This is a genomic window from Rhizobium sp. BK602, from assembly GCF_014195095.1.
Lineage (GTDB): Bacteria > Pseudomonadota > Alphaproteobacteria > Rhizobiales > Rhizobiaceae > Rhizobium.
Window position 1 is genome coordinate 616,600 of the sequence record NZ_JACIBC010000001.1, and the last position, 227,714, is coordinate 844,313.

A 227,714-nucleotide genomic window follows, 5' to 3' on the forward strand; every position below is an offset into this window, starting at 1 on the left:
CTGATGACCCTGGCATCGGGCTATCTCTACGCCTGGCTCGGTCTTGCGAGCTATTATGTGATGGCCGCCGCCGCCGCCGTCGGTCTCGTCATGGTGATCTTCGCGCGCAATCTTGAACCCGGCAACGCCTCCATCGGCGGCAGGGCAAGCGGCATCCCGTGAGCGGCGTAAAACGAATTCATTTGGATATCAAAAAGCTATGACATATTTTGACGGTGGCGCGGCATGGAAATGTCATAGACACTCGGTGTATTAACCATCGACGACAGGCAAGGAACGCCGAGTCGGCGATTTCGCCGCAAGACCTGAAAGACGCATGAGTTTGAAAGCAGCCGAGCAAAAGACCGATGCACCGAGGATCGATGACGAGCCCGATGGCAGCGGGCATCGCTATCGGCTGGAGGGCAACTGGCGCAGCGCCAATATCCATGGCGTGCTGCGGCAGATCGATCAGCTGTCCAAGCGCAGCGGCGGCGGCCAGGTGGTGATCGATCTTTCCGATCTGTCGGAGATCGATACGGCCGGCGCTTTGCTCATTCGCCGCCTGAAGGAAAGCCAGGAAGCGCACGGCGCCGATGTCCGCATCGAGGGCTCCGATGCGCATATCGATGAACTGCTCTCGGCCTTCGCGGAGGATTTCGAGGAGGAGAAGGCCGAACCGAAACCCAGGAAATCCTGGGCGGAGCGTATTTTCGCGCCGATCGGCGAGAGTGTTTACGAGATCTGGGGCAATCTTGTCGCGGCCATGTATATTCTCGGCTCGGCGGTGCGCGGCGCACAGCTGAAGTTCGGGCGTGGCAGCGGCGTCTCTCCGGCCTCGATCGTCAACCAGATCGATCATATGGCCGTGCGCGCCGTGCCGATCATCCTCCTGATGTCCTATCTGATCGGCGCCATCATCGCGCAGCAGGGCGCCTTCCAGCTGCGCTATTTCGGCGCGGAGGTCTTCGTCGTCGATCTGGTCGGCATCCTGCAATTGCGCGAGATCGGCGTGCTTCTGACGGCAATCATGATCGCCGGCCGCTCGGGCAGCGCAATCACGGCCGAAATCGGCTCGATGAAGATGCGCGAGGAAGTGGACGCCTTGAAGGTGATGGGCCTCAATCCCATCGGCGTGCTGATCTTCCCGCGCTTGGTGGCGCTGACCGTGGCGCTGCCGCTGCTGACGATCCTTGCCAATTTTGCCTCGCTCTTCGGCGCGGCGACGGTCGCCTGGGCCTATTCCGGCATCACCTTCGCCACCTTTGTCTCGCGCCTGCATGAGGCGATCAGTCTTTCCACCGTCATTTCGGGCATGATCAAGGCGCCGTTCATGGCGCTGGTGATCGGCATCGTTGCCGCCGTCGAGGGCCTGAAGGTCGGCGGCAGCGCCGAATCGCTCGGCCAGCATGTGACCTCATCGGTGGTGAAGTCGATTTTCGTGGTAATCCTCATGGACGGGCTGTTTGCCATGTTCTATGCGGCGATCGATTTCTGAGGGGCCGGCAGTCATGAGCGCGCTTCATTCGGAAATTTCATCGCAGCCGCATGAGCGGGACAGGGATATCGTGCTGTCGGCGCGTGATGTTACGGTCGGATTCGGCAGCAAGATCGTGCTCGACAGGCTCAATCTCGATGTCTATCGCGGTGAGATCCTGGGCTTTGTCGGCGCCTCCGGCACCGGTAAGTCGGTGTTGATGCGCACGGTGCTGCGGCTGCTGCCGCGCCGCTCCGGCAAGATCGAGATCCTCGGCAAGGATTACGACAAGCTCTCCGAACCGGAGCGCAATCAGCTCGACATGCGTCTCGGCGTGCTCTTCCAGCAGGGGGCGCTGTTTTCCTCGCTGACGGTCAAGGAGAACATCCAGGTGCCGATGCGGGAATATCTCGATCTGCCGAAGAACCTGATGGACGAACTGGCGCATCTGAAGATCCGCATGGTCGGCCTTGCCGCGGACGCCGCCGACAAATATCCCTCCGAGCTTTCCGGCGGCATGATCAAGCGCGCCGCCCTTGCCCGCGCCCTGGCGCTCGACCCCGATCTGGTCTTCCTGGACGAGCCGACGTCCGGCCTCGATCCGATCGGTGCTGCGGAATTCGACGAGCTGATCGCCAAGCTGCGAGACACGCTCGGCCTGACCGTCTATATGGTGACTCACGACCTCGATAGCCTCTTCTCCGTCTGCGATCGTATTGCCGTTCTTGGACAAAAGCGGGTATTGGTGGAAGGAACGGTTGAGGACATGCTCGCCTGCGACGACCCCTGGGTGCAGTCCTATTTCCGGGGTAAGCGCGCGCGGTCGATCGTGCCGCGGGAGGACATCGCAGATCGAAACGACGTCAACGGCGCTGGCGCCCACAGCCGCGAGAAGTAACTGGAACAATGGAAACCAAAGCCAATTATACGATCGTCGGGTTCTTCACGCTGCTGGTCATCGCGGCGGCCTTCGGCTTCGTCTACTGGATGGCGGAGTATGGTCGCGGCGGCCCGATGGCGGAACTGGTTGTCCGCATTCCGGGCTCGGCAAACGGCCTGAGCGTCGGCTCGCCTGTCCGGTTCAACGGCATTCAGGTCGGCTCGGTGCAGGGGCTGTCGATCGATGCCGACGATCCGAATTATTCGCTCGCCTTTACCGAAGTGCGCGCCGACGCGCCGGTCTACACCTCCACCAGGGCCATTCTTGAAATTCAGGGCCTGACGGGCGCCGCCTATATCGAGCTTTCCGGCGGCCGCAACGGTGACGAAAATATCCTCAAGCGCTCGCTCGACACCGGCAAACGCGCCGTGCTGCTCGCCGATCAGTCGAGCGTCACGAACCTGCTCAATACCGCCGACAAGATCCTCAACCGCGCCAACGATACGATCGGCGATATCCAGGGCTTCGTCTCGGATTCGCGCGCGCCGTTGACCGACACGGTGCGCAACGCGCAGACCTTCTCGAAAGCTCTGTCCGACAATGCCGATAATATCGACAAGTTCCTGGCAAGCGTCGGCCAGCTTTCCGACACGTTCAAGAACGTATCGGTTCGCATCAATTCCACGCTCGAGGCGGTCGAGAACCTGGTGCGTGCGGTCGACTCGAAGAAGATCAACGATGTCGTCGCCAATGCCGACAAGATCACCGCCAATGTGGCGGATGCGACGACCGACCTGAAGGCGACGATTGCCAGCTTCAAGCAGACGGCAGAGACCTACAATGCGTTCGGGCAGAAGGCGCAGCAGACGCTCGATCGCGTCGACGCGCTCGTCGCGCAGATCGATCCCGCCAAGGTGAAGGGGTCGGTTGACGACATTACCCAGGTGACGAAGGATGCGCGCACCGCCGTCGCCTCCATCCGCGATGTCGCCAATTCGGTCGCGGCACGCCAGCAGGACATCGACCAGACGATCGCCAATGCCCGGTCGATTTCCGACAAGCTCAACTCCGCCTCCGGCAAGGTCGACGGCGTTTTGAGCAAGGTCGATTCGCTGCTGGGTTCCGGCGATACGCAATCGCTCTTTGCTGAAGCCAAGGATACGCTGCAGTCGTTCAAGAAGATGGCTGACAATCTCAATGCCCGGATCGGGCCGATCGCTGACAATCTGCAGAAGTTCTCGAGCAGTGGTCTGAGCAACGTCCAGACTCTCATTAACGACATGCGGGGCACGGTTGACAATCTGAACAACACAATCACTAATTTCGACCGCAACCCGCAGCGCCTGATCTTCGGCGGCGATACGGTCAAGCAATATGACGGCCGGACGCGGCGCTGATGACAAGAGCAATTCCAGGAAAAGCGGGCGGCGGTTTTCCGTCCGGAATTGCATAAAAGCAAAGAGATAGAACAATTCCGCGCTTCCACGAAACGCGGAGCTGTCCTAGCGATTTCAAGGCTGTACGGGATAGGCGGAATATGATGGGTTGCGTTTCAAGTGATCGTCGTCGGGTGTATCGGAAGACGGCGATCGTACTGCCGCTGCTCGCGGCTCTGCTCAGCGGCTGCGGCTCTTCCGCCAGCAATGATACCTACGATCTCTCTGCTTCGGTGAAGGCAAACGGGCCGGCGGTGAAGGGCCGGCAGATCCTGATCCCGCCGCCGACGGCGCTGCAGGCGCTGGACAGCAACCTGATCGTCATTCGCGTCTCTCCCTCGGAAATCCAGTATCTCGGCAAGGCGCAGTGGAGCGACAAGCTGAGCCGCATGGTGCAGTCGAAGCTGGTCGAGGCTTTCGAGAATACCGGCAAGCTCGGTGGCGTCGGCGTTCCGGGGCAGGGGCTTGCGATCGACTACCAGATCGTCAGCGATATCCGCTCCTTCGAGATCGATGCGGCGGGCGGGCAGAAGTCGGCCAATGTCGAAATCTCGGTCAAGATCCTCAACGACCGCACCGGCACGATCAAGGCGCAGAGCGTCTTCCGCAAGACCGTTCCGGTCTCCGGCGGCAGCAATCCCGATTTCGTGCGCGGGCTGGACACGGCCTTTGCCGGCGTCACCGCCGAGATCGTCGACTGGACGCTGCGCTCGCTCTAGCCCATCGTTTTTACGCAATTCCGGACGGAAAACCGCAGCGCACTTTTCCTGGAATTGCTCTGACGGCGCCTATTGCTCCATCAGGGTCTTCAACGCGTGAAGATCCTTGTCTATGTGCTGCGCATCCGCCGCAAACTGTTCGTCGGTCATGCCGGGCAATCTCAGCAGCGTGAACATCACCTCCGCACCGTCGCCGTTCGGCACGATCCTCAGCGCGTTGTGGACCTGCAGACCGGATTCGAGCGTGACCACATGGTCGATGACGCCGAATTCGTTATGGGGCGCGAAGCGGATGCGCGCCGAGCCGAGAACGCCGGAGGTGATCCAGTCCTCGCCGTCCCTCGTGAGCCCGGATGTCAGGCCTGAGGCCCAGAGCGGCATGTTTTCCGGGCGGCTCGCGAAGCCATAGACTTCGTGCCAATGGCGATCGATGGAGACGTGAATGATCCTGGCTGTCATGGTCGACATGGATATTTCCTCCTCTATATGCCGTTTCGACGGGCCGGATCGCCCGGTCCTCGGAAAAAATTCCGTGGATTGGCGCGGGCTTTCGCAAAGGGGTCGATTCGGCCTCTTCGAAGGCTTGCCGTTTCCCGCCCGGAGTGCAACAACAACGCCGAACGCATAACTCCCGAAGGCGAGATCCGTTTCTGGGAAGGCTTAGGCGTCATTTCGAAATCTCATGCGTCCCGCTTTTTCTGAGCAGGCGGCGCAGCAGGCGAATTATTGGAGGATTGTCGTGGAAAAGGCAGAAATCGGGCTCATCGGTCTCGCTGTCATGGGATCAAACCTGGCGCTCAATATTGCCGAAAAGGGTAATAAAATCGCCGTGTTCAACCGCACGCCGCAAGTGACGGATGAATTCTATGCGAATGCGGGTGCGCTGAAGGACAAGATCATTCCCTGCAAGACGATCGAGGAATTCGTCGAATCGATCCGTCCGCCGCGGCCGATCATCATCATGATCAAGGCCGGCGAGCCGGTCGACCAGCAGATGGCGGCGCTGCAGCCCTATCTCGACAAGGGCGACATCATGATCGATGCCGGCAACGCCAATTTCCGCGATACGATCGCCCGTTTCGACCGCCTGAAGGATACCGGCCTGACCTTTATCGGCATGGGTGTGTCCGGCGGCGAAGAAGGTGCGCGTCACGGTCCGTCGATCATGGTCGGCGGCACCGAGGACTCCTACAAGCGCGTCGAGAAGGTGCTGACCTCGATCGCCGCCAAATACAAGGACGAGCCCTGCGTCGCCTGGCTCGGCAATGACGGCGCCGGCCATTTCGTCAAGACCATCCATAACGGCATCGAATATGCCGACATGCAGATGATCGCTGAAATCTACGGCATCCTGCGCGACGGTCTCGGCAAGAGCGCCGCCGAGATCAGCCATATCTTCGGCGAATGGAACAAAGGCCGCCTGAATTCCTACCTGATCGAGATCACCGAAAAGGTTCTGGCTGCCAAGGATCCGGCGACCGGTAGCGCCGTGCCGGATATCATCCTCGACAAGGCCGGCCAGAAGGGCACGGGCAAATGGTCCGCGATCGAAGCGCAGAACATGGGCATTCCGGCCACCGCCATCGAAGCGGCCGTTGCCGCCCGCAGCCTGTCGGCCATCAAGAGCCAGCGCGAGGCCGCCGAGAAGATCTTCGGCACGCCGGACTACAAATTCCCGATCGCCTTCGGCCCCGAACTGCTGAAGGATCTGGAACTGGCGCTGTTTGCCGCCAAGATCGGCGCCTATGCGCAGGGCTTCGCGGTCATGGCGGAAGCCTCGAAGGAGTTCAACTGGTCGCTGCCGATGCCGGTCATCGCCAAGATCTGGCGCGCAGGCTGCATCATCCGTTCGCAGTTCCTCGATGAGATCACCAGCGCCTTCACCAAGACGCCGGATGCTGCCAACCTGATCGTCACCCCGGCCTTCGCCGAGATGGTCAAGGAATCGATCCCGGCGCTGCGCCGCATCGTTTCGGCTGCCACCGCCTCCGGCCTGCCGGTTCCGGCGCTGGCCTCGGCCCTGACCTATTTCGACGCCTATCGCCAGGCGCGCGGCACCGCCAACCTGATCCAGGCCCAGCGGGACTTCTTCGGCGCCCATGGCTTCGACCGCGTCGATGGCAAGGATATCCACCACGGCCCGTGGGGCAGCGGCGCGAACGGCTGATCGCCGTTTTCCCATAAAAGAAAAAACGAGCCCGTCGGATGTCTCCGGCGGGCTTTTTCTTGATCATCAGCCCTTCGGCCAGATCGGCGGGCTGATGCTTTGCAGGAGTTCCGGCTCGATGCCGTCGATCCGGGCGATGACGGCCTTGCCGAGTTCCCGGCCGGCATGGCGGAAGTCTTCGTAGATCGTAATGATCTCCGGGCGAATCCAGCTCAGCACGTCGGTCGACTGCTTGGCGACCATGTCGATATCCTGGCCGAGACGGAAGCCCGCGGCCTCGATGCCGGCATTGACGGCGATGGCGCCGGCGCTGCTGGAACAGACGATGCCATCCGGCGGATGCGACGAGCGCATCAGCGCCTCGGCCGTATCCTTGATATCGGCGAGCGACGTGTCGGTGCTGGCACGCAGCGGAACTTCCTGAGCATGATATTCGCGCAGGCCCGTCTGGAAGCCGATCTGGGTGTGCAGGTAGTAGGTGAGCTTGCCCGGCGGCTGCAGCAGCGCGATGCGGCGGCGGCCTTTGGCGACCAGCGCGCGCACGGCCTCGCGCGCGAAAGCCTCGTTGTCGAAGTCGTGAAACGGATGGGAGATTCCCATATTGGTGCGCCCATGCGTGGCAAAGGGCATGCCACGCTCATGCATGAGCTCAACCCGCGGGTCGTCCGGCTCGGTGCGCGATATGATGACGCCGTCCGCCGAGCCGGTATCGAGAATATAGCGCACCGGCACCAGCGGGTCCTTGCTGTGCGAATGCGGGGTGATGACCAGATGATATTGCGTGCCGGCCAGGACCTCGGAAATACCGAAGACCATCTGGCTGGTGAAGCCCATGATCTCTTCGTCGATGCTCAGCACCAGCGCGATGACGTTCGTCTTGCCGGTTCTCAGGCGCACGCCGGCGCGATTAGGCTGGTAGCCCAATTGCCGGGCAACCATGCGCACCCGCTCCTTGGTTTCGGCTCCAATATCGGGGGCATCCTTCAGGGCGCGGGAAACGGTGGTGATTCCGAGGCCCGTCATGAAGGCAATCGTCTTCAGCGTCGGCCGCTCGGGCGTGGGCTGAGTAGCGCTGCCAGAAATCTTCTTATTGTCCATCTCGTCCAAGCCCGCCTCCCGGCCGCCTCCCGCGGCCAATCCGCTTATATCGCTTGCAGCAGCGCCGCAAGCACATGCGCAATGCGGTCGCTCCTCCCTCATTGAAGAAATCTGTAACGATACAGTAGAAAAGTCGAGCGCTTTTTCTGTTGGAGCATCGAAATGGGTATCCAGCGGTTGAATCCACAGCTGAAGCTGAAAAATTTTGCATCTGCGAGAGGCGCTGCGAGATTTATAAGGCAATGCAGCATTTTTAATTTAAAAAATTCAAAGAACTAAAGGGAAATCTTATGGATGCGTGTTGCTGATGAAGCTGCGGGCACATCGCATTTTTTACAAGCATAAAGGTAATCTGAAAGCGTCTGATCGTGCTTTCCGGAAAATTTCGCGAGCGGGCGGTTGCGCGTTGAAAATGATTCGACTACGTTTTTCCGGCAACGTTTCAGTGAGGGAGGAAAACTCATGAATATTCGTTTGATGGCGGCTGCACTGGCTGCTTCGGTCGTATTGCCCCTGGGAGCAGCCAATGCGACGGATCTCGAAGTAACGCATTGGTGGACGTCCGGTGGCGAAGCCGCTGCCGTGGCCGAGCTGGCGAAGGCGTTCGACGCCACCGGCAATCACTGGGTCGATGGCGCGATTGCCGGCTCCGGCGGCACCGCGCGTCCGATCATGGTCAGCCGCATCACCGGCGGCGATCCGATGGGTGCCACCCAGTTCAACCATGGCCGCCAGGCAGAAGAGCTCGTGCAGGCCGGCCTCATGCGCGACCTGACCGATGTAGCGACACAAGAGCACTGGAAGGACATCATCCGTCCGTCGAGCCTGCTCGATTCCTGCACCATCGACGGCAAGATCTATTGTGCTCCGGTCAATATCCACTCCTGGCAGTGGCTCTGGCTTTCGAACGCAGCCTTCAAGAAGGCTGGCGTTCCGGTTCCGAAGAACTGGGATGAGTTTGTTGCCGCAGGCCCCGCGCTGGAAAAGGCGGGTATCGTTCCGCTCGCCCTGGGTGGTCAGCCGTGGCAGGCGGCTGGTGCTTTCGACGTGCTGATGGTCGCCATCGCCGGCAAGGATACCTTCCAGAAAGTCTTCGGCGGCAAGGACGCGAAAGTCGCGGCCGGGCCGGAAATCGCCAAGGTCTTCAAGGCTGCCGACGATGCCCGCAAGCTGTCCAAGGGTTCCAACGTTCAGGACTGGAACCAGGCCACGAACCTGGTCATCACCGGCAAGGCCGGCGGGCAGATCATGGGCGACTGGGCGCAGGGCGAGTTCGCGCTCGCGGGCCAGAAGGCCGGCACGGATTATACCTGCCTTCCGGGTCTCGGCGTCAACGAAGTCATTTCGACTGGCGGCGACGCCTTCTATTTCCCGTTGCTGAAGGATGACGCCAAATCCAAGGCCCAGGAAGTGCTCGCCAAAACGCTGCTCGATCCTAAGACGCAGGTTGCCTTCAACCTGAAGAAGGGCTCGCTGCCGGTGCGTGGCGACGTGGATCTCGCGGAGGCCAACGATTGCATGAAGAAGGGCCTCGAAATCCTGAAGAAGGGCAATGTGATCGAGGGCACGGACCAGCTTCTCTCCGCCGATACGCAGAAGCAGAAGGAAGACCTGTTTTCCGAGTTCTTCGCCAATCCTTCGATGACGCCGGAAGCAGCGCAGAAGCGCTTCGTCGACATCATCGCTGCAGCCGACTGATCTCAATCCTCTCGCTGTCCTGATGCCGGTCGCTCGGTGCGGCCGGCATCACGGCCGGAGCCACCTCGTGTGATCCGGCTGACGGCAGTGCCTCTCTTGGCCGACGGACCCGCGACATTGTCGGGTTCGGCCATGGGCGGGGAGAGCGGACGGGAGCCGCGGTCAAGCCCGGTCCCGGTCATCGAAGCAGTTGCGCTTCAGAAGGAGCTACAATGACGGGTCCCGCGAAAGCCGACCGGCCAAATCAATATCTGCGTAATCTGAATTCGAAAATTGCATCCATTCCGATGATCCTGACCGCCGTGGTCATTTTCCTGGGCGGCTCGATCTGGACGGTGGTTTATTCCTTTACCAGTTCGAAGCTGCTGCCGCGTCTGAACTTCGTCGGATTGGATCAGTATCACCGCCTGTGGGCGGCGCCGCGCTGGATCGTATCCATCGAGAACCTTGCGGTTTACGGCATTCTCTCGATGATCTTCAGCTTGGTCATCGGCTTCGTGCTGGCCGCGTTGATGGATCAGAAGATCCGCTTCGAAAATACGTTCCGCACGATTTTCCTTTATCCCTTCGCACTTTCCTTCATCGTCACCGGCCTGGTCTGGCAGTGGCTGCTCAATCCCGAATTCGGCGTCCAGTCCGTGGTGCGCTCGTTCGGATGGACGAGCTTCACCTTCGATCCGCTCTATACCCCGAGCATCGTCATCTACGGCGTGCTGATCGCCGCCCTGTGGCAGGGTACGGGTCTTGTCATGTGCCTGATGCTCGCGGGTCTGCGCGGCATCGACGAGGACATCTGGAAGGCGGCGCGCGTGGATGGCATCCCGATGTGGCGGACCTATCTGTTTATCGTCATTCCGATGATGCGCCCCGTCTTCATCACCACGCTCGTCATCATCGCCAGCGGCATCGTCAAGGTCTACGATCTCGTCGTCGCGCAGACGAGCGGCGGCCCGGGCATCTCGTCGGAAGTTCCGGCGAAATACGTCTATGACTACATGTTCCAGGCGCAGAATCTCGGACAGGGTTTCGCAGCCTCCACCATGATGCTGGTGACCGTCGCCATCATCATCATCCCCTGGGCCTACCTGGAATTCGGCGGAGGGCGCAAGCGTGTCTGATTCAACGACTCTCAACAATGCGAATGACGCCGCGAGCCCGGCCGGCAAGACCTTCTCGGGGCCGAACGGCCGCAAGCCGCGCCGGACGCTCTCGGGCCGCAACATCATGCTCTACGGCACGCTTTTCGTTGCCGCCGTTTATTATCTCTTGCCGCTTTACGTGATGATCGTCACCTCGCTGAAGGGGATGCCGGAAATCCGGCTCGGTAACATCTTTTCGCCGCCGCTCGAAATCACCTTCGAACCCTGGGTCAAAGCCTGGGCGACGGCCTGCACCGGTCTCAATTGCGACGGTCTTTCCCGCGGCTTCTGGAATTCGGTACGCATCACCGTTCCGTCGACGGTTCTTTCGATCGCGATCGCATCGGTCAATGGCTATGCGCTTGCCAACTGGCGGTTCAAGGGAGCCGATCTGTTCTTCTCGATCCTTGTCGTCGGCGCCTTCATTCCCTATCAGGTAATGATCTATCCGATCGTCATCGTGCTGCGCGAAATCGGCATCTACGGCACGCTCACCGGGCTGATCGTGGTGCACAGCATCTTCGGCATGCCGATCCTGACGCTTCTGTTCCGTAATTATTTCGCGTCGCTGCCGGCGGAGCTTTTCAAGGCCGCGCGCATCGACGGTGCGGGCTTCTGGCAGATTTTCCTGCGCATCATGCTGCCCATGTCGCTGCCGATCTTCGTCGTCGCGATGATCCTGCAGATCACGGGTATCTGGAACGACTTCCTGTTCGGCGTCGTCTTCACCCGGCCGGAATATTATCCGATGACCGTGCAGCTCAACAATATCGTCAATTCCGTTCAGGGTGTGAAGGAATACAACGTCAACATGGCGGCAACGATCCTGACGGGTCTTGTTCCGCTGGTCGTTTATTTCATCTCCGGACGGCTTTTCGTCCGCGGCATCGCCGCCGGCGCAGTGAAGGGTTGATTCATGACCAGCAGCGTTTCCATCAAAGACCTCTCGCTCGATTTCGGCGCGATCACCGTTCTGAAAAACCTCAATCTCGAAATCAACGACGGCGAGTTCCTCGTCCTGCTGGGCTCTTCCGGCTGCGGCAAGTCCACGCTTCTCAACTGCATCGCCGGCCTGCTCGACATCACCGAGGGGCAGATCTTCATCAAGGGCAAGAACGTCACCTGGGAAGAGCCGAAGGATCGCGGCATCGGCATGGTGTTCCAGTCCTATGCGCTCTATCCGCAGATGACGGTCGAAAAGAACCTGTCCTTCGGCCTGCATGTCGCCAAGGTGCCGCAGCCGGAGATCGATAAGCGCATCGCGCGCGCCGCCGAGATCCTGCAGATCCAGCCGCTTCTGAAGCGCAAGCCGGCCGAGCTTTCCGGCGGCCAGCGCCAGCGCGTGGCGATCGGCCGCGCCCTGGTGCGCGATGTCGACGTGTTCCTCTTCGACGAGCCGCTGTCCAATCTCGACGCCAAGCTGCGCTCGGAGCTGCGCGTCGAAATCAAGCGGCTGCATCAGTCGTTGAAGAACACGATGATCTACGTCACCCACGACCAGATCGAGGCCCTGACGCTTGCCGACCGCATCGCCATCATGAAGAGCGGCATCATCCAGCAGCTCGACGACCCCACGACGATCTACAACAAGCCGCGCAATCTTTTCGTCGCCGGCTTCATCGGTTCGCCGTCGATGAACTTCCTGCGTGGTGAACTGGTCAACCGCGAGGGCAAGATCGTCTTCGCCACCAATGACGTGCTCTTCTCGCTTGATGGCTACGAAGCCGGCGAGAGGTTGGAGGCCGGCCGCAAGGTCGTCCTCGGCGTGCGACCGGAACACATCAAGGTCAATGAAGGTTTGGGGGCGGAAACGCACGACGCGACCGTCGATATCGAGGAGCCGATGGGCGCCGACAATCTGCTCTGGCTCAATCATGCCGGCCATACCATGTCGGTGCGCATAAACGGCGCCCGGCGTTTCGGCCCGGGATCGCGCCTCAAGCTCGGCTTCGACATGACGCTCGCCTCGCTCTTCGACGCGCAAACGGAACTTAGAATTTAGTCACATAAGGCGGGGGCGGCGTGCCGCCTCCGCCCACGGCGGTCCGAGGAGGTCCGATGTCGTCCGCATTCAATGATGGTTTCAGTCTCGATCTGGCTGGTTCGTGGCGTCTGACGTCCCCCAACAGCAATCATTCCCTCTCCATGCCGGTTCCCGGCGACGTCCATTCCGCGCTGCATGCCGCCAGCCTCATCCCCGATCCCTATTTTGGCCGGAACGAAGAGGTGGTGCAGTGGGTCGCGCATCAGGATTGGCAGATCGACCGCAGCTTCACGCTCGATGATGCAAGCGGCGACTGGTATCTGGATATCGACTATCTCGACACGGTGGCGAGCGTTTATGTCAACGATGTGCTCGTGCTCGAAGGCAACAATAGCTTCCAGCGCTATCGCCCCGATGTTTCCAAGGCCCTGAAGACGGGCGAGAATAAGATCCGCATCCTTTTGCATTCCAGCATCAAGGCGGGGGCCGAGCTGCAGGGCAAGCAGCCGTTCTACATTCCGTACAGCACTGGCAATTCGCCGATCCCGAACGGCAACATGCTGCGCAAGCCGCAGTGCCATTTCGGTTGGGATTGGAACATCGCCATTGCTCCCCTCGGGCTTTACGGCACCATCGCGCTGAAGAAGCTGGAGACGGCGCGGATCGAGACGGTGGTTACGCGGCAGTTCCACAACGGCGACGGCTCGGTCGATCTCAAGGTGACGGCGACCTTGTTTGCCAAGGGCACCGGCGTCGCCCAGGTCTATTTTTCGCTCGATGACGAGCGGCTGCGGCTCGACATCGGCGTCAATGCCGGCGAGACCTCGATCACACATGTCTTCCATCTCGACAGGCCGAGGCTCTGGTGGCCGGCCGGCAGCGGCGAGCAGGCGCTCTACGAACTCTCCGTCGAAACGAACTCGGAAAGCGTGACGCGCCGGATCGGGCTGCGCACCGTCGAGCTCATTACCGATGAGGACGAGGCGGGCAGCCGCTTCGCGCTGAAGGTCAATGGCCGCGAGATCTTTGCGCGCGGCGCCAACTGGATTCCGGCGGATGCGCTGTTTTCCCGCTCCAGCCCGGCTTTGACCGAAGACCTGCTGCAATCCGCCGCCGACGCCAATATGAACGTCATTCGCGTCTGGGGCGGCGGCTTCTACGAGCATGACTGGTTCTACGACACCTGCGACCGGCTCGGCCTGATGGTCTGGCAGGACTTCATGTTCGCCTGCAATCTTTATCCGTCGACGGGCGATTTCCTGGAAAATGTCGAAGCGGAGGTCGGCTACCAGGTCCGGCGGCTGGCAACGCATCCGTCGATCGTGCTGTGGTGCGGCGATAACGAGCTGGTGGGGGCGCTCACATGGTTCGAGGAGTCCCGCAAGGACCGCGACCGCTATCTCGTCTCCTACGACCGTTTGAACCGGACGATCGAACTGGCGATGAAGAAGGCGCTTCCGGACGCGATCTGGTGGCCTTCCAGCCCGGCCTCCGGTTATCTCAACTTCGGCGACGCCTGGCATGCGGACGGCTCCGGCGACATGCATTACTGGTCGGTGTGGCACGAGAACAAGTCCTTCGACAATTATCGCTCCGTGCGCCCGCGCTTCTGCTCGGAATTCGGCTTCCAGTCCTATACGTCGCTGCCGGTCATCAAGACCTATGCGGACGCCAAGGACATGAATATCGCCTCTCCGGTGATGGAGCTGCACCAGAAGAATGCCGGCGGCAACGAGCGTATCGCCGGCACGATGTTCCGCTATTTCCGCTTCCCGAAGGATTTCCCGAATTTCGTCTATCTGAGTCAGGTGCAGCAGGGCCTCGCCATCAAGACGGCGGTGGAATACTGGCGGTCGCTGAAGCCGCATTGCATGGGCACGATCTATTGGCAGCTCAATGATACCTGGCCGGTCGCCTCCTGGTCGAGCCTCGATTACGGCGGGCGCTGGAAGGTGATGCACTATCTGGTGCGCCGCTTCTTCCAGCCGGTCTCGGTTGCGGCCATTCCCTCCGAGGACAACAAGAGCATCCGCTTGTCACTGGTCAATGACACCGGTGCCGATGTCACCGTTGATATCGCCGTGTCGCTCCTCAGGCTTGATGGCGAACGCGTGCCGCTGACGACGGCGCATGCAGTCTGCACACCGGATGCGGCCGTCACCGCATTGTCCATCGATGCCTCGCAGGTGCCGGCCGATTGCCTGCTCGCCTGGCGCTTTACCGCGTCGAACGGCATGGGCGGCGAGGGGCATTATGTTCACGGCACCTACAAGGCCCTGGAGCTTCAACCGGCGGGCCTCACGGTCCTGAGGGAGGAGAGCGAGGAGAACGGCACCGTCGAGCTGATCGTGACAGCGAAGGGGCTGGCGTTGTTCGTGATGATCGAGAGCGAGACGGAGGGGCGTTATTCCGACAATGCCTTCGATCTCGCCGCCGGCGAGAGCCGCCGTATCGTCTTCACGCCGACAAGACCGCTTGCCGGCGTCGTTCCGGAATTCCGCATTTACGACCTGCAGTCCAGCCAGTCGGTGGATTGAGGTATCCGGCCGCCCTCGGCGGTATTTCAGGGCCATAGGCCCAAGACAGAGACGGCCATAAGGCCATTGGAGAGCATGACGATGACGAAACTTGGATTTCAGATTTATAGCGCCCGCAATTTCCAGCCCTATTCCGATATCTTTGTGAAGCTCGGCAAGGCCGGCTATGCCGAAGTCGAAGGCTTCGGCGGCATCTATGCCGATCTCGACGAGGCCGGCCTCAAGAGCCTGCGTGCCGAGCTCGACAAGAACGGCCTGGTCATGGCAAGCGGCCATTTCAGCCCGGATTTCCTCGACGGCCAGGTGCAGAAGTCGCTGACGATCGCCAAGACGCTCGGCATGGATTCCATCTACGCGCCGCATCTGGCCGCCGATCAGCGCCCGACGGATGCCGCCGGCTGGCTCGCCTTCGGCAAGCGCCTGCATGAGATGAGCAAGCCATACAAGGATGCCGGCTTCGAATTCGGCTGGCACAACCACGACTTCGAATTCGTCAAGCAGGCCGACGGCTCGCTGCCGATCGAGCAGATCTTTGAAGGCGCACCGGACATTTCCTGGGAGGCCGATATCGCCTGGGTCATCCGCGGCGGCGGCGATCCCTTCGCGTGGATCGAAAAGCTTGGCCCGCGTATCACGTCCGTTCACGTCAAGGACATTGCGCCGGCTGGCGAGAACAAGGACGAGGATGGCTGGGCGGATGTCGGACATGGCACGGTTCCGTGGCCGAAGCTCATCAAGGCGCTGGCCCGCACCAAGGCCAAGCATTTCGTCGTCGAACATGACAACCCGAACGACATCGATCGTCTGATCACGCGTTCGATCGCATCCTTCAAGACCTTTTGAGGCATATTTCCATGGCTAAGGAACTCGGCGTCGGCATCCTCGGATGCGGCAATATCTCAACGACCTATTTCAAGCTCGCTCCGCTCTTCAAGGGGTTGAAGGTGCTGGCTTGTGCTGACATCAACATGGAAGCGGCGCGGCTGCGCGCCGAGGAGTATCAGGTCAAGGCACAGACGGTGGACGAGCTGCTCGCCAATGACGAGCTCGATGTCATCGTCAACCTGACCATCCCGGACGCGCATTTCCCGATCTCCAAGCGCATTCTGGAGGCCGGAAAGCATGTCTATTCCGAAAAGCCGCTGGTGCTGACGCTGGAACAGGGCGAGGAACTGCGTCGCATTGCCAAGGAGAAGGGGCTCGTCGCCGTCGGCTGCGCTCCCGATACCTTCCTCGGCGGCGCGCACCAGCTTGCCCGCAAGTTCATCGATGACGGCGGCATCGGGCGCGTGACGTCGGGCACCTGCCACGTCATGAGCCCCGGCATGGAAATGTGGCACCCGAACCCGGACTTCTTCTTCCTGCCGGGCGGTGGTCCGATCCTCGATCTCGGACCCTATTACGTCGCCAACCTCATCAACCTCATCGGCCCGGTAAAGCGCGTCGGCGCCATGACCTCGATGGCGTCGCCGACCCGCACCATCACCAGCCAGCCGCGCAACGGCGAGGTCATCCCGGTGAAGACGCCGACGACGATCCAGGCGCTGCTGGAATTCGTCAGCGGTGCGACGGTGACGCTGACGGCGAGCTGGGATGTCTGGTCGCATCGCCACGCCAATATGGAGCTCTACGGCACCGAGGGCTCACTCTACGTGCCGGATCCGAACTTCTTCGGCGGTACGGTCGAGGCCAGCGGCCGCGACAAGGAGATCAAGCCGCTTGCCGACTGGGCGCATCCCTTCGGCATAGCCAACCAGGAAAGCCCGAGCGGCGCGCGCGCCAATTATCGCACGGCGGGTCTCGCGGACCTCGCGGCATCGCTGATCGACGGCCGCGATGCGCGTTGCTCGCTCGACCGCACGCTGCATGGGGTCGACGTCATGACCTCGATCCTGAAGTCGGGCGAGGAGAACCGCTTCATCGATTTGACAACCACCTGCACCCAGCCGGCGGCGCTTGGCATCGAAGAGGCGCAGGCGCTCTTGAAGTAGGCGCAGGAAAAGCTAGTTTGCGCGCGGGTGGACAGCCCGCGCGTTTTTCATCTCAAAGGAATTTAGATCATGGCTTGGCAACCGGCATCCGATCGCTATGCGAACATGAAATACAACAGAACAGGCCGCTCCGGCCTGAAGCTGCCGGCGGTTTCGCTGGGGCTTTGGCACAATTTCGGTGGCGACACGCCGCATGACCGCAAGGTCGACATGTGCCGCACGGCCTTCGACCTCGGCATCACCCATTTCGATCTCGCCAACAATTACGGCCCGCCTCCGGGCAGCGCCGAGACCGCCTTCGGCGAAATCCTGCGCACCGATTTCGCCGGCCTGCGCGACGAGCTGATCATCTCGTCCAAGGCTGGCTACGACATGTGGCCGGGTCCGTACGGCGAATGGGGCAGCCGCAAGTATCTGATCGCCTCCTGCGACCAGAGCCTGAAGCGCATGGGGCTCGACTATGTCGACATCTTCTATTCCCATCGCTTCGATGCGGATACGCCGCTCGAAGAGACCTGCGGTGCGCTCGATCATATCGTCCGTTCGGGCAGGGCGCTCTATGTCGGCATCTCCTCCTACAATTCGCAGCGCACGCGCGAAGCGGCCGCCATCCTCAAGGATCTCGGCACGCCCTGCCTGATCCACCAGCCGAGCTATTCCATGCTCAACCGCTGGGTCGAGGACGACAAGCTGCTCGATACGCTGGACGATCTCGGCATCGGCTCCATCGTCTTCTCGCCGCTGGCGCAGGGCATGCTGACGACGAAGTATCTGGGCGGCATTCCCGAGGACAGCCGCGCGGCGCAGAACCACTTCCTGAAGCGCGATTTCATTCGCCCGTCGATCATCGACAATATCCGCAAGCTCAATGAAATCGCCGAGAAGCGCGGCCAGACGCTGGCGCAGATGGCGATCGCCTGGGTCCTGCGCGGCGGCCGCGTCACGTCCGCCCTGATCGGCGCCAGCCGCTCGTCGCAGATCGTCGATTGCGTCAAGGCGCTCGACAATCTCGACTTCACGGCGGAAGAGCTGAAGCAGATCGATGTCTATGCCAAGGAGGCCGACATCAATCTCTGGGCCAAGTCGGCCGAGCTTGCGTAATTACCCGAAACGCCCGGAACCATGTTCCGGGCGTTTTGCCTTCGTTTGATCCCTTGCCGCCCGAACGGCGGATATTGCTGCATTCTCTGGAGGAGATGGCCCATGATCCGCAACCCGATCCTGCCGGGTTTTAACCCCGATCCGTCCATCTGCCGCGTCGGCGACGATTATTACATCGCGACCTCCACCTTCGAATGGTACCCGGGTGTGCAGATCCATCATTCGCGCGATCTGGTGAACTGGACGCTGGTGCGCCGACCGCTGGAACGGGCATCGCAGCTCGACATGCGCGGCGAGCCGGATAGCTGCGGCATCTGGGCGCCATGCCTCTCCTATGCCGATGGCCTGTTCTGGCTGGTCTACACCGACGTCAAGCGCTTCGACGGCAATTTCAAGGATGCGCATAACTACATCGTGACCTCGCCGACGATCGAGGGTGAGTGGTCGGAGCCGTCTTATGTCAATTCCTCGGGCTTCGACCCCTCGCTGTTCCATGACGACGACGGCCGTAAATGGTTCGTCAACATGCAGTGGAACCATCGCACGGAAAGCTTTGGCGGCTCGCCGAAATCGCCGGCTTTCGACGGTATCCTGCTGCAGGAGTGGGACGCGGCGACGAGATCGTTGAAGGGGCCGATCAAGAACATTTTCGCCGGCACCGAGCGCGGATTGGTCGAGGGGCCACATCTGTTCAAGCGCGATGGCTGGTACTATCTGACGACTGCCGAGGGCGGCACCGGCTATGATCACGCCGTCACCATGGCGCGGGCGCGCACGATCGACGGTCCCTATGAGCTGCATCCGAACAAGCACCTGATCACCTCCAAGGGCCATCCGGAAGCGGTCTTGCAGCGGGCGGGGCACGGTCAGTATGTCGAGACCGCCGACGGCCAGTTCTATCATACGCATCTCTCCGGCCGGCCGCTGCCGCCGCATCGCCGCTGCACGCTCGGCCGCGAAACCAGCCTGCAGAAATGCGTCTGGAAGGAAGACGGCTGGCTCTATCTGGAAAACGGCACCAGCGTTCCGGAGGTCGATGTGCCCGGCCTAAATGGGGCGGTGCATGTCGAGAAGGCGCGGCGCAGCGGCTACAATTTCGATGGTGGCAAGCTGCCGGCAGATTTCCAATGGCTGCGCACGCCGCAGCCGGAGCGCCTGTTCAGCCTGGCGGAGCGGCCCGGCCATCTGCGGCTGTTCGGGCGCGAAAGCATCGGTTCCTGGTTCGAGCAGGCGCTCGTCGCCCGCCGGCAGGAGCATCATAGCTTCCGCGCCGAAACCGTCGTCGAGTTCCAGCCGGACACCTATCAGCAGGTTGCCGGCCTTACCCATTACTATAACCGCTTCAAGCTGCATGCGATCGGTGTGACGCTGCATGAGACGCTCGGCCGCTGCATCACCATCCTGAGCTGCCCTGGCGACTATCCGAATGCGCGGCTCATCTATCCGGTCGGCGCCGGCGTCTCGGTGCCGGAAGGACGCATTCAGCTCGCTCTCGAGGTTCGCGACAACGAGCTGCAATTCTACTGGCAGGCGGAGGGCATGGGGGCATGGCAGGCGATCGGTCCTGTGCTCGATGCCGGCGTGATCTCCGACGAGGGTGGGCGCGGGGAGCATGGTTCCTTCACCGGTGCCTTCGTCGGCATGTTCGCCTTCGATACGTCGGGGCGGGCGAAGACGGCGGATTTCGACTGGTTCAATTACGACGAGCTCTGATTTTACCGATCATCGGCACGCCCTTATCTGCAAGGGAAGGCGGCATTGCCGTCGGATGCGACCTGTCGATGAGCTGTCGTACTTATTTTGTCAGTAAATCCCGGCAAGCATCTCATTTTTATTACAAAAATGTAATAGAATCGTCAGGTTCGCTTCATCTCTCACGGGATAGAAGCCTCCTTTGCAAATAACGAATCGAGGAAACATCCCAATGAGAAAAATCCTTTCTATCCTTCTCGCCGCCTCGGTTCTGACAACGCCGCTGGCAATGGCCACCGAGGCCAATGCGGCGCCGGCGAACAAGCAGATCGTCGTCAAGAAAGACGTGGTCAAGAAGAAGATTGTCGTTCGCAAGGGCGGCTGGGTAACGGGTCGCCGTTTATCGGCGTCCGACCGCCGCCGCGCTGCCAGCGTTGACTATCGCCACCACCACCTGTCGGCTCCGCCGCGCGGCTATCACTGGGTTCGCATCAAGAATAATTTCCTGCTCGTCGGCATGACCAGCGGTTTGATCTCAAAGGTACAGAGCGCCCGTTAAGGGCAGTCTTGATATTGGACGTGCGGAGAGGCGCTCCGATGGGCGCCTTTCGCTTAATACAATGGCCGATATCAGGCGGGAGCCGAAAGCCACTTGCAGCGGATCGCGGCAGGTGGTTTCTTTGTTTTCAATGGTCTGGCGGTTGCCTGATAGCAATCGGGTTTTGCGGCAGTGGGGAGTTTGGTTTTCATCGGGCCATTCCCGAGGAAAGGAATGGCAATGAAGACGATCGCTGCCGGTGTACTCGACGTCGCCTATGAGGAGACCGGCCCGGAGGACGGCTTTCCGATCCTGCTTCTCCACGGTTTTCCTTACGACGCCCATGCCTATGATGACGTTGCACGGCAGCTGGCAGGCAAGGGACTGCGTTGCATCGTCCCGTTTCTTCGTGGCTATGGCCCGACGCGTTTCCTCTCGTCGGAAACGCCGCGTTCTGGCGAGCAGGCGTCGCTCGGGGCCGATTTGCTGGCCTTGATGGATGCGCTCTCGATTGAGAGCGCCATTCTCGGCGGTTATGATTGGGGCGGCAGGGCGGCTTGCATCGTCGCCGCGCTCTGGCCGGAACGTGTTCGTGGTCTGGTAAGCTGCGGAACCGGCTACAATATCCAGAATATCGCCAAGGCAGGACTGCCCGCTTCTCCTGAGGAAGAGGCTCGCTACTGGTATCAATATTACTTCCATTCTGAGCGCGGCAGGGCCGGGCTGGCCGCAAATCGCCGCGAGTTTTGCCGCTTCATCTGGCGGCTATGGTCTCCGACATGGGCGTTTGACGACGCGACCTTCGAGCGCAGCGCGGCCGCCTTCGACAATCCTGATTTCGTCGATGTCGTCATCCATTCCTACCGTCACCGGTTTGGCGGCATTGCCGGCGACCCTGCTTTCGCAGAGATCGAGGCGCGCCTGGCGAGGCAACCCGATATCATTGTGCCGACAATCGTGTTGCAGGGCGCCGACGACGGCGTCGATCCGCCAAGAACGGCTGACCGCGATGCAGCTCATTTCTCCGCACATTATCAGCGCCGGATATTGGCTGGCGTGGGGCACAACCTGCCGCAGGAGGCTCCGGGTGATTTTGCAGAAGCGGTACTTTCGCTCCTTTAGATCTTTGGGGGTATTCGCGGATGACCAGCACGGTACCTGACCTTCAGGACGCGGGCGTCAGACTTCGTCGGCCTTGCGAGGCCGACATCGACGCGCGGTTTGCTCTGGGAACGAATGCCGATATCGCAAGAATGTTTGGCGTCAGTCGGGATAACGTCCGGCCGTTTACAAGGGCTGCGGCCGAGAAATGGGTTCGGAACTTCGATCAGCATCCACATGCCTGGATAATCGAAGCAGAGGGATCGCTGATAGGAGAAATTCGCCTTGACCGTGTCGATCTTCAGGATCGAAGGGCTTCCATGGCGATCGGTATTTACGATACGACGTGTCTCGGTCGCGGGTTCGGCAGCAAGGCTATCAAGCTTGTGTTGGGCTATGCCTTCGGTGCGATGCAGCTACATCGGATCAGTGTCCGCGTTCTTGCCTACAACGACCGGGCTATTAGAGCGTACGAGAAATGCGGTTTCGTTCCCGAGGGCCGCGAACGGGAGACGGCGTTCGTCGATGGGCATTGGTACGATGACATTATCATGGGCGTGCTCGCGCATGAATTCGCGGCGCTGTAGCCATCGCATTCCGATTTAGCTTGCAGCATCGCAACCAGGCATTTTTCAACAGAATCAAAAATCCCCGGCGCATTGACCGGGGATTTTTGGTTTCACCTATCATGCTGAGATCTCAGCTCAGGCGGCCCGCCGCGTGCGCCAGCATGGTGTAGACCTTGCCGGTATCCGAGGTCAGGTAGGACTGGGTGACGCTTTGGTCGCGGTCGGTGCGGGCGACGTCCGCCAGGAGCTTTTCGAAATCGGCGATATAGCGGTCGACGGCGGTGCGGAATTCCGGCTCGCGGTCGTACTTGCGCTTGATGTCGTCGAAGGTCTGCTGGCCCTTCAGCGTATAGAGGCGGCGGGTGAAGACGTCCCGTTCGCCACGCTGGTAGCGGCGCCACAGATCGACCGAGGCGTCGTGGTCGATGGCGCGGGCGATATCGACCGAGAGCGAGTTCAGCGATTCCACCACATGGCGCGGATTGCGCGTCGCACCGGCTTCGGCCGGGGCGCGCGGCGCCGGCTGGCGAGCGGGCTGTTGCAGGTCGCCGCGTTCGTCGCGCGATGCACCGCGCAGGAGATCGCTGATCCAGCCGCCGCCTGCCGCTTCCTGGCGGGTCGGCGCCGGCGTCTCGGCGGGCCGTGGCTGCGGAACGGCCGGGCGGTCGGTGGCGATGGAGCCGCGCAGGCCGAGGGTTTCGATCGGAGGCTGCTGGGGCTGCGGAGCCGGCTGTTGCGGCACGGCCTGCTGGACCGGCGCCTGCGGCGCGGGCTGCTGCGGTCTGGGCGCCTGAGCGGTCGGGGCGGGAGCTGCCGGGCGAGGCCGCTGAGCCGGCTGGACGTCGGCAAGGGCGCGGGCTGCCGGCTCGGAAATCTCCAGCTGCTGCGTCGAGCGTCCGACGATCTGCGAGATGTCCTGCAGCGCCTTGATCTGCTCGGCGACGGCGCGGCGCATGGCGGCAGCGCTTTCCTTGGCCTCTTCCGGCAGGTCGAAGGCGCCGCGCTTCAGTTCGCTGCGGGTCAGATCGAGTTCCCTGCGGATATCGCTTGCCGAGCGGCGGATTTCGTCGGTCGCGCCGGAGAAGCGGCCGACCGCGTCATCGACGGCGATGCGCAGCGTTTCGCGAAGCTGCTGGGCGGCGCCATCCGACGTCTTGCCGGCAGCGGCGAGCATCTGTTCGACATCGGCGATCGAGGCCGAAAGGCCGCCGCGCAGGCGATCCGTCAATTCGCCCGAGCGACGCTCGGCGTTGGCGAAGGTGCTCTCGACGGTCTGGTTGGCTTCCTCGCCAGCCTTCTGGATCGAGCCGCGCATGCTTTCCGCCGCCTGTTCGGCGCGCTTTTCCGCATCGGAGAGAACGCGGCCAATATCGGCGAAGGAGGCCTGCATGCCCTGGCGCAGATTGCCAGTCACCTGGTTGGAACGCTGCTCGGCGCGCTCGAAGGCGGTTTCGACCATGCTGCCGAGGGAGCGCATGGTGTTTTCGATCTCTTCCGAGCGCTGTACCAGGCCGATGGCGAGGTTCTGAAGCGCGGTTTCGCGCTCCTCCAGTGTCGAGACGAGGTTCGATTGCGCCGCGCCCAGAAGCTGGGATGCCTGCGACAGGACCTTGGAATGCTCGTCGAAGCGGCCGATGATGCCGCCGACCTGCGACAGCGTCTTGCCGGAGATCTCGGAGAGCTTGTCCACCTTGCCTTCGAGCAGGCGCGTCGAGGCCGCGACCATTTCGCCGGCCTTTGCCGCGGAGTCGGCAAACTGGGCGGAGGTAACGCCGAGGCGGTCGTCGATGCTGCTGAATTCCTGGGCAGCGTTGTTCAGCATGCCGACGATGGTGGAATTGTTGTCCGCCAGCCGCTCGATGATGCCGTTGACGCTGGCGAGCAGGTTGTTCTCCAGCGCGCTAACCGTGCTGGCGGCATGTTCCGTACGGGCGGAAATGGCGGCCAGCGTATCATTGGTGCGCGAGGCGATGGCGCCGATCAGGGCGGCATTCTCGGCGCGCAGCCGGTCGCTGCTTTCCTGCGCTGCCTGCGAGATCAGCGCAGCGGCTTCCTGGCCCGTTGCAGCGTAGCGGTCGACGATCGGACGCGCCTTCTCGTCGATCAGACGCGACAATTCGGTGGAGCGGCCCGCGAGCATAGAGTTGAGTTCGCGGGTGCGCTCGTCGAGCGTCGTGCGGATCGAGGTGCCGCGGGCTTCCAGAGCCTTGTCGACATCGGCGAGCGTCGAGCTGATCTCGTGGGCGCGCTGCTCCAGGCTGGAGCGGATCGCATTGCCGCGCTCATCGAGCGCGCGTTCGACCTGTGCCATGGTGGAGGCGATCTGTTCGCTGCCGCCGGCAAGCGTATCGCGGATGGCGGCGCCGCGCGATTCCAGCGAATGTTCGGCGGAAGACAGCGCCTGCGAGATGGCGTTCACCTGGTTGCTGACCAGTCCCTCCGCCTCGGCGACCTTGTTGACGATGGCATTGCCGGCTTCCGAGAAGGTCTGGGCGACGGCGGCGGCCTGGCCTGCCAGGCGATTGTGCGTTTCGGAGACGCGGGTGACGATCTCTTCGGAGCGCTCGCTCATGGCGCGGGTGAAGGCATCGCTGCGGTTGCCGAGGTCGTCGGCGAACTGCTGACCGGTGCGGGCGAGCAGGTCGGCCGTGCGTGTCGCTTCGCTGTCCATGCCCTGCGCGGCATCGGCGACGGCGGTGCGCAGCGTCGTGGCGAGATTGGTGGCCTTGCCTTCGATGGTGCGGTTGACGGCTTCCAGGCCGACATTGAGCGCACGGTCCATCGTCGACAGGCGTTCCTCGATGCGGGCGCTGCCGCTTTCGAGCGCCTGGCTCAGATTGTTGGTCCGGCTGTCGATGGCCTCGGCCATGGAAGCCAGCCGGGCGTCGAGCGCCGAGGTGAGGCGGGCCGAAGCATCGTCGCCGCTGCTGTCGATGCGGGCCGCGCCGCTCGCCAGCGTATCGGAGAGCCGGCTGCCGGCGGCATCGACCTGGGCGGCCACGCCGCCCACGCCGTCATGGATGCGGTTTTCGAGGGCGGAGAGGCTGGCCTCGACGCGCGAACCGGTTTCGGCGAAGCGGCTGGTCATGCCGTCGATCGACTGGTTGAGGTTGGTCGAGAAGGTCTCCGCCGAGCGGGCGATATCGCCGGCTGCCTGCTGGATGCGCCCGGCAATGTCGCCGGCGCCGCTGCTCAAGCGCTCCTCGAGCGTCTTCGCGCTGGTGTCGATGGTCTGGCGCAGCGAGGCCTCGCGGTCCTCAAGCGACATTTCCAGCATGCTGGCGCTGGTGGCGATCGAGGTGCCGATGGCGGTCGCCTGTTCCATCAGCGTGTTGTCGATCTGCTCATGGGCGTCGCGCAGCGTCAGGCTGATGGCGTTGCTGCGATCCTCCAGGGTGGAGCGCATGCGCTCATAAGCGGAGGCGAGGTTTTCGTCCATCTGCGACAGGCCGGCGCCGAGGGCCTTTTCGACCCGTTCCGCCGAGCCGCCGACAACGCTCTCGATGCGCTCGCTGCTGCTGCCGAGCAGGCCGGAAAGTGCATCCGTATGCGCGCTGAGCGAACGGTCGAGGCGCTCCTGGTTTTCGGTATAGGCGGCGCGAATGGCATCGGCCTTGTCGCCAAAGGCGCCGGCAACGCGGGATTCCGCGCCGGAGACGCTGTCGAGCAGGGCATTGGCGCGGGATTCGAGCGTGCTTTCGAAGCGGCTCTGGTTCTCGGCGAGAGAGATGGCGAAGGCCATGCTCTTGTCGTCGAGCGTATCGGTCAGCGCGGCATGGCCCTGATTGATCGACTGGGCGATCGCTTCGGCGCTGTTTGCCAGCGTTTCCTCGATGCGAGCCTGGTTGTCGGACAGTGCGATGGCGAGCGCCAGCGTCTTGTCGTCCAGGCTGCCGACGATCTTGTCATGCGTGCCGGCGACGGTGTCGGCAAGCGCATCCATGCGGCTTGCGAGCGTATTTTCCAGGCGCGACTGGGTATCGGCCAGCGAGGCGGCCAGGGCGGTCGCCTTCTGGTTCAGGGTGTCGGCGACGGCGCTGTGGTTGTTGGTGAAGGCGCTAGCGATCGCCTCGGCGCGGTGAGACAGCGTTTCCTCGAGGCGCGACTGACCCTGGTTCAGGGCATCGGCAAGCGCCTTGGTCTTGCCATCGAGGGTGTTGGCGACCATTTCCGCATGGCCGGCGACGGTATCGTCCAGACGTGCCTGGCTTTCGGAGAGGGCGATGGCAAGTGCCATGGCCTTGTCATCGAGCGTGTCGGCAATCTTGCTATGGGTATCGGCCAGGCTGCTGGTCAGGCTTTCGGCACGGCTGGTCAGCGTGTCTTCGATGCGCGACTGTCCTTCCGAAAGGGCAATGGCGAGCGCCATCGCCTTGTCGTCCAGCGCATCGGCAATCTTGCTGTGGGTATCGGCCAGGGCGCTGGTCAGGTTTTCCGCGCGGTTGGCGAGCGTGTCCTCGATGCGGGATTGTCCGTCAGAGAGGGCGATGGCGAGTGCCATGGCCTTGTCGTCGAGCGTATCAGCCAGCCTGTCGTGCGTATCGGCGACGGTGCTGGCAATGGCATCGGCTCGGCTCGCCAGCGTGCTTTCGAAACGGTTCTGGCTTTCGGCAAGCGATGTCGTCAGCTTGGCGGCGCGTTCGTCGAGGGCCGAGGTCAGGCTCTCATGGGTGCCGCTGACGGCATTGAGGATGCCGGCCGAACGGTCCGCCAGGGTCTGTTCGAATCGGGACTGATGGTCGGTGAGCGCGCCGAAGAGGGCGCTGCTGCGCTCGGCCATGACGGCGTCGATATGCTCATGCGCGGAGCCCAGCGCCTGGGTGATCTCGCCGGTGCGGGCGGAGAGCGTGTTGTTGATCTCGCTGACGCGGCCAAGGAAGGTGTTGGTCAGCTCGCTGGTGCCCTTGTTGAGGGCGGACGAGATATCCGAGGTGGCGGTTTCCACGGTTTTGGTGAATTCGCCGGAATGGGCCGCGAGCGTGCTGGTGAGCTCGCTGGAACGGCCGCTGAAGGTCGAGGCGAGTTCTTCCGTGCCGCTCTGGAGCGCGGCGGAGACATCACGCGCCACGCCCTGCACGGCGGAGGCGAATTCGCCGGCCTTCGAGCCGATCGCGCTTTCGAGTACTTCCTGGCTGGTGGCGAGCGTCGTTGCCAGCGCGAAGGACTGATCGGTCAGCGAGGAACCCAAGCGTTCGATGCTGGAGGTCAGGATGCCGTCGATCGCGTCCGAACCGCCGCTGAGCGTCTCGTTGATCCGCGTCAGGCTTTCCGACAGCTTGCTGTCCAGCGAACCGGCGCGCTTGTCGAAGGCGGAGGTGAATTCGGAAACGCGTTCGTCGAAGGTGGTCGAGAGCTGCGCCACGGTCGATTGGAACCGCTCTTCGAAGAAGCCGGAACGCAGATCGATATCCATGATGGCGTCGTCGGCGGTCGATTGCAGGCTCTGGCGGAAGCTCGCGCCCTTTTCGTCGAGGGAGCGGTTCAGCTTGGAGAGCACGTCGTCGAGCGTGCCGGTGATCGAGCGTTCGCCGCCGGTCAAGCTTTCACTGATCTCGCGGGTGCGGGCAACCAGCGTTTCGTTGAGCTGGCGGGCGCGCTCGTTGAGAGCGGTATTCAGCTTCTCGGTATTGGCGTCGAGCGTGGATGCGCGGGTTTCGAACTGGCCGAGCAGGTCTTTGCCGCGTTCGGCCAGCGTGGAGGACAGCGCGTCAAGGCGAGTGTCGAATTCCTGGCTTAGCGCGAAGCCGGAGGCATTGAGGTTCTGCAGCAGGCTGTCGGTCTTGGCGGCGAGCAGCGTGCCGAGCGCCTCCACGGCGGAATCCGACTTTTCCATCAGGGTTGCGGCGCGGGTGTCGATCATCGAGGCGAAAGCCTCGCCCGAGGTCGACAGGCGCACGGCGATCTCTTCGGTCGCCAGCGACAGGTCTTCCTTGATCTGCTCGTGCACGCCGACGATCGAGGAGCGAATGCGTTCGGCATGATTGACGATCGCGTCGCGTTCGGAGCCGAGTTCGTGAACGAGACCGCGCACGCGCAGTTCGTTGTCGGCGTAGCTGCGCTCCAGCGCGTTGACTTCGGTGTGGACCAGGGTTTCGAGCTCGGTGGCGCGGGCGATGGTGCGCTCGATGCCTTCGTTCATGGCCGAGACTTCGCGGCGAACGGCCTGGCCGACCGTCATGATCCGCTCGGAAGCAACCGTTTCGGGCTCAACCAGGCGCAGGGCCACTTCCGCCATGGAGCGGGCGGCATTGCGCATCTCGTGGGCTCGCGAAATCATCATGCCGAAGGCATAGAAGAGCAGTACCGGAACGACGATGCCAATGATGCAGGCAATCAGGCCGGGCAGGGCGGCAAGATCGGCGATCGAGCGCAGGCCGCGGATCTGTTCGCCATAGAGCAGGAAGGCGAGGCCGGCGCCGCCGATGATCCAGAACAGGGAGACTATGGTGGCGTTGCGGACGGCTCTGCTTTGCGAGCCGCCGTCGAGCGCCTTCAGAATGCTGGCCGGGCTGGCGCGATTGGCGTCATTGGCGGGTGCGAAGACGGGGCTCTTCGGCGCCTCGGCGGGACGGGCGGTGGTACCGCGCGCAGCAGACGCCTTGTGGGACGCATCTTCCTGGGACTGTTTTGCAGGCGGATTGGATGGCTCAGACACACTTGCCTCCGGGGCATCGGATGTTGAATTGCCGCGAGACTCCAAGTTCTCTTCACTGAAATCGATCTGCAGCGCTTCGTCCAATGCCTGGAAGGCCTTGTCCTCGATCGACTCGATGTACTTTTTGTTCGCCATACGGTTACGCCTCGTTACAACTCACTCGGGCCTGCCGTGTCTCTTCCGGAAATCCGCCGTGTCCGGAAAAGACGAACCCTGCCTCCCGGGGTCATCCGTTCCCGACCGGAGCCGAGATGGATTTCCCATTACATTTCAGAGTGGATAACCGCTTTATCAAACGGAAGGTATGAAAACATTACCACTATCCACTTTCCGGGCAAAGGCATGCGCCATGAACCCAATTTAACAGTATCGTAGTGACACATTCCCCCAGACGTGACAATGAATTCCACCGTCTTGTCATCACGGCATTAAGCATTTGTTAACATTTTTTGCCTGCGGAGCCGGGCGAAAATCTAATAATTTAGCCATGTTTAACGCGTGTTAACCATATCGGGAAATTTGCGCCCCGAATGTGCCAAAATTTAACTCGATGGCCATTCGCAGGCCGCAAGCATGCGGCAGATCCCAAAGAAGTCATAGATATAAAGACGGGAGAGTTGGCACATGGCAGCATTGAATATCGCGTTCGAAGCCCCGGACAATTCGCGTGGCGCGGCGCCATCGCGGGACCGGGCAATCGACCTGGTTCATCTTGCGAAGCAGACGATGGGCGACAAGGCCCTGGAAGTGGAAGTGCTCCAGATGTTCGCCCGGCAGGCGCGGTCCTGTCTGCAGGAGATCGGCAGCGGCGACGGCAAGCGCATCCGTGCGGCGTCGCACCGCTTGAAGGGAGCCGCAAGCGCGGTCGGCGCATTCAAGGTGGCGGACGCTGCCGATGCGCTCGAAAGCGATGCCGGCGACGCCTCGCGCATGGCCGCGGTGACGGCCTGCGTCATCGAGGCCGAGAATTTCATCCTGAAGCTGTCGCGCTGAGCGAAGCTGTAGCAAATCACGGATTCTTGTCACGGCGCCGCCGAGGGAATAGCCCCTTCGGCGGCGCAAATGTTGACTGCCTCCGGGAATTGTTGGAAGAAAATCCCATATCTTCCTTCACACACGAATACCGGACATCACCCACATGACCAAACTGACCATCGTCGCTTTCGACGGCACGCGTTTCGATCTCAATGCCGACGAGGGCTCCACCGTGATGGAAAACGCCGTTCGCAATTCCGTGCCTGGCATCGAGGCTGAATGCGGCGGCGCCTGTGCCTGCGCCACCTGTCATGTCTATGTGGACGAGGCCTGGACGGAGAAGGTCGGCGGCCCGGAGCCGATGGAAGAAGACATGCTGGACTTCGCCTTCGACGTCCGTCCGACGTCGCGCCTCTCCTGTCAGATCAAGGTGACGGCGGCCCTCGACGGGCTCGTCGTGCATGTTCCCGAACGCCAGGCCTGAGAGCCGGCGACTTTCCATCGTCATCTGTCGGCAAAAAAGATGCCTCGCTCAGCTTGTCGCAGCGAGCGAGGCAAGGCGGGCGCATCACCGACAGGCAAGGGAGGAAACACCTGCGGCTTCAGGACGCGCCAGGAGAACACCGGCAATATGCGTCACAAACAGAACTCTGACAGGTCTTTGCGAAAAGCTTTTCTCTTTCCGCTTTTGGATCCGTCAGCATCGGATCAGCGCTGTTACTGAGTAGGAAAAACCTATTTCAGATTCTCGTAAAGTTCAAAGAGCGGAACTGGCGAACGATTCACAGCTTATAGTGACAGTTTTCACACAGTCGCCGTGATCGGGCTGCGATTTTCGCGGCAAGAGTGCCGCGATGGCATGCTCATTCGCCATATCGGCGGGTGCGATAGGTCAGCAAACGCTGCATTCGGGTCTGGAAGTTGAGTGCTTCGATTCGGTCGAATCGGGCCTGATCCCTGTCATGCAGTTCGGTTTCGCGCGTGGTCGCTTCGTTTGCCATGTTTTGGAGTATGTCGCAGTTGCGTGCGGGCGGCAGGGCGAGGATTGCCTGTTCCATCCTGCGCGCATGCTGGCGTGCGATTTCCACATGCCGATCCTCGTGGCGGCGGATGTCGGCCGAGAGCGTGTCCCAGATCACGGACAGCTGACGGCTCGCGCGCCGCCGGTCGCGCCAGCGCGGCAGGATCACCTCGGTATCGACCGTCACCTTCACGTTTGCGATGCGGCAGCGCCCGTTTCTTTCCTCGTAGGTCGCGTTGCCGCCGAAGCGGATTTTCGTCGCTCCGGGATGATGGCTGCTGGAACCCATGGCGATCGGTCCATGCGCGTTCAGTGCCGCATCGAGCGCATCGGCTGTATCGCCCTTGATATCGAAATAGGAAATCGATTTGCGGGCGATCACTTCCGCTTCGGCCGGACCGGAAATGCCATACATAAGCAACAGGATAAGCGAGACACGTGCGTGTCGGGATGCAAGCGGCATTCGTACTGCTACCAGGTTGAACTTCGATCAAGCTTGCGGCATAGCCACTGCGAGCGCAATATCAAGCGCGAGGTTTTTTCGTTTTCAATGGGATGGATGGTTCGTGACGGAGCTTCGCAGCCATAGCTGGCATGTCGCGCATGGGCGCAGCCTCGATGTCGGCGAACACAGCGTCATCATGGCGATCGTCAACGTCACCCCGGATTCCTTTTCCGATGGCGGCCACTACGAGGCGGTCGACGCCGCGGTCGCGCATGCGCTCGCCTGCATAGAGGAAGGCGCCCAGATTATCGATATCGGTGGGGAATCGACCAAGCCGGATGCGGAGGCCGTGAGCGCCACGGAAGAGCAGGGGCGGGTGCTGCCGGTGATCGAGGCGATGCGCGCCAAGACGGACGCGCTGATCTCGATCGATACTTATCGCGCCGACACCGCTAGACTTGCCATCGGAGCCGGCGCGCATATCGTCAACGATGTCTTCGGCCTGCAGCGCGAGCCGGAAATCGCGACGCTGGCCGTGCAGACGGGTGCGGGGCTCTGCATCATGCATACGGGCCGGGAGCGACAGAAGCTGACCGATGTCATCGACGATCAAGTGCTGTTTCTCAGCCGCTCGCTCGATATCGCCGCTGCGGCCGGCGTAGCCAAGCAGAACATCGTGCTCGATCCGGGTTTCGGCTTCGCCAAGGATACGCAGGAGAACCTGGAGCTGATGGCGCGCTTCACGGCGCTGCATCGTTTCGAACTGCCGCTGCTGGCCGGCACGTCGCGCAAGCGCTTCGTCGGCGCCATTACTGGGCGGGAAGCACAGGACCGGGACGTGGGAACGGCCGCAACCAGTGCGATATTGCGGTTGCAGGGTGCTGCGATTTTTCGGGTACACAATGTCGCAATCAACAGGGATGCGCTGGCGGTTGCGGATGCTATTCTCAGGACACGGGCGAAATTAGGCGGCAGGACGCCATAAGCGATATGATCTACACCATCACCCTTCAGAATTGCGCTTTCTTTGCTCGCCATGGCGTGCATGACGAGGAGGAATTCCTCGGGCAGCGCTTTTTCGTCGATGCCGAACTCGATGTCGAAGCCGGCAATGCGCTGGAGCGGGATTCCATCGACGATACCGTCAATTACGGCATCGCCTTCACCGTCATCGAGGAAATCGTCACCGGCCGGCGGCGCTATCTGATCGAGGCTCTGGCGCTCGATGTCGCCCGGGAGCTGTGTCGGCGTTTTCCGAGCATTCGCCGCGCAAAGATCACCGTGCGCAAGCCCAATGCCCCGGTTCCGGGCGTTCTCGATTATGTGCAGGTGAGCGTTGAACATTTTGCCTGAAAGCGGCTTCGGGAACGGTTCGATCCGCGCCACCCTCGGATTGGGTGGCAATCTCGACAATCCCGTGCGGGCGATGGCGCTCGCCTTGCGGATGCTCGATCAGCGCGCGGACTGCCGCGTGGCTGAGGTTTCGCGTCTTTATCGCACGCCGCCCTGGGGCAAGACGGATCAATCCTTCTTCTATAATTCCTGCGCCGCCATCGACACGACGCTGGCGCCGGAAGCGCTTCTCGACGTCTGCCTGGATATCGAGCGGGAGATGAAGCGCGTGCGGCTCGAACGTTGGGGCCCGCGCACGATCGATATCGATATCCTCACCTATGGCGATGTCGAACGGATCGAGCCGCTGCTGACGATCCCGCATCCGCGCATGACCGAGCGAGGCTTCGTGCTGATGCCGCTCGCCGACTTCGCTGTCGATCTCGTCGTCAAGGGACGGAAAGTGGGGGATTGGCTGAGCGCGGTCGACGTGCAGGGCATCGAAATTGCCGATGAAAGCCGGGATTGGTGGCGCTCCACGTAAGCCAAAATGAAGCGGCCGGCATTGGAATACCGGCCGCTTCAGGAGCAAATCTCGAATTTATTCTATTCGATCGAGCCTACAGCCATCTGATCGACATCGGCGCGCTGCAGCGTGACGCCGATGACCGGCACCATTTGCTCGCCGACCTTGACCGAGATCGTCACGTTCATCGACTTATTGTCGGTGACGCGGGCAATCATCGCGCCGTTCAGCTTCTGGCGGTTGAGGCCGAGCACGACCGTACCGTCATTGACGGTGCCAGAGGTGACGTCCAGGCCTTTACCGGCCGCGCCGTCGAGGAATTTGCCGCTGTAGCTGCCGCCGCTCTGGGTAATCTCGGCCGACATTGGCTGCTGGAAGACACCGACCCGGCAGGTGCCATCAAGCTTGACACCGGCATTGCTGCCGTCGAGCGCCTTGCCCGTCAGGTTGCAGGTGAACTTCGTGCCCTTGTACTTGCCGGCGACGATTTCTCCTGGCCCCTGCCAGACGCCGGCAACGGATTGGAAGAAGGTTTTGTCACGGGATGCCGCATCGGCTGAATGCACCCAAGCACCTAAGGAAAGGGCCGCGGCGGCTAAGCCGCTAACAAGAAGAAACTGGCGCGAAAACATGGACATTCCCTAACGAAGAGGAACCTGAAACTGGTGTCCACTTTTGCCTCAGAATGGTTAATGCTTGGTTTCCTGTGCGGCCGAAAGCCGTTAATGCCGGCACATGCGAGCGTCAGCGGCCGGTGATGTTCGGGGCGAGATCGCTGGCGAAATCGCCGATGCCGGGCCGTTTCAGCGCCCTGAATGACAGAGGGCGGCAAAGGTCCATGGCGGCAATGCCGATTCGTGCCGTCATCATGCCGTTGACGACGCCTTCGCCCAGGCGCGCCGAGAGTTTCGAGGCGAGACCGTGGCCGATCAGCTGCTGCAGGATGCTGTCGCCGACCGCGATGGAGCCGGTGACGGCAAGATGGGCGAGCACGTCCGTCATCAGCCGGATCATGCCGAGCGTTCCCGGCCTGCCGCCATACAGTTCGGCCATGGCACGCACCAGTTTGGCCGATTCGTACAGCACGTAGAGAATGTCCACCAGCGCGCGCGGGCTGACGGCGGTGACGACGGAAACGCGCTTCGAGGCGCCTAGGATAAGGGCGCGGGCGCGACGGTCGAGCGGCGCCAGCAGTTCGCGCTCGGCAAGCTCGATCAGGTGCGGCGCGTCGATGATATCATCCTCGGCCGCCTTTAGCGTCGCCCGGCCTTTCGCCGTTTCCGGATTGGCTTCCAGCAGGGTGCAGAGACGCGCGACCAGCGCTTTCGCACGGGCAGGGCGCGTTTCCGCCATGGCTGTGTCGGCCTCCGTCTTGATCGTCTGCACGGCGGCAAGCCGCATCATGCCGGCGGTTTCGCGAATGACGATGGCAAGGACGGCGAGAATGCCGATGGCGAGCACGGCAAGAGCCGTATAGCCCAGCCAGTCGGCGCGGCTGAAGAGGTCACGAATCAGCTGGTCGGTCCAGAGGCCGAAGGCGAGCGAGAGCAGGATGCCGAGGGCGCTGAGCGCGACCTTGCCGAAGGAGAAGCCCGGCCGGCGCGGTATGGCAATGGCGTCATCGGGTGCGGCAAGCGTCGGGTTGAGGAACGGATCGTCCTCGTCCGGCGTCAGGACGATTTCGGTATCGAAGCTCTGTGGCTTGCGGCGCGGCGTTTCCACGGTTCTTTTCACATTCGCGGCATTCCCGGACACCTCCGGTTCCAGCGAAAAGGCGGCCGGACGGCGGGAAAGGCCTTTGGGGTCGTCTTCGGTCGGCTTCGTCATGCGAGGCGGTCTCCGAACAGGAATTGCATGGCGCGGTCGAGGCGGATATGCGGCACGGACAGCTTGATGCCGCCGCCGGTCTCGTCCAGTTCCGGCGGGCGGAAACGGACAACGCACACCTCGGGCAGATGGACGTTCGTCGCGCCGGGATCAAGGGCTTCGAAGAGCCATTGCGGATTGGCGGGCAGGTCGCCGGGGAAGATCGCCGTCTTGCGGTTGCCATCGAAGATCTCGCCGTCAATCTTTTCCCCGGCCATCGGCGTGCCTACGATGACCGGCAATGTCTGGCCGTCGCGTTTCACGGTTGCCTCGCGCGTGGCGCGGACGGAGGCGAGCGCCATGACGTCTATGCCGGCTCCGGCCATGCCGATGCGGTCGATGGCGCGCTCCACCAGCCGGCGCGTCAGCGCTTCCAGCCGGTCATGGCTTTCGTGATGCAGATGATCCGCCTTGGTCGCCGCGACCAGCACGCGGTCGATGCGGCGGCCAAGCAGAGAGGAGAACAGGGAATTCGTGCCGGGGCGGAAGCAGGCGAGCACATCCGTCAGGGCGCGTTCGAGATCCTGCACGGCTTCGGAACCGCGATTGATGGCTTGCAGCGCGTCGACGAGCACGATCTGACGGTCGAGACGGGCGAAATGCTCGCGAAAGAAAGGTTTGACCACCACGGATTTATAGGCCTCGTAGCGCCGCTCCATCATCGCCCAGAGCGAGCCCTTCTGCGGCATGGTGCCGGCCGGCGGCACGAGCGGCGCGAAGGTCAGCGCCGGCGAACCATCGAGGTCTCCGGGCAACAGGAAGCGGCCGGGCGGCAGGGTGGACAGCGAGCGCTCGTCGGATTTGCAGGCTTTTAGATAATCGGCAAAGGCGGAGGCGAGATCGCGCGCCGCCATCTCGTCGGCGGGGGCGGCAATATCGGCCGCCTGCGTCATCGCCAGCCATCTTTCGGAAAGTTCGGCGCGAATGCCGGTTCTTGCCAGCGCCAGCGTCTCCTCGCTGAAGGTGCGATAATCCTTGCCGAGCAGCGGCAGATCGAGCAGCCATTCGCCGGGATAGTCGACGATGTCGATGGAAAGGCGGCCTGGCGAGAATAGCCGGTTCCAGCCGCTGGCGCTCTGGTAATCCAGTGTGATGCGCAGTTCCGAGATCGCGCGCGTCGAATCCGGCCATATGCGCTCCTTCACCAGCGCGCGGATATGGTCCTCGTACTGGAAGCGCGGCACGGCATCATCCGGCTGCGGTTCGAGGCGGACGGCCGAGACGCGGCCGGACTGAACCGGCTCGAGCAGCGGCAGGCGGCCGCCATTCAGCAGATTGTGCACGAGGGAGGAAATGAAAACGGTCTTGCCCGAGCGCGACAGGCCGGTGACGCCAAGGCGAATCGTCGGGTTGACGAGGCCTGTGGTGCGGTCGACGAGATTGTCGAAGGCGATCAGAGCGTCGTCCGTGAAGGAGGTCAGGCTTGGCGGCAAGGCGGAATCCCTGAATGACAGCGTGGTCGTCAATATAGGAAGCGATGGGGAATCCGAAAAGATCGGCGCGCCTTACGGTGGAAAACCCTATTGTGGATCGCCGCTTGGTCTCGCCGTTCCTATTCGGTGAGGAATTCCTTCAGGATCCAGCCGGAGCGCGTCGCGTCGACAACGGCAAGCCCCGCCGTCGGAAATCCGTTGGGCAGGGCCGCCGCCAGGGCGTCGTGACCGATCAGGGCCTCGAGGGTCTGTTCGATGACCGGATTGTGGCCGACGAGCATGACGGAATTGACGGTTGTCTGCGAGGAGATGATGTCGAGATAGGTGTCGAGGGTCGCATTGTAGAGAGCATCGACAAACAGGAATTCCGGGGCGGGCGTCATGGCGCGGCGAACGGCGTCGGCGGTCTGGCGACAGCGCAGCGCCGTGGAGGAGATGACAAGATCCGGCTTGTAGTCCTTGTCGGCTGCCTTGTCGGCGACGATCTCGGCCGCGGCATAACCGTCGTCGCTCAGCGGACGGTCGAAGTCCCTCTGGCCGGGGGTGGCGTGCTGGGCATCGGCATGACGGAGAAGGTAGATCCTGGATGGTGGCGGCGAGATGCTGGTCATGGCGAAGTTCCCACGCTTTATCGTCCTTTGACGTATCGTCTCATCCCATGCGCCGTCAACTACGCCGCAATCGCCGGAGCAGGCATCCAACGGCCATTCACGCGAAGGTTACACCGAGAGCATAATTTTGATATTGCAAGAATATGATGAAAAAATAGACCTTTAGCCGAATTTTGTGACAAATTTAAAAATCCGTTTACAGCGTCTATTTGGCTTGAATCGATACTACCGGTTGGGATATACACCCCGCGATATGAGATGTTCTTCAGGAGAATCGCGTTGAGTGAGAAGATCGATCTTAGCAATTATGTGCCCTCGGAAACCGAGGAGTTCATGAATGTGCGTCAGCGGGCTTATTTTCGAGCGAAGCTCGTTGCCTGGAAAAATGATATTCTAAGAGAAGCGCGCGAAACTCTCGATCATCTGGCCGAAGAAAGCGCAAATCATCCCGACCTTGCTGATCGGGCCTCCTCGGAGACAGACAGAGCCATCGAACTTCGGGCTCGTGATCGTCAGCGCAAGCTCATCTCGAAAATCGATGCGGCCCTGCAGCGGATCGAAGACGGTACCTATGGCTATTGCGAGGAAACCGGCGAGCCGATCGGCCTGAAGCGTCTCGATGCGCGTCCGATCGCAACCTTGTCGATCGAAGCGCAGGAGCGTCACGAGCGCCGCGAGAAGGTCTATCGCGACGAATAGGGTTTTGCGGGCTTCAGCGGAGCGCAAGGATTGAAAAAGGCACGGCGGATATCTCCGCCGTGCCTTTTTGATGTTCGCAGAACGTTTTGGCGCGTGCTACTTGTCGCGGTTGACGCTCATTTCGCCGAAAATACGGGCGACTTCCTTCTGAAGGGCCGCGTCCGAACCGGTGATCGGCGGCGCAAGTTCCGGATCGCGGCGCTGCACGGCGGGAGCCGCTGGCTGCTGTTGCACCTGACGTTGCTGCGGTGCATTGGGAATGATCCGTTCAGCGGTGAGATTGTTCGCCATTTCCGCCTCCAGGACACGCTGGAAATCCGAATCGGGTTCGCGTGCCGGCGGCGGCGCGACTGTCGGCGCCGCGGTGACGGCCGGAGACGGCTGCTGCGGCAGAACCACATGACGCGCGGCATCGAGTATGTCAGCGGCTTCAGCCTCCGTCAGGATCGCGGCGGTCTGAGCCGCGCGCTGCTGCTGGGGCTCGGGAGGCTGCGGCTGCGCGACTGCCGGCGCGGCGGCACGTGCGACGGGCTCGGCGGCCAGGGTCGGTTCCGTCTTCAGATAAGCCTCGATCCTGGCTTCCGCCGGTTGGGGCGGCTGTGGCGCTGGAGCCGGCTGGGGTTCGAGGCGCGGTATCTCCAGGGCCTGTTCAAGGCGTCGTTCGGCGGTAATCGGCGCTTCGGCGGACGCGGCTGCTCCGGCCTTGGCCGGATCGGAAATGCCGGATTCGATCACGATGTCGGTTGGGCCGCCGATCATGATGAGATGCTCGATGCCGTCCCGGCGGATGAGCACAAGCCGGCGGCGGGCATCGACGGCGGCGGCGTCCAGCACCTGCAGGCGCGGTTGGCGGTTCTTGCCGCCACGCACGAAGGGCGATGGCGCCCGGCTGCGCAGAATCCACAGGATGCCGATCAACAGGAGAAGGGCAATGCCAACTCCACCGGCTGCAAGAAGAAAGCGGCTGCCATAGGCTCCGGCGATGTCGTCCCACATGTCGAGATACTCCGTAATTTTCCCCGATGTCGTGGCCTGCCGCTGCGAAACGGCGGGCCGCGCGCCTTCCTCTTGTCTTGATATGAGGCAATCATATGGACAGGTGCGCCTCCGAGACAAGATAATATCATTCTTTGTCCGGCGCTCTTCCTTGTGAATACAAGCCTTTCTGGTCCCGCAAAGCTTTTTGCCGATGCGGCAAATTGCTAAAGAAGATTCGACAAGTCCGAATCCGTTAACCCGTCGAGTGCATGACGTGACGCGGAAAAGGGCGGAGACGAGGGGTTTATGACGAAGCAGCGTCAGTCCGACGAGTATAGCGTACCGCTGGTGGACCGCGGGGTTCGTTCGGGCACGGTGCTGCGCATCATCCTGCTGGCGCTTGTGCTGGTTGCGGCCGCGGCTGCCTTCGTGATCTTCAAGGATCAGCTCGACAATGAGGCGGTGCTGGGCGGGCTCGGCATCCTCGCCATGGTCGGTATCTTCTTCCTTGTGTCCTCCATCATCGGCTTCGTCGAAGTCATGCCGCAGACGCAATCCGACGGGCTGGCGCGCTCCTTCCTCAACAGCCATCCGGACGGCACGCTGATCACCGACGAGAAGGGCCGCATCGTTTACGCCAACGCGGCCTATGGACGGCTGACGGGCGCCACGAAGGCGACCGACGTGCAGTCGCTGGAGACGTTGCTGTCGCGCAATCGCGAATCCAACGAGGCACTCTATCGCCTGGCCAACGGCCTGCGCGACGGCAAGGAGGGATCCGAGGAGTTCCGGCTGCTCAAGCCGCTGGGCTCGGCGGAAGGCGGCGGCAATGACGGCCATTGGTACCGCCTCAAGGCGCGCGTCTTGCCGCCGGAATCGGGGCGCGGCAGCGCGCTGCACATCTGGCAGATCACCGACATCACTTCGGAACGGGACGATCAGGAGCGCTTCTTCAAGGAGTTGCAGAACGCCATCGACTACCTGGACCATGCGCCGGCCGGCTTCTTCTCGGCCGGCCGCAAGGGCGAAATCTTCTATCTCAATGCGACGCTCGCCGAATGGCTCGGATTCGATCTCACCAAGTTCATGCCGGGCTCGATGAGCATCGGCGATCTGGTCGCGGGCGAGGGGCTGGCGCTGATCCAGTCGGTCCAGGCCGAGCCGGGGCTGAAGAAGACCGTCACGCTCGATCTCGACCTGCGTCGCGCCAACGGTCAGAGCCTGCCGGTGCAGATCGTCCACAGCGTCACCTCGATGCGTGACGGCGCGCCGGGCGAAAGCCGGACTATTGTGCTGACGCGGCATAATGGTGGCGACAGCGAACAGTCCGCTTCCGCCGCCGCGATGCGCTTCAGCCGCTTCTTCAACAATACGCCCATGGCGATTGCCTCCGTCGATGGCGCAGGACGTATCCTGCGCACCAATGCGCCCTTCCTGAAGCTCTTCTCCGATCTCGTGTCGCGTGACGACATCGAGCGGGGAGCAGCGCTGGAAATGGTGGTCAACGAAAGCGACCGGCCGCGGCTCGAGGATGCGCTTGCCGCCGCCAAGGACCGGCAGGGCGATATCCCGCCGATCGATTCCCGCAATCCCAAGGACGATACGCGGCATTTCCGTTTCTATATCAATGCCGTCATCGACCAGACCGACGAGGCGCCGGAAGAGGCGGCGATCGTCTATGCCGTCGAGGTCACCGAGCAGAAGGCGCTCGAGACCCAGATGGCGCAGACACAGAAGATGAACGCCGTGGGCACGCTCGCGGGCGGTATTGCGCATGATTTCAACAATGTGCTGACCGCGATCCTCCTGTCTTCGGATCACCTGCTGCTGCAGGCGCGACCATCCGACGCCAGTTTCGCGGATCTCATGGAGATCAAGCGCAATGCCAACCGCGCCGCCGTGCTGGTACGCCAGCTGCTGGCTTTCTCGCGCAAGCAGACGATGCGGCCGACGATCCTCAACCTGACTGACGTGATCGGCGATCTGCGTATGCTGGTCGAGCGGCTGCTCTCGGGTACGCATGTCAAGCTGGATGTCGACTATGGCCGCGATCTCTGGCCGGTGAAGACCGACCTGTCGCAGTTCGAGCAGGTGCTGATCAATCTCTGTGTCAACGCCCGCGACGCGATGCCGGGCGGCGGCACGCTGACGCTGCGCACGCGCAATCTGCCGGCGGCGGATGTCGCAGCCTTCAACTATGCCTATCTGCCGCATGAGGAGATGGTGCTGGTCGAGGTCAGCGATACCGGCACGGGCATTGCGCCGGAGATCATGGACAAGATCTTCGAGCCCTTCTTCACCACGAAGGAAGTGGGCAAGGGCACCGGCCTCGGCCTTGCCATGGTCTATGGCATCATCAAGCAGTCCGGCGGCTATATCCATCCGGAATCGGAAGTGGGCAAGGGCACGACCTTCCGTATCTTCCTGCCACGCCACATCGTCGAAATGCCGGCGATAACCGAGGGACAGACGCCGGAAAGCCGCGAAGTCTCGGCCATGGACCAGAGCGTCGCCGCCATGGTTCCGGCCGACGAGCCGGCCGACCTTACCGGCAAGTCCGCCGTCGTGCTGCTGGTCGAGGACGAGGAAGCGGTGCGTCGGGGCGGCAAGCGCATGCTGGAGACACGCGGCTATACGGTCTACGAGGCCGGCTCCGGCGTCGAGGCGCTGGACATCATGGACGAGCTGGACGGCAATGTGGATGTCGTCGTCTCCGACGTCGTCATGCCGGAAATGGACGGTCCGTCGCTGTTGCGCGAGCTGCGCAAGAAATATCCGGACCTGAAATTCATCTTCGTATCCGGCTACGCCGAGGACGCCTTCGCCCGCAACCTGCCCGCCGACGCCCAGTTCGGCTTCCTGCCGAAGCCGTTCTCGCTGAAGCAGCTGGCGGTGGTCGTCAGGGAGACGCTGGATAAGTAGATGAAATTTTATCGGGAATGAGACTGCAAAATAAAGCTATAGAACGCAGCCCGCAGCAAGACAGCGGACAAAAGCCGGTCACAATCGGATGGCAGCAACTGCAGGATGTTTATCGCTCATCTTCCCGCAGGCTATATTCTCTCGAAACTCGTTATGCGGCGAGATGCCCTCTACAAGAGGTCGCTCGTGGGCGTCGCTTTGGCGTGTTCCGTTTTACCGGACGTGGATCTTGCCTATTTCTATCTCATCGACCAGCGAAGGCATGCTCACCACGATTATCTCACACACACGCCGATATTTTGGCTCGCGATAGCTGGTATTTTGGCTGTTGGGCTCATCGCTTGCCGCAAGAGCTCGTGGCTGATATTTGTCGCGATGGGCCTGCTCAGCATATTGTTGCATCTCGTCCTAGACACGGTTGCTGCCGACATCCGCTGGTTATATCCGTTCAGCGATCGCGCCTTTAATCTCGTTCAGGTGCCGGCACTTTATCAGCCTTGGTATCTCAACTTCCTCTTTCACTGGACGTCCTGGATCGAGCTCGCAATTTGCCTTCTGGGAATATCCATCTTCTTGAAAGACATTTTCCAGACGAGGCCACAGTAGCCACATTCGTGGCAGGTCGAAGGTCAGAGCACGTCACCTAAAAGTCGGCTCGGTTGCCCATACTCACCTGAATATAAAGGGCGGCATGTTGCCGCCCGTCATTCCATTACTCCGCCAAAGCGACCGCAATCTCCGCCGCAAGCCGCGCATTGTTCTCGACCAGCGCGATATTGGTCTTCAGGCTGCGGCCGTCGGTGAGGTCGAAGATGGTGCTGAGCAGATAGGGCGTCACCGCCTTGCCGACGATCTCGTCGCGCTCGGCGCTGTCGAGGGCGCGGGCGATGTAGATTTCCATTTCCTCGCGCGGGATTTCGTCAGCTTCCGGCACGGGATTGGCGATCAGCATGCCGCCGTCGATGCCGAGCTGTTCGCGGGTTGCCTGGAAATTGGCGATCGCGGCCGGGCTGTTCAGCGTCAGCGGGCTCGGCAGGCCGGAGGCGCGCGACCAGAAGGCCGGGAATTCGGCGCTGTCATAGGTGACAACCGGAACGCCGCGGGTTTCCAGCACTTCCAGCGTCTTCGGAATGTCGAGGATCGCCTTGGCGCCGGCGCAGACGACGATGACGCCGGTGCGGGCAAGTTCTTCAAGGTCGGCGGAAATATCGAAGCTTTCCTCGGCGCCGCGATGCACGCCGCCGATGCCGCCGGTGGCGAAGACCTTGATGCCGGCGCGGGCGGCAGCAATCATCGTCGCGGCGACCGTGGTCGCGCCCGTGCGGCGTTCGGCGATCGCGAAAGCGAGATCGGCACGCGAGACCTTCATCGCGCCCTCGGTCTTGGCGAGCGCCTCCAGCTCTTCCGGCTCAAGGCCGATATGCAGGACGCCGTGGATGACGGCGATCGTCGCCGGCACGGCACCCTCCTGGCGGATGATCGCCTCGACGCTGCGCGCCATCTCGATATTGCCGGGATAGGGCATGCCATGGGTGATGATCGTCGATTCCAGCGCTACCAGCGGCGCGCCGCGCAGCTTGGCGGCGGCGACTTCCTTCGAATAGGAGATCGGCAGCAGGGGGGAGATGGCTTTGGTCATGGTCTAGTCCAATCGGCTGAAACAGGAAATGCGAAATCAAAGCGCTTCATGACAGAATTGCGGCTTCAGGAACAAGGGCCAACATCGTCTTCAAAAGCGCGGGCGAAAGATTTTCCGCCGTGGCGAGGGGAGATTGCACGGTAATGGCCGCCGCCGCCGCGCCATGGCGCACGGCCTCGCGGATGTCATGGCCGGCAAGCAGCGCGGCAAGGACGCCGGCGGCCAGCGAATCTCCCGCCCCGGTGACATCGGCGACATCATCGACCACGGGCGGCTGCAGGCTGACGATGACGTCCCGAGAAAAGGCGATCAATTCGCGCTTGCCGCGGGTGATCACGCCGCTCTTCAGGCCGAGCGCGCGCAGTCCGGCAACCCATTCGCGCGGATCGTCCGGCAGCAGCTCGGTCAGCGCCGCGGCCTCCGCCTCGTTGAGGAACAGGTGATCGATGCCATCGAGGCAGGGCTTCAGGCGCACGACCTTTGCCGGCGAAATGGCGATGGCCGCGACCGGCTTGCCGCAGCCGCGGGCCCGCACGGCGATGGCGCTCAGCGTCTCGGCCGGCAGATTGGCGTCGCAGAGGACAAGATCGGTCGTCTCGAAAGCATCGCGAATGGCGCGGATGGCGAGCCGCCGCGGCACGAACAGCTTGTAGAGCTCCATGTCGGCAAGGGCGATCACCAGATTGCCGTCACGCTCGAGGATGGCCGTGTAGCTCGGCGTCTTGCGGTCGAGGAAGACGAAGGGTCTGTCGTCGATGCCGGCGAGGCTTGCGGCTTCCGCCACCATCTCGCCGGCTGGATCGCCGCCGCGCGGCGACACGAGGCGTACATCAAAGCCGAGGCGGGCCAGATTGCGCGCCGCGTTGAAGCCGCCGCCGCCCGGTTCCTCGAACCATGCGCCGGGGTTGCTGGCGCCCGGTGCCGTCTCGCCGAAAATGCGGCCGCGCCGGTCGATATGAGCGCCGCCGAGAACGAGAATCTTCTTCGTCATATCGATCTCCTCAGCGGTCAAAAAGGCGAATCGAAGCCGTTGATAACATGTCGGAAATGGCTCTGGCGGACAGGTAAGTGCTTGGGATGAAAGAGGAAAACAAATATAGAACGAAATTCATTTTACCTTTTTCTTTCAATTGCTTGTTGTACCCTTGCGGCATGAGAACAAATAGAGTACACAATTCTCATCAGCGGCAACATTGCTAGAGCGGCTTCAATAACCTAAAGGTGGATCGGATGTCTCAGAATTCTTTGCGGCTTGTAGAGGACAAATCGGTGGATAAAAGCAAGGCACTTGAAGCGGCACTCTCTCAAATTGAGCGGTCGTTCGGCAAGGGCTCGATCATGAAGCTCGGCTCTAACGAGAACGTGGTCGAAATCGAAACTGTTTCCACCGGCTCTCTGAGCCTTGATATCGCCCTCGGCATTGGCGGCTTGCCGAAGGGGCGCATTATCGAAATTTACGGGCCGGAAAGCTCGGGTAAGACGACGCTGGCGCTGCAGACGATTGCCGAAGCCCAGAAGAAGGGCGGCATCTGCGCCTTCGTGGACGCAGAGCACGCGCTCGATCCGGTCTATGCCCGCAAGCTCGGCGTCGACCTGCAGAACCTGCTGATCTCGCAGCCCGATACTGGCGAACAGGCGCTTGAAATTACCGATACGCTGGTTCGCTCCGGCGCCATCGACGTTCTCGTTGTCGACTCCGTCGCGGCGCTCACGCCGCGCGCCGAAATCGAGGGCGAGATGGGCGACAGCCTGCCGGGCTTGCAGGCCCGCCTGATGAGCCAGGCGCTGCGCAAGCTCACCGCTTCGATCTCGAAGTCCAATTGCATGGTGATCTTCATCAACCAGATCCGCATGAAGATCGGCGTCATGTTCGGCTCGCCGGAAACGACGACCGGCGGCAACGCGCTGAAATTCTACGCCTCGGTGCGCCTCGACATCCGCCGCATCGGCGCGGTCAAGGAGCGCGAAGAGGTGATCGGCAACCAGACGCGCGTCAAGGTCGTCAAGAACAAGATGGCACCTCCCTTCAAGCAGGTGGAGTTCGACATCATGTATGGCGAAGGCGTTTCCAAGACCGGCGAGCTGGTCGATCTCGGCGTCAAGGCCGGCATCGTCGAAAAGTCCGGCGCCTGGTTCTCCTATAACAGTCAGCGCCTCGGCCAGGGCCGCGAGAATGCGAAGCTCTTCCTGCGCGACAATCCGGACCTCGCCCGCGAGATCGAGCTGTCGCTGCGCCAGAATGCCGGCCTGATTGCCGACCGCTTCCTGCAGAATGGCGGCCCCGATTCTGGCGATGAAGGCGACGCTGGCGGCGAATAACGAGTTTCGGGCGCAATTCCCGGCTTGATACGACCTGAATGCTTGAACCGGCCGCATTGTCCAAGGGATGTGCGGCCGGTTTTGTTCGTGCGGCTGGACAGCGCCCGGAGCGAACGATAAAAGCCTCTGACTTTGAAGCTAGAGCGGTTCAACTCTTCACGGAATCTTCGAACCGCTCTACGCTATTGTTTTAACGCAATTCCGGACGGAAAACCGCTACGCACTTTTCCTGGAATTGCTCTCGTTGCTGAGCGCAGGACTGAAGGGCATCATATGAGCGGCGTGAATGAAATCCGGTCGACCTTTCTCGACTATTTTAAGAAGAACGGCCATGAGATCGTGCCGTCGAGCCCGCTGGTGCCGCGCAACGACCCGACATTGATGTTCACCAATGCCGGCATGGTGCAGTTCAAGAATGTCTTCACCGGCCTGGAGCAGCGTCCCTACACGACGGCATCGACCGCGCAGAAATGCGTGCGCGCCGGCGGCAAGCACAACGACCTCGACAATGTCGGCTATACCGCCCGTCACCACACCTTCTTCGAAATGCTCGGCAATTTCTCCTTTGGCGACTATTTCAAGGAGCGCGCCATCGAGCTCGCCTGGAACCTGATCACCAAGGAATTCGGCCTCGACGCCAAGCGCCTGCTGGTGACGGTCTATCACACCGACGACGATGCCTTTAACCTCTGGAAGAAGATCGCCGGCTTCTCGGATGACAGGATCATTCGCATTCCCACCAGCGATAATTTCTGGGCGATGGGCGATACCGGCCCGTGCGGCCCTTGCTCGGAAATCTTCTACGACCATGGCGACCATATCTGGGGCGGCCCTCCCGGTTCGCCGGAAGAGGATGGCGACCGCTTCATCGAGATTTGGAATCTCGTCTTCATGCAGTTCGAGCAGATCACCAAGGAAGAGCGGGTCGATCTGCCGCGTCCGTCGATCGACACCGGCATGGGTCTCGAGCGCGTTGCCGCCGTATTGCAGGGCAAGCATGACAATTACGACATCGATCTCTTCCGCGCGCTGATCGAGGCTTCCGAGGAAGCGACCGGCGTGAAGGCCGAGGGCGAACATCGCGCCAGCCACCGCGTCATCGCCGATCATCTGCGCTCCTCCGCCTTCCTGATCGCCGACGGCGTGTTGCCGTCGAACGAGGGCCGCGGCTACGTTCTTCGCCGCATCATGCGCCGCGCCATGCGCCATGCGCAGTTGCTGGGCGCCAAGGAACCGTTGATGTGGAGGCTGCTGCCGGCGCTGATCCAGCAGATGGGCCGCGCCTATCCGGAACTGGTGCGTGCCGAAGCGCTGACCTCCGAGACGCTGAAGCTTGAGGAGACCCGTTTCCGCAAGACGCTGGAGCGCGGCCTGTCGTTGCTCAACGACGCGACCTCGGATCTGCACAAGGGCGACAGCCTCGACGGCGAAACCGCCTTCAAGCTCTACGATACCTATGGCTTCCCGCTGGACCTGACGCAGGATGCACTGCGCGCCCGCGGCATCGGCGTCGATATTTCCAGCTTCACCGACGCCATGGAACGCCAGAAGGCCGAAGCGCGCTCGCATTGGACCGGCTCCGGCGACAAGGCGACCGAGACCATCTGGTTCGAGCTCAAGGAAAAGCATGGTGCCACCGAGTTCCTCGGTTATGACACCGAGGCCGCCGAAGGCGTGATCCAGGCGATCGTCAGGGACGGCGTTGCCGTCGACAGCGCGTCCGCTGGGGACAAGGTGCAGATCGTCGTCAACCAGACGCCGTTCTATGGCGAATCCGGCGGCCAGATGGGCGATACCGGCGTGATCGCCGGCGACAATGGCAAGCTTTCGGTCAGCGACACGCAGAAGAAGGGCGAGGGCCTGTTCGTGCATGCCGCGACGGTCTCCGAAGGCACGATCAAGGCCGGCGACGCCGTCGTTCTGACGGTCGATCACAACAGGCGCTCGCGCCTGCGCGCCAATCACTCGGCAACCCATCTGCTGCATGAGGCGCTGCGTGAAGTGCTCGGCACCCATGTGGCGCAGAAGGGCTCGCTCGTCGCGCCCGAGCGTCTGCGTTTCGACGTCTCGCATCCGAAGCCGATGACGGCCGAGGAGCTGAAGGTCGTCGAGGATATGGCCAATGAGATCGTGTTGCAGAACTCGACGGTGACGACCCGCCTGATGAGCGTCGACGATGCGATTGCCGAAGGCGCGATGGCGCTGTTCGGCGAGAAGTACGGCGATGAAGTGCGCGTGGTATCCATGGGGCAGGGCGTGCGCGGCGGGAAGGCCGGCAAGCCCTATTCCGTCGAGCTTTGTGGCGGCACGCATGTCGCCGCCACCGGCCAGATCGGTCTTATCCGCGTTCTCGGCGAAAGCGCCGTCGGCGCCGGTGTACGCCGCATCGAAGCCGTGACGGGCGAATCCGCGCGCGACTATCTCGCCGAGCAGGATGACCGCGTGAAGACGCTGGCGTCGTCGCTGAAGGTGCAGCCGGCCGATGTCGTCTCGCGTGTCGAGGCGTTGCTGGACGAACGCCGCAAGCTGGAGCGCGAATTGGCGGACGCCAAGCGCAAGCTCGCCATGGGCGGCGGGCAGGGCGGTTCGGCCGATGCGGCTCGTGACATCGGCGGCGTCAAGTTCCTTGGCAAGGCCATTTCCGGCGTCGATCCGAAGGATCTGAAGGGGCTTGCCGATGAAGGCAAGACCAGCCTCGGTTCCGGTGTCGTCACGCTGATTGGCGTCTCCGAAGATGGCAAGGCCAGCGCCGTCGTTGCCGTCACCGAAGACCTGACCGGCCGCTTCAGCGCCGTCGATCTCGTCCGCGTCGCCTCCGCCGCCCTCGGCGGCAAGGGCGGCGGCGGCCGTCCCGACATGGCGCAGGCCGGTGGACCGGACGGCGCCAAGGCCGATGAAGCGATCGAGGCGGTTGCCGCGGCACTGGCTGGCTAAGACCAGGATTTATTTTGCTATTGAGTAACGGCGGGGGCGAACAATCCCCGCCGTTTTTGCTTATGCCCGAAACTCAGCAGGATTTGTCAAATCGGGATATGGTTCCTTGGGGCCGATCGATTTGCAGGGGGCTGATATGAACGGCAAAACGGCATGGGCGCTCTACGAAACCCGTCTGCGGCGGGTTTCGGCCTATATCCACGAGTCTCTGGATGAAGAGCTGGATATGGAAAAGCTTGCCGGGATTGCCTGCATGTCCAGCTATCACTGGCACAGGATCTACAGGGCAATCTATGGCGAGACGGCGGCTGCCACCGTCAAGCGGCTGCGGCTGCATCGTGCCGCCGGCGATCTCGTGAATACCCGTCTATCCATCGGCGACATTGCAAAGCGGTCGGGCTATCCCAACCTCCAATCGTTCAACCGCATCTTCAAATCCGTCTACGGCATGCCGCCGGCGCGATATCGGAATGAGGGAAGCCACACGATCTTCGAACCCAGCACCCAAGGAAGGATCACGGTCATGTTCGACGTTACGCTTCGCACCATTTCCCCGATGTCACTGGTCGGTGTCGCTCATCGCGGCTCCTACATGCAGATCGGACAGGCATTCGAAACCTTGTTCGGCACGATCTTCGCCCGTGGTCTTGCTGCGCCGGATATGCGGATGATCGGTGTCTATCTCGACGATCCCGATGTCGTGGAGGCCGACAAGCTGCGGTCTTATGCCTGCGTCACTGCCGGCGGGACCGTCGCTGCCGATGCGCCGCTGGAGCGCCGCTCGCTCGAGGGCGGTGATTATGCCGTGCTACGTCACCGGGGTCCCTATGCAAACATGCACAAGGCCTATCAATGGCTCTATGCGCAATGGTTGCCGGCTTCCGGACGGCAGCTGCGCGATACGGTCATGTTTGAGGAATATATCAACAATCCGCGCGACGTCGCGCCTGCGGAGCTGTTGACCGATATCTATATGCCACTCCAATAGCGGCATATAGTTTGATCTGTTGAGGATTCCCCCTTAACGCCTTGTATTGTCAGGCATTAGCCGGCTTCGGCATGGCTGCATTGTCAATCTCGTTGCCGCGGCGGTAGGCGTCGCGGTCGCTGATCCGGCTCCAATAGTCGATGAAGGCCGGGCGCTTTTCGATCGTCCCGAAATTCAGCCCATAGCCAACATGCGAGCCGACATAGACGTCTGCTGCGGTAAAGCGGTCGCCGGCGATGAAGGGCGAGGTCGTGACGGCATGCTCCATGGCATCGAGCACATTTGCGAAGCTGCCGCAGCCGGCCATGCGCAGGCGTTCTGGCGGCACTTCGAAGCCGAGGGCACGATTGGTGATCGCCATCTCGAACGGCCCCGCCGCAAAGAACATCCAGCGGAAATAGCGGCCGCGTTCGGCTGCCGTTGGCGCGAGGCCGGCTTGCGGAAAGGTTTCGGCCAGATAGGCGCAGATGGCCGCACCTTCGGTGACGATGGTATCGCCATGCTTGATGGCCGGCACCTTGCCCATGGGGTTGAGCGCAAGATATTCCGGCGCCTTCATCGTCGTGCCGTAGTCGAGATATTCGGTGCGGTAGGGCTGGCCGGTTTCCTCCAGCATCCAGCGGGCGATGCGTCCGCGCGACATGGGGTTGGTGTAGAAAACGAGTTCATCGGCCATTTCTCTCTCCCTTTTGTTGCGCGCATTCTTGCCACCGGTTCGCCACGGCGGCAAGATTCCGCGCAAAAGAAAACCCGGCGCTGAGGCCGGGTTTTCGCATCCGCTTATGTCGGCAAGGCTTAAGCAGCCATGGCCTTCTTGAGGTTCTCGTCGATCTTGTCGAGGAAGGCAGTGGTCGACAGCCACGGCTGATCGGGGCCGATGAGCAGCGCCAGGTCCTTGGTCATGTAGCCGGCTTCGACGGTATCGACGCAGACCTTTTCCAGCGTGGAAGCGAACTTGGCGAGTTTGGCATTGTCATCGAGCTTGGCGCGATGCGCGAGGCCGCGGGTCCAGGCGAAGATCGAGGCGATCGAGTTCGTCGAGGTTTCCTGGCCCTTTTGATGCTGGCGGTAGTGACGGGTGACCGTGCCGTGCGCGGCTTCGGCTTCGACCGTCTTGCCATCCGGCGTCAAGAGAACCGAGGTCATCAGGCCGAGCGAGCCGAAGCCCTGGGCAACCGTGTCGGACTGGACGTCGCCGTCGTAGTTCTTGCAGGCCCAGACATAGCCGCCGGACCACTTCAGCGCCGAGGCGACCATGTCGTCGATCAGGCGGTGTTCGTAGGTGATGCCGGCTTCGTCGAACTGAGCCTTGAACTCGTTCTGGTAGACTTCCTCGAAGATGTCCTTGAAGCGGCCGTCATAGGCCTTGAGGATGGTGTTCTTGGTCGACAGGTAGACCGGCCACTTGCGCATCAGGCCGTACATCATCGAGGCGCGGGCGAATTCGCGGATCGACTCGTCGAGGTTGTACATGGCCATGGCAACGCCGGCGCCCGGAGCGTTGAAGACTTCCTTCTCGATGACCGTGCCGTCTTCGCCGACGAACTTGATGGTCAGCTTGCCCTTGCCGGGGAACTTGAAGTCGGTGGCGCGGTACTGGTCGCCGAAGGCGTGACGACCGACGACGATCGGCTGCGTCCAGCCCGGAACCAGGCGCGGAACGTTCTTGCAGATGATCGGCTCGCGGAAGATGACGCCGCCGAGGATGTTGCGGATCGTGCCGTTCGGGCTCTTCCACATTTCCTTGAGGTTGAATTCCTTCACGCGAGCTTCGTCCGGCGTGATCGTGGCGCACTTGATGCCGACGCCGTACTTCTTGATGGCGTTGGCGGCGTCGACGGTGACCTGGTCGTTGGTGGCGTCGCGGTTTTCGACGGACAGATCGTAATAGTCGATATCGATATCGAGGTAGGGGAAGATCAGTTTTTCTTTGATGAGCTGCCAGATGATGCGAGTCATTTCGTCGCCGTCGAGATCGGCAACGGGGTTAGCGACCTTGATCTTCTTCATGCTTCTGCCTCGTTTAAGCTGTTGGGACCGGACGGTCCGGTGAATGATATGAAATCCCGAGGGGCTATAGCACCGCAAGTCCGGAACGCAAAGCCGATAGAGGCGCCAAAAGGGCGTTTTTGCAGATCACAGCCGCTTGAGCGCACGGATGCGCTTTTCCCGACCGGGCCATTGCCAAAGCGGAGGATGCGGCTAATGTCGCGCGCATGCTTCGCTGATTATTATGGATTTTATCATGCAGAAAATTGCCGCCGCCGCTTTTCTCTCGGTTTTCCTGCCTCTCTCGTTCGGTGTCGGGCCGGCTATGGCGGCCGATGTGACGACGCCGGTCAAGGCGGTGATGGATGCGACCGTTTCGAACTGGGCTGGCGGCGACAGCGACTGGCAGGATATTTTCGACGAGAACACGCTGGCCGACCGCTACAGCAAGGACTTCATCGCCAAATACAAGGCGGCGGCGCAGTTTCCCGCGGCCGACGAGGACGGCATTTCGCCCTTCGATTACGATGTCATCGTCGGCGGTCAGGATGCCTGCCCGCTGCAGGACCTGAACATCGCCCCGCAGCCGCCGAAGGGCGATGCGACGGAAGTGATCGCGACCTTCAAGAAATTGGCCTGCCAGGGTTCGGACGCCGACTCCCAGGCGACGACCACCGTGCGTTTCGAGGTCGTTCAGGAGGGAGGCAAACCGGTTATCGACGACATCATCACCGTCGACGAAGGCGGCCAGTCCAATTCCCTCAAGGGCGTGATGCAGGATATCGTCAAGCAGCAGCAACAGCAGCCATCCGACCAGCAACAGAAGCAGCCGGATCAACAGTAGACCGGCCGACAGAGGCTTCCCCCGCTCAAAAGCCTTGCCGATCGCCGCCTGTCTCGTTATTGCGACCGTGATTTTCGCGGTATGATGATCCGCGCATGGGGAAAAGCGTCATGGCTGGCACGAATAGCGAGCGTCAACTTCTGGCCGAAGGGCCGGCCGTCATTCTGGTCGAGCCGCAGATGGGCGAGAATATCGGCATGGTGGCGCGCGCCATGGCGAATTTCGGGCTTGCCGAGTTGCGTCTCGTCAACCCGCGCGACGGCTGGCCCAACGAGAGGGCGCAGGCGACCGCCTCCAAGGCCGATCACATCATCGAGGCGACCAAGGTCTACGACACGCTGGAACAGGCGATCGCCGACCTCAACTTCGTCTATGCGACGACGGCGCGCGAGCGTGACGGCTTCAAGCCCGTGCGGTCGCCGGTGGTTGCCGCCGAGACTCTTCGGGCGAGGTTCAAGGCAGGCGAAGGCACCGGCATCCTCTTCGGCCGCGAGCGCTGGGGGCTGACGAACGAGGAAGTCGCATTGGCCGACGAGATCGTCACCTTTCCCGTCAATCCGGCCTTCGCTTCGCTGAACATCGCCCAAGCCGTGCTGCTGATGTCCTATGAATGGATGAAAACCGGGATGGAGGATGTCGCCGCCGTGCCGTTCCAGGCGATGGAGCAGCGGCCTTCGACCAAGGAGCAGCTCTTCGGTCTGTTCGATCAGCTCGAGGAAGCATTGGATGCGCGCAACTATTTTCATCCCGCCGGGAAAAAGCCGAAAATGGTCGACAATCTGCGCGCGGTCCTCTCGCGCCGGGCGTTTACTGAACAGGAAATCAGCGTCTTGCGCGGGGTGATCTCGTCCCTCGACCGCTTCACGCGCAAATCTCCGCGCGGCAGTGGCTCGCATCCAAGATCCTCAAGCGCACCCAAGGAAATCCCAAGCGATGATAGCAGCAGCGAATGAGCTGAAACCGGTCCTCGTCTTCGATTCAGGCATTGGCGGTCTCACCGTGCTGCGCGAGGCGAGGGTGCTGATGCCGGAGCGCGGTTTCATCTATGTCGCCGACGATGCCGGCTTTCCCTATGGCAGCTGGGAAGAGGAGGGGTTGAAAGCGCGCATCGTCGATCTCTTCGCCAGGTTGCTGACCGAATACGATCCCGAGGTCTGCATCATCGCGTGTAGCACGGCGTTCACGCTGGCCGGTGCAGCCTTGCGTGCCGCCTATCCGCAAATGACCTTCGTCGGTACCGTGCCGGCGATCAAGCCTGCGGCGGAGCGGACACGCTCAGGCTTGGTTTCGGTGCTGGCGACGCCGGGCACCGTCAAGCGTGCCTATACGCGCGAGCTGATCCAGTCCTTCGCAACGCAATGCCATGTCCGGCTCGTAGGGTCGGAAAACCTGGCGCGCATGGCGGAGGCCTATATTCGCGGTGGTGCCGTCTCCGACGAGGCCGTGCTTTCCGAGATCAGGGAATGTTTCGTTGAGAAGGACGACCACAAGACGGATATCGTCGTGCTTGCCTGCACGCATTATCCCTTCATGGCCAATATTTTCCGCCGGCTCGCGCCTTGGCCGGTCGATTGGCTCGATCCGGCCGAAGCGATCGCGCGCCGCGCCCGCAGCCTGGTGCCGCAGGTGGCCGATGCCGTGCATCCCGACAATTTCGACTTTGCGATCTTCACCTCCGGCGCGCCGGATTTTCCCACCCGGCGGCTGATGCAGGGTTTTGGGCTCAAGGCTTGACGATGGCTGATAAAATTTCATTGCGTAAACTCGATCTCGCGGACATGCCGGCAGCCGCGGCCGTCCATCGCGCATCCTTCAATGAACGGCTGCCGACGCTCGCCGGGCTTCATACGCCGGAAGAGGATGTCGGCTTCTGGACTGCGGTCGTCTACAAGGATTGCGAGATCTGGGGCGCGGAAGAGGACGGTCGCCTGGTGGGCGTGATCGCCTTTCTCGAAGACTGGATCGATCAGCTCTATATTCTGCCCGAGGCCCAGCGACGCGGCATCGGCACGCGCCTGCTCGATGTCGCCAAGTCGACCTATCCGGTGCTTTCGCTCTGGACATTCGAGCGAAATGAACCGGCCCGCCGCTTTTACCTGAAACACGGCTTCTTCGTTGTTGACGAGTCGGACGGGGCAGGCAATGAGGAGAAGGAGCCCGACGTGCTCTACAAGTGGGAAGCGCGGTTGCATCGGCTGTAGCGCCGATATCGAACCGCGCCGCATGTGAGCTTATCGGTGATATTGGGGAGGACGTATTGAATGGCTTTTGAAGATCGTTGCAGTTTCGCTCTCGAGGCAAATCATGCGCCTTACTGATTGCCATAATTTCCATGATTTTCGCGCCTTGGCCAAAAGCCGTCTTCCAGGACCGATCTTCAACTATATCGATGGCGCCGCCGACGACGAAGTGACGCTGCGGCGAAACACGGCGAGCTTCGAAAGCTGCGATCTCGTTCCCAACGTCCTGCGCGGCGTCAGCGAGATAGACATGTCCGTCACCGTCATGGGACAAAAGCTCGCGACACCCTTCTACTGCTCGCCGACGGCCTTGCAGCGCTTGTTTCATCACGAGGGCGAAAATGCGGTTGCGGCCGCGGCCTCGTCGCTCGGAACCATGTTCGGTGTCTCCTCGCTCGGAACCGTCAGTCTCGAGGAAATACGCAAGAAACATGCGGGGCCGCAGGTCTACCAATTCTATTTTCACAAGGACCGCGGACTGAACCGGGCGATGATGCAAAGGGCGAAGGAGGCCGGCGTCAACGTCATGATGCTGACGGTCGACAGCATTACCGGCGGCAATCGCGAGCGCGATCTTCGCACCGGTTTCTCGATTCCCTTCAAGCTCAATCTCGCCGGCATCGCACAGTTCGCCATCAGGCCCGGCTGGGCGTTGAACTATCTCACGCATGAGAAATTCCGGCTGCCGCAGCTTGATGAGCATGTGGACATGAGCGGCGGCGCCATGTCGATCGGCAAGTATTTCACCGAGATGCTCGATCCGTCGATGAACTGGAACGACGTTGCGGAAATGGTGAAGCATTGGGATGGCCAGTTCTGCCTGAAGGGCATCATGTCGGTCGAGGACGCCAAGCGTGCGGTCGACATCGGATGCACCGGCATCGTGCTGTCGAACCATGGCGGGCGGCAGTTGGACGGCTCGCGTTCGGCATTCGATCAGCTGGCGGAAATTGTCGATGCCGTCGGCCATCGCATCGACGTGATGATGGATGGCGGCATCCAGCGTGGAACGCATGTGCTGAAGGCGCTCTCGCTCGGCGCCAAGGCCGTTGGCATCGGCCGCTTCTATCTCTACCCGCTGGCGGCTGCCGGTCAGGCAGGGGTGGAGCGGGCGCTCAGGCATCTGCGCACGGAGATCGAGCGCGACATGAAGCTGATGGGATGCACCTCGGTCAGTGAACTGTCGCGGGCCAACTTGCGCTTCAGATAGACCGCACAATCGCCTGTGGGTTTTTTCAATCCACGGGCGCGAAGCTTTGAAATCTTTGCTAGACCGTGGCGCGTCCTTTCGGAAAGATGGGACGCATCCGCGATTGATTCTTGAGAATAGGGGAAGTGCATTGCAGGTCGGCATCGACATGGGAACGGCGTCCGGCGGGACCAGCGCCCAGCTCGATATCGAGGAGCTGCTGGCCACCCGTCTGCTCGTGCAGGGCAATTCCGGTTCCGGGAAATCGCATCTCTTGCGCCGCTTGCTGGAGCAATCAGCGCAATGGGTGCAGCAGGTCATCATCGATCCCGAAGGCGATTTCGTCACGCTGGCCGACAAGTTCGGCCATGTGGTGGTCGATGGTGAGCGCACCGAGGCTGAGCTTGCCGGCATCGCCAACCGCATCCGCCAGCATCGCGTCTCCTGCGTCCTGACGCTCGAAGGGCTCGATATCGAGCAGCAGATGCGCGCCGCTGCCGCCTTTCTCAACGGCATGTTCGATGCCGAGCGTGAATATTGGTATCCGGTGCTGGTCGTCGTCGACGAAGCGCAGATGTTCGCGCCCTCGGTTGGCGGCGACGTCTCGGAAGATGCGCGCAAGATGTCGCTCGGTGCCATGACCAACCTGATGTGCCGCGGCCGAAAGCGTGGCCTTGCCGGCGTCATCGCCACGCAACGTCTGGCGAAGCTTGCCAAGAATGTCGCGGCCGAAGCCTCCAACTTCCTGATGGGGCGCACCTTTCTCGATATCGACATGGCGCGCGCCGCCGACCTGCTTGGCATGGACCGGCGGCAGGCTGAGATGTTCCGCGACCTGAAGCGCGGCAATTTCGTAGCACTCGGCCCGGCTCTGTCGCGTCGGCCGCTGCCGATCACCATCGGAGCGGTTGAGACCTCGGCGCGCTCTTCCAGCCCGAAACTCATGCCGCTGCCGGATGCGCCGGAGGATGTCGAGGATCTGATCTTTACGCCTGACCCGGAAGAGTTCACGCGACCCGTCGTGCGCCGCGCCACGCCGGCACCGCGTCCGACGACCGATATTCTGGCCGAGTTGTCCCGGTCGATGCCGGCCGCCAATACGGCTCCGGCGGAGCCGAAGACCAGCCAGCCGGAACTATCGAGCGAGGATCGCGAGGCGCGGGTAGGCGCGGTTCTGTCGGAAATCCTCGATGATCCGGCGTCGGGTTTCCGCACGGATTCAGTGCTTTATCAGGAGTTTCTTGTGCGGCTGCGCATGCGCCGCGTTCCCGGTGCGCCGATGAGCCTGTCGGAATTCCGCCGTCGCGTGGCGATCGTGCGTTCCGGCGCGGATGAGGAGGTCATGGCGACGGACCGGTGGGCGACGGCGATTTCGCTGTCTTCCAGGGTTACCGACGATCTGCAGGGCGTTTTCCTGATGCTCGCCAAGGCGGCCATCTGTAGCGAGCCTTGCCCTTCCGATGCCCGCATCGCCCGCGCCTACGGCACGCATTCTGCCCGCCGCGCCCGGCGACTGCTCAGCTATTTCGAGGAACAGGGCAGCGTCGTCGTCCACACGGATTTCTCCGGCAAGCGCGTCGTCGCCTTCCCGGACATGGACTGCCAGACCGCGCCGGGCGACGCCAATGCGGCCGATGTCGAGGGCGGCGAGCAGGCGGCGGCGGAGTAATCAGGCGCGGGGCGCTGTTGATCCGTATCCCGGATACGCTTATAATCATCCCCTCAGGAGATGGTGTCATGGCTGCGCGTGATAGAATCCAACGGTATAGGGAAAGTGGTGGAGCGTCCGACCTCGTAAGGGTGGAAGTTCTTGTTCCGGCTGCGCGTCGTCATGATATTCTGTCGCACGCGGCTGAAATGCGCGCCGAACATAGGCAGAGAAAAGAACGTCTGCAGCAGGATATCGAAGACGCGCTCAGTCGCTACGGAGTGCGGCTCCTTGATAATATTGATTTGGATCGGCTGCCGGAAGTGGCGCAGAAGGTGAAGGTGATCGCCAAGGCTTTGATGGAGCGAGGCGATGCCCGTGCCTTTGCCATGGGACGCCGTATGCTTGCCGAGGTCGAGCGATAAGCGATGGCGCTGACGAAACTGCAAAAGGAGATCATGGCTTCCATCGCGAAAAATCGCTCGGAAACCAGCTATGTCGCCGGTGGGCTGGTTCTGAATATGAATTGGCCCCGTCTGTCTGACGACATCGATATTTTCCAAGATACCGACGACGAAATCGGTCCTACCGCCGAGCGCGATATGGAAACGCTGCGACACGACGGCTTCCGTGTTTATGTCGAGGTCAATGTCTATGGCTGCGTCGAGGCGGAGGTTTCTAAATCGCAGGAGAATACTCTCATCCAATGGATGAGTGAATCTCGAACCCGTTTTTTCCCGCTTGTTCGAGATGAGGAGTGGGGAGCCAGGCTTCACCCCGCGGATCTCGCCGTGAACAAGGTTCTGGCGGCATCTACCCGGACAAAGCCGCGAGATTTCGTCGATTTGTTGATGATCGACGAAAGATTGTCTCCGCTTGGTGCGGTTGTCGTGGCAGCTTCGGGAAAACCGCCGCATTATTCACCAATCAGGATAATCGATGAAATTCGGCGCAGAGGGCTATCGATTTCGACCGAGGATTATGATTCCGTGAAAGGTCTTCCGGTCGATTTGACGGCTGGCATTATCCGCGACAAACTTGTCGAGGTGCTGGATAGGGCGGAGCGTTACACCCGATCTGTGCCGGCGGACATTGTCGGTCTGCTTGCAGTCAATGCCAGCGGCATACCTGTTCAGATCTCAGCTCTGGGCGAGGGGGGCGTGCAGTTTCGAAAGGCGACTTCCGAGCCCGAGTTGATGCCGTCGTTGCCGGATGTGCCGGATGAATGGCGTGGCTTGGGTAAATTGGGGTGAAGCCGTGCATCTTGCCAATCCTGCTGTTGACATTTTCATGACGACCCCTTACAGACCGCGCCAACGCCGGGCAGAAATGTCCGGTGTTTCATTGACATGTCCCGTGGCTTCGTCCGTTCGCTAACGTGAGAAGCCTGTCAGAGCTCGAAACCGGAGTTCAGAGGAGGGCGTGTTTCCTTCGCGGTTCGGCAACGGGCCGCCATAACACTTTGAAAGGAAATACGATGAGCAAGCGCGAATCGTCCAAGTACAAAATCGACCGCCGTATGGGCGAAAACATCTGGGGCCGTCCGAAGTCCCCGGTCAATCGTCGCGAATACGGCCCGGGCCAGCACGGCCAGCGCCGCAAGGGCAAGCTCTCCGACTTCGGCGTGCAGCTGCGCGCCAAGCAGAAGCTGAAGGGCTACTACGGCGATCTGCGCGAAAAGCAGTTCCGCGCCATCTTCGCAGAAGCCGACCGCCGCAAGGGCGACACCTCGGAAAACCTGATCGGCCTGCTCGAATCGCGCCTCGACGCGATCGTCTATCGCGCCAAGTTCGTTCCGACGGTCTTTGCTGCCCGTCAGTTCGTCAACCACGGCCACGTCACGGTCAACGGCGTTCGCGTCAACATCGGTTCCTACCGCTGCAAGGCTGGCGACGTGATCGAAGTTCGCGAAAAGTCCAAGCAGCTCGTCACCGTTCTGGAATCGGTCGCTCTGGCTGAACGCGACGTTCCGGACTACGTCGAAGTCGACCACAACAAGATGGTTGCCACCTTCGCTCGCGTTCCGACCCTCGGCGATGTGCCGTACCCGGTCGTCATGGAGCCGCAGCTGGTCGTCGAATTCTATTCGCGTTAATAAGCGGATAACTTTCTTGATGAATGAAAAAGCCGCTCATTTCGAGCGGCTTTTTTGTCTCTGGAGCGCCTTATGACGGATTTGCAGGCAATTCTCGATGACATCCATGCGGAGCTTTCGCCGCGCATCGGCGAGGGCAAGGTTGCCGATTATATTCCGGAACTCGCCAAGATCGATCCGAACCAGTTCGGCATGGCGATCGCTACCGTGAACGGTGACCTCTACAGCGTCGGCGATGCCGCGATCCCTTTTTCCATCCAGAGTATTTCCAAGGTCTTCATGCTGACGCTCGCGCTCGGCAAGGTGGGTGAAAGCCTGTGGACACGGGTCGGACGCGAACCGTCGGGCACGGCCTTCAATTCCATCGTCCAGCTGGAGCGCGAAGAGGGCATACCGCGCAATCCCTTCATCAATGCGGGCGCGATTGCCATCAGCGACGTGGTGCTGGCGGGACATGCACCGCGCGAGGCGATCGGCGAATTGCTGCGCTTCGTGCGCTACGTCGCTGACGACGAGACGATCACCATCGACGACAAGGTGGCGCGTTCGGAGACGCAGACCGGCTACCGCAATTTGGCGCTTGCGAACTTCATGCGCGCCTATGGCAATCTCGATCATCCGGTCGAGCATGTGCTTGGCGTCTATTTCCATCAATGCGCGCTGTCGATGAGCTGCCAGCAGCTCGCCAAGGCGGGGCTTTATCTCGCGGCGCGCGGCAGCAATCCGATCACCGGCCATTCCGTCGTCTCGCCGAAGCGGGCGCGGCGCATCAATGCGCTGATGCTGACTTGCGGCCACTATGACGGCTCCGGCGATTTCGCCTATCATGTCGGCCTGCCCGGCAAGAGCGGCGTCGGCGGCGGCATCATGGCCGTGGCGCCGGGTATCGGTTCGATCGCCGTCTGGTCGCCGGGGCTGAACAAGGTCGGCAATTCGCAGCTCGGCGCGGTGGCGCTGGAAATGCTGGCGGCGCGCACGGGCTGGTCGGTGTTCGGCGATTGAGACCCATGTCTTCCTGCCGCGCTTTCTGCTATCAGCGTGGCAAAGCCTGAGGGATGACGAGAATGAACATCGCGACGACAGTGGCGGACGAGCTTGATATCGACACGGAAGACGGCGGCAGCGCCGTTCATCCGCTGTTTGCCGATGCACCACGGTCGGTCTCCTTCAACAAGCTGCGCAAGCGCCTGCTGCGGCAGGTACGCCAGGCGCTCGACGATTTCCAGATGCTGAACGGCCAGAAGCGCTGGCTGATCGGCCTGTCCGGCGGCAAGGATTCCTATGGGCTGCTGTCGATCCTGCTCGATCTGAAATGGCGCGGCCTGCTGCCGGTGGAGCTGATCGCCTGCAATCTCGATCAGGGCCAGCCGAATTTCCCGAAGCATGTCCTGCCGGACTATCTGACGAAGATCGGCGTCGAGCACCGCATCGAATATCGCGATACCTATTCCATCGTGAAGGCAAAGGTGCCGGAGGGGGCGACCTATTGTTCGCTCTGTTCGCGCCTGCGCCGCGGTAATCTCTATCGTATCGCCCGCGAGGAAGGCTGCGACGCGCTGGTGCTCGGCCATCATCGCGAGGATATTCTGGAGACCTTCTTCATGAATTTCTTCCATGGCGGCCGGCTTGCGTCGATGCCGGCGAAGTTCCTGAACGACGAGGGCGATCTGATGGTGCTGCGCCCGCTCGCCTATGCTGCCGAGGATGACCTCGCCAAATTCGCCGTCGCCATGCAATTTCCGATCATTCCCTGCGATCTCTGCGGCTCGCAGGACGGTTTGCAGCGCAATGCGATGAAGGAGATGCTGGCCGATATCGAGCGCCGCATGCCGGGCCGCAAGGATACGATGCTGCGGGCTCTGGCGCATGTGAACCTGTCGCATCTGCTCGACCCGAAGCTGTTCGATTTTGCCGCGCTGATGGCGCAAAAGCCGTGAACCGCCTCGTCCGGTTTTAAATCTGCGCTTTCACCACATCTCTGTCATCGAATCGGGCATAAGAGAGTTCTTCTCCAGACCCGCGGGCCATCGATGACATTTTCCGATTCCGATTTCGACTATCTCCAAGCGACCGTGAGCGAAGCGGCGGCGCGTGAAATCCTGCCGCGCTTTCGCAATCTCGAAGCGGGCGATATCGCCGAGAAGACTTCGTCCATCGATCTGGTGACGGAGGCCGATCTGCTGGCGGAGCGTCATATCACGGCCGCGCTGAAAGCACGCTTTCCGAATGCCCTTATCGTCGGCGAGGAAGCCTACGAGGCGGATAAGAGCGTGGTGCCGGCACTGGCGCATGCCGACCTCGCCTTTGTGATCGATCCGGTCGACGGTACCTTCAATTTCGCCTCAGGCCTGCCGGTCTTCGGGACGATCCTTGCCGTTGTCGCCGGAGGCGAGACGATTGCGGGCATCATTCATGATCCGGTGCTCGGTGATACGGTGACGGTCATGCGCGGCGCGGGCAGCTATCTGCGCCGGCGGGAAGGGCAGGCGAGCCGGCTCAAGGTCGCGACACCCGCTCCCTTGAAGGATATGGCCGGCATTATCGCCTGGGGCCATATGGAGGAGCCGGATCGCTCGCGCATCAGCGCCAACCTCGCCAAGGTGCGCATGGCTTTCGGCTTGAACTGCTCGGCCTATGAATATTGGCTTGTCGCTTCCGGCCGGCTGCATTTCATCGGCCATTCGAAACTGATGCCCTGGGACCATCTTGCCGGCGTTCTGACGCATCAGGAGGCTGGCGGCTATACGGCAAAGTTCGACGGCACGCCCTACCGGCCCGGCGAAACCACGGGCGGCATTATTTCCGCGCCGGATGAGGAAAGCTGGCGACTGATCCGCCACGAGATCATCGGCGTCTGACAGGAGAGGATCGCATCATGACATCGCCCATCGACGTTACCGCGCTTGCCGACCTGCTGCGGCGGGCGGCGCAAGCGGAAATCCTGCCGCGCTTTCGCCGGCTCGGCGGCGGCGACGTTCGTGCCAAGACCGAGGCGACCGATCTGGTGACGGAAGCGGATGAACAGGCCGAACGGATGATCAAGGCCGAGGTGGAGAAGCTCTGGCCCAAAGCATTGTTCATCGGCGAGGAGTCGGTCGCGGCCGATCCTGACTTGCTGCACAAGCTGCAGGGAGCCGACTTGGCCATCATCGTCGATCCCGTCGACGGCACGTTCAATTTCGCATCGGGCATTCCCGCATTCGGCGTCATGGCCTCTGTGGTCTCCAAGGGCGAGACCGTGGCGGGCATCATCTTCGACCCGATGGGCGATGATTGGGTGCTGGCGGAAAAGGGTGCCGGCGCCTGGCTACGGCGGCCGGATGGCGAGGCGCAGCGCCTCTCGGTGACAGCGCCGGTTGCGCTGGAAGACATGGTCGGCATGGCATCGACCGGCTATCTGCCAAAGAACAAACGCGCGGAGATCCTGGGCAACCTCGCCAAGGTGCGCTTTATCACCAACTATCGCTGTGCCGCCCATGAATACCGCACCTTTGCCGGCGGACATGTGCATTACATCATGTACAACAAGCTGATGCCCTGGGATCACCTGGCCGGCACGCTGATTTCCGAGGAAGCCGGCGCTTATGTCCGGCGTTTCGACGGTTCGCCGTATCTGCCGCATCATCTCGATGGCGGGCTGCTGCTTGCGGTCGACAAGGCATCCTGGGATGTGCTGCGGCGTGAGGTTTTCACCGTCTGACCATGAACGGGGCGGCCCCATGGCTTTTCGCCGACGCTTGCGACAATTTCGGCCTGTCGGCCCTACTTGGAAAGTCGTGAGCGCGGCGCTATTTTCTTGTGATCGGCAACCGCCTGTCGGCGAGGTTTGCCGGGAGGACGAGGCCGATGTCTGAGACGAGCCGCAAGCTGACCACCATCTTCTGTGCTGACGTGCAAGACTATTCACGCCTGATGCAGAAGGACGAGGAAGGAACGCTGGCGACACTCAAGCGCTATCGCGATGCCATGGCGCGGCTGATCGAGGCGCGCGGCGGCCGTGTCGTCAATACCTGGGGCGATGGTGTGTTCGCCGAATTTCCGAGTGTTGTCGAGGCGTTGCGCGCAGCGGTTGATGTCCAGAATGAACTTGCCGGCTATAATGCGAAAAGCGATCCGGGGTCGCAGATGCAGTTTCGCATCGGGCTCAACCTCGGCGACGTGATCGCCGAGGGCAACGATCTCTATGGCGATGGCGTCAACATCGCCGCCCGCCTGCAGGCCTGCGCCACCGCCGGCGGCATCGTGATTTCCAACACCGTCTATGATCAGGTTCGCAACAAGGTCGCGGTTGGCTTCGATTTTCTCGGTCAGCTTGAGGTCAAGAATATCGATGGCGGCGTGCCGAGCTATGCCGTGCGGATCGGTGTGGCCCAGGCCGCCGGCGCGACGGCTGCGCCATCGCGGCCTAGCGAACCGCCCAGCAGCCCGAGCCGGCCGAATCCGGCGCCCGTCGCGGGTGCCGTGCCGATTTATGGTCCGCTGGCCATTGCCGCCATTGCCGTGGTGGTCGCCAATGCTGTCACGTGGCACGGCGATTTCTGGGCTGCGTGGCCCTTGCTCGGCCTTGCTTTCGTGGCCGCCTTTCGCTGGGTGCGGACGAACAAGCAGATCGATCCGCTCCTGGCCATGCCCGCCGTGATCGGCGTCGGCCTGATCGGCATCAATCTTCTGTCCTGGCACGGTACGCTTTGGGTAATATGGCCACTGCTGGGCTTGGCTGTCGTTGCCGCGCTACGCTGGACCAGACGGCAGCGCGGCGATATCTGAAGGCCGCCGCGTCGCTGGAGCAGTTCAGCGTTTCGCGGAACTGCTCTATCTTATTGTTTTTACGCAATTCCGGACGGAAAACCGCCGCGCACCTTTCCTGGAATTGCTCTAGAGATTTTCGATCAAACGTGACCCATGCCAGGCTCCAGCTTCGGACTGTCGCCGGGATGGGTGAAGAGTTTTCCATGCTCGGCCCAGAGCGTCGAAACGATCGTCAATGCCCCGAAAATGGTAAAGCCGGCGAGGAGCGGCTGGGGAGTACCGTCGAACATCTGGCCGACCAGACCGCCCAGAACGACGCCGAGAGTGGTGGAGATGGAACTGGTGATGGCGGCGGCAGTGCCCGCCAGATGTCCCATCGGCTCAAGGCTGATCGCCATGAAATTGGTGGTGATGACCGCAAACATCATCAGCATCACCGAGATCAGGATATAGGTGAACAGGAAGCTCGGCAGGCCCGCCATGCCCACGGCATAGCCGAAGGCGCCAAGCAGGGTGAAGACGATCATGGCGGCATGCGAGATGCGCCGCATGCCGAATCTGCGCACGAAATGGCCGTTGGCGAACTGTGCGACGGCCGTGCCGGCCGCAGTCGCGGCAAAGGCGGCCGGAAACAGCTCGCCAAGGCCGTAGACATCGGCGAAGACCTGCTGGACGGAAACGACATAGGCGCAGATGATACCGGTATAGAGCGTCAGACCGATCATGTAGCCGCAGGTGATGCGGTTGGTCAGCACCGTCCTGAAGCCGGACGCAACCGAAGCGATCGAAAGCGGCAGGCGTTCATGCTGCGGCAAAGTTTCCTTCATGCGGAAGAAGGCGACGAGGAAGAGACCGGCGCTGGCTATGCCGAGGACGATGAAGATCCACTGCCAGTTCGAATAGGCGACAATCATCTGCCCGACGGCGGGCGCCACCATCGGCATGATCATGAAAACGATCGTGACATAGGACATGACGCGCGCCATTTCGCGGCCGCCGAAGCAGTCGCGCACGATCGCGAGCGTGGTGATGCGGACGGCGGCGGCGCCGACGCCCTGGACGAAGCGCAGCACCAGCAATCCGGTGAGGCTGCCGCTCCAGGCGGCGGCAAACAGCGCCACGGTGTAGAAGGCGAGGCCGCCGAGCAGGATATTGCGGCGGCCATAGGCGTCGGACAGGCTGCCGAAAAACAGCTGGCAGATACCAAAGCCAAGGAAATAGACGCCGATGACCAGCTGCGTATCGTTGGGATTGGCGACCGCCAGAGACTGGCCGATGTTCGGCAGCGCCGGCAGCATGCTGTCGATGCCCATGGAAATGCTCGCCGTCATCAGGGCGATGACGATGATGAATTCGACGATGCCAAGGCCGCTGCGGGCGGAGCCGGATTGCGCCGCTGTTTCTGTGTGGGGCGAGTTCATGCCTAAATGCCTGTCAGTGAAGGGCGAGGGACTGGTCGGACGGCGGCGGTGCGTTCTGTGGCCTGAAGAGGCGTCCCTTCTCCGCGATCAGCACGAAACCGATGCCGATCAGCGAAACGGTGAAATAGCCGATGATCATCGGCGTCGCCGTGCCGTCGTAGAACTGGCCGATCGCCGCGCCGATCGAGGCGCCGCCGACCGTGCTCATGAAGCCGAGCACCGAGGACGCCGTGCCGGCGACGTGACCCAGCGGCTCCATGGCCAGCGAATTGAAGTTCGAACCGATCCATCCGAACTGGAACATGGCCAGCGCGAAGAGGATCATGAACAGCGGGAAAGGCATCGGCGAGGGGCCATAGAGCTGCACCATCAGCCAGAGAAAGGTGATGGTGGCAAAGCCGAGCAGGGCGGCATGCGATAGCCGCCGCATGCCGAAGCGGCCGACGAGTTGCGAGTTTATGAAGGATGACAGCGCCATGAACACCGCCACGCCACCGAAGGCAACCGGCGTGTAGACGCCGAGTCCGTAGATATTGTTGTAGATCTGCTGCGCTGAATTGATGAAGCCGAACAAGGCACCGAACAGGAAGGTGCTGGCGAGGGTATAGCACAGCGCGACACGGTTCGTCAGAACCATGCCGAAACCGGAGATGACGGATCTCGCGGTCAGCGGGCGGACATTTTCGGGCTTCAGTGTTTCCGGCAGGCGGAAATACATCCAGATGCCGACCAGCATCGCCATGGTGCCGATGAAGACGAAGATCATATGCCAGGTGCTCATCAGCATGATGACCTGCCCGCTGCCGGGCGCGATGACCGGAACGATCATGAACACCATCATGATCAGCGACATTACCTCGGCCATCTGCCGGCCGCCGAAGACGTCGCGCACGATGGAAATGGTGATGACGCGCGTCGCCGCCGAGCCGAGACCCTGAATGAAACGCAGCACAAGCAGGCCGGCAAAGGATGGGATAAGCGCGATGCCGAAGGCGGCGATGATGTAGACGACAAGGCCGATCAGCAGCGGGATGCGGCGGCCGAAGCGGTCCGACAGCGGGCCATAGAAGAGCTGCGCCGAACCGAAGCCGATCAGATAGGTGGTTACGACATATTGCCGATGATTTTCGTTTTCGACGCCGAGGCTGGCACCGATCTGCTGCAGGGCGGGGATCATGATGTCGATCGCCAACGAATTGATCGCCATCAGGAAGGCCGCGAGCACGATGAACTCGCGTTTGCCCATGGGCAATTGCCCATGGGACTGAGCCTGGGGTGTGGTCGTCACGGTTTTATTCCCATAAACATATCAAGGCGCTGCCCGGCGGCAGCGCCTTATCAATTGAATTGGACTATGGAAACCGGACGAAAGAGCCCGGTGACCGGTCAGGCGGCGCCGCGCACGCTGATGCCGTTTTCCTGAAAATGCTGCTGCAACTCGCCCGCCTGGAACATTTCGCGCACGATATCGCAGCCGCCGATGAACTCGCCCTTCACGTAGAGCTGAGGAATGGTCGGCCAGTTGGAATAGTCCTTGATGCCCTGACGGATTTCCGAGTCGGCAAGGACGTTGATGCCCTTATAGTCGACGCCGATATAGTCGAGGATCTGGACCACCTGGCCCGAAAAGCCGCATTGCGGGAATTGCGGCGTCCCTTTCATGAAGAGAACGACGTCGTTGGTCTTCACTTCATTGTCGATGAATTCGTGAATGCCGCTCATGGTCTTCCATTCCTTTCACGTGCGGGGTCAAGGTCCGCAAGTTTCAAATCTTTTCCTTAAATAGCAAGCCGGCGGTGCGATTTCCAGCCGCAATCATGCGTCGACATGTTTTTCATCGCATGAATGGGCTTTTGCGCAACATCGGTTTCCGGCGGCCCTATATGTTGGAATTATCACCTTTTTTTGAACAGTGCGTTTTGAAATCGCGTCTTCAACTCAGAAGCTGAACAACACACATAGGAAGAAACAAGGGACGCTTAATATTACGCTGCTGGGCTTTTTCAAGCGGTAGCGGGAGAGTTGTGTAGGCGCGCCGGCAACGGTGGCGTGGCTGATGCGGGTCCCTTTTTGAATATTGCATTTTTGAGGGAGTGGGCATCATGAGCCATCACCACTATTCCGACGGTCAGGTCGGCGAGGAGCAGGAATTTTATGGCTCCAGCCAGACGAGCGAGGGCGAGCGGGAATATTATGAGCATGTCCGAACCCCCAGGGCCTCGATATTGAACAGCGCTGTCACCGTCAGTGCCATCGTCCTCATTCTCAGCATCGCTTTCGGCTATCGCGTCTCGACAGGAGCGACGACGCAGCAGCAACCGGTCCAGCAGCCCCCGATCGTCCAGAAGATCATGACCGCGCCTCCCGCCGACCCTTGCGCCGATTATTCGCCCTATGGCGGCCGGGAGTGCTGAGGCAGGGTTTCGTTAACCCTGTCGTGGGATCATCTTGGCGCGTTTTTCCTGGCCGTCTGCCATGAAAAAGCCGGCAGGCCATGGTGTTGGCAGTGCCACAAGTCCATGTGATGCGTCGACGCGCCGGGGAACCAAGAACATCATGAGTCATATTGAAAAGCGGGTGGTCCTTCACTTCCCCGGATTCGAGCCCTTGGATGCGGCGGCGCACCGGGCCCGTTACGAGCGTTCCGCCAGGCAGAGCGCGGCGGCGTGGGGTTTCACCGCTGTCGTCGACACGCTCAGGAATTTCGGCAGGGCTCCCTATTTCGACGTCGTAGCCAAGGGTACGGGCTGGCAGACCGACAGCCGTATTCATATCCTCGATCACAATGATCTGGTGGCGCGGCTGAACGGCAGGCCGTTCTTCTCGCGGCTGGGGCAGGGGTATCTCGCGGCCTTCAAGGTCGCGGCATCCGGCGGCATGGCCGGTTATTTCCGCCATGCCTGGCGATTTGGCCTCTTCTTCATCTTTCCCTTCCTGCTGATGCTGCTCGGACTGGCGATCAGCCTGTGCATCGCCTTTCTCCCCTTTGTGCTTGGCCTGCCGTCTTGGAGCCATATCGGCAGCATCGCGCTTGCCGTGGCTTTCTTCATCTACGTCTTCCTGCCGCGTGCCGAGCGGCTGCATACGCTGCATCTCTTTTCCGACTGGGAGATGGCGGTTGCCATGGCGGGTCTGAACGGCATCGGCGCGGCGCAATGGGTCGAGGCCTGCGCAATCAGCGCCCGGCAGGCGCTGGAAGAACCGGCCGACGAATATGTCATCACCTCGCATAGCATGGGCTCGAGTGTTGCTGCCCATGTGATCGGGCTGCTGCTGGAGCGGGAGCCGGATCTGTTCCGGGGCAAGCGCGTCGTCTTCACGACGCTCGGCAGCGCCATTCTGCAATGCGCGCTCATGCGGCCCGCTTCCGTGCTGCGTTCACGGGTCGGCTTGCTCGCCCGATGCAAGGAGATCGCCTGGCTCGACGTCCACTGTCTGACCGACGCCATCCATTTCTACAAGGCAAAGGTCGCGGCTCTCTGCGGACACGAGGATGCGCCGCAACCGACGATCATCTTCATTCGCTTCAAGAAAATGCTGTCATCGCAGCATTACGCCAAGATCAAGCGTGATTTCCTGCGCGTGCACCGCCAGTATGTGCTGGGACCGGATGTCCGGGCACCGTTCGATTTCACGCTTCTGACGGCCGGCCCATTGCCGGCCTCGGGTTTTGCCGCCTATACGCAGGCCGATATGCCCGACCTGACATTCGCCGCCGGTGGCGACGGCGCGCGTCTAACCTCAATCGGGTGCTGAGGTCTGCAAGGCCAGGGCGTGCAATACGCCGCCCATGTTGCCCTTGAGCGCGTCATAGACCATCTGGTGCTGCTGCACGCGGCTCTTGCCGCGGAAGGCTTCGGCCACGACTTCCGCAGCATAATGGTCGCCATCCCCGGCCAGGTCGCGAATCGTCACCTTGGCGCCGGGAATGCCGGCCTTGATCATGTCTTCGATATCGCCGGGATTCATTGGCATCAGTGATTCACCTCATTCTATTCGGCAGCAGCGAGTGCGCTGCCGTCCATGAAGGCAGGAAACCACGATTCATGCGCGTCGCGCAACTGCTGAACGGAAACCGATAGCAGCCCGTCAACGACAAGCGCGTCGCCGCCGACCGTGCCGAGGCGGCGGAAGGGCACGCCGGCGCTTTCAGCATTGATGCAGACGAAATCGGCGACATCGGCCGCAACGGCAATGACATAACGCGCCTGGTCCTCGCCGAAGAGAACGGCATGCGACAGGCCCTTGCATTCGCCGAGATCGATGGTCAGGCCCTTGCCCGATGCCATCGCCATTTCAGCCAAAGCCAGGGCCAGGCCGCCCGAGGAAATGTCGTGGCAGGCGGTGACCTGGTCATTGCGGATGGCGGAGCGGACGAAATCGCCGTTGCGGCGTTCCGCAAACAGATCGACTTCCGGCGCCGGGCCGTCGGACGAGCCGAGGATATCGCGCAGATAGATGGACGAGCCGAGATGGCTGCCATCGACGCCGATCATGATGACGTGGTCGCCGTCCGAGGCGGAACCGATGCGTGCCATCGCCTTCCAGTCCGGCAGCAGGCCAACGCCGGCGATCGTCGGGGTCGGCAGGATTCCAATACCGTTGGTCTCGTTATAGAGCGAGACATTGCCCGAAACGATCGGGAAATCGAGCGCGCGGCAGGCTTCGCCGATGCCTTTGATGGCGCCGACGAACTGGCCCATGATGTCGGGCTTTTCCGGATTGCCGAAATTCAGATTGTCGGTCGCGGCCAGTGGCTCGGCGCCGGTGGCGGTGATGTTGCGCCAGCATTCGGCGACGGCCTGCTTGCCGCCTTCGAACGGGTCTGCCTCGACATAGCGCGGCGTCACGTCGGAGGAGAAGGCGAGCGCCTTGGTCGGATGCCCCTCAACGCGGACGACGCCGGCGTCGCCACCGGGAAGCTGCAGGGAGTTGCCCTGGATCAGCGTGTCATATTGTTCGTAGACCCAGCGGCGGCTGGACTGATTGGCCGAGCCGACCAGCGACAGAAGCGCCTGGGCATAATCTTCCGGCGCCGCGACGAGGTTGGCGGGCAGGGCGGCGCGCTTGTCGGCCTCGCGCCACGGGCGGTCATATTCCGGCGCCTGGTCGCCGAGATCTTTGATCGGCAGGTTGGCGACTTCCTCACCCTGATGAATGACGCGGAAGCGCAGGTCGTCCGTGGTCTTGCCGACGATGGCGAAATCCAGGCCCCACTTGACGAAAATCGCCTTGGCGACCTCTTCCTTCTCCGGCTGCAGCACCATGAGCATGCGCTCCTGGCTTTCCGACAGCATCATTTCATAGGCGGTCATCCGCTCTTCGCGCACCGGCACCTTGTCGAGATCGAGCTCGATGCCGAGGTCGCCCTTGGCGCCCATTTCGACGGCGGAGCAGGTAAGGCCGGCGGCACCCATGTCCTGAATGGCGATGACGGCGCCGGTCTGCATCAGCTCCAGGCAGGCTTCCAGCAGGCATTTTTCGGTGAAGGGGTCGCCGACCTGAACGGTCGGGCGCTTTTCCTCGATCGATTCATCGAATTCGGCCGATGCCATGGTGGCACCGCCGACACCGTCACGGCCGGTCTTGGCACCGAGATAGACGACGGGCAGGCCGACGCCCTTGGCTTCCGACAGGAAGATGGCGTTGGATTTCGCGAGACCCGCGGCGAAGGCGTTGACCAGGATGTTGCCGTTGTAGCGCGCGTCGAACTCGACTTCGCCGCCGACCGTGGGAACGCCGAAGGAATTGCCATAACCGCCGACGCCGGCGACGACGCCGGAAACGAGGTGGCGGGTCTTGGGATGATCCGGTTCGCCGAAGCGCAGGGCGTTCATCGCGGCGATCGGGCGTGCGCCCATGGTGAAGACATCGCGCAGAATGCCGCCAACGCCGGTGGCGGCGCCCTGATAAGGCTCGATATAGGAGGGATGGTTGTGGCTCTCCATCTTGAAGACGACGCAGTCGCCGTCATCGATGTCGACGACACCGGCATTTTCGCCCGGCCCCTGGATGACGCGCGGTCCCTTCGTCGGCAGGGTGCGCAGCCACTTCTTCGAGGACTTATAGGAGCAATGCTCATTCCACATCGCCGAAAAGATGCCGAGCTCGGTAAAGGAAGGCTCGCGGCCGATCAGATCCAGGATGCGCTGATACTCATCCGGCTTCAGGCCGTGGGCGGCAATCAGTTCCGGGGTGATCTGGATCGTATTCGAAAGGGTCATGGGCGCTCGAAGGTCCTTGCCTGTAAAGGGTTTGAAGGCCGGTCACGGGATCGGGGTCTCTTTAGCGCATGTGAACCTGTCGCGCGACAGGAAAATGACTGCCATTCACAATAGGCAGTCACAGGCACGATGACGTGCGGCCGCTTAAGCGGCGATCAGAACTTGTAGCCGACCAGGACGCCCACGCGCGTCATGCCGCCATTGGGGCCATCGCAGATATTGGCGTGCGAGGAATGGGCGATCTGCGCCATCATGTTCCAGTGGCTGTCGAAATTGTAGCCGACGCCGGCATATTCGTGGAACAGCAGCCGGCAGCCGAGCATCGGGCCGTGTTCGGTCCAGTCGTCGAGATTGCCGGTATGCACCGTGCCGCCGAAGCCGGCCTCGGTGAAAATGCCGTTGCTGTGCGTGAGCGTCCAGGACAGGCCGCCATAGAACTGCGTCGCCGAACCCGCCGTGCCGACGGAGGTTCCGACATGGATGCGCGGATGCGCGAGCTGATCCTTCCAGTCCGCTGTCGGATTGTAGCCGAACGGATTGAACAGCACCTGGACATCCGGAAAGACGCCCTTTTCGTGATCATATCCGCTCTGGATGGAGGCGCTGGAACCGAAACGCAGCTCATCGAATATCTTGTTGTCGGCGGCAGCGGCGACGTGAGTGCCGGCAAAAACCGTTATTGTCGCGACGAAAATGCCTGAGAGGCCACCTTTTCCGGAAAGGCGGCCCAAAATGGAAACCTCAACCATGCACTCCCCCCAATATGGTGAGCGAATCGGATTTTATCGGTTGGATGGTAACAGCCGCGAAACCGGGGTAAAGCACGCATTAGTATGCATTGCTTATTTTTTGTAACCGAAGCGAAATCGCAACAATGCTGTCATATATGGCTGTCGTAGCCGGCCGAGCCGTTCTCGAGCAGGCGGCGTAGCGTCATGAAGCCGGCCAGGGTATCCTCGCGGTGCTGCGGCGAGGAAAAGGCGACGCGAACGCGATGATAGACCTTGTCAGAGCGGCCAGCCTTGAATTCATCCTCGTCGTCGACCAGCACGCCATCGGTGATCGCTGCATTCTTGAAGGTGCCGGAAAGCCAGGGCTCGGGCAGTTTCAGCCACAGGAACGGCACATGCGGGTGCGAGTTGAACTCGAAACCGGCCAGTGTCTGGCGCGCCAGCTGCTCGCGTGCGCGAATTTCCTCGACCGCCTTGCGGCGCAGCGCCAGCGCATGACCTTCAAGCACCAGCCGCGCGCAGGTTTCCGCCAGGATGAAGGGCAGGCCGCCGGTGGTCATCTTGTGGGTGACCTTGATCCGCTGGGCGAAATGCGGCGGGCAGGCGACCCAGCCGCCGCGCACGCCGGCCGTGACCGACTTCGACAAGCCGCTGACCAGGAAAGTGCGCTCCGGCGCGATGCTTGCCATCAGGGGATTGGTATCTTCGGTCATGCCGCCGTAAAGATCATCCTCGATGAGCCAGACGCTGTGGCGCCGCGCAATGGCGGCGATCGCCCGGCGCCGCGCTTCCGGCATGGTGACCAGCGTCGGATTGTGGGCGGTCGGCATGAGGAAGGCCAGCCGGGGATGCTGCTGCTGGCACAGCCGCTCGAAATCGTCGGGTATGATGCCGTGTTCGTCGGAATCCACCAATAGCGAACGGCGACCGAGCAGGCGCGTGGCGCGGCTGACCTGGGTATAGGTCAGGTTCTCGAAGACGATCTTGTCGCCGGGGGAGGTGACCGCGGATATGACGGCAATGGCGCCGGCATGGGCGCCGAGCGTCGGCACGATCGTCTCGATCGCCGGCTGCCAGCCGTTGCGGGCAAGCCATACCTGGCCGGCACGGAACCAGTTGGACGGGAAGCTGCGCGAATAGGAGGAAATCTCCGCCTGGTGATCGCGGCTGATATCGGCAAAGAGCTGGCCGATGATTTGTCCCTGGCCGATGTCGGGCGCGGCCGTCGTATCGAAACGGATCTTGGTGTTCGGGACTTCCAGCCCGCGCGTGCCGGCCAGCGCCTGCGTGATCGGATCGATCGGCTCGATCTGCTTGCCGTTGGCGCGGTCGAGCACGTAGGTGCCGCGTCCGACTTCACCGGCAACCAGGCCGCGTTCGTGCACCAGCGCATAGGCCCGGCTGACCGTGCCGATCGTCACCCCGATGTCATAGGCAAGATTGCGCTGCGGCGGCAGCTTCGTCCCCGGCGGCAGGACGCCATGGGTGATTGCGTTCTCGATGCTGTCGGCAACGCGGATGTAGACCGGTCCGGTGCCGCTGGAGATGTCAGGCAGCCAATTTGTCATAATGACAATTCTTAGATTGCATCGAAAATAGAGTCAATATTATGAGTCAATTGTATCGTTTGGCTCGATGCATTGTTTTCTCAGCGAACGAACGAGCGAAGAAATGAGTACAATTGATTCAATTCAATCAGCCCAAACCATTGTCGTCGATTCCACGGAGCGCGGCGTCGGACCGATACGGTCGATGTTGCGCGCGTCGCGTCGTCTTCTTTCGTCCTTGGCACTTTGGCGGCAGAAGCGCGAGACACGTTGGACGCTACGGGATCTCACCGACGATCAGCTCCGCGATATCGGCCTCACGCGAAGCGAGGCGATGATCGAGGTCGGCAAGTCGTTTTTCTGGGATTGAGCGGTTCGGCGCGCGCATTAAGCCAGCGCGCGTCCGTTTTGTCCGAGACCATCCAGATTCTTGACATTGCTCGGCCTGTGAACGAACTTGTTGTCGCTGCGCGACTGGCGGATTGTGATGGAGAACCATTGTGGAACGCGGCGACCTGATATGCCGACCGCCTGGGCCCTACCGAGAACCGCAATGGGGGCTCACATGCGCTTGGACATCGATCGGATCGAAGCTGCTGCCACGACCATACACAAGGTCTTTCTGCATACACCGCAATATGTCTGTGAAAGTCTCAGCCGGGCTCTTGGCTGCCAAATCATTCTCAAAGTGGAAACGATGAATCCCGTGCGCTGCTTCAAGGGCCGTGGCACCGAGATGGTTTTGGCGCGGTTACAGTCGCAAGGTCACACGAAATCGGTTGTTTGCGCTAGCGCGGGGAATCTCGGGCAGGCACTCGCCTACGGCGGCCGATCGAGAGGCTTTGATGTCACGGTGACGGCGTCTGCCACCGCCAATGCCTTCAAGGTGGAAAAGATGCGGCTGCTGGGAGCAAATGTGGTGTTGGTCGATGGGGAGATCGAAGCCGCGCTGCAAGCGGCTGCGGATCATGCCGAGGAAACAGGTGCGTTCCTCGTGGAGGACAGCAAGAATCTCGACACTTGCGAAGGTGCGGCGACAATCGGGCTTGAGCTTTCGGAACTTCCTCAAGCGCTGGATGCCGTCTTGGTTTCCTTGGGGGCTGGCGCAATGGCGACCGGCGTCGGTTATGCCCTGAAGTGCCGGCGGCCAAATGTGGAAATGATCACAGTCCAGCCCCGAAATGCACCGGCTATGACTCTTTCCTTCAAAGCCCGGCAGATTGTGGACGCTGGCACCCCGAATACTATCGCCGATGGGGTGGCCGGGCGCTATGTAATCCCGGAAGTTCTCGATGATCTGCTGGTCGTCGTCGATGATGCCCTTTTGGTCAGTGAGGAGAGCATCAAAGAAAGAAGGAATGCGATTACTATACCTGCATTCGGGACTTGTCGTGGAGCCTGCCGCTGCGCTCGGAGTCGCTGCCATTCTTGAGAACCGACAGCATTTTGCCGGCAAGGCCGTGGCAACCGTTCTCTGCGGCGGCAATGTCGAACCCAGGGCGTTCGAAGCCTGGATTGGGAAGCCCTAAAAGTGCGTCCGCGTGGTGGCTTATTCGCCGGTAATAGAACCGCGGCGGCGAAACCGTTACTGGCAGCCCTTCGTGCCAGCGGCCCAGCGGTTGACGTCGCCGGTGATGCGGCCGCCGGAGGCGCCGGACATCATCGGGCCGAAGGCCTGCAACTGCGCCGGATTGCCTTCCGCCTGCACGACCAGCGACGGTCGTCCGGTCGGGTGCTTCTTGTCGACCACGAGAATGCGCGGCCGGCCGGTGAAGGAATTGAGTTCGGGGGCGAGCTGATAGCCTGCGAAGGCCGGATCCGACGACTTGAACCAGCAGGCATTGGCGCTGACCATGACGCGCTCCATGGTCGAGAGAGCGCTGCGATCGGCGGTAATGGTGGTCGGCGCCCGTGTGGCGCAGGAGGTGACGAGCAGGCCGAGTGCGGCAAGTGTGGCCGCGGAATACAGTCCGGTGGCGAGGCGAGGGCGCATCAATCTTTGTTCCGATGATCTGGTTTAAGGCCGCTCGCGGCCGGTGACGAGGGTGAGCAAGACGCGCGGCGCCCGTTCCACAAGATCGGGCGCAACGGCTTCCGCTCCGGTTGAGCGCCTCAGGCGGCGATCACATCGAGGGCGGAGGCGAAGAGGCCACGGCCGTCCGCGCCGCCATGGGCAGCTTCGATGAGGTTTTCCGGATGCGGCATCATGCCGAGCACATTGCCCTTGGCATTGATGACACCGGCGATATCGTTGATGGAGCCGTTCGGGTTGGTTCCTTCGGCATAGCGGAAGACCACCTGGCCGTTGCCCTCGACTGTCGCCAGCGTTTCGCTGTCGGCAAAATAGTTGCCGTCATGATGGGCGACGGGGCAGCGGATGATCTGGCCCTTGCTGTAGGCGCGGCTGAAATCCGTCTCGGCATTGGCGACCTCGAGCTTGATTTCGCGGCAGACGAATTTCAGCGAGGCGTTGCGCATCAGCGCGCCCGGCAGCATGCCGGCTTCCACCAGGATCTGGAAGCCGTTGCAGACGCCGAGAACCTTTACGCCCTTGTCGGCCTTTTCCTTGATCGCCTGCATGACCGGCATGCGGGCGGCAATCGCGCCGCAACGCAGGTAATCGCCATAGGAGAAGCCGCCGGGAATGACGATGAGGTCGACATCCGGAATGTCCGTTTCCGTCTGCCAGATCGTTACCGGCGCCTTGCCGGAAATCTTCGTCAGCGCCGCGATCATGTCACGGTCACGATTGAGACCGGGAAGTTGAACGACTGCTGATTTCATGACTCTGCTCCCGAGAAAGGCGATGGATATTCACTTGGAGTATGTTCCGGGAGCCATATCCCATTGCCGAAGGCAAGGAAAGAACGGCTCCCGGAAAACGGCATCAATCGATCGAAATGCTATAATTCTCGATGACCGTATTGGCGAGGAGCTTTTCGCACATGGCTTTCAGTTCCGCTTCGGCCTTGGCCTTGTCTGTGCTGCCAAGTTCGAGGTCGAAAACCTTGCCCTGGCGGACCTGGCCGACGCCTTCGAAGCCGAGCGCGCCGAGCGCGCCTTCGATGGCCTTGCCCTGAGGGTCGAGAACGCCGTTCTTCAGCGTGACGGTAACACGAGCCTTGATCACGATTGTCCTTCCTGAACTTACTTGACGAGAACCGGGCCCGTGCCGCGCACGGGTTCGTTTTCATTGATGATGCCGAGGCGGCGGGCCACTTCGGAATAGGCTTCCAGCAGGCCGCCCATGTCGCGGCGGAAACGATCCTTGTCCATCTTCTCGTGGGTTTCGATGTCCCAGAGACGGCAGCTGTCCGGCGAGATCTCATCGGCGAGGATGATGCGCATCATGTCGCCTTCGAACAGGCGGCCGCATTCGATCTTGAAATCGACGAGCTGAATGCCGACACCGAGGAAGAGGCCAGTCATGAAATCGTTGACGCGAATGGCGAGCGCCATGATGTCGTCGAGTTCGGCCGGATTGGCCCAGCCGAAGGCGGTGATGTGCTCTTCGGAGACCATCGGATCTTCGAGCGCGTCGGACTTGTAGTAGAACTCGATGATCGAGCGCGGCAGCACCACGCCTTCCTCGATGCCCAGGCGCTTGGCGAGCGAGCCGGCGGCGACATTGCGCACGACGATCTCGAGCGGAATCATCTCCACTTCCTTGATCAGCTGCTCGCGCATGTTGAGGCGGCGGATGAAGTGCGTGGGAATGCCGATCTTGTTCAGATGGCTGAAAATGTACTCGCAGATGCGATTGTTCAGAACACCCTTGCCATCGATGACTTCGTGTTTCTTCTTGTTGAAGGCAGTGGCGTCATCCTTGAAGAACTGGATCAGCGTGCCCGGCTCCGGTCCCTCATAGAGGATCTTGGCCTTGCCTTCGTAAATACGGCGGCGACGGTTCATGGGTATTGTTCTCTGTCGTTGGCGCTCTCGGAGTAGCGCAAGTGGATCGATCTGTGGGCGTCCCCATAACGGATAAGAAGCAAATTCACAATCCGCCAGCGCCTCCTTCCTCGCAATTCCGGCACCGGCAGCATAACCAGGGCGGGAATCGGGATTTCGTCCAGCGCCATTTTACAGGCTTTTGGGCGACGATGGAATGAAGCCGGCTGGTACTTCACAGATGAGTGGGCCGTCGCCCTGCCGCTCTGCGGCAAGATCAGGGCTTGAGCTGGCTCAGAAACTTGGCGAAGACCATCGTGCCTTCCGGCCAGGGACCGTGGCCGGAATCGGCATTGATATGGCCGGCCTCGCCGGCGTCGATCAACTGCGAGCCCCAGCTGCGGGCCAGCTCCTCGGCATGCTCGTAGCTGCTGAAGGGATCATTGCGGCTGGCGATGATGACGGACGGAAAGGGCAGCGGATCGAGTGGGTAGGGGCCGAAGGTCATCAGATGCTTCGGCCTGATCTCCGAGTTGGCGACATCCGGAGGCGCGACGAAGAAGGCGCCGGCGACCTTGTTTCGGAAATACGGGATCGCATGGATGACCGAGGGAATGCCAAGGGAATGCGCCACCAGTACCACCGGTTTCGTCGCGGCATTCACCTCTTCGGCAATACGGGCGACCCAATCGTCGCGCACCGGCTTCGACCATTCCGCCTGTTCCACGCGCCGCGCCGAGGAGAGTTTCTGCTCCCAGCGTGTCTGCCAGTGGTCCGGGCCGGAATTGGTGTAGCCGGGGATGATGAGGATATCTGCGTCGGAAGCTTTCATGACTGGTCGATTTGGAAAAGGAAGATTGGCATGTCAAGGGAAAAGGCGACAATTGCCGCAAAATTTGCTAGAATTGCGTTTGCCGGTAGCGATTGACGATGTCGGCGCGTTTTGTCCGACATGTTTCCGCCGCCGGTCGAACAGATGGCCGATGAGGAGGAGAACACTATGTCGGCATTTCACGTCATGGCTGGCGCGGATCACACATTCGCGCGTCCGGCTATCCGCAAGATCGGTATCGCCGACCTTGTCGATGCCCTGAAAAAGGGACTGGACGACTTCAGCGAAAAACCATCGCATTATGTCTTCCTGTGCCTCATGTATCCGATCGCAGGCATCGCGCTTACCCTATGGAGCTCGGACGCCGATCTGCTGCCCTTGCTGTTTCCGCTGATGTCGGGCTTCGCGCTGCTCGGCCCCATGGCGGCGATTGGCCTCTATGAGATCAGCCGTCGACGGGAAAAAGGGCTCGACACCTCCTGGCGGCATGCCTTCGATGTGCGCTTTTCGCCGGCTCTGCCGTCGATCATCGCGGTCGGTCTCATGCTGTTCGCCCTGTTCATCGTCTGGCTGGTCGTGGCGCAGAACATCTACGTGGCCTTCTTCGGCGATACAGTGCCGATCACCTTGTCGTCGTTCTTCTCCAACGTGCTGACCACGTCGCAGGGCATGGCGATGATGTTCTGGGGCAACCTCGTCGGCTTCGTCTTCGCCCTCGTCGTCCTGGCCACCACGGTCGTCACCTTTCCGCTGCTGCTCGACCGCGATGTCGGTGCCGTGGCTGCGGTCGACGCCAGCATCCGCGCGACATTGATCAATCCGATCCCGGTCGCGGCCTGGGGCTTGATCGTGGCCGCTCTGCTGGTGATCGGCACTATCCCGATCTTCGCGGGACTTGCAGTGATCATGCCCATACTTGGCCATGCCACCTGGCATCTCTATCGCAAGCTGGTGGTATCGGCCGAAGTGCATTAGGGGACCGGCCTGCCATGGTTCCCGTCGGCCCGGCGGGAACCACAATGGTCTTGCGGCGTTGATCCGCGCGTCCATCTTGCGAATTCGAATATTCGGGAGATGGCTGCTGCTCAGCCGAGGATGCGGTTCATGGCATGGCTCAAGCATATTTTCGCGCGTTTCGCGACGATTGTGTCCGAAGGGGCGGGCAAACCTGTCGTCTTCATACTGGCGCTGCTGTCGGTCGTCGTCTGGGGCCTCACCGGACCGATATTCAGCTTTTCCGAAACCTGGCAGCTCGTCATCAATACGGGGACGACGATCGTCACCTTCCTGATGGTCTTCCTGCTCCAGAACGCGCAGACGCGCGACACGCGCGCTATCCAGGCCAAGCTCAACGAGCTCATCCTGACCAGTGCCGCGGAAAACCGCTTCGTCGGGATCGAGAACCTGGACGAGGAGGATCTGAAGCATCTCGACCGTCTGGTGGAAAAGGCGGCCAAGCGGGACGGAAACGGGGAAGGAAGATCCGCACGACGATCGATCCGCCAGAAAATCACGCAGAAGACGTAGACATGCCGAGCCTTCTGCCGCTTCAAGGTTCCTCTTGTTTCAGGATGATGTAACGGTCGTGCGTATCCAACGCCTCTGGATCGACCGATACGATCGACAGCGCTCCCGTCCTGGATACGAGAATGAACGAGTAGGGGTTCGCGGTCGCGTCGTTCGCAAGGAGCAATGATCTGTCGAGCAATTGTGCCAGTCTTGCACCGCTTGCGAGAATATCCGGCTGTCGGAATGCCTCCGCGAGGTAGGTCGTTACGAGCTGCGAATAGTCGTTCGCCGATCCCTCATGGACGACGCAGGTGACGGGGGCATTGCGCATATTCTCAACGCCGTGCACCACATCCACGCCCTGTACGTCCTGTTCGAGCAAGGCGGCGAAGCAGCGCCTCACCAGCTCGTCGTCTGCGGGATGTTCGAGAACCGCGTCGAACCAGATCATCGCACGGATACCCGGTGCAAGTGCTCGTCTTTTTCGAGATCGTAGATTTTGCTCATTGAAGGTTCCCGCGCATTTGGAAGGCGCCGAGCTTTATCGCAGGAAGGCGATCCTATTGCAAAAACGCAAGGAGCGGCGCGTTTTGCGCGCCGCTCCTTTAAATTTCAGGCGATGGATCGGCCAGGATCAGCCGAAGACGCGCTTGAAGATCGTATCGACGTGCTTGGTATGATAGCCGAGGTCGAATTTTTCGCGGATGTCCTCTTCCGACAAGGCCGCGCGCACTTCCGGATCGGCAAGCAGTTCCTCGAGGAAGTCCTTGCCCTGTTCCCAGACCTTCATGGCGTTGCGTTGCACGAGACGATAGGAATCCTCGCGGGAAACGCCGGCCTGAGTCAGCGCCAGCAGCACGCGCTGCGAATGAACAAGTCCGCGGAACTTGTTCAGATTGTTCATCATATTCTCCGGATAGACCAGGAGCTTGTCGATGACACTCGTCAGGCGGGCGAGCGCGAAATCGAGCGTGACAGTCGCATCCGGGCCGATCATGCGTTCGACCGAGGAGTGTGAAATGTCGCGTTCATGCCAGAGCGCCACGTTCTCCATGGCCGGGACGGCATAGGAACGGACCATGCGGGCGAGACCGGTCAGGTTTTCGGTCAGCACCGGGTTGCGCTTGTGCGGCATGGCCGAGGAACCCTTCTGGCCGGGCGAGAAATATTCTTCCGCTTCCAGGACTTCGGTGCGCTGCAGATGGCGGATTTCGATCGACAGGCGTTCGATCGAGGAGGCGACGACGCCGAGGGTGGCGAAATACATTGCGTGGCGGTCGCGCGGAATGACCTGTGTCGAGACCGGCTCCGGCTTCAGGCCGAGCGCGGCGGCGACGTGCTCTTCGACGCGCGGGTCGATATTGGCGAAGGTGCCGACAGCGCCGGAAATGGCGCAGGTGGCAACTTCCTCGCGGGCGGCGATCAGGCGCTGCTTGCAGCGCTCGAATTCGGCGTAGGCCAGCGCCAGCTTGACGCCGAAGGTGATCGGCTCGGCGTGGATGCCGTGCGAGCGGCCGATGGTGACAGTGTCCTTATGCTCGAAGGCGCGGCGCTTCAGCGCGTCGAGCAGCTTGTCGATATCGGCGAGCAGGATGTCCGTAGCGCGCACGAGCTGGACGTTGAAGCAGGTGTCGAGCACGTCGGACGAGGTCATGCCCTGGTGCACGAAGCGGGCATCGGGGCCGACGATTTCGGCGAGATGCGTCAGGAAGGCGATGACGTCATGCTTGGTGACGGCTTCGATCTCATCGATGCGGGCGACGTCGAAGGTTGCTTTGCCGCCCTTTTCCCAGATGGTCTCGGCGGCCGACTTCGGAATGACGCCGAGTTGGGCCAGTGCATCGCAGGCATGTGCCTCGATCTCGAACCAGATGCGGAACTTGGTTTCGGGCGACCAGATGGCGACCATTTCCGGTCGGGAGTAGCGCGGGATCATGGGCTCTCAGCTTTCTTGGGTAACGGGAAACGATTCCTGGCGCCCCCATAACAAAGAAGGGCGGCAATCTCAATGTTTCTCGGCTCAATCTTTCGCCTGCGGCTCAATTGGCCCGTCTGGCAAGATAAAGGCTCACTGCCGTCAGGCCGACAAGACCGAGCGGTAGGAACAGGCCGAGGCCGAGAATGGCGAACTGGTAGACGGCGCTGGCGCTGGTGAAGGCGAACTGGAATGCCCAGATCAGCGTGGCGAAGGGCGCATGCCAGCGGGCATAGAACCAGCGATAGTCCATGGCAAAGACGAAGGCGGTCATGGCGACGGTGCCGAGCGACAGCGCCAGGAAGAAGGCCGCAAAGCGGGCTTCCGGCCCATGGCCACGTGCAAGTCGTCTTGCGAGCGGCAATGCCAATGGCCAGGCAAACGCGCCCCCGAGGAAATAGACGATGATCAGGGCCGGCAAGTGGCTCGTCAGCAGCCCGTTTCGCAGATAAAGCGAGGCCAGGGCGGAAAAGGCCATCAATCCGCCCCAGCCCAGGGCTTCGAGCAAACGCCGGCGATAGGAAGGGGCGGCGGTCCTGAGCCGCCCGCTGGCAACGGCGATGCTGGCCGGGTTAGTTTGATCCAACGCGGCCTCGTTCTGCCGCGGCGCGCAGATCGGAAACCGTCTGCCTGTAGGCTTCGACGGAGCCGCCCTTGAAGATGGCCGAACCCGCCACGAGGACGTTGGCGCCGGCGGCGGTGATGATCGGGGCCGTATCGACGGTGACGCCGCCGTCGACTTCGAGCTCGATCGGCCTGTCACCGATCAGCGACTTGGCATTGCGAATCTTGTCGGCCATGGCTGGAATGAATTTCTGGCCGCCGAAACCCGGATTGACCGACATGATCAGGATCAGGTCGATATCGTCGAGGACGTTTTCCAGGATCGACAGCGGTGTTGCCGGATTGAGGGTAACGCCGACCTTTTTGCCGAGACCCCGGATCGTCTGCAGCGAACGATGCAGATGGACGCCGGCCTCGGCATGCACCGTGATCCGGTCGCAGCCGGCCTTGGCGAAGGCTTCGAGATAGGGATCGGCGGGCGAGATCATCAGGTGGCAGTCGAAGGTGGCGCTGGTATAGGGTCGCAGCGACTTGATGACATCGGCGCCGAAGGAAATATTGGGCACGAAATGCCCGTCCATGACGTCGAGATGAATCCAGTCCGCTCCGGCTTCGGTCACATCTTTGACTTCCTGCCCGAGCTTGGCGAAATCGGCCGCGAGGATGGAAGGGGCAATGCGGATCGGCAGGGTCATGGGATGGCTGAACTCCGTCTGATTTTTTCGCGCTTGGCTTATCACTGGTTCGGCAGGCAAACAACCTAATGGACGATGCTTGCGCGGATCATATCAATTCGACGGCGTCGTCGGCGGCACGAAGGCCGTGCCGTGCCATTCCAGCAGCCGGTAGGGATTTTCCGTCAATTCGTGGTTCTGGCCGAAGGTGATGGGACCGATCGCGGTCTGGAAGGTCGTGCCGATGAGCTTGTCGGCGACGGGTTTGTTTTCCGCCTTGGCGCTCTCCGCTGCCTGGTCTGCGATCAGGGTTGCGGCGGCGGCGGGCAGGATGTAGCCGTCCGGCTCGATGCCGTTGGCGCGCATGGCCTGGACCGTCGGCTGCGCAGCGGGCAGGGACGCATAATCGGGGAGGGCGATGGCCTGAACGCCGTCCGCCAGTGGCACCGGCTGGTTAGCGGCCCGCATGGCATCGCCGCCCATCAGTTTCAGCGGAATTTTCTCGTTCTGGGCGTCGCGGGCGATGACGGCGACGTCGCTGCGGTCGCCGCCGACGAAGACGCGGGTGGCGCCGGCCTTCTTCAGACGGCGGACGAGGGCGATCTGCTGATCCTGCCCGGGGCGGTAGGTATCGTTGAAGACCGGTTTCAGGCCCTTGTCCTCCAGCGCGCTGCGGATCGCGCCGACCAGCTCGCGGCCATGGATCGTGCCGTCCTCGATCAGGGCGATCGGCTCGGCGCTCCAGCTCTTCAGGATGGCGTCGGCGGCCAATGCGGCCTCGGCGCTGTCGACCGGGGCGAGACGGAAAAGCGGCCAGCCGTTCTTCAGCGCATCCTCCATGAGGATGTGCGAGCGTGCGGACACGGTGATGACGGGAATGCCGGCTTCCTTCAGCCGAGGCAGGGCGCTTTCCAGGGTCTCGCTGCAGAGAAAGCCGATCGCGGCCTGCACCTTGGCGGCGATCAGCGCCTCGGCGACCGCCTGGCCGCCATCCTCGCTGCAGGGTTCGTCAACGACCGTGGCGGAATCCTGGCGCGCCTGTATCTCGAAATTGGCGCCGGCGGTGATCTGGGCGCCGAGAGCGGCGAAGTTTCCCTGCTGCGGCGCAACGATACCGATATTGACGCCCGCGGCATGGCTGCTGCCTGCTGCCAGAAGCAGCATCATCAGAAGCGGTGTGCGACGCAGAACATTCATCAACTGTGTATCCCGGGCAAATCTTCTGCCCTTTTAACCGCCTGAGGGTAACCGTCAAAGAAAAAGCTGCAAAATCGCTCTGTTTTCAATGATCCCGTGGTAGAAAAGCTAATCTCTGCCCGCCATATTGAACGGAAATGAGAAATGACGAAAACGAGGGGACAATCGTGCTAGACAGGCAGCGTATGGATCCGGCGCTCTATCGCGATGCCATGAGCCGTTATGCGGGACATGTGCAACTGGTGACCACGGCACTCGGCGGCGAGCGGCGCGGGGTGACGATTACGGCTGCGTGCTCGGTGTCGGACAATCCGGCCACGGTGCTGATCTGCCTTAACAACGGCAATGTGAAGAATGACATCTTCTTCAAGAGCGGCGTCTTCGCGCTGAATGCGCTCGGCGCCCATCATCAGGCGCTTGCCGATGCCTTTTCCGGCAAGACCGGCCTCACCAACGACGAGCGCTTTGCCAGCGGCAAGTTCGAGACGCTGGCAACCGGCGCGCCTGTGCTTGCCGACGCTCTGGCCGCCTTCGATTGCCGCGTCACCGAGATCAAGGAAGCGTCGACGCACAACATCATTTTTGGCGAGGTGATGGCGGTGCGTTTCAGTGAAATCAAGCCGGCGCTCATCTATATGAACCGCGACTATCACGCGCTATAAACTCCCTGAAGGGAGATATCATGTCCGACACAACCGCACCTTCTTTGCCTGGATCGATCGACGAGACGATCGCCTTGCTCGGCGCTCACGACTATCTCGCCGGGCGCGCGCTCGGCGCGGTGCTGTTTCTGGCCTTGAAGATGAAGCGGCCGCTGTTCCTCGAAGGCGAGGCCGGCGTCGGCAAGACCGAGATCGCCAAGGTGCTGTCCAGGGCGCTCAACCGGCCGTTGATCCGCCTGCAGTGCTATGAAGGCCTCGACGTCTCCTCCGCCGTCTACGAGTGGAATTATCCGGCGCAGATGCTGGAAATCCGCCTCGCCGAAGCGTCCGGCCTGACCGATCGCGACCGCATCGAGGCGGATATCTTCTCCGAGCGCTATCTCATCCGGCGGCCGGTCCTGCAGGCGCTGTCGAATGTAGGCGGTCGCGCGCCGGTGTTCCTGATCGATGAACTGGACCGCACCGACGAGGCCTTCGAGGCTTTCCTTCTGGAGGTGCTCTCCGATTTCCAGGTGACCGTGCCGGAGCTCGGCACGATCCGGGCCGCCGAACCGCCGATCGTCATCATCACCACCAACCGCACCCGCGAGGTGCACGATGCGCTGAAGCGCCGCTGCCTCTATCACTGGGTCGATTATCCGGAAGCCGCGCAGGAGCTGGAGATCATCCGCCGGAAGGTGCCCGGCTGCAACGAGGCATTATCCCGGCAGATCGTCGCCTATGTGCAGAGGCTGCGCGCGCTCGATCTCTTCAAGAACCCCGGCGTCGCCGAAACCATAGACTGGGCGACTGCCCTGACGGAGCTCGACAGGCTGGCACTTGATCCAGAGACGATTTCCGATACGCTCGGCACCCTTCTGAAATACCAGGACGACATCGCCCGCATTCAGGGCGGCGAAGGCAAACGGGTGCTGGACGAGGTGAAATCCGAACTGCTTGCGGCGGGGTGATCCCATGCAGCCGCAAGCGCAGAATGGGATTGCAGCCTCATCGTCACCGACCGGTGATGGTCGTCTTGCCGACAATATCGTCTTCTTCGCCCGCGCGCTTCGCAAGGCGGGATTGAAGATCGGACCAGCCGCCATTGCCGACGCGATCGAGGCCGTCGAGGCGATCGGTATTGGTTCGCGCGAAGAATTTCATGCGGCGCTCTGTTCCACCTTCGTCAAGCGGCATGAGGATCTTGCGGTTTTCGACGAGGCTTTCCGGCTGTTCTGGCGCTCGCGCGATCTGCTCGGGAAGATGATCGCTATGATGTCGCCGGTGGCGCCCGACCATCGCGACAAGGAGAAGCCGAAACCCGGCGAAACCCGCGTCAGCGACGCCTTGCTCGGCGACAGCGACGACCGTAGGCCACGGCGTGAGGTGCCGGAAATCGAGATCGATGCCCGCTTCACAACCTCGGGAAACGAGGTGTTGCGCCGCATGGACTTCGCGCAGATGTCGGCGGCGGAGATCGCCGTTGCCAAGAAGGAGTTGGCGAAACTGAATTTGCCGCTGGATAGCGTCCGTACCCGCCGCTTCGCGCCGACGCAGGCGCCGGCCAGAATCGACCCGCGCGCGACGATGCGCTCAGCGCTGCGCACCGGCGGCGCGCTGATCCTGCCACGTTATCGCCGGGCCAGGGAAATGCAGCCGCCGCTCGTGGTCTTGGCCGATATTTCCGGCTCGATGAGCCAATATACCCGCATCTTCCTGCATTTCCTGCATGTGCTGACCGAGAAGAGGCGGCGGGTGCATACTTTCCTGTTCGGCACGCGGCTGACCAATGTCACGCGGGCGATGCGTCACAAGGACCCGGACGAGGCGCTGGACGAATGCGCCGCTGCCGTGCGCGACTGGTCGGGCGGCACCCGCATCGGCGAGACGCTGAAGGAGTTCAACCGGCTCTGGGCGCGGCGCGTGCTCGGGCAGGGTGCTATCGTGCTCCTCATCACCGACGGGCTGGAGCGGGAGGGCGTCGAGCTGCTCGCAGCGGAAATGGACCGGCTGCATCGCTCCTGCCGCCGGCTGATCTGGCTCAATCCGCTGCTGCGTTTCGATGGCTTCGAGCCGCGTGCCCGCGGCGTGCGCGCCATGCTGCCGCATGTTGACGAATTCCGCCCGGTTCACAATCTATTATCTCTGGCCGATCTCGTCTCGGCCCTGAGTGCCGGCCGCGCCGACGCTTACGATCCACGCCGTTTTCTCGCCAAGCTGTGAGGCAGACATGACGAACATATCCGAAAGCCTTGATCCGCTTGTGATTGCGGAGGAATGGGTGTCCGCCGGGCGTTCCGTGGCGGTGGCCACGGTTGTCGAGACCTGGGGTTCCGCTCCGCGCCCGGCCGGCAGCCATCTGGTCATCGACGGTGAGGGCAATTTCCATGGCTCCGTCTCCGGCGGCTGCGTCGAGGGCGCTGTGATCGCCGAGGCGCTCGACGTCATCGAAAGCGGCAAGGCCCATATGCTGGAATTCGGCGTGGCGGACGAGACGGCCTGGCGGGTCGGCCTGTCCTGCGGCGGCCGCATCCGCGTCTACGTCGAAAGGCTCGACTGATGAACCGTCAGACTCTGGCGACATTGAATGCGCTGCGGCGGGCGCGGCAGGCGGCGATCCTGGTCACCGATCTCTCCGGCGGACCGGACAGGCTGATCGTCGAAGGGGATGCCGTCGAAGGTGCGTTCGGCGACGCTATCGCCGCCGCTTTCCGGTCCGGCAAGTCGTCGGCAGTGGAAATCGACGGGCAAAACCTGTTTCTGAACGTGCATCTGCCGCCGCCGCATATCGTCGTCATCGGTGCCGTCCATATCAGCCAGGTTCTGGCGCAGATGGCCGGGATTGCCGGTTTCGATCTGCGCATCATCGACCCCCGCACCGCTTTCGCGACGCCGGAGCGCTTCGAGGGGATCGATCTTGCCGCCGACTGGCCCGTGGATGTTCTGAGGGAGCGGCCGCTCGACGCCTACACGGCGCTGGTGGCCGTTACCCATGATCCCAAGATCGATGATTTCCCGATAGCCGAGGCGCTGCGGGTCGGTTGTTTCTATGTCGGCGCGCTCGGCAGCCGCAAGACTCACGCAAGCCGCCTGGAGCGGTTGAAGCGCGAGGGCTTGACGGAGGCCGATCTCGCCAGGATTCACGCGCCGATCGGGCTTCCGATCGGCGCCTCCAGCCCGGCCGAAATCGCCGTCGCCATCTTGGCCGAAATCATCGGTGCGCTGCGCGGGCGAGATGTTTTATCACCGAAGGGTGACAGGGCATGATTTTCGGGGATTTTGCGACGAGCGAGGCGGAAGGCACGGTGCTGGCGCATTCCGTTCGGCTGCCCGACGGGAGCCTCGCGAAAGGCCATGTGCTTGGTAGCGCCGACCTTTCGCGCCTCGCCGCTGCCGGGATCGATCGCGTGATCGCCGCTCGGATCGAGGCTGGTGATCTGATGGAGGATGAGGCGGCGGAACGCCTGGCGCGCGCAATCGCCCCCGACCATCTGACATTCTCCGAAGCCGCCACCGGCCGGGTCAACGTCCATAGCGCGGTCGACGGCCTGTTCGTTGCCGACCGTGCCGCCGTCGACCGGCTGAACCAGGTCGATCCCGCCATCACGCTTGCCTGTCTCGCTGATCATGTTCCGGTGCGTCGCGGCGACATGGTGGCGACGTTCAAGATTATTCCGCTGGCGGTCTCGGGAGAAAAGATAGCCGCCGGGATCGAGATATTGCGGCAGGCAACCGTTTTCGAGGTGAAGCCGTTCCAGCCGCATGCCGTGTCGCTGGTCGCCACGGAGCTGCCGTCGTTGAAGGCCTCCGTGATGGACAAGACGGCGCGCATCCTGTCGCAACGGCTGCAGCCTTCCGGCAGCGTCCTGCAGCGGGAAGAGCGCGTGGCCCATCGCGCCACAGCCGTTGCCGAGGCGATCGGCGGAGCGCTGCGGGCGGCGGACCGCCTGCCGAAGCTGGTGGTCGTCTTCGGCGCTTCCGCGGTCATCGATGCCGGCGACGTCATTCCGGAAGCCATCCGGCTGGCGGGCGGCGAGGTGATCCAGGTGGGCATGCCGGTCGATCCCGGCAATCTGCTGGTGCTTGGCAAGGTTGGGAAAACCCATGTTCTGGGCGCTCCGGGCTGCGCCCGCAGCCCGAGGGAGAACGGCTTCGACTGGGTGCTGGACCGCATTCTCGCCGGCGAGGAGCCGACGGCGCGGGAGATCAGCGGCATGGGCGTCGGCGGCCTGTTGATGGAGATCCAGTCGCGGCCCCGGCCGCGCGAGATCGCCGTCAAGCCGGAAGCGCAGATCTCCGTTGCCATCCTGCTCCTTGCCGCCGGCAGGGCAAGTCGCATGGGCGAAGGCGGGCCGCACAAGCTTCTGGCAGAGTTCGACGGCATGCCGCTGGTGCGCCGTTCCGCCACGACGGCCCTTTCCAGTGGGGCAGCGGCCGTTATCGCCGTGACCGGGCATCGCCGGGAGGACATCGAGCAGGCGCTTGCCGGCCTCGCCGTCCAGCGGGTTCACAATCCCGATTATGCGTCCGGCATGGCAAGCTCGCTGATTTCAGGCATCGGCGCGTCTTCGGCGCAACAGGCCGATGGGACGCTTGTCATGCTGGCCGACATGCCGGGCATCACCGGCGATGATCTGAAGGTCCTGATCGCCGCCTTCCAAAGGGCGAATGGTCAGGCGATCGTACGGGCGGTTTCGCGCGGCAAGCGTGGCAATCCCGTCATCCTGCCGCGAGCGGTCTACGATGCCGTCATGCGCCTGGAGGGCGATGTCGGCGCCCGGCACATCATCGAAACATCGGGGCTGGCCGTCATCGATGTCGATATCGGCGATGCCGCCCATCTCGATGTCGACACGCCCGAGGCCGTGCTCGCCGCCGGCGGTATATTGAAGGAATAGGAATGGACACGATCGAAATCGAAGAGATGTTCCAGGCGCTGGGTCTGGTGACGATCAAGCGCATGTTCGGCGGCAAGGGCATCTACCACATGGGGCGCATCCTCGCGCTTGAGGTCGGCGGCGAGATATTGCTCAAGGCTGACGAGATCAGCGCCCCGGAATTCGAGGCCGCGGGTGCCAGGCGCTGGGCCTATGAGGGCAAGAAGGGCAAGGCCGTCAACATGCCTTACTGGTCGATCCCGGACGATGCTTTCGATGATCCTGATATCATGGCGCGCTGGGTGCGGCTTGCCTATGAGGCGGCGGCCCGCGCGGACAAGTGAAATCAGTGAAAATCGTCTTGGTGCAGATGCGCGATAGCCGCCTGGGCAAAGGCGGATAGCGGCTGTGGCAGCTCGCTGCGGCCAAACCAGCCGAAATCCGAGAGCTTATCCGGCTCAACAAGGCTTGCTTCGCCGGAGAAATCCTTGGTGACGTAGATCATGGAGATCCAATGCTGCCGGTCGGCCTCGACAAGAACTTCGATGGTGCAGAGATAGTCGATCTCGCCGATGGAGAGGCCGCTCTCTTCTTCGGCCTCACGGACGGCTGCTTCCGCCGCCGGCTCCATATGGTCAACCTTGCCGCCGACGATGCTCCAGAAACCCGCTTCCGGAGCTTTCAGGCGCCGATAGAGCAATAGCTTACCGTCCCGCAAAATTGCGAGACCGGTCCCTAATCCTGGGAAATCGATGCCGGGTTTGCCCATGCCGACGCTCCGACCGCAGTTGCAACTCGCATATCTGTGGATATGCGAGTCGTCAGAGGCTGTCAGGCCTTGGCGTTGGCAACGATCAGCATGAAGGCGGGGATGTCGTCGCCGAAGCCGACCGGCGTCGGACCGTCGTCGTGGTCGCGATAACGATTGCGGCGCTCACGATTGTCATCGTTGGCAGCGGGGAAGGGCCGGTGATTGTTACGAGAACCGTTGTGGGACTTGTTGTTCTCAGACTTGCGCTCGTTTCTCACGCTTTCGGCCTTTGCTGGTGCTGCTTCGATCGTTTCGACGCCATTATCCCCGGCGTCGTTATCAGATTTATGACTCGAGGCGCTCCGGCCCCCACGGCCGCGATCCCGGTCGCGGCCCTTGCCCTTGCCGTCACGACGGCGGGAAGAGCGGTCATCGTCCCGGCTTTCCTCGGCCGGCGGCAAGGCCGACAGATCGCCGTTCAGCCATTCGACAGTCTCGCCGATCAGCTTTTCAATGGCGTCGGTGTGCTTGGTCTCGCGCTTGGTCACGATGGTGAAAGCAGCACCCGAGCGACCGGCGCGGCCGGTACGGCCGATGCGATGGACATAGTCTTCCGAATGGATCGGCACGTCGAAATTGAAGACGTGGCTGACATCGGGAATATCGAGGCCGCGGGCGGCGACGTCGGAGGCCACCAGAAGCTTGATATTACCGTCCTTGAAGTTCTGCAGCATGGTCATGCGCGAGCGCTGGTCCATGTCGCCATGCAGTGCGCCGACGGAAAAACCATGGCGGTCGAGCGAACGGAAGAGGTCCGAGACGTCCTTCTTGCGGTTGCAGAAGATGATCGCGTTCTTGAGATCCGTCTGGGCGCGGATGAGATCGCGCAGCGTGGCGCGCTTCTCATAATCCTTGCCATGCGAGGCGACGAAGCGCTGCGTCACGGTCTTGGCGGTCGATGCCGGCTTGGCGACTTCGACGCGTTCCGGGTTCTGCAGGAAGCGATCGGCCAGCTTCTGGATTTCCGGCGGCATCGTTGCCGAGAAGAACAGGGTCTGGCGCGTGAAGGGAATGAGCTTGGCGATGCGCTCGATATCCGGGATGAAGCCCATGTCGAGCATACGGTCGGCTTCGTCGATGACGAAGATCTCGACGGCGCTCATCAGCAGCTTGCCGCGCTCGAAATGATCGAGCAGGCGGCCGGGCGTGCAGATCAGCACATCGGCGCCACGCTCGAGCTTGCGGTCCTGATCTTCGAAGGACACGCCGCCGATCAGCAGGGCGATGTTCAGGCGGTGATTCTTGCCGTACTTCTCGAAATTTTCCGCAACCTGCGCGGCAAGTTCGCGCGTCGGCTCGAGAATCAGCGTGCGCGGCATACGGGCGCGGGCGCGACCCTTTTCCAGCAGCGTCAGCATCGGCAGGACGAAGGACGCGGTCTTGCCCGTACCCGTCTGGGCGATGCCGCAGATATCGCGGCGCTGCAGCGCAAAGGGAATGGCACCGGCCTGGATCGGAGTCGGCGTCGTGTAGCCCGCGTCTGTCACCGCGGAAAGGACTTTTTGGCTCAAGCCAAGGTCAGCAAATGTTGTCAAAGGGAAAACTGTTTCCGTTCCGGTTCGGTCGAACACTTATGACTCGACACGCAACTGCGTGCCGCAATGCAGCGCGACATAGAACCAAATACCCGCGAAGTCAAGGAAAGCGGGCGCTTCAGTAAGCTTGATGGCCTTTCATAACGCAATTTTTAGATTAGCGCCATCTTTGTTGCTCGTTTGTCACAATTCCCGTGGCGAAATTGCGCCGAGGCCGCTGATATAACCTGCCAGTTTCGTGCCGGCATTGATGAAATACATCGGGTCGATCGGTTGGCCGTTCTCGCGTACTTCATAATGGAGATGCGTTCCCGTGGAACGGCCGGTGCTGCCCGCCAAACCGACGGTGTCGCCGGATTTGACGGCGTCTCCGACCCGGACGAGAATTTGCTCCATATGGCCGTAACGTGTCGAGATGCCGTCGCCATGATCGATCTCGACCATATTGCCATAACCGCCCGTCCAGCCAGCGGATACGACCTTGCCCGGCGCGGTCGCCCTGATCCGCTCGCCAGGGCTAAAGTGGAAATCGGTGCCGGTGTGCAGCGCCAATTTGCCGAGGAACGGGTCCTTGCGATTGCCGAAGGGGCTGGTGATCAGCCGGCCCGGCGCGGGATTGCGGAAGGGCAGGGTTTCAGCCGCGCCGCGCACCAGCTCCAGGCGTGTCAGGGCCGTATCGAGGTCGGCCATGGATTGCTCGAAGCGGTCGACATTTTCGGGCGCGACATAGGGGCCGCCGACACCTTCGTCGCCATCGTCGGGACCATTCTGCCTATCGGCGATCGCGGCATTCACCGTCGGGAGCTTTACGCCGACATTCTGCATGATCGACTGGATCTGATCCGCCGTGTCGGAAGCGCCCGCCGTCAGGCGCCGCACGCGGGCGAGCTGATCCTGCTCGATATGCTTCAGCGACAGGGTCACCTTGGAAAACACCCTGTCGGCACGGTCGGCGACCGTCTCGGGGGCTGGGACATAGGCGAGGGTGGAATTATCCGGGGTGGCGTCGGCGGGCTTGCCGCCCGACAGCAGCTTGTCGATGGCTCTGAGGTCGCCGGTCAATTCCGCATGATCGCCCTTGCCGGCGCGATCGCTGCCGGCTGCCGCATCCGGGCTCTTGTCGGTCAAGCCCGAGTTTTCGGCGCGATCGAGCAGCGCGTCGAGTTTGCCGTGGCGCGAGGTCAGCGCCTGCTGCTGTTCCATCAGCTTGTCGACCTTGCTTTCGACCACCTGCTGATCCAGCAGCTGACGGGAGGTGACGCGATCGACCTGGGCGCGCAGGGCGGCGATACGGTCTTCGTAGTCATATTGCATGCGCGCCTGTCTCGCCATGGTGGCGCCGATGAGGTCGTCGCGCAGCACGAGATAGGATGTCGCCAGCAGGTAACCGAGGGAAAAGACGCCGACGAGGCAGATGGCAAGTGCCGCCATCCAGGGGCGGACAGTCATATGACGCACGGTATCACCGCTCGCCACGATGATCGTGTGATGCGCCTTCCGCCTGCCGAAAACCCTGTTTTGAGCCTTGGCCGTCACCGAGAATCTCCCAACCGACGCATCCTGACATCCACGGGAGATTAGACGGGTTTATGGTTAATGATTGCTTTACGCGAGACCCTCAGAAAAGGGAAAAACTCTTGCGGCTTAATATGTTAGGCATTGCTTGTGGAGGTGAGCGAACGATAGAAGGAAGGGGTCAGGCCGGCTTCGGCGCGGGCGATATCGTTGAACGGCGCCTTGAGCGAGCCGCGGAAATTGGCGCGCACCAATTCCTGGAAGGTACGGGCAGGATCGCGCCGTTCTCTGGCGCATAGAAAGCGAAACCACTTGGCGCCGACCGCCACATGGCCCTTCTCGTCATTATAGATCACGTCGAGCACGGCAGCGCTTTCCAAATCTCCGGTCTCGCGCATCTTCGCCTGCAGCGCCGGCGTCACGTCGAGGCCGCGAGCCTCCAGAATGAGCGGCACGACGGCGAGGCGGGCGGTCAGGTCCGTACGGGTCGCATGCGCCGCCTGCCAGAGGCCGTCATGGGCGGGCAAGTCGCCATAATCGGCGTCGAGATCACGCAGGCGCGCGCGCACCATCTTGAAATGCTTGGCTTCTTCGAAGGCGACCTGCATCCAGCCATCGAAAAAGGAATTGGGCACCGATTCCGTGGCGAAGCGGGCGACGATGTCGAGCGCCAGGTCGACCGCGTTCAATTCGATATGGGCAATGGCATGCAGCAGCGCGATACGCCCCTTCAGCGTATGCAGCGACCGCTTCTTCATATGCTTCGGCGGAACCAGCTCCGGCTTTTCCGGCCGGCCGGGGCGATCGGCCAGCGGCGGATCGAGCGGCGAGCGCAGGGACAGGGTGCGCGCGAACCAGCGGGTGGCCGTCTCCTGGGCGAGCGTCGTCTTGCGGTCGAGATCGGCCGAGCGGATGGCGGCAATGGCGCCGCCGCGCAGCGAGGTGATTGTCTCGATTTCAACCGATGTCGTCATCGGCCTCAGAGCTCCCCGACGGCGGCCAGCACCTCTTCGGCGTGTCCAGCCACCTTGACCTTGTCCCAGATGCGCGCGATGCGACCGTCGGCGCCGATCAGGAAGGTCGAGCGGACGACGCCCATATAGGTCCTGCCGTACATGCTCTTCTCCCGCCAAACGCCATAGGCTTCGGCCGCAGCCTTCTCTTCGTCGGAGGCAAGCGGCACGCCCAGCTCATATTTCTTGACGAACTTGTCGTGGCTTTTGACCGAATCCGGCGAGATGCCGAGGATGGCGGCACCGGCCTTTTTGAAATCCGCAGCCAGGGCGGTGAAGGATACCGATTCGGCGGTGCAGGCGGAGGTGTTGTCCTTGGGGTAAAAGAAGATCACCAGCGGCTTGCCGGCAAAATCGGCCAGGCGCACGCGGCCGCCGCCATCGCGGGGAAGATCAAAATCCGGGGCTACGTTGCCGATTTCTAATTCAACCGCTGGGATTTTGGTCACGGGAAAACCTTTCTTTCGCCGGGATTTTGGATGACACTAGGTTTCACGCATATATACTGTACCGGTATGCCGTCCACATCGGACGCAGCGTCACCAACAAAATTACGAAAAACGAAAGGGACGCACGGGAGTGATCCGAGGCGAAAAGATTACATTCCGCAAGAAGGATCTTGTCCCGCTCGACCACTTGCCTTCTGCCAAAGTCGACGATCCCCTGATCGTGCATGTGCCGGAAACGACCCGTCGCAAGCGTTCGCATGTATGGCATGTCTGCCGCATCACCTTTGTCTTCATTGCCTTTCTCTCCCTGATCGTCGGCGCGGTGGTCGCCTCGATCGAGGGCGGCATCTTCGATCAACCGCTCTCGCAGAAGGCGCAACAGGCGCTCGATCAGGCCATCGGGCCGCGCTACAAGGCCGAAGTCGGCTCGACGGTGATCCGCTTCACGCCGAGCCTGCGGCTGGCGCTCGAGGCCCATGACGTCAACGTGGTGGATCAGGAGAGCGGCAAGCATTTGTCGACCATGTCGTCCGTCAGCATGGAACTCGATCCGCTGGCGCTGGTCGAGGGTCGCGTCGAGGTGGCGAATGTTGCGGCCGAGGGTATCGCGCTCGATACCTCGCTTCTGCCGCAAGGCGATCCCATCGATATAACGACGCTGCGCGTCGATGCCCTGCCGCAGGCGCTGAATTCGGCCTTCGACAATCTCGATTTCCTCGAACGTTTCGTCGAGCGCGGCGGTACGAACTCGGTGCGCATTTCCGGCTTCGCGGTCAAGCTGGCCCGCCAGGAGGGCGAGCCGATCTCGCTCGTGGTCGATAATCTCACCTTCGAACGCAGCGGACAGACGGGGCTGCATCTCTACGGAGAGGTTTCCGTCAATGGCTCCGTCGCGACGCTTGACGTGGTCGCGGACCAGCGGGAGGCCGGCCGCAGCTCTTCGCTGGTCGCCAAGCTTGCCAATCTCGATCTGAAGCCGGTGACGATGGTCTATGACCAGAACGGCACGCCGCGACAGGGCATCATGAGTTTCGCCGGCATGACGGTGACGGCCATTCGTGGGGATGCCGGCACGGAGCCGAAACTCAGCGCTTCCATCGACGTGAAGCCCGGCACGCTCTACATGGATCGCGATCCGCAGGATCTGACGCAGGCCAACATCAATCTTGCCTATGATTTCAGGCGCCAGACGCTTGAGATCGAGCAATCGAAGGCGCAGTTCGTCGGCACGATCGTCCCTTTCTCGGGCGCCCTGATCGATCTCGATCGCATCGATGCCAATGCCGGCAAGGGATTCGGCATCGATTTCCTGATCCGGGGCGGCACGGCGGCCTCGTCGATCTCCGGCGAGCAGCCGGTCAGCTTCGACGGACAGGCGACCGGACGCTTCCTGTCGGCAACGAAGGAGCTGCAATTCGACAACCTCGGCGTTTCGACGCCGCTCGGCTCGCTGTTCGGTTCGCTGCATATGAAGCTCGGCGACAGCTCGCCGGAAATCAGCTTCGGCGGTCGAGCCGACAAGCTGGATACCACCGCGATCAAGCAGCTTTGGCCATTCTGGATGGCTTCCAAGCCTCGCGTCTGGGTGGAGAGCAATCTCTTCGGCGGCACGGTCACCAATGCGGTCATCTCCGTCTTCATTCCCGCTGGGCGGCTGCGGGCGGCGGCGCAGACCGGCAAGCTGCAACTCGGAAAGAACGAGCTGCATATCGCTTTCGACATCGATGGCGCACGCCTCGATGTGCCCGGCGAAATTCCGCCGCTGCGGGATATGAAGGCGCATTTCGACCTGACCGGTCCGACCATGAGCATCGATATCGCCAACAGCACATCCTATTTCCCGACGGGCCGGTCGGTGACGCTCAAGGACAGCAATTTCTCGATCCCGTCCGCCTATGACAAGCCGCTGATGGCGCAGCTCGACCTCGCAATATCCGGCACCGGCGACGCCATCGGCGAGCTGCTTACCTACAAGCCGCTGCAGGTCTTGCAGCGCACCGAGTTCAAGCCGGAGAATTTCAACGGCAAGATCCAGGCCAATGTCGAGGCGACGATCGGCCTGATCAGCGACCAGAAGCCGCCGCCGCCGGTCTGGAAGGCGAATCTGCGGCTTGATGACGTCGATCTTCTGAAGCCGATGAACAATCGGAAAATTACCGATCTGAACGGCGAGATCGACGCCGATCCTCAATCGGTGCATCTGCAGACGCAGGCGCTGATCGACGGCATTCCCGCGCAGATCGACATGGTCGAGCCGACCGACGACAAGTCACCGGCCAAGCGCAGCCGGGTGATCACGGCCACACTGACGGATGCGCAGCGCACGGCCGTGATACCGGGCCTCAACGACATCCTCAGCGGTCCGGTCAAGGTGGAACTCACGCGCATCGATGACGACCGCCAGGGCGTGAAAGTCGATCTTGGCAAGGCGGCGTTGACGGTGCCCTGGGTCGGCTGGGCAAAGGGCAGCGGCATTCCGGCGACCGCGCAATTCGAGGCTTCCGGCCCGGACAGCCAGACGGCGCTGAAGAATTTCGTGCTGAAAGGGGATGGTTTCGGCGTCAGCGGCGATCTCGTCGTGAGCAAGGGTGGATTGTCATCGGCCAATTTCAGCAGCGTCAAGCTCTCGGCGCTCGATGATTTCGCGCTATCGGTCAAACGCAGCAAGGCAGGTGCCTACGACATATCCGTTTCGGGCAATTCGGCGGATCTGAGGCCGGTTCTGGCGCGGCTGAAGACATCGACGAGCAAGAGCGGCGGCGGCAATGGCGACGATTCGTCGAGCGCGACCGTGCGCGCCAATCTCGACAAGGTCATCGGTTTCAACGACGAGTCGATCGGCAATCTCAAGGGCGTCTATTCCGTTTCCGGCGGGCGCATCGTGGCGGTGGACTTTTCCGGCGTCACCCGCAGCGGCGAGGCGGTCGTCAGCCAGGTGAGCAAGGGCGCCGGCAGCGGCACCATCCGTATCACCAGCGGCGATGCCGGCGCGGTGGCGCGCTTCACCGATCTCTACAAGCATCTGAAGGGTGGGTTGCTCAACCTCTCCCTGCGCTCCACCGGGCCGGACGATTGGGACGGTTCACTCGACATCCGCAACTTTGCCATCATCGACGAAAAGAAGCTTTCGACCATCGTTTCGACGCCGAGCGGCAAGAACGGCAAGAGCCTGAACGCCGCCGTCAAACAGAATATCGACACGCAGTCGCAGAGTTTCGAGCGTGGTTTCGCGCGGCTGGTGCTGCGCGACGGTGCACTGTCGGTGGAAAACGGCGTCGTGCGGGGAGCGCAGGTGGGGGCGACCTTCCAGGGCATGCTGAAGGACGCCAACGGCAAGATGGACCTGACCGGCACCTTCATGCCCGCCTATGGCCTGAACCGCCTGTTCGCCGAAGTCCCGATCGTCGGCTTCATCCTCGGCAACGGCAGCGATCGCGGCCTGATCGGCATCACCTTCCGGCTCACGGGCACGATCGAAAAATCGAGCATGCAGATCAACCCGCTGTCGATCATCGCGCCGGGTGTTTTCAGGCAGATTTTCGAGTTCTGAGCTGGCAGCCTGACATTGCCAAAACGAGAAAGCCGGCGAGGACGCCGGCTTTGCGTGTCATCACATTGTTTCTACTCAAGCAGCCGGGCGCACCAGAATGTGCTTCTTCTTGCCGAGCGAGAGCTTGATGACGCCGTCGGCGGTGATCTCGCCGCTGCCGATCAGCTTGCGTTCGTCACTGACCGCCTGATCGTTGATGCGTACCGCGCCGCCCTGGACATGGCGGCGGGCTTCGCCGTTCGATGCGGCCAGGCCGGCGCGCACGATCAGCGACAAGAGACCGATGCCGGCGTCGAGTTCGGAGGCGGGAACGTCGATGGACGGCAGGTTCTCGGAAAGGCCGCCTTCCTCGAAGGTCTTGCGTGCGGTTTCGGCTGCCTGTTCGGCGGCGTCGCGGCCATGCAGGATGGCGGTAACTTCCGTCGCCAGGATCTTCTTGACCTCGTTGATCTCCGATCCCGCGAGCACTGACAGCCGCGCGATCTCGTCCATCGGCAGTGTCGTGTAGAGCTTGAGGAAGCGCGAGACGTCCGCATCTTCGGTGTTGCGCCAGTATTGCCAGAAGTCATAGGCTGACAGCAGGTCGGCATTCAGCCAGACCGCGCCGGTGGCGGACTTGCCCATCTTGGCGCCGGAAGAGGTCGTGAGCAGGGGCGATGTCAAAGCAAAGAGCTGCTTCGTCCCCATCCGGTGACCGAGGTCGATGCCGTTGACGATATTGCCCCACTGGTCCGAGCCGCCCATCTGCAGGCGGCAATCGTAACGCTTCGCCAGTTCGACGAAATCGTAGGCCTGCAGGATCATGTAGTTGAACTCGAGGAAGGACAGCGACTGCTCGCGATCGAGCCGCGTCTTGACGCTGTCGAAGGACAGCATGCGGTTGACCGAGAAATGCCGGCCGACATCGCGCAGGAATTCGAGGTAGTTCAGCGAGCGCAGCCATTCGGCGTTGTTGATCATCAACGCATCCTTCGGGCCGTCGCCGTAAGTGAGGTAGTTCGAGAAGCAGCGCTTGATCGAGGCGATATTGCTTTCGATCGTATCGATCGTCATGAGCTGGCGGGCTTCGTCCTTGAAGGAGGGATCGCCGACCATGCCGGTGCCGCCGCCCATCAGCGAGACGGCGCGGTGACCGGTCGCCTGCAGCCAGTGCAGCATCATGATCTGGATCAGAGAACCGGCATGCAGGCTCGACGCCGTCGGATCGAAGCCGATATAGGCGGTCACGGTTTCCTTGGCGAAGAGATCGTCGAGGCCGGTTTCATCGGAAATCTGGTGGATGAAGCCACGCTCTTGAAGGGTACGCAGGAAATCGGATTTGAACTCAGCCATGATCTTGGTCTCTCGAAGCCGCATTGATGGAAGATGCAGCGAAATCGCTGTTGTTGAACGTCGCGGCGCGTTTAGCACCGATTTGGCGGTTCGTCACCATTTTGGTGGAGCCAAGTTTGTAAACGGGCGCTTCTCAACGTGAATAGACCGTAACATCGCCCCGAAGCCGCCGGGAATGCGCCGCGCATTCGCCCAAATCAAATCCTAGTCATTGATCGTTGATCCCGTGTGTGCCTCATGTTTCGTGAAAGAAACCGGTATGTCACCTTTGTTTTCGATGATGGGATTGTCATCCAAAAAGACGATCTGGGCATGGTTTGCCATCATATTGGTTCTGGCCGGCGCCGTTGTTGCCGGCCCGGCCGAAGCGCAAAGTCCCCTAGAGAAGCGAATAGCGCTGGTCGTGGGCAACTCCGCCTACAAGGCAGGTGCGTTGCCGACGCCTGCGAATGACGCGGGCCTGATCGCACAGACCTTGCAGGCTGCCGGTTTCGATGTCATCGGCGCGCGCGATCTCGACCAGAACGGCCTGCGCGATGCCCTGCGGGACTTTCTGGCGAAGGCAAGTTCCTCCGGGCCCGACACCCTGGCCTTCGTTTATCTGGCGGGCTACGGGCTGCAATATCAGGGGGACAATTATTTCGTTCCCATCGATGCTCAGATCGCCAACGCCACCGATGTTCCCGTTGAGGCCATTCGCATTTCCGACTTTACCCGATCGCTGGCGGCGATCGGGAACAAGGGCAGCATCGTCGTTCTCGATGGTGCCAGGGCCAATCCGTTTGCCCAGACGAACCAGCCTCTTGCCGGCGGTCTGGCGCTCGTCGAACCGGATGCCAATCAGCTGATCGCGTTCAATGCCGCACCCGGCACCGTCGCGCCGCAGGAAGCGGGACCTTATGGCGCCTATGCGCATGCCTTGGCGGAAATGATGCGCGTCGGCGGTCTTTCGCTTGGCGAGGTCTTCGACCGCACGCGCCTCAGGGTCGGCGATTTGACCAAGGGTGCGCAGATATCGTGGGATGCCTCCAAATTCGGTGGCGCCTTCACATTTTTCGACCGCGGCCCCGATGCGCCCCCGGCCCAGGTTTCCAGCTATGATAGCGCTGTGATCCGCACGAAAGCCATCCGCGACTTCGATGAGCGGGATGCCTATTTCGCCGCGCTCGACCGCGATACGCTGCAAGGATACGAGGATTTCCTGGCTGCTTATCCGAACGATTCGATGGCACGGCGCGTGCGTGCGATCATCGCAGCCCGCCGCGAGGCGATCACCTGGCGCGAGACGTGGATGACCGATACGCCGCAAGCCTATTGGTCCTATCTGCGGCGCTATCCGCGCGGCCCACATGTCTGGGACGCCCGCCGTCGTCTCGAGCACCTTGAAGCCGCGTTGGAGCCGCCACCGTCATTCACGGTCATCGAGTATGACGTGCCGCCGCCTCCGCCGGCAGAGATCGTCTATGTCGATCGGCCCGTCCTTTATTTCGACGATGCCGATTTCGGCTATGCACCGCCTCCGCCGGTGGTCTTCCTGGCACCGCCGCCACCGGATTTCGTCGTGCTTTCGCCGCCGCCGGCTCCGGTCGACCTCTATGTCCTGCCGGCTCCGGTTTTCGTTCCCGTGCCCGAATGGGTCCGGCCGTCGCGCGATGTGGCACCGCCGCAGAACGACATCATCTTCAACAACATCCACAATACGGTCGTGAACAACACGATCATCAACAACAGCACGACGGTCAATAACACGACCGTCAATCAGGCTGCGCCCACGGCTCCAGGCCCGACGGCGGGACAGACGCTGGCGGGAACGGCTGTCGCCGCCGGGGCAGGTGCCGCGGCGCTCCACGTCGCCTTGCCGCCCTCCGTGCAGAAAAAGGCTGCGATCCTGCAAAAGCAGAATCCGGTCGCTACGGCCAAGGCGCCGGCAAATGGTACCGCGCCGGTCACGCAGCCGCAGACCGGGAATGCCGCCTTGCATGCTCTTCCCGGTACGCATGGACAGCCTCTGCCATCGGCTGGCAAAGCGCCTGTCAATCAGCCGCAAGGTCAGCCAAAGCAGCTCCAGGCTTCGCAACCTGGCAACGCGCCTCATAATAATCCGGCATCGGCTGCCGCAAAGCCGGTCGGGCAGGGAGCGAATGCCAATGCTCATGCGCTTCCCGGCATGCAGGGACAGCCTTTGCCGCCAGTGGGAAAAACGCAGGCTACCCAAAACCAGGTCCAGCCGAAAAGAATTCCGCCGACACAGACTGGCCCGAATGCCGGACAGAGCGCAGCAACGGGTTCCAAGCAGCCCGCTAATGGTCAGGTTGCAAACCCCTCCGCCGCGTCTGTCGTCGCGAAGGCTCCCTCCAGACCGGTCGTCAACGCCAGCCAGCCGTCGCATTCTGCCTCGGCAGCGCCAAGGCGTATGAATGTTGTCGCGGCCTCCAGGCAGAAACCCGCACCGCAGGCGGTACATCAGGCAAACCCGCCGCGCATGGCCATGCAGGCGAAAGCGCCGATCACCAAGCCGCAAGCTCAGCCGAGGCCGCAGCCCAAGGTCGTGCAGCAGGTAAAGAGGCCGCCGCAGGCGGTCGCGCAAAAGCCGCCGGCCAAGAAAAAATGTGGAGCGCCCGGCCTGCCGGCATGTCACTGATCGGTGAGGCTGCATCCGGTTTCGTTGACGGGATTGGCCATGCTCGGCATCCCTTCCTCGGCTTGCAATGCTGTGCTTGAATGACTCTGCAAGGCTCAGCAGATGGGAAAGCGATCACACATGGGCGACACGATCATTCTGGAGACTCCGCGCCTCATCCTGACCATGTGGGACAGTGGCGACGCCGCGCTGATTCGGCAGCTGCATGCGACGATGGAAACGACGCGCTATCTGTCCGGCGCCGCGCCCTGGACGCTGGAGAAGGCGGAGGAGCGGCTGAAATCCTGGTTTGCCGAGCAGGCTCGCGATGGCGTGACGAAATACAAGATGTTGAGGCGGGAAGACGGCCGTTTCATCGGTCGCGCCGGCTTTTCGCGATTTGAGGAAGAGAGTGGGCGCGGGGAGTTCGAGCTTGGCTATTCGATCCGCCGCGAAGCCTGGGGTAACGGCTACGCCACCGAAATCGCCGGCGCGCTTGCCGACTGGTTTTTCAGGCGCGGCATCGCCCGCCGGTTCATTGCCTTTACCCATCCGGACAATGTCGCCTCGCAGCGGGTCTTGCAAAAGATCGGAATGCGAGAAAGCCCGCCGATGGTGATCGACGGGCTTCCATGTCCGAGTTTCGCAATGTCGCGATAGGAGGCTGGCCTCTTACCTGATGCGCTTGGCGGCCGGCTCCGGCACCAGTTCGCCGTTCAGACGGCGGTCGAGGTAATCCTCGCATTCGCCGAGCAGCGTTTCGACCTGGCCATTGAAGAAATGGTTGGCGCCTGAGACGACCTTGTGGGTAATCAGGATGCCCTTCTGCGTCTTCAGCTTTTCCACGAGACCGTTCACGTCCTTTTCCGGGGCGACCTTGTCGGAATCGCCGTTGATGATGAGGCCGGAGGACGGGCAGGGCGCCAGGAACGAGAAGTCATAGATGTTCGGCTGCGGCGCGATCGACATGAAGCCTTCGATCTCCGGGCGGCGCATCAGCAGCTGCATGCCGATCCAGGCGCCGAAGGAATAGCCGGCAACCCAGCAGCTCTTGGAATCGGGATGCAGGCTCTGCACCCAGTCGAGCGCCGAGGCGGCATCCGACAATTCGCCGGCGCCGTGGTCGAATTCGCCCTGGCTGCGGCCGATGCCGCGGAAATTGAAGCGGAGCGTGGTGAAGCCGCGCTTCTGGAACATGTAGAAGAGCTGGTAGACGACCTGATTGTTCATCGTGCCGCCAAATTGCGGATGCGGATGGAGGATGATCGCGATCGGGGCGCTCTTTTCCTTCGAGGGCTGATAGCGGCCTTCAAGGCGGCCTGCGGGGCCGTTGAAAATTACTTCGGGCATCGATACTCCGGCTCTTCTTTTTCTGCGTTCGAACCATACGGGACGCAGCAAGTTGACTTGACGAATGCGCTCATCTTTTCTAGAACGCAGTTTAGAACAATTCGAAACTTGATGCGGGCTTCCACGCGTTGCTTGTTCAGCGGTTTGTGGAACGTGTCATAAGGCATGCCCGGCTGAAATTTCAAGGAAAATGAGCCGGGCCTAACAAGGCTTCGTCAGGCAGGAAGAAGATTATGGCGGCAACGCGCCTTTATCTCGACTGGAATGCCACCGCTCCGCTTCATCCGGCGGCGCGTGACGCCATGTTGCATGCTTTGGATCTATATGGAAACCCCAACTCGGTTCATGGCGAAGGCCGGGCGACACGGGCGGCGATCGAGGCCGCGCGCCGGCAGGTCGCGGGCCTGACGGGTGCCGAGCCGGCGCATGTCGTTTTCACCAGCGGCGCGACCGAAGCGGCCAACATGGTGCTGACACCGGAATTCCGCATGGGCCGCACGCCGATGTCGATCGGCCATCTCTATGTGTCGGCGATCGAGCATCCGGCCGTGCGCGAAGGCGGTCGTTTCGCCAAGGACAGGATCAGCGAGGTTCCGGTCACGCCGGATGGGATCGTTGATCTCGCCGCGTTGGAGACGATGCTTGCCGCGCATGACAGGGCCGACGGGCTGCCGATGGTGGCGGTCATGCTTGCCAACAACGAGACCGGCATCCTTCAGCCCGTGACGGAGGCGGCGAAGCTTGTCCATGCGGTGGGCGGTCTTTTCGTTGTCGATGCGGTTCAGGCGGCCGGCCGGGTTCGGCTCGATATCAACGAGCTCGGCGCAGATTTCCTGATCGTCTCGTCGCATAAGATCGGCGGACCGAAGGGGGCTGGCGCCCTGATCTCGCGCGGCGAGATCCTGATGCCGAAGCCGCTGATCCATGGCGGCGGCCAGGAGAAAGGGCATCGTTCGGGCACGGAAAATGCCCTGGCCGTCATCGGCTTCGGTGCCGCCGCGGCTGCGGCAGCCGCCGACTTCGACAGCCGCAATGCCGCCGCCGCAAGGCTCCGGGACCGGCTTGAAGACGGCATGAAATTCGCCGCACCCGACGTCATCATTCATGGCGAGGCCGGCGCGCGCGTGCCGAATACCAGTTTCTTCACCCTGCCGGGGCTGAAATCCGAAACCGGGCAGATCGCCTTCGATCTCGAGGGCGTGGCGATCTCGGCGGGCTCGGCCTGCTCCTCCGGCAAGGTCGGCGAGAGCCATGTGCTGTCGGCCATGGGCTGCGATCCGAAGCTCGGGGCGCTGCGCATTTCGCTTGGTTTCACGACGACCGAAGAGGATGTCGATCGTGCGATTGCGGCCTTCGCCAGGATCGCCGGCCGGCGCAAACCGGCGGATGCGGTCGCCTGACGACTTACAATTTCGCGGAAATGAAAAATTCCGCTTGCCAAGCGGGCTGAAAAGTCCCTTTTGGCCGACTACATAGAGGGCAGAGATAAATCTGCCGCAACGTTGACAAGCTGCCGGACCTTGGATCCGGCGAGATTGGAGAACGACATGCCTGCAGTCCAGGAAACGGTCGATCAGGTTCGCCAGATCGACGTGGACCAGTACAAATATGGTTTCGAGACCATCATCGAGATGGACAAGGCTCCGAAAGGCCTGTCCGAGGATATCGTCCGCTTCATTTCCGCCAAGAAGCAGGAACCGGAGTGGATGCTGGAATGGCGCCTTGAGGCCTATCGCCGCTGGTTGACGCTGGAGGAGCCCACCTGGGCCCGCGTCGACTATCCGAAGATCGATTTCAACGACATCCACTATTACGCCGCGCCGAAGAAGTTCGCCGGCCCGAAGTCGCTTGACGAAGTCGATCCGGAGCTGCTCAAGACCTATGAGAAGCTCGGCATTCCCTTGCGCGAGCAGGAAATTCTTGCCGGCGTCGAGAAGCCGAAGATCGCCGTCGATGCGGTGTTCGACTCCGTTTCGGTCGTCACGACCTTCAAGGAAGAGCTGAAGAAGGCCGGCGTGATCTTCATGTCGATCTCGGAAGCCATCCGCGAGCATCCGGATCTGGTGCGCAAATATCTCGGTTCCGTCGTGCCGACGACCGACAATTTCTATGCGACGCTGAATTCGGCCGTGTTCACCGACGGTTCCTTCGTCTTCGTGCCGAAGGGCGTGCGGTGCCCGATGGAGCTGTCGACCTACTTCCGCATCAACGAGAAGAACACCGGTCAGTTCGAGCGCACGCTGATCATCGCCGAAGAGGGAGCCTATGTCTCCTATCTCGAAGGCTGCACGGCGCCGCAACGCGACGAGAACCAGCTGCACGCTGCTGTCGTCGAGCTGGTTGCGCTCGACGATGCCGAGATCAAGTATTCGACCGTCCAGAACTGGTATCCGGGCGACAAGCACGGCAAGGGCGGGATCTACAACTTCGTCACCAAACGCGGCGATTGCCGCGGCCATCGCTCCAAGATCTCCTGGACGCAGGTCGAAACCGGTTCGGCGATCACCTGGAAATATCCGTCCTGCATCCTGCGCGGCGACGACAGCCGTGGCGAGTTCTACTCGATCGCGGTTTCGAACGGCCATCAGCAGGTCGATAGCGGCACCAAGATGATCCATCTCGGCAAGAACACATCGAGCCGCATCATCTCGAAGGGTATCGCCGCCGGCGTGTCGCAGAACACCTATCGCGGCCAGGTTTCGGCACATCGCCGCGCGACCAACGCCCGCAATTTCACGCAATGCGACTCGCTGCTGATCGGCGACAAGTGCGGTGCTCATACCGTGCCCTACATCGAGGCGAAGAACTCGACGGCACAGTTCGAGCACGAAGCCACCACGTCGAAGATCTCCGAAGACCAGCTGTTCTACTGCCTGCAGCGCGGCATTCCCGAGGAAGCGGCGATCGCGCTGATCGTCAACGGCTTCGTCAAGGAAGTCCTGCAGGAACTGCCGATGGAGTTCGCCGTCGAAGCGCAGAAGCTGATCGGCATCTCGCTTGAGGGCAGCGTCGGCTGACGCCCGAACGAATTTAATTCTGGCGCGTCAGGCGCGCCGCACCCCATTCCTTCGATAGGATTCTACTATGCTTGAAATCAAGAACCTGCATGCCCGCATCGCCGAAGACGGCACCGAGATCATCCGTGGTCTGAACCTGACCGTGAAGGCTGGCGAAGTTGCCGCCATCATGGGGCCGAACGGCTCGGGCAAGTCGACGCTCTCCTATATCCTCGCCGGCCGCGACGACTACGAAGTGACGGAAGGCGATATCCTTTATAACGGCGAGAGCATTCTTGGGCTGGACGCCGCCGAGCGTGCCGCAAAGGGCATTTTCCTCGCCTTCCAGTATCCGGTCGAAATCCCCGGCGTTGCCACCATGCAGTTCCTGAAGGTGGCGATGAACGAACAGCGCAAGGCGCGCGGCGAAGCCGAGCTGACGACGCCGGACTTCATGCGCCGCGTCAAGGACGCTGCCGCCAAGCTGCAGATCAATCCCGACATGCTGAAGCGTCCGCTCAACGTCGGCTTCTCGGGCGGTGAGAAGAAGCGCGCCGAGATCCTGCAGATGGCGCTGCTGGAGCCGCAGCTCTGCGTGCTTGACGAAACCGATTCCGGCCTCGACATCGACGCGCTGAAGATCGTCGCCGACGGCGTCAATGCTCTACGCTCTCCGGACCGCGCCGTGATCGTCATCACCCACTATCAGCGCCTGCTCGACTATATCGTTCCGGACACCGTTCACGTCCTCTACAAGGGCCAGGTGATCAAGTCCGGCGACAAGACGCTGGCGCATGAGCTCGAAGCCAATGGCTATGCCGACATCATCGGTGCTGCGGCCTGATCGGGGCGGAAAGGATACGTCGATGAATGTTCAGACGACGACCCGCCTCACAGCCGCGGAAACGGCGCTGATCGAGGCTTACAACAATCAGCTTGGCGACTTGCCGGGCGATGGCGAGGTATTCGCCATTCGCGATCGCCTGCTTGATGACCTCAAGACCGCCGGCCTGCCAACGCGGCGCTTCGAGGCTTGGCATTATACCGACTTCAAGAACCTGCTGCGCCTTGTTCCGACGGATCTCGGTACGGGTAGCGTCGAGCCGCTGTCGCCGACCGTTGCCGGTTCGGCCGTTCTTTCGGTTCTGCAGGGCGAGGCCGCCGGCAAGACCTCGGTCGATGGCCTGTCGGTCAGCCGCTATGTCGATAGCCTGACGAGCGGCGCGGCCGCCGTTGGCCTGGAAGCCCTCGGCAGCGATGACGCCATCGGCCGCATCAATGCCAGCTTCGTGCGCGACGGCTATGTCGTCGAATTCCCCGAAGGCACGGAACTCGATCAGCCGCTGGAAATCCAGTTCATCCATGCCGGTGGGCAGATTCACAGCCGACTGCCCGTGACCTTCGGTGCCGGCGCCAAGGCGACCGTGATCGAGCGTCACGAGGGTGTTCCGGGCGCTGCGGCGCTGGTCTCTTCGGTCAGTGAAGTCAAGCTCGGCAAGGGCGCGGAAGTCACCTGGATCATCCTGCAGGAGCAGGGCTCCGAGGACACGCATCTCGGCCAGATCCGCATCGATCTCGGTCAGGACGCCAAGCTGAAGCTGTTCGTCATCAATGCCGGCGGCAAGCTGGTGCGGCAGGAGCTGCATATCAAGGTTTCGGGCGAGGGTGCGGATCTCGCGCTGCGCGGCGTCAACCTGCTCGGCGGCGACACGCATACGGATGTGACCATGGTGCTCGGCCATGACGTGCCGCACACCGGCTCGACGGAAATCGTCCGCAACGTGGTGTTCGACCGCGCCCGCGGCGTCTTCCAGGGCATGATCCGCGTCGCTCCGGATGCCCAGAAAACCGACGCCCGCATGGCCTGCAATACGCTGCTGATGTCCGACGATGCCGAATTCTCCGTCAAGCCGGAGCTCGAGATCTTCGCCGACGACGTGCAGTGCGGCCACGGCGCCACTGTCGCTGATATCGACAGCAACCATCTCTACTATCTGATGGCGCGCGGCATTCCGAAGAACAAGGCCCGCGCCATGCTGGTCAATGCCTTCGTGGCCGAGATTGTCGAAGAGCTGGAAGACGAAGCCCTGGTCGAGGCGCTGGAAGGCGTTATCTCTGCCTGGCTCGAAAAGCACGCCTGATTGGAGCAATGCTCGTGGACAAGATCGTACCAGCCACCGCCTATGACGTCGAAGCGATCCGTCGGGATTTTCCGATCCTGTCGACGACCGTCCATGGCAAGCCGCTGGTCTATCTCGACAACGGCGCGTCGGCGCAGAAGCCGCAGGTCGTGATCGATGCCATTTCGCACGCCTATTCGAGCGAATATGCCAATGTGCATCGCGGTCTGCATTTCCTCTCCAATGCCGCCACGGAAGCCTATGAGGCGGCGCGCGAGAAGGTGCGCCGTTTCCTGAACGCGCCGTCGGTGGACAATATTGTTTTCACCAAGAACTCGACGGAGGCGATCAACACGGTCGCATACGGCTGGGGCATGCCGAAGATCGGCGAGGGCGACGAGATCGTCGTGTCGATCATGGAGCATCACTCCAACATCGTGCCCTGGCATTTCATCCGCGAGCGGCAGGGTGCGAAGCTCGTCTGGGTGCCGGTCGACGACGAGGGCGCGTTCCATATCGAGGATTTCGAGAAGAGCCTGACGGAACGCACCAAGCTCGTCGCCATTACCCATATGTCGAACGCGCTCGGCACGGTCGTCCCGGTGAAGGAAGTCTGCCGCATCGCCCATGAGCGCGGCATTCCCGTGCTGATCGACGGGTCGCAAGGTGCGGTGCACATGCCTGTCGACGTGCAGGATATCGATTGCGACTGGTACGTCATGACCGGTCACAAGCTCTATGGTCCCTCGGGCATCGGCGTGCTCTACGGCAAGAAGGACAGGCTCGCCGAGATGCGGCCCTTCCAGGGCGGCGGCGAGATGATCTTCGACGTCACCGAGGAGAACGTCACCTACAACGATCCGCCGCATCGTTTTGAAGCCGGTACGCCGCCGATCGTACAGGCGATCGGCCTCGGCTATGCCCTTGATTACATGGACAGCATCGGCCGCGACGCGATCGCGCGCCACGAAGCCGATCTGGCCGCCTATGCGGCGGAGCGGCTGCGGGACATCAATTCGCTGCGTGTCATCGGCACGGCGCCCGGCAAGGGCGGCATCTTCTCCTTCGAGCTTGCTGGCATACATTCCCACGATGTCTCGATGGTGATCGACCGCCAGGGGGTCGCCGTTCGCGCCGGCACGCATTGTGCCCAGCCGCTCTTGAAACGTTTCGGCGTCACCTCCACATGCCGTGCATCGTTTGGCATGTATAATACCCGTGCCGAAGTGGATGCTCTGGCCGATGCGTTGGAATATGCGCGGAAATTCTTTGCCTAAGGAGGCAAGCAATGTCACTCGACGAAAGCGAACAAAAGATCGACGTGCGCGAGGGCATCGTGCATTCCAGCATCCCCGAAGATGAGCTGGCGCGGCTGAGCGATGACATCATCAGCGCCCTGAAGACGGTCTATGATCCGGAAATTCCGGCTGATATCTTCGAGCTCGGTCTGGTCTACAAGATCGACATCGAGGACGACCGTCTCGTGAAGATCGTCATGACCCTGACCGCGCCTGGCTGCCCTGTCGCCGGCGAAATGCCTGGCTGGGTCGAAAACGCCGTCGGCGCCGTCGAAGGCGTATCCGGGGTGGAGGTTTCCATGACCTTCGATCCGCCATGGACGCCGGACCGCATGTCGGAAGAAGCGCAGGTCGCGGTCGGCTGGTATTGAAGGCCGGTATTGAAGCCGGGGGCCGCAGGCTTTACATTGAGACTCGAAGCGCCGGATCTTGACCCCGGTTGCGGAAGGAGAATGGGCCTATGGGCTTTGCAGTGATGAGCATGACGGATGCGGCCGCAGCCCGCGTCAAGGCGATCGTCGAAAATTCCGGCGCCGATGCCAAGGGCGTTCGCGTCGGCATCAAGAAGGGCGGATGCGCCGGCATGGAATACACCATCGATCTGGTGACCGAGCCGAACGCCAAGGACGACCTGATCGAACGCGATGGCGCCAAGGTCTGGGTCGAGCCGTCGGCTGTGCTCTATCTGCTCGGCACCGAGATGGGCTTCGAGACCACGACGCTGCGTTCCGGTTTCACCTTCACCAATCCGAACCAGACCTCGGCCTGCGGCTGCGGCGAATCCGTCGAGCTAAAGCCGGCCGACCTCGCTGCCCTGGCGGCGCAGCGGCAGGAAGCGCAGCCTGCCTGAACGGGCTTGGTCCGCAACTTGCAAATGGCCGGCTGAAGAACGAATGTAGCATCTGGATTTCCCGGCGCCTGCAATGATTTAGCGTGGATGATTTGCAAATGCCGCTCGCCACAAGCTGAGCTGGGCCTAAAGAATTTCCGATTTTCTTCGAATCGCGAAAACGCTCTATCCCTTTGTTTTTACGCAATTCCGTACGGAAAACCGCTTCGCACTTCTCTTGGAATTGCTCTAGCCTGCAGTTTATTTCAAAACCATTTTATTGCCAGAGAGACGAATGATCACACGTCGCTGCATGTTGATGATGTCGGCCGCTGCAATATTGCCTGGCGGGAGCCGCGCGCAGAGCCTTGCTCCGGCCAATGATTTTCCCGCGCCTCTCGCCTTCAGGATTGTTGTCCTGCCCGGCGGCTCCGATGCAAAAGACCTCGTCCTGATGGCCGTCTATGGCGAGGGAGAAGACGAAACGAAGTTTGTCATCGATATTCGTGGCCCGGATGACAAGCAGGATGGCTTGGACGGGAAGGCTGAAGCCGGTGGTCCGATAAGCTTCTCGCGCGGCTCATTCCGTCATGTTCCTGGCTCTCGTCCAACGCGATTCTTCGGGGAATTGGCCAAAGCCATCGCAGCAAACGCGCCCAGCGCCTCGAATGCAAAGCTCGATACGCTGCCGTTCGGCATGGCATTTCTCGGAGCGGCGAGAGCCCGCCTTCCCGGCGGCGGGTTTGGACGCGGGCCGGGGAACTGGTACCCCACCAAGCTCTTCCTTGGCGAAGAGGCAGCCGAAGTCTATTTCAATTTCAATCTGATTTCTGGTGAGGCGGAATTCAGCATGAAAGATTCGGACTATGGCAATACGGTCCTTTCCGAATTGTCCAAGGTGATCTGGTAGCTTGCCGCGGGCACCGGCGTCAGCCTGAGGCCGAGCGCTCGGACGACTTTCAGGATGGTCGCGAATTCGGGATTGCCTTCGCCGCTCAGGGCGCGATAGAGCGCAGAACGGTTCATGCCGACATCCTTGGCAAGCTTGGTCATGTTGCGGCGGCGGGCGACTTCGCCCAATGCCCGGGCAATAGAGGCGGGATCGCCGGTTTCGAAGGCGGCCGCGATAGAGAGGTTCAGGGCTTCCACGCCGATCGGCCACTGTTTCGCCATGTCATATGCCCTTCCGTACGGGTATCGATCCGACTTCCAAGATCCAAAAATGCGTCATCGAAGACGCCGCGCCTCCGGCTGGACGCGCGGCATTTTCATAGAGATGTTTGACGATGGATTTATGTCGGATGGGAGCGAAGCGATTGAACCGCTTCGCTCTTTTGCTTTTACGCAATTCCGGGCGGAAAACCGCTGCGCAATTTTCCCGGAATTGCTCGCAGATACTATTCCGCCGCCTCGGCGTAGGATTCGACCGGTGGGCAGGTGCACACCAGATTGCGGTCGCCAAAGACATTGTCGACGCGGTTGACCGGCGACCAGTATTTGTCGACCCGGAAAGCGCCCGGCGGGAAGCAGGCTTGTTCGCGGGAATAGGGCCGGTTCCATTCGCCGACGAGGTCTTCGACCGTATGCGGCGCGTTCTTCAACGGATTGTCCGTCTTGTCCATCCGTCCCTCTTCGATGGCGCGCGCCTCCTCGCGGATCGCCAGCATCGCCTCGCAGAAGCGATCGAGTTCGGCCTTGGTCTCCGATTCGGTCGGCTCGATCATCAGCGTGCCGGCGACCGGCCAGCTCATGGTCGGTGCGTGGAAGCCGCAATCGATCAGGCGCTTGGCGACGTCATCGACGGTGACGCCGGCGCTGTCGACCAGCGGCCGCGTGTCGATGATGCATTCATGCGCGACACGGCCAGCCTTCGACTTGTAGAGTACGTCATAGGCGCCCTTCAGCCGTGCGGCGATATAGTTGGCGTTGAGGATCGCCACCTTGGTCGCCTGCGTCAGCCCTTCGCCGCCCATCATCAGGCAATAGCTCCAGGAAATCGGCAGGATCGACGCCGAGCCGAAGGCCGCCGCCGAGACGGCGCCCGCGCGGCCGTCGGTCTCGGGATGGCCGGGCAGGTGGGGTGCCAGATGCGCCTTGACGCCGATCGGACCCATGCCGGGGCCACCGCCGCCATGCGGGATGCAGAAGGTCTTGTGCAAGTTCAGGTGGCTGACGTCGGAACCGATGTCGCCGGGGCGGGAAAGGCCGACCATGGCATTCATGTTGGCGCCGTCGAGATAGACCTGGCCGCCATGCTTGTGGACGAGATCGCAGATCTCCTTCACCGTCTCCTCGAAGACGCCGTGCGTCGAAGGATAGGTGATCATGCAGCAGGAGAGGTTGTCGGCATACTGCTCCGCCTTGGCGCGGAAGTCGTCCATGTCGATATCGCCATTGTCGCTGACCTTGACGACGACCACCTTCATGCCGGCCATCTGGGCAGAGGCCGGATTGGTGCCGTGCGCCGAGGTCGGTATCAGGCAGATGTCGCGGTGTCCCTCGCCATTGGCGATGTGGTAATTGCGGATGGTCAGCAGGCCGGCATATTCGCCCTGCGCGCCGGAATTCGGCTGCATGGAGAAGGCGTCGTAGCCGGTGACGGCGCAGAGCTTTTCCGTCAGATCGTCGATCATCTCGCGATAGCCCAGCGCCTGATCGGCAGGGACGAAAGGATGAATATCCGAGAATTCAGGCCAGCTTATCGGCAACATCTCAGCCGTTGCATTAAGTTTCATCGTGCAGGAACCGAGCGGGATCATCGAACGGTCGAGCGCCAGGTCGCGATCCGAGAGACGGCGGATGTAGCGAGTCATCTCGCTTTCGGCGCGGTTCATGTGGAAGATCGGATGCGTCAGATATTCGCTGGTGCGCAGCAGGGTTTTCGGCAGGCGATAGCCGGGCTCGAAATCGGCGAGACGGAAGTTGCCGCCGAAGGCGCGCCAGACGGCCTCCAGCGTCGCCGGCCGCGTGCGCTCGTCGAGGCTCATGCCGATTTTCGTTTCGCCGACCTTGCGCAGGTTGACGCCCTCGGCGACGGCGGCGCGCAGGATCAGGCCCTGCATATGCCCGACGTCGACCGTGATCGTGTCGAAGAAGCTTTCGGGCTCGACGGTATAGCCGAGCTTCTCCAGCCCCTTGGCCATCAGCACGGCCTTCTGATGCACCTGCTGCGCGATCGCCTTCAGCCCCTGCGGGCCATGGAAGACGGCATACATCGAGGCCATGACGGCAAGCAGCACCTGCGCGGTGCAGATGTTCGAGGTCGCCTTTTCGCGGCGGATATGCTGTTCGCGGGTCTGCAGCGACAGACGATAGGCGCGGTTGCCGCGCGCATCGACCGAGACGCCGACCAGCCGTCCGGGCATGGAGCGCTTGTAGGCGTCCTTGACCGCCATATAGGCCGCGTGCGGGCCGCCATATCCCACGGGTACGCCGAAGCGCTGCGAGCAGCCGATGGCGATATCCGCGCCCATTTCGCCGGGCGACTTCAGCAGCGTCAGCGCCAGCGGATCGGCAGCGACGACGGCGATGGCGCCGGTCTGGTGCAGCCTGGCGATCAGGCCGGTGAAATCATGGATATGACCATGCGTACCCGGATACTGGAAGATGGCGCCGAAGACATCGACCGGGTCGAGATCGGTGAAAGGATTGCCGACGATGACGGTCCAGCCGAGCGGTTCGGCACGAGTCTTGATCAGCGCAATGGTCTGCGGATGGCAATCGGCATCGACGAAGAAGGCCCTGGCCTTGGATTTCGCCACGCGCTCGGCCATCGCCATGCCTTCGGCGGCGGCGGTCGCTTCGTCCAGCAGCGAGGCGTTGGCGACATCGAGACCGGTGAGGTCGCAGATCATCGTCTGGTAGTTCAGCAGCGCCTCGAGGCGGCCCTGGCTGATTTCCGGCTGATAGGGCGTATAGGCCGTGTACCAGGCGGGGTTTTCCAGAATGGTGCGCTGGATGACCGGCGGCGTGATCGTGCCGTAATAACCCTGGCCGATCAGCGACACCAGCACCTTGTTCTTGTTGGCAGTCTCGCGCAGCTTGTCGAGCGCCTCGCGCTCCGTCATCGGCGCACCCCAGGCAAGCGGTGCCTTCTGGCGGATGGACGGCGGCAGGGTGGCGTCGATCAGTCTGTCGAGACTGCCATAGCCGATCACCTCAAGCATATCGGCCATCTCCGAGGGAGAGGGGCCGATATGGCGCCGGTTGGCGAAATCGTAGGGCTGATAATCCGTGAAGGTGAATTCCGTCGGCGTGGTCATTATGCAATGAGCTCCTTGTAGCCGGATTCGTCAAGCAGGGCATCAGCATCGGCAGCATTCCTCAATTTAAGCTTGAAGAACCAACCGTCCCCCATCGGATCGGAATTGACGAGTTCCGGATCGTCCACGATGGCCTGGTTGATTTCGGTGATCTCGCCATCGAGCGGACAATAGACTTCGGACGCCGCCTTGACGGATTCCACGGTGGCGGCATCGTCGCCCTTCGAGAATTTGGCGCCGACTTCCGGCAGTTCGACGAAAACGAGGTCGCCGAGCTGTCCGGCGGCATGCGCGGTGATGCCGACCGTCGCGACGGCGCCTTCGATGTTCAGCCATTCGTGTTCTTCGGTGAATTTCAGCATGGATAATCCTCTCTGGCGGTGACGCTTCAGCGTTTGTAGGTGGGGGTAATGAATGGCAGGGCGGAAACCGTAACGGGCAGATACTTGCCGCGCACCTCCGCATAGATCTGGGTGCCGGGTTCGGCGAAAGCCACGGGCAGGTAACCCATGGCGACTGGACCTTCGACACTCGGGCCGAAACCACCCGAGGTGACTTCGCCGATCCCGGTCTTGCCCTCGGCGTCGGCGTAGAGCTTGGCGTGGCCGCGCACGGGGGCCTTGCCTTCCGGCTTCAGCCCGACGCGGCGGCGCGAGGTGCCTTTTTCGAGTTCGGCGAGGATACGTGTGCTGCCGGGGAAACCGCCGGCGCGGGCGCCGCCGGCCTTGCGGGCTTTCTGCATTGCCCATTCAAGGGCGGCTTCGACAGGGGATGTCGTCTGGTCGATGTCATTTCCATAGAGGCAAAGGCCAGCTTCCAGACGCAGCGAGTCGCGGGCACCGAGGCCGATCGGCTGAACATCGGGATGTTCGAGCAGCCGCTTGGCGATGTCTTCCGCCTTGTCGGCGGGCACGGAGATTTCGAAGCCATCCTCCCCGCTATAGCCGGAGCGGGAGACGAGGCAGGAAACGTCGTGCAGCCGACAATGGCGTACATCCATGAACCTCATATAGGCGATATCGGCCCAGAGTTCGGCAAGCACCGAAACGGCGCGGGGACCTTGCAGGGCGATCAGGGCGCGATCGAGTAAAGTGACTTCGCAGGTATCTCCGATATGATCCTGAAGATGCTTGATATCTTCATGCTTGCAAGCCGCGTTGACGACGACAAAGAGATAATCGTCCATATGGGTGATCATCAGGTCGTCGAGGATATCGCCCTTGTCGTCGGTGAAGAAACCATAGCGCTGGCGTCCCTCTGCCAGGCCGAGGATATCGACCGGAACGAGGCTTTCCAGCGCCAGCGCCGCATCCTCATATTTGCCGGAGCGGGCGCGGATGGTGACTTGGCCCATGTGGGAGACATCGAACAGGCCGGCGGATGCGCGGGTCCAAAGATGCTCCTTGAGTACGCCGGGCGCATATTGCACCGGCATGTCGTAGCCGGCGAAGGGCACCATGCGGGCGCCAAGCGACAGATGCAGCGCGTGAAGGGGTGTTGTCTTGAGGGCAGCGGTCTCGTCCAAATGACGCCTCCGGGGTTTGCGCCTGATAGAGGCGCAGAGCTCAAAATTTCGGCGCGGCTGCGCCTTACGATGAGCCCCCTCTGTCTCTTTGCCTGAGATTGTTATCCCTTCGGCGAACGCTTGCGCGTTTCTCTCCAGAGTTCCGTCTGCCCGCTGCTGGTCCTTTGGCCTGAGAGTTTCCGGGGCGGTTGCTCCTTCGGCACCGGCTCGCGCCGGATTCTCCCAACAGGGTTGGTCGCCATTATCTGGTAGTGGCGGGAGATGGCAAGGGGCAAATGTCGCCATCGAACAAATTTTTGTCGCGCCGGTCTTCGCGCCGGCGCCGAAGGCGCGACCGATGGATGCAGGGACTTTGCAACGGAGCATTGGGACGCTATCCCATAACGACAACCGAGGAGCCGGGCAGGAGATGATGATGAACCGCAATTTTACCGCCGCGTTGCTGATGTCGGCGGCCATGCTGTCGCTTTCGGCGGCAACCGTCGCCGCGCAGCAGAGCAACAGCGCGAATACCATGCCCGGCATGCAGATGGATAGCGCCAAGGCGCCAGACGGAAGCGCCGCGGCCAAACTTGGCGATCTCGACATCAGCGGTGGCTATGTTCGCGCCATGCTGCCGGGTCAGCCGGTCGGCGGGGGCTACATCACCATTCACAACGCGGGCAAGACGGATGACAAGTTGACCTCCGTGACCTCTTCGGCTGCCGGCAAGGTGGAATTGCACGAGATGAAGATGGAAGGCCAGATCATGAAGATGCGGGAGGTCAAGGGCGGCGTTACCATCCCCGCCGGCGCGACGGTGACACTGTCGCCGAGCGGCATGCATCTGATGTTCAAGCAGGTGAAGGAGCCGTTCAAGCAGGGCGGCGCCGTGCCGGTCATGCTGATGTTCGACAAGGCAGGGATGGTCGATATCACCCTGCCGGTGACGTCGCCGCAGGGGAAGTGAGCGACAAAATTCCCGCCCTCGAACAATTCCGATTTCCACTTTTGGCCGAAATGCTCTAAAGCCACGTCCAAAGGCCGGGAATAGCCCGGTTCACGCATTTTCGAAAGAAGAAGAATGGCCGGGATTGAGCATATTAAGGTCGAGCCTGACGAGGCCGGCATGCGCCTCGACCGCTGGTTCAAGGTGCATTTTCCTGGACTTGGCTTTGGGCAGCTACAGAAGCTGATGCGCTCCGGCCAGGTGCGCGTCGATGGTGGTCGCGTCAAGACGGATGCGCGCGTGCAGCCGGGACAGATGGTGCGCGTGCCGCCGCTGGATGTCGATGCGAAGGGGGCGCAGAGCGGCCCGATCGCCGGGAAGGACTTGAAGCATTCCGGTGACGCCGAGCTTCTGTCGCGCATGCTGCTGCATGAGGACGAAAAGGTCTTCGTGCTCAACAAGCCGGCCGGCCTTGCCGTGCAGGGTGGCTCGGGCCTGACCCGCCATATCGACAAGATGCTGGAGGCATGGACGAGCAAGAAAGGCGAGAAGCCGCGCCTGGTCCATCGCCTCGACCGCGACACGTCGGGCGTTCTCGTGGTCGCACGCACGCGCGGTGCCGCGCAGAAGCTGACGGCTGCCTTTCGCGAACGCGACACCAAGAAGACCTACTGGTCGCTGGTCAAGGGCGTGCCGCGCAAGCATGAGGACAAGATCTCGACCTGGCTGGTCAAGGAAGCCACCGCCGACGGCGACCGCATGCGCATCGCCAAGCATGGCGAGGAGGGCGCCGATCACGCCATTTCCTACTATCGCGTGCTGGAAACCGCCGCCCAGCGCCTCGCCTGGCTGGAAATGGAGCCCTATACCGGCCGCACGCACCAGCTTCGCGTCCATGCGCTGCATATCGGCCATCCGATCATCGGCGATCCGAAATATTTCGACGACGATCCGAACTGGGATTTTCCGGGCGGCGTCCAGAAGCGGCTGCATCTGCATGCCCGCCATATCGATATCCCGCATCCGAACGGCGGGCGTCTGCGGGTCACGGCGCCGCTGCCGCCGCATATGGTGCAGACCTGGAACCTCCTGGGCTTTGACGAGGCGTCGGCAGGGGAGCCGGACGACGAATGAAACTCGTTCTTTTCGATTGCGACGGGACGCTGGTCGATAGCGCGCGGCTGATCCATGAGGTCATGGCGCGCACCTTCGTCGCCTTCGGCTACAAGCGCCCGGACATCGCCTCCACCAAGTCGATCATCGGGCTGACGCTGGATATCGCCATTGCCCGCATGCAGGGAAAGCAGCATGTCGACGACGAAGCGATCGCCATGACGGCGCATTACAAGTCGATTTTTACCGACGTGCGCGACGAAGGGGATATGCAGACGCCGCTCTTCGACGGCATCAGGCCGCTGATCGAGACCTTGGCTGCACGCGACGAATTGCTGCTCGGGGCGGTGACCGGCAAGTCCCGCCGCGGCCTCGTCCATATTCTCGATTCCAACGGTTTCGCGCCCTATTTCGTCGTGTCGCGCACCGCCGATGATTGCCCTTCCAAGCCGCATCCGGCAATGGTCACGGAATGCTGCGAGGAGACGGGCGTGGATCCGCATGATACTATCGTCATCGGCGACGCCGTCTATGACATGCAGATGGCGAAAGCCGCCGGTGCGACCGCGATCGGCGTCGCCTGGGGCTATGCCTCGGTCGAGGAGCTGCTGGCGGCCGGCGCCGATACGATTGCCCATCATCCGAACGACCTGTTGAGCCATATTCTCTGAGGTGACGCCATGCGCGACCTGTTGAACGACCTCTCCGAGGGCCTGAGCCATCCCGATCCGATCCGCCGCGCGCAGATCCAGATGAAGAAGCCGTTGCCGAAGCGGTTCTACAAGGACGTCACCATCCGCGAGAGCGAGGACGGCTATGCGATCGAACTCGACGGCAAGGTGGTGAAGACACCGGCGCGGCGGCCGCTTGCCGTGCCGACCGAGGCACTCGCCAAGCTCGTGGCGGCCGAATGGGCGCGTCAGACCGATGTTATCGACCCCGCCACGATGCCGGTGACCCGGCTGGTCAATACGGCGTTGGACGGCGTCGCCACCGACCCGCAGGCGGTTTTCGAGGATATCCTGCGTTTCTCCGCGAGCGATCTGCTGTGCTATCGCGCCAATCAGCCGGAGCGCCTGGTGGAACGGCAATCCGAGCGCTGGGACCCGGTGATCGACTGGGCCGCCCAGGATCTCGGCGCCCGCTTCATCCTGGCGGAAGGCGTCATGCATCAGGAGCAGCCGCGCGAGGCGATCGCCGCCTTCGCCGTGACGCTGCGCAAATACGACACGCCGCTAGAGCTCGCCAGCCTGCATACGATCACGACGCTGACGGGTTCGGCGATCCTGGCGCTCGCTTTCGCCGAAGGCCGCCTGTCGTTTGCCGAGGTCTGGTCGCTCGCTCATCTCGACGAGGATTGGACGATCGAGCAATGGGGCAGCGACGAAGAGGCCGAACAGCGCCGCGCCCAGCGCTTTGAAGAGTTTCAGGCTGCAACGGATGTTTTTTCCGCGCTTCGCAGTTGAATAGTGTTGATTTGCAGCCCGTTATATCGAACTCTGCATCCTATGGGGTTGGGAATTCGGGACGCGAATCATGCTGTTGTTGAGGTCGGGTGCGGCACTATCGGCGCTCGTTGGGTGTTTGGTGCTGACCGCGTGTTCGAGCTGGTCGCTGACGCCGCCACCTCAAGTTCCCGAATATGATGTTCGCAGCGTCACGGTGGTTGCCGACCAGGCGATCCCGCCTGTTCCGCCGACGCTCTTGTCCGCCACGAGCGAACGCATCAACGCCGCAATAGCGGCGACGACGCGTGATGCGCCCTTGCCGAAAGTGGCCTTGACGATCCGTGTCACGGACCTGCGCAAGGGACGCAGCTTCAACCATGATCGCAACTCGGCAAAGATCAACGTCGATGCCGCGTCGCTCGAAACTGGGGCCGTGCTTGCCATGGCCACCTTCGACTCGGTGAACTACACGCCGGATCAAACCGCTGCCAACGACCTGATGGCCGAAGATATAGCCGCCCGAATTCGCTCGATCTTCGTGCTGAATACGCCGCATTTGGTGAATTGAACCAACGGCTTCAAACTGCCGCCGCGCCATGGTAAGCCGGATCAGCGGAGAAGAGGGCCATCATGAAAGAGATCCTGCAGGAACTGGAACGTCGCCGGGGCGTCGCAAGGCTCGGGGGCGGGCAGGCGCGCATCGATGCGCAGCATGGGCGCGGCAAGCTGACGGCGCGCGAGCGCATCGACATTTTTCTCGATGAAGGTTCCTTCGAGGAGTTCGACATGTTCGTCGAACATCGCTCGACCGATTTCGGCATGGACAAGACCAAGATCGCCGGCGACGGTGTCGTCACCGGCTGGGGCACGGTCAATGGCCGCACCGTGTTCCTGTTCGCGAAGGACTTTACAGTTTTCGGCGGCTCGCTTTCGCAGGCGCATGCCGAGAAGATCATGAAGGTCCAGGACATGGCGCTGAAGAACCGCGCGCCGATCATCGGCATCTACGATGCCGGCGGCGCGCGTATCCAGGAGGGCGTGGCCGCACTCGGCGGTTACGCGGAGGTGTTCCAGCGCAACGTGCTTGCCTCGGGCGTCATTCCGCAGATTTCCATCATCATGGGCCCTTGCGCCGGCGGTGACGTTTATTCGCCGGCCATGACCGATTTCATCTTCATGGTGCGCGACACCTCCTACATGTTCGTGACCGGACCGGACGTGGTGAAGACGGTCACCAACGAGACCGTGACCTCCGAGCAGCTCGGCGGCGCATCGGTGCACACGACGAAATCCTCCATCGCCGATGCCGCCTACGACAACGATATCGACACGCTTCTGCAAGTGCGCCGGCTGATCGATTTCCTGCCGCAGTCGAATACGGCGGCATTGCCGGAGATCGAGTGCTATCAGTCCGTCACCGATGTCGACAACTCGCTCGATACGCTGATCCCCGCCAATGCCAACAAGCCCTATGACATCAAGGAACTGATCCTGAAGGTGGCGGACGAGGGCGACTTCTTCGAGATCCAGGCGAGCTTCGCCAAGAACATCGTCTGCGGCTTCGGCCGCATCGAGGGAGCGACGGTCGGCTTCGTCGCCAATCAGCCGATGGTGCTCGCCGGCGTGCTCGACAGCGACGCCTCGCGCAAGGCGGCGCGCTTCGTGCGCTTCTGCGATTGCTTCAATATCCCGATCGTCACCTTCGTCGATGTGCCGGGCTTCCTGCCGGGAACGGCGCAGGAATATGGCGGGCTGATCAAGCATGGCGCCAAGCTGCTCTTCGCCTATGCCGAGGCGACCGTGCCGAAACTGACGGTCATCACCCGCAAGGCCTTCGGCGGCGCCTATGACGTCATGGCCTCGAAGCATCTGCGCGGCGATCTCAACTATGCCTGGCCGACGGCGCAGATCGCCGTCATGGGCGCGAAAGGGGCAGTGGAGATCATCTTCCGCAAGGATATTGCCGACCCGGAGAAGATCGCGGCGCATACGAAGATGTACGAGGATCGTTTCCTGTCACCCTTCGTTGCCGCCGAGCGTGGCTATATCGACGAGGTGATCATGCCGCACTCGACCCGGCGGCGTCTGGCGCAAGGCTTGAAGATGCTGCGCAACAAGAGCCTGACCAATCCATGGAAGAAACACGACAATATTCCGCTTTAAGAGCATGTCGCGCAAAACTGTGCGGCGGTTTTGCGAGAGCGACATGCTCAAGATCAAAAGCTAGAGCACGAGAAGCGAATTTGAAAGATCGCGCCACGCTCTAGGCATGTGGCAACAAGTCACGGACCTAACACGGTAAATTGATTGGACGTCAAAAGCCGTGTTTTCAACTTCCACCCCGTCCAATCTATTCCTTCTTTTCAGGGGGATTCAGACATTGGAGTTTAAAATGGCGCTTTCCGATCGGCTGACGCAATATCAGCCCCATGCACTTACCGTACTGCGTATCATCACCGGCCTGTTGTTCATCGAACACGGCACCCAAAAGCTGTTTGCTTTCCCGGCTGGCGGTTCCTTCGATGGACCGCTGCCGACCTTGATTCTCATCCAGGGCCTTCTGGAAGTCTTCGGTGGCCTCGCCATCGTCCTTGGCCTGTTTACGCGTGTCGTTGCCTTTATCCTGAGCGGCAACATGGCGGTCGCCTACTTCATGGCGCATTACCCGAAGAACTTTTTCCCGGCCAACAATGGTGGCGATGCAGCGATTCTCTACTGCTTCATCTTCCTGTTCCTGGTTTTCGCAGGCCCGGGCCTGTTTGCGATCGATAACCGCAAGAAATGACATCGTTCGACCGGGCTTGCGGCACCCCTCGCAAGCCCGGCGGATGTCATGCCGACAGGGCGTGAACGGCCGCTGCCCCGCAGCCGCCTCCTGCCTCAGGCGGCAAGCTTGAGACCCGCAATGCCGGCGACGATCATGCCGATGCAGACGAGGCGAACCAGGGTTGCGGGATCACCCAGCAGCCATATGCCGAGAAGAACGGTGCCGACCGTGCCGATGCCGGTCCAGACCGCGTAAGCCGTGCCCATCGGCAGTGTCTTCACCGCCAAGCCGAGCAGAACGATGCTCACCACCATCGAAATGAGGGTCAGGATTGTCGGCATCGGCCGTGTGAATCCATCGGTATATTTCAGGCCGATAGCCCAACCGATTTCAAACAGGCCTGCGAGAAAAAGCAGGAACCAAGCCATGATACGCTCCTTTGTCAAGAGCGAGGCCGTCCCCGCATGTGCTTACGGCCGGATGACGTCCGGCCGCCGCAGTCGTCTGCGCTGCCTGTGATATGCTATTGCTCGACCACTATTTCAAGCGGGCTTTTGCATAGCTGTCATGCAACCATTTTCAGGCGAGCCGCTCGGCGTGCCACTTCAGATGGTCATCCATGAAGCTGGAAATGAAATAGTAGGAATGATCATAGCGCTCGTGCATGCGCAGCGTCAGACCGATGCCGGTGCCCTTGACCGCCTCTTCGAACAGCCAGGGACGCAGGCCGTTTTCAAGGAAGCCATCCGCCTTGCCCTGATCGATCAGGAATTCCGGAAAGCGCGCGCCGTCCTCGACGAGGGCACAGGCATCATATTTCCGCCAAGCGGCCTTGTCGGCGCCCAAATATTTCTCGAGGGCCGGCGCCGACCAGTCTGCCGTCGAGGGCTGAACGATCGGGGCGAAGGCGGAGCAGCTCTTGAAGCGATCGGGATTCTTCAAGGCGATGGTCATGGCGCCATGGCCGCCCATGGAATGGCCGAAAATGCCCTGCCGGCTCATGTCGGCGCGGAACTGCTTGGCGATCAGGGCCGGCAGCTCCTCGGTGACATAGCTATACATCTGGTAGTTTTCGGCCCAGGGCTCCTCGGTGGCGTCGAGGTAGAAGCCGGCACCCTTGCCCATCTGCCAGTTGGTCAGCTCATCGGGCACGTCATTGCCGCGCGGGCTGGTATCCGGGCAGACGATGATCAGGCCGAGGTCGGCGGCCATGCGGCGATATTCGCCTTTCTCCATGACATTGGCGTGGGTGCAGGTGAGGCCGGAGAGATACCAGAGAACGGGGCGGGGCTCGGTGATCGCCTGCGGCGGCACGAAGACCGCGAAGGTCATCTCGCATTTGCAGGTTTCCGATTCGTGCGAAAAGACGCCCTGCATGCCGCCGAAGGCGGTGTTCTGGGAAATGATGTTCAAGACTGGCCTCCAGGCGGATTTTGAGTTTTGGCACGCCGGCAAAGCCGGTCGAAGGTTTCGAGGAAGGCGGAGCGGTCGCGCGGCGAAAAGGCGGCATTGTAGCCCTTGCTCTCGCCGGTTTCGCGCAGATGCGCGCCAAGGTCGCGCATGGCCGTGGCCATTCCGATATTGCTCTTGTCGAAGATACGACCGGTCGGCCCCGTCACCAGCGCGCCGGCGGCGACGCAGCGCCCGGCCAGCGGCACATCGGCGGTGACGACGATATCGCCGGGTCCGGCATGATCGGCGATCCAGTTGTCGGCGGCGTCGAAGGCATTGGAGACGATGACGTTCCTGACCATAGGATCGCGCGAGGGTCTCAGCCCCGAATTGGCGACAAGCGTCACCTCGATGCCGTGGCGCTCGGCAACCTTCAGAATTTCCGGCTTCACCGGACAGGCATCGGCATCGACATAGATCATGGAAATATGAGTATTTCAAATGGCATGCGGCGATGAACTCATACGCCGCATGCGCTTGGCCAATAACGCTTAGTACACGACGACGCCGCGGATGCTTTCGCCCTTGTGCATCAGATCGAAGCCCTTGTTGATGTCTTCGAGCGGCATGGTGTGGGTGATCATCGGGTCGATCTGGATCTTGCCCTGCATGTACCAGTCGACGATCTTCGGCACGTCGGTGCGCCCGCGCGCGCCGCCGAAGGCCGTGCCCATCCAGTTGCGGCCGGTCACCAGCTGGAACGGACGCGTCGAAATCTCCTGGCCGGCGCCGGCAACGCCGATGATGACCGACTTGCCCCAGCCGCGATGCGAGGCCTCCAGCGCCTGGCGCATCACCTTGGTGTTGCCGGTGCAGTCGAACGTGTAGTCGGCGCCGCCGATCAGGTCGCCATTGCGCTTGGTCAAATTGACGAGATAGGGCACGATATCGTCGCCGACCTCCTTCGGGTTGACGAAATGCGTCATGCCGAACTTCTCGCCCCAGGCCTTGCGGTCCGGATTGATGTCGACGCCGATGATCATGTCGGCGCCGGCAAGGCGCAGGCCCTGCAGCACGTTGAGGCCGATGCCGCCGAGACCGAAGACGATCGCCGTCGAGCCGATCTCCACCTTGGCGGTGTTGATGACGGCGCCGATGCCGGTGGTGACGCCGCAGCCGATGTAGCAGACCTTGTCGAAGGGGGCGTCCGGATTGATCTTGGCGAGCGCGATCTCCGGCAGCACGGTAAAGTTGGCGAAGGTCGAGCAGCCCATATAGTGGTGGATCTTGTCCTTGCCGATCGAGAAGCGCGAGGTGCCGTCGGGCATGACGCCCTGGCCCTGGGTGGCGCGGATCGCGGTGCACAGGTTGGTCTTGCGCGAGGTGCAGGAATAGCATTCGCGGCATTCGGGCGTGTAGAGCGGGATGACGTGGTCGCCCTTCTTCACCGAGGTGACGCCGGGACCGACATCGACGACGATGCCGGCGCCCTCATGGCCGAGGATGGCGGGGAACAGGCCTTCCGGATCGGCACCCGACAGCGTGAAGTCGTCGGTGTGGCAGATGCCGGTCGCCTTGACCTCGATCAGCACTTCGCCGGCCTTCGGCCCCTCGAGCTGAACCGTCATCACTTCCAGCGGCTTGCCGGCCTGAACAGCTACTGCGGCGCGTACGTCCATCGTCTCATCCCTTCTCATAATGATTTTGTCGGCGCGACATTCGCATGCGCGCCCCGAACGGCTCAAGCTAAAAATCAGACACTTAATGCCGTATTCTGATCAGGCGAACTCCATGATCACCGCGTCGACGGCGAGACTCTCGCCGGGTTTGGCATTGATCTTGCCGACCGTCAGGTCGCGCTCGGCGCGCAGGACGTTCTCCATCTTCATCGCTTCGACGATGGCCAGCGTTTCCCCCGCCTTGACTTCCTGCCCCTCGGCGACCGCGATGGCGACAACGAGGCCGGGCATGGGGCAGAGCAGCAGTTTCGACGTATCCGGCGGCAATTTCACCGGCATCAGCCTGTCGAGTTCGGCCTGGCGCGGCGTGAAGACTTTGGTGCCGACGGAAAGCCCCTGCCAATCGATGCGCAAGCCATTCAGCACGGCGCGGATCTGCGCCGTTACCTTGCGTCCGTCGACCGTCCCTGTCCAGACCGGCTCGCCCGGCCGCCAGTCGGCTGCAACCGCCAGGGTCTTTCCATCGATCCGCATGTCCATTTCGAATGGAATGGTGACGAGGCCGTCCACCAGCGTGATCGGAATGTAGTCCGCACCGAGCTTGACCACCCATTCCTCGCGCAGCGGCCCCGCCGCCGGCCGCAGCCTGTCGGCATAACGCTCGCGGCGGCCGGAATCGATCAGGCCACAGGACAAGGCAATGGCGGCGAGCACCGCGATGTCCTTGCCGTGCGGCGTCATCGGCGCGAAACCGTCCGGATATTCCTCGGCGATGAAGCCGGTGGAGAGACGACCCTCGCGCCAGCGCGGATGTTTCATCAATGCCGACAGGAACGGCATGTTATGCTCGATGCCATCGACGACGAATCCGTCCAGCGCCTCGGCCATGGCATCGATCGCGGCAAGCCGCGTCGGCGCCCAGGTGCAGAGCTTGGCGATCATCGGATCGTAATACATCGAGATTTCGGCGCCCTCGAAGACGCCGGTATCGTTGCGGACGACGCTGTCGCCGTTCTGGCCCTCGCGCGGCGGGCGATAGCGGCTGAGACGGCCGATCGACGGCAGGAAATTGCGATAGGGGTCTTCGGCATAGAGGCGGCTTTCGATCGCCCAGCCATTGAGCTTGATATCATCCTGCCCGAACGGCAGCGTTTCGCCAGCGGCGACGCGAATCATCTGTTCGACGAGATCGATGCCGGTGACGAGTTCGGTTACCGGATGTTCGACCTGCAGGCGGGTATTCATTTCAAGGAAATAGAAATTGCGGTCGCGATCGACGATGAATTCGACCGTGCCGGCGCTCTGGTAATCGACCGCCCTGGCAAGCGCGACGGACTGTTCGCCCATGGCCTTGCGCGTCGCTTCGTCCAGGAAAGGCGAGGGCGCCTCCTCGGCCACCTTCTGGTTCCGGCGCTGGATGGAGCATTCGCGTTCGCCGAGATAGACGACATTGCCATGGCTGTCAGCCAGAACCTGGATCTCGATATGGCGCGGATCGACCACGAATTTCTCGATGAAGACGCGATCGTCGCCGAAGGAGCTCCTTGCCTCGGAACGGGCACGATCGAAGCCGTCGCGGACCTCATCCTTGCTCCAGGCGATGCGCATGCCCTTGCCGCCGCCGCCCGCCGATGCCTTGATCATCACCGGATAGCCGATCTCGCCGGCGATCCTCTCGGCATGGTCGGCATCGTCGATGACGCCGAGATAGCCGGGCACGGTGGAAACCTTGGCGGCATTGGCGAATTTCTTCGATTCGATCTTGTCGCCCATGGCCTCGATCGCCCTGGGTTTCGGGCCGATGAAGACGATGCCCTCCTTCTCCAGCGCCTGGCAGAAAGAGGCGCGCTCGGAGAGAAAGCCATAGCCGGGATGCACGGCCTCGGCGCCGGTCTGCTTGCAGGCGGCGATGATCTTGTCGGCAACGAGATAGCTCTCGGATGCCGGCGCCGGCCCGATATGCACGGCCTCGTCGGCCATTTCGACATGCAGGGCGTCGCGATCGGCGTCGGAATAGACGGCGACGGTCCGGATGCCCATCCGGCGCGCGGTCTTGATCACACGGCAAGCGATCTCGCCGCGATTGGCGATCAGGATTTTCTTGAACATGCAAACTCCGCCCAATGCATATGCCTGTCAGCGTTTTAGCCACAAATCGCCCCGGCGGTCCATGAGGAAGATGAACGGCCTCAGGGCGAGGGTACGGATCGCGCCTGCACCCGCTCGCGCCAGATGATGAACAGGCCTGATCCGACGATGATCAGGATACCGATCCATTTGGAGAGATTGGGAAAATCACCAAAGAGCGCATAGCCGAGAATGGTGGCGGAGATGATCTCGAAATACTGGAACGGCGCCAGCAGCGACAGGGGCGCCAAGCGGAAGGCGCGCACGACGAGCATATGCGCATAGCCGGAGATCGAGCCGAGAATCAGCAGCAGCAAGAGACCGAGCCATGAGGCGGGCAGGGACGGCGCAAAATCGGCGACGCCTGCAGACGAGCCGGCCCAAACAGCGGCCGCCATGAAAATCGTGCCGCCGATACCGGACATGATCTGCATGGTCAGTGGCGAGTCGGCCTCGCCGATGGCTCGGTTCATGAAAAGATAGAGCGCATAGACGAAGGCGCAGCCGACCGGCAACAGCGCCTTCAGGCCGAAAACCTCGAAACTCGGCTGAATGACGATCATCGCGCCGCAGAAGCCGATGAGAATCGCCAACCAACGCCGCCAGCCGACCTTATCGCCGAGAAACAGGGCGGAAAGCGCGGTCAGGATGAAGGGTTCGACGAAATAGATCGCAAAGACGTCGGCAAGCGGCATGTATTTCACCGCCGCGAAGAACAGCAGGCTCGCCAGGCCGTGCAGGACGCCGCGCAGCAGGTTCAGCCACGGCCGTTTCGCCGAAAGGGTCGACCAGCCGTAAACCGTCATCAGCAGCGGCAGGGTGCAGGCGAGCTGGAAGAAGAAGCGGTAGAAGGTCACCTGTCCCGGCGACATGCTCTCGAAGGTCGCCATATATTTGGCGATCGCATCCATGACCGGCAGCACGATCATGGCGCCGGTCATGATGGCCATGCCCTGCAGAGAGTTCTGTTGAGTGGGTGCGGCGGTGGGATCGGACATGGTGAGCCATCAATCACAGGAACGCCGATCGATCAAGGCGCGGTTGCAGCTGCACTGCCGGTTTCATCACATGATTTGGCCCGGACTTTCCCAAATGGGACAGATCATGGTGGCGGCATGACGCCCTTAGACCTATCTCTACCCGGTTAATCCGCTAAAAATTTAAGCGCGCCGCTTAGAATTTCACCGGCGCGACCGAAACGGAGGATCGCACCGATGTTGAAGACGGAACAAGAAACGACCGTTTTTTCGGATGAAGGCGACGATACCCTGGGCGGGCGAATCTCCATGGCCCGCGATGCCGCCGGCATCAATCTCGAATCACTGGCACATCAGCTCGGCGTCAAACGGGAAACGATGCTTGCCTGGGAATCCGACCGCTCCGAACCAAGCCCGTCCGTTCTGGCGACGATGGCGAGCCTGTTCGGCGTTTCGCCGGCCTGGCTGATGAGCGGAACCGGCGAGGGGCCGGGCGAGGACAGCGATCAGCGCGCGCTGGAAGCGGTCAAGCTCGAATTGTCGCGCTTGCGCTCCGCCCATCAGGAAATCGGCCGGCTGATCGAATCGACCACCCGCCAGATCGAGAGACTTGATTATCAGGTCCGCCTGCGCAACGTCAGCAAGGACGTCGCGCATTAGGCAATAGGCTAGGCGTCAGGCCTCGTTGACCGTTTCGCCGAAAACCTGTTCGAAGGATTCGCGCAGGCGGATATCCACATCCGCCATCATCACCGGCAGGCCGAGATCGACGAGGCTGGTGACGCCGTAGGCGGATATTCCGCAGGGAACGATTCCCGAGAAATGCGTGAGATCGGGATCGACGTTCAGCGACAGGCCGTGAAACGTCACCCATTTGCGCACGCGGATGCCGAGCGCGGCGATCTTGTCCTCGGCGACAGTCCCATCCGGCAGCAGCGGTTTTTCCGGGCGGCGCACCCAGACGCCGACACGATCCTCGCGCCGCTCGCCGCGGACATTCATCGAATCAAGCGTGCGGATGATGACTTCTTCCAGCGCGGCGACGAAAGCGCGGATGTCCTGACGCCGGCGCTTCAGATCCAGCATGACATAGGCCACGCGCTGGCCGGGACCATGATAGGTATATTCGCCGCCGCGTCCGGTGGCGAAGACCGGGAAACGCTCGGGCTCGATCAGATCCGACGCATTGGCGCTCGTGCCGGCCGTATATAAGGGGGGATGCTCGACCAGCCAGACGAGTTCCGCAGCCGCGCCATCGGCGATCGCGGCCACTTCGGCCTCCATGGTCGCCACCGCCTCGTCATAGGGCACGGGACAGTCGGCGATGCGCCAACGCACCGGCGGCGAGCCGGCAAGCGGAAACATTTGATGTTCGAGATCAGTGCGGAGCATCCAGCCAGTCCTTGTGCAGCCCATGCGGCCGGGCATCTCTGACAAAAAGCGGACGGGCCGGCAAGCACCGCCTATATGGAGGCTTCCACAGGCTATTTCAAACGCCTGTGAAAACTCTTCAAAAAAACTGACATATATCCCTTGTGCCCCCCGAATGCTTTTGCTACATGCAGCCCCGCCGGAGCAATTCGGCACCTACCACGATGCGGTCGTGGCGGAATTGGTAGACGCGCAGCGTTGAGGTCGCTGTGGGGCAACCCGTGGAAGTTCGAGTCTTCTCGACCGCACCAAACAAATAACCCGCTTCGGCGGGTTTTTTACTTTCTGGCTCCCTGCAGTCATCGATATCCTTTTAGGCTGCGCCCATCTGCGATATTCTCGTAATAATCGGTAATTTCGTACAGTTACCGTTCATGTTCGACGCCATATGGTATCGCTCATCGAACCCGATTGGGCGTCAATTGACAAACCGGGAGGGCGAGATGATTAATAGTTTCGACATTCGTCATAGAGCGGAGGATATGCCAATGACAAGTCGTGCCATCCTGTTGATGTCTTTTGCATCTTTTGCAGTCCTGGGTTCGATGGCCCTCTCATCACCAGCTTCTGCGCTGACGATGAAGGAATGCAGCACCAAGTATCAGGCCGCCAAAGACGCCGGCACCCTGAACGGCCAGAAGTGGAATGACTTCCGTGCCGCACAGTGCGGCGCCGATGCTTCCGCCGCCACCACGCCGGCAGCCACGGCACCGGCCGCTACGACGCCTGCAAAGACCACGACGACCGCCAAGGTTGATCCGAACGAGCCGGATGTCACCAAGCCGCCGGCCAAGGAGCCTGCGAAGCCGACGACCGTCGCTCCGTCGGGCGTAAAGTTCCCAAGCGCGGTTGATACCAAGTATTCGAGCGAAACGCCCGGCAAGGCTCGCTTCCACACCTGCGTCGACGCCTACAATGCCAACAAGGCTGCAAACAGCCTCAATGGCCTGAAGTGGATCCAGAAGGGTGGCGGTTACTACAGCCTCTGCAACACCAAGCTGAAGGGCTGATCTCCACAGCTTTCATGCAAATCGAGCGGGCGCCCCAGTGGCGCCCGTATCGTTTTATGAGGACGAATCAGGATTTCGCCTTTTCCCATTTCTTTACGAGCCGGTCGCGCTTCAGCTTGGACAAGCGCTGCAGCCAGAATATGCCGTCGAGCTGGTCGACCTCGTGCTGGATGCATGTGGCGAGAAAACCCTCGGCTTCGGCTTCCCGGAGCTCACCGCCGATATCCTGATAGCGCAACCGGATCGCTTTCGGCCTGATAATCTCGTCGGTAAAGCCGGGCATCGACACGCTGCCTTCGATATGTCGCTGCATGTCCTCGGAAAACCAGGTGATTTCCGGATTGATATAGGTGCGCGCACCGTCTTCACGGCTGAGCTCGATCACGGTGACACGCTGGAGCACGCCGATATGGGCCGCCGTGATGCCGACGCCTGGCGCGGCATGCATCGTCTCCAGAAGATCGGTGACGAGACTGCGCAAGTCATCGTCGAAAACGGTCACCGGTGCGCAAGCGGCTTTCAGCAGCGGGTCGGGGAAGCGGAGGATGGAACGGACTGTCACGGTTCTCTCTATCAACGGGGCGGCATGGCCGAGGCCTCGAGAACAGGCTCGACAGGCGCTGCCATCACTATCTTACAGACACGATAAGAAATGTTAGCTTTCCCGTCTATCCAATTGTTGACAATCAGCTTTTAGCCGCCATTCTCGATATTGAATTCCCATGACGGAACCCGGAATGCGAGGCGGCACATGACGACGACCGACGAAGACGTTCGCAAGGCCGCCACCGACGCCGGCCTCGATATCTACAACGAGGACGGTGTCGTCCGCTCCGATTTCCTGGCGGATGTCAGTCATGCCATCGAGCGCGACGACCGCGCATTCCTGCAGCAAAATGTCGTCCGGCTGCATGATTCCGAGCTCGGCGATCTCCTCGAATCCTTGCCGCCACATGAGCGCCTGGCGCTGGTACGGCTGCTCGGCGACGATTTCGACATGACGGCGCTGACGCAGGTCGACGAGGCGATCCGCATGGAAATCGTCGACCAGATGCCGAACGACCAGATCGCCGCCGGCATCGGCGAACTGGATTCGGACGATGCCGTCTATATTCTCGAGGATCTCGACCAGGAGGACCGCGACGAGATCCTGTCGCAGCTGCCGTTTACCGAACGGGTGCGCCTGCGGCGCGCCCTGGATTATCCCGAAAGCTCCGCCGGGCGCCGCATGCAGACGGAGTTCGTCGCCGTGCCGCCGTTCTGGACCGTCGGGCAGACCATCGACTACATGCGCGACGAGGAGGGGCTGCCGGAGAGCTTCTCGCAGATCTTCGTCATCGATCCGACCTTCAAGCTGCTCGGCAGCGTCGATCTCGACCGTATCCTGCGCACCAAGCGGAAGACGAAGGTCGAGAGCATCATGCGGGAAAGCTCCCATCCCATTCCCGCCGAAATGGACCAGGAAGAGGCGGCCCGGCTTTTTGAACAATATGACCTGCTGTCGGCCGCCGTGGTCGACGAAAACGACCGGTTGGTCGGCGTGCTGACCATTGACGACGTCGTCGACGTCATCAACGAGGAGGCCGACGAGGACATCAAGCGGCTCGGCGGCGTCGGCGACGAAGAACTGTCGGACAATATCATCTCGACGGTACGGTCACGCTTCGTCTGGCTGGCGGTCAACCTGATCACGGCGATCCTGGCTTCCAGCATCATCGATGTCTTCGACGGCGCGATCGAGAAGATGGTGGCGCTGGCCGTGCTGATGCCGATCGTCGCCTCGATGGGTGGCAATGCCGGCACGCAGACCATGACCGTCACCGTCAGGGCGCTCGCCACCGGCGACCTCGATATCTACAACGCCTTCCGCGTCATCCGCAGGGAGGCGGGCGTCGGTTTGCTGAACGGCGTTCTTTTCGCCGTCATCATGGGGGCGATCGCAACCTTCTGGTTCCACGATTTTCAGCTCGGGATCGTGATTGCGGCGGCGATGATCATCAATCTGGTTGCCGCCGCGCTTGGCGGTATCCTGTTGCCGCTGGTGCTGCATCGATTCGGGGCCGATCCGGCCATCGCCTCGTCGGCCTTCGTCACCACGGTCACGGATTGCACCGGATATTTCGCCTTCCTTGGCCTTGCGACCTGGTGGTTCGCGATACACTAGACCTGAGCGAGGCTTATCGCCGTTCTGCGCAAATTGACTATTACGTAAAAGTCAATATTATGTGATCTCGCAAGACATGGGCGGATGACGAGTGGAAAGATTCTATAGCATAACGGAGCTGACGCGGGAATTCGGAGTTTCGACCCGGACGCTTCGCTTTTACGAGGACGAGGGGCTTATCCATCCCGAGCGTCGGGGCCGCACGCGCTTGTTCCGGACAGCGGACCGCCGCCTGATCCAGGAAATCCTGCGCGGTCGCCGCATCGGCTTCACCATCGCCGAAATCCGCGAGATCATCCAGGTCTACAAGGAGCCGCCGGGCGAAATCGGCCAGCTGAAGCTGCTGATGAAGCGCGTCGATGAGAAGCGCGAGGAGCTGCGCCAGAAGCGCAAGGATATCGACGATACGCTGACCGAACTCGACAATGTCGAGGAAGCGTGCCTCGGCCGCCTGGCCGAAATCGGCGTGGGGACTTGATTCCCTGGACCTGTTTACTCCCCTAAGGCGAACATACGTTGGATTCCTAACAACCAACGCTTAGAGGCCACGGCGCGACCATTGGCATCGAACTCTGCACGAACGCCTATTCCCAGAGGGAAATTCCCTCTTGCAATATGGCGCGCTGCACCGCTTCGCGGGTCTCCAATCTTCGAGCATGAGATGTCCAGGCTGGATAGTCATTTTGCATATCGATGGCCATGCGATTCCCCCACCTGTAGAATACGAGCAGATAGGGATCGACAATGGAATAATGCTCTCCCACAGCCCAGATTTTGCCATTCAGCTTGGATTCTATCAATGCAAATGCGGAAGCCAGATGCTCCTTTCCTTTGTTAACCAAGGGTGCGTACATCGATTCATCCGGCAAGAAAAAGTCAGCGCGCCAGATCATTCGAACAGCGACCGCATGAACCGCACTGGATAACCAGTTAAACCATTCGATGGATCGGACGATACTTATGGGGTCAGTTCCCAGGAGTTTCGCATCGGGATTCTCCAGACCGAGATGCAACAGAATTGCAGGCGCTTCCGTGAGGCTGAAATTTTCGGCGAGGAGGATGGGGATTCGCCCTTTCGGGTTCAAGCGACGGAATTCGTCGGTCTTGGTTTCAGGGTGGCCGGGAGACATTAGCGCTAACGAATATGGCCTTCCGATTTCCTCCATGATGATGTGAGGCGCCAAGGAGCACGAGCCGGGTGCAGCATGCAGCGTGTAATGCATCGATTCCTCCGAAATCAGTATTCCTATTTTAAGGTTGCGATGACTGACCTGGATAAGCAGGATCGTCAAAGTCCGGGCGCAGTAAAAACAGTTAGTCGCGGTTCGTCATTTCATTCCCTTCCGATTGCAGCGCATTATAGAGAGACAGCGCGTGCCAATGCTTTACCGCTGAGAAAAAGAAGAATCGCGACTTGGTCGTCAGGCCCCCCGTCACCCCGCATGCCCTTCATAAAGGGTACGCGGCCAGCTCTGATCGATGAGCTTTAGGTCCAAACGTCTAGATCCAGCGGCGGGTATGCCTGCAGTAGAACTCGAATTCGCAGCCGAAGCGCGCGAGCAGATGCATCTCCTCGCGATGAATGACCAGCATCGTGGTCAGGGCCGCCGCCACCGCCGCCATGGCGATGAACCAGAGATTGCCGATCAACAGGCCGAGGCTCATCGTCAGCAGCGTGTAGCCGAGATAGGTCGGGTTGCGGCTGAAGCGGAATGGCCCCTTGGTGACGAGATGCGTGCTGCAACGCTGCGTCAGCACGGTCGTGCGGCTTTCGATCAGGGTCTTGACCGCCCAGACATTCAGCGTAACCGCGACGAAGGTCAGGAGCGCGCCGATCGCCCAGCCGATGGCGGCAAACGGCTGAGGCAGCCGCATGGGATAATCCTGGTTGAGATACAACGCCGCTATGACTGCGAGACTATACAATACAGGCGGCCACGGAAAACTCAGCGACTTGGAACGATAGGCATTCATAGAATAACCCTGTCATTGCGCTTGTTCCGTGCATTGTAGCGCGATTCGCGTCACTCGTTCATCGCTATCTGCCTTGATTGCGCCCGACATCAGCGGCGAAAACAGATTTTGTGCCTGCAGCCGCTCCAGCGTGCACTGGCAGAAGCTGCGGCACATGGTTTCGCTGCCGGAGCGCGTGCAGGAGGTCTCGCATTGCCTGATATAGTCGACCGCCTGGTCGACGGGTTGCGGTGGCATGACCAGCGACAGAAGATAGACGAGGCTGATGAGCAGCGGCTGGTGGACAAGGTAGAAGATCAGGCTGTGGCGGCCGGCGCGGGCGATGAGGTTGCGGCCGGAGCCGAGCTTCGCCAGCGAATGAAGCCATCCGAACCGGATTGCCAGCTGCGCCATGCCCAGACCGAAAAGGAAAGGCGTCAGCCAGGGAAAGAGCGGCACATAGTCGTTCGACCGGGGGATGCTCTGGGACAGGCCGACCCAGTAGAGCCACGGGGCGTCGAAAAAAGCGGAATGCAATGAGAAGGGTGCGACGACATTGTCGACGATGATGCCGGCCGCAAGCAGCAGGGCGACCGACAAGGTCGCGAAAGCCGGCAGGCGCAGGAAGAGCAGCCCGATGATGCTGGCCGCCGCAATGCTGTGCAGGATGCCGAAGAAAATCCATTCGTCGCGCATGCCGATGAAGGTGACGATGGAAATCGCGGCTGCGGCTGCGACGATCATGCCGAGGCGCTTGAAATAGGATTGCCAGCGGATTTCCGGCGTGCTGGCAAGCACCAGGCTGACGCCGGCGAGAAACAGGAAGGTGCTGGCAATGGCGCGGGCGTAGAATTTCAGCCAGCCGGTCTCCGCCGTACCGGGATCGAGATAGCCGAAGAATTCGAAATCCCAGGTGCCGTGATAGCTGGCCATCGCCAGGAGTGCGGCGCCACGCGCCGTATCCAGAATGCCGATGCGGGGCGTTTTCTGCGGCGCATCGGTACTCTCGGCAATAACGGCCATCGGCGGGTCCTTCCAGGCATGAATTCAGATCGTCGGCGCCGGCACCTTCAACGGCGGAGTGGCGCTGTCATGGCACATCGATATCCATGATGGCCAGACGGGCGTCGGAAAAAAACTGCCGGCGAACCAGTACCACGATGATGAAGAGCGTGGTGATCATGAAGACATAGGGGCTCAGGAACCAGCCGAGATAACCGATCGACAGGAAGATTGCTCTGAGGCCCGCATTGAAATTGCGGGCGGCGATGACGTTCATGCGGATCACGCGCTCGGCGGCGCGTTCCGCCGCCGGCGGATCGAGCTCGGCATCCTGCCGCATCGGCAGGGCGCCGAAGAGGATGGTGCAATAGTTGAACAGGCGATAGGCCCAGCCGAACTTGAAGAAGGCATAGCCGAACAGGCAGGCAAGCCCCGCCACCTTGATTTCGAAAGCGGCGCGGCCGCCATTGAGAATGAAAGGCAGGTCGGAAAAGAAGGCGTTGACCTTGTCGGTGGCGCCAAGCAGGGCGAAGCAGCTGCCGATGGCGAAGATCGACGTGGACGCGAAGAAGCCGGTTCCGTTCTGCAGGCCGGACAGGATCTGCGTATCGATCATCTTCAGGTCGCGGCGCAGCGAATTGTGAATCCATTCCCGGCGGCGTTCGTTCATCGCCAGCGTCAGGCTGGTGCGATTGAAGAAACTGGCGCTGGTGGTGATCCAGTTGAGCGCGATCCAAAGCACAACAAAGAGGGCGAGGGCGACATAGTCGGCAGTCGTCATGAAGGCAGATTCTCCAAATCCATAGGGTGCCGATTCTAGCTGACGGGCGTTTGCGCGCAATGGCCTTATGTTTGCACCGCCTGATGCCTATATGGTATGTCGCAGGGATGAAATCCGATGTCGGTTGATCGCCGTACAGGGGGGCCTCGATGGCGTAGCCTTGTGACGGCTCGATTTGCCGAGGAGCACCAAAGGTCCATGTTTCTTTCAGTTTTCGATGTTTTCAAAATCGGTGTCGGACCGTCCAGTTCGCACACGATGGGCCCGATGTCCGCCGCCAATCGGTTTCTCGACCTTCTGCTGTCGAACGAATGGCCGCGCCCGTCCTCGAACGTACATGTCGCGTCGATCAAGGTGAGCCTGCACGGTTCGTTGGCGCATACCGGTATCGGCCATGGCACGGGCAGGGCGGTGATTCTCGGCCTGATGGGCGAACGTCCGGACCAGGTCGATCCCGACCGGATGGATATCGTCATCGACGAGGTCGAGCGCAGCGGCCGCATCATGCCGCCGGGCCATCCGGCCTATCAGTTTCAGCCAAAGACCGATCTGATCTTCGACAAGAAGGTGCCGCTGCCGGGCCATGCCAACGGCATGAGCTTCTCCGCCTTCGACAAGGACGATCGCCTGCTCGTCAAGCGCATCTATTATTCCGTGGGTGGCGGTTTCGTCGTCACCGATACCGAGCTCGAACAGATGCGCGCCGACAAGAAGAAGTCCGCGGCATCCGGTGAGCGCATACCTTTCCCCTTTGCCACGGCAAAGCAGATGCTGGAGATGTCCGAGCGCTCCGGCCTGTCGATCGCGCAGATGAAGCGGGCCAATGAAGAGACGCGCATGAGCAGCGACGAGCTCGACGCCGGGCTCGACCGCATTTGGGCGGCGATGAGCAGCTGCATCGATCGGGGCCTGAAGGTCGATGGCATCATGCCGGGCGGACTGAAGGTACGCCGCCGCGCCCGCGCCATCCACGACAAGCTGCAGGAGGAATGGCGCAGCAACCGCATCAATCCGCTGCTCGCCAACGACTGGCTGAGCGTCTACGCCATGGCCGTCAACGAGGAGAATGCCGCCGGCGGCCGCGTGGTCACGGCTCCGACGAACGGCGCGGCTGGCGTCATTCCCGCGACCATCCGCTACTACCAGCATTTCCACGAGGACTGGGACCAGGACGGCATCCGCAACTACCTGCTGACGGCCGCCGCCGTCGGCGGCATCATCAAGCACAATGCCTCGATCTCCGGCGCCGAAGTCGGCTGTCAGGGCGAGGTGGGTTCGGCGGCCGCGATGGCGGCTGCGGGACTTGCCGCCGTCATGGGCGCTTCGCCGGAGCAGATCGAGAATGCCGCCGAAATCGCGCTGGAACACCATCTCGGCATGACCTGCGATCCGGTCGCGGGTCTCGTGCAGGTGCCCTGCATCGAGCGCAATGCGCTGGGCGCCGTCAAGGCGGTGACGGCCGCCTCGCTCGCCATCAAGGGCGACGGCCAGCATTTCGTCCCGCTCGACGCCTGCATCGAGACCATGCGCCAGACCGGCTACGACATGAGCGAGAAGTACAAGGAAACCTCGACGGGCGGCCTTGCCGTGAACGTCGTCGAGTGCTGAGTGTGGACGCCCGCCGATAAGAGCTTGACGCTGCCGGTCAAAAGGATTTCAACGGCGTCATGGCTTTGCATATCATCAAATTGTGCGTGGGCGCGGACTCACTGGAGGACCTGCGCGAATGGGTTTCCGAGCGGGCGATGAGCGCCATCGCCGCCGGTCTGGAGCCGCATACGACCCATACCACCCGCATGGTGCCGAAGCGCGTGGACGAGCTGCTGGACGGCGGCTCGCTCTATTGGGTGATCAAGGGGCAGGTGCAGGCGCGACAAAAGCTCTTGGGCATAGAAACCTTCACCGATGTCGACGGCATCCATCGCTGCCGGCTCATCCTCGATCCGAGCGTGATCGAGACCGCCAGCCAGCCGCGTCGGGCCTTTCAGGGCTGGCGCTACCTGCCGCAGGAGGACGTGCCGCGCGATCTCGACAGTCTCGGCGGCGGCGTCAACGAACTGCCCGCGGATCTCCGCCGCGAGCTTTCCGAGCTGGGCTTGCTCTAAAACAAGCCGCTCAACGCAGCCGTATCTGCACCGGAGCCTGGCCGTTCGGCGAGGTGATGTGCAGGTGGATATGGGCTTCCGGCTGCGAATAGCGCCAGGCGCGGGCGCCGTGGCAGAGCAGAATGCCGATCAGATCTTTCGTCTTGTTGCGCGAACGCGAACGGTTGAGGCCGAGATCGGCCAACCGCAATGCCGCCTCATGCAGCGGATGAAGGGCAAAGCCGCCCTTCGGCTTGATCTTTCCCGCGCCATCGAGCGAGAAACCAGGAAAGTTCTCGTTCATCGCCATTTCACATCCCCGTAACACATTACAAACTCAGGGCCGGCCCGACGAACATTCGGGACCGGAACGCCGGGTCTCGCCACGCGCAACCCGGCAATCTCTCGGCAATGCGATGCACAGACGGTGATCGCATTCCTATTCCAAACTCGCCCAGCACTTCACGCCGGCTTTCTTGAGTGCCTTGCAGGCATTGACCGCCGCATTCTGGTCGGCAAAGCCGCCGAAACGGGCGCGATAGCCGCCATCATAGGCAACCGCATAGGGCTTGGCGGCGCGCAGCGCCTTGCCGCCCTTGCTCTTGGCATTGTCGAGCAGATCGCCGGCACCATCCTTGCTGGAGGAGACGCCGATCTGTACGACCCAGCCGGTCGGACCCTTTTCAGCCTTGCTCGCCTTTTCGGGCTTTTCAGCCTTCTCGACCTTCTGCGGCTTGATGATCTTCGTATCGGCCTTGGAGGTGGATGCCGTCGTCACGCTATCGACTTCGACGGCATCGTCTTCATCGTCAGATGCGGGCGTCGGAGCGATGGACGCGACTTCGTTCGATGCGGCGCGCTGCTTCTGCTTGGTCGCGAGCAGCGGATTGGCCGACTTCGGCGTTACCGCGGCGAATGCAGCGGCGCTCGACGGCTGCTCGTCATCATCCGCTTCCGCCGCTGGCGCGATATTGGCCTTTGCCGTGGTGACGGCAACCATGCGGGCGCTTGCCGCCTTGACGTTCGGCGTCTCCGCAACGGTCTGGGCGACGATGTTGGAGGAAATATGCTTCGTCGATGCCTGCGGCAGATAGGTGGCGATCAGCTTGCGCATCTGGTTGTCGCGGGCAGGCGTCGAGGTGCCGCCGAGCACGACGCCGACGATCGACCGGCCATCGACCTTGACCGAGGTCGCGAGATTGTAGCCGGCCGCGCGCGTATAGCCGGTCTTGATGCCGTCGACGCCGCGGACGCTGCCGACAAGGCGGTTGTGACCCAGAATGACCCGGTTACCGAGATGGAAGCTCGTTTCCGAAAAGAAGGGGTAATATTGCGGGAAATGTTCGCGCAGGGCGACGCCAAGGCGGGCCTGGTCGCGCGCCGTCGTCATCTGCGCGGTGTTCGGCAGGCCGTTCGGGTTGCGGTAGGTGGTGCGCGTCATGCCGAGCGCACGAGCCTTGTCGTTCATCATGCGGGCGAAACCGTCTTCCGAACCGCCGAGCATTTCACCAAGTGCCATGGCGGCGTCATTGGCGGATTTGGTCACGATGCCCAGGATAGCCTCGCGCACCGTCACCGAGCGCCCCGTGCCGATGCCGAGCTTGGTCGGCGCCTGCATGGCGGCGTTCTTGGAAAAGACGACGGGGGTATCGAGCGTGATCCGGCCGGCTTCAAGCGCCTCGAAAGTCAGATAGACCGTCATCATCTTGGTCAGCGATGCCGGATAATGGAGCGTGTCCGCATTCTCGCTATAGAGGACATTGCCGGTATTCGCGTCGATGACGATACCCGCATATTTCGGGCCTCCGGCTGCATTCGACGCATCGACGGTGATGGTCACCGTCACGGTCGAAATAGCAAGACCAAACAGCACCTTCGTCAGAAGCTTACCGGTATGCGACGAGGATGCGGAGAAAATTGATCTGGACACTACTTCACTCTCTGCTTGCATTTATGGTCTCGATTATCCGGCCGCCGCCTCCATGAACGCCCGTTGCGTTCCAACCTAGAGACTTAGCGTTACCAATCGGTTTATGATGAACAGTTGGTTTCAAGTTTTGGCACCATTTTAGCCGTCATTAGCCGACCTAGCGCCGGCGTTCGGTGCCGCGACGAGCCGGGCCTTGACGAAGGCTTGAACAGCCTCGTCCATCGCCCGCCAATCCTTGAGCTGATTGCTGGAAAAACGATAAAGTACGCTGAGATCCTTGCCGATCGCGACATCGCGCTGGCAATCGCCGCTCGTCGCCTGATCGGGCGAGGCGGGCAGGATGCAGCGCACGACATAATCGGGTTGATTGGCGCGGGGCGCGGTCAGCAGTACCTCGCCGCTATAGCCGGCATCGGCGCGCAGGCGATGGCCCGTCAATCCGTAAGGACCGGCAAATGCCTCGCCCTCCGTCAGATGCGAATAGATCGGCTCCAGCCGGCCGGACATGTCGCGTGACATTGTGCTCTGGCTGATCTGGAGAAAGATCAGCGGCGAAGATTGCGAGATGTCGTCAAAGCGCAGCCGATCGGCCTCGCTGTACCCCTGCATCTGCGGCCAGGTGAGGTAGAGATCGATGCGTTCGGCGGCGCCATCGATCCTCTGGCTTGGAAAGCGGATAGTATTGGCGCCGAGCCGCAGCGTGTCTTCCCCGACCATGACGGTGACCGGTTTCGTGCTCGCCGTATGGCCGGCAAGCGAGATCCTTTCCCCGAGCCAATGGCCGCCAACGGTGATCGCGATCGTCAATCCCGCGAGCACGGCGACGCCTGCCGTCAAACGGTAGACAAGACCGCTCGATATCAGCGGCCGTTCATCGATCATGGAGGCGGACGACAAAGGAGGGGTCATGCGCTTGCCTTCGGTTTCCAGTCGCCCGCATCATCACCTCTTGATGATGTCGCGGTAGCAAAAGACCCTGATGAGTCCCGTTACCGAATGATTGTCGCCATGATGGTTAATGGGTCGTTAAAAATGGGCAGGCTTGCATGTTTAATAGCGCATGCACGACGCGGATAGCCGGAAGGAAGAGCCGTTCCCGGGACAGCGGGAACGGCTCGAGGCGCCGGTCAGGACAGAATGCGGGGACAGACCGGTGCCCCTGACCCGGATCGCCGGCGCTAGGCCACCGCCGATCTCCAGGTTCTTGGAGACTTATTTCAAGCTGCCGACGGCGACGGCGCGGCCGTCCTGTATCTTGACCCAGCGAGCGGGATCATCAGCGGACTGGCGCTTGAGGAAGGTGTATTCGGTGTCCGACCAGAGATTTACCTTGTTGCGCATATTGTCGAGAATGAAATCGCCGCGATCGGTGCGCACCGTCAATACGGCGTGCCCCTCGCCATTCGGCTGCAGGACGACGGTCATCAGCAGGTCGGAGGGAGAGAAGCCGGCTTCGATCAGCTCCTTGCGCTTCAGGAGCGCGAAGTCCTCGCAATCGCCGGCGACGGTCGGGATCGCCCATTTTTCCTCGACGCCATAAAGGTCCATGTCGGTCATCGGCTTGATCGTCGTATTGACCGTGTAGTTGATCTTCAGGAGGGTCTTCCAGCGGTCCTCGGTGAGGATGGCGGGACCGGCATCGCCGCCCGCATAGGCGCATTCCTTCGGATTCTCCTTGCAGAACTGATAATGACCGATCGGCGGAGCGGCATCGCCCGTGATCGTCATGTTGGCAGGCGTCGCGTGAGCGAAGCCGAGACAGCCGAAGGTGAAGAGAGCTATTGCGGCGTAACCGCGAAGAAGGAATTGAAAGCTCATGTCCGTGTCCCTGTTTTATTAGGACCAGAATGACATGCAGGCTTTTATCCCACGCAAAATTACGCAGTTAAATTAAGTGCTTAGTTGAATCAAATACCGCGAAAATTATCATAAAATTTGAATCAAATTCGAGATAAAGCGGAAAGCAGGTCTGAAAAACCGCCGGCGCCGGGAAAAGCGGCAGGGAATATTTTATCCAATTGTTTTCATTGGATTTATTTCTCCAAAATCCGGCTTTTCCATTCGTTTTGCCGCCCGGCGGCTTTCTGGATGGCGATCGAGAACATCGTTCCCGTGTGCCGTCATGATCGCGCCAAGACGGCGAATGTCCGCGCGTCGTGCCATTTTGAAACAGAGTGCCGAAAATTATTTTTGGATTTTTTACTGCCTTCAGGCGAGGGCGCGGAATTCGTCGGTTGCCGCGACGATGGCCGCGGCCATCTCCGATGTTCCTGGCGAATGCGCCGCGTTGGGAACGATGACGAGCTGCGCCGCCGGCCAAGCCTGCGACAATTCCCAGGCCGTGGTCATCGGCCCTTCGAGATCAAACCGGCCCTGAATCATCTTGCAGGCAATACCCTGCAGCCTGCCGACATTCCGCAAGATCTGCCCGTCCTCCAACCAGCCGCGATGATGGAAGTAATGCGTGATGATACGGGCTCTCGCCGTGACATAGCGTGGGTCGGACCAGCGCTCCGGCAGGCTCGCGCGCGGATCGACGAGGATCGAGGCCGCTTCCCATTCATGCCAGTCCCTGGCCGCCTTGACGTGAACGGCCGGGTCCGGATCGCGGAGCAGGTGGTAATAGGCTGCCACCAGATCGCCGTCCCGCATAGTCTGCGGGACAGCCGCGCGAAAGCGCGCCCACTCCGCCGGAAAGAAGCGAGCGAGCCCCTTGTAGAGCCAGTCGATTTCCGATGGGCGGGTCATGGTCACGCCGGTGACGACGAGCCCAGTGACATGGTCCGGATGGGCCTGGGCATAGAGCAGGGCCAGGGTGCATCCCCAGGAATTGCCGAAGACCAGCCAGCGCTCGATGCCAAGAAAACACCGGAGCCGCTCGATGTCGGCCACAAGATGCCAGGTCGTATTGGCGCTCAGATCGGCCTCCGGCTCCGATGCGTGCGGCAGGCTGCCGCCGCAACCTCGCTGATCGAACTGGACGATGCGATAATGATGCGGATCGAAGAAGCGGCGGATGCTGCCGGAGCTCCCCGATCCCGGACCGCCATGCAGGATAAGGACCGGCTTGCCGTTGGGATTTCCCGATTGCATCCAGTGAATGCTGTTGGCATCGCCAACATCGAGCATGCCCCGCTCATGGGGTTCGATTTCCGGATAGAGCGTCGTCATCGGTGGCCACGTTGTTGCGCGAATGGAGCGCCTCTGTTTCCAGAAGCAACGTGACGGCAGAATGACGCGATCAGAGGAATTCGCGCAATGTCTCGCGCGATTGCACCGACAGGAATTCCACGGCGACGCCCTCGATGAAATGGCGCACGACGCGGCCGCGCATGTTGCCCAGTCGAACAGGTGTTCCAATCGGCGGACGCGCCTCGACGTCGACGGCGGCGCCGGAGAGGGAAAGATCCATGATGCGGCAGACATAGCGGGTGCCGTCTTCCAGCGTCAGCTCGCTCTGGGTACTGCGCGGCGTCAGGCGATCGTGGCGCCGATCTTCCGGTAGGCCGAGTTCATGCTTGTTGGCAAGCCAGGTAAGCTGGGCGGCGAGCTTCTCCCGCTTGCGGTCGGTCGCGTTGATCGACATGGTGAAGCCACGACCGTCGACGGCGACGACATTGCCCTCGACGCGGCCGAGATGATCGATATAGGCGACGACGCGCTCATCGGCGCGCGGACGTCCCAGGCAGGTGACATACATGTCGCCCGGCGACATATCCGTGACCAGGCATTCGAACTCTTCATAGCTTGCCAGCATCAGACGACCCTGCATATTGATCGGAACCCGCTGAAAGGTCCGCTGATCGCTGCGGGGCGCAGTCCGTGCCGTCAGATTGGAGCGCGTCGACTGATCTGGCTGGAATGAATGCATGAACGAGCTTCTTCAACCGATTATGAGTTCCTGCAATCATTAGCCGAAACTTCTTAAAGCAAGGTTGTCTTTTCGGACCAGCAACTTAGAAAGGGCGGCTAAATCTGTCTCGCGATGAAGCAACAGGCCCTTGATCGCGGGCGGCGGGCTTGGAGTTCAGAAGTCGGCGCATCAGTTCGCCGATCCCCGCTGCCTTGTCGCGTGGCGCGGCCAAATCGACCGGATCGGGATATAGTGGTGGTTCGACCGCGCGGGCAGGGCGCTCATGCAGCAAACGGCTGCGATCGAGTGCCAGGAACTCCAGTCGGTCGTTGCTCAGCCAGGCCATTTGCGCTGCCGGCGTCAGACAGCCGAGCAGGCGATCGCAGCATTCGGCGGACGAGCGCAGCGGCATCAGCACCATCTCGAAGGCCATGTGCCGGCCGCCGATGCTGTAACCCGTGGCGTTGATCAGGGCGGGGACGACATGCTCCATGACGCCGGTTGCGATTCCCACGGGATCGCTGGCCTGGCTGCCTGCCCACAGGGCCGTGAAACTCTCGCCGCGAATCTCGCGTCCCATGAGGCTGCAGATCGCCGTTCCCGCCAGCCGAAAACGCGGCGCGGCATCCGGCATCCGCTCCAGGATGAAGAGCTGCGGCAGGATATGGCGAACCGCGGACGGCTGTATCAAATTGCGCTGGGGCGCGTCCGCATTGCCGCGGAGCTGCTCCCAGTAGGTAAATATCTCGATGCTCGGCTTTTGGCGCATGACGCGTCCGTGTCCCATTTCGGTTCAATTTCCGGGGCGCTCATCGCCCTTACATCTTGCCTTGCGTATTTCATGCCAAGCCGGACCCGTTAGGGTTAACGGAGTGTTTCGCTTGTCTTCGCGGCACGGTAATGGGAGAAACGGACATCACTTCATGAGGGTGACCTACAGCACGAACTGACGGGCGCGGGATGAAGCCATTGCGGCGGAGACCCCGGCGGGGAGCGTCCGAACAAGCCGTCCGGCCAGGACGGCTTTTTTTTTGAATTTTGCTGCGGTATGTCTCGGTTCCCTTTCAGGACAGCAGAGCAAGACATGGATGATGCAGAGGCGCCGCGCCGCCAGCCAGAAGACCCTCGGCCGCCGCAGCGCGTGCCGGCTTTCAACCTTCCGCCGGTCATCCTGGCAAGCTTGGCGTTGCTGATTGCCGTCTTCGCGATCCAGAACCTGCCCTGGTGGTCGGACGATACGCTGAACTGGCTCTATTTCACCTTCAGCTTCATGCCGGCGCGCTATGCCTTTCCGCTGTCGCAGCAGGGACTGGAATGGCTGTGGACGCCGGTCACCTATTCGCTTCTGCATGGCGGCATCGAGCATATCGTGTTCAACGGACTGTGGCTGATGGTCTTCGCCGCGCCGGTCGCGCGACGTATCGGCGCCACGCGTTACGTCATCTTCTGGGTGTTTTCGGCGGCCGCCTCCGCATTTCTGCATGCCGTGATCTATTGGGGCGACCAGACCCTGCTGATCGGCGCATCGGGTGTCGTCTCAGCCCTGATGGGCGCCGCCTGCCGCTTCGCTTTTCCTGCGATGGATGGACGCCGCGGCGGCATGCGGCAGGCGCATCTCAATCCGCGCCTGTCGATCCTGGGCTCGCTGCGCAGCCGCACGGTCGTCGCCTATATCGTCATGTGGGTCGCCGGCAACGCGCTGGTCGCCTTCGGCATCACGCTTGTCGGCGACAACGCGCAGCCGGTCGCCTGGGATGCGCATATCGGCGGCTTCCTCTTTGGTTTCCTGCTGTTTTCCCTGTTTGACCGCCAGCCTGGCATCGAAGTCGAAAACTCCGCTACTCCGACGGAATGAAGCTGTTGCTTTCTTGCCTGCACAGGCGCAAGATTCACGCTTATCGGCCGCGCGAGCGTGGAGAGTAGCGTGACCGATGAAGGGGCGTCGGGCCGGAATCTGGGGTGATTTCGGAACAAAGCCGGGGCTTCGATGTTCACTGTGCTTTCGAGATTGGAGGATCGAATGTCAGTTTCCGTAAAGGCCATACTCGACATCAAGGGTCGCGACGTCGTTACCACCGGGGGTAATACGACCGTCGCGGAGGCCGCGAGGATTCTCAACGAGAATCGTATCGGCGCCATCGTTGTCGTCGGCATGGCAGGCAAGATTTCCGGCATCTTCACCGAGCGCGACGTGGTCAACGCCGTTGCCAAGCATGGTCACGGCTGTCTCGACCAGCCGATCGCCTCGCTGATGACGGCAAAGGTTCATCGCTGCAAGGAAGAGACCACCACCGATGAATTGATGGAAGTGATGACCCAGCGCCGCTTCCGCCATGTTCCCGTCGAGGAAAAAGGCAAGCTCTCCGGCATCATCTCGATCGGCGACGTCGTCAAATGGCGCATCCGTGAAATCGAGCTCGAGGCCGAACAGATCAAGGCCTATATCGCCGGGTAAGAAGCGGCTCGGCAGGGTCGAAGCAATCGACCGGCGGTCGGTCGCGACCGCGATTGCGCCGCGTGTAAAGCGAGGGGCCGGGTGGTGCATCCTATACGCATCCATCCTGCCCTTCTAGGCAAGCTGGCCCGCAGCGATCATTTCCCAAAAGCTTTTCCGTCTATTTGACGCTACCGCGCGTAGGCTTCCTGCATGCGCCGGATTTCGGTAATCCGCGCCGAGGTTTCCTCGTAGCCGCGTTCGATCGCCTCGCCGGCGCGGTGAAATTCCGAGAGGCCAACATCGCTGAGGCGCGGATGCAGCGCCAGGTCCGGCGGGTCGCCGGCAAGGCGGGCGCGGGAGATGCGATCCTGAATGATGTTGAAGGCCTGTACCATGACGCTGGTCATGCCGAGCTTGGTGGTTGGCACTTCTTCGCGCCGCTGCGGCTCGCCACCGGGCGGGCCGGCATTGTGCTTGACGACGGCCGACCGGCCGAAAAGATCGTAATGCAGGTTGACGGCAACCACGAGCGGCTGCTCGTAGGCGCGGCAGACAGAGACGGGTACGGGATTGACCAGTGCGCCATCGACCAGCGTCCGGCTGTTGGTGCGAATGGGTTCGAAAATGCCGGGCAGGGCATAGGATGCGCGGATGGCGGTGATCAGCGAACCGTTGGCGATCCAGACCTCGTGGCCGGTGTTGAGCTCGGCTGCGACGGCAACGAAGGGGCGGTTCAAATCCTCGATCGACAGACCTTCGAGATGCTCCTGCATGCGCTTGGTGAGCCGCATGCCGCCGAAGAGGCCGCTGCCGCCGATGGTGAGATCGAGCAGGCTTGCGATGCGGCGCATCGTCAGGGATCGGGCGAAGCTTTCCAGCTCATCCAGCTTGCCGGCAAGATAACAGCCGCCGACCAGGGCGCCGATGGAGGTGCCGGCGATCATGCCGACCTCTATGCCGGCTTCGTCAATGGCCCGCAGCACGCCGATATGGGCCCAGCCACGAGCGGCGCCGCCACCCAGCGCCAATGCAATTTTTGCTTTCTTTGGGGGAGCAGGCGCAACAGGGGGAACAAGCGCACCTTGCGATCCTGTCGGCCCCGGATCCACCGAAGCCTGCCCGGCACCCTGACGCCCCAAACCCCAATTCAGCATGGCATCACTTCCTCCGAGACGTATGCGTGCTCTGCTAGAAGATTGGCCCTTTTTGGTTTCCAAATCGTATATTTAGCTATGGCCGCCGCGCAAGCGGCTCGCCGCGTCTTATTGACGATAGACGTCGCTGGGATCGAAATGCAGGTGATCGTCGACGACCTTCACCACCGGTTTGCCATCCTCCAGCTCGACCGTGCGGTAGAAGCAGGAGCGCCGTCCAGTATGGCACGTTGCATCGTGTCCGGCGACCTCGACTTTCAGCCAGATGGCGTCCTGGTCGCAATCGGTCCGGATCTCCCTCACCGTTTGCAGGTTTCCGGAGGTTTCGCCCTTTTTCCAGATTTTGGCGCGCGAGCGGCTGAAATAATGGGCCGTTCCGGTCTTGATGGTCAGCGCCAAAGCTTCGGCATTCATATGCGCGACCATCAGCAGCTCGCCGTCTTTTGCGTCGGTAACGATCGCGGTGATCAGGCCGCGATCGTCGAAACGGGGCGTGAAGTCGCCCGCATCCTCAAGCTCGGACTTGTCCGCAGAAGGTGCGTTGAATACCAGGTTCATATCTCCGGTTCTTTCGTTGAAGCCTTTTTAGCGGCTCCGGACCATCGTCATGAAGCGGACCTGTTCGGCCGGATCGGCCTTGAAGGCGCCGGTGAACGTCGTCGTCAGCGTCGAAGCGCCCTGCTGCTGCACGCCACGCATCGCCATGCACATATGCTCGGCTTCGATCATGACGGCGACGCCGCGCGGACGCAGGGAATCGTCGATGGCATTGGCGATCTGGGCGGTCATCGCCTCCTGCGTCTGCAGGCGGCGGCCAAAGATTTCGACGACGCGGCCGATCTTCGACAGGCCCAGCACGCGGCCGTTCGGCAAATAGGCGACATGCGCCTTGCCGATGATCGGCACCATATGGTGTTCGCAATGCGAGTAGAACGGAATGTCGCGCACGAGGACGATGTCGTCGTAGCCCGAAACCTCTTCGAAGGTGCGACCAAGCACGTCCTCGGGGTTCATGTCGTAGCCGGCGAAAAGCTCGCGATAGGCCTTGGCGACGCGGGCCGGGGTATCCAAGAGGCCCTCGCGCTGCGGGTCGTCGCCTGCCCAGCGCAGCAGCACGCGAACGGCGTCCTCGGCTTCCTTCTGCGACGGACGATCCAATATCGGATCGGTTTCAACGGCCTGCGGAAAGTTCTTTACAATGGCGTCCATTACCTGTGGTCTCCTGACCCGCACTTGCGGATATCATCTTGTCGGACTCGCCACTGGTATTTCCCGAAACACGGAGAATATGTACCTTTGGCGGGCTCCGGGGCGTTCTGGCTGGCGGACAAGCCTGCCGTCCTGCACGGTTTCCCATCAAACTTACAGAAGACCATTGCATTTCTGTGGCCTTCGAACGACATACATATAGTATGGCATTGCCCCTGTGAAAGTCTCCTAACAAGAGACGCTATGTTTTTTGTTAGGAAACGCAAACAGGGTACATCGGAGCAAGATCGATGATGGACGAGATCTACAACAGCAAGATTCTGGAGTTCGCCGGCAATATCGAACGCATTGGCAGTCTTTCCGACGCCGATGCAAGCGCTCAGGCCCATTCCAGACTTTGCGGTTCCCGCGTCAAGATCTGGCTGAAGATGGACGGCGATGTCGTTACCGATTTTGCGCACGACGTCAAGGCCTGTGCGCTCGGTCAGGCCTCTTCTTCGATCATGGCTCGCCATGTGGTTGGTGCTACCGCCGGCGAATTACGCCAGGCACGCGAAGATATGCTCGCCATGCTGAAAGCGGATGGAGAAGGCCCCGACGGGCGCTTCGAAGACATGCGCTACCTCCGGCCGGTCAGGGACTACAAGGCTCGCCACGCATCGACGATGCTGACCTTCGATGCCGTCGTAGACGCGATCGGGCAGGTCGAGGCGGCACGCAATGGTCCTGTCGTCTCGTCGGCGGAAGCCGTCTGATCGAGATCGAACCGCAATGTGTCAATTCTGTCTCATGCAGGACGACGATGAAGACGAGGGCGGCGCTGCTCCTTCCAATCATGCGCGCCGCAATTCATCACCACCTGGTGATAAGGTGGTCAGATCTCGGAATTACTCCGGTCCCTTCCGCAAGACGCCCGACAGGCTGCTCGGCATGGCCCTCATCCGCCTCTACCAGCTGACGCTTTCCGGTTTCGTCGGCAATGGCTGTCGTCATGTCCCGACCTGTTCGGAATACGGCTATGAATCGGTCGCCCGGCACGGCCTTTGGGCCGGTGGCTGGATGACGCTGTTCAGGGTGGCGCGCTGCGGCCCCGGCGGCACGAGCGGGCTCGATCCCGTGCCGGAGCGCCTGGATCGGCGCTATCATTGGTGGGCGCCGTGGCGCTATTTCGCCATCGGCCGAAAACCCGCCGGAGCGGCATGAGGACTTACGTCGCATTGCTGCACAGCATCGTGCTCGGCCCTGGACGCAGGGTGATCATGAGCGATCTGAAGGCAATGGCAGAAGAACTCGGCTTTTCGAACGCCAGAACCTTGGTCGCGACCGGCAATCTGGTTTTCGAAGCACAGGAACAGCCGATCAGGGAGATCGAAACGCGACTTGAAGCCGGATTCGTCGGCGCTTTCGGCAAATCCGTCGATATTATCGGCCGCGATGCCGGGGCATGGCTGAAACTTGCCGCCGGCAATCCGTTCAAGGACGGAAAGGGCAGCGAGGTCATCGTCCGCGTCATGCGCCAGCCGCTCGATGCCGCCATCCTCACGATGCTCGACAAGAATCGCAGCAGTACCGAACGCATGGCCATCGTTGACGGCGATCTCTGGATCGACTTCGGTGGCAAGGCAAGCGAAACGCGTCTGCTTCCGGCACTGACGACGAAACGCCTTGGCGTGGGCACGTTGCGCAACTGGAATACGGTGCAAGGACTGGCCGCAATGATCGATCCGTAAAGCGCTTTTTCTTTACTAGACGGCCAAATATCGCTATCAGGCGACCGCGCTCAACACGTCATTGACCGCATCTATTGAAACCACCCGCATTCGTTGGCGGGACTGGACAAGGAGAATTTCGATGTCCCAATCCGTTTCCCTGACATTTCCCGATGGTTCCGTGCGCAGCTACGATGCTGGTGCAACCGGCCGGGATGTCGCCGAATCCATTTCCAAATCGCTTGCCAAGAAGGCTGTCGCCATTGCGATCGACGGCACCGTACGGGACCTTTCCGATCCGGTGACCGAAGGCAAGATCGAGATCATCACCCGCACCGACGACCGCGCGCTGGAACTGATCCGGCACGATGCCGCGCACGTCATGGCCGAAGCGGTGCAGGAATTGTGGCCCGGCACGCAGGTGACGATCGGCCCGGTCATCGAAAACGGCTTCTACTACGACTTCGCCAAGAACGAGCCCTTTACGCCCGATGACCTGCCGGTCATCGAGAAGAAGATGCGCGAGATCATCCAGCGCAACGCCCCCTTCACCAAGCAGATCTGGTCGCGCGACAAGGCGAAGGAAGTCTTTGCCGCCAAGGGCGAGCGCTACAAGGTGGAGCTGGTCGACGCCATTCCCGAAGGCCAGGATCTGAAGATCTACTATCAGGGCGATTGGTTCGACCTTTGCCGCGGTCCGCATATGGCCTCGACCGGCCAGATCGGCACGGCCTTCAAGCTGATGAAGGTGGCCGGCGCCTATTGGCGCGGCGACAGCAACAATCCGATGCTGACCCGCATCTATGGCACGGCATTCGCCGAGCAGGCTGATCTCGACAACTACCTGCACATCCTCGCCGAAGCCGAAAAGCGCGACCATCGCCGCCTCGGTCGCGAAATGGACCTGTTCCATTTCCAGGAGGAAGGCCCCGGCGTCGTCTTCTGGCACGGCAAGGGCTGGCGCATGTTCCAGACGCTGGTCTCCTATATGCGCCGGCGGCTGCAGGGCGACTATCAGGAGGTCAACGCGCCGCAGGTGCTCGACAAGTCGCTTTGGGAAACCTCGGGTCACTGGGGCTGGTATCGCGACAATATGTTTAAGGTCACGGTCGCCGGCGACGAGACCGACGACGATCGCGTCTTCGCGCTGAAGCCGATGAACTGCCCCGGCCACATCCAGATCTTCAAGCATGGCTTGAAGTCCTACCGCGAATTGCCGATCCGTCTTGCGGAATTCGGCGCCGTGCATCGCTACGAGCCTTCGGGCGCGCTGCACGGGTTGATGCGCGTGCGCGGCTTTACGCAGGACGACGCGCATATCTTCTGCACCGATGAGCAGATGGCGGCTGAATGCCTGAAGATCAACGATTTGATCCTGTCGGTCTACGAAGATTTCGGTTTCGAGGAAATCGTCGTCAAGCTCTCCACCCGTCCGGACAAGCGCGTCGGCTCCGATGCTCTCTGGGATCGTGCCGAAAGCGTGATGATGGACGTGCTGAAGACGATCGAGGAACAGTCCGGCGGCCGCATCAAGACCGGCATTCTGCCGGGCGAGGGCGCGTTCTACGGGCCGAAGTTCGAATATACGCTGAAGGACGCCATCGGCCGCGAATGGCAGTGCGGCACGACGCAGGTCGACTTCAACCTGCCGGAACGCTTCGGTGCATTCTACATCGACCAGCATTCCGAAAAAACGCAGCCGGTGATGATCCATCGCGCCATCTGCGGCTCGATGGAACGCTTCCTCGGCATCCTGATCGAGAACTTTGCCGGCCATATGCCGCTCTGGGTTTCGCCGCTGCAGGTGGTGGTCGCGACCATTACCTCGGAGGCCGATGCCTATGGCGAAGAGGTTGCGGAGGCGCTGCGCGATGCCGGTCTCACGGTCGAGACCGATTTCCGCAACGAGAAGATCAACTACAAGATCCGCGAGCATTCGGTGACGAAGGTTCCGGTGATCATCGTCTGCGGCAAGAAGGAAGCCGAGGAGCGCTCGGTCAACATCCGCCGCCTCGGCAGCCAGGCGCAGACGGCGATGTCGCTCGACGAAGCGATCGCATCGCTCGCGCTCGAGGCCACCGCGCCCGATATCCTGCGCAAGCAGGAAGCCAAGCGGATCAAGGCCGCTTGATGGAACACTCTCTGGCGGCGTCTTCAGGCGCCGTCAGAGGACCGGCGCCGAGGTCCGAGGAATCGGTCGTCGAAGCTCCAAACATGGTCTTTTGAAAACGACCAGACGGCATGGCGGGAAGCCGGCCAAATCCCGCCCTCAATCCATGCTTTCGCCATCGTCCCCACCGGCTGCCGGAGCCAGTTGCTCATAGGTCGGCAGCGGCTGCTGGCGGGTCGAGATTGCGGGCGTCTGGTTCGGCGCCGCCTGCGGCGTCTGGACAGGGATCTGCTGCGCCGGCTGCTGGTCGTTGGCATCCTGCGGCTGCTGTTCCTTCATCAGCACCTCGACATCGGTGTTGGTGCCAGCAACCACGGTGAAATCGCGCTGGTAGATCTTGTCCTTGTTGCGGGCGATGGCGGTGTACTGGCCTTCGGCCAGCACCATCGCCGGGAAGGCACTCAGGCTTTCGCCGACGATGTCGCCGGCGGAAGTCAGGATCGACCAGGCCGTATCGGCGATCGCTTCGCTGCCGGCATCTGAGACCAGCTTGAAGGTGATCTTCGCAGCCCGGTGCTGGATCGTCGCTTCCGTGACCTTGCCGGCCTCCACCTGGATATCGGCGCGGATGACGGCATTGACTTCGCCATACTCGGAAACGACGTGATAGGTGCCGGCGCTGAGGCCGACCAGCGTGTTTGGCTTGACATCGGACATGACGAGGCCGCGCTCGCCATCTTCCTTGGCATCGCTGGAATAGATCGAGAAGCTCAGTTCGGCAGGCGGGATGCGCATATCGGAACCGGACACGGCATTCAACACCATGCCGCCGGCGTCGAGCACCATGGTCTGTTTGCGCACGTCACCGCTTTCCGGCACGGTGAGCTTCTTGGTCACGCCGGCGCGGCCGAAGGAGACGTTGACGAAGTAGTCGCCGGGCAGGAGATGGAAGGAGGCCGAGCCGCCCTTCGAACTTGCCACCAGCGGCAGCTTGCCGTCCGTGCCGGCAAAGGGGCTGAAGACATACCAGGACAGGCCCTGCTGTTGCGGCCCGCTGTCCGGCGAAAGCTTCGCTTCCAGCGAGACGTCCCGCAGCGTCCCGGCGGCTGAGTTCTCGCCGTCAGGAGCGACGAAGGCGTTGAGCTTCGGCATCTTGACGCTGCCGTCGAGCTGCTTGAACTCCTGAAAGGCATCCTGCGCCGGGGCCGCCGTGCTCCAGCATGCGACCATCGCCAAAGCCGCGCTCAATCGGCGAGCGGATGAAATGCCTAACATGAGTTCCCAACCGATTGACTTCCGATATAACACAGGCCACTTCAAGACCAACGCGATGGCAAATTCAAGACCCACATTCCCCGCGCATGAAAATGAAAGCAATCATTCCATGAAAACCGATATCAAGCTTGTCGATTATCTGGCGGTTCGCCGGTCCATTCCAGCGTTTCAAATGAGCGAGCCGGGCCCGGACAAGGCCGAGATCGAGGACATCCTGCGGCTGGCCTCGCGCGTGCCGGATCACGGAAAGCTCGCCCCCTGGCGCTTCATCGTCTATCGCGGCGAGGAAAGGGTGCGGATCGGCGAGGGGCTGTTGAAGCTCGCGCTGGAAGCCAAGCCGGACCTGTCGGACGAGATGATCCAGGTCGAGCGCACGCGCTTCACCCGCGCGCCGGTCGTCATCGCCGTGGTCAGCAAGGCGGCACCGCATTTCAAGATCCCGGAATGGGAGCAGTTGATGTCGGCCGGCGCATTGTGCCTCAACCTGCTGATCTCCGCCAATGCCCACGGCTGGGTGTCGAACTGGCTGACCGAATGGTTCGCCTATGACGAGCGCGCCTATCCGCTGCTCGGCGTCCAGCCGGGCGAAAAGGTGGCCGGCTTCATCCATATCGGCTCCTCCGACTTCCCGCCCGTCGAACGCCCGCGTCCGGAACTGACGGAAACCGTAAGCTGGGTCGGCGGCGAGGACGCGTAATGTTCTATACGACGGATACCAACCAGCACGGCCTGTCCCACGATCCCTTCAAGGCGATCGTCGCGCCAAGGCCGATCGGCTGGATCGGTAGCAAGGGCAGGGACGGTTCGCTGAACCTGTCCCCCTATTCCTTCTTCAACGCCATCAGCGACCGGCCGAAGCTGGTGATGTTTTCCTCCACGGGGCGTAAGGACAGCGCCCGCAATGTCGAGGAAACCGGTGTCTTCACCGCCAATCTCGTCAGCCGCAACCTCGTCGAGAAGATGAACCATTCATCCATCTCCGTGCCCTATGGGACGAACGAGTTCGAGCTTGCCGGCCTGACTGCCGAGCCGGGCAGGCTGGTCGATGCTCCCTATGTGGCTGAAGCCCTTGCCGTTCTCGAATGCCGGGTGACCGAGATCATGCGCCCCAGGGATCTCGATGGCCAGCCGACGGACAATGTCATGGTCTTCGGCCAGGTCGTCGGCATCCATATCGATGAGACGATCATCCGCGACGGGCGACTTGACATGGCGCTCGCGCGTCCCGTGGCCCGGATGGGTTACATGGACTATAGCGAAGGCAGCGATGTTTTCGAGCTGCTGCGGCCGAAAGCGCCGTAAGCCCCGCTCGTCAGCTCCGCGCATTAGTGGTTAATAAACAAGGTAAACGGCCCGTAAACCTTTCGTCAGTAACGTCACCGATATGAGTTTGCGGGCCGGGAATCGTCCCGCCGCTATCGGGGCAATACGTGATCATAGAAGCATTTCTTCGCTGGGCCGAGACCGCCAAGGCAGAGGGTAGGGCAAGGGCGGCCAATGCCCTTGGCCGCGCCTATCTGCAATCGGCAATGTCGCCCGAGGAGCGCTCGGCGGCCGAGATGGCGATGATCTATATCCTTGATGATTCCTCGCCGCGCGTACGCCTGTCGCTCGCCGAGGCCGTGGCGCGCGCGCCGAATGCGCCGCGCAATGTCATCCTGGCGCTTGCCGAGGATCAGCCGGAGATCGCCGGGCAGGTCATTCTCCTTTCACCGATCTTCACCGATGGCGATCTCGTCGATCTTGCGCTGCGCGGCAGCGACGTGACGCGCGTGCTGATCGCCTCGCGCGGACAGGTATCGCGGCCGGTTTGCGCGGCTCTTGCCGAAATCGGCGGCGAGACAGAAATCCTTTGCCTGCTCGAGAACGACGGCGCGTCCCTGCCGCGCGCCTCGCTGAAGCGTATTGCCGAGCGGTTCGGCGGCCAGGCCGATATTCGCGGCCTGCTTCTGGCGCGTGACGCCTTGCCATCGGATGTGCGGCACCTGCTGATGCGCCATGTCTGCGACGCTATGGCGGGCTCCGGTCTCATCCAGGCCACGATCGATGCGGGCCGGTTGCAGCACATTACGCGCGAGGCGGGCGAGGCGGCGACGGTCTCCATCGCCGGAACGGTTGCGCACGACGACATTTCCGATCTCGTCGAGCATCTGCGCCAGTCCGGCTGCCTGACGCCGGCCTTTCTGATGCATGCGCTCTGCACCGGCAAGGTCGATTTCTTCGCCGGCGCCATCACCAATCTCTCCGGCTGCGACGAGCGTCGCGTCCGTTCGATCCTTTCGAGCGGACGGACCTACGCCGTACGCGCCCTCTATGAATCCGCCGGGCTGCCGCACGATATCAGCATCGTCTTCGTCGAGGCGACGCTGATCTGGCGGGAAGCATCGCGCGTGGCTGATGGCACGAAGCTCGACAATGTCTCCGCCCGGCTGATGCGCAAATTCCGGGTCGCTGAACAGTCGCCGGCTGCGGCTATCCAGTTGCTCGAGATGGTCGAGAAGCTCGCCAATGCCGAGCGGCGGCAATCGGCGCGGGATTTCGTCGCGCTGGCCGCGCTGACGGCCGCGTGATATGGATCGGCCTTCGCAGTTTCGGGACCATGTTCTTGCTGACCATTGCCATTGAATCGCCGCGCCAGGACGGCGTCATCCGTCTCCTCGACATGTCGACCGCCTATGCGGAATCGCTTTATCCGGCGGAGAGCAATCATCTGCTCGACCTGGCCTCGCTGGAGAAGCCCGAAGTCACCTTCTGGGTCGCGCGGCTGGAAGGCGAAATCGTCGGCTGCTGCTCGCTGGTCGAAGCGGGCGACGGCACGGCGGAGATCAAGCGCATGTTCGTCGATCCGGTCGCCAGAGGGCAGAGGGTCGCTCAGAAGCTGATGGACGTGCTCGAAGAAAAGGCCTCGCAAAGAAGGCTGACGGCCGTGCGTCTCGAAACCGGCATATACCAGCCGGAAGCCATCGCCCTCTATCGCAAGTTCGGTTATGTCGAGATCGAGCCGTTCGGCGACTATCAGCCCGACCCGCTCAGCCTGTTCATGGAAAAGGCGCTTTAAGTTTTTGTTTTGACGCAATTCCGGGCGGAAAGCGGCTCACGCATTTTTCCTGGAATTGCGCCAGATCCCGGCTCGGTCAGCCGTCGGAGCCATCCCGGACATGCAATTGCAGTTCCGGCTCCTGGGCATGCTGCTCCTCGCTCAATTCCGCCTCGCGAATCCATTCGCGCCAGATCGCGACAATGATCGCCATCAACACCGGGCCGATGAAAAGACCGAGGAAGCCCATGGTCTTCACGCCGCCGACCAGACCGAAGAAGGTGGGCAGGAACGGCAGCTTGATCGGACCGCCGACGAGCTTCGGGCGCAGGGTCTTGTCGACGATGAACAATTCGATCGTGCCCCAGAGGAACAGCCCGATCCCGGCCCAAAGCGACCCGCTGGCGATCAGATAGATCGAGACAAGGGACATCGAAAGCGGCGCGCCGCCCGGCACCAGTGCCATGATGCCCGTGAGAACGCCGAGGGTGACCGGCGAGGGGGCTCCGGCGATCCAATAGGCGACGCCGAGAATGACGCCTTCACCGATGGCGATCAGCGTCATGCCCATGACGGTGGAGCTGATCGTTGCCGGCACCACGCGGGAAATCCGCTCCCAGCGGTTCGGCAGGATGCGTTCGCCCAAAAGATCGACCTGGCCGACGAACCGTGAGCCATCGCGATAGATGAAGAACAGCGCGATCAGCATGAAAAGCAAGGTCAGGATGACGTGGAAAGCGCCGCCGCCGGCGGCCAGCACCGCGCGGTAGATATTGCCGATATGCGCGCCGCTGACGAGCTGCGCCAATTCGCCGATGGAACCGGGGCTACCGATATATTGCGTCCATTGCTCGCCGAGCCAGGCGCCGATGACCGGCAGGGCCAGTATCCATTGCGGCGGCGGGGCGCCGTCGCGGTTGACGTGCACCGCCCAGCTAAACCATATGCGCACCTCGCCGGACATGTAGATGGCCGAAAGCACGATCGGCAGTACCAGAAAGGTGACGATGAAGGCGATCGCGATCGACGCGGCGAGCGTCGTATTGCCGCCGGTCCGGCGCACGAGATCGCTGTAGAGCGGCCAGGTGGCGAAACCAATGACCGCGGCGGCGAGCACCGGAACGAGAAAGCCATAGAAAAAATAAATGCCCGCGGCCGCAATCAGGATCAGCAGCCAGCGCGCCGCCGAAATGGACGGAATAAGGGCCATGCGGGAGGGAGCGGTCGGCCCCAACCAACGCGGCTCCCTAGGCTTATGACGTTCGAATACACCCACCGGACTTGCTTCACCTTTTTATTGGATCAATAGGTTATGGGCTATGATCTGGGCCGATTCAAGGGCCGCCGCCCGAAAGCCTATATAATCCGTTGTCGCCACCATGCGACGACTACCGATACGGGCAGAGCCGGTCGCTCAGGATGGCCGGCGCACGACCTTGAACGCAAAGAACTGGGTCTTCTGCGTCGGATTGAAATTGTTGTCGGCAACGAAGATCAGCACGTCCGTGCCATCCTTCGCCTTGCCGAAGGTGACGCCCTCGATATTGTCCGGCGCTAGGCCAAGCGCCCGCAGATCCATGATCTGGGTCTTGCGCACCGGCACGATGCGCTGATCGGTCTTGGCGAGCGACGGAATAGCCGAAACATCGGTCGCGCCGTCCAGATCGAACATGTTGATGACGACCGAATTGCCGATGCCCTGCGCATAGCCGCGCTCGATCGACAGGAGATGCCGGTCGTCGAGCGCCAGGATTTCCGACATGCCGAAATCGTTCCAGCCACCGGCCTGGGCCGGCGCCTGCGGGATCGGCGAGACCGGATAGACATATTGGGCTTTCTGCCCGCCGGTTGCCGCGTCATAGCGGATGAGGCGGGCAAGCGCTCCATTTGTCAGCGTCGTCATCGGCCCGTCCTGATAAAGGGCCGACTCCATGCCGACGAGCAGATCGCCGCCGGACAGAAACGCGAGCCCCTCGAAAGCCAGATTGTCACGGATGCCCGTGCTCTTGTCGGCGGTCGGGGCAAAGCCGTCCGGCAGCGGCAGTTCGCGTACGAAGCTGCCATCGCGATTGGCGACACGCACGAAAGGCGGCAGCAGCGCCTTGCCGTCGCCTTCGCTGCTCCAATAGATCCCGTCCTCGCCGATGCGGATCGACTCGGCGTCGACCTTGCGGAAGGCGAAGGGCTGACCGTCCTTGTCCTTCAGCGTGACATGATCGAGAATCGTCACGCCCTTGAGGCCATCGGCACCGACATCGATGTCGAGATCGTAGAAGCGGGCCGGCGCCTTTTCGGAACGGTCGTCGCTGATGGAGATATAGCGGCCAGTCGATGGATCGAAATCGATGCCCGACAGACCGCCGACCTCGACGCCGTTTTCAACGAATCCAGTCGGAATATCGTATTCGCCGAGATAGGAAAGGCTGATACCCGCCTTGCAGTCGCCAAAGGGGCAGGGCACGTCGATCACTGCGCCAATATCGGCGGCCCGGACGGTCGTGGACAGAAGAAGAGCGGCGGCAGTCGTCAGAAGGGGCTTCAGCATGGCGATATCGTTACATCCGGATACGAGTTGGCGGGTCGGGCCGCATCTACGCATCCGCCCATGACGCTTTCGTAACGGATTGGGCTTTGTTCGATGAAAATGTTGTGTGGTCGGCTTGCGCTTGCCGCCGCTGAAATCAATCGTCATCCGACATGAAGGTGTGGCGCATGGCCGACACAAAAACGTCTGCCTGACCGACGATTTCTCGCGCATCGCTCAGCTCAATAAGTTCACCCGTATAATCGGCGACCAAACGAATTTCTTCCGCCCGCTTCAACAATCTCCCCATGTCCTTGGAGATCGGTCCATTCTTTATCAGATATTCGCTGAAGGCGTTGATGAGGCCGCGATGGGTTTTGCCAATGTCTTCCCTGGCAAGGCGGCCAGAAGCAAAAAGAGCAGCTCGTGCAGCGTCGAACATGGCGTAATAGGCACGATTACAAGCGCCATCCGCATCACCCAATTCAAGCAGGGGGCGCGCTGATTTGCACGCCTGCTCCGCTTTGGCCATCAGACCTTTCGGCGCCAATTTGTCGCTCACACCCGGATGCCTTCCCTCGCGATGTTATGAAGCAAACCCGGATTTGAATATCGCTCCGGATGCTCCCACTCATCGAGCCAGATCGGCAACGGCGAGATGTTAATTCCAGTCTCAAGCAATACATCGAAAGCAATGTCAGCCATCGCCAGCTTGGTGGACAAAAAGCGCTGATGTTTGCCACCCAAAAGAACGGCAACATCGGCATCGCTATCGGAACGATGTTTTCCGCGAGCGCGGCTGCCATAAACAACGGCGCCAGCCATCTCATAGCGATCTGCGATCAGCCCTAGAAACCGCTCAACTGCCCGTCTGGTATCAAGATCAATCTTGTGCATGGGCCCTCAGTGCTCCGACAAGCCTCCAACGCATGCACCAAAACCATGGACCGGAGGCGGCACCAAGCAATGATGCCACCTCATCCTGTCAGATATCCAGATTCTCAGCAAATGCGGCGCGTTCCTGGATGAAGCGGAAGCGGGCGTCGGCCTTGGTGCCCATGAGATTGTCGACGGCGTCGCGCGTGCCCTCGAAATCCGCTTCGTCGATCTCGACGCGCAGCAGCGTGCGCTTGGTCGGGTCCATCGTCGTTTCCTTGAGCTGCGCGGGAAGCATTTCGCCCAAGCCTTTGAAACGGCTGATTTCGACCTTGCCCTTGCCTTTGAACTCCGTCTCCATCAATTCGAGCCGGTGGGCGTCGTCGCGGGCATAGATCGTCTTTGCCCCTTGCGTGATCTTGTAGAGTGGCGGCACCGCCAGGAAGAGATGCTGGCCGCGGATCAGCTCCGGCATTTCCTGATAGAAGAAGGTGATTAGCAGCGAAGCGATGTGAGCGCCGTCGACGTCGGCATCGGTCATGACGACGATGCGTTGGTAACGAAGATCCTCCTCGCGATATTTCGAGCGTGTGCCGCAGCCGAGCGCCTGGATGAGGTCGGCGATCTGCTGGTTGGCCGACAGCTTCTCACGGCCGGCGCTGGCGACGTTGAGGATCTTGCCGCGCAGCGGCAGGATCGCCTGGTTCATGCGATTGCGCGCCTGCTTGGCCGAGCCGCCTGCCGAATCGCCCTCGACGATGAAGAGTTCCGCGCCCTCGGCGGTGTTCTGCGAGCAATCGGCAAGCTTGCCCGGCAGACGCAGCTTGCGCACCGCCGTCTTGCGGTTGACTTCCTTTTCCTTGCGCCGGCGCATGCGCTCCTCGGAGCGCTCGATCACCCAGTCCAGCAGCTTTTCGGCTTCGGCCGGATTGTCGGTCAGATAGTGATCGAAGGGATCGCGCAGGGCGTTTTCGACGATGCGCTGCGCCTCGACGGTCGCAAGCTTGTCCTTGGTCTGGCCGACGAATTCCGGCTCACGGATGAAGATGGACAGCATGCCGACGCCGGAGATCATCACGTCGTCGGTGTTGATGTTGGCCGCACGCTTGTTCTGCGTCAGCTCGGCGTAGTTCTTCAGCCCCTTGGTGAGCGCAATGCGGAAGCCGGCCTCATGCGTGCCGCCTTCGGGGGTGGGAATGGTGTTGCAATAGGAATGGATCTGCGGATCGCCACCATACCAGGTGATCGCCCATTCGAGCGAACCGTGGCCGCTTCCCTTTTCCGACTTGCCCGCGAAGATTTCACGCGTGACGGTAAACTCGTTGCCCATCGTCGCCTTGAGATAATCCTTCAGGCCGCCGGGGAAATGGAAGACGGCCTTTTCCGGCACGTCCGCGCCCTCGGGCGCCAGCTCAGGGTCGCAGCTCCAGCGGATCTCGACGCCGCCGAACAGGTAGGCCTTGGAACGGGCCATGCGGAAGACGCGCGCCGGATCGAACCTGGCATGATCGCCGAAAATCTGCGGATCGGGATGGAAACGGACGCGGGTGCCGCGACGATTATGGACGTCGCCGAGCTCCTCCAGCCCACCCTGCGGGATGCCGCGCGAGAAGCGCTGACGATAGAGCTTGCGGTTGCGTGCCACCTCCACTTCGAGATCGTCCGACAGCGCGTTGACGACGGAGACGCCGACGCCGTGCAGACCGCCGGAGGTCTCGTAGGCCTTGCCGTCGAATTTGCCGCCGGCATGCAGCTTGGTCATGATGACTTCGAGCGTCGACTTGCCCGGAACCTGCGGATGGTTCTCGACAGGAATGCCGCGGCCGTTGTCGGTCACGGTCAGGTAGCCGCGCTGATCGAGATGTACTTCGATGAAATCGGCATGGCCGGCGACGGCCTCGTCCATGGAGTTGTCGATGACTTCGGCGAAGAGGTGATGCAGCGCCTTTTCGTCCGTGCCGCCGATATACATGCCGGGACGCATGCGTACCGGCTCGAGCCCTTCGAGAACGCGGATGGAATTCGCACCGTATTCCTCGGCGGAGGAAACCGCCGGCGCCGGGCGCGGGGCAGGGGCGGCAGCGGGGCTTTCAGCCTTGGCTGCCGGCTTTTCCGCCGCCTGCTGCTTCGTGACGGGCATTCCGGAGAAGAGATCGTTGCTGTTATCCATGGAGCTGTTCAGATTGTCCTTGAAGGGGCATTCCCCAAAAATCATCGCTATCGCGAATCACCTTGATTCTGCCAGAAACGACGCACAAGCGCGATGGCACCCCGCTGGCGGGCAAACTCGAAAAAACATTTGCGTTGCCGGGCAGCGAATGGCAAGCCGTGGGCCTCCGAAGGAAACTACGCCCATGCGAATGTCCACAGCTCATTTGTCGATCCTAGCCGCAATTGCGGCCTTTTTGCCGATGGCCATCGCCTCGGAGGCTTCAGCCGAAGCGCTGAAACCCTTCAAGGACAATCTGTTTTCCGATCAGACCGTGATCGAAAGCCATGACAACGGTGCGTTCCAGACGATCGACTACCAGGAAATGCGGGATATCAACGGCCGCGACCAGATTCCGGAAAAGCGCGTCAAGCCGGACTATATCGAGACGGGCGTTCGCTGGAAGGCGCAACAGGACGAGACCCTGGCACTCGTAGACCGGAAGCTCGACGTCACCCGCGTCGGGCCGGCCTCCGGACAGGGGTTCACCGTGATCTTCATCCATGGCAGGGGCGGCGACCGCCGGCTGGGATCGAACGACTACACCTTCGGCGGCAACTTCAACCGCCTGAAGAACCTGGCCTATGGCAATGGCGGCACCTATTATGCGCCGAGCGTGAAGAGTTTCGACAGCAATGGCGTCGCTGATATCGCCGCGCTGATCCGCTATTCCTATGAGCAGTCCGGCGGCAAGCCGGTGATCCTGACCTGCGCCTCCATGGGCAGCTTCATCTGCTGGGGCATCACGCGCGACGCCGAAAGCGTCAAACGGCTGAAGGGCATGGCGATCCTGAGCGGCGTGACCGATCCGGATTTCACCAAGAGCGCCTTCTACAAGGCCAAACTGCCTCTCTGGTTCACCCACGGCAGCAAGGACCCGGTCTATGCCGCGGCCGATCAGCAAGCCCTGTTCGAAAAGCTCTACAAGGGAGGGTATCCGACACGCTTCACCCTGTTTGCCACCGGCAATCATGGCACGCCGGTGCGCATGACCGACTGGCGCAAGGTGCTGAACTGGATTCTAGACCCGCAGCCGTCATGATCCTTTCGGAAAATTTCGATTTATTTTCGGAAAAGCGCCCGTCTAACCGATTTGAACCCATTTCCACGCAATCGGTAACTTTTCTTTCCCTCGCAGTTTTGTTAGTGCGGCGCATGGATGAAGGGGGAATGAGGACATGACCAAGACGATACGGCCGCTTCTGGCGGGCAACTGGAAAATGAACGGCACGCGCGCCAGCCTGGATCAGGTCAAGGCCATCGCCGATGGCGTGAAGACGCCGCTGTCGGAGAAGATCGACACGCTGCTGTGCCCGCCGGCAACCCTCCTCTATGTCGCGACAGCCCTCTGCGACGACAGCCCGCTGGCGATCGGCGCGCAGGATTGTCACCAGCTGGTGAGCGGCGCGCATACCGGCGATATCTCCGCCGCGATGATTGCCGATTGCTTCGGAACCCACGTCATCGTCGGTCATTCCGAGCGCCGCAGGAACCATGCCGAAAGCGATGCGCTGGTGCGCGCCAAGGCGGAAGCGGGGCTTGCGGCCGAACTCACCACCATCATCTGCATCGGCGAGACGGCCGAAGAGCGCGACCAGGGCCAGACCCTGGATGTGCTCAAGCGTCAGCTAGCCGGCTCGACGCCCGACAGCGCCACGTCGGAGACGACCGTCATCGCCTATGAGCCCGTCTGGGCGATCGGCACGGGCAAGGTTCCCACATTGGCGGATGTCGAGGAGGCGCATGCCTTCATCCGCAAGGAACTTGCGGCACGCTTCGGCGGCGATGGTGAAAAGTTCCGGCTTCTCTATGGCGGCTCCGTAACCGGCGCGAATGCGGCGGAGCTGCTCGGGGTCGCCAATGTCAATGGCGTGCTCGTCGGAGGACAGAGCTTGAAAGCCCCCGATTTCCTCGCCATCTATGGCGCATTCGAACGGCAGTTCGCCTGAAGCACACACTTGCCTGAATTCCGATCTCAAAAGGGCTTGGAATAGGCGATAGCCTCATGTAAAGAGCCGCGAGCTTTTATTTTTGATGCCCGTGCCTGCGGGCAGGACTGGACCCATGCAAACCGTACTGCTTGTCATCTATCTCATGGTTGTCATCGCCCTTATCGGCGTGGTGCTGATTCAGCGCTCGGAAGGCGGTGGCCTGGGCATCGGCGGCGGATCGGGCTTCATGTCGGCGCGCGGCACGGCCAATGCGCTGACGCGCACCACGGCAATCCTGGCGACGCTGTTCTTCGTCCTGGCACTGGGTATGAACATCCTGTCGCGCTTCGAGGGACGCCCGACCGATATTCTCAACCGCATCCCGAGCACGGCGGGCCAGGGCAGCGGCATTCTCGATTCGCTCGGCGGCAGCGCGGCTCCGGCGGGCGGCCAGCAGCAGCCGGCCAACAATAACAGCGGCGTTCCGAACAGCGGCGCAGTTTCTCCGCAGTCGCAGACAACGCAGCCTGCTCAGGCGCCAGCCGCCGGTCAGCCGGCCGCTCCGGCGGCAACCACTCCTGCGCCTGCCCAGAGCGGTAACGGCGTTCCGACCGGCAACTAAGCCCGGTCGCGTGCTTTCATCTTCCGGCAGGTCCTCGGATCTGCCGGTTTTGTTTTGTCGATATTCCGTCTTCTGTGTCCAAAATTCCGGAAACGAATTTTAGGGCTAGCGGAATCATTTGTGAAAAGGTATCCGGTGACTCCCATGGCGCGATATGTATTCATCACTGGCGGCGTGGTTTCTTCCCTCGGAAAAGGAATTGCGGCTGCGGCTCTCGGAGCGTTGTTGCAGGCCCGTGGCTATCGGGTCCGCCTGCGCAAACTCGACCCCTATCTGAACGTGGACCCGGGCACGATGAGCCCGACCCAGCACGGCGAGGTCTTCGTGACCGACGACGGTGCGGAAACCGACCTCGACCTCGGTCACTATGAACGCTTTACCGGCCGCTCGGCCACCAAGACCGACAACATCACCACCGGTCGCATCTACAAGAACATCATCGACAAGGAACGCCGCGGCGACTATCTCGGCGCCACCGTCCAGGTCATTCCGCACGTCACCAACGAGATCAAGGATTTCGTCGTCGAGGGCAATGACGATTATGATTTCGTCATCTGCGAGATCGGCGGCACGGTCGGCGATATCGAAGCGATGCCGTTCATGGAAGCGATCCGCCAGCTCGGCAACGACCTGCCGCGCGGCTCCGCCATCTATGTCCACCTGACGCTGATGCCCTATATTCCGGCCGCCGGCGAGTTGAAGACCAAGCCGACGCAGCATTCCGTCAAGGAGCTGCAGGCGCTCGGCATTCATCCCGACATCCTCTTGGTGCGCGCCGACCGGGAAATCCCGGAAGCGGAGCGCCGCAAGCTCTCGCTGTTCTGCAACGTCCGCGAATCCGCCGTCATCCAGGCGCTCGACGTCGCCAATATCTACGACGTGCCGATGGCCTATCACAAGGAAGGCCTCGACAACGAAGTGCTGGCCGCCTTCGGCATCGAGCCGGCTCCGAAGCCGCGCCTGGAACAATGGGAAGAGGTCTGCAACCGCATCCGCACGCCGGAAGGCGAGGTGACCATCGCCATCGTCGGCAAGTATACCGGCCTGAAGGATGCCTATAAGTCGCTGATCGAGGCGCTGCATCATGGCGGCATCGCCAATCGCGTCAAGGTGAAGCTCGAATGGATCGAGTCGGAAGTCTTCGAAAAGGAAGATCCGGCGCCCTATCTCGAGAAGGTCCACGGCATTCTCGTGCCCGGCGGCTTCGGCGAGCGCGGTTCCGAGGGCAAGATCCTGGCGGCACGCTTTGCCCGCGAACGCAAGGTGCCGTATTTCGGCATCTGCTTCGGCATGCAGATGGCCGTCATCGAAGCGGCCCGCAACCTTGCCGGCGTCGAGCACGCCTCCTCCACCGAATTCGGCCCGACGGCAGAGCCGGTGGTCGGCCTGATGACCGAATGGCTGAAGGGCAATGAGCTGCAGAAGCGCACGTCATCCGGCGATCTCGGCGGCACGATGCGTCTCGGCGCCTACAAGGCAGCCCTGAAGAAGGGCACGAAGATCTCGGAAGTCTACGGTTCGACCGATATTTCCGAGCGTCATCGCCACCGCTATGAAGTCAACATCGACTACAAGGATCGGCTCGAAGAGTGCGGCCTCGTCTTCTCCGGCATGTCACCGGATGGCGTCCTGCCGGAGACGATCGAATATCCCGACCATCCCTGGTTCATCGGCGTTCAGTACCATCCGGAGCTGAAATCCAGGCCGCTCGAGCCGCATCCGCTGTTCTCCAGCTTCATCGAAGCGGCTACCGAACAGAGCCGGCTGGTCTGACGGCAGCAAATCGCTTGCGGTAGTCGCTCGGACTTACCGCAAGCCGCTCCCGGAAATGATGCCGCATGGTGGCGAGCGAGCCGAAACCGCTGGCCACCGCGACATCGTCCAGTGAGATCATCGTTTCCTTCTCGAGAAGATCACGGGCGTACCGCAACCGCTCCGCCAGCAGCCATTCGCCCGGTGCCATGCCGGTCGTGGCCTCGAAGCGCCGCTGGAAGGTGCGAGTGCTCATGCCGGCGCGCGCCGCCAGCATGGCGATGGGCTGCTCTTCCTGCAGCCGCTCGCGCATCCATTCCAGCAGGGGACCCAATCGCGCGCCCTCGCGCTGCCGCAGTACCGGCGCTTCGATATATTGCGCCTGTCCGCCCTCGCGGTGTGGAGGCACCACCAGTCGCCGAGCGACGCTGTTTGCCCCCTCGGGTCCGAAATCCCGTCGTACCACATGCAGGCAAAGATCGATCGCTGCCGCACTGCCTGCGGCCGTCAGCACGGCATCCTCATCGACATAAAGCACATCGGCATCGACGGTGATGTCGGGATAGCGGGCGGCAATGGCATCCACGTAGCGCCAGTGCGTCGTTGCCTTGCGCCCCGCCAATAGCCCCGCCGCGGCAAGAACGGCGACGCCCGAGCAGAGCGACATGATGCGCGCTCCGCGGCGGCTGGCCGCCTGCAGCGCCGCGATCAATGGTGCGGGCACGGGAGCTGCGATCCCCCGCCAGCCGGGAACGATGATCAGATCGGCTTCGGCAAGACTATCGAGGCCATGGTCGACCTGGACGGAGAGGCCGCCGGCGGCGCGCAAAGGGCCATCCTCGATGCCGCAGGCGGAAAAGCGATACCAATTCTCTCCCATCTCCGGTCTCGGAAGACCGAATATCTCATAGGCTACACCGAACTCGAAGGTGCAGAGCCCGTCATAGACGAGGGCGGCGACGTGGGGACCATGAAGAAGGGGAGCGGAAGGGTTTGGCATGATCTTTACGCTATATGGCATTATGGCCAATTTCAATCCCCCGAGGCTTGCCCCACAAGCATGCGTGTCAACCAAAGCAGGAGCCTCCCCATGCCAAGCCGTGTCAGCGAAGTACCCGCCGCTCTTCCCGCCGTCGTCGCCGAATATTACGCCCAGAAGCTCGCCTTCGAGACGGATTGCTCGGACGTGCAGCTCTCCATGACCGCCGGAACCGTCGACTTCGTTCTTCTGGACGTTCGCGGCCCGGCGCTGTTCGAGCAGAAGCACATTCCGGGCGCGACCAACCTGCCGCACGGCAAGATCACCGCACGCAAGATGGCGGAATGGTCCGACGATACGCTCTTCGTCGTCTATTGCGCCGGTCCGCATTGCAACGGAACCGACAAGGCAGCCCTTCGCCTTGCCTCGCTCGGCAAGCGCGTCAAGGTCATGATCGGCGGCATGGCAGGCTGGGCCGACGAAGGCTTCACTTTCGTTGAAGCCTGAGAGAACCGACAGCGAGAGCCCGGCGCGGGCAGGGCTTTCCGGCTGCACATTGCAAAAAATCACGCTGCTACGTCATTTGACTGTCGACGGCGCCTTCGTTTCCATGGCACCTTGCCGGTAAGCATAATGGGAACGAAAGTATGATCCTCAATCCATTCGACGACCGGGTCGAACGCTCGAAGACCAAGATCGCCATTACCTTTGTTAGCTTGATTGCGTTCAACATCGCGGCCTGGATTTGGGCATGGGTTGCCTTCGCCGACAGGCCGTCGCTGCTGGGCACGGCCTTTCTCGCCTATATGTTCGGCCTCCGGCATGCGTTCGACGCCGACCATATCGCCGCGATCGACAATGTGGTGCGCAAATTGATGCAGGAAAAGAAACAGCCTCATGCCGTCGGCTTCTTCTTTTCGTTCGGTCATTCGTCCATCGTCATCATCGCCTCGATCGTGATCGCCGCCACGGCGGCGGCGATGCAGAACCAGCTCGATTCCTTCCATGAGGTCGGAGGCGTCATCGGAACGGCGGTCTCGGCCGCCTTCCTGCTGCTGATCGGCATCGCCAATCTCTTCGTGCTGAAAGGCGTATGGTCGGCCTTCAACCGTGCCCGGAGAGGCGAAAGGATCGCCGACGAGGATCTCGACATGCTTCTGGCCGGAGGCGGTTTCCTCGCCCGCATCTTCCGGCCGATGTTCAAGGTGGTCACGCGTTCCTGGCACATGTATCCGATCGGCTTCCTGTTCGGCCTCGGCTTCGATACGGCGACGGAAATCGGGCTTCTCGGCATATCTGCGGCGCAGGCGGCGCAAGGCATGTCGATCTGGACGATCCTCGTCTTCCCGGCGCTCTTCACCGCTGGCATGTCGCTGATGGATACCATCGACAGCACGCTGATGACCGGTGCCTATGGCTGGGCCTTCGTCAAACCGGTGCGCAAGCTCTGGTACAATCTGACCATCACCGCCGCTTCTGTCGTCGTCGCCATCTTCATCGGCGGCATCGAGGCGATGGGGCTGATCTCCGACAAGCTCGGCCTCGAAGGCGGCATCTGGCGCTTCATTGGCGAACTCAACGACAATCTCGCCAATTTCGGCTTTGCGATCGTCGGCATCTTTCTGCTGAGCTGGCTGGTTTCGACCATCCTCTACAAGACAAAAGGCTACGACAGCTTGCAGATCAACCACTCCTGACGCATCATCGGTGGTATCGACGTGGCATGCCGTGGGACCGACATCATTGTCCGCGGCCTGCGGCTATGTGCAGTGAGGGGCATGACATGACCCAAACGAGCGGCATTCTCGGTCTTGCGCTGATGGTTGGCATCCTGTCGGTTGCTGCCATCGATCCCGTTCTGGCGCAGGCCGCAAACTGTTCACGGCAGCCAACGGTCAGCGATCGAAGGCAGACGCTCGATTGCGAGCCGGGTCTCAGCGTCACCATCGAACGCGGCGCGCACTACCGGTTTGCCGACCGCAATCGCGACGGCCAGCTGGACGCCATCGTCCTCAACAGCAAGGCAGCGCTGGTCGATGTCGAGGGCGGCCGCATTCGCGGCGGCTTCGAGGTGGTGACGCCGCAGGCGATCGCGGCGGTGCGCGGCACGCGCTGGGCGGTGGATGCAGAGCGTGGCAAGACGTCGGTGCTGGTGCTGCGCGGCCGCGTCGCCGTCAACAAGGTGGCGACCGGCGAGGGCGTCACGCTCGGACAAGGGCAGGGCGTGGATGTCGACCGTGGACGTTCGCCCCTTCGCGTCACCCAGTGGGGACAACCTCGCATCAACGCATTGATGGCCCGTCTCGGCCAGTGAGAACCATGCGCAGACCGCCACTGCAGACGCTGATCGCGCTTGTCCTGACCGCCGTCTGGGGTGCAAGTCTCGGAATCGCGCATCTGCGGGGCGACATCCCCTTTATCGACGGCGCCGAGGCGACACTGACGAATCTGAGGAATATGCTGGGCGGCAGCCGCCAGCCGCCCGATATCGTCACCATCGTTGCCATCGATGATGAAACGGCGCGCGTCGCCGGACATTATCCGCTGCCTCGCGCCACGCTCGCCAAGGTCGTCGATGCCATTGCCGCGCTGGGACCGAAGGCGATCGCGCTGGACATGTTGCTGGTCGATCCCGGCACGGAGGCCGACGACGCGGCTCTGGAACAATCGCTGAGGCGCACCAATGCGGTGCTGGCCGCCGCCGGCATCTTTCCCGAAAGCCGGCAACGCGTCGCCGACAGCAGCCGGGAGCCGCTTGCCCGCGTGCCGAGCGCGTTGCAATTCCTCGAACCGCTGCGGCGTTTTGCCGAGGCCGCAAGCTACGGCATCGTCAATGTCCAGACGGACAAGACGGGAACACCGCGTTTCGTGCCGCTGCTGTTTCGCAGCGGCGAGCGCATCGAGCCATCCTTCTCCCTGCGCGTCGCCTCCGCGGCAACCGGAGAGCATACGACCGTCATCTCCGACCTCATCAAGATCGGCGACCGCTCGGTGCATACCGATACCGGCTATCTCATGCCGCTCTCCTTCTACGGTCCGCGCGGCACGATCCGCACCATCAGCGCCAGCGCCGCCCTGAACGGACAATTACCGGACGAAGCGATCAGGGACCATATCGTCGTCATCGGCGCGACCGTGACCGGGGCAGGTGACGTGTTTCCGACACCGTTCGATCCGATCCTGCCCGGTGTCGAGGTCATCTCCACCTCGATCTCTCATCTCATCGCCCGCGACGGCCTCATCCGCGATCACGGCGTACGCCTGCTCGACGTTTATTTCGCCATCGGGATGCCGCTGCTTCTCGTCGGCCTGCTGGCCTGGCGCCGCAATACGATCGGCCTGATACTGACGATCCTGGTGGTCCTTGCATGGATGGCGATCAATATCAGCGCCTTCAAGCACGGTATCTGGCTGAGCGCCGCTCTGCCCGCCGCCGCGACAGTGCCGCCGGTCCTGCTTTTCGGCGCGGCGCAACTCTGGCTCGGCCGCCGGCAGGCCAGGCATTTTGCCGAGCAAAGCGACCTCCTGCAGCGCATCCAGGCGCCAGGGCTCGCCGAACATCTTGCCCGCGATCCCGGTTTCCTGGCCCAGCCCGTGCGGCAGGAGGCGGCTGTGGTCTTCATCGACATCAACGGCTTTACAGGCTTGAGCGAAGCCATCGGTCCGACGGCGGTACGCGAATTGCTGAACGGATTTTACGATCTCGTCAGCGAAGAGGTGACAGCCAGCGGTGGCGCCATCACCAGCTTCATGGGTGACGGCGCCATGATCCTCTTCGGCCTGCCGCAGCCGAAACGAGCCGATCCCGCCAACGCAGCCCGCTGCTGCATCCGCCTTGCAGACCGCATGCGGCACTGGCTGGCGATGCTGCCGGAAGCGACGGCATCGCGCATCGGCTTCAAGATCGGCGCACATTTCGGCACCATCGTCGCCTCCAGGCTCGGCGGTGGCGATCGCCAGCAGATCACGGCGACGGGCGATACGGTCAATGTCGCCAGCCGCCTGATGGAGGTGGCCGCGCGCAACGGTGCGGAAATCGCCATCAGCAACGATCTGCTGCAATCGGCCGGACGGGACAGCGAGCCCTATCTACAGGGCAAGCTGGACGGCCCGATCGATGCGAGCCTGCGCGGCCGCGCCGGCTCCTTGTCCGTATGGCTGTGGCGCAGCCAGGGATGACGGCGAATGCTCGGCGCGTCGCATCTTATCCGCGCCACATGGGAATGATGGACATGACCAGCAGGCAGGCGAGCGAGATGTTCAGTACTCGCCATTGCCATGCCGCTTTCAGCAGGCGGCCAAGCAATCGCCCGAGAGCGCACCAGACCGCGAGCGAGAATGCGGCGACGAGGCAGAAGGTCGAGCCGAGCAGAACTGCCAGGACAGCCGGGCTGCTCGCCAGGGCGGCGAATGAGGCCGCGGCGCCGACCGTCATCGCCCACCCCTTGGGATTGTACCAGAGCATCCAGACACCGGCCGCGAAGCTGGTCGGCTTAACCACGCTCCCTGCAATGCGCGGCGGGCCGCTTCTGCCGATGCGGACGGCAAGCCAGACGAGGTAGAGTGAACCGAGCGCCTTCATCACGACCTGCAGCGCCGGCAGGGCCATCAGCAGGCTGCCGAGGCCGGCTGCCGCCGCGCAGGCGATCGAACCGAGACCGACGGCGCAACCGGCCATGACCGGGATGGAACGACGAAAGCCGAAATGGGCGCCGGAAGCGGTGGCAAGGGTCGTGGCACCGCCCGGCGTGATCGTCGAGACAAGGGCAAAGAGGATCAGCGGCAGCAGGGATTCGATGGTCATATGAGCCTATCTCCATTTTCAGCGAGAGATAGGCGAAGGCACGGCATCAGAAAAACGAATGTTGAAGGCCATATGCATTAGCATCTATAATGCTACCCATGGCCCGAAATTTCGACATCGCCCTGATCAGAACCTTTGCGACCGTCGCCGACCACGGCAGCATGACGGTCGCCGCCAACAGGCTGCACATGACGCAAGGTGCCGTCAGCCAGCAGATCAAGCGGCTGGAGGACATGCTCGACAGTGCACTTTTCGAACGCGACAGGCGCGGTCTGAAGCTGACGGACAAGGGGGAGCGTCTGCTCGGCAATGCACGGCTGCTGCTGATCCTCAACGACGACATCTGGGCCGATATGACCGAGAGCGCCGTGGAGGGCAGCGTGCGGCTTGGCGTCCCCTACGATCTCGTCGGGACGACATTGGCGCCCGTTCTGAAATCCTATGCCGAACGCCATCCGCAAGTGGAGATTTCGCTCGTCTGTGCCTCCTCGCCGGAACTGCTGCAGGCGCTGGACAATGGCGGCATCGATCTCGGCATCGTCGAGGAGCCGGTCGGCGCCTCGCATGGCGAGTGCCTCGCTGTCGATCGGCTCGTCTGGGTCGGCGCAAGGGCAGGCAATGCCTATCGCAAGGATCCTTTGCCGGTCTCGATGGTCGCCGATACCTGCGCTTTCCGGCCATCGGTCTTCGCGGCGCTGCGCGACGACGGGCGGCGCTGGCGAACCGTATTCGAAAACGGCAATATCGAAGCGACGACTGCGACGGTGCGCACGGATCTTGCCGTAACCGCTTGGCTTGCCTCCACCGTTCCGGCCGATCTCGACATCCTTGGCGCAGGTGAGGGACTACCGGAGCTGCCGGCCTTTTCCATCAATCTGCATATGCCCAGGGGCAAGGCGTCACCGCCTGCAGGCGAACTCGCCCGCCATATTCGGGACGGCTTGATGCGGCCGCGACAGGTCACGGCCGCTTGAGGACGTATCAGCCGGTTACGCCGCCCGCGGCAGCGGACCGACATAGCGTGACTGCGGCCGGATGAGACGACCATCCAGGATCTGCTCGCGCGCATGGGCGATCCAGCCGACCGTGCGGCCGATCGCGAAAACGCCGGTGAAGGAGCTGCGCGGGAAGCCGAGGGCGTCGAGCAGCAGGGCGGTATAATATTCGACATTGACGTCCAGCGGCCGATCCGGCTTGCGTTCCTTGAGGAGCGCCAGGGCGGCGGCCTCGATCGCCTCGGCGAGCGCGATGCGGCCGGCATCGGCCTGGCCGCTTGCGAAGATGGGTTTCAGCGCCGTCTTCAACGCATCGGCGCGCGGATCGCGAACCCTATAAATGCGATGGCCGAAGCCCATCAGGCGCTCGCCATTATCGAGCGCCTGCGATAGCCACGGCCGCGCATTGGCCGGCGTGCCGACGGCATCGAGCATATCCAGAACCGGGCCGGGAGCGCCGCCATGCAGCGGCCCCTTGAGAGCGCTGATCGCCGCCAGGACCGACGAAGCGAGCCCCGCATGGGTCGAGGCGATGACGCGGGAGGCGAAGGTGGAGGCGTTCAGGCCATGGTCGGAGATCGTCACCAGATAGGCGTCGAGGCCGGCCGTCTGCTCCGCCGTCGGGAGCTTGCCCGTCAGCATGCGCAGGATGTCGGCGGATTGCGACAGCGAAGCGTCCGGTCTGATCGGCGCTTCGCCCTTCTGAAGGCGCAGTATGGCCGGCAGGAACACAGCAGGCGCGGCCATCAGGCGGATCGCCGTGGCGAAATCCTCTCCGTCCGCGATACGGGCAAGCAGCGCGCGCATGGCCTCCACCGGCGACAGGGCAAGCACGCCCGCGTCGGCTGATTCGACATGTGCGAACAACTCTTCTCGGGCAGGGCCTAATTGCGCCTTGATGCTTTTCGCGTCGACGTGTTCCTCGAAGAGACCGTCGAGCAGCAGGGCGGCGACATCCTCGAAACGGCTGGTCGCCACCAGATCGTCCAGCGAGACGCCGCGAATGATCAGCCGGCCGGCAGCGCCGTCCACATCGGACAGCTTGGTTTCGGCGGCAATGACATCCTCAAGACCACTTTTCATCATCATTCTCCTTTGACTATGCCCCTAGATCAGACCTATTTTTATTGACGTCAATCTTGATGCAATTGATCAATGTGAGGACATATGAGCTGGCTGACGGCCGAGCAGGCACTGAACCTGCTGGGCACAAAATCGCAGACGCTTTACGCCAATGTCAGCCGCGGCCGTATCCGCGCGAAGCCGGATCCGGCCGACAGCCGACGCAGCCTCTACTTCACCGATGATGTGAAGCGGCTGGCGACGCGCCATGCCGGGCGGCGCAAGACCGAGACGGTGGCGGCGGAAGCCATTCAATGGGGCGACCCGGTGCTGCCTTCGGCATTGTCGACGGTCTCCGACGGGCGGCTCTTTTATCGCGGGCGGGATGCCGCCGGTCTGGCCGAGCATGCCACATTGGAGGAAATCGCGCGTCTTCTGTGGGATATGAAGCGACCATTGCGGCTCGAGAGGCAAGGTGGGAGCAAGAATCCGCCATCCCTGAGCGCTGCCTTCTCCGCCCTGGCCGAGCGCGCCACCACCGACCTGCCTTCACTGGGGCGTTCGCTGTCAGCCCTCCAGAACGAAGCGGAAAGCGTCTTCGGCAGCATCGCGGAAGCACTGGCGCCCGGAAATCGCGACCTGCCGCTGCATCAGCGCCTCGCCATAGCCTGGGACAGGCCAGACGCCAGCGATATCATTCGCCGCTGTCTCGTGCTCTTCGCCGATCACGAACTTAACGCCTCGACATTTACGGCCCGTATCACGGCTTCGGCCGGCGCGACCCTGTCGGCCTCGGCACTCTCCGGGCTTTCCACCTTGACCGGACCGCTGCATGGCGGCGCATGGCAAAGCGTGCGATCGCTGATGATCCGCGCCGCGGCGATCGGGCCGGAGGAGGCGGTGCGTGGCTATCTGGCGGAAGGGCGGCCGCTGCCGGCGGTCGGCCATCCCCTCTATCCCGACGGCGATGCACGCGCCAAGGCGTTGCTCCCGCATATGACATTGCCGCCCTTGTTCGCGGAGGTTCGCGAAAAAGCTGAGGAACTGGTGGGCGAGCGCGTCAATGTCGACTTTGCCTTGACGGCGATGACCTCGGCCTATCACCTGCCTCCCGACGCGCCGCTGATCATCTTCGCGCTTGCCCGCACGGTCGGCTGGCTGGCGCATGCCATGGAGCAATCGACAAGCGGTCATCTCATCCGCCCACGGGCGCGTTACGTCGGACCAGCGGTGACGTGACAGACGGCCTCAATATTGTGGCCATCGGGGTCGAGGACGAAGGCGCCATAATAATTCGGATGGTAATGGGAGCGGATGCCGGGCGGCCCATTGTCCCGCCCACCGGCCGCCAGCGCTGCTTCGTAGAACCGGTCCACGACGGCCCTGTCTTCAGCCGTAAAGGCGACATGGACGCCCGTCTGCGGCACATCCCGCTGTCCGATCCAGAAGAAGGCTTTCGGCCGGACACCATATCCGGCAAAGGTCTCACCTTCGGCATAAAGACGCATAATGCCCAGCGGCAGCAGGGCCGCATCGTAAAAGGCCTTCGAACGCTCCACATCGCGAACGCCGATCGTCACATGATCCAGCATATTCCCTCCAGACATCACTTGTGCCGATATCCATATCGGTCGCCTCACGATGCGGATCATGCAGGCAGCTGGCAAGGTGGACTGATGAATTTCGACCGATGATGCGAGTCGGGCGCGGGTGGGGCTTCACAGATTCGTGAGTGAGCCGATCCGGCGCGGCTGCATAGCTCGCCCGTCATTTGTTCATTGGAAAATACCGCGAAATGTCTTTATGGAATTTCAACCGATAAAAATCCTTCCAAGGAGATAGAGATATGCAGATCGGAATGATTGGCCTTGGCCGCATGGGCAGCAACATGGTGCAGCGCCTGATGAAGGGCGGCCACAGCGCCGTCGTTTTTGACGCGCGCCCCGAAAGCATCGCGACGCTTGAAAAGCTCGGCGCCACCGGCAGCACGTCACTTGAAGATTTCGTATCGAAGCTCGCCCGTCCGCGCGCCGTCTGGCTCATGCTGCCGGCTGCTATCGTCGATCAGGAGCTGGCTGCGATCGTTCCGCTGCTCGAGGAGGGCGATATCGTCATCGACGGCGGCAACTCCTACTATCACGACGACATTCGCCGCGCCGACGAACTGAAGGCCAAGGGCATCCACTATGTCGACGTCGGCACCAGCGGCGGCGTTTTCGGCCTGGAGCGCGGCTATTGCCTGATGATCGGCGGCGAGACGGATACGGTCCAGCATCTATCGCCGATCTTCGCGACGCTGGCACCCGGCGTCGGCGACGTTCCCCCGTCGAAAATGCGCTCCGAGGAAGCCTCCAAGGCAAGCACCGCCGAGCAGGGTTATCTGCATTGCGGCCCGTCCGGCGCCGGCCATTTCGTCAAGATGGTCCATAACGGCATCGAATACGGCCTGATGGCCGCCTATGCCGAAGGCTTCAACGTGCTGCGTCATGCCAATATCGGCCTTGAAACCGCCGAGAAAGACGCTGAAACCGCGCCGCTCTCTCATCCGCAATATTATCAGTACAATCTCGACATTGCCGAGATCAGCGAAGTCTGGCGCCGCGGCAGCGTCATTACTTCCTGGCTGCTCGACCTTACCGCAGACGCCCTGCACGGCGATGCGGCGCTGTCGCAATATGCCGGCCGCGTCTCGGATTCCGGCGAGGGCCGCTGGACCATTTCGGCGGCGATCGACGAAGGCGTGCCGACGCCGGTGCTCAGCGCAGCGCTCTACGGCCGATTCGCCTCGCGCGGCAATGACGACTACGCCAACAAGGTTCTCTCGGCCATGCGCGCAGGCTTCGGCGGCCATCACGAGAAGCCGGTCAAGTAATTCGCATCCGGATTTGCTGATGCTTCTGCCGGGCAGGTCAAACTGCCCGGCATTTTCGTGTCCGGTTTAGCCCAGCAATTCCGGACGCAACAGCAGCACCCGGCATTCATCACCCACTGCAAGCTCCGGCGCATGCGCCGGGCGGATGATGAGGCAATCCGAGCGGGAAAAAACCTTCATCATCGACGAATCCTGCTTGGAAAAGGGCTCCGCCAGCCAGCCGCCGTCGGCGGAGGCCCTCAGCGTCGCGCGGACATAGTCCTGGCGCTGATCATTGGCCTTGAGGGTTATCGCGGCGCGGGCCGTCGCTTCACGCTTCACGGGCGGCAGCAAGGCGAGCTTGCGGATCAGCGGCTCCAGGAAAAGCAACCCGCAGACGAGGCTGGAAACCGGGTTGCCGGGCAAGCCGAGAACATGGATGTCGCCGAGGCTGCCGACCATCAGCGGCTTGCCGGGGCGCATGGCGATACGCCAGAAGTCGAGCTGCATGCCCGCCTCGACGAGCGTCGCCTGCACGAGATCGTGGTCGCCGACGGAGGCACCGCCGAGCGTGACGATGATATCCGCCTTCGCCACCTGCGCCCGGCCGATCGCGGCGGTAATTTCCCCTTTGTCGTCAGGAACGATGCCCAGATCGAGCACATGGGCGCCGGCGCTGCGAGCGAGTGCTGCAATACCGAATGTGTTCGAGGCGATGATCTGCGAAGGCCCTGGTTCAGCTCCCGGCGTCACCAGTTCGTCGCCTGTCGCAAGGATCGCCACCAGAGGACGGCGATAAACGTCGAGCGCCGGGTGGTTCATGGCGGCGGCGACCGTCAGCCGCGAAAAATCCATCACCGTGCCTGCCGGCAGCACAATTTCGCCCTCGGTGAAATCCTGGCCGCGCGGGCGGATATGCTGCCCCTGGCGCAGAGGGTAGGTGGTGCGGATGCGGCCGTCCTCCAGCGCCGCGGCGTCCTCCTGTAGCAATACGCTATCGGCGCCGGCGGGAACCGGCGCACCAGTGAAGATACGCACGGCCTCACCCTTGCCGACCTTGCCTTCGAACGCATGGCCGGCCGCGGCGGCACCGATGACGTTTAGTTCCGAGCCCGGCTGGGCGGCATCCTCGTAGCGCAGGGCGTAACCATCCATCGCCGAGGCATCGAAAGGCGGCTGGGTGATGCGGGCGGCCAGGTCCTTGGCCAATACGCGGCCTTCGGCCAGATCGAGCGGAACGCTTTCGACACGATGCAGCGGCGTTGCGCTGTTCAGCAGACGGGCCTGGGCGTCGGCTACCGGTAAAAGGCTCATGCGTCAGGCCTCCGGGTGACGGAAATCGCCGGACTTGCCGCCGGATTTCTCCAATAATCTGATGCCGCCGATCTCCATCGTCCGGTCGGCGGCCTTGGCCATGTCGTAGATCGTCAGGCAGGCGACGGAGACCGCCGTCAGCGCCTCCATCTCGACGCCGGTGCGACCGGTGAGCTTTGCGGTCGCAACGACACGCAGGCCGGGCAGGGCGGCATCTTCGGTGATATCGACCGAAATCTTGGTCAGCATCAGCGGATGGCAGAGAGGAATGAGGTTGGCGGTCTGCTTGGCGGCCATGATGCCGGCAAGCCTCGCCGTGCCGATGACATCGCCCTTCTTGGCGTTGCCCTCGCGGATCAGGGCAAGCGTCTCCGGCTGCATGGCCACATGGCCTTCGGCGGTGGCGACACGCACCGTTTCGGCCTTGTCGCCGACATCGACCATATTCGCCTCGCCGGAGGCGCCGATATGGGTGAGGCCGGGCTCGCGCGCGCTCATGTCACTCGGCCGCCACGGCGCCGGCGTCGCCGGTCAGCAGCAGACGCGTGGCGGCAGCCACGTCGTCCTTGCGCATCAGGCTTTCGCCGACGAGGAAGGTGGTGATGCCGGCGGCTTCGAGGCGCTGGCAGTCGCCATGGGTGAAGACGCCGCTCTCGCCGACCAGCAGCCGGTCCTTCGGCACCATTCCGGCCAGGTTTTCGCTGACGGTGAGGCTGACCTCGAAAGTGCGCAGGTTGCGGTTGTTGATGCCGACCAGCGGCGAGGACAGCTTCAGCGCCCGTTCCATTTCCTCGGCGTCGTGCACCTCGACCAGCACATCCATGCCAAGGCCAAAGGCCTCGTCCTGGAGACGCTCGGCGTCGCTGTCGGAGAGCGAGGCCATGATGAGCAGAATGCAGTCTGCTCCCCAGGCACGCGCCTCATGGACCTGATAGGTCTCGAACATGAAGTCCTTGCGCAGCGCCGGCAACGAACAGGCAGCGCGCGCGGCCGTCAGGAATTCCGGCGCGCCCTGAAAGCTCGGGCTGTCCGTCAGCACGGAAAGGCAGGCAGCGCCACCGGCCTCGTAGGCCTTGGCGAGGGCAGGCGGGTCGAAATCCGGGCGGATGAGGCCCTTCGAGGGGCTCGCCTTCTTGATTTCGGCGATCAGGCCGAAAATGCCGGCATCCTGTTTGGCGAGCAGCGCCTTGTGGAAGCCGCGCGGCGCCGACTGGCCGGCCTGCATGGCCTTCAGATCGGCAAGCGAGACCTTGGCCTTGGCGGCGGCGATTTCCTCGCGCTTATAGGCTTCGATCTTCCTGAGGATATCGCTCATGGCGTCCTACCCCTGTTCTTCGGCATTGGAGACGGCGATCAGCTTTTCCAGTGCGGCGGCAGTTGCACCGCTGTCGAGCGACTGGGTCGCGATTTTCATTCCATCATGGAGCGTTTCCGCCTTGCCGGCAATCACCAGCGACGCGGCGGCATTGGCAAGCGAAATATCGCGATAGGCATTTTTCTCGCCGGCGAGCACGGCGCGCAGCGCGGCCGCATTGGCCACACCGTCGCCACCCTTCAGCGCGTCGAGCGAGGCATGCGGGAGACCGAAATCGGCAGGCGTCAGCTCGAAGGTGCGGATCTTGCCGTCTTCGAGTGCTGCAACCGAGGTGGTTCCGGTGGTGGTGATTTCATCAAGGCCATTGCCGTGCACGACCCAGACGCTCTCGGCGTTCAGGTCCTTCAGCACCTCGGCGAGCGGCAGGACCCATTGCGGGGCGAAGACGCCGAGCAATTGCCGACGGGCGCCGGCCGGATTGGAGAGCGGGCCCAGCAGGTTGAAGATCGTCCGCGTGCCAAGTTCGACGCGGGAAGGGCCGACATGGCGCATCGAGGAATGATGCAACTGCGCGAACATGAAGCCGATACCGGCTTCGCGGATACAGCGGGCGATCGTCTCCGGGCCGATATCGAGCTTGATGCCCAGCACGGACTGTGTGTCCGCCGTGCCGGCCTTGGAGCTCTGGGCGCGGTTGCCGTGCTTTGCCACGGGCACGCCGGCGCCAGCGACGATGAAGGCCGCCAGCGTCGAAATATTGTAAGTGCCGAAGCCGTCGCCGCCGGTGCCGACGATATCGATCGCATCCGCCGGCGCTTCCACCGGCAGCATCTTGGCGCGCATGGTGGTGACGGCGCCGACGATCTCATCGACGGTTTCGCCGCGCACGCGCAGGGCCATCAGGAATCCGCCGATCTGCGAGGGCGTGGCTTCGCCCGACATCAGGATCTCGAAGGCCTGACGGGCTTCGTCGCGCGTCAGGACCTCGCGATTGGCGACCTTGGCAAGGAAAGGTTTCAACTCAGCCATCGGCTATCGATCCTCCCCACCGGGCCTAGCGAGACATCGCCTGATCGGCGAGGCTCTGATTGACCGTTACGGTATATTTGGACTGCAGGTCGCTGACCATCTGATCCAGAATGTCGTCGCCGGCGGCGTTGGCGATCTGCGCCGCCTGCTGATCGGCATTGCTCAATGCGTCCGTCGTCGGATTGTTGTTGACGTCCGTGACCTTCAGCAGGATCTGCGTGGTATCGTCGGCGCCCACCGCATTGGCAACGGCATCGACCGGACCGGAGAAGACCGCCGCGACGCCGCCGCGACCCAGCACCGGATCGTCGGTCGTGCGGGTGACATCGGCCTTGCTTTCGACCGCGATGCCCAGCGGCGCGGCGATATCGGCAAGCGACTTGCCCTTCTGGGCTTCCTGCTTCAGCTCGGCGGCCTTGGCGGCAAGTGCGACCTTCTGCTGCTCGGCGGTCCAGTCGGCAACGGCCTTCTCACGCACGTCCGTGAGCGGACGGTCGTGGTCGGGCGTGACGTTCAGGACGTCGTACCAGACATAGCCGTCATTGCCGACGGTCAGTGGCGCGGCATTGCTGCCCTGATCGGCCTTGAAGATTTCCGCCAGCAATTGCTGCTTGGCCGGCAGGTCCTTGACCTCGTCGCCGTTCTGATCGAGCCCCTTCGCATCGATCGCATCGATGGTCACGGTCTTCAGCTTCAATTGCTGCGCCGCTTCCTGCAGCGATGCGCCGGAGCCGCGCAGGTCTTCGAACTTGTCGTGAACGCTGGTGATTTCGCTAGCGGCATTGTTGAGCGCAATCAGCTTGCGAACGTCTTCCTTGACCTCGTCGAAGCCCTTTGCGGTCTCGTCCTTTACGTTCGTGACGCGCAGGATCACCGGGCCGAAGGAGCCATCCACGACGGGCGTCGTGCCGCCTTCCTTGGTGACGGCAAAGGCAGCCTGGGCGATCGTCTGATCCGGAACCTGATCCTTGGTGAAGGTGCCGAGCAGCACATCGCTGGGCTTCTTGCCCTGGTCGGAAACGAGCTGATCGAAGGTCGTGCCGGTCTTCAGCGCATCCGCGGCCGCATTCGCCAGATCCTTGTTGGCGAAGGTGATCTGCTCGATGGTGCGCGTCGCCGGCGTCGTGAAACTATTCTTGCGCTTCTCGAATTCGGCGCGAACGGCGTCATCGGGGATGCCTGCGGGATCGGCGATGTCGGCGGCCTGCAGCTTCACATAGGCGACCTTGCGGTATTCGGGAGCGCGGTAACGCGACTTGACGCCATCGAACCACTTCGACAGCACGTCATCGGCCGGAGCCTTCACCGGATCGATATTGGCATTGGTCAGTAGCAGGTAGTCGATGCTGCGGCTTTCGTCGTGATACTGCTTGACGGCATCGACCAGAACCTTGGGAGCGGTGAAGCCGTTGGAGACGGCCTCGACGATCTGGCTGCGGACGGCGACCTTGCTGCGCTCCTTGATATAATCATCAGGATTGATGCTGCTGTTGCGCAGCAGGAGCTCGAACTTCTGCCGGTCGAACGTGCCGTTCACCGCCTTGAAGGCCGGATCGTCGCCGATGAGTTGCGCGAGACGGTCCTGCGACAGGCCGAGATTCATGTCGCTTGCGAGCTGGTCGAGCGATGCGCCGGCCACGAGCTGCGCCACCGTCTGCTGTCCGATGCCGAAAGCGCGCGCCTGGTCCGGCGTGATCTGCATGCGCAATTGCTGGCTGATCGCCTGGATCTGGCGGCGATAGGCGAGGCGGAATTCGTTGGCGTCGATGTGCTGGTCACCGACGGTGACGACGGTATTGCTGCTGCCGCCGGTGATGAGGGAGCGCTCGACCCCCCATATGCCGAAGGCGGCGGCCAGAAGCAGCAGCAAACCCTTGGCAAACCAGGTATGGGCGATTTTTCTCAGCACATCGAACATCGGAAGGCAAACCTCGTCATAAACACCGTCTTCACCCCGGGGGCGAAGCAATCGCAGTTCCTTAGAACAATCCGAACCGGAATTGAAGAGCTACAAGGGAAATCACCGGGCCGGGTATGGCGATGTCGGAACCTTTACCCAGGATTGACGTTGAATGCCGAGAGCGCATCGCGATCCTTCGGATTCGCTTCTTGCGCTTTCGGTCTTTGATTTTGCGCATGTCGTGGCCGCAAACCGCTGCACACTTTGCGCGACATGCTTTAGCAAACAAGAGGAGCCGACGATGGTCGAAACGAAATCCGCTTCCGCCCAATCCGCCGCCGCAAAGGCCCGCGCCGACGTCGCGGTCGACGATCTCGCCGCACAGATTGCCGCACTGCGCGAGGACCTGACGAAGCTTTCCCAGAGCGTGGCAGCGGTCGGGCAGGGCGCGAAATCCGTCGTTACCGAGGAAGCCCAGGAGATCACGGAACAGCTTAGGGAGCGGGTGCGCCAGGAGCCGATCTTCATGGTGGCGGCCGCGGCCGGCATCGGTTACCTCATCGGCCTGCTCAGCCGCCGCTAAGATTGACGCATCGCGACGCCGATCAAAATCCTATCTCCGCAGTCACAGCCACCTGCAGGTTCATGCAAGCGCTGAAGCCGCTCATATGAGGCGCCGGATTTTATCGTTCCCTCACACGGGCGGCGATCCGGCACCTCCCGTTGGCCAGGGACGACTGCTGCATCTTTGTGACACCTCCCGCGACATTTTCGACCATCCTTATTTGTGATCGCGCACCCTCTTGAATCGAGCGGGCACTTACTATACGTCACGGCATTATAAGGTTGCTTATGAATAGCAGGCTTCTCATATCATGACCACGGCCCCGACCCTCGGATTTCTCCTGCATGACGTTGCCCGGCTTCTTCGGAAGCGGTTCGAGCAGCGCGCGAAGGATATGGGATTGACGCGTTCGCAATGGCAGACGCTCGCCTATCTCTCGCATAACGAAGGCATCCATCAGGCCGGTCTCGCCGAAATATTGGAGGTCGAGCCGATCACCCTCGTGCGCATCCTCGACAAGCTGGCCGAACGCGGCCTTGTCGAGCGCCGCCAGCATCCGAAAGACCGCCGGAGCTGGCTGCTCTACATGCACGACGAGGCCCGGCCGTTGCTCGAGGCGATGCGCAATGCAGGCGACCTGACCCGTAAGGAGGCGCTCGAGGGTGTCCCGCCCGAAGAACACGAGCACCTCTACCAACTGCTTACCCTTATGAAATCCAACCTGGTCCAGGCCTGCCGCTCGACGGTCGGCGACAAAGAGACACATCATGGCTGACGCATCCACTCCGCTCCGAGTACCCGCAAATGCAAACTCCGCCGATGAACAAGCGGCAATCGAACAGAACCAGACAACCGTGGCCGAGGCACCGTCCTCCAGCCCGACGCCCGCGCCGGCCGCGGCTGGAAATGCGGCTCCGACCGCGAATTCCGAAAAGCCGCGCAAGCGCCGCAGCCCGACCCGGCCGATCCTCTTCGCGCTGCTGCCGGTCGCGCTGGTGGTCGGCGGTTATTACTACGTCACCGGCGGGCAGGTCATGTCCACCGACAATGCCTATATCCAGGCCGATATGGTCGGCGTCTCCACCGATGTTTCCGGCACGGTGATCTCGGTCGATGTGCATGAGAACGAGGTGGTGAAGAAAGGGCAGGTGCTGTTCCGGCTGAAGCCCGATTCCTTCCGCATCGCGCTCGAAGGCGCGCAAGCGCAGCTCGGCAATGCCCGCAACCAGATCCTGAACCTGCAGGCAAGCTACAAGCAATCTCTCGCCGAAATCGCCCAGGCGCAGGCCGACATCCCTTATTACCAGACCGAATATGAGCGCCAGCAGAACCTGATCAGCAGCTCGGTCGCCTCCAAGGCCGCCTACGATCAGGCCAAGCACAATCTCGAAGCCGCACAGCAGAAGGTTTCGGTCGCCCAGGCGCAGGCGGCAGCCACGCTCGCCCAGCTCGGCGGCAATGCCGATCTGCCGGTCGAACAGAACCCGGTCTACCTGCAGGCCAAGGCCACCGTCGACAATGCCCAGCGCGAACTGGACGACACCGTCGTGCGCGCGCCCTTCGACGGCATCGCCACCAATGTTCCCTCGCTGCAGGTCGGCGCCTATCTGACAGCCGCCCAGCAAGGCTTCTCGCTGGTCTCGACCACCAATATGTGGATCAACGCCAGCCCGAAGGAAACCGAGCTGACCTATGTCCGCATCGGCCAGAAGGTCGACATTTCCGTCGACGCCTATCCGGGCGTCACCTGGAAGGGCACCGTCGCCAGTATCTCGCCGGCCTCGGGGGCGAGCTTCTCGCTGCTGCCGGCGCAGAACACTACGGGCAACTGGGTGAAGGTGGTACAGCGCATTCCGATGATCATCAGCATCGACGACATGCAGGGTAAACCGCCGCTGCGCGTCGGCATGAGCGTGGTCGCCGATGTCGATACCGGCCATGCACGCGGCCTGCCGGATGCCATCGCCGGCCTATTCGGCCAAGCCCGCGGTCAGGATCATGAGTAACGCGGCAGTCTCTTCCGGCCCGATCGCCAATCGCGGCGCGATCACCGCCTGCGTCATCCTGGCGGTGATCATGCAGGCGCTGGACACCACCATCGCCAATGTCGCCCTGCCGCATATCCAGGGCGACGTTTCGGCCAGCGCCGACCAGATCAACTGGGTGCTGACCTCCTATATCGTCGCCGCCGCGATCATGACGCCACCCTCCGGCTTCCTGTCGGCCAAGTTCGGGCGCAAGCGCGTGCTTCTGGTGGCGATCGCCGGTTTCGTCGTCGCCTCCGTGCTGTGCGGCCTGTCGGAATCCCTGGTGCAGATCGTCGGCTTCCGCCTGCTGCAGGGCCTGTTCGGCGCCTCGCTGGTGCCGCTGTCGCAGGGTATCCTGCTCGATATCTATAATGTCGAGGAACGCGGCCGTGCCATGGCGCTGTTCGGCGTCTCCGTCATGGTCGGTCCGGTGCTCGGCCCCGTCATCGGCGGCTGGCTGACCGATAACATAAGCTGGCGCTGGGTGTTCTACATCAACGTGCCGATCGGCGCGCTCGCCTTTTTCGGCATCGTCGTCTACGTCACCGAAACCAAGCTGGATGCGCTCGCCAAGCTCGACTGGTTCGGCTTCGGCATGCTGTCGATCGCCATCGCAGCGCTGCAGCTTTTCCTCGATCGCGGCGAACAGCTCGACTGGTTCTATTCCGGCGAGATCATCATCGAGGCGCTGGTCTGTGCCTGCGCCTTCTATCTCTTCATCGTGCACACGTTCACGGCCGAAAGAAGCTTCGTCAATCCACGGCTGTTCCTCGACCAGAACTTCGCCGTCAGCATGCTGTTCATCTTCATCGTCGGCGTTACCTATCTGGCCTCGCTGGCGCTGATGACGCCCTATCTGCAGACGCTGATGGGCTATCCGGTCGTCACCGCCGGCATCGTCATGGGCCCGCGCGGTCTCGGCACCATGTCCTGCATGTTCCTGGTGGGACGGCTGATCGGCAAGGTGGACACGCGCTGGCTGCTGTTCATCGGCCTGGCACTGACGGCCTGGGCGATGTACGACATGACCGGCTGGACGCCCGATGTCTCGCAATGGACGCTGATCTCTGTCGGCTTCGTGCAGGGGGCGGGGCTCGGCTTCCTCTTCGTGCCGCTGACCACCATCGCCTTTGCAACCCTGCCGGCGCAGATGCGCGGCGAGGGGACCGGCCTCTACAATCTCTCGCGCAATATCGGCTCCAGCGTCGGCATCTCCGTCGTCTCGATGCTGATCACCGAGAATACGCAGGTCAACCACTCGACCATCGCCGCCTATGTGACGCCGTTCAACCGATATTTCGACGCGACGGCGGCGCAGGGCCTGAGCCCGGTGACGGCCGTCGGCCGCGCCGCGCTCGACAACGTCATCACCACGCAGGCGACGATCATCGCCTATATGGACGATTTCAAGCTGCTGATGCTGATGTCGATCTGCGCCATGCCGCTATTGATGCTGCTGCGCAAGCCGAAGGCGCCGCCGGCGGTCGACCATAGCGTCGCGATGGAATAGCAGCGCGGTCTTTCCAGTTCGCTGCGCGGCTGACTGGCCGCCGGATATCGTGCCGGCGGCCTTTTATTATCTCCCCCTGTTAGGGGAAACGACGGCTCAAAAAGCGCGAGCCGGCTGCGCCGAAACGCCAGAGCGGATCGACATTCTTGCTGATCCCGATCCGCTTGCCCGCGACCAGGGGCAAAGGCTCCGCTTGTGCGATTTCAAACGGTGCCACATCCAGCGCCAAGCCGTTCTGGCCGATATCGATGCCGAGCGCCTGCGTCAGCTTTCCCGGGCCGCTGCAGAGCGCCGCCATATCGGCGACACCGCGTCTGCGGATCATCTCCTCGATCCCGCTCTCCGGCTCCAATGCCCGGATCAGCACGGCGCTGCCGGTCGTGCAGACGAAATTCACGCACCAATGGATGCCGTAGGAGCGATAGACATAGACATGCCCAGCCGGGCCGAACATCGCCGCATTGCGCGCCGTCGGCCCGCGAAAGGCATGCGACGCCTCATCGTCAGGCCGATAAGCCTCCGTCTCCACGATCCGCCCGCCGACCCCGGCCGCCAAAAAGCGCATGCCGATCAGATCCGCCGCAACGGCCACGGCATCGCGGGAGAAGAAGGCGGTCAGGGCAGGGCCGGCAAGCGGCATCGTGCCAAGGGGCAAAAGCTGATCTTGCGGCGTCATGGACGGGCAATGTCCTTCCGGAGAGTCGATCCGCAAACCAGTATCGCGCCTTCTCCGAAACGCCTAGCCCAATCCCCACCTTCTCCTTCGGCGCGGATTTGCGTCAGCCACGAACGCTGCCGGTTGACGCTCCGGCCCGAATAGCTGTAAAGCCAGCCGACCACATTGCTGAACATCGTGCTTCGGCAGCAGGAAGAGTGTCCGAGTGGTTTAAGGAACCGGTCTTGAAAACCGGCGTGCGGGAAACCGTACCGTGGGTTCGAATCCCACCTCTTCCGCCATTTCCCTTTCCAATTGCATCGCAAATAGCCGGCGAGGCGACCGGGTCAAATGATCTGGACGTCGCCTCGGGTATTTTTGAACCAAGGACTTACACCGGCGTGCAGAAGAGCTGCGTGAATTTGAAGCTCGTCAGCCAGGCAATATCCGGAGACATGCCGACGTCGTGAATTTCCTTGTCGTCATAGGCGTCGATTTTGAAGCTATATTCCAGATCCTGAAATATCTCGATGATCTTCGAGACCGTTTTGGTTGGATTGTCGAAGAGGAAATTGTGAAGTTCGAGGTTGATATAGGGCCGGTCGGACAAGATCCTCGGCGCTCCGAGCAGCACCTCCAGATCGGCGCCGTCAACGTCGATTTTCAGAAAGTCGACCTTTCTGGAATGATCATAATCGTCATCGAGCCGGACGACCTCCACCTTCGTCGACATTCTCGGGTCCTGATCCGAGGACAGGACCATGAACGAGCCCATATTGTCCTGAACAGGCAGGAAGCCTCTTTGATCTCCGGCGGCACGGGGATGGACGACAACATTGCGAAGCCCGTTCAGTTTCGCATTGCGCTCGATCAGGGCGGCATTGCGAGGTGAGGCCTCCCAGGCATGAACCACGCCGGTCGGCCCCGCGCATAGCGCCAGAAGAACCGTGGTCAGCCCCTGATGGGCGCCGCATTCAAGAACCGTCGCCCCCGGCTTGATGGTGTCGATCCACCATTGCCGCTCGCTCTGCCATTGATTGGGATAGTTATACCACTGTCGCCCCAGCTCATCCTCGACATGGACGTCAAACTTATACGGTCCGATAGATCGCTCTCTGGCAATAAACGGCTCAAAGATCTCCGACATGCTAGTATGCCCCCTTTAACCAACAACAAGGCATTCAACCGGAAGCTGAACGCAGCTCCATAATCTATATGCACGCGCGACATCAGGCAATAATTAGAATTGACTAATGATTACCCAGGCCGATCGTGATTTCCACAATAGCAATGCGACATTGCAGGGCGGGCGAAGCGGATATCGGCTCGCGGTCCGCAGACTTTGCCGGAGATCGGTCGCCCGCGAAAAGGTGATTGGCCTTCCGCCTTCCGCAACGCTACTAAGGCCGTTGGAATGACATAGCCGGAGTCCATCGTGTCGCTTGCCGATATTTCGCTTCTGAGCGCCTTGCTTGCCGGGGCGCTTTCGTTTCTGTCGCCCTGCGTGCTGCCGCTGGTGCCGCCCTATCTGTGTTATATGGCCGGCATTTCGGTCGAGCAGTTTCGTGGCGGTGGGGCCGCGGTGGCGGCGGGGCCGAATGTTCGCGGCAATGTGCTGTTTTCCGCCCTGTTCTTCACGTTGGGCTTTGCGACCGTCTTTGTCGCGCTTGGCGCCGGCGCTTCCTCGATCGGCATGCTGCTGCGCCAGCATCTCGATATCCTCGCCAAGATCGGCGGCCTGATCATCGTCGTCATGGGCTTGAATTTTCTGGGTGTTTTCCGCCTGGGCATTCTGGCTCGCGAGGCGCGGTTCCAGGGTGGCGGCAAACCGGCGACGCTGACGGGGGCCTATATTATGGGCCTGGCCTTCGCCTTCGGCTGGACGCCCTGCATCGGGCCGGTGCTCGGCGCCATTCTCGGGGTCGCGGCCTCGCGCGAGACGGTCGGGGCCGGCGCCGGGCTGCTCGCCGTCTATTCGCTCGGCCTTGCCGTTCCGTTCTGGATCGCGGCCGGCTTTTCCGGCGCCTTCATGAATTTTCTCGTCCGCTTCCGCCGCCATCTCGGCACGGTCGAGAAGATCATGGGCGTGTTTCTCATCCTGACCGGGCTCGCCTTCATCTTTGGCTATGTCAGCGACATGGCGATCTGGTTCCAGCAGACCTTTCCAATCCTGATGAAAATCGGTTAAGCCGGACACTCTCTTCCGTCTTTCGTTTCATCAGTTGAGTGGAACATGCCCGATGGCTGACATTGTCGGTCTGCTGCTGCCGTTCTTCGGCCTCATCCTGATCGGCTACATCGCCGCCCGCGTCACCCGGCAGCCGGCCGAGGCGCTCGGCTGGCTCAATACCTTCATCATCTATGCCGCTCTGCCGGCGCTGTTCTTCAAGCTGGTCGCGCAGACGCCGATCGAACAGCTGACGCGGGTCGATTTCATCGTCGCCGATATCGCCGCGACCTATTCGATCTTCCTGCTGCTGTTTCTCGCCGGCCGCTTCCTGCGGCGCAATTCGCTGGCCGACAGCACCATCCAGGCCTTTGCGGGGTCCTATGGCAATATCGGCTATATGGGGCCGGGCCTGGCGCTTCTGGCGCTCGGCGAAAAGGCCGCCGTTCCCGTGGCACTGATCGTCTGCTTCGAGAACGCCCTGCATTTCATCGTGGCGCCGACGATGATGGCGATGGAAGGAGAGGACAAGCGTTCGCTGCCGCAACTGGCCGCCGATATCGCCAGGAAGGTGCTGCTGCATCCCTTCATTCTCTCCACCGCCCTCGGTTTCGCGGTTGCGGCTCTTTCCGTGCATCCGCCGGTCGCCTTCCAGCGCTTCGTCGATTATCTCGCCCAGGCTGCGGCGCCCTGTGCGCTGTTTGCCATGGGCGTGACGCTTGCGCTGCGCCCATTGAAGCGCATTCCGACGGAGATCGGCTATATCGTGCCGGCCAAGCTCATCCTGCATCCGCTGGTGGTCTATCTCGTGCTGCAGGCGGTTGGTGGTTTCGACCCCATCTGGATCGAGGCGGCGATGCTGCTCGCCGCCTTACCGACGGCGACGAATGTCTTCGTCATCGGCCAGCAATATGGCGTCTGGCAGGAGCGGGCATCGGCCACGATCCTGATCACGACCGCCTGTTCGGTGGTGACGGTATCGCTGCTGCTTTACCTGATCAAATCCGGCGCCTTACCGGCGCAGCTTTTCCCGTAGCATCGCCGGAAAGCCGCTGAGGCTGCCACCCGGCTGGATGCCCTCGCGCATGACGAGATTGCGCAGCGGCGGAATGGCGGACAGCACATGCATGCCGGCGGCGCGCAGCATCTGCACCGGCAGGAAATCCGACAGCAGCGACCGGTTGAGCAGGTCGACGCTTGCCGTGCGGCTGACGATGTCGGCCCGGCGCTTGCGGTCGAAACTATCGCCGGCGGAGGAGGGGATCGGCTTATCGGCGTGCTCGCAGAGAATGTCCGACAGGGCGAGGATATCGCGCAGGCTGAGATTGAGCCCCTGGGCGCCGATCGGCGGAAAGACGTGAGCAGCCTCGCCGATCAGCGCGGCGCGGCCCTTGCCGAAGCGATAGGCGGTCATGCCGGAAAGCGGCCAGACCTGCACATTGTCCTCGACCGTGACCTTGCCGAGCATCGACTGCATGCGATCCTCGACGAGGCGGCCGAGCTCTTGCAGCGATTTTTCGGCATTGGCGGCGGCCTCCGCCGGCTTCTGCACCCAGACGAGACTGGAGCGATAGCCGGGCAGGGGAACCTGGGTGAAGGGTCCGCTTTCGGTGTGGAATTCCGTCGAGATATTCTGATGCGGCAGGCTATGCGCGAAGTTCAGCACCATGGCGGACTGCGGATAGGACCAGGTCTTGGTCTTGATGCCGAGCGTTTCGCGCACCATCGAATTGCGACCGTCGGCGCCGACGACGAAAGCGACTTCCAGTGTCTCGCCGTTGCCAAGCGTCACGCTCACACCATCCTCGCGGATGGAAACTTCGGAGGCAGTCTTCTCGACGAGCGCGATATTGCCTTCGGCCCTGACGGCTTCGCCGAGACTTTCGAGCAGCACGGTATTCGGGATATTATAGCCGAAGGCGTCGAGACCGATCTCGGTCGAGCGGAAGGCGACCGTCGGCGCGCGCAATAGGCGTTTCGTGCCGTCGATGATTTGCATCGTCGTCAGAGGGGCGGTGGAAGGGGCGATCCTATCCCAGAGCGCCAAGCGTTCCAGGAAACGAATCGACTGGTCCATCAGCGCCGTGGTGCGCCGGTCGGCCTTGTTGTACGGCGCTGCCACGAGGGCGACGGAACGTCCGCCCCGCGCCAGCGCGATCGCCGCCACCATGCCCGCCAGACCGCCGCCGATTACGGCCACTTCAACCTGCTTCATATCGAATGCCTCAAATGCTTCTCGTCTCAAAATAAGCACTTAGCCTGTTGAAATCCATGGGATGAAACATCGCAGCGGGTGAAAATGACAGCAACTCGCTATAGCGTGCCCGGAAAATGGACACTTTTGCGCTGGCAGTGCCGGCCAAAGGATGCATATTAGCGAGAAAAATCGCCTGCCGGGGCAGGTGAATAAGCGGGCGAGTCACGGGGCGGATGAAAATCTTCAATTACAAACGGGTGCCTTATGCGGAGATTCGCGCTTTCTCCGTACACATCTTGACGGCATCCGGTTCATTTCTGGCCTTTCTCGGCGTCGTCGCCGCGGCGGAACATCGCTTCGTCGACATGTTCTGGTGGCTTGGGCTCGCTTTGCTCGTCGACGGCATAGACGGGCCGATCGCCCGCAAGGTCAGCGTCAAGGAAGTGCTGCCCAACTGGTCGGGCGACACGCTCGACAACATCATCGACTACGTGACCTACGTGCTGCTACCGGCCTTCGCGCTCTATGAGAGCGGCATGATCGGCGAGCCCTGGTCCTTCGTCGCCGCCGGCATGATCGTGGTTTCCAGTGCGATCTACTACGCCGATACCGGCATGAAGACGGACGAGTATTTCTTTTCCGGCTTTCCGGTCGTCTGGAACATGGTGATCTTCACGCTCTTCGTCATCGGCGCCAGCGCGACGACGGCCATGATCATCGTCGGCATCTCCGTCGTCCTCACCTTCCTGCCGATCAATTTCCTGCATCCCGTGCGCGTCAAGCGCCTACGGCCGCTCAATCTCGGCATATTCCTGTTCTGGTCGGCGCTCGGCATGTATTCGCTGCTGATGCATTTCGTCATGCCGCAATGGGCCGTCGTCCTGTTCATCGTCAGCGGCCTCTATCTCTATTGCATCGGTGCGGTTCTGCAATTTTTCCCGTCCCTCGGGCGTCAATAGGATTTGTGCGTCATGAAGAAGACCCAAGCCATCCACATCCATGAAAACGGCGGTCCCGAGGTGATGAAGCTGGCGGAGGTGGATCTGCCGCCGCCCGGCGCCGGCGAGGTGCAGATCCGCCATGCGGCGATCGGGCTGAACTTCATCGATATCTATTTCCGCTCGGGCCTCTACAAGGCGCCGCAATTTCCGCTGCCGCTCGGCAAGGAAGCCGCCGGCACGGTGACCGCCGTCGGGCCTGGCGTCACCGACTTCGCCATCGGCGATCGGGTGGCCTATGCCGGCTCGGATGGCGCCTATAGCGTCGAGCGCAACATCGAGACCCGCCATCTCGTCAGGGTTCCCGACGATATTCCGCTCGAAACGGCGGCGGCGATGATGCTGAAGGGCATGACGGCCGAATATCTGCTCAACCGCACCTTCAAGGTCGGACCGGACACCGTGCTCTTGTTCCATGCCGCTGCCGGTGGCGTCGGGCTGATTGCCGGGCAATGGGCGAAGGCGCTGGGCGCGACCGTGATCGGCACGGCCGGTTCGGCGGAGAAGGTCAAGCTGGCGCTGGCAAACGGCTACGATCACGTCATCGACTACGGCCGCGAAAACTTCGTCGAGCGTGTCCGCGAGATCACCGGCGGCAAGGGCGTCGATGTCGTCTACGACTCCGTCGGGCGCGACACGTTTCCGCAGTCTCTCGACTGCCTGAAATCGCGGGGCCTGTGGGTAACCTTCGGCCAGTCCTCCGGACCGATAGAGAATTTTAACCTTGCCACCCTCAACCAGAAGGGCTCGCTTTTCGCCACAAGGCCAAGTCTTTTCGCCTATATCGGCACGCCTGAGGAATTGAGAGCCAGTGCAAAGGCGTTATTTGCTGTTGTGCAAAGCAGCAAAGTGCGTATCAATATCCATCAGACCTATCCGTTGAGCGATGCGGGGCGCGCGCACACGGATCTGGAAACAAGGAAAACAAGTGGAACTACGCTGCTGATCCCATAATCCAAGGGCAGGACGGTGGGAAGGAAATGAGGGGAACGTGTCGTCATCCGATGTGCCGGCAGCCGGTGCGTTATTGTCGGTTCGCAAACTGACGAAGCTGTTCGGTAGCTTTGCTGCCTGTAATAAAATTGATCTGGAAATCCAGTCCGGCGAGATTCATGCTCTGCTCGGGGAAAACGGCGCAGGCAAATCGACCCTCGTGAAGATGCTGTTCGGCGTGCTGGAGCCGAGCGCCGGCGAGATTGCCTGGCAAGGCAAAGCCGTATCCATCACTTCGCCGGGCGAAGCCCGCAAGCTCGGCATCGGCATGGTATTCCAGCATTTCTCGCTGTTCGAGGCGCTGACGGTTGCCGAAAACATCGCCCTTTCCCTGGATGACAGCGTTCCAATCGGAAAGATCGTCGAGGAAGCCGCCAGCCTGTCGCGTGCCTATGGCCTGCCGCTCGATCCGCACGCGCATGTTGCCGACCTCTCCGTCGGCGAGCGTCAGCGCATCGAGATCGTGCGCGCGCTGTTGCAGAATCCGAAGCTGATCATTCTTGACGAGCCGACCTCGGTGCTGACACCGCAGGAGGCCGACAGGCTGTTCGAAACCCTTTTCCAGCTCAGGGATGAGGGTCGCTCGGTCCTCTATATCAGTCACCGCCTGGAAGAGGTGCAGCGCATCTGTTCGCGCGCCACCGTGCTGCGTCACGGAAAGGTCACCGGCGCCTGCGATCCCCGGCAGGAAACCACGGGCTCGCTCGCGCGCATGATGGTCGGCAGCGATGTCGCCAGCGTCCAGCATGAGGGTCTCGGCAAGAAGGGCGACATCCAGCTCGAGGTCGCGGGCCTTTCCGTTCCTGCGCGGACGCCCTTCGCCATCTCGCTGAAGGATATTTCGCTTCGGGTGCGTTCGGGGGAAATCCTGGCGATTGCCGGCGTGGCCGGCAACGGGCAGGGAGAGCTTTTCGACGTTGTTTCCGGCGAACATGCGGTAGCCTCCGACGATCTGATCCACGTGCGCGGCAAGGCGGTCGGTACCAAGGGTATCAATGCGCGCCGCCTGCTTGGCGCCGGTTTCGTGCCGGAGGAGCGTCATGGCCATGCCGCCGTGACGGGCCTGAAGCTGTCGGACAATCTGGTCCTGGCGCGAGGCCAATCGGATCGCAAGGCCTTCCTCGGCGGTGGTTTCCTGAACGTGATCCGCCATGGCGCGGTCAAGCAGGCGGCAAAGCGCATCTGCGAGGCCATGGATGTGCGCAAGAGCGGCGACGACCCCGCGGCCGGCGCGCTGTCCGGCGGCAATCTGCAGAAATTCATCGTCGGCCGCGAGCTGGACCGCCAGCCGTCGGTGCTGGTCGTCAACCAGCCGACCTGGGGCGTCGATGCGGGCGCTGCAAGCCGCATCCGTCAGGCCTTGGTCGATCTCGCCCGCAGCGGCTCGGCCGTGCTGGTCATCAGCCAGGATCTCGACGAAATCTTCGAAGTGGCGACCGATATCGCGGTGATCTCGGAGGGGCGCCTGTCGCCGGCCTATCCGGCGGACGAGCTGACGCGGGAAAAGATCGGCATGCTGATGGGCGGCCTGCATGAATCCAAGACCCATTCGGAGCCCGCGCATGCGCATTGAACTCGAAAAGCGCCCGCAGGCCTCGAAGCTCTACGGGTTCGTCTCGCCGCTGCTCGCGCTGGTATTGATGCTGATCGCCGGCGGCGTGATGTTCTGGCTTCTCGGCAAGGACCCGCTGGAATCGCTCGATGCCCTGCTCGTCGAACCGCTATTCGACACCTGGTCGCTGAACGAACTGGCGAAGAAGGCCGGCCCGCTGATCCTGATCGCCGTTGGCCTGTCCGTCTGCTACCGCTCCAACAACTGGAATATCGGCGCGGAAGGGCAATACAGCGTCGGCGCCATCTTCGGCTCGATCATTCCCGTCTATTTCTACGATTGGCATTCGCCGATGCTGCTGCCGCTGATCCTGATCTGCGGCGCCATCGGCGGTGCGCTCTATGCCGCCATCCCGGCGCTTCTGAAGACGCATTTCAATACCAATGAAATCCTCACCAGCCTGATGCTGACCTATATCGCCCAGCTTTTCCTCGATTGGCTGACGCGCGGTCCCTGGCGCAACCCGGATGGCCACGGCTTCTATGGAACGCGCGACTTCGTTCCCGAAGGCGTGCTGCCGCCGATCTGGGACGATACCATCACGGCGCATTGGGGCTTCGTCTTTGCGATCGTCGCGGCCATCCTGCTCTGGTTCATGATGCGATACACGCTGAAGGGCTTCGAGGTGGTCGTGCTCGGGCAGTCCGAACGGGCAGGGCGCTTTGCCGGCTTTTCGCCGAAGAAGATGGTCTGGTTCGCATTCCTTCTGTCCGGCGCGCTTGCCGGCCTCGCCGGCATTTCCGAAGTCTCCGGCACCATCGGCCATCTTCAGCCTTCGATCTCGCCGGGCTACGGTTTCACCGCCATCATCGTCGCCTATCTCGGCCGTCTCAATCCGCTCGGCCTCATCGCATCCGGCCTGGTGCTGGCATTGACCTATATCGGCGGCGAGGCTGCGCAATTGTCGATCGGCGTTTCGGACAAGGTGACCAGCGTCTTCCAAGGCTTCCTGCTGTTCTTCGTCTTGTCCTGCGACACGCTGATCCTCTACAAGATCCGCTTCGTCCGGTCGCGGACACACGTTAAGGCCGGAGGCGCGGCATGACATTCTTCGAAGCCGTCCTGCTGACGATCATCACGGCCGCGACGCCGCTGGTCATTGCCGCCATCGGAGAATTGGTGGCCGAGCGCGCCGGCGTGCTCAATCTCGGCGTCGAGGGCATGGTGATCATGGGTTCGGTCGGTGCCTTTGTCGCCGCCCAGATCTCCGGCTCGCCCTATGTAGGCCTCGTTGCGGGCATTGTTTGCGGCGCGCTGTTTTCGTTGCTCTTCGCTTTCCTCACCCTGACGCTGGTGAGCAATCAGGTGGCGACCGGCCTGGCGCTGACCATCCTGGGGCTCGGCGTGTCCGGCATGATCGGCGAAGGCTATGTGGGCGTTCCGGGAATCCGCCTGCTGCCGATCGAAATCCCGGTCCTCTCGCAGATCCCCTATATCGGCAATGTCCTGTTCAAGCAGGATATCGTCTTCTATCTGTCGATCGCCCTGGTGATCGCGGTCAACTGGTTCCTGTTCCGCAGCCGCGCCGGCCTCAAGCTTCGCGCGATCGGCGACAATCACGGCTCGGCCCATGCGCTCGGCATCGATGTCATCCGCACGCGCTACCTCGCCGTCATGTTCGGCGGTGCCTGCGCCGGACTTGCCGGAGCGCAATTATCGCTGATCTACACGCCGCAATGGACGGAAAGCATGTCCGGCGGACGCGGCTGGATCGCGCTTGCGCTCGTCGTCTTCGCCTCGTGGCGTCCGTGGCGCATTCTCATCGGCGGCTATCTCTTCGGCGCCGTGACGATCCTGCAGTTGCACGCGCAAGCCTTCGGCATCGGCGTGCCCTCGCAGTTCCTCTCGATGCTGCCGTATCTTTCCACGGTTGTCGTCCTGGTCATTATCTCTCAAAATCGGCGCGCGACACTGATCAACACGCCGGCATCGCTCGGCAAATCCTTCGTGCCGGATCGATGAACAACTAAAAAGACGGGTTATCGGAAACCTTCCAACCAACAGGGGTTACTATGAAGAAACTAGCTCTCTCACTCGCCGCCACCGCGGCCCTCATCGTCGGGTTCGGCGCCGCCACCTCGGCGGAAGCAGCTTCCAAAACGAAGATCTGCTTCATCTATGTCGGCTCGAAGACCGACGGCGGCTGGACACAGGCACATGACAAGGGCCGCCAGGCGCTGCAGAAGGAGTTCGGCGACAAGATCGAAACGCCGTTCCTCGAAAACGTTCCGGAAGGCCCGGATGCCGAACGCGCCATCGAGCGCATGGCCCGCTCCGGCTGCGCGATGGTCTTCACCACCTCCTTCGGCTTCATGGACCCGACGATCGCGGTCGCCAAGAAGTATCCGAAGGTGAAGTTCGAACACGCCACCGGCTTCAAGACGGCTGACAATGTCGCGACCTACAATTCGCGCTTCTATGAAGGCCGCTACATCAGCGGCGTCATCGCCGCCAAGCTGTCGAAGACCGGCACGGCCGGCTACATCGCCACCTTCCCGATTCCGGAAGTGGTCATGGGCATCAACGGCTTCGAAGCCGGCGCCCGCTCGGTCAATCCGAACTTCAAGATGAAGGTCATCTGGGTCAACACCTGGTTCGATCCGGGCAAGGAAGCCGACGCCGCCAAGGCGCTGATCGACCAGGGCGTCGATATCCTGACCCAGCACACGGACACGACCGCGCCGATGCAGGTTGCCGAACAGCGCGGCATCAAGGCTTTCGGCCAGGCGTCCGACATGATCGCCGCCGGCCCGAAGTCGCAGCTGACTGCGATCGAGGACACCTGGGGCGCTTACTATATCAAGCGCGTCCATGCCTTCTTCGACGGCACCTGGAAGTCCGAACAGAGCTTCGACGGCCTGAAGGACGGCATCCTGACCATGGCGCCCTATACCAACATGCCTGACGACGTGAAGAAGCTGGCCGAGGAAACCGAGGCCAAGATCAAGTCCGGCGAACTCGCGCCCTTCACCGGCCCGATCAACAAGCAGGATGGCACGCCCTGGCTGAAGGCCGGCGAACGCGCTGACGACGGCACCTTGCTCGGCATGAATTTCTACATCGAAGGCGTCGACGACAAGTTGCCTGCCGCGAAGTAAGCTTGCCTTAGTAATGCAGAGTTGAAAAAGGGCGCCCATGGCGCCCTTTTTTGTTGCGTTGCATCAACGAATGTCGATTTACAAAAGTATTACTATATGATTTTTTCTCTCTCGGCCTCAGGAGATGGCCCATTGGGAGGATATTATGAAACTGAAGACTGCACTGGTGAGTGCCACGATTCTTGCTGCTTGCATGTTCACGTCCGCATCGGCAAAGGACCTGGTCGTCGGCTTCTCACAAATCGGTTCTGAATCCGGCTGGCGCGCGGCAGAAACCACGCTGACCAAGCAGGAGGCCAAGAAGCGCGGCATCGATCTGAAGTTCGCTGACGCGCAGCAGAAGCAGGAAAACCAGATCAAGGCGATCCGCTCCTTCATCGCCCAGGGCGTGGACGCGATTCTGCTCGCTCCGGTCGTCGAAACCGGCTGGGATTCGGTCCTGAAGGAAGCCAAGGAAGCCAAGATCCCCGTCATCCTGCTCGACCGCACGATCAACGCGCCGAAGGATCTCTATCTGACCGCCGTCACGTCCGACCAGATCCACGAAGGCAAGGTTGCCGGCGACTGGCTGGTGAAGAATGTCGGCGACAAGAAGTGCAATATCGTCGAGCTCCAGGGCACGACCGGCTCCTCGCCGGCCATCGCCCGCAAGAAGGGCTTCGAGGAAGCCATCAAGGGCCACGACAACCTGAAGATCGTCCGCAGCCAGACGGGTGACTTCACCCGTGCCAAGGGCAAGGAAGTCATGGAAAGCTTCCTGAAGGCCGAAGGCGGTGGCAAGGACATCTGCGCGCTCTACGCGCATAATGACGACATGGCCGTCGGTGCCATCCAGGCGATCAAGGAAGCCGGCCTGAAGCCGGGCAAGGACATCCTGACCGTATCCATCGATTCGGTTCCGGACCTCTTCAAGGCCATGGCGGCCGGCGAAGCGAACGCAACGGTGGAACTGACGCCGAACATGGCAGGTCCCGCCTTCGACGCGCTCGACGCCTACCTGAAGACCAAGAAGGAACCGCCGAAGTGGATCCAGACCGAGTCCAAGCTCTATACGCAGGCTGACGATCCGCAGAAGGTCTACGAGGCGAAGAAAGACCTGGGCTACTGAGATAGAAATCGATCGTGTCGGCCGGACAAGCGGCCGGCACGCTCTTTCGGCGCGGAATTGCCTTGCATTACAGCGTCGCACGTCACATGCGACGTGCAAAATGACGCTGTAACATCTTAAAATTGCTGCGTAATTTTATCCTTAAATCGATACTGATTTAAAGAATTATGCAGCAGGCAAACGGCAGTTCCGCGTTTTTCATGCAGCTCAATCCAAGGAAATTCTCGCGCCATGGCTCACGATGTCGAGCGCCTTCTGACAGCAACAGGCTTCTGCAAATATTTCCCCGGTTCCACCGCGCTCGACCATGTCGACTTCACGCTGCGTCGGGGCGAGGTCCATGCCCTTCTCGGTGAAAATGGCGCGGGCAAATCCACTCTGATCAAATGCATGACCGGCGCCTATCGCCGCGATGCGGGCAGTCTCGTCCTCGATGGCGCCGAGATCGATCCGCACGATACGCTGGCGGCACAGAAGCTCGGCATCGGGACGGTCTATCAGGAGGTCAATCTCCTCGCCAATCTGAGCGTGGCGGAAAACCTGTTTCTCGGCCGCCAGCCGCGGCGCCTCGGCATGGTCAGCAGCCGGCTGATGAACAGCATGGCCAGGGATCTGTTGCTGCAATACGGCATCGATATCGACGTGACGCGCCAGCTTGATCGCTTCTCGGTGGCGATCCAGCAGGTCATCGCCATCGCGCGCGCCGTCGATCTCTCCGGCAAGGTCCTGATCCTCGACGAGCCGACCGCAAGCCTCGACACCCATGAAGTCGCCATGCTTTTCGGCGTCGTGCGAAACTTGAAGCAACGCGGGCTTGGAATTGTTTTTATTACTCATTTTCTGGAACAGGTTTATGAAATCTGCGACCGGATCACCGTTCTTCGCAACGGCCGGCTGGTCGGCACCCGCGACGCTGAGGGCTTGCCGCGGCAAACCCTGATCGCCATGATGCTGGGCCGCGAACTGGCGGAGGCCGAAGCAAGCACGAAGCAGGCGACCAGCGAAAGCGGGCCGGCGAAATATCACTTCAGCAATTTCGGCAAGCGCGGCAAGATCAAGCCCTTCGATCTGGAGGTTCGTGTCGGCGAGGTTGTCGGCATCGCCGGCCTGCTCGGCTCGGGACGCACGGAGACCGCGGAGGTGATGTTCGGCGTCGAGCGCGCCGATAGCGGCGAAGCCAGGATCGAGGACAAGGCGGTGAGCCTTTCCGGCCCGCGCGCCGCCATCAAGAACGGCTTCGGCTTTTGCCCGGAGGACCGCAAGACGGACGGGATCATCGGCGACCTCTCGATCCGCGAGAACATCGTCATGGCGCTCCAGGCCCGTCGCGGCTGGGCTCGTCCATTGTCGCGCGGCGAGCAGAACGCGATCGCCGACCGCTACATCAAGGCGCTGGATATCCGCACCACAGACCGGGAAAAACCGATCAGGCTGCTGTCCGGCGGCAATCAGCAGAAGGCCATCCTGGCACGCTGGCTGGCGACCAATCCAAGCTTCCTCATTCTCGACGAACCGACGCGCGGCATCGATGTCGGCGCCCATGCCGAAATCATTCGGCTGATCGAGGATCTGTGCCGCCAGGGAATGTCACTGGTGGTAATATCCTCCGAGCTCGAGGAGCTTGTGGCCTATAGTTCCCGCGTCATCGTGCTGCGCGACCGCGAGCATATTGCCGAGCTGACCGGTGCCGAAATCACCGCCGGCCATATCGTCGACGCCATTGCCACGGCTCAGAGCAAGCGGGAGGAAGCATGAGTTCCCAGATCAAGGCATCCTTGTTTCGACTAATGCCGCAGCTCATTGCCTTGGCTGCCATTCTTCTTTTGAATTTCATCATGTTCCCGCATTTCTTTCATCTGGAAGTGCAGAACGGCAGATTGTACGGCAGCCTCATCGACGTCCTTAATCGCGGCGCGCCCGTGGCACTGCTGGCGATCGGCATGACGCTGGTCATCGCGACCAAGGGTATCGATCTTTCGGTCGGCGCGGTGATCGCCATTTGCGGCGCGGTCGCGGCATCCGCGATCGTCTCCGGCCATTCGCTCGCCTATACGCTGCTGCTGACCCTCGGCGTCGGGCTGGCATGCGGGCTGTGGAACGGCTTGCTGGTCGCCGTGCTCGATATCCAGCCGATCATCGCGACACTGGTGCTGATGGTCGCCGGCCGCGGTATCGCGCAGCTCATCACCGAAGGCGTCATCATGACCTTCAACGACGAGGGGCTGATCTTCTTCGGCAGCGGCTCCTTCTCCTGGCTGCCGATGCCCGTCGTCGTCTGGCTGGCAGTGGCGCTCGCCGTCATCCTGCTGGTCAGGCGGACCGCGCTCGGGATGCTGGTCGAGGCCATCGGGATCAATCGCCGCGCCAGCACGCTGTCCGGCATCCAGACGCCGATCCTGCTGATCGCCGTTTATGCGCTGAGCGGCCTGTGCGCCTCCATCGCCGGCATCATCGTTTCCGCCGATATCAAGGGTGCGGATGCCAACAATGCCGGCCTCTGGCTCGAGCTGGACGCGATCCTGGCGGTCGTCGTCGGCGGCAACTCGCTTCTCGGCGGCCGCTTCAGCATCGTCGGCTCGCTGATCGGCGCCATGATCATCCAGTCGGTCAATACCGGCATCCTGCTCTCCGGCTTCCCGCCGGAATTCAATCTGGTGATCAAGGCCGTCATCGTCATCATCATTCTGGTCATCCAGTCTCCGGCTCTCCAGTCCGTCACGGCATTTTTCTGGCGCCGGCGGGGCGAGGCGCGGATGATCCAAGAGGAGCAGGCAAAGTGAACTCGAAATACCTTCCGCTGCTCGCGACGATCGTCATCTTCATCCTCGCCTATACGGGCTGCGCCCTGCAGTACCCGACCATGCTGTCGACCCGCGTCGTCGGCAACCTCTTGACGGACAACGCCTTTCTCGGGATCGCCGCGGTCGGCATGACCTTCGTCATCCTCTCCGGCGGCATCGACCTGTCGATCGGCTCGGTCATCGCCTTCACCGGCGTCTTCCTGGCGATCATCATGCGCGACACATCGATCCATCCGCTGGTCGCCTTCGTTCTGGTTTTGGTGATCACCACGGCTTTCGGCGGCGGCATGGGCGCGATCATCCATTATCTCGGCATGCCGCCCTTCATCGTCACGCTGGCGGGCATGTTCCTGGCGCGCGGCATCGCCTTCGTCCTGTCGATCGACAGCATCCCGATCGACAACGAGTTCTATACCGGGCTCAGCGACATGTATCTGCTCTTGCCGGGCGGCGGGCGTCTGACGCTGATCGGCGCCATCATGCTGCTCGTCTTCGCCGGCGGCATTCTTTTGGCGCACCGAACGCGCTTCGGGGCCAATGTCTATGCGCTCGGCGGCGGCGTCCAGACCGCGCAGCTGATGGGCGTTCCCGTGGGACGCACCACGATGCAGATCTACGCGCTCTCCGGTTTTCTGGCCGGTCTATCCGGAATCGTTTTTTCCCTCTATACATCCGCCGGATATTCGCTTGCCACCGTCGGCGTCGAGCTCGACGCCATCGCCGCGGTGGTTATCGGCGGAACATTGCTGACGGGAGGAGCAGGGTTCGTGGGGGGAACTCTCATCGGAATTCTCATACAAGGCTTGATTCAGACCTACATCACCTTCGATGGAACGCTTTCCAGCTGGTGGACGAAGATATTGATCGGGCTGCTACTGTTTGCGTTTATTCTGATGCAGAAAGGTCTTCTGCTCCTGTCCCGTTTCAACCGACGTTACGCTTAGGGAAGGATCGGGGGCTTGCGCGGCAGATTGCTTGAGACACGAAAATCCGAAGGGAAATCACGAACGAGCCATGCTCAGGTCGTCGATGATCTCGGAAAAGCGATCGTGGCGGGCGTCTTTCCCATCGGCAGCATCCTTCCGGGCGACAGCGATCTCCTGCAGCGGTTCAAAGTGTCGCGCACGGTTCTGCGCGAAAGCATGAAAACACTGGCGGCAAAGGGGCTGGTCGTTCCGCGCGCCCGCGTCGGCACCCGGGTGACCGAGCGCATTCACTGGAACATGTTCGACAACGAGGTGCTGACCTGGCACTTCGAAAGCGGTGTCAACGAAGAGTTCCTCCTTCATCTCTATGACATCCGCCTGGCCTTCGAGCCGTTTGCCGCCAGTCTGGTGGCGGAGCGGGCGGGCGCGGAAGAGGTCGAGCTGCTGCGGCGGCTGGCCCTGGCGATGGCCGCCCCGGAACATACGCCCGACAGCCTCGCCCTTGCCGACCTGCATTTCCACCTGGCCGTTACCGAAGCATCCCACAATCCTTTCATGCGCTCGCTCGGCGGCCTGATCGAGGCCGCGCTGGTCGGCATGTTCCGCATGAGCGCGCCGCCCAGCAGCAACGGCTTCGCCAATATCGCCGATACGCATATGGCCATTGTCGATGCGATCGCGGCTCATGACGGACTGGCGGCCTACAAGGCGATGGAATTCGTCATTTTCGATGGTCGCCAGCATGTGCTGCAGGCCTTCGCGGCGCTGACGCATGCCTGAGCGCAACCTCTAAATTCGCCGTAGTTTCCATTCAACTCGTCGCCAAGGTCATTGTTTAGGCAATTCCGGATGGAAAACCGCTGCGCATTTCGCCTGGAATTGCTCTAAGAGAGGACGAAGCCTACATAGGCCTCGCCGAGTCGCATCTTTCGGAGCTTGAAATGGAACGCACCTGTCTCGCCATCATCCTTGCCGCAGGCGACAGCACCCGCATGAAGTCGTCGGTTTCCAAGGTGCTGCATCCGATCGCCGGCCGGCCGATGATCGCGCATGTGATGGAAGCGATCGCCAGGACCGATATTTCCGCCGCAGCGCTCGTCGTCGGCCGCAATGCGCAGGAGGTGACCGCCGCAGCCGATATCGGCGGGATCGAGGTCGAAGCCTTCCTGCAGAAGGAGCGCCTGGGCACCGGTCATGCCGTGCTGGCTGCCCGCGAGGCGATCGCTCGCGGCTATGACGATATCATCGTCGCTTACGGCGACGTGCCGCTGCTTACCGACGTGCCGCTGCGCGCCGCGCGCCAGGGACTTGCCGAGGGCAACGACATCGTCGTCATCGGTTTCCATACGGAAAACCCGAACGCCTACGGCCGCCTGCTGGTGAAGGACGGCGAACTGATCGCCATCCGCGAGGCGAAGGATGCGACGGATGCCGAGCTTGCGGTGACCTGGTGCAACAGCGGCCTGATGGCCATCAACGGCCGCAAGGCGCTGGATCTGCTCGACCGCATCGGCAACAGCAATGCCAAGGGCGAATATTATCTCACCGATCTCGTCGAGATCGCCCGTTCGCTCGGCGGCCGCGCCGTTGCGGTCGATGCGCCGGAAGTGGAAATGACCGGCTGCAACAATCGCGCCGAACTCGCCGTCATCGAACGTCTCTGGCAGGAGCGGCGGCGCCATGAGCTGATGCTTTCCGGCGTCACCATGATCGCGCCGGAAACGGTGTTTCTCGCCTATGACACGGTGATCGGCCAGGATGCGCTGATCGAACCGAATGTCGTCTTCGGTCCCGGCGCGGTGATCGATGGCGGGGCGGTCATCCATGCCTTCTCGCATATCGAGGGCGCCCATGTCAGCGCGGGCGCGACCGTCGGCCCGTTCGCGCGGCTGCGCCCGGGCGCGGACCTTGCCGGCGGCTCCAAGGTCGGCAATTTCTGCGAGGTGAAGAACGGCAAACTCGGCGAGGGCGCCAAGGTCAATCACCTGACCTATATCGGCGATGCCACCATCGGCGCTGGCAGCAATATCGGCGCCGGCACGATCACCTGCAATTATGATGGGGTCAACAAGCACGAGACCCATATCGGCGCCAACAGCTTCGTCGGCTCGAACTCGTCGCTGGTAGCCCCCGTCAGAATCGGCGACAATGCCTATATCGCCTCCGGCAGCGTCATTACCGAGGATGTTCCCGCCGAAGCGCTGGCCTTTGGGCGGGCACGCCAGGAAGTAAAGCCCGGCCGTGCCAAGCTCATCCGCGAAAGGGCCCTGGCCATCAAGGCGGCCAAAAAGGGCAGCCACTAAACCCGTGGTCGATCCCGCGTAACGGTCGGACATCGAAAGTGACCGTGACGGCAATTGAGGAAAATCGACAGAATCATTAGGACTTGCCTTCACATTTGAGGCCAGACGGAGAGTTGTATGTGCGGCATTGTTGGGATTGTCGGAACGAAGCCTGTAGCCGGGCGATTGGTGGATGCCCTGCGGCGTCTCGAATATCGCGGCTACGATTCGGCGGGGGTCGCGACCATCCATGACGGCGCAATGGATCGTCGCCGCGCCGAAGGAAAGCTCTTCAACCTGGAAAAGCGGCTGGATGCGGAGCCGTTGCCGGGCGTGACCGGCATTGCCCACACCCGCTGGGCCACGCATGGCGTTCCGAACGAGACCAATGCCCATCCGCATTTCGTCGAAGGCGTCGCCGTCGTCCATAACGGCATCATCGAGAACTTCTCCGAACTGCGAGAGGAGCTGAAGGCCGAGGGCAGGGTCTTCACCACGCAGACCGACACCGAGGTCGTCGCGCATCTGCTGGCGAAATATGTCGGCGAGGGTCTCGACCCGCGTGCGGCGATGCTGAAGATGCTGAACCGCGTCACCGGCGCCTATGCGCTCGCCGTCATGTTCCAGAGCCATCCCGATACGCTGATGGCCGCGCGCTCCGGCCCGCCGCTCGCCGTCGGCTTCGGCAATGGCGAGATGTTCCTCGGTTCCGACGCCATCGCGCTCGCGCCCTTCACCAACGAGATCACCTATCTCGTCGATGGCGACTGCGCCATCATCACGCGCAATAGCGCCACGATCCTCGACTTCAACGGTCGGGAAGTCAGCCGGCCCCGGCAGATATCGCAGGCGACTGCCTATGTCGTCGACAAGGGCAACCACCGCCATTTCATGGAAAAGGAAATCTACGAGCAGCCGGAGGTGATCTCCCATGCGCTCAGCCAATATGTCGACTTCGTCGGCCATCGCCTGCGGCCGAATGCGTCGGCCATCGACTTCAAGGGCGTTTCCGGCCTTGCCATCTCCGCTTGCGGCACGGCCTATCTCGCCGGATTGATCGGCAAATACTGGTTCGAGCGCTATGCCCGCCTGCCGGTGGAAATCGATGTCGCTTCCGAATTCCGCTATCGCGAGATGCCGCTGTCGCCGTCGCAGGCCGCCTTGTTCATCTCGCAGTCGGGCGAGACGGCGGATACGCTGGCGTCGCTGCGCTACTGCAAGGACCATGGCCTGAAGATCGGCGCCGTCGTCAACGTCAAGGAATCCACGATCGCGCGCGAATCCGACGCGGTCTTCCCGATCATGGCCGGGCCGGAGATCGGCGTTGCCTCGACCAAGGCGTTCACCTGCCAGCTTGCCGTCCTGGCGTCGCTGGCCATCGGCGCCGGCGTGGCGCGCGGCACGGTCAGCGCCGCGGATGAAAGTGCGATGGTGCGTCATCTGGTCGAGATGCCGCGCATCATGGCGCGGGTGCTGAACATCATCCAGCCGCAGATGGAAAGCCTTGCGCGCGAGATCTCCAAGTTCAAGGACGTGCTCTATCTCGGCCGTGGCACCAGCTTCCCGCTTGCGATGGAAGGCGCCCTGAAGCTCAAGGAAATCTCCTATATCCATGCGGAAGGCTATGCCGCCGGCGAGCTGAAGCACGGTCCGATCGCGCTGATCGACGAGAACATGCCGGTTATTGTCATCGCCCCCTATGACCGCTTCTTCGACAAGACGGTCTCCAACATGCAGGAGGTGGCGGCGCGCGGCGGCCGTATCATCTTCATCACCGACGAGGCCGGTGCGGCTGCCTCCACGCTTCCGACCATGGCGACGATCACCCTGCCGGTCGTCGATGAAATCATCGCCCCGATGATCTTCTCGCTGCCGATCCAGCTGCTTGCCTATCACACCGCCGTCTTCATGGGCACGGACGTCGATCAGCCGCGCAATCTCGCCAAGTCGGTGACGGTCGAATAATCCGCTTTCTTCGCGGCTTTTCGCGCAGATAACGTCGTCGTGAACCGGGCCGATATGCGGCCCGGCGGCGTGACTGGCGGGTTGTGCGCATCGCGAATTTCTGGCACGATTCACGCTGGAGATGGTGGGGGAAATTTGCCGGGAGCGGTAGGCGACGGAACGGAGTTTTCGAACGGCGAATGACGGAAAAGCCCATCAAGATATCCGTGGCGGCACGGATCAGAAATAATTTCCTGGCCGGCGTGATCATCTGCGCGCCGATCGCCATTACCTTCTGGCTCACCTGGTCTGTCATTCATTGGGCCGATAGCTGGGTTCGGCCCTATATTCCCGCGCGCTACGATCCCGAGAACTATCTGAACTTCGCCGTGCCCGGCACCGGCGTGCTGATCGCGATGATCTTCATCACGATCATCGGCTTCCTCGCCAAGAACCTGATTGGCCAGAGTATTGTCCGCTTCGGCGAATCCATCGTGCAGCGCGTGCCGCTGGTGCGCACCATCTACAAGAGCGTGAAGCAGATCTTCGAGACCGTGCTGAAGGAGCAGGGCACCTCTTTCAAAAAGGTCGGTCTGATCGAATATCCGAGCCCCGGTCTCTGGTCGATGGTCTTCATCTCCACCGATGCAAAGGGCGAGATCGCTTCGAAATTCAATGCCATGGGCAAGGATATGGTGGCGGTTTTCCTGCCGCCGACGCCCGTGCCGACCGCCGGCTTCCTCGTCTTCGTGCCGCGCGAGAAGATCACGGTTCTCGACATGAGTCCCGAGGACGGCGCCAAGCTTCTAATTTCCGGCGGCCTGGTCTCGCCCGACTATCGCGAAAAGCTGCTCGCGCCCAAGGAAGTACCGCCTGTTCCGATAAAATCGCTGTCGTAGCAATCACTTGCTTCCGCCTTCTCGCAAATCCCACACGTTGGGAGCGAGTTGTCATGTCTCTATCATGTTGCTGTCTTAGACCGTCTGCCGGAAAGGCAAACGGGCGCATCTCATCCTCGAATATCCAGCTTCAAAGCCGGAGACGAACATTCGATACGGCTTCCGGCCGATCGGGGATGAATGCCGTTCCAGCACATGGTTTCATCAGGAGGTATTGCCGTGAAGCGTTCAATGACTTTGCCGCTGCTGTCAGCAGCGCTCGCTACTTTCGTCTTTTCCGCGCCGGCCGTGGCCCTTGCCGATAATTCCGTCACCGTCGGCGGCATGACGCTGGTCAACAAGGGCCTCATTGCCATCGGCCGCATTCCCGCCAATCAGCGCGACAAGTTCGGCGAGACCTTCGGCTCGGGTTCCGGCATGTCGATCGATGCCAAGAGCTGGGTGCGCAATGCCGACGGCACCTACAAGGGTTCGCTATGGTTGCTGCCGGATCGCGGCTATAACGTCGAGGGCACCACCGACTATCGTCCGCGCCTGAACACCATCGACGTGCAGCTGACGCCGGTCGCTCCCGGCGCCACGCCGCCGGCCGGCAAGGAGCAATCCGGCCTTGAGGTAAAGCTCGCCGACACCATGCTGCTGACCGACAACAAGGGCGCCGACACCACCGGCCTCGATCCGGCGGGCGGCACCCGCCAGGCGGAAGGCGCCATGCCATTGCTGCCGCAAGCACCGAACGGCAAGCTCTCGCTCGACAACGAGGCCATTGCCCGTCTGCCCGACGGCACCATGTTCATCAGCGACGAATACGGCCCCTATATCTATCGCTTCGCGGCCGACGGCCGGATGATGTCGGCCACGCAGCCACCGGCTGCGCTGCTGCCGATGCGCAATGGCGCGGTCAATTTCGCCTCGAACAATCCGGGCCCTGGCGAAAGCGCTCCCGATCCGAAGGACCCGACCAGCGGTCGTCAGAACAATCAGGGCCTCGAAGGCATGTCGCTCACGCCAGACGGCAAGTTCCTGATCGCGGTGCTGCAATCGGCGACCCGTCAGGATGGTGGCGATTCCGGCTCGACCCGGCAGAACACCCGCGCTTTGGTCTATGACGCCGCCGATCCGGCAAATCTGAAGCTGGTGCATGAATATATCGTACCGCTGCCGGTCTTCACCAACGACAAGGGCAAGACGGCGGTGGCCGCGCAGAGCGAAATCGTCGCACTTTCGCCGACGAGCTTCCTGATGCTGGCGCGCGACAGCAATAACGGCTACGGCCTGAAGGGCGAGAAGTCGCTCTACCGCAGCATCAACGTCGTCGATATCTCGGCCGCCACCGACATTGCCGGCAGCGCGTTCGATGCCGACAAGCCGGTCGCTCCGAAGGGCGTGCTCGATCCCTCCGTCAAGCCGGCGGCCGTGAGCCAGCTCATCGATATCAACGACGGCGCCAACCTAGCGCGCTTCGGACTGCACAACGGCGCACCGAACGACCGCAACAACCTCTCGGAAAAATGGGAGGCCATGTCGCTCGTCAGCGCACTCGACCCGAAGCAGCCGGACGACTACTTCCTGTTCGTCGCCAACGACAACGACTTCCTGACCCAGGACGGCTACCAGGTCGGCGCCGCCTACAAGGCGGAGGGCGGGGCCGATGTCGACACCATGTTCCAGGTGTATCAGCTCACGATCCCCGGCCTTTCGGCGAAGTAACGGATTTTCCGAGATGGATGGACGCGGCGCTCGCGTCCATCCGGTTAGAGCAGTTCAGCGTTCCACGGAATCGCTGAACTGCTCTATCTCTTTGTTTTCACGCAATTCCGGACGGAAAACCGCTACGCACTTTTCCTGGAACTGCTCTATCCCGCGCGCAGGAACCGGATCGCCTCGTCGCGACGGAAGAGATAGAGCAGGGTACGCACCGCCATGCCGCGCTCGCCGGTCAGATCCGGATCGCGTTCGATCAGATAGGCGGCGTCCTTGCGGGCAATTTCGAGAAGATCGGCATGAGCTTCGAGGCTGGCGATGCGGAAGCCCGGCGTGCCGGATTGCCGCGTACCGAGCAATTCGCCTTCGCCACGCAGCTTCAAATCCTCCTCGGCGATGCGGAAACCGTCCTCGGTGTCGCGCATGATCGACAGCCGCGCATGGCCTGTTTCGCCGAGCGGGCCTTTGTAGAGCAGGATGCAAGTCGAGGCCTCGTCGCCGCGTCCGACGCGGCCGCGAAGCTGATGCAGCTGCGCCAGGCCAAAGCGCTCGGCATGCTCGATCACCATGATTGTCGCATCGGGGACGTCGACGCCGACTTCCACCACTGTCGTTGCGACCAGCAGGCGGGTCTCGCCATTCTTGAACGCCATCATCACGGCATCCTTCTCCGGCCCGCTCATCCGGCCATGGATGAGCCCGACAGCCGGGCCGAGTGCCTTGGTCAGCGTTGCATGCCGCTCCTCGACTGACATTAAATCGGATTCTTCGGTTTCCTCAACAAGTGGGCATATCCAATAGGCTTTCTTGCCTTCGGATAACGCGCTTTTCAATCGCGAAACGATCTCACCCGTACGCTCGGTCGGAACAGTAATGGTCTGGATGGGTTTGCGGCCGGCCGGCTTTTCGGTGAGCTTGGAAACATCCATGTCGCCGAAGGCGGCAAGCACCAGCGTTCGGGGGATGGGCGTCGCCGTCATGACAAGCATATGCGGCGAGATGCCTTTCGCGGTCAGCCGCAGGCGCTGATGGACGCCGAAGCGATGCTGCTCATCAACGACGGCCAGCATGAGATTGGCATAAGTGACGCTGTCCTGGAACAGCGCATGCGTGCCGATGACGATCTGCGCTTCGCCGGACGCGATGCGTTCGAGAATGGCGTCGCGCTCGCGGCCCTTGGTCCGCCCGGTCAGCACTTCGACGGAGAGATTGGCGCTGGCAGCGAATTTCGAGATGGTGGCGTGATGCTGCCGTGCCAGGATTTCCGTCGGCGCCATCAACACGGCCTGGCCGCCGCTTTCGAGAACGGCGGCAATCGCCATCAGCGCCACCAGCGTCTTGCCGGCGCCGACATCGCCCTGCAGCAGGCGCAGCATGCGCTCGGTGCCGGCCATATCCTTGAGGATATCGGCAATGGCCTGCGTTTGGCTGTTCGTCAAGGAGAAGGGAAGGGATTCCAATATCTTCCGGCTGATTTCTCCAGTCGGATGCACGGGTTGGCCGGCGACCTTACGCAAACGCTGGCGCACCAGCGACAGCGACAATTGCCCGGCCAGAAATTCGTCATAGGCAAGCCGGCGCCGAGCCGGCGACTGCGGATCGATGTCGGCTGCGTCGCGCGGCGCATGCAGCATGTGAAAGCTGTCCGATATCGAGGGAAAACCCTGCTTCTGCGCCAGCGCTGCATCGTCCCATTCCGGCAGCTCCGGCATGCGGGTCAGCGCTGCCTCGATGGTCTTGCGCAGGAATTTCAATGCCAGTCCCGCCGTCAGCGGATAGACGGGTTCGACCAGCGGCAGGTTCTGCGCCTCGTTTTCGCGCATGATGTAGTCGGGATGCACCATCGACGGGCGGCCGTTGAACCAGTCGACCTTGCCGCTCACGGTGACCGTCTCGTCAACAGGCAATTGTTTTTCCAGCCATTGCGCCTTGCCGCGGAAGAACACCAGCGCGAGTTCGCCGGTTTCATCGTGCAGATAGACGCGATAGGGCACGTTGCTGCGCGGATTTGGCGGCGGCTGGTGGCGATCGACGCGGCCGGTGATGGTGACGATGGCGCCCTGCGGCGCCCGCGCGATGCCCGGCTGCTCGCGCCGGTCTATGATGGAATGCGGCGCGTGGAAGAGCAGGTCGATTACGCGGCAATCCTCGACCGTTTCCCGGTCGAGCAGCTTCACCAGCAGCTCGGCAACCTTCGGCCCGACGCCGGGCAGCGAGGAAATGGAAGCAAATAGCGGGTCGAGAATAGCCGGGCGCATGGCCGGCAAAATGCGACGGGGAGGGTGGACTTGGCAAGGGCCGATGGCAGCGACGGCCTTTCTGAGGCCGACACTCCCCGGAAAATTGCACGAGGGACGCTTTTTTCCGAAAAACCGGTTCCCACCTTACAAGGCTGGTTTTATAGAGACGCATCAACATAAGGGTGTTTTTGATGACTGGGCTCACTCTCAGCAGTGCCGATCTCGATCCTCGCCGCCGGCGCATCCTGTTTCGCTGCTGGCATCGCGGCATCCGCGAGATGGATCTGGTCTTCGGCCAGTTCGCCGACAATGAGCTGCCGGGCCTGAGCGAAGCCGACCTCGACGAGCTCGAGCGCATCATGGCCGAGGAAGACAACGATCTCGTCAAGTGGGTTCTCGGAACCCAGCCGACGCCGCAGCATCTGCAAACGCCGCTGTTCCAGCGCCTGGCGTCCTACAAGCCCGATTTCGACGAGATCGCGGAAAGGTTCGGAATAACGAGATGATCCCCGGTTTCGACGCGAAGAAACTGCTCGCCGCAAGCGAGCCGCTGACTGTTGGCCATGTGCCGTCCGGCCTGGAACCCTTCCTGCTGGCTGAGCTGGCAAGAACGGGACAGCCCGTCGCCTATGTCATGTCGGACGGCCAGCACATGGCCGATGTCGAGCAGATGCTCGGTTTCCTCGCGCCCGAAATCCCGGTGCTGACGCTGCCCGCCTGGGACTGTCTTCCCTATGACCGCGTCTCGCCCAGCTCCGACACCTCGGCGCGCCGTCTCGCGGCCTTGAGCGGCCTCATCGCCTATCATCGCAAGCCGCATGCGGCGATCGTGCTGGTGACCGTCAACGCCATGCTGCAGAAGGTGGCGCCGCAGGATGTGATCGAGAGCCTTACCTTCTCCGCCAGGCCCGGCAATCAGGTGCGCATGGACGACATCGCCGGCCGCCTGGAGCGCAACGGCTTCGACCGCGTCGCCACCGTGCGCGAGGTCGGCGAATATGCCGTGCGCGGCGGCATTCTCGATGTCTTCGTGCCGGGTACGGAAGAGCCGGTACGGCTCGATTTCTTCGGCGATACGCTGGAGAGCATCCGCAGCTTCGATCCCGCCAGCCAGCGCACGACCGGCCAGGTCCGCTCCCTCGATCTCAATCCGATGAGCGAGGTGACGCTGACGCCGGATACGATCAGCCGCTTCCGCAAGAATTATCTCTCATCTTTCGGCGCCGCCACGCGCGACGATGCGCTCTATGTCGCGGTCTCTGAAGGCCGCCGCTATGCCGGCATGGAGCATTGGCTGCCGCTGTTCTACGAGAAGCTGGAAACGGTCTTCGACTATCTCAAGGGCTTCCGGCTGGTCACCGACCATACGGTGCGCGAAGCCGCCGAAGAGCGCTCCAAGCTGGTCTTCGACTATTACGACGCCCGCCTGAATTCCGGGCAGGGTGGCAAGGGCCAGATGGCGCAGGGCACGCCCTACAAACCCGTCACGCCCGGCCAGCTCTATCTCGACGGCAGCACCTTCGGCAAAGCGCTCGATGCCTTCAACGCCATCCGCATTTCGCCTTTCAACGAGCATGAGGGCGAGGCGCGCCGGGTGATCAGCGTTGACGCCCGCCAGGGGCCGCGCTGGGCGCGGTCCGCCACCGAAAGCGCCGATAGCGAACGCGTCAACGTCTTCGATGCCGTCGTCAAGCATATTGCCGATCGCCGCGCCGCCGGCGACAAGGTGCTGATATCGGCCTGGACCGAGGGATCGCTCGACCGCCTGTTGCAGGTGCTGGCCGAACATGGGCTGGCGCGCGTCAAGACGATCGAGGCTTTCAATGATCTCGGCAGCCTGGCGAAAGGCGAGGCGGCGGCGGCCGTGCTCAGCCTGGAAGCGGGTTTTGAGGCGGGCGATCTCGTCGTCATCGGCGAGCAGGACATTCTCGGCGACCGCATGGTGCGCCGCTCCAAGCGCCGCAAGCGCGCCGCCGATTTCATCTCCGAGGTCGCCGGCCTCGACGAAGGCTCGATCGTCGTCCATGCCGAGCACGGCATCGGCCGTTTCGTCGGGCTGAGGACCATCGAGGCGGCCGGCGCACCGCATGCCTGCCTCGAGCTGCGCTATGCCGACGACGCCAAGCTGTTCCTGCCGGTCGAGAACATCGATCTGCTGTCGCGCTATGGCGGCGAGGGCACCGAGGCGCAGCTCGACAAGCTCGGCGGCGGCGCCTGGCAGATGCGCAAGGCCAAGCTCAAGAAGCGCCTGCTGGATATGGCGGGAGCCTTGATCCGCGTTGCGGCCGAGCGATTGACGCGGCATGCGCCGGTGCTGACCGCGCCGGACGGGCTCTATGACGAATTCGCCGCCCGCTTCCCCTATGACGAGACCGACGACCAGATGAACGCCATCGATGCGGTGCGCGACGATCTCGGCGCCGGCCGGCCGATGGATCGCCTCGTCTGCGGTGACGTCGGCTTCGGCAAGACGGAAGTGGCGCTGCGCGCCGCCTTCGTCGCCGCCATGAACGGCACGCAGGTCGCGGTCGTCGTGCCGACGACCTTGCTTGCCCGCCAGCATTTCAAGACCTTTTCCGAGCGTTTTCGCGGCCTGCCGATCCGCGTGCAGCAGGCATCCCGCCTCGTCGGCGCCAAGGATCTGGCGCTGACCAAGAAGGAAGTGGCCGAAGGCAAGACCGACATCGTCGTCGGCACACATGCGCTGCTCGGCTCGGGTATCCAGTTCGCCAATCTCGGCCTGCTCGTCATCGACGAGGAGCAGCATTTCGGCGTCAAGCACAAGGAACGGCTGAAGGAGCTGAAGAGCGACGTGCATGTGCTGACGCTGTCGGCGACGCCGATCCCGCGCACATTGCAGCTTGCCATGACCGGCGTGCGCGAACTGTCGCTGATCACCACGCCGCCGGTCGACCGCATGGCGGTGCGCACCTTCATCTCGCCCTTCGATTCGCTCGTCATCCGCGAAACGCTGATGCGCGAGCATTATCGCGGCGGCCAGAGCTTCTATGTCTGCCCGCGTCTGGCCGATCTCGCCGATATCCACGCCTTCCTGCAATCGGATGTGCCGGAGCTGAAGGTGGCTGTGGCACACGGCCAGATGCCGGCCGGCGAGCTGGAAGACATCATGAACGCCTTCTACGAAGGCCGCTACGACGTGCTGCTCTCCACCACCATCGTCGAATCCGGCCTCGACGTGCCGACGGCCAACACGCTGATCGTGCACCGCGCCGACATGTTCGGCCTGGCGCAGCTCTATCAGCTGCGCGGCCGCGTCGGCCGTTCCAAGGTACGCGCCTTCGCGCTGTTCACCCTGCCGGTCAACAAGGTGCTGACGACGACGGCCGAGCGCCGCCTCAAGGTGCTGCAATCGCTCGACACGCTCGGCGCCGGCTTCCAGCTCGCCAGCCACGACCTCGATATCCGCGGCGCCGGCAATCTGCTCGGCGAGGAACAGTCCGGCCATATCAAGGAAGTCGGCTTCGAGCTTTACCAACAGATGCTCGAAGAGGCCGTTGCCGAGGTCAAGGGCGTCGACGAGATCCAGGATACCGGCTGGTCGCCGCAGATTTCCGTCGGCACACCGGTGATGATCCCCGACGATTACGTGCCGGACCTGCATCTGCGCATGGCGCTCTATCGCCGCCTCGGCGAAATCACCGAAATCAAGGAGATCGACGGCTTCGGCGCCGAAATGATCGACCGCTTCGGCCCGATGCCGCAGGAAGTGCAGCATCTCCTGAAGATCGTCTACATCAAGTCGCTGTGCCGCACCGCCAATGTCGAGAAGCTGGACGCCGGCCCGAAGGGCGTCGTCGTGCAGTTCCGCAACAAGGAATTCCCGAACCCGGCCAACCTTGTCGGCTACATCGCCAAGCAGGGCACCATGGCGAAGATCCGCCCGGACCACAGCGTCTTCCTGACGCGCGACCTTCCGACGCCGGAGAAGCGGCTGCAGGGGGCGGCGGTGGTTATGACGCAGTTGGCGGAGCTGGCGAAGTAGGGAGGCGCTGATCAGTGTCCACGAAAAGGACCGTTTTGGAGGCACACGTGGCCTCCTACGCTGATCCGATTGCGTTCAAGATCGGCGATCCAATTAATCTAACCGGTAAATCCGATAACTGGAAAGGTCACATATGGCTTTGGGCGGTGGGACCGGATGGCCGCAGTGGATGGATTCCTGATGCTGCTGTTCTCTTGTCTGAGGAACCATCCATAGCGTCCCGTAACTATTCAGCCATAGAGCTAACCTGCTCAGTAGGTGAGATATTGACGGCCTTGGAGGAGACCCATGGCTGGGTATGGTGCCAAGCGGCCGACGGCGTTAAAGGATGGGTGCCATCGGAGAAACTGTCATCGGAAGATGTCGGCTGAACGTGATGATATTACGGGAAGACACAATATTGCATCTCCACCGATTGGCATTCCAAGCCTCTGCTTCAAGTGAGCGCAGGCGCTCGAAAAAGAAGTGTTCCATCTCAGGAACAAAACTAATAACTTCGAATCCCGCTTCTTCCAATAGTCGTTGCGATTTTTTGTTTTCCGGTCATGCGAAAGCGCTGACCCTCGCGAGTTTCAACATGCAGTCGGCCACCGCCAATGTCACCGAGGCAAATTCGCTTCCAAATCGGCAAATCCAGGCATCCTGGTTGAAATAGTAGCCGGGCTCAACACCCCAGCCGGGATCGAAAGGATCATCGCATAGACCGTCCTAGCCTATGATCCAGCCGGTGCTTTTCAAAATGATGGTCCAGGGCGCATAACCGCTTTTGCCGCGCGGTCGCTCATGTGCCGCTATGCTCGGCGTCCAACAGCAACAACCTTAGCAAAATAAGCCGTGCCGTCTCAATCATTTCCCACCCTCAACGCAACATTCAATTCATCCCCGCCCGCGCCTCGGCCTTCATCTTGGCGATATCTTTCAGAGCTCCAACCAGCACGTCCGGCGTCTGCGCGCCGCTGACGGCATATTGCTGGTCGAAGATGAAGAAGGGGACGCCACTGACGCCGATCTTCTGGGCAGCGTCGATCTCGGCGAGCACCAGGTCGCGGTCGGCGTCGGAGGAAAGCAGGGCGGCAATGACGGAGCGGTCGAGGCCGGCGCCTTCGGCGATATCCAGCAGCACGGCATGGTCGCCGACATTGCGGCCTTCTTCGAAATTGGCCTTGAAGAGGGCGGTGACCACCTTTTCCTGCTTTTCGCGGTCTTCCGTGCCCGCCCAATGGATGAGGCGGTGGGCGTCGAGCGTGTTTGGGCCGATCTTGATGGCCTCGAAATCGAACTTGATGCCGACCTCGCGGCCGAGGTCGGTCAGCATCTTGTGTGCCTGCGCGACGCGCTCCTCGCCGCCGAGCTTCTGCGCCAGCGCCTTCTTCTGGTCGACGCCTTCAGGGGGATAGTCGGGATTGAGGCGATAGGGGCGCCAGTTGAGATCGACGCCCACTTCGTCCTGCACCTCGGCGATCGCCAGCTCCAGCCGTGCCTTGCCGAGATAGCACCACGGACAAACGACGTCCGAGACGATATCGATCGTGATGCGTTCCATGGTCGTATCCTTCCGCTTTATTCAGCTTAAAGACCCCATCTAGGCCTTCGGGGCGGCCGCTTCAACCGGTTACCAAAAAGGAACCAGCGACCTTTCCCGCCCGCAAGGTCTATTGCGCCGAGGAATCCCACCATGTCGGGAGCTGATAACCATAGAGCGGTAGCGCATCCGGATGAGCGATGCGGCTGCGCCGCGCCACCCATTGCTGGCCGATATGGTAGAGCGGCACCACATAATAACCGGAGATCAGCATACGGTCGAAAGACCGCACGGCATCGCGGAAATCCTCGGCGGAGCGGGCCGCCAGGAAATGATCCATCAACGTATCGACATCGAGATCGGCGACACCGGCGAAATTGAGGCTGCCCTCAGCCTTTGCGGCGGTGGAGCTCCAGCGCCCCACTTGCTCGATGCCCGGCGACAACGAAGAGGGGTAGGCCTTGAGGATCATGTCGTAATCGTAGCTGATCGTCCGGAGCTGATATTGCGAATCATCGACGGTACGGATCGTCACGGCGATACCGAGCAGCGCCAACGTCCGGCGATAGGCAATGGCGATGCGTTCCTGATCGGGATTCTGCGTCATGATCTCGAAGCTGAGCTGACGCCCGGCGCTATCGACCATCTTTTCGCCCTTGATCGTGTAACCGCCCTGCTTGAGGAGATTGACGGCCTTGCGCAGGATGGCGCGGTCTCGGCCGGACCCATCGCTGACGGGTAGCCTGTAGGTACCATCGAGCACATCGGGATCGATGCGATCCTTGATCGGGCCGAGCATGGCCAGCTCGCGTGCATCGGCGGGCACGCCGAGCGAGGAGAGGTCGGAATTCTGCCAATAGCTCTGCGTTCGCGTATAGGCGTTCGAAGAAAGGTTGCGGTTGACCCATTCGAAATCAAAGGCAAGCGTCAATCCTTGCCGCACGATCTTGTTGGCGAAGATCGGCCGGCGCGTGTTGAAGACGAAACCGAACATGCCGCTCGGCAGTTTCGGCTTAAAAACGTCCTTGACGACGGTGCCGGCGGTCACGGCCGGGAAATCATAGGCCTGCTGCCAATGGCCGGGGCTGCCGTCGGGATAGACGTCGATATCGCCCTTCTTGAAGGCTTCGAACAGCGTGGTCTCCTGTAGGAAATAGGTGACGGATATCTCGTCGTAATTATCGACACCGACCTTTGCGGGAATGTCCTTGCCCCAATAGTCGGGATCGCGCTGGTAGATGATACGCTGCCCCGGATCGATGCTTTTGACCTTGTAGGGGCCGGAGCCGATTGGAGTGGCAAGCGTGGTCCGATCGAAACTCTCCGGATCGATGGCGTGTTTCGGCAGGACCGGCAACGTGGCGATGATCAGCGGCGTTTCGCGATTCGCCTTGCCGTTGAAGTGGATGAGAACGCCATGCTCGCCGACCTTCTCGATCTTGCCGATTGTCTCCAGCGGGGAGGAGAAAACCACACGGCCCTTGTCGCGCAGGAGCTGGAAGGTGAAGATCACGTCTTCCGGCGTCACCGGCTGTCCATCGGACCATTTGGCGTTCGGATTGAGGTTGAACTGGATGAAGCTGCGGCTGTCGTCCCATTCGACGCTTTGCGCCAGCAGTCCATAAAGCGTGAACGGTTCGTCGCGCGAGCGCTGCATCAGCGATTCGTAGACGAGATTGCCGTAATCCGGATCCCACATGCCGCGCGCCGTGGTGCGCATGCTTTTCAGGATGAACGGATTGAGATTGTCGAAGGTGCCGACGACGCCGTAGCTGATGCGACCACCCTTTTTGACGTTCGGATTGACGTAGGGAAAATGCGTATAATCCGCCGGCAGGGCAGGATCTCCATGCATCGCGATACCATAGAGCGGCTGGGCGGCCGCCACGGTATAGAATGCCGAGAAGAACAGGAAAATAGCGATCCGGAGCGCTTGCATGGCATCCTTTCCGGTAAGGGGCATGATTCTGCGGAACCTTATCATGACAGTGCCGAATCCAACACGCGGCGAGGGGAATTCTTGCGTCTCAACAGAAAAGACCAAAGAAACGCTGGATATCCGCGCCTGTGCGATGTAACAGGGGGGCCGGGTTTCTCGGGTCATGCATTTGCCTTATTCATTCGACAGGTGGACGGCGGTTTGACCCGATTGGCATGGGGCGGCAGGCTGTCGTCCCGCATCGGATTTCAGGAGGCGGTTTCGCTATGATGTTCAAGACTGACAACACAATGCGGGCAGGTCTGTCTGCTCTGGCTCTCATGATCGGCGCAGCACTTCCGGGGGCTGCCTTTGCCCAGGATGCCTCCGCCGCTCCCGCCGATGGCGGCGATGCCAATCAGCCGCGCCTTGGCTGGTACAAGACCTGCACCAAGCAGGACGACGCCGATATCTGCATCGTTCAGAACCTGATGATGGCCAATAACGGCCAGCTCGTGACGGCAGTCGGCCTCATCTCGGTCGATGGCAAGGTCAATCGCAAGATCCTGCAGATCTCCGTTCCGACCGCGCGCCTGATCCCTCCGGGCATCACCATGCAGGTCGATGGCGGCAAGGGCCAGAAGATCGACTATGCCGTCTGCCTGCCGGACAAGTGCACGGCCGAAATTCCGGTGACGGATGCCATGATCGCATCGCTGAAGAAGGGCACCGACGTGACCTTCACCTCGATCAACTTCCGCCGCGCGCCGAACCCGATCAAGATTTCGCTCACCGGCTTCGGCGCGGCCTTTGACGGCCCGGCGATCTCCGACTCCAAGCTGGCCGAGAGCCAGAAGAGCCTGCAGGACAGCATGCAGAAGAAGGCTGAAGAAGCCCGCAAGAAGCTGGAAGATGCGCAGAAGGCCGCCAAGCAGTAAGCTGCGGGCGTCCACGAGAATGCATGAAAAAGCCCGGTGCGAACCGGGCTTTTTCTTTTGCGCTGTTCTTGCAAGAGCATGATCCGCTCAAACGAAAGGGAAGACGTTGGGAGCGTCTTCCCTTTGCGAAATCCAGGGTGAAGCGGAGGCTTAGTGCGCGAAGCTCATCTTGGGCTTGAGTTCGCCGGTAGGCGCTTCATCGAATATCTGAGCGATCTGCGGGTTGCGTAGCGGCTCGCCGCTCTCATCGCTGATCAGATTCTGCTCGGATACGTATGCGACATATTCCGTCTCGTCGTTTTCGGCGAGAAGGTGATAGAAGGGCTGGTCCTTGCTGGGCCGCACTTCTACGGGAATGGAATTCCACCATTCTTCGGTATTGGCGAATTCCGGATCGACGTCGAATATGACACCGCGGAAGGGGAACATGCGGTGCCGAACCACGTCGCCTATATTGAATTTTGCGTAGCGTTCTTTCATGGCGCGACTTCCTTTCAAGCAATCATGTGGTGAATTCCACCGCCGATATCAAGGATTTTGCCCCGATTCCTTCATCCAACCGTCACATTCGATTAACGCCGTTCACCCTCTGGTGGTTCGAATAGGCGAGGCAGGAATTGTAACATCCGATGAGGCAGCCGTGACCGAGAAATGCCTGCCTCATGCTTGCCAATATGAAAAAGCCCCGGCGAGCCGGGGCTTTCACTTCGGTTCTTATACCGAGTAGTACATGTCGTATTCGACCGGATGCGGGGTCATCTCGAAGCGCATGACTTCCTGCATCTTCAGCTCGATGAAAGAATCGATCTGATCGTCGTCGAAGACGCCGCCGGCGGTCAGGAACTTGCGGTCCTTGTCCAGGCTTTCCAGCGCTTCGCGCAGCGAGCCGCAAACCGTCGGGATCTTCTTCAGTTCCTTCGGCGGCAGATCGTAGAGATCCTTGTCCATGGCCTTGCCCGGATGAATCTTGTTCTTGATGCCGTCGAGGCCGGCCATCAGCATGGCCGCGAAGCCCAGATAGGGGTTGGCCGTCGGATCGGGGAAGCGGACTTCGACGCGCTTCGCCTTCGGGTTGCTACCGAAGGGGATACGGCAGGAGGCCGAGCGGTTGCGGGCCGAATAGGCAAGCAGAACCGGAGCTTCATAACCGGGAACCAGGCGCTTGTAGGAGTTCGTCGACGGGTTGGTGAAGGCGTTGAGCGCCTTGGCATGCTTGATGATGCCGCCGATGTAGTAGAGGCAGCTCTCGGAGAGGCCCGCATACTCGTCGCCGGCGAAGGTCGGCTTGCCGCCCTTCCAGATCGACTGGTGAACATGCATGCCGGAACCGTTGTCGCCGAAGATCGGCTTCGGCATGAAGGTTGCCGTCTTGCCGTAGGCATTGGCCACCTGATGGACGACATACTTGTAGATCTGCATCTTGTCGGCGTTGCGCACCAGCGTATCGAACTTGATGCCGAGTTCGTGCTGGGCGGCGGCGACTTCGTGGTGATGCTTTTCGACGACGACGCCCATTTCGGAGAGAACCGTCAGCATTTCAGAACGCATGTCCTGAGCGCTGTCGACCGGAGGAACCGGGAAGTAGCCGCCCTTGATGCGCGGACGATGGCCGAGGTTGCCGGTCTCATAGTCGGTGTCGTCATTCGACGGCAATTCGCTGGAGTCGAGCTTGAAGCCGGTATTGTAGGGATCGGCCTTGTACTTGACGTCGTCGAAGACGAAGAATTCGGCTTCAGGGCCGAAGAAGGCGGTGTCGCCGATGCCGGAAGCCTTGAGATAGGCTTCGGCCTTCTTGGCGGTGCCGCGCGGGTCGCGGTTATAGGCTTCGCCCGAGACGGGGTCGAGAATATCGCAGATGATCACCATGGTGGACTGCGCGAAGAACGGGTCCATATGGACCGTGTCCGTATCCGGCATCAGCACCATGTCGGATTCGTTGATCGCCTTCCAGCCTGCGATCGAAGAGCCATCGAACATGACGCCGTCGGCGAACATGTCTTCGTCGACACAGACGACGTCCATCGTGACGTGCTGCAGTTTGCCCTTGGGGTCGGTAAAGCGCAGGTCTACGAACTTGACGTCGTTATCCTTGATTTGTTTTAGAATTTCGCTTGCCGTCGTCATTAAATTTCTCTTCCCTTGACTTAGATGACGATTTTTGACCGCGGCCGTGAGGCCGGGCGGGTTAGATGGCGTCTATGCCGGTTTCACCGGTGCGGATGCGAATGACCTCTTCGACGTTGGAGACGAAAATCTTTCCGTCGCCGATACGGCCAGTCTGCGCTGCCTTGCGGATAGCGTCGATCACCGCCTCCGCATTTTCGTCCGCCAATACGACTTCGACCTTCACCTTCGGAAGGAAGTCAACGACGTATTCGGCGCCACGGTAGAGTTCCGTGTGACCTTTCTGACGACCGAAGCCCTTCGCTTCCGTGACGGTGATACCCTGCAGGCCGACTTCCTGAAGGGCTTCCTTCACTTCGTCGAGCTTGAAGGGCTTGATGATCGCTTCGATCTTTTTCATGAGAAAATATCTCTCCGCTTTTCCTGTTACAGCAGGACTACTCCCCGCTCGCCCAACGTGATGCACGTATCATGCCAGTTCAGAACAGCTCGCTGCAAAAAATCCCGACGAATTGATGCCGAGATCTCGGATTGATGAGGATTTTTCGAGAAAATGGAAGCGATTTCGCATCAAATTGAGCTTCATAAGCAAAATTTTGCAAAAAAACGCCTGAACCTTCACAATCGTACCTTTGAATGACGCGAGCTTACGGTGAAATATTTTTATGCAAATGCATTTTTATTAGGCAAAATCTGCGCCGGAAAAGCGGTTGTTTTTCAGGCAGGTTTCGGATTCAATGAAGCCTATCATGATGTTACCACTCGCCGATCTGCTTCTCTCGCCCGATGAGATGGCGGCCGTTGACCGGGCCGCTGCCGCTTCGGGCATCGATTCCTATGGGCTTATGGAAAAGGCGGGGCAGGCGGTTGCCGCAAGTGCTCTTCGGCATTTCCCCGAGGCCGGACGATATGTCGTGCTTTGCGGCCCCGGCAACAATGGCGGGGACGGCTATGTGGCGGCGCGCGCGCTCCGGCAGAGCGGCGCCGACGTCGCACTTTTTTACCTCGGCGACCCCGGGAAGCTGAAAGGCGATGCCGCGCGCGCCTTTGCGGATTGCCCGGTCGCCGGGACGGCGATCTCGACCTATCTGCCGCAGGCTGGCGATGTGGTGATCGACGCCATCTTCGGGGCGGGTCTCTCTCGCCCGGTTCCGGACGAGGTCGCAGTGATAATATCACTCGTCGCCGATGCCAGGGTTCCGGTCATCGCCATCGATCTGCCGTCCGGCGTCGACGGCAATAGTGGCCAGATACTCGGCGCTGCCTTCCAAGCCGAACGCACGATCACCTTCATGACCCGCAAGCCCGGTCACCTGCTGCTGCCGGGTCGCGATCTCTGCGGCATATTGGAGGTGTTCGACATCGGCATCCCCGCGCGCATCGTCCGCGCCGAGGCGGACACCAGGATCGCTGAAAACATGCCGGCGCAGTGGCAAGCGGCACTGCCGGCGGCGGTTACGGATATCCATAAATACAAGCGCGGCCACCTCGTCGTCTTTTCGGGCGGGGCAATCGCCACCGGCGCGGCACGCATGTCGGCCATGGCCGGGCTGAAAGCCGGGGCAGGGCTTGTCACCATCGCCTCGCCGGAACAGGCGCTGGCGGTCAATGCCGGCATGCTGACGGCGATCATGCTGCGCGCGGTCGAGGACGAAGCGGCCTTGCGAGCCTGGCTTACCGACAAGCGGCTGTCGACCTTCGTTCTCGGCCCCGGTTTCGGCGCCGGCGAAAAGGCCCGGCAATTCGCGCTGGCACTCGCCGATCGTCAACTCGTGCTGGATGCCGATGGCATCACCTCGTTTCGCGACGACCCGCAACGCCTGTTCGAGGCTTTCGCGGATGGCCCGACGCGGATGGTGCTGACGCCGCATGAGGGCGAGTTCGCCCGTCTCTTTCCCGATATCGCCGCCGACAGCACCTTGAGCAAGGTGGCAAAGGCAAGAGCCGCCGCCGCGCGCGCGCATGCCGCCGTCATCTACAAGGGCGCCGACAGCGTTATCGCCGCACCCGATGGAAGGGCGCTGATCAACGCCAATGCCCCGTCATGGCTCGCCACCGCCGGCTCCGGCGACGTGCTCGCCGGTATTATCGGCGGATTGCTGGCACAGGGAACCCCCGCCTTCGAAGCGGCGGCGGCCGGCGTCTGGCTGCATGGCGAGGCCGGGCAACGCGCGGGAAAAGGGCTGACGGCGGAAGATCTCGTCTCGCATGTCGCACCCTTTTGAGGGGCGCTACTTCGCTACTTCCTCCTGAAGCGCG

Annotated in this window: 215 protein-coding genes, 2 tRNA genes and 2 riboswitches (2 of these 219 only partly in view); of the genes, 129 read left to right on the plus strand and 88 right to left on the minus strand. The window is 61.7% G+C overall.

Translation table 11 applies throughout. The annotated features are described in order from the left end of the window. From FHX11_RS03010 to FHX11_RS03030, 5 genes are all read left to right on the plus strand, one after another. Positions 1-162, plus strand: the final stretch of a protein-coding gene (locus FHX11_RS03010; RefSeq protein ID WP_184354902.1) for an MFS transporter. 1,059 nt of this gene lie to the left of the window's left edge; 162 of the gene's 1,221 nt are visible here — the last part of the coding sequence; its start codon lies beyond the left edge, outside the window; it ends in the stop codon at positions 160-162. A gap of 154 nt (positions 163-316) precedes the next feature. Then, positions 317-1,477 carry an ABC transporter permease gene (locus tag FHX11_RS03015; RefSeq protein ID WP_184354904.1) on the plus strand — a complete coding sequence of 387 codons (1,161 nt, stop codon included), beginning with the start codon at positions 317-319 and terminating at the stop codon, positions 1,475-1,477. A 13-nt stretch (positions 1,478-1,490) separates the two neighbouring features. After that, positions 1,491-2,354: an ABC transporter ATP-binding protein gene (locus FHX11_RS03020; protein ID WP_184354906.1), complete on the plus strand. Its 864-nt coding sequence runs from the start codon at positions 1,491-1,493 to the stop codon at positions 2,352-2,354. Between the two features lie 8 nt (positions 2,355-2,362). Further along, positions 2,363-3,733, plus strand: coding sequence for an MlaD family protein (locus FHX11_RS03025; RefSeq protein ID WP_184354908.1), 1,371 nt, complete (start codon positions 2,363-2,365; stop codon positions 3,731-3,733). Between the two features lie 140 nt (positions 3,734-3,873). After that, positions 3,874-4,491: an ABC-type transport auxiliary lipoprotein family protein gene (locus tag FHX11_RS03030; RefSeq protein WP_184354910.1), complete on the plus strand. Its 618-nt coding sequence runs from the start codon at positions 3,874-3,876 to the stop codon at positions 4,489-4,491. A gap of 69 nt (positions 4,492-4,560) precedes the next feature. Here the strand turns inward: FHX11_RS03030 and FHX11_RS03035 are convergent, their stop codons facing one another. Next, entirely contained in the window at positions 4,561-4,959 is a 399-nt protein-coding gene (locus tag FHX11_RS03035) for an SRPBCC family protein (RefSeq protein WP_184354912.1), read from the minus strand. 271 nt (positions 4,960-5,230) lie between these two features. Between FHX11_RS03035 and gndA the strand changes: the two genes are divergently transcribed. Continuing rightward, positions 5,231-6,658, plus strand: coding sequence for an NADP-dependent phosphogluconate dehydrogenase (gndA, locus tag FHX11_RS03040; RefSeq protein WP_184354914.1), 1,428 nt, complete (start codon positions 5,231-5,233; stop codon positions 6,656-6,658). A gap of 66 nt (positions 6,659-6,724) precedes the next feature. Here the strand turns inward: gndA and FHX11_RS03045 are convergent, their stop codons facing one another. Further along, complete coding sequence (locus FHX11_RS03045; protein WP_184355792.1) at positions 6,725-7,756, minus strand: LacI family transcriptional regulator; 1,032 nt, start codon at positions 7,754-7,756, stop codon at positions 6,725-6,727. A gap of 462 nt (positions 7,757-8,218) precedes the next feature. Between FHX11_RS03045 and FHX11_RS03050 the strand changes: the two genes are divergently transcribed. From FHX11_RS03050 to FHX11_RS03105, 12 genes are all read left to right on the plus strand, one after another. Then, positions 8,219-9,454 (plus strand): ABC transporter substrate-binding protein, encoded by a 1,236-nt coding sequence (locus FHX11_RS03050; RefSeq protein ID WP_184354916.1) that lies wholly within the window; start codon positions 8,219-8,221, stop codon positions 9,452-9,454. A 212-nt stretch (positions 9,455-9,666) separates the two neighbouring features. Next, positions 9,667-10,572, plus strand: coding sequence for a sugar ABC transporter permease (locus FHX11_RS03055; RefSeq protein WP_184354918.1), 906 nt, complete (start codon positions 9,667-9,669; stop codon positions 10,570-10,572). Beyond that, positions 10,565-11,506: a carbohydrate ABC transporter permease gene (locus tag FHX11_RS03060; RefSeq protein WP_184354920.1), complete on the plus strand. Its 942-nt coding sequence runs from the start codon at positions 10,565-10,567 to the stop codon at positions 11,504-11,506. The genes FHX11_RS03055 and FHX11_RS03060 overlap by 8 nt, the downstream gene beginning before the upstream one ends. 3 nt (positions 11,507-11,509) lie before the next feature. Continuing rightward, positions 11,510-12,595 carry an ABC transporter ATP-binding protein gene (locus FHX11_RS03065; RefSeq protein WP_184354922.1) on the plus strand — a complete coding sequence of 362 codons (1,086 nt, stop codon included), beginning with the start codon at positions 11,510-11,512 and terminating at the stop codon, positions 12,593-12,595. Between the two features lie 56 nt (positions 12,596-12,651). Then, positions 12,652-15,114, plus strand: a complete 2,463-nt coding sequence (locus tag FHX11_RS03070) for a glycoside hydrolase family 2 protein (RefSeq protein WP_184354924.1) — start codon at positions 12,652-12,654, stop codon at positions 15,112-15,114. 81 nt (positions 15,115-15,195) lie between these two features. After that, positions 15,196-15,957: a sugar phosphate isomerase/epimerase gene (locus FHX11_RS03075; protein ID WP_184354926.1), complete on the plus strand. Its 762-nt coding sequence runs from the start codon at positions 15,196-15,198 to the stop codon at positions 15,955-15,957. 11 nt (positions 15,958-15,968) lie between these two features. Continuing rightward, a complete protein-coding gene (locus tag FHX11_RS03080; RefSeq protein ID WP_184354928.1) occupies positions 15,969-17,105 on the plus strand; it encodes a Gfo/Idh/MocA family oxidoreductase in 1,137 nt (378 codons plus the stop codon). A gap of 69 nt (positions 17,106-17,174) precedes the next feature. Next, positions 17,175-18,206: an L-glyceraldehyde 3-phosphate reductase gene (gene mgrA, locus FHX11_RS03085; protein ID WP_184354930.1), complete on the plus strand. Its 1,032-nt coding sequence runs from the start codon at positions 17,175-17,177 to the stop codon at positions 18,204-18,206. A 102-nt stretch (positions 18,207-18,308) separates the two neighbouring features. Then, positions 18,309-19,919, plus strand: a complete 1,611-nt coding sequence (locus FHX11_RS03090; RefSeq protein WP_184354932.1) for a glycoside hydrolase family 43 protein — start codon at positions 18,309-18,311, stop codon at positions 19,917-19,919. 211 nt (positions 19,920-20,130) lie between these two features. Continuing rightward, positions 20,131-20,457 (plus strand): RcnB family protein, encoded by a 327-nt coding sequence (locus tag FHX11_RS03095; RefSeq protein WP_184354934.1) that lies wholly within the window; start codon positions 20,131-20,133, stop codon positions 20,455-20,457. 219 nt (positions 20,458-20,676) lie between these two features. Then, positions 20,677-21,558, plus strand: a complete 882-nt coding sequence (locus tag FHX11_RS03100) for an alpha/beta hydrolase (protein ID WP_184354936.1) — start codon at positions 20,677-20,679, stop codon at positions 21,556-21,558. 20 nt (positions 21,559-21,578) lie between these two features. Then, the gene (locus FHX11_RS03105) at positions 21,579-22,124 is read left to right on the plus strand and encodes a GNAT family protein (protein ID WP_184354938.1); all 546 of its coding nucleotides are present in this window, start codon (positions 21,579-21,581) and stop codon (positions 22,122-22,124) included. A gap of 112 nt (positions 22,125-22,236) precedes the next feature. Here the strand turns inward: FHX11_RS03105 and FHX11_RS03110 are convergent, their stop codons facing one another. Then, positions 22,237-28,896: a hypothetical protein gene (locus tag FHX11_RS03110; RefSeq protein ID WP_184354940.1), complete on the minus strand. Its 6,660-nt coding sequence runs from the start codon at positions 28,894-28,896 to the stop codon at positions 22,237-22,239. Positions 28,897-29,385: 489 nt separating this feature from the next. Between FHX11_RS03110 and FHX11_RS03115 the strand changes: the two genes are divergently transcribed. Together FHX11_RS03115 and FHX11_RS03120 are read left to right on the plus strand one after the other, a co-directional pair. Continuing rightward, positions 29,386-29,754, plus strand: a complete 369-nt coding sequence (locus tag FHX11_RS03115) for an Hpt domain-containing protein (protein ID WP_184354942.1) — start codon at positions 29,386-29,388, stop codon at positions 29,752-29,754. Between the two features lie 145 nt (positions 29,755-29,899). Then, complete coding sequence (locus tag FHX11_RS03120) at positions 29,900-30,220, plus strand: 2Fe-2S iron-sulfur cluster-binding protein (protein ID WP_184354944.1); 321 nt, start codon at positions 29,900-29,902, stop codon at positions 30,218-30,220. A gap of 379 nt (positions 30,221-30,599) precedes the next feature. On the opposite strand, the gene FHX11_RS03125 is transcribed toward FHX11_RS03120, so the two are convergent. Next, positions 30,600-31,220, minus strand: a complete 621-nt coding sequence (locus FHX11_RS03125; RefSeq protein ID WP_184354946.1) for a DUF922 domain-containing protein — start codon at positions 31,218-31,220, stop codon at positions 30,600-30,602. A gap of 178 nt (positions 31,221-31,398) precedes the next feature. Between FHX11_RS03125 and folP the strand changes: the two genes are divergently transcribed. From folP to folK, 3 genes are read left to right on the plus strand one after another with little or no spacing between them, the layout of a single operon-like run. Beyond that, a complete protein-coding gene (gene folP, locus FHX11_RS03130; RefSeq protein WP_210292335.1) occupies positions 31,399-32,187 on the plus strand; it encodes a dihydropteroate synthase in 789 nt (262 codons plus the stop codon). A 5-nt stretch (positions 32,188-32,192) separates the two neighbouring features. Next, complete coding sequence (folB, locus tag FHX11_RS03135) at positions 32,193-32,555, plus strand: dihydroneopterin aldolase (RefSeq protein WP_184354950.1); 363 nt, start codon at positions 32,193-32,195, stop codon at positions 32,553-32,555. Continuing rightward, a complete protein-coding gene (gene folK, locus FHX11_RS03140) occupies positions 32,548-33,078 on the plus strand; it encodes a 2-amino-4-hydroxy-6-hydroxymethyldihydropteridine diphosphokinase (RefSeq protein ID WP_184355794.1) in 531 nt (176 codons plus the stop codon). The genes folB and folK overlap by 8 nt, the downstream gene beginning before the upstream one ends. 62 nt (positions 33,079-33,140) lie before the next feature. Here folK and FHX11_RS03145 read toward each other — a convergent pair whose 3' ends face one another. The 4 genes from FHX11_RS03145 to FHX11_RS03160 form a co-directional block, all read right to left on the minus strand. Then, positions 33,141-33,692, minus strand: coding sequence for a hypothetical protein (locus FHX11_RS03145; protein ID WP_184354952.1), 552 nt, complete (start codon positions 33,690-33,692; stop codon positions 33,141-33,143). Positions 33,693-33,804: 112 nt separating this feature from the next. Next, a complete protein-coding gene (locus tag FHX11_RS03150; RefSeq protein WP_184354954.1) occupies positions 33,805-34,887 on the minus strand; it encodes a TIGR01620 family protein in 1,083 nt (360 codons plus the stop codon). Then, positions 34,884-36,359, minus strand: coding sequence for a YcjX family protein (locus FHX11_RS03155; RefSeq protein WP_184354956.1), 1,476 nt, complete (start codon positions 36,357-36,359; stop codon positions 34,884-34,886). The genes FHX11_RS03150 and FHX11_RS03155 overlap by 4 nt, the downstream gene beginning before the upstream one ends. 119 nt (positions 36,360-36,478) lie before the next feature. After that, on the minus strand, positions 36,479-36,970 hold the full coding sequence (locus FHX11_RS03160) for a histidine phosphatase family protein (protein ID WP_184354958.1): 492 nt from the start codon (positions 36,968-36,970) through the stop codon (positions 36,479-36,481). Between the two features lie 279 nt (positions 36,971-37,249). On the opposite strand from FHX11_RS03160, the gene dksA reads away from it, so the two are divergent. Further along, positions 37,250-37,669, plus strand: a complete 420-nt coding sequence (dksA, locus tag FHX11_RS03165) for an RNA polymerase-binding protein DksA (protein ID WP_184354960.1) — start codon at positions 37,250-37,252, stop codon at positions 37,667-37,669. Between the two features lie 96 nt (positions 37,670-37,765). Here the strand turns inward: dksA and FHX11_RS03170 are convergent, their stop codons facing one another. Beyond that, positions 37,766-38,665, minus strand: coding sequence for a flagellar biosynthetic protein FliO (locus FHX11_RS03170; protein WP_184354962.1), 900 nt, complete (start codon positions 38,663-38,665; stop codon positions 37,766-37,768). Between the two features lie 288 nt (positions 38,666-38,953). Here FHX11_RS03170 and FHX11_RS03175 point away from each other — a divergent pair, with 288 nt between their 5' ends. Then, the gene (locus FHX11_RS03175; protein ID WP_184354964.1) at positions 38,954-41,569 is read left to right on the plus strand and encodes a PAS domain-containing sensor histidine kinase; all 2,616 of its coding nucleotides are present in this window, start codon (positions 38,954-38,956) and stop codon (positions 41,567-41,569) included. A gap of 105 nt (positions 41,570-41,674) precedes the next feature. Continuing rightward, complete coding sequence (locus tag FHX11_RS03180) at positions 41,675-42,175, plus strand: metal-dependent hydrolase (RefSeq protein WP_184354966.1); 501 nt, start codon at positions 41,675-41,677, stop codon at positions 42,173-42,175. A gap of 106 nt (positions 42,176-42,281) precedes the next feature. Here FHX11_RS03180 and FHX11_RS03185 read toward each other — a convergent pair whose 3' ends face one another. Next, positions 42,282-43,208 (minus strand): pseudouridine-5'-phosphate glycosidase, encoded by a 927-nt coding sequence (locus tag FHX11_RS03185; protein ID WP_184354968.1) that lies wholly within the window; start codon positions 43,206-43,208, stop codon positions 42,282-42,284. A 46-nt stretch (positions 43,209-43,254) separates the two neighbouring features. Continuing rightward, positions 43,255-44,199, minus strand: coding sequence for a carbohydrate kinase family protein (locus tag FHX11_RS03190; RefSeq protein WP_184354969.1), 945 nt, complete (start codon positions 44,197-44,199; stop codon positions 43,255-43,257). A gap of 239 nt (positions 44,200-44,438) precedes the next feature. On the opposite strand from FHX11_RS03190, the gene recA reads away from it, so the two are divergent. The 3 genes from recA to FHX11_RS03205 all read left to right on the plus strand — a co-directional run bounded on the left by recA (position 44,439) and on the right by FHX11_RS03205 (position 49,449). Beyond that, on the plus strand, positions 44,439-45,527 hold the full coding sequence (gene recA / locus FHX11_RS03195) for a recombinase RecA (protein WP_184354971.1): 1,089 nt from the start codon (positions 44,439-44,441) through the stop codon (positions 45,525-45,527). A gap of 273 nt (positions 45,528-45,800) precedes the next feature. Continuing rightward, complete coding sequence (alaS, locus tag FHX11_RS03200; protein WP_184354973.1) at positions 45,801-48,461, plus strand: alanine--tRNA ligase; 2,661 nt, start codon at positions 45,801-45,803, stop codon at positions 48,459-48,461. Positions 48,462-48,597: 136 nt separating this feature from the next. Next, positions 48,598-49,449 carry an AraC family transcriptional regulator gene (locus tag FHX11_RS03205; RefSeq protein WP_184354974.1) on the plus strand — a complete coding sequence of 284 codons (852 nt, stop codon included), beginning with the start codon at positions 48,598-48,600 and terminating at the stop codon, positions 49,447-49,449. Between the two features lie 49 nt (positions 49,450-49,498). Here the strand turns inward: FHX11_RS03205 and FHX11_RS03210 are convergent, their stop codons facing one another. Further along, positions 49,499-50,125: a glutathione S-transferase family protein gene (locus tag FHX11_RS03210; protein WP_184354976.1), complete on the minus strand. Its 627-nt coding sequence runs from the start codon at positions 50,123-50,125 to the stop codon at positions 49,499-49,501. 119 nt (positions 50,126-50,244) lie between these two features. Next, positions 50,245-51,459 (minus strand): NADP-dependent isocitrate dehydrogenase, encoded by a 1,215-nt coding sequence (locus tag FHX11_RS03215; protein ID WP_184354978.1) that lies wholly within the window; start codon positions 51,457-51,459, stop codon positions 50,245-50,247. A gap of 304 nt (positions 51,460-51,763) precedes the next feature. Here FHX11_RS03215 and FHX11_RS03220 point away from each other — a divergent pair, with 304 nt between their 5' ends. The 14 genes from FHX11_RS03220 (at position 51,764) to FHX11_RS03285 (ending at position 64,221) form a co-directional block, all read left to right on the plus strand. Beyond that, positions 51,764-52,282, plus strand: coding sequence for a hypothetical protein (locus FHX11_RS03220; protein WP_184355796.1), 519 nt, complete (start codon positions 51,764-51,766; stop codon positions 52,280-52,282). 110 nt (positions 52,283-52,392) lie between these two features. Then, positions 52,393-53,235 carry an RNA methyltransferase gene (locus FHX11_RS03225; protein WP_184354980.1) on the plus strand — a complete coding sequence of 281 codons (843 nt, stop codon included), beginning with the start codon at positions 52,393-52,395 and terminating at the stop codon, positions 53,233-53,235. Then, positions 53,216-54,016, plus strand: a complete 801-nt coding sequence (gene murI / locus FHX11_RS03230) for a glutamate racemase (protein ID WP_184354982.1) — start codon at positions 53,216-53,218, stop codon at positions 54,014-54,016. Before FHX11_RS03225 ends, murI begins: the two co-directional genes overlap by 20 nt. Before the next feature lie 2 nt (positions 54,017-54,018). Then, positions 54,019-54,483 (plus strand): GNAT family N-acetyltransferase, encoded by a 465-nt coding sequence (locus FHX11_RS03235; RefSeq protein WP_184354984.1) that lies wholly within the window; start codon positions 54,019-54,021, stop codon positions 54,481-54,483. A gap of 103 nt (positions 54,484-54,586) precedes the next feature. Then, a complete protein-coding gene (locus FHX11_RS03240; RefSeq protein WP_184354986.1) occupies positions 54,587-55,732 on the plus strand; it encodes an alpha-hydroxy acid oxidase in 1,146 nt (381 codons plus the stop codon). Positions 55,733-55,862: 130 nt separating this feature from the next. Further along, positions 55,863-57,380 carry an ATP-binding protein gene (locus FHX11_RS03245; protein ID WP_184354988.1) on the plus strand — a complete coding sequence of 506 codons (1,518 nt, stop codon included), beginning with the start codon at positions 55,863-55,865 and terminating at the stop codon, positions 57,378-57,380. 68 nt (positions 57,381-57,448) lie between these two features. Continuing rightward, positions 57,449-57,784: a hypothetical protein gene (locus FHX11_RS03250; RefSeq protein WP_184354990.1), complete on the plus strand. Its 336-nt coding sequence runs from the start codon at positions 57,449-57,451 to the stop codon at positions 57,782-57,784. 3 nt (positions 57,785-57,787) lie between these two features. After that, on the plus strand, positions 57,788-58,612 hold the full coding sequence (locus FHX11_RS03255; RefSeq protein WP_184354992.1) for a nucleotidyl transferase AbiEii/AbiGii toxin family protein: 825 nt from the start codon (positions 57,788-57,790) through the stop codon (positions 58,610-58,612). A gap of 224 nt (positions 58,613-58,836) precedes the next feature. After that, positions 58,837-59,454: a 30S ribosomal protein S4 gene (gene rpsD, locus FHX11_RS03260; RefSeq protein WP_184354994.1), complete on the plus strand. Its 618-nt coding sequence runs from the start codon at positions 58,837-58,839 to the stop codon at positions 59,452-59,454. Positions 59,455-59,526: 72 nt separating this feature from the next. Then, the gene (locus tag FHX11_RS03265; protein ID WP_184354996.1) at positions 59,527-60,456 is read left to right on the plus strand and encodes a glutaminase; all 930 of its coding nucleotides are present in this window, start codon (positions 59,527-59,529) and stop codon (positions 60,454-60,456) included. Between the two features lie 62 nt (positions 60,457-60,518). Beyond that, a complete protein-coding gene (ttcA, locus tag FHX11_RS03270; protein WP_184354998.1) occupies positions 60,519-61,391 on the plus strand; it encodes a tRNA 2-thiocytidine(32) synthetase TtcA in 873 nt (290 codons plus the stop codon). Between the two features lie 93 nt (positions 61,392-61,484). Then, complete coding sequence (locus FHX11_RS03275) at positions 61,485-62,312, plus strand: inositol monophosphatase family protein (RefSeq protein ID WP_184355000.1); 828 nt, start codon at positions 61,485-61,487, stop codon at positions 62,310-62,312. A 17-nt stretch (positions 62,313-62,329) separates the two neighbouring features. Next, positions 62,330-63,154 (plus strand): inositol monophosphatase family protein, encoded by an 825-nt coding sequence (locus tag FHX11_RS03280; RefSeq protein ID WP_184355002.1) that lies wholly within the window; start codon positions 62,330-62,332, stop codon positions 63,152-63,154. Between the two features lie 146 nt (positions 63,155-63,300). Then, positions 63,301-64,221 (plus strand): adenylate/guanylate cyclase domain-containing protein, encoded by a 921-nt coding sequence (locus FHX11_RS03285; RefSeq protein WP_184355004.1) that lies wholly within the window; start codon positions 63,301-63,303, stop codon positions 64,219-64,221. Between the two features lie 122 nt (positions 64,222-64,343). Here FHX11_RS03285 and FHX11_RS03290 read toward each other — a convergent pair whose 3' ends face one another. From FHX11_RS03290 to grxD, 3 genes are all read right to left on the minus strand, one after another. Then, positions 64,344-65,624: a multidrug effflux MFS transporter gene (locus FHX11_RS03290; protein WP_184355006.1), complete on the minus strand. Its 1,281-nt coding sequence runs from the start codon at positions 65,622-65,624 to the stop codon at positions 64,344-64,346. A gap of 13 nt (positions 65,625-65,637) precedes the next feature. Further along, on the minus strand, positions 65,638-66,870 hold the full coding sequence (locus tag FHX11_RS03295) for a multidrug effflux MFS transporter (protein ID WP_184355798.1): 1,233 nt from the start codon (positions 66,868-66,870) through the stop codon (positions 65,638-65,640). A gap of 140 nt (positions 66,871-67,010) precedes the next feature. Further along, entirely contained in the window at positions 67,011-67,346 is a 336-nt protein-coding gene (gene grxD, locus FHX11_RS03300; protein WP_184355008.1) for a Grx4 family monothiol glutaredoxin, read from the minus strand. Positions 67,347-67,726: 380 nt separating this feature from the next. On the opposite strand from grxD, the gene FHX11_RS03305 reads away from it, so the two are divergent. Both FHX11_RS03305 and FHX11_RS03310 read left to right on the plus strand, forming a co-directional pair. Beyond that, the gene (locus tag FHX11_RS03305; protein WP_184355010.1) at positions 67,727-68,038 is read left to right on the plus strand and encodes a hypothetical protein; all 312 of its coding nucleotides are present in this window, start codon (positions 67,727-67,729) and stop codon (positions 68,036-68,038) included. A gap of 142 nt (positions 68,039-68,180) precedes the next feature. Then, positions 68,181-69,380: a hypothetical protein gene (locus tag FHX11_RS03310; RefSeq protein ID WP_184355012.1), complete on the plus strand. Its 1,200-nt coding sequence runs from the start codon at positions 68,181-68,183 to the stop codon at positions 69,378-69,380. Here the strand turns inward: FHX11_RS03310 and FHX11_RS03315 are convergent. The 4 genes from FHX11_RS03315 to FHX11_RS03330 all read right to left on the minus strand — a co-directional run bounded on the left by FHX11_RS03315 (position 69,366) and on the right by FHX11_RS03330 (position 74,147). Continuing rightward, a complete protein-coding gene (locus FHX11_RS03315; protein WP_004108912.1) occupies positions 69,366-69,599 on the minus strand; it encodes a BolA family transcriptional regulator in 234 nt (77 codons plus the stop codon). The two genes, FHX11_RS03310 and FHX11_RS03315, sit on opposite strands and share 15 nt — an antisense overlap. Positions 69,600-69,616: 17 nt before the next feature. Next, on the minus strand, positions 69,617-71,848 hold the full coding sequence (gene purL / locus FHX11_RS03320; RefSeq protein WP_184355014.1) for a phosphoribosylformylglycinamidine synthase subunit PurL: 2,232 nt from the start codon (positions 71,846-71,848) through the stop codon (positions 69,617-69,619). Between the two features lie 155 nt (positions 71,849-72,003). Then, complete coding sequence (locus tag FHX11_RS03325; protein ID WP_184355016.1) at positions 72,004-72,597, minus strand: acyloxyacyl hydrolase; 594 nt, start codon at positions 72,595-72,597, stop codon at positions 72,004-72,006. A gap of 131 nt (positions 72,598-72,728) precedes the next feature. Further along, on the minus strand, positions 72,729-74,147 hold the full coding sequence (locus FHX11_RS03330; RefSeq protein WP_184355018.1) for a PLP-dependent aminotransferase family protein: 1,419 nt from the start codon (positions 74,145-74,147) through the stop codon (positions 72,729-72,731). Positions 74,148-74,250: 103 nt separating this feature from the next. Here FHX11_RS03330 and FHX11_RS03335 point away from each other — a divergent pair, with 103 nt between their 5' ends. Both FHX11_RS03335 and FHX11_RS03340 read left to right on the plus strand, forming a co-directional pair. Further along, positions 74,251-74,496: a DUF1127 domain-containing protein gene (locus tag FHX11_RS03335; protein WP_184355020.1), complete on the plus strand. Its 246-nt coding sequence runs from the start codon at positions 74,251-74,253 to the stop codon at positions 74,494-74,496. 90 nt (positions 74,497-74,586) lie between these two features. Then, positions 74,587-74,670, plus strand: a riboswitch (ZMP/ZTP riboswitch). Positions 74,671-74,691: 21 nt separating this feature from the next. Beyond that, entirely contained in the window at positions 74,692-75,558 is an 867-nt protein-coding gene (locus tag FHX11_RS03340; protein ID WP_210292305.1) for a pyridoxal-phosphate dependent enzyme, read from the plus strand. Between the two features lie 153 nt (positions 75,559-75,711). Here the strand turns inward: FHX11_RS03340 and FHX11_RS03345 are convergent, their stop codons facing one another. From FHX11_RS03345 to FHX11_RS03365, 5 genes are all read right to left on the minus strand, one after another. After that, positions 75,712-76,119, minus strand: coding sequence for a hypothetical protein (locus FHX11_RS03345; protein ID WP_184355022.1), 408 nt, complete (start codon positions 76,117-76,119; stop codon positions 75,712-75,714). A gap of 119 nt (positions 76,120-76,238) precedes the next feature. Next, the gene (gene purQ / locus FHX11_RS03350; protein WP_184355024.1) at positions 76,239-76,910 is read right to left on the minus strand and encodes a phosphoribosylformylglycinamidine synthase subunit PurQ; all 672 of its coding nucleotides are present in this window, start codon (positions 76,908-76,910) and stop codon (positions 76,239-76,241) included. A gap of 103 nt (positions 76,911-77,013) precedes the next feature. Next, complete coding sequence (purS, locus tag FHX11_RS03355; RefSeq protein ID WP_184355026.1) at positions 77,014-77,256, minus strand: phosphoribosylformylglycinamidine synthase subunit PurS; 243 nt, start codon at positions 77,254-77,256, stop codon at positions 77,014-77,016. Between the two features lie 17 nt (positions 77,257-77,273). After that, the gene (gene purC, locus FHX11_RS03360; RefSeq protein WP_015340039.1) at positions 77,274-78,038 is read right to left on the minus strand and encodes a phosphoribosylaminoimidazolesuccinocarboxamide synthase; all 765 of its coding nucleotides are present in this window, start codon (positions 78,036-78,038) and stop codon (positions 77,274-77,276) included. Between the two features lie 256 nt (positions 78,039-78,294). Beyond that, positions 78,295-78,849: an alpha/beta hydrolase gene (locus FHX11_RS03365; protein ID WP_184355027.1), complete on the minus strand. Its 555-nt coding sequence runs from the start codon at positions 78,847-78,849 to the stop codon at positions 78,295-78,297. A 168-nt stretch (positions 78,850-79,017) separates the two neighbouring features. Here FHX11_RS03365 and FHX11_RS03370 point away from each other — a divergent pair, with 168 nt between their 5' ends. Further along, complete coding sequence (locus tag FHX11_RS03370; protein WP_184355029.1) at positions 79,018-79,824, plus strand: DUF2189 domain-containing protein; 807 nt, start codon at positions 79,018-79,020, stop codon at positions 79,822-79,824. 129 nt (positions 79,825-79,953) lie between these two features. After that, the gene (locus tag FHX11_RS03375; protein WP_184355031.1) at positions 79,954-80,376 is read left to right on the plus strand and encodes a low affinity iron permease family protein; all 423 of its coding nucleotides are present in this window, start codon (positions 79,954-79,956) and stop codon (positions 80,374-80,376) included. A 22-nt stretch (positions 80,377-80,398) separates the two neighbouring features. Here the strand turns inward: FHX11_RS03375 and FHX11_RS03380 are convergent, their stop codons facing one another. The 5 genes from FHX11_RS03380 to FHX11_RS03400 all read right to left on the minus strand — a co-directional run bounded on the left by FHX11_RS03380 (position 80,399) and on the right by FHX11_RS03400 (position 84,768). Further along, positions 80,399-80,809 carry a hypothetical protein gene (locus FHX11_RS03380; protein WP_246780875.1) on the minus strand — a complete coding sequence of 137 codons (411 nt, stop codon included), beginning with the start codon at positions 80,807-80,809 and terminating at the stop codon, positions 80,399-80,401. Between the two features lie 183 nt (positions 80,810-80,992). After that, positions 80,993-82,294, minus strand: coding sequence for an adenylosuccinate lyase (purB, locus tag FHX11_RS03385; protein WP_184355033.1), 1,302 nt, complete (start codon positions 82,292-82,294; stop codon positions 80,993-80,995). Between the two features lie 103 nt (positions 82,295-82,397). Next, entirely contained in the window at positions 82,398-82,811 is a 414-nt protein-coding gene (locus tag FHX11_RS03390) for a hypothetical protein (protein WP_246780898.1), read from the minus strand. A gap of 94 nt (positions 82,812-82,905) precedes the next feature. After that, the gene (gene rpe, locus FHX11_RS03395; RefSeq protein ID WP_184355035.1) at positions 82,906-83,592 is read right to left on the minus strand and encodes a ribulose-phosphate 3-epimerase; all 687 of its coding nucleotides are present in this window, start codon (positions 83,590-83,592) and stop codon (positions 82,906-82,908) included. Between the two features lie 93 nt (positions 83,593-83,685). After that, positions 83,686-84,768, minus strand: a complete 1,083-nt coding sequence (locus tag FHX11_RS03400; RefSeq protein ID WP_184355037.1) for an ABC transporter substrate-binding protein — start codon at positions 84,766-84,768, stop codon at positions 83,686-83,688. Between the two features lie 167 nt (positions 84,769-84,935). On the opposite strand from FHX11_RS03400, the gene FHX11_RS03405 reads away from it, so the two are divergent. The 7 genes from FHX11_RS03405 to FHX11_RS03435 are packed head-to-tail and all read left to right on the plus strand — an operon-like array spanning position 84,936 to position 90,630. Then, a complete protein-coding gene (locus tag FHX11_RS03405; protein WP_184355039.1) occupies positions 84,936-85,430 on the plus strand; it encodes a flavin reductase in 495 nt (164 codons plus the stop codon). A 20-nt stretch (positions 85,431-85,450) separates the two neighbouring features. Then, positions 85,451-86,380 carry a MoxR family ATPase gene (locus FHX11_RS03410; protein WP_184355041.1) on the plus strand — a complete coding sequence of 310 codons (930 nt, stop codon included), beginning with the start codon at positions 85,451-85,453 and terminating at the stop codon, positions 86,378-86,380. Positions 86,381-86,384: 4 nt separating this feature from the next. Further along, entirely contained in the window at positions 86,385-87,632 is a 1,248-nt protein-coding gene (locus FHX11_RS03415; protein WP_184355043.1) for a VWA domain-containing protein, read from the plus strand. A 7-nt stretch (positions 87,633-87,639) separates the two neighbouring features. Next, a complete protein-coding gene (locus FHX11_RS03420) occupies positions 87,640-87,969 on the plus strand; it encodes an XdhC family protein (protein WP_184355045.1) in 330 nt (109 codons plus the stop codon). After that, positions 87,969-88,676: an XdhC family protein gene (locus FHX11_RS03425; RefSeq protein ID WP_184355047.1), complete on the plus strand. Its 708-nt coding sequence runs from the start codon at positions 87,969-87,971 to the stop codon at positions 88,674-88,676. Before FHX11_RS03420 ends, FHX11_RS03425 begins: the two co-directional genes overlap by 1 nt. Beyond that, positions 88,673-90,307, plus strand: coding sequence for a molybdopterin-binding/glycosyltransferase family 2 protein (locus FHX11_RS03430; RefSeq protein WP_184355049.1), 1,635 nt, complete (start codon positions 88,673-88,675; stop codon positions 90,305-90,307). Before FHX11_RS03425 ends, FHX11_RS03430 begins: the two co-directional genes overlap by 4 nt. 2 nt (positions 90,308-90,309) lie before the next feature. After that, positions 90,310-90,630: a TfoX/Sxy family protein gene (locus tag FHX11_RS03435; protein WP_184355051.1), complete on the plus strand. Its 321-nt coding sequence runs from the start codon at positions 90,310-90,312 to the stop codon at positions 90,628-90,630. Between the two features lie 2 nt (positions 90,631-90,632). On the opposite strand, the gene FHX11_RS03440 is transcribed toward FHX11_RS03435, so the two are convergent. From FHX11_RS03440 to FHX11_RS03460, 5 genes are all read right to left on the minus strand, one after another. Then, positions 90,633-91,055, minus strand: a complete 423-nt coding sequence (locus tag FHX11_RS03440) for an NUDIX domain-containing protein (RefSeq protein WP_184355053.1) — start codon at positions 91,053-91,055, stop codon at positions 90,633-90,635. Positions 91,056-91,117: 62 nt separating this feature from the next. Then, positions 91,118-92,632, minus strand: coding sequence for a DEAD/DEAH box helicase (locus FHX11_RS03445; RefSeq protein WP_184355055.1), 1,515 nt, complete (start codon positions 92,630-92,632; stop codon positions 91,118-91,120). A 183-nt stretch (positions 92,633-92,815) separates the two neighbouring features. Next, positions 92,816-94,168 carry a M23 family metallopeptidase gene (locus FHX11_RS03450; RefSeq protein WP_184355057.1) on the minus strand — a complete coding sequence of 451 codons (1,353 nt, stop codon included), beginning with the start codon at positions 94,166-94,168 and terminating at the stop codon, positions 92,816-92,818. A 116-nt stretch (positions 94,169-94,284) separates the two neighbouring features. After that, the gene (locus FHX11_RS03455) at positions 94,285-95,121 is read right to left on the minus strand and encodes a ferritin-like domain-containing protein (protein WP_184355059.1); all 837 of its coding nucleotides are present in this window, start codon (positions 95,119-95,121) and stop codon (positions 94,285-94,287) included. Positions 95,122-95,126: 5 nt separating this feature from the next. Further along, entirely contained in the window at positions 95,127-95,609 is a 483-nt protein-coding gene (locus tag FHX11_RS03460; RefSeq protein ID WP_184355061.1) for a peroxiredoxin, read from the minus strand. A gap of 130 nt (positions 95,610-95,739) precedes the next feature. Here FHX11_RS03460 and FHX11_RS03465 point away from each other — a divergent pair, with 130 nt between their 5' ends. Next, positions 95,740-99,159 carry a DUF3971 domain-containing protein gene (locus FHX11_RS03465; RefSeq protein ID WP_184355063.1) on the plus strand — a complete coding sequence of 1,140 codons (3,420 nt, stop codon included), beginning with the start codon at positions 95,740-95,742 and terminating at the stop codon, positions 99,157-99,159. A gap of 75 nt (positions 99,160-99,234) precedes the next feature. On the opposite strand, the gene tyrS is transcribed toward FHX11_RS03465, so the two are convergent. Beyond that, on the minus strand, positions 99,235-100,491 hold the full coding sequence (gene tyrS / locus FHX11_RS03470) for a tyrosine--tRNA ligase (protein WP_184355065.1): 1,257 nt from the start codon (positions 100,489-100,491) through the stop codon (positions 99,235-99,237). 280 nt (positions 100,492-100,771) lie between these two features. Here tyrS and FHX11_RS03475 point away from each other — a divergent pair, with 280 nt between their 5' ends. Continuing rightward, a complete protein-coding gene (locus tag FHX11_RS03475; RefSeq protein ID WP_246780899.1) occupies positions 100,772-103,132 on the plus strand; it encodes a caspase domain-containing protein in 2,361 nt (786 codons plus the stop codon). 120 nt (positions 103,133-103,252) lie between these two features. After that, entirely contained in the window at positions 103,253-103,771 is a 519-nt protein-coding gene (locus tag FHX11_RS03480) for a GNAT family N-acetyltransferase (RefSeq protein WP_184355068.1), read from the plus strand. A 12-nt stretch (positions 103,772-103,783) separates the two neighbouring features. Here FHX11_RS03480 and FHX11_RS03485 read toward each other — a convergent pair whose 3' ends face one another. Next, entirely contained in the window at positions 103,784-104,461 is a 678-nt protein-coding gene (locus FHX11_RS03485; RefSeq protein ID WP_184355070.1) for an alpha/beta hydrolase, read from the minus strand. Positions 104,462-104,694: 233 nt separating this feature from the next. On the opposite strand from FHX11_RS03485, the gene FHX11_RS03490 reads away from it, so the two are divergent. The 8 genes from FHX11_RS03490 to FHX11_RS03525 all read left to right on the plus strand — a co-directional run bounded on the left by FHX11_RS03490 (position 104,695) and on the right by FHX11_RS03525 (position 112,614). Further along, on the plus strand, positions 104,695-105,861 hold the full coding sequence (locus FHX11_RS03490; protein WP_184355072.1) for a cysteine desulfurase family protein: 1,167 nt from the start codon (positions 104,695-104,697) through the stop codon (positions 105,859-105,861). Positions 105,862-106,008: 147 nt separating this feature from the next. Then, on the plus strand, positions 106,009-107,478 hold the full coding sequence (gene sufB / locus FHX11_RS03495; protein ID WP_184355074.1) for a Fe-S cluster assembly protein SufB: 1,470 nt from the start codon (positions 106,009-106,011) through the stop codon (positions 107,476-107,478). A gap of 67 nt (positions 107,479-107,545) precedes the next feature. Further along, positions 107,546-108,301, plus strand: a complete 756-nt coding sequence (gene sufC, locus FHX11_RS03500) for a Fe-S cluster assembly ATPase SufC (RefSeq protein WP_184355077.1) — start codon at positions 107,546-107,548, stop codon at positions 108,299-108,301. Positions 108,302-108,323: 22 nt separating this feature from the next. After that, positions 108,324-109,598 (plus strand): Fe-S cluster assembly protein SufD, encoded by a 1,275-nt coding sequence (gene sufD / locus FHX11_RS03505; RefSeq protein WP_184355079.1) that lies wholly within the window; start codon positions 108,324-108,326, stop codon positions 109,596-109,598. A gap of 8 nt (positions 109,599-109,606) precedes the next feature. Beyond that, positions 109,607-110,854: a cysteine desulfurase gene (locus FHX11_RS03510; RefSeq protein ID WP_210292307.1), complete on the plus strand. Its 1,248-nt coding sequence runs from the start codon at positions 109,607-109,609 to the stop codon at positions 110,852-110,854. An 11-nt stretch (positions 110,855-110,865) separates the two neighbouring features. Continuing rightward, on the plus strand, positions 110,866-111,246 hold the full coding sequence (locus tag FHX11_RS03515; RefSeq protein ID WP_184355083.1) for an SUF system Fe-S cluster assembly protein: 381 nt from the start codon (positions 110,866-110,868) through the stop codon (positions 111,244-111,246). A gap of 89 nt (positions 111,247-111,335) precedes the next feature. Beyond that, positions 111,336-111,725 (plus strand): Fe-S cluster assembly scaffold SufA, encoded by a 390-nt coding sequence (gene sufA, locus FHX11_RS03520; RefSeq protein WP_184355085.1) that lies wholly within the window; start codon positions 111,336-111,338, stop codon positions 111,723-111,725. Positions 111,726-111,999: 274 nt separating this feature from the next. Further along, positions 112,000-112,614, plus strand: coding sequence for a hypothetical protein (locus FHX11_RS03525; protein WP_184355087.1), 615 nt, complete (start codon positions 112,000-112,002; stop codon positions 112,612-112,614). Here FHX11_RS03525 and FHX11_RS03530 read toward each other — a convergent pair. The 4 genes from FHX11_RS03530 to gcvT all read right to left on the minus strand — a co-directional run bounded on the left by FHX11_RS03530 (position 112,569) and on the right by gcvT (position 117,491). Next, complete coding sequence (locus FHX11_RS03530; RefSeq protein WP_184355089.1) at positions 112,569-112,877, minus strand: addiction module antidote protein; 309 nt, start codon at positions 112,875-112,877, stop codon at positions 112,569-112,571. The genes FHX11_RS03525 and FHX11_RS03530 overlap by 46 nt on opposite strands. Positions 112,878-113,101: 224 nt before the next feature. Next, entirely contained in the window at positions 113,102-115,966 is a 2,865-nt protein-coding gene (gene gcvP, locus FHX11_RS03535; RefSeq protein ID WP_184355091.1) for an aminomethyl-transferring glycine dehydrogenase, read from the minus strand. Continuing rightward, on the minus strand, positions 115,966-116,328 hold the full coding sequence (gcvH, locus tag FHX11_RS03540; protein WP_184355093.1) for a glycine cleavage system protein GcvH: 363 nt from the start codon (positions 116,326-116,328) through the stop codon (positions 115,966-115,968). Before gcvH ends, gcvP begins: the two co-directional genes overlap by 1 nt. A gap of 26 nt (positions 116,329-116,354) precedes the next feature. After that, positions 116,355-117,491: a glycine cleavage system aminomethyltransferase GcvT gene (gcvT, locus tag FHX11_RS03545; protein ID WP_184355095.1), complete on the minus strand. Its 1,137-nt coding sequence runs from the start codon at positions 117,489-117,491 to the stop codon at positions 116,355-116,357. A gap of 147 nt (positions 117,492-117,638) precedes the next feature. Beyond that, positions 117,639-117,726: riboswitch (glycine riboswitch) on the minus strand. Positions 117,727-117,906: 180 nt separating this feature from the next. On the opposite strand from gcvT, the gene FHX11_RS03550 reads away from it, so the two are divergent. The 7 genes from FHX11_RS03550 to FHX11_RS03580 all read left to right on the plus strand — a co-directional run bounded on the left by FHX11_RS03550 (position 117,907) and on the right by FHX11_RS03580 (position 123,765). Continuing rightward, entirely contained in the window at positions 117,907-118,440 is a 534-nt protein-coding gene (locus FHX11_RS03550; protein ID WP_184355097.1) for a copper chaperone PCu(A)C, read from the plus strand. Positions 118,441-118,554: 114 nt separating this feature from the next. After that, positions 118,555-119,553 carry an RluA family pseudouridine synthase gene (locus FHX11_RS03555; RefSeq protein WP_184355099.1) on the plus strand — a complete coding sequence of 333 codons (999 nt, stop codon included), beginning with the start codon at positions 118,555-118,557 and terminating at the stop codon, positions 119,551-119,553. Beyond that, the gene (locus FHX11_RS03560; RefSeq protein WP_184355101.1) at positions 119,550-120,203 is read left to right on the plus strand and encodes an HAD-IA family hydrolase; all 654 of its coding nucleotides are present in this window, start codon (positions 119,550-119,552) and stop codon (positions 120,201-120,203) included. Before FHX11_RS03555 ends, FHX11_RS03560 begins: the two co-directional genes overlap by 4 nt. 9 nt (positions 120,204-120,212) lie before the next feature. Then, a complete protein-coding gene (locus FHX11_RS03565; protein ID WP_184355103.1) occupies positions 120,213-120,998 on the plus strand; it encodes an ATP12 family chaperone protein in 786 nt (261 codons plus the stop codon). Between the two features lie 70 nt (positions 120,999-121,068). After that, on the plus strand, positions 121,069-121,548 hold the full coding sequence (locus FHX11_RS03570) for a hypothetical protein (RefSeq protein WP_184355105.1): 480 nt from the start codon (positions 121,069-121,071) through the stop codon (positions 121,546-121,548). Positions 121,549-121,610: 62 nt separating this feature from the next. Further along, complete coding sequence (locus tag FHX11_RS03575; RefSeq protein WP_184355107.1) at positions 121,611-123,143, plus strand: acyl-CoA carboxylase subunit beta; 1,533 nt, start codon at positions 121,611-121,613, stop codon at positions 123,141-123,143. Positions 123,144-123,372: 229 nt separating this feature from the next. Then, the gene (locus FHX11_RS03580) at positions 123,373-123,765 is read left to right on the plus strand and encodes a DoxX family protein (RefSeq protein ID WP_184355804.1); all 393 of its coding nucleotides are present in this window, start codon (positions 123,373-123,375) and stop codon (positions 123,763-123,765) included. Between the two features lie 95 nt (positions 123,766-123,860). On the opposite strand, the gene sugE is transcribed toward FHX11_RS03580, so the two are convergent. The 6 genes from sugE to FHX11_RS03610 all read right to left on the minus strand — a co-directional run bounded on the left by sugE (position 123,861) and on the right by FHX11_RS03610 (position 129,943). Continuing rightward, positions 123,861-124,175 (minus strand): quaternary ammonium compound efflux SMR transporter SugE, encoded by a 315-nt coding sequence (sugE, locus tag FHX11_RS03585; RefSeq protein WP_184355109.1) that lies wholly within the window; start codon positions 124,173-124,175, stop codon positions 123,861-123,863. A 151-nt stretch (positions 124,176-124,326) separates the two neighbouring features. Then, positions 124,327-125,160 (minus strand): S-formylglutathione hydrolase, encoded by an 834-nt coding sequence (fghA, locus tag FHX11_RS03590; RefSeq protein WP_184355111.1) that lies wholly within the window; start codon positions 125,158-125,160, stop codon positions 124,327-124,329. After that, a complete protein-coding gene (locus FHX11_RS03595; RefSeq protein WP_184355113.1) occupies positions 125,157-125,621 on the minus strand; it encodes a YaiI/YqxD family protein in 465 nt (154 codons plus the stop codon). Before FHX11_RS03595 ends, fghA begins: the two co-directional genes overlap by 4 nt. A 69-nt stretch (positions 125,622-125,690) precedes the next feature. Then, a complete protein-coding gene (locus tag FHX11_RS03600) occupies positions 125,691-126,818 on the minus strand; it encodes an S-(hydroxymethyl)glutathione dehydrogenase/class III alcohol dehydrogenase (protein WP_184355115.1) in 1,128 nt (375 codons plus the stop codon). Between the two features lie 99 nt (positions 126,819-126,917). Further along, complete coding sequence (locus tag FHX11_RS03605; RefSeq protein WP_184355117.1) at positions 126,918-128,927, minus strand: acetyl/propionyl/methylcrotonyl-CoA carboxylase subunit alpha; 2,010 nt, start codon at positions 128,925-128,927, stop codon at positions 126,918-126,920. A gap of 80 nt (positions 128,928-129,007) precedes the next feature. Further along, complete coding sequence (locus tag FHX11_RS03610) at positions 129,008-129,943, minus strand: DMT family transporter (RefSeq protein ID WP_184355119.1); 936 nt, start codon at positions 129,941-129,943, stop codon at positions 129,008-129,010. A gap of 216 nt (positions 129,944-130,159) precedes the next feature. On the opposite strand from FHX11_RS03610, the gene FHX11_RS03615 reads away from it, so the two are divergent. Next, positions 130,160-130,582 carry a helix-turn-helix transcriptional regulator gene (locus tag FHX11_RS03615; protein WP_184355120.1) on the plus strand — a complete coding sequence of 141 codons (423 nt, stop codon included), beginning with the start codon at positions 130,160-130,162 and terminating at the stop codon, positions 130,580-130,582. A 15-nt stretch (positions 130,583-130,597) separates the two neighbouring features. Here the strand turns inward: FHX11_RS03615 and lipB are convergent, their stop codons facing one another. After that, the gene (gene lipB, locus FHX11_RS03620; protein ID WP_184355122.1) at positions 130,598-131,314 is read right to left on the minus strand and encodes a lipoyl(octanoyl) transferase LipB; all 717 of its coding nucleotides are present in this window, start codon (positions 131,312-131,314) and stop codon (positions 130,598-130,600) included. Positions 131,315-131,519: 205 nt separating this feature from the next. On the opposite strand from lipB, the gene FHX11_RS03625 reads away from it, so the two are divergent. Both FHX11_RS03625 and FHX11_RS03630 read left to right on the plus strand, forming a co-directional pair. Further along, positions 131,520-131,604, plus strand: a tRNA-Leu gene (locus FHX11_RS03625). A 237-nt stretch (positions 131,605-131,841) separates the two neighbouring features. Then, positions 131,842-132,363 carry a hypothetical protein gene (locus tag FHX11_RS03630; RefSeq protein WP_184355806.1) on the plus strand — a complete coding sequence of 174 codons (522 nt, stop codon included), beginning with the start codon at positions 131,842-131,844 and terminating at the stop codon, positions 132,361-132,363. Positions 132,364-132,430: 67 nt separating this feature from the next. Here FHX11_RS03630 and FHX11_RS03635 read toward each other — a convergent pair whose 3' ends face one another. Further along, positions 132,431-132,925, minus strand: a complete 495-nt coding sequence (locus tag FHX11_RS03635; RefSeq protein ID WP_184355124.1) for a peptide deformylase — start codon at positions 132,923-132,925, stop codon at positions 132,431-132,433. A gap of 189 nt (positions 132,926-133,114) precedes the next feature. On the opposite strand from FHX11_RS03635, the gene mgtE reads away from it, so the two are divergent. Next, entirely contained in the window at positions 133,115-134,527 is a 1,413-nt protein-coding gene (gene mgtE / locus FHX11_RS03640; protein ID WP_184355126.1) for a magnesium transporter, read from the plus strand. Positions 134,528-134,618: 91 nt separating this feature from the next. After that, entirely contained in the window at positions 134,619-135,005 is a 387-nt protein-coding gene (locus FHX11_RS03645) for a MerR family DNA-binding transcriptional regulator (RefSeq protein ID WP_184355127.1), read from the plus strand. Positions 135,006-135,111: 106 nt separating this feature from the next. Here the strand turns inward: FHX11_RS03645 and FHX11_RS03650 are convergent, their stop codons facing one another. From FHX11_RS03650 to FHX11_RS03665, 4 genes are all read right to left on the minus strand, one after another. After that, entirely contained in the window at positions 135,112-135,750 is a 639-nt protein-coding gene (locus FHX11_RS03650) for a glutathione binding-like protein (protein WP_184355129.1), read from the minus strand. Between the two features lie 277 nt (positions 135,751-136,027). Further along, complete coding sequence (locus tag FHX11_RS03655; protein WP_184355131.1) at positions 136,028-136,501, minus strand: isoprenylcysteine carboxylmethyltransferase family protein; 474 nt, start codon at positions 136,499-136,501, stop codon at positions 136,028-136,030. 12 nt (positions 136,502-136,513) lie between these two features. Then, positions 136,514-137,503, minus strand: coding sequence for a DUF1624 domain-containing protein (locus FHX11_RS03660; protein ID WP_184355133.1), 990 nt, complete (start codon positions 137,501-137,503; stop codon positions 136,514-136,516). Positions 137,504-137,570: 67 nt separating this feature from the next. Further along, positions 137,571-138,263 carry a DUF599 family protein gene (locus FHX11_RS03665; RefSeq protein WP_184355135.1) on the minus strand — a complete coding sequence of 231 codons (693 nt, stop codon included), beginning with the start codon at positions 138,261-138,263 and terminating at the stop codon, positions 137,571-137,573. Positions 138,264-138,461: 198 nt separating this feature from the next. On the opposite strand from FHX11_RS03665, the gene FHX11_RS03670 reads away from it, so the two are divergent. Continuing rightward, entirely contained in the window at positions 138,462-139,871 is a 1,410-nt protein-coding gene (locus FHX11_RS03670) for an L-serine ammonia-lyase (RefSeq protein ID WP_184355137.1), read from the plus strand. Between the two features lie 59 nt (positions 139,872-139,930). Continuing rightward, positions 139,931-140,368 (plus strand): DUF1489 family protein, encoded by a 438-nt coding sequence (locus tag FHX11_RS03675; RefSeq protein ID WP_184355139.1) that lies wholly within the window; start codon positions 139,931-139,933, stop codon positions 140,366-140,368. Between the two features lie 10 nt (positions 140,369-140,378). Here the strand turns inward: FHX11_RS03675 and FHX11_RS03680 are convergent, their stop codons facing one another. The 7 genes from FHX11_RS03680 to FHX11_RS03710 all read right to left on the minus strand — a co-directional run bounded on the left by FHX11_RS03680 (position 140,379) and on the right by FHX11_RS03710 (position 146,899). Next, positions 140,379-140,657, minus strand: a complete 279-nt coding sequence (locus FHX11_RS03680) for a hypothetical protein (protein WP_184355141.1) — start codon at positions 140,655-140,657, stop codon at positions 140,379-140,381. 129 nt (positions 140,658-140,786) lie between these two features. Beyond that, positions 140,787-142,298 (minus strand): D-alanyl-D-alanine carboxypeptidase, encoded by a 1,512-nt coding sequence (locus FHX11_RS03685; RefSeq protein WP_184355143.1) that lies wholly within the window; start codon positions 142,296-142,298, stop codon positions 140,787-140,789. Positions 142,299-142,415: 117 nt separating this feature from the next. Further along, positions 142,416-143,186: a hypothetical protein gene (locus FHX11_RS03690; RefSeq protein ID WP_184355145.1), complete on the minus strand. Its 771-nt coding sequence runs from the start codon at positions 143,184-143,186 to the stop codon at positions 142,416-142,418. A 303-nt stretch (positions 143,187-143,489) separates the two neighbouring features. Then, positions 143,490-144,095 carry a transglutaminase-like cysteine peptidase gene (locus FHX11_RS03695; RefSeq protein WP_184355147.1) on the minus strand — a complete coding sequence of 202 codons (606 nt, stop codon included), beginning with the start codon at positions 144,093-144,095 and terminating at the stop codon, positions 143,490-143,492. 390 nt (positions 144,096-144,485) lie between these two features. After that, a complete protein-coding gene (gene pip / locus FHX11_RS03700) occupies positions 144,486-145,448 on the minus strand; it encodes a prolyl aminopeptidase (RefSeq protein ID WP_184355149.1) in 963 nt (320 codons plus the stop codon). A gap of 70 nt (positions 145,449-145,518) precedes the next feature. After that, positions 145,519-146,148 (minus strand): PilZ domain-containing protein, encoded by a 630-nt coding sequence (locus FHX11_RS03705; RefSeq protein WP_184355151.1) that lies wholly within the window; start codon positions 146,146-146,148, stop codon positions 145,519-145,521. Between the two features lie 85 nt (positions 146,149-146,233). Next, on the minus strand, positions 146,234-146,899 hold the full coding sequence (locus FHX11_RS03710; RefSeq protein WP_184355808.1) for a PAS domain-containing protein: 666 nt from the start codon (positions 146,897-146,899) through the stop codon (positions 146,234-146,236). Between the two features lie 315 nt (positions 146,900-147,214). Here FHX11_RS03710 and FHX11_RS03715 point away from each other — a divergent pair, with 315 nt between their 5' ends. Together FHX11_RS03715 and FHX11_RS03720 are read left to right on the plus strand one after the other, a co-directional pair. Next, positions 147,215-147,985: a rhomboid family intramembrane serine protease gene (locus FHX11_RS03715; protein WP_184355153.1), complete on the plus strand. Its 771-nt coding sequence runs from the start codon at positions 147,215-147,217 to the stop codon at positions 147,983-147,985. A 165-nt stretch (positions 147,986-148,150) separates the two neighbouring features. Further along, positions 148,151-148,585, plus strand: a complete 435-nt coding sequence (locus tag FHX11_RS03720) for a CBS domain-containing protein (protein ID WP_184355155.1) — start codon at positions 148,151-148,153, stop codon at positions 148,583-148,585. Between the two features lie 170 nt (positions 148,586-148,755). On the opposite strand, the gene FHX11_RS03725 is transcribed toward FHX11_RS03720, so the two are convergent. From FHX11_RS03725 to folE, 3 genes are all read right to left on the minus strand, one after another. Then, positions 148,756-149,721: a patatin-like phospholipase family protein gene (locus tag FHX11_RS03725; RefSeq protein WP_184355157.1), complete on the minus strand. Its 966-nt coding sequence runs from the start codon at positions 149,719-149,721 to the stop codon at positions 148,756-148,758. Between the two features lie 108 nt (positions 149,722-149,829). Then, positions 149,830-150,279, minus strand: coding sequence for a phosphoribosyl-AMP cyclohydrolase (gene hisI, locus FHX11_RS03730; RefSeq protein WP_184355159.1), 450 nt, complete (start codon positions 150,277-150,279; stop codon positions 149,830-149,832). A gap of 27 nt (positions 150,280-150,306) precedes the next feature. Continuing rightward, positions 150,307-150,930, minus strand: a complete 624-nt coding sequence (gene folE, locus FHX11_RS03735; RefSeq protein WP_184355161.1) for a GTP cyclohydrolase I FolE — start codon at positions 150,928-150,930, stop codon at positions 150,307-150,309. A 293-nt stretch (positions 150,931-151,223) separates the two neighbouring features. Here folE and FHX11_RS03740 point away from each other — a divergent pair, with 293 nt between their 5' ends. The 4 genes from FHX11_RS03740 to thrS all read left to right on the plus strand — a co-directional run bounded on the left by FHX11_RS03740 (position 151,224) and on the right by thrS (position 154,770). Then, the gene (locus FHX11_RS03740; protein ID WP_184355810.1) at positions 151,224-151,685 is read left to right on the plus strand and encodes an iron-sulfur cluster assembly scaffold protein; all 462 of its coding nucleotides are present in this window, start codon (positions 151,224-151,226) and stop codon (positions 151,683-151,685) included. A 16-nt stretch (positions 151,686-151,701) separates the two neighbouring features. Then, on the plus strand, positions 151,702-152,133 hold the full coding sequence (yidD, locus tag FHX11_RS03745) for a membrane protein insertion efficiency factor YidD (RefSeq protein ID WP_184355163.1): 432 nt from the start codon (positions 151,702-151,704) through the stop codon (positions 152,131-152,133). Then, the gene (locus tag FHX11_RS03750; protein WP_184355165.1) at positions 152,130-152,660 is read left to right on the plus strand and encodes a DUF1697 domain-containing protein; all 531 of its coding nucleotides are present in this window, start codon (positions 152,130-152,132) and stop codon (positions 152,658-152,660) included. Before yidD ends, FHX11_RS03750 begins: the two co-directional genes overlap by 4 nt. Before the next feature lie 121 nt (positions 152,661-152,781). Further along, positions 152,782-154,770 carry a threonine--tRNA ligase gene (thrS, locus tag FHX11_RS03755; RefSeq protein WP_184355167.1) on the plus strand — a complete coding sequence of 663 codons (1,989 nt, stop codon included), beginning with the start codon at positions 152,782-152,784 and terminating at the stop codon, positions 154,768-154,770. Positions 154,771-154,908: 138 nt separating this feature from the next. On the opposite strand, the gene FHX11_RS03760 is transcribed toward thrS, so the two are convergent. Beyond that, complete coding sequence (locus FHX11_RS03760; RefSeq protein WP_246780900.1) at positions 154,909-155,979, minus strand: hypothetical protein; 1,071 nt, start codon at positions 155,977-155,979, stop codon at positions 154,909-154,911. 154 nt (positions 155,980-156,133) lie between these two features. Here FHX11_RS03760 and FHX11_RS03765 point away from each other — a divergent pair, with 154 nt between their 5' ends. The 4 genes from FHX11_RS03765 (at position 156,134) to FHX11_RS03780 (ending at position 159,082) form a co-directional block, all read left to right on the plus strand. Then, entirely contained in the window at positions 156,134-156,721 is a 588-nt protein-coding gene (locus tag FHX11_RS03765) for a nitroreductase (protein ID WP_184355170.1), read from the plus strand. Continuing rightward, on the plus strand, positions 156,721-157,326 hold the full coding sequence (locus FHX11_RS03770; RefSeq protein ID WP_184355172.1) for a flavin reductase family protein: 606 nt from the start codon (positions 156,721-156,723) through the stop codon (positions 157,324-157,326). Before FHX11_RS03765 ends, FHX11_RS03770 begins: the two co-directional genes overlap by 1 nt. A 128-nt stretch (positions 157,327-157,454) precedes the next feature. Beyond that, the gene (locus FHX11_RS03775; protein WP_184355174.1) at positions 157,455-158,594 is read left to right on the plus strand and encodes a DUF2336 domain-containing protein; all 1,140 of its coding nucleotides are present in this window, start codon (positions 157,455-157,457) and stop codon (positions 158,592-158,594) included. A 92-nt stretch (positions 158,595-158,686) separates the two neighbouring features. Continuing rightward, on the plus strand, positions 158,687-159,082 hold the full coding sequence (locus FHX11_RS03780) for a GNAT family N-acetyltransferase (RefSeq protein WP_246780901.1): 396 nt from the start codon (positions 158,687-158,689) through the stop codon (positions 159,080-159,082). 76 nt (positions 159,083-159,158) lie between these two features. On the opposite strand, the gene FHX11_RS03785 is transcribed toward FHX11_RS03780, so the two are convergent. From FHX11_RS03785 to parE, 5 genes are all read right to left on the minus strand, one after another. After that, positions 159,159-160,337, minus strand: coding sequence for an AI-2E family transporter (locus FHX11_RS03785; RefSeq protein ID WP_184355178.1), 1,179 nt, complete (start codon positions 160,335-160,337; stop codon positions 159,159-159,161). 138 nt (positions 160,338-160,475) lie between these two features. Continuing rightward, positions 160,476-161,606 (minus strand): esterase-like activity of phytase family protein, encoded by a 1,131-nt coding sequence (locus FHX11_RS03790; RefSeq protein WP_184355180.1) that lies wholly within the window; start codon positions 161,604-161,606, stop codon positions 160,476-160,478. Positions 161,607-161,742: 136 nt separating this feature from the next. Beyond that, complete coding sequence (locus FHX11_RS03795; RefSeq protein WP_348649685.1) at positions 161,743-162,147, minus strand: HEPN domain-containing protein; 405 nt, start codon at positions 162,145-162,147, stop codon at positions 161,743-161,745. Then, positions 162,144-162,482 (minus strand): nucleotidyltransferase domain-containing protein, encoded by a 339-nt coding sequence (locus FHX11_RS03800; protein ID WP_184355182.1) that lies wholly within the window; start codon positions 162,480-162,482, stop codon positions 162,144-162,146. Before FHX11_RS03800 ends, FHX11_RS03795 begins: the two co-directional genes overlap by 4 nt. A gap of 88 nt (positions 162,483-162,570) precedes the next feature. Next, a complete protein-coding gene (gene parE / locus FHX11_RS03805) occupies positions 162,571-164,631 on the minus strand; it encodes a DNA topoisomerase IV subunit B (protein ID WP_184355184.1) in 2,061 nt (686 codons plus the stop codon). A 184-nt stretch (positions 164,632-164,815) separates the two neighbouring features. Here parE and FHX11_RS03810 point away from each other — a divergent pair, with 184 nt between their 5' ends. The 4 genes from FHX11_RS03810 to FHX11_RS03825 all read left to right on the plus strand — a co-directional run bounded on the left by FHX11_RS03810 (position 164,816) and on the right by FHX11_RS03825 (position 168,996). Next, positions 164,816-165,712: an alpha/beta hydrolase gene (locus FHX11_RS03810; RefSeq protein ID WP_184355186.1), complete on the plus strand. Its 897-nt coding sequence runs from the start codon at positions 164,816-164,818 to the stop codon at positions 165,710-165,712. Positions 165,713-165,848: 136 nt separating this feature from the next. Further along, entirely contained in the window at positions 165,849-166,619 is a 771-nt protein-coding gene (tpiA, locus tag FHX11_RS03815) for a triose-phosphate isomerase (RefSeq protein WP_184355187.1), read from the plus strand. A 115-nt stretch (positions 166,620-166,734) separates the two neighbouring features. Continuing rightward, positions 166,735-167,223, plus strand: a complete 489-nt coding sequence (gene secG / locus FHX11_RS03820; RefSeq protein ID WP_184355188.1) for a preprotein translocase subunit SecG — start codon at positions 166,735-166,737, stop codon at positions 167,221-167,223. Positions 167,224-167,367: 144 nt separating this feature from the next. Further along, positions 167,368-168,996: a CTP synthase gene (locus FHX11_RS03825; RefSeq protein WP_184355206.1), complete on the plus strand. Its 1,629-nt coding sequence runs from the start codon at positions 167,368-167,370 to the stop codon at positions 168,994-168,996. On the opposite strand, the gene ftrA is transcribed toward FHX11_RS03825, so the two are convergent. Continuing rightward, positions 168,971-169,996: a transcriptional regulator FtrA gene (gene ftrA, locus FHX11_RS03830; protein WP_184355208.1), complete on the minus strand. Its 1,026-nt coding sequence runs from the start codon at positions 169,994-169,996 to the stop codon at positions 168,971-168,973. The genes FHX11_RS03825 and ftrA overlap by 26 nt on opposite strands. A 69-nt stretch (positions 169,997-170,065) precedes the next feature. On the opposite strand from ftrA, the gene FHX11_RS03835 reads away from it, so the two are divergent. From FHX11_RS03835 to FHX11_RS03850, 4 genes are all read left to right on the plus strand, one after another. Then, positions 170,066-170,461 (plus strand): rhodanese-like domain-containing protein, encoded by a 396-nt coding sequence (locus FHX11_RS03835; RefSeq protein WP_184355210.1) that lies wholly within the window; start codon positions 170,066-170,068, stop codon positions 170,459-170,461. A 140-nt stretch (positions 170,462-170,601) separates the two neighbouring features. Further along, on the plus strand, positions 170,602-171,651 hold the full coding sequence (locus tag FHX11_RS03840) for a HoxN/HupN/NixA family nickel/cobalt transporter (protein ID WP_184355212.1): 1,050 nt from the start codon (positions 170,602-170,604) through the stop codon (positions 171,649-171,651). 86 nt (positions 171,652-171,737) lie between these two features. After that, complete coding sequence (locus FHX11_RS03845) at positions 171,738-172,268, plus strand: FecR domain-containing protein (protein ID WP_184355214.1); 531 nt, start codon at positions 171,738-171,740, stop codon at positions 172,266-172,268. Positions 172,269-172,273: 5 nt separating this feature from the next. Further along, the gene (locus tag FHX11_RS03850; RefSeq protein ID WP_184355216.1) at positions 172,274-174,133 is read left to right on the plus strand and encodes an adenylate/guanylate cyclase domain-containing protein; all 1,860 of its coding nucleotides are present in this window, start codon (positions 172,274-172,276) and stop codon (positions 174,131-174,133) included. 25 nt (positions 174,134-174,158) lie between these two features. Here FHX11_RS03850 and FHX11_RS03855 read toward each other — a convergent pair whose 3' ends face one another. Then, a complete protein-coding gene (locus FHX11_RS03855; RefSeq protein WP_184355218.1) occupies positions 174,159-174,758 on the minus strand; it encodes a LysE family translocator in 600 nt (199 codons plus the stop codon). Positions 174,759-174,856: 98 nt separating this feature from the next. Between FHX11_RS03855 and FHX11_RS03860 the strand changes: the two genes are divergently transcribed. Further along, a complete protein-coding gene (locus FHX11_RS03860) occupies positions 174,857-175,732 on the plus strand; it encodes a LysR family transcriptional regulator (protein ID WP_184355220.1) in 876 nt (291 codons plus the stop codon). A 15-nt stretch (positions 175,733-175,747) separates the two neighbouring features. Here the strand turns inward: FHX11_RS03860 and FHX11_RS03865 are convergent, their stop codons facing one another. Next, positions 175,748-176,836 carry a citrate synthase/methylcitrate synthase gene (locus FHX11_RS03865; protein ID WP_184355222.1) on the minus strand — a complete coding sequence of 363 codons (1,089 nt, stop codon included), beginning with the start codon at positions 176,834-176,836 and terminating at the stop codon, positions 175,748-175,750. Between the two features lie 84 nt (positions 176,837-176,920). Between FHX11_RS03865 and FHX11_RS03870 the strand changes: the two genes are divergently transcribed. Further along, entirely contained in the window at positions 176,921-178,054 is a 1,134-nt protein-coding gene (locus FHX11_RS03870; protein ID WP_184355224.1) for a citrate synthase, read from the plus strand. On the opposite strand, the gene FHX11_RS03875 is transcribed toward FHX11_RS03870, so the two are convergent. Then, positions 178,030-178,407 (minus strand): VOC family protein, encoded by a 378-nt coding sequence (locus FHX11_RS03875; protein WP_184355226.1) that lies wholly within the window; start codon positions 178,405-178,407, stop codon positions 178,030-178,032. The genes FHX11_RS03870 and FHX11_RS03875 overlap by 25 nt on opposite strands. A gap of 254 nt (positions 178,408-178,661) precedes the next feature. Here FHX11_RS03875 and gnd point away from each other — a divergent pair, with 254 nt between their 5' ends. Beyond that, the gene (gnd, locus tag FHX11_RS03880) at positions 178,662-179,687 is read left to right on the plus strand and encodes a phosphogluconate dehydrogenase (NAD(+)-dependent, decarboxylating) (RefSeq protein WP_184355228.1); all 1,026 of its coding nucleotides are present in this window, start codon (positions 178,662-178,664) and stop codon (positions 179,685-179,687) included. A gap of 66 nt (positions 179,688-179,753) precedes the next feature. Here the strand turns inward: gnd and glp are convergent, their stop codons facing one another. From glp to FHX11_RS03905, 5 genes are read right to left on the minus strand one after another with little or no spacing between them, the layout of a single operon-like run. Then, a complete protein-coding gene (gene glp / locus FHX11_RS03885) occupies positions 179,754-180,980 on the minus strand; it encodes a gephyrin-like molybdotransferase Glp (protein WP_184355230.1) in 1,227 nt (408 codons plus the stop codon). A 3-nt stretch (positions 180,981-180,983) separates the two neighbouring features. Then, positions 180,984-181,478: a cyclic pyranopterin monophosphate synthase MoaC gene (moaC, locus tag FHX11_RS03890; protein WP_184355232.1), complete on the minus strand. Its 495-nt coding sequence runs from the start codon at positions 181,476-181,478 to the stop codon at positions 180,984-180,986. A 1-nt stretch (position 181,479) separates the two neighbouring features. Further along, positions 181,480-182,295 carry an indole-3-glycerol phosphate synthase TrpC gene (gene trpC, locus FHX11_RS03895; RefSeq protein ID WP_184355234.1) on the minus strand — a complete coding sequence of 272 codons (816 nt, stop codon included), beginning with the start codon at positions 182,293-182,295 and terminating at the stop codon, positions 181,480-181,482. Positions 182,296-182,301: 6 nt separating this feature from the next. Beyond that, positions 182,302-183,324, minus strand: coding sequence for an anthranilate phosphoribosyltransferase (trpD, locus tag FHX11_RS03900; RefSeq protein WP_184355236.1), 1,023 nt, complete (start codon positions 183,322-183,324; stop codon positions 182,302-182,304). Positions 183,325-183,349: 25 nt separating this feature from the next. Next, on the minus strand, positions 183,350-185,242 hold the full coding sequence (locus tag FHX11_RS03905) for a peptidylprolyl isomerase (RefSeq protein ID WP_184355814.1): 1,893 nt from the start codon (positions 185,240-185,242) through the stop codon (positions 183,350-183,352). Between the two features lie 283 nt (positions 185,243-185,525). Between FHX11_RS03905 and FHX11_RS03910 the strand changes: the two genes are divergently transcribed. From FHX11_RS03910 to FHX11_RS03925, 4 genes are all read left to right on the plus strand, one after another. Next, a complete protein-coding gene (locus FHX11_RS03910; protein WP_184355238.1) occupies positions 185,526-185,807 on the plus strand; it encodes a hypothetical protein in 282 nt (93 codons plus the stop codon). Between the two features lie 292 nt (positions 185,808-186,099). Further along, positions 186,100-186,564 carry a MarR family transcriptional regulator gene (locus FHX11_RS03915; protein WP_184355240.1) on the plus strand — a complete coding sequence of 155 codons (465 nt, stop codon included), beginning with the start codon at positions 186,100-186,102 and terminating at the stop codon, positions 186,562-186,564. After that, positions 186,557-187,795, plus strand: coding sequence for an HlyD family secretion protein (locus FHX11_RS03920; protein WP_184355242.1), 1,239 nt, complete (start codon positions 186,557-186,559; stop codon positions 187,793-187,795). Before FHX11_RS03915 ends, FHX11_RS03920 begins: the two co-directional genes overlap by 8 nt. Beyond that, a complete protein-coding gene (locus FHX11_RS03925) occupies positions 187,788-189,326 on the plus strand; it encodes a DHA2 family efflux MFS transporter permease subunit (protein WP_184355244.1) in 1,539 nt (512 codons plus the stop codon). The genes FHX11_RS03920 and FHX11_RS03925 overlap by 8 nt, the downstream gene beginning before the upstream one ends. 79 nt (positions 189,327-189,405) lie before the next feature. On the opposite strand, the gene FHX11_RS03930 is transcribed toward FHX11_RS03925, so the two are convergent. Continuing rightward, complete coding sequence (locus FHX11_RS03930) at positions 189,406-190,002, minus strand: DNA-3-methyladenine glycosylase (RefSeq protein WP_184355246.1); 597 nt, start codon at positions 190,000-190,002, stop codon at positions 189,406-189,408. Between the two features lie 191 nt (positions 190,003-190,193). On the opposite strand from FHX11_RS03930, the gene FHX11_RS03935 reads away from it, so the two are divergent. Next, a tRNA-Ser gene (locus tag FHX11_RS03935) sits at positions 190,194-190,283 on the plus strand. A gap of 89 nt (positions 190,284-190,372) precedes the next feature. On the opposite strand, the gene FHX11_RS03940 is transcribed toward FHX11_RS03935, so the two are convergent. After that, positions 190,373-191,128 carry an FkbM family methyltransferase gene (locus FHX11_RS03940; protein ID WP_184355248.1) on the minus strand — a complete coding sequence of 252 codons (756 nt, stop codon included), beginning with the start codon at positions 191,126-191,128 and terminating at the stop codon, positions 190,373-190,375. A 288-nt stretch (positions 191,129-191,416) separates the two neighbouring features. On the opposite strand from FHX11_RS03940, the gene FHX11_RS03945 reads away from it, so the two are divergent. Both FHX11_RS03945 and FHX11_RS03950 read left to right on the plus strand, forming a co-directional pair. Beyond that, the gene (locus FHX11_RS03945) at positions 191,417-192,169 is read left to right on the plus strand and encodes a cytochrome c biogenesis CcdA family protein (protein ID WP_184355250.1); all 753 of its coding nucleotides are present in this window, start codon (positions 191,417-191,419) and stop codon (positions 192,167-192,169) included. Positions 192,170-192,221: 52 nt separating this feature from the next. Then, a complete protein-coding gene (locus FHX11_RS03950; protein WP_184355252.1) occupies positions 192,222-193,184 on the plus strand; it encodes an AEC family transporter in 963 nt (320 codons plus the stop codon). On the opposite strand, the gene FHX11_RS03955 is transcribed toward FHX11_RS03950, so the two are convergent. Further along, positions 193,161-194,363 (minus strand): UbiH/UbiF family hydroxylase, encoded by a 1,203-nt coding sequence (locus FHX11_RS03955; RefSeq protein ID WP_184355255.1) that lies wholly within the window; start codon positions 194,361-194,363, stop codon positions 193,161-193,163. The genes FHX11_RS03950 and FHX11_RS03955 overlap by 24 nt on opposite strands. Before the next feature lie 215 nt (positions 194,364-194,578). Between FHX11_RS03955 and pcsA the strand changes: the two genes are divergently transcribed. The 15 genes from pcsA to FHX11_RS04030 all read left to right on the plus strand — a co-directional run bounded on the left by pcsA (position 194,579) and on the right by FHX11_RS04030 (position 212,716). After that, entirely contained in the window at positions 194,579-195,304 is a 726-nt protein-coding gene (gene pcsA, locus FHX11_RS03960; protein WP_184355257.1) for a phosphatidylcholine synthase, read from the plus strand. 12 nt (positions 195,305-195,316) lie between these two features. Beyond that, complete coding sequence (locus tag FHX11_RS03965) at positions 195,317-196,297, plus strand: quinone oxidoreductase (protein WP_184355259.1); 981 nt, start codon at positions 195,317-195,319, stop codon at positions 196,295-196,297. 37 nt (positions 196,298-196,334) lie between these two features. Beyond that, the gene (locus FHX11_RS03970) at positions 196,335-197,909 is read left to right on the plus strand and encodes an ABC transporter ATP-binding protein (RefSeq protein WP_184355261.1); all 1,575 of its coding nucleotides are present in this window, start codon (positions 196,335-196,337) and stop codon (positions 197,907-197,909) included. Then, positions 197,899-198,993, plus strand: a complete 1,095-nt coding sequence (locus FHX11_RS03975; protein WP_184355263.1) for an ABC transporter permease — start codon at positions 197,899-197,901, stop codon at positions 198,991-198,993. The genes FHX11_RS03970 and FHX11_RS03975 overlap by 11 nt, the downstream gene beginning before the upstream one ends. Next, positions 198,990-199,910 carry an ABC transporter permease gene (locus tag FHX11_RS03980; RefSeq protein ID WP_184355265.1) on the plus strand — a complete coding sequence of 307 codons (921 nt, stop codon included), beginning with the start codon at positions 198,990-198,992 and terminating at the stop codon, positions 199,908-199,910. Before FHX11_RS03975 ends, FHX11_RS03980 begins: the two co-directional genes overlap by 4 nt. 50 nt (positions 199,911-199,960) lie before the next feature. After that, positions 199,961-201,046 carry a BMP family ABC transporter substrate-binding protein gene (locus FHX11_RS03985; protein WP_184355267.1) on the plus strand — a complete coding sequence of 362 codons (1,086 nt, stop codon included), beginning with the start codon at positions 199,961-199,963 and terminating at the stop codon, positions 201,044-201,046. 145 nt (positions 201,047-201,191) lie between these two features. Next, positions 201,192-202,154, plus strand: a complete 963-nt coding sequence (ytfQ, locus tag FHX11_RS03990) for a galactofuranose ABC transporter, galactofuranose-binding protein YtfQ (RefSeq protein WP_184355269.1) — start codon at positions 201,192-201,194, stop codon at positions 202,152-202,154. Between the two features lie 231 nt (positions 202,155-202,385). After that, positions 202,386-203,909, plus strand: a complete 1,524-nt coding sequence (gene ytfR, locus FHX11_RS03995; RefSeq protein ID WP_184355271.1) for a galactofuranose ABC transporter, ATP-binding protein YtfR — start codon at positions 202,386-202,388, stop codon at positions 203,907-203,909. Beyond that, positions 203,906-204,934 (plus strand): ABC transporter permease, encoded by a 1,029-nt coding sequence (locus FHX11_RS04000; protein ID WP_184355273.1) that lies wholly within the window; start codon positions 203,906-203,908, stop codon positions 204,932-204,934. The genes ytfR and FHX11_RS04000 overlap by 4 nt, the downstream gene beginning before the upstream one ends. Beyond that, a complete protein-coding gene (gene yjfF / locus FHX11_RS04005) occupies positions 204,931-205,899 on the plus strand; it encodes a galactofuranose ABC transporter, permease protein YjfF (RefSeq protein ID WP_184355274.1) in 969 nt (322 codons plus the stop codon). The genes FHX11_RS04000 and yjfF overlap by 4 nt, the downstream gene beginning before the upstream one ends. A 15-nt stretch (positions 205,900-205,914) precedes the next feature. Next, a complete protein-coding gene (locus FHX11_RS04010) occupies positions 205,915-206,661 on the plus strand; it encodes a FadR/GntR family transcriptional regulator (protein WP_184355276.1) in 747 nt (248 codons plus the stop codon). Positions 206,662-206,822: 161 nt separating this feature from the next. Beyond that, positions 206,823-208,184 carry a bifunctional UDP-N-acetylglucosamine diphosphorylase/glucosamine-1-phosphate N-acetyltransferase GlmU gene (gene glmU, locus FHX11_RS04015; RefSeq protein WP_184355278.1) on the plus strand — a complete coding sequence of 454 codons (1,362 nt, stop codon included), beginning with the start codon at positions 206,823-206,825 and terminating at the stop codon, positions 208,182-208,184. Positions 208,185-208,301: 117 nt separating this feature from the next. Then, the gene (gene glmS, locus FHX11_RS04020; RefSeq protein ID WP_184355280.1) at positions 208,302-210,128 is read left to right on the plus strand and encodes a glutamine--fructose-6-phosphate transaminase (isomerizing); all 1,827 of its coding nucleotides are present in this window, start codon (positions 208,302-208,304) and stop codon (positions 210,126-210,128) included. Between the two features lie 179 nt (positions 210,129-210,307). Beyond that, the gene (locus FHX11_RS04025; protein WP_184355282.1) at positions 210,308-211,006 is read left to right on the plus strand and encodes a DUF502 domain-containing protein; all 699 of its coding nucleotides are present in this window, start codon (positions 210,308-210,310) and stop codon (positions 211,004-211,006) included. A gap of 231 nt (positions 211,007-211,237) precedes the next feature. Beyond that, positions 211,238-212,716, plus strand: coding sequence for an esterase-like activity of phytase family protein (locus FHX11_RS04030; protein ID WP_184355816.1), 1,479 nt, complete (start codon positions 211,238-211,240; stop codon positions 212,714-212,716). A 146-nt stretch (positions 212,717-212,862) separates the two neighbouring features. Here FHX11_RS04030 and recG read toward each other — a convergent pair whose 3' ends face one another. Next, a complete protein-coding gene (recG, locus tag FHX11_RS04035; protein ID WP_184355285.1) occupies positions 212,863-214,968 on the minus strand; it encodes an ATP-dependent DNA helicase RecG in 2,106 nt (701 codons plus the stop codon). Positions 214,969-215,141: 173 nt separating this feature from the next. Here recG and FHX11_RS04040 point away from each other — a divergent pair, with 173 nt between their 5' ends. From FHX11_RS04040 to FHX11_RS04050, 3 genes are read left to right on the plus strand one after another with little or no spacing between them, the layout of a single operon-like run. Next, positions 215,142-215,456, plus strand: a complete 315-nt coding sequence (locus FHX11_RS04040) for a succinate dehydrogenase assembly factor 2 (protein WP_184355287.1) — start codon at positions 215,142-215,144, stop codon at positions 215,454-215,456. Beyond that, positions 215,453-218,953 carry a transcription-repair coupling factor gene (gene mfd / locus FHX11_RS04045; RefSeq protein WP_184355289.1) on the plus strand — a complete coding sequence of 1,167 codons (3,501 nt, stop codon included), beginning with the start codon at positions 215,453-215,455 and terminating at the stop codon, positions 218,951-218,953. Before FHX11_RS04040 ends, mfd begins: the two co-directional genes overlap by 4 nt. 14 nt (positions 218,954-218,967) lie before the next feature. Further along, the gene (locus FHX11_RS04050; protein WP_184355291.1) at positions 218,968-219,324 is read left to right on the plus strand and encodes an SH3 domain-containing protein; all 357 of its coding nucleotides are present in this window, start codon (positions 218,968-218,970) and stop codon (positions 219,322-219,324) included. A 500-nt stretch (positions 219,325-219,824) separates the two neighbouring features. On the opposite strand, the gene FHX11_RS04055 is transcribed toward FHX11_RS04050, so the two are convergent. Together FHX11_RS04055 and FHX11_RS04060 are read right to left on the minus strand one after the other, a co-directional pair. Further along, positions 219,825-220,496, minus strand: a complete 672-nt coding sequence (locus FHX11_RS04055; RefSeq protein ID WP_184355293.1) for a DsbA family oxidoreductase — start codon at positions 220,494-220,496, stop codon at positions 219,825-219,827. Positions 220,497-220,605: 109 nt separating this feature from the next. Continuing rightward, positions 220,606-222,414, minus strand: a complete 1,809-nt coding sequence (locus FHX11_RS04060) for an extracellular solute-binding protein (protein ID WP_184355295.1) — start codon at positions 222,412-222,414, stop codon at positions 220,606-220,608. Positions 222,415-222,680: 266 nt separating this feature from the next. On the opposite strand from FHX11_RS04060, the gene FHX11_RS04065 reads away from it, so the two are divergent. Next, complete coding sequence (locus tag FHX11_RS04065; protein WP_184355297.1) at positions 222,681-223,331, plus strand: invasion associated locus B family protein; 651 nt, start codon at positions 222,681-222,683, stop codon at positions 223,329-223,331. Between the two features lie 150 nt (positions 223,332-223,481). On the opposite strand, the gene hspQ is transcribed toward FHX11_RS04065, so the two are convergent. The 3 genes from hspQ to FHX11_RS04080 form a co-directional block, all read right to left on the minus strand. Next, positions 223,482-223,811, minus strand: coding sequence for a heat shock protein HspQ (hspQ, locus tag FHX11_RS04070; RefSeq protein ID WP_184355298.1), 330 nt, complete (start codon positions 223,809-223,811; stop codon positions 223,482-223,484). Positions 223,812-224,045: 234 nt separating this feature from the next. Beyond that, a complete protein-coding gene (gene glnA, locus FHX11_RS04075; protein WP_184355300.1) occupies positions 224,046-225,455 on the minus strand; it encodes a type I glutamate--ammonia ligase in 1,410 nt (469 codons plus the stop codon). Positions 225,456-225,516: 61 nt separating this feature from the next. Continuing rightward, on the minus strand, positions 225,517-225,855 hold the full coding sequence (locus tag FHX11_RS04080; protein ID WP_003539626.1) for a P-II family nitrogen regulator: 339 nt from the start codon (positions 225,853-225,855) through the stop codon (positions 225,517-225,519). A gap of 349 nt (positions 225,856-226,204) precedes the next feature. Here FHX11_RS04080 and FHX11_RS04085 point away from each other — a divergent pair, with 349 nt between their 5' ends. After that, on the plus strand, positions 226,205-227,680 hold the full coding sequence (locus FHX11_RS04085) for an NAD(P)H-hydrate dehydratase (RefSeq protein WP_184355302.1): 1,476 nt from the start codon (positions 226,205-226,207) through the stop codon (positions 227,678-227,680). Between the two features lie 6 nt (positions 227,681-227,686). Here the strand turns inward: FHX11_RS04085 and FHX11_RS04090 are convergent, their stop codons facing one another. Next, positions 227,687-227,714, minus strand: partial view of a DUF72 domain-containing protein gene (locus FHX11_RS04090; RefSeq protein WP_184355304.1) — the 3' end only. 779 nt of this gene lie beyond the right edge of the window; the window shows 28 of its 807 coding nt (coding positions 780-807); the start codon falls outside the window, past its right edge — the gene reads right to left on this strand; its stop codon occupies positions 227,687-227,689.

Excerpts from the sequence above, each read along its gene's own strand:
- FHX11_RS03015 (WP_184354904.1), top strand. The coding sequence starts at position 317 with ATGAGTTTGAAAGCAGCCGAGCAAAAGACCGATGCACCGAGGATCGAT.
- FHX11_RS03020 (WP_184354906.1), top strand. The coding sequence starts at position 1,491 with ATGAGCGCGCTTCATTCGGAAATTTCATCGCAGCCGCATGAGCGGGAC.
- FHX11_RS03025 (WP_184354908.1), top strand. The coding sequence starts at position 2,363 with ATGGAAACCAAAGCCAATTATACGATCGTCGGGTTCTTCACGCTGCTG.
- FHX11_RS03030 (WP_184354910.1), top strand. The coding sequence starts at position 3,874 with ATGATGGGTTGCGTTTCAAGTGATCGTCGTCGGGTGTATCGGAAGACG.
- FHX11_RS03035 (WP_184354912.1), bottom strand. The coding sequence starts at position 4,959 with ATGTCGACCATGACAGCCAGGATCATTCACGTCTCCATCGATCGCCAT.
- FHX11_RS03045 (WP_184355792.1), bottom strand. The coding sequence starts at position 7,756 with ATGGACAATAAGAAGATTTCTGGCAGCGCTACTCAGCCCACGCCCGAG.
- FHX11_RS03050 (WP_184354916.1), top strand. The coding sequence starts at position 8,219 with ATGAATATTCGTTTGATGGCGGCTGCACTGGCTGCTTCGGTCGTATTG.
- FHX11_RS03055 (WP_184354918.1), top strand. The coding sequence starts at position 9,667 with ATGACGGGTCCCGCGAAAGCCGACCGGCCAAATCAATATCTGCGTAAT.
- FHX11_RS03065 (WP_184354922.1), top strand. The coding sequence starts at position 11,510 with ATGACCAGCAGCGTTTCCATCAAAGACCTCTCGCTCGATTTCGGCGCG.
- FHX11_RS03070 (WP_184354924.1), top strand. The coding sequence starts at position 12,652 with ATGTCGTCCGCATTCAATGATGGTTTCAGTCTCGATCTGGCTGGTTCG.
- FHX11_RS03075 (WP_184354926.1), top strand. The coding sequence starts at position 15,196 with ATGACGAAACTTGGATTTCAGATTTATAGCGCCCGCAATTTCCAGCCC.
- FHX11_RS03080 (WP_184354928.1), top strand. The coding sequence starts at position 15,969 with ATGGCTAAGGAACTCGGCGTCGGCATCCTCGGATGCGGCAATATCTCA.
- mgrA (WP_184354930.1), top strand. The coding sequence starts at position 17,175 with ATGGCTTGGCAACCGGCATCCGATCGCTATGCGAACATGAAATACAAC.
- FHX11_RS03090 (WP_184354932.1), top strand. The coding sequence starts at position 18,309 with ATGATCCGCAACCCGATCCTGCCGGGTTTTAACCCCGATCCGTCCATC.
- FHX11_RS03095 (WP_184354934.1), top strand. The coding sequence starts at position 20,131 with ATGAGAAAAATCCTTTCTATCCTTCTCGCCGCCTCGGTTCTGACAACG.
- FHX11_RS03100 (WP_184354936.1), top strand. The coding sequence starts at position 20,677 with ATGAAGACGATCGCTGCCGGTGTACTCGACGTCGCCTATGAGGAGACC.
- FHX11_RS03105 (WP_184354938.1), top strand. The coding sequence starts at position 21,579 with ATGACCAGCACGGTACCTGACCTTCAGGACGCGGGCGTCAGACTTCGT.
- FHX11_RS03110 (WP_184354940.1), bottom strand. The coding sequence starts at position 28,896 with ATGGCGAACAAAAAGTACATCGAGTCGATCGAGGACAAGGCCTTCCAG.
- FHX11_RS03115 (WP_184354942.1), top strand. The coding sequence starts at position 29,386 with ATGGCAGCATTGAATATCGCGTTCGAAGCCCCGGACAATTCGCGTGGC.
- FHX11_RS03120 (WP_184354944.1), top strand. The coding sequence starts at position 29,900 with ATGACCAAACTGACCATCGTCGCTTTCGACGGCACGCGTTTCGATCTC.
- FHX11_RS03125 (WP_184354946.1), bottom strand. The coding sequence starts at position 31,220 with ATGCCGCTTGCATCCCGACACGCACGTGTCTCGCTTATCCTGTTGCTT.
- folP (WP_210292335.1), top strand. The coding sequence starts at position 31,399 with ATGGCGATCGTCAACGTCACCCCGGATTCCTTTTCCGATGGCGGCCAC.
- folB (WP_184354950.1), top strand. The coding sequence starts at position 32,193 with ATGATCTACACCATCACCCTTCAGAATTGCGCTTTCTTTGCTCGCCAT.
- FHX11_RS03145 (WP_184354952.1), bottom strand. The coding sequence starts at position 33,692 with ATGTTTTCGCGCCAGTTTCTTCTTGTTAGCGGCTTAGCCGCCGCGGCC.
- FHX11_RS03150 (WP_184354954.1), bottom strand. The coding sequence starts at position 34,887 with ATGACGAAGCCGACCGAAGACGACCCCAAAGGCCTTTCCCGCCGTCCG.
- FHX11_RS03160 (WP_184354958.1), bottom strand. The coding sequence starts at position 36,970 with ATGACCAGCATCTCGCCGCCACCATCCAGGATCTACCTTCTCCGTCAT.
- FHX11_RS03170 (WP_184354962.1), bottom strand. The coding sequence starts at position 38,665 with ATGTGGGACGACATCGCCGGAGCCTATGGCAGCCGCTTTCTTCTTGCA.
- FHX11_RS03175 (WP_184354964.1), top strand. The coding sequence starts at position 38,954 with ATGACGAAGCAGCGTCAGTCCGACGAGTATAGCGTACCGCTGGTGGAC.
- FHX11_RS03180 (WP_184354966.1), top strand. The coding sequence starts at position 41,675 with ATGTTTATCGCTCATCTTCCCGCAGGCTATATTCTCTCGAAACTCGTT.
- FHX11_RS03185 (WP_184354968.1), bottom strand. The coding sequence starts at position 43,208 with ATGACCAAAGCCATCTCCCCCCTGCTGCCGATCTCCTATTCGAAGGAA.
- FHX11_RS03190 (WP_184354969.1), bottom strand. The coding sequence starts at position 44,199 with ATGACGAAGAAGATTCTCGTTCTCGGCGGCGCTCATATCGACCGGCGC.
- recA (WP_184354971.1), top strand. The coding sequence starts at position 44,439 with ATGTCTCAGAATTCTTTGCGGCTTGTAGAGGACAAATCGGTGGATAAA.
- alaS (WP_184354973.1), top strand. The coding sequence starts at position 45,801 with ATGAGCGGCGTGAATGAAATCCGGTCGACCTTTCTCGACTATTTTAAG.
- FHX11_RS03205 (WP_184354974.1), top strand. The coding sequence starts at position 48,598 with ATGAACGGCAAAACGGCATGGGCGCTCTACGAAACCCGTCTGCGGCGG.
- FHX11_RS03210 (WP_184354976.1), bottom strand. The coding sequence starts at position 50,125 with ATGGCCGATGAACTCGTTTTCTACACCAACCCCATGTCGCGCGGACGC.
- FHX11_RS03215 (WP_184354978.1), bottom strand. The coding sequence starts at position 51,459 with ATGAAGAAGATCAAGGTCGCTAACCCCGTTGCCGATCTCGACGGCGAC.
- FHX11_RS03220 (WP_184355796.1), top strand. The coding sequence starts at position 51,764 with ATGGCGGCCGATGTGACGACGCCGGTCAAGGCGGTGATGGATGCGACC.
- FHX11_RS03225 (WP_184354980.1), top strand. The coding sequence starts at position 52,393 with ATGGCTGGCACGAATAGCGAGCGTCAACTTCTGGCCGAAGGGCCGGCC.
- murI (WP_184354982.1), top strand. The coding sequence starts at position 53,216 with ATGATAGCAGCAGCGAATGAGCTGAAACCGGTCCTCGTCTTCGATTCA.
- FHX11_RS03235 (WP_184354984.1), top strand. The coding sequence starts at position 54,019 with ATGGCTGATAAAATTTCATTGCGTAAACTCGATCTCGCGGACATGCCG.
- FHX11_RS03240 (WP_184354986.1), top strand. The coding sequence starts at position 54,587 with ATGCGCCTTACTGATTGCCATAATTTCCATGATTTTCGCGCCTTGGCC.
- FHX11_RS03250 (WP_184354990.1), top strand. The coding sequence starts at position 57,449 with ATGGCTGCGCGTGATAGAATCCAACGGTATAGGGAAAGTGGTGGAGCG.
- FHX11_RS03255 (WP_184354992.1), top strand. The coding sequence starts at position 57,788 with ATGGCGCTGACGAAACTGCAAAAGGAGATCATGGCTTCCATCGCGAAA.
- rpsD (WP_184354994.1), top strand. The coding sequence starts at position 58,837 with ATGAGCAAGCGCGAATCGTCCAAGTACAAAATCGACCGCCGTATGGGC.
- FHX11_RS03265 (WP_184354996.1), top strand. The coding sequence starts at position 59,527 with ATGACGGATTTGCAGGCAATTCTCGATGACATCCATGCGGAGCTTTCG.
- ttcA (WP_184354998.1), top strand. The coding sequence starts at position 60,519 with ATGAACATCGCGACGACAGTGGCGGACGAGCTTGATATCGACACGGAA.
- FHX11_RS03275 (WP_184355000.1), top strand. The coding sequence starts at position 61,485 with ATGACATTTTCCGATTCCGATTTCGACTATCTCCAAGCGACCGTGAGC.
- FHX11_RS03280 (WP_184355002.1), top strand. The coding sequence starts at position 62,330 with ATGACATCGCCCATCGACGTTACCGCGCTTGCCGACCTGCTGCGGCGG.
- FHX11_RS03285 (WP_184355004.1), top strand. The coding sequence starts at position 63,301 with ATGTCTGAGACGAGCCGCAAGCTGACCACCATCTTCTGTGCTGACGTG.
- FHX11_RS03290 (WP_184355006.1), bottom strand. The coding sequence starts at position 65,624 with ATGAACTCGCCCCACACAGAAACAGCGGCGCAATCCGGCTCCGCCCGC.
- FHX11_RS03295 (WP_184355798.1), bottom strand. The coding sequence starts at position 66,870 with ATGGGCAAACGCGAGTTCATCGTGCTCGCGGCCTTCCTGATGGCGATC.
- grxD (WP_184355008.1), bottom strand. The coding sequence starts at position 67,346 with ATGAGCGGCATTCACGAATTCATCGACAATGAAGTGAAGACCAACGAC.
- FHX11_RS03305 (WP_184355010.1), top strand. The coding sequence starts at position 67,727 with ATGAGCCATCACCACTATTCCGACGGTCAGGTCGGCGAGGAGCAGGAA.
- FHX11_RS03310 (WP_184355012.1), top strand. The coding sequence starts at position 68,181 with ATGAGTCATATTGAAAAGCGGGTGGTCCTTCACTTCCCCGGATTCGAG.
- FHX11_RS03315 (WP_004108912.1), bottom strand. The coding sequence starts at position 69,599 with ATGCCAATGAATCCCGGCGATATCGAAGACATGATCAAGGCCGGCATT.
- purL (WP_184355014.1), bottom strand. The coding sequence starts at position 71,848 with ATGACCCTTTCGAATACGATCCAGATCACCCCGGAACTGATTGCCGCC.
- FHX11_RS03325 (WP_184355016.1), bottom strand. The coding sequence starts at position 72,597 with ATGGTTGAGGTTTCCATTTTGGGCCGCCTTTCCGGAAAAGGTGGCCTC.
- FHX11_RS03330 (WP_184355018.1), bottom strand. The coding sequence starts at position 74,147 with ATGACAAATTGGCTGCCTGACATCTCCAGCGGCACCGGACCGGTCTAC.
- FHX11_RS03335 (WP_184355020.1), top strand. The coding sequence starts at position 74,251 with ATGAGTACAATTGATTCAATTCAATCAGCCCAAACCATTGTCGTCGAT.
- FHX11_RS03340 (WP_210292305.1), top strand. The coding sequence starts at position 74,692 with ATGCGCTTGGACATCGATCGGATCGAAGCTGCTGCCACGACCATACAC.
- FHX11_RS03345 (WP_184355022.1), bottom strand. The coding sequence starts at position 76,119 with ATGCGCCCTCGCCTCGCCACCGGACTGTATTCCGCGGCCACACTTGCC.
- purQ (WP_184355024.1), bottom strand. The coding sequence starts at position 76,910 with ATGAAATCAGCAGTCGTTCAACTTCCCGGTCTCAATCGTGACCGTGAC.
- purC (WP_015340039.1), bottom strand. The coding sequence starts at position 78,038 with ATGAACCGTCGCCGCCGTATTTACGAAGGCAAGGCCAAGATCCTCTAT.
- FHX11_RS03365 (WP_184355027.1), bottom strand. The coding sequence starts at position 78,849 with ATGAAAGCTTCCGACGCAGATATCCTCATCATCCCCGGCTACACCAAT.
- FHX11_RS03370 (WP_184355029.1), top strand. The coding sequence starts at position 79,018 with ATGTCGGCATTTCACGTCATGGCTGGCGCGGATCACACATTCGCGCGT.
- FHX11_RS03375 (WP_184355031.1), top strand. The coding sequence starts at position 79,954 with ATGGCATGGCTCAAGCATATTTTCGCGCGTTTCGCGACGATTGTGTCC.
- FHX11_RS03380 (WP_246780875.1), bottom strand. The coding sequence starts at position 80,809 with ATGATCTGGTTCGACGCGGTTCTCGAACATCCCGCAGACGACGAGCTG.
- purB (WP_184355033.1), bottom strand. The coding sequence starts at position 82,294 with ATGATCCCGCGCTACTCCCGACCGGAAATGGTCGCCATCTGGTCGCCC.
- FHX11_RS03390 (WP_246780898.1), bottom strand. The coding sequence starts at position 82,811 with ATGGCCTTTTCCGCCCTGGCCTCGCTTTATCTGCGAAACGGGCTGCTG.
- rpe (WP_184355035.1), bottom strand. The coding sequence starts at position 83,592 with ATGACCCTGCCGATCCGCATTGCCCCTTCCATCCTCGCGGCCGATTTC.
- FHX11_RS03400 (WP_184355037.1), bottom strand. The coding sequence starts at position 84,768 with ATGAATGTTCTGCGTCGCACACCGCTTCTGATGATGCTGCTTCTGGCA.
- FHX11_RS03410 (WP_184355041.1), top strand. The coding sequence starts at position 85,451 with ATGTCCGACACAACCGCACCTTCTTTGCCTGGATCGATCGACGAGACG.
- FHX11_RS03415 (WP_184355043.1), top strand. The coding sequence starts at position 86,385 with ATGCAGCCGCAAGCGCAGAATGGGATTGCAGCCTCATCGTCACCGACC.
- FHX11_RS03420 (WP_184355045.1), top strand. The coding sequence starts at position 87,640 with ATGACGAACATATCCGAAAGCCTTGATCCGCTTGTGATTGCGGAGGAA.
- FHX11_RS03425 (WP_184355047.1), top strand. The coding sequence starts at position 87,969 with ATGAACCGTCAGACTCTGGCGACATTGAATGCGCTGCGGCGGGCGCGG.
- FHX11_RS03430 (WP_184355049.1), top strand. The coding sequence starts at position 88,673 with ATGATTTTCGGGGATTTTGCGACGAGCGAGGCGGAAGGCACGGTGCTG.
- FHX11_RS03435 (WP_184355051.1), top strand. The coding sequence starts at position 90,310 with ATGGACACGATCGAAATCGAAGAGATGTTCCAGGCGCTGGGTCTGGTG.
- FHX11_RS03440 (WP_184355053.1), bottom strand. The coding sequence starts at position 91,055 with ATGGGCAAACCCGGCATCGATTTCCCAGGATTAGGGACCGGTCTCGCA.
- FHX11_RS03455 (WP_184355059.1), bottom strand. The coding sequence starts at position 95,121 with ATGACGACATCGGTTGAAATCGAGACAATCACCTCGCTGCGCGGCGGC.
- tyrS (WP_184355065.1), bottom strand. The coding sequence starts at position 100,491 with ATGGCTGAGTTCAAATCCGATTTCCTGCGTACCCTTCAAGAGCGTGGC.
- FHX11_RS03475 (WP_246780899.1), top strand. The coding sequence starts at position 100,772 with ATGGGATTGTCATCCAAAAAGACGATCTGGGCATGGTTTGCCATCATA.
- FHX11_RS03480 (WP_184355068.1), top strand. The coding sequence starts at position 103,253 with ATGGGCGACACGATCATTCTGGAGACTCCGCGCCTCATCCTGACCATG.
- FHX11_RS03485 (WP_184355070.1), bottom strand. The coding sequence starts at position 104,461 with ATGCCCGAAGTAATTTTCAACGGCCCCGCAGGCCGCCTTGAAGGCCGC.
- FHX11_RS03490 (WP_184355072.1), top strand. The coding sequence starts at position 104,695 with ATGGCGGCAACGCGCCTTTATCTCGACTGGAATGCCACCGCTCCGCTT.
- sufB (WP_184355074.1), top strand. The coding sequence starts at position 106,009 with ATGCCTGCAGTCCAGGAAACGGTCGATCAGGTTCGCCAGATCGACGTG.
- sufC (WP_184355077.1), top strand. The coding sequence starts at position 107,546 with ATGCTTGAAATCAAGAACCTGCATGCCCGCATCGCCGAAGACGGCACC.
- sufD (WP_184355079.1), top strand. The coding sequence starts at position 108,324 with ATGAATGTTCAGACGACGACCCGCCTCACAGCCGCGGAAACGGCGCTG.
- FHX11_RS03510 (WP_210292307.1), top strand. The coding sequence starts at position 109,607 with ATGCTCGTGGACAAGATCGTACCAGCCACCGCCTATGACGTCGAAGCG.
- FHX11_RS03515 (WP_184355083.1), top strand. The coding sequence starts at position 110,866 with ATGTCACTCGACGAAAGCGAACAAAAGATCGACGTGCGCGAGGGCATC.
- sufA (WP_184355085.1), top strand. The coding sequence starts at position 111,336 with ATGGGCTTTGCAGTGATGAGCATGACGGATGCGGCCGCAGCCCGCGTC.
- FHX11_RS03525 (WP_184355087.1), top strand. The coding sequence starts at position 112,000 with ATGATCACACGTCGCTGCATGTTGATGATGTCGGCCGCTGCAATATTG.
- FHX11_RS03530 (WP_184355089.1), bottom strand. The coding sequence starts at position 112,877 with ATGGCGAAACAGTGGCCGATCGGCGTGGAAGCCCTGAACCTCTCTATC.
- gcvP (WP_184355091.1), bottom strand. The coding sequence starts at position 115,966 with ATGACCACGCCGACGGAATTCACCTTCACGGATTATCAGCCCTACGAT.
- gcvH (WP_184355093.1), bottom strand. The coding sequence starts at position 116,328 with ATGCTGAAATTCACCGAAGAACACGAATGGCTGAACATCGAAGGCGCC.
- FHX11_RS03550 (WP_184355097.1), top strand. The coding sequence starts at position 117,907 with ATGAACCGCAATTTTACCGCCGCGTTGCTGATGTCGGCGGCCATGCTG.
- FHX11_RS03555 (WP_184355099.1), top strand. The coding sequence starts at position 118,555 with ATGGCCGGGATTGAGCATATTAAGGTCGAGCCTGACGAGGCCGGCATG.
- FHX11_RS03560 (WP_184355101.1), top strand. The coding sequence starts at position 119,550 with ATGAAACTCGTTCTTTTCGATTGCGACGGGACGCTGGTCGATAGCGCG.
- FHX11_RS03565 (WP_184355103.1), top strand. The coding sequence starts at position 120,213 with ATGCGCGACCTGTTGAACGACCTCTCCGAGGGCCTGAGCCATCCCGAT.
- FHX11_RS03570 (WP_184355105.1), top strand. The coding sequence starts at position 121,069 with ATGCTGTTGTTGAGGTCGGGTGCGGCACTATCGGCGCTCGTTGGGTGT.
- FHX11_RS03575 (WP_184355107.1), top strand. The coding sequence starts at position 121,611 with ATGAAAGAGATCCTGCAGGAACTGGAACGTCGCCGGGGCGTCGCAAGG.
- FHX11_RS03580 (WP_184355804.1), top strand. The coding sequence starts at position 123,373 with ATGGCGCTTTCCGATCGGCTGACGCAATATCAGCCCCATGCACTTACC.
- sugE (WP_184355109.1), bottom strand. The coding sequence starts at position 124,175 with ATGGCTTGGTTCCTGCTTTTTCTCGCAGGCCTGTTTGAAATCGGTTGG.
- FHX11_RS03595 (WP_184355113.1), bottom strand. The coding sequence starts at position 125,621 with ATGATCTATGTCGATGCCGATGCCTGTCCGGTGAAGCCGGAAATTCTG.
- FHX11_RS03600 (WP_184355115.1), bottom strand. The coding sequence starts at position 126,818 with ATGGACGTACGCGCCGCAGTAGCTGTTCAGGCCGGCAAGCCGCTGGAA.
- FHX11_RS03605 (WP_184355117.1), bottom strand. The coding sequence starts at position 128,927 with ATGTTCAAGAAAATCCTGATCGCCAATCGCGGCGAGATCGCTTGCCGT.
- FHX11_RS03610 (WP_184355119.1), bottom strand. The coding sequence starts at position 129,943 with ATGTCCGATCCCACCGCCGCACCCACTCAACAGAACTCTCTGCAGGGC.
- FHX11_RS03615 (WP_184355120.1), top strand. The coding sequence starts at position 130,160 with ATGTTGAAGACGGAACAAGAAACGACCGTTTTTTCGGATGAAGGCGAC.
- lipB (WP_184355122.1), bottom strand. The coding sequence starts at position 131,314 with ATGCTCCGCACTGATCTCGAACATCAAATGTTTCCGCTTGCCGGCTCG.
- FHX11_RS03630 (WP_184355806.1), top strand. The coding sequence starts at position 131,842 with ATGACAAGTCGTGCCATCCTGTTGATGTCTTTTGCATCTTTTGCAGTC.
- mgtE (WP_184355126.1), top strand. The coding sequence starts at position 133,115 with ATGACGACGACCGACGAAGACGTTCGCAAGGCCGCCACCGACGCCGGC.
- FHX11_RS03650 (WP_184355129.1), bottom strand. The coding sequence starts at position 135,750 with ATGCATTACACGCTGCATGCTGCACCCGGCTCGTGCTCCTTGGCGCCT.
- FHX11_RS03655 (WP_184355131.1), bottom strand. The coding sequence starts at position 136,501 with ATGAATGCCTATCGTTCCAAGTCGCTGAGTTTTCCGTGGCCGCCTGTA.
- FHX11_RS03660 (WP_184355133.1), bottom strand. The coding sequence starts at position 137,503 with ATGGCCGTTATTGCCGAGAGTACCGATGCGCCGCAGAAAACGCCCCGC.
- FHX11_RS03665 (WP_184355135.1), bottom strand. The coding sequence starts at position 138,263 with ATGACGACTGCCGACTATGTCGCCCTCGCCCTCTTTGTTGTGCTTTGG.
- FHX11_RS03670 (WP_184355137.1), top strand. The coding sequence starts at position 138,462 with ATGTTTCTTTCAGTTTTCGATGTTTTCAAAATCGGTGTCGGACCGTCC.
- FHX11_RS03675 (WP_184355139.1), top strand. The coding sequence starts at position 139,931 with ATGGCTTTGCATATCATCAAATTGTGCGTGGGCGCGGACTCACTGGAG.
- FHX11_RS03680 (WP_184355141.1), bottom strand. The coding sequence starts at position 140,657 with ATGGCGATGAACGAGAACTTTCCTGGTTTCTCGCTCGATGGCGCGGGA.
- FHX11_RS03685 (WP_184355143.1), bottom strand. The coding sequence starts at position 142,298 with ATGCAAGCAGAGAGTGAAGTAGTGTCCAGATCAATTTTCTCCGCATCC.
- FHX11_RS03690 (WP_184355145.1), bottom strand. The coding sequence starts at position 143,186 with ATGACCCCTCCTTTGTCGTCCGCCTCCATGATCGATGAACGGCCGCTG.
- FHX11_RS03695 (WP_184355147.1), bottom strand. The coding sequence starts at position 144,095 with ATGAGCTTTCAATTCCTTCTTCGCGGTTACGCCGCAATAGCTCTCTTC.
- pip (WP_184355149.1), bottom strand. The coding sequence starts at position 145,448 with ATGACGACGCTCTATCCGGAAATCGAACCCCATGAGCGGGGCATGCTC.
- FHX11_RS03705 (WP_184355151.1), bottom strand. The coding sequence starts at position 146,148 with ATGCATTCATTCCAGCCAGATCAGTCGACGCGCTCCAATCTGACGGCA.
- FHX11_RS03710 (WP_184355808.1), bottom strand. The coding sequence starts at position 146,899 with ATGCGCCAAAAGCCGAGCATCGAGATATTTACCTACTGGGAGCAGCTC.
- FHX11_RS03715 (WP_184355153.1), top strand. The coding sequence starts at position 147,215 with ATGGATGATGCAGAGGCGCCGCGCCGCCAGCCAGAAGACCCTCGGCCG.
- FHX11_RS03720 (WP_184355155.1), top strand. The coding sequence starts at position 148,151 with ATGTCAGTTTCCGTAAAGGCCATACTCGACATCAAGGGTCGCGACGTC.
- FHX11_RS03725 (WP_184355157.1), bottom strand. The coding sequence starts at position 149,721 with ATGCTGAATTGGGGTTTGGGGCGTCAGGGTGCCGGGCAGGCTTCGGTG.
- hisI (WP_184355159.1), bottom strand. The coding sequence starts at position 150,279 with ATGAACCTGGTATTCAACGCACCTTCTGCGGACAAGTCCGAGCTTGAG.
- folE (WP_184355161.1), bottom strand. The coding sequence starts at position 150,930 with ATGGACGCCATTGTAAAGAACTTTCCGCAGGCCGTTGAAACCGATCCG.
- FHX11_RS03740 (WP_184355810.1), top strand. The coding sequence starts at position 151,224 with ATGGACGAGATCTACAACAGCAAGATTCTGGAGTTCGCCGGCAATATC.
- yidD (WP_184355163.1), top strand. The coding sequence starts at position 151,702 with ATGTGTCAATTCTGTCTCATGCAGGACGACGATGAAGACGAGGGCGGC.
- FHX11_RS03750 (WP_184355165.1), top strand. The coding sequence starts at position 152,130 with ATGAGGACTTACGTCGCATTGCTGCACAGCATCGTGCTCGGCCCTGGA.
- thrS (WP_184355167.1), top strand. The coding sequence starts at position 152,782 with ATGTCCCAATCCGTTTCCCTGACATTTCCCGATGGTTCCGTGCGCAGC.
- FHX11_RS03760 (WP_246780900.1), bottom strand. The coding sequence starts at position 155,979 with ATGGTCGCATGCTGGAGCACGGCGGCCCCGGCGCAGGATGCCTTTCAG.
- FHX11_RS03765 (WP_184355170.1), top strand. The coding sequence starts at position 156,134 with ATGAAAACCGATATCAAGCTTGTCGATTATCTGGCGGTTCGCCGGTCC.
- FHX11_RS03770 (WP_184355172.1), top strand. The coding sequence starts at position 156,721 with ATGTTCTATACGACGGATACCAACCAGCACGGCCTGTCCCACGATCCC.
- FHX11_RS03780 (WP_246780901.1), top strand. The coding sequence starts at position 158,687 with ATGTCGACCGCCTATGCGGAATCGCTTTATCCGGCGGAGAGCAATCAT.
- FHX11_RS03790 (WP_184355180.1), bottom strand. The coding sequence starts at position 161,606 with ATGCTGAAGCCCCTTCTGACGACTGCCGCCGCTCTTCTTCTGTCCACG.
- FHX11_RS03800 (WP_184355182.1), bottom strand. The coding sequence starts at position 162,482 with ATGCACAAGATTGATCTTGATACCAGACGGGCAGTTGAGCGGTTTCTA.
- parE (WP_184355184.1), bottom strand. The coding sequence starts at position 164,631 with ATGGATAACAGCAACGATCTCTTCTCCGGAATGCCCGTCACGAAGCAG.
- FHX11_RS03810 (WP_184355186.1), top strand. The coding sequence starts at position 164,816 with ATGCGAATGTCCACAGCTCATTTGTCGATCCTAGCCGCAATTGCGGCC.
- tpiA (WP_184355187.1), top strand. The coding sequence starts at position 165,849 with ATGACCAAGACGATACGGCCGCTTCTGGCGGGCAACTGGAAAATGAAC.
- secG (WP_184355188.1), top strand. The coding sequence starts at position 166,735 with ATGCAAACCGTACTGCTTGTCATCTATCTCATGGTTGTCATCGCCCTT.
- FHX11_RS03825 (WP_184355206.1), top strand. The coding sequence starts at position 167,368 with ATGGCGCGATATGTATTCATCACTGGCGGCGTGGTTTCTTCCCTCGGA.
- ftrA (WP_184355208.1), bottom strand. The coding sequence starts at position 169,996 with ATGCCATATAGCGTAAAGATCATGCCAAACCCTTCCGCTCCCCTTCTT.
- FHX11_RS03835 (WP_184355210.1), top strand. The coding sequence starts at position 170,066 with ATGCCAAGCCGTGTCAGCGAAGTACCCGCCGCTCTTCCCGCCGTCGTC.
- FHX11_RS03840 (WP_184355212.1), top strand. The coding sequence starts at position 170,602 with ATGATCCTCAATCCATTCGACGACCGGGTCGAACGCTCGAAGACCAAG.
- FHX11_RS03845 (WP_184355214.1), top strand. The coding sequence starts at position 171,738 with ATGACCCAAACGAGCGGCATTCTCGGTCTTGCGCTGATGGTTGGCATC.
- FHX11_RS03850 (WP_184355216.1), top strand. The coding sequence starts at position 172,274 with ATGCGCAGACCGCCACTGCAGACGCTGATCGCGCTTGTCCTGACCGCC.
- FHX11_RS03855 (WP_184355218.1), bottom strand. The coding sequence starts at position 174,758 with ATGACCATCGAATCCCTGCTGCCGCTGATCCTCTTTGCCCTTGTCTCG.
- FHX11_RS03860 (WP_184355220.1), top strand. The coding sequence starts at position 174,857 with ATGGCCCGAAATTTCGACATCGCCCTGATCAGAACCTTTGCGACCGTC.
- FHX11_RS03865 (WP_184355222.1), bottom strand. The coding sequence starts at position 176,836 with ATGAAAAGTGGTCTTGAGGATGTCATTGCCGCCGAAACCAAGCTGTCC.
- FHX11_RS03870 (WP_184355224.1), top strand. The coding sequence starts at position 176,921 with ATGAGCTGGCTGACGGCCGAGCAGGCACTGAACCTGCTGGGCACAAAA.
- FHX11_RS03875 (WP_184355226.1), bottom strand. The coding sequence starts at position 178,407 with ATGCTGGATCATGTGACGATCGGCGTTCGCGATGTGGAGCGTTCGAAG.
- gnd (WP_184355228.1), top strand. The coding sequence starts at position 178,662 with ATGCAGATCGGAATGATTGGCCTTGGCCGCATGGGCAGCAACATGGTG.
- glp (WP_184355230.1), bottom strand. The coding sequence starts at position 180,980 with ATGAGCCTTTTACCGGTAGCCGACGCCCAGGCCCGTCTGCTGAACAGC.
- moaC (WP_184355232.1), bottom strand. The coding sequence starts at position 181,478 with ATGAGCGCGCGCGAGCCCGGCCTCACCCATATCGGCGCCTCCGGCGAG.
- trpC (WP_184355234.1), bottom strand. The coding sequence starts at position 182,295 with ATGAGCGATATCCTCAGGAAGATCGAAGCCTATAAGCGCGAGGAAATC.
- trpD (WP_184355236.1), bottom strand. The coding sequence starts at position 183,324 with ATGGCTGAGTTGAAACCTTTCCTTGCCAAGGTCGCCAATCGCGAGGTC.
- FHX11_RS03905 (WP_184355814.1), bottom strand. The coding sequence starts at position 185,242 with ATGTTCGATGTGCTGAGAAAAATCGCCCATACCTGGTTTGCCAAGGGT.
- FHX11_RS03910 (WP_184355238.1), top strand. The coding sequence starts at position 185,526 with ATGGTCGAAACGAAATCCGCTTCCGCCCAATCCGCCGCCGCAAAGGCC.
- FHX11_RS03915 (WP_184355240.1), top strand. The coding sequence starts at position 186,100 with ATGACCACGGCCCCGACCCTCGGATTTCTCCTGCATGACGTTGCCCGG.
- FHX11_RS03920 (WP_184355242.1), top strand. The coding sequence starts at position 186,557 with ATGGCTGACGCATCCACTCCGCTCCGAGTACCCGCAAATGCAAACTCC.
- FHX11_RS03925 (WP_184355244.1), top strand. The coding sequence starts at position 187,788 with ATGAGTAACGCGGCAGTCTCTTCCGGCCCGATCGCCAATCGCGGCGCG.
- FHX11_RS03930 (WP_184355246.1), bottom strand. The coding sequence starts at position 190,002 with ATGACGCCGCAAGATCAGCTTTTGCCCCTTGGCACGATGCCGCTTGCC.
- FHX11_RS03940 (WP_184355248.1), bottom strand. The coding sequence starts at position 191,128 with ATGTCGGAGATCTTTGAGCCGTTTATTGCCAGAGAGCGATCTATCGGA.
- FHX11_RS03950 (WP_184355252.1), top strand. The coding sequence starts at position 192,222 with ATGGCTGACATTGTCGGTCTGCTGCTGCCGTTCTTCGGCCTCATCCTG.
- FHX11_RS03955 (WP_184355255.1), bottom strand. The coding sequence starts at position 194,363 with ATGAAGCAGGTTGAAGTGGCCGTAATCGGCGGCGGTCTGGCGGGCATG.
- pcsA (WP_184355257.1), top strand. The coding sequence starts at position 194,579 with ATGAAAATCTTCAATTACAAACGGGTGCCTTATGCGGAGATTCGCGCT.
- FHX11_RS03965 (WP_184355259.1), top strand. The coding sequence starts at position 195,317 with ATGAAGAAGACCCAAGCCATCCACATCCATGAAAACGGCGGTCCCGAG.
- FHX11_RS03975 (WP_184355263.1), top strand. The coding sequence starts at position 197,899 with ATGCGCATTGAACTCGAAAAGCGCCCGCAGGCCTCGAAGCTCTACGGG.
- FHX11_RS03980 (WP_184355265.1), top strand. The coding sequence starts at position 198,990 with ATGACATTCTTCGAAGCCGTCCTGCTGACGATCATCACGGCCGCGACG.
- FHX11_RS03985 (WP_184355267.1), top strand. The coding sequence starts at position 199,961 with ATGAAGAAACTAGCTCTCTCACTCGCCGCCACCGCGGCCCTCATCGTC.
- ytfQ (WP_184355269.1), top strand. The coding sequence starts at position 201,192 with ATGAAACTGAAGACTGCACTGGTGAGTGCCACGATTCTTGCTGCTTGC.
- ytfR (WP_184355271.1), top strand. The coding sequence starts at position 202,386 with ATGGCTCACGATGTCGAGCGCCTTCTGACAGCAACAGGCTTCTGCAAA.
- FHX11_RS04000 (WP_184355273.1), top strand. The coding sequence starts at position 203,906 with ATGAGTTCCCAGATCAAGGCATCCTTGTTTCGACTAATGCCGCAGCTC.
- glmU (WP_184355278.1), top strand. The coding sequence starts at position 206,823 with ATGGAACGCACCTGTCTCGCCATCATCCTTGCCGCAGGCGACAGCACC.
- glmS (WP_184355280.1), top strand. The coding sequence starts at position 208,302 with ATGTGCGGCATTGTTGGGATTGTCGGAACGAAGCCTGTAGCCGGGCGA.
- FHX11_RS04025 (WP_184355282.1), top strand. The coding sequence starts at position 210,308 with ATGACGGAAAAGCCCATCAAGATATCCGTGGCGGCACGGATCAGAAAT.
- FHX11_RS04030 (WP_184355816.1), top strand. The coding sequence starts at position 211,238 with ATGACTTTGCCGCTGCTGTCAGCAGCGCTCGCTACTTTCGTCTTTTCC.
- recG (WP_184355285.1), bottom strand. The coding sequence starts at position 214,968 with ATGCGCCCGGCTATTCTCGACCCGCTATTTGCTTCCATTTCCTCGCTG.
- FHX11_RS04040 (WP_184355287.1), top strand. The coding sequence starts at position 215,142 with ATGACTGGGCTCACTCTCAGCAGTGCCGATCTCGATCCTCGCCGCCGG.
- mfd (WP_184355289.1), top strand. The coding sequence starts at position 215,453 with ATGATCCCCGGTTTCGACGCGAAGAAACTGCTCGCCGCAAGCGAGCCG.
- FHX11_RS04055 (WP_184355293.1), bottom strand. The coding sequence starts at position 220,496 with ATGGAACGCATCACGATCGATATCGTCTCGGACGTCGTTTGTCCGTGG.
- FHX11_RS04060 (WP_184355295.1), bottom strand. The coding sequence starts at position 222,414 with ATGCAAGCGCTCCGGATCGCTATTTTCCTGTTCTTCTCGGCATTCTAT.
- FHX11_RS04065 (WP_184355297.1), top strand. The coding sequence starts at position 222,681 with ATGATGTTCAAGACTGACAACACAATGCGGGCAGGTCTGTCTGCTCTG.
- hspQ (WP_184355298.1), bottom strand. The coding sequence starts at position 223,811 with ATGAAAGAACGCTACGCAAAATTCAATATAGGCGACGTGGTTCGGCAC.
- glnA (WP_184355300.1), bottom strand. The coding sequence starts at position 225,455 with ATGACGACGGCAAGCGAAATTCTAAAACAAATCAAGGATAACGACGTC.
- FHX11_RS04080 (WP_003539626.1), bottom strand. The coding sequence starts at position 225,855 with ATGAAAAAGATCGAAGCGATCATCAAGCCCTTCAAGCTCGACGAAGTG.
- FHX11_RS04085 (WP_184355302.1), top strand. The coding sequence starts at position 226,205 with ATGATGTTACCACTCGCCGATCTGCTTCTCTCGCCCGATGAGATGGCG.